General features: G+C 43.4%; 246 protein-coding genes, 2 pseudogenes, 2 riboswitches and 1 other annotated feature (2 of these 251 only partly in view). Of the genes and pseudogenes, 212 read left to right on the top strand and 36 right to left on the bottom strand.

The genetic code is table 11. The features are described from left to right. Positions 1 to 725, top strand: the 3' portion of a protein-coding gene (locus MKX34_RS18165) for a hypothetical protein (RefSeq protein WP_256717803.1). 268 nt of this gene lie to the left of the window's left edge; the window shows 725 of its 993 coding nt (coding positions 269-993); its start codon lies off the left edge, out of view; it ends in the stop codon at positions 723 to 725. 16 nt (positions 726 to 741) lie between these two features. Here the strand turns inward: MKX34_RS18165 and MKX34_RS18160 are convergent, their stop codons facing one another. Further along, positions 742 to 1,539, bottom strand: coding sequence for a GNAT family N-acetyltransferase (locus tag MKX34_RS18160; protein WP_076103959.1), 798 nt, complete (start codon positions 1,537 to 1,539; stop codon positions 742 to 744). A gap of 207 nt (positions 1,540 to 1,746) precedes the next feature. On the opposite strand from MKX34_RS18160, the gene mutS reads away from it, so the two are divergent. From mutS to MKX34_RS18075, 17 genes are all read left to right on the top strand, one after another. Continuing rightward, positions 1,747 to 4,476: a DNA mismatch repair protein MutS gene (gene mutS, locus MKX34_RS18155; RefSeq protein ID WP_036687747.1), complete on the top strand. Its 2,730-nt coding sequence runs from the start codon at positions 1,747 to 1,749 to the stop codon at positions 4,474 to 4,476. 42 nt (positions 4,477 to 4,518) lie between these two features. Then, positions 4,519 to 6,504: a DNA mismatch repair endonuclease MutL gene (mutL, locus tag MKX34_RS18150; protein WP_076103958.1), complete on the top strand. Its 1,986-nt coding sequence runs from the start codon at positions 4,519 to 4,521 to the stop codon at positions 6,502 to 6,504. A gap of 11 nt (positions 6,505 to 6,515) precedes the next feature. Further along, positions 6,516 to 7,328: a class I SAM-dependent methyltransferase gene (locus MKX34_RS18145; RefSeq protein WP_305953509.1), complete on the top strand. Its 813-nt coding sequence runs from the start codon at positions 6,516 to 6,518 to the stop codon at positions 7,326 to 7,328. Then, the gene (gene miaA, locus MKX34_RS18140; RefSeq protein WP_063829841.1) at positions 7,318 to 8,298 is read left to right on the top strand and encodes a tRNA (adenosine(37)-N6)-dimethylallyltransferase MiaA; all 981 of its coding nucleotides are present in this window, start codon (positions 7,318 to 7,320) and stop codon (positions 8,296 to 8,298) included. The genes MKX34_RS18145 and miaA overlap by 11 nt, the downstream gene beginning before the upstream one ends. Before the next feature lie 19 nt (positions 8,299 to 8,317). Next, complete coding sequence (hfq, locus tag MKX34_RS18135) at positions 8,318 to 8,557, top strand: RNA chaperone Hfq (RefSeq protein ID WP_036687741.1); 240 nt, start codon at positions 8,318 to 8,320, stop codon at positions 8,555 to 8,557. A gap of 139 nt (positions 8,558 to 8,696) precedes the next feature. Next, complete coding sequence (locus tag MKX34_RS18130) at positions 8,697 to 11,258, top strand: PBP1A family penicillin-binding protein (protein WP_036687740.1); 2,562 nt, start codon at positions 8,697 to 8,699, stop codon at positions 11,256 to 11,258. Between the two features lie 186 nt (positions 11,259 to 11,444). Continuing rightward, positions 11,445 to 11,999, top strand: coding sequence for a DUF402 domain-containing protein (locus tag MKX34_RS18125; protein ID WP_036687739.1), 555 nt, complete (start codon positions 11,445 to 11,447; stop codon positions 11,997 to 11,999). A gap of 2 nt (positions 12,000 to 12,001) precedes the next feature. Continuing rightward, positions 12,002 to 12,658, top strand: coding sequence for a YdcF family protein (locus MKX34_RS18120; protein WP_036687738.1), 657 nt, complete (start codon positions 12,002 to 12,004; stop codon positions 12,656 to 12,658). Positions 12,659 to 12,975: 317 nt separating this feature from the next. Continuing rightward, entirely contained in the window at positions 12,976 to 13,950 is a 975-nt protein-coding gene (locus tag MKX34_RS18115; protein ID WP_036687736.1) for an AAA family ATPase, read from the top strand. A gap of 254 nt (positions 13,951 to 14,204) precedes the next feature. Next, a complete protein-coding gene (gene hflX / locus MKX34_RS18110; protein WP_036687733.1) occupies positions 14,205 to 15,494 on the top strand; it encodes a GTPase HflX in 1,290 nt (429 codons plus the stop codon). Positions 15,495 to 15,626: 132 nt separating this feature from the next. Continuing rightward, complete coding sequence (locus tag MKX34_RS18105) at positions 15,627 to 16,901, top strand: methionine gamma-lyase family protein (RefSeq protein ID WP_076103957.1); 1,275 nt, start codon at positions 15,627 to 15,629, stop codon at positions 16,899 to 16,901. A gap of 62 nt (positions 16,902 to 16,963) precedes the next feature. Beyond that, positions 16,964 to 17,374, top strand: coding sequence for a MerR family transcriptional regulator (locus MKX34_RS18100; RefSeq protein ID WP_019910684.1), 411 nt, complete (start codon positions 16,964 to 16,966; stop codon positions 17,372 to 17,374). Between the two features lie 33 nt (positions 17,375 to 17,407). Next, positions 17,408 to 18,736, top strand: a complete 1,329-nt coding sequence (gene glnA / locus MKX34_RS18095; RefSeq protein WP_036687730.1) for a type I glutamate--ammonia ligase — start codon at positions 17,408 to 17,410, stop codon at positions 18,734 to 18,736. Between the two features lie 910 nt (positions 18,737 to 19,646). Next, positions 19,647 to 20,336 carry a hypothetical protein gene (locus MKX34_RS18090; protein ID WP_052097089.1) on the top strand — a complete coding sequence of 230 codons (690 nt, stop codon included), beginning with the start codon at positions 19,647 to 19,649 and terminating at the stop codon, positions 20,334 to 20,336. A 422-nt stretch (positions 20,337 to 20,758) separates the two neighbouring features. Further along, positions 20,759 to 20,962 (top strand): DUF5316 domain-containing protein, encoded by a 204-nt coding sequence (locus tag MKX34_RS18085; RefSeq protein WP_076296508.1) that lies wholly within the window; start codon positions 20,759 to 20,761, stop codon positions 20,960 to 20,962. Positions 20,963 to 20,997: 35 nt separating this feature from the next. After that, complete coding sequence (locus MKX34_RS18080) at positions 20,998 to 21,489, top strand: cupin domain-containing protein (RefSeq protein WP_076273287.1); 492 nt, start codon at positions 20,998 to 21,000, stop codon at positions 21,487 to 21,489. Further along, a complete protein-coding gene (locus MKX34_RS18075) occupies positions 21,490 to 22,272 on the top strand; it encodes an MBL fold metallo-hydrolase (RefSeq protein ID WP_076296509.1) in 783 nt (260 codons plus the stop codon). Between the two features lie 48 nt (positions 22,273 to 22,320). On the opposite strand, the gene MKX34_RS18070 is transcribed toward MKX34_RS18075, so the two are convergent. From MKX34_RS18070 to lexA, 4 genes are all read right to left on the bottom strand, one after another. Further along, positions 22,321 to 22,899: a hypothetical protein gene (locus MKX34_RS18070; protein WP_076223831.1), complete on the bottom strand. Its 579-nt coding sequence runs from the start codon at positions 22,897 to 22,899 to the stop codon at positions 22,321 to 22,323. Between the two features lie 219 nt (positions 22,900 to 23,118). Continuing rightward, positions 23,119 to 23,499, bottom strand: coding sequence for a hypothetical protein (locus MKX34_RS18065; RefSeq protein ID WP_038571576.1), 381 nt, complete (start codon positions 23,497 to 23,499; stop codon positions 23,119 to 23,121). 152 nt (positions 23,500 to 23,651) lie between these two features. Continuing rightward, the gene (locus MKX34_RS18060; protein WP_036687722.1) at positions 23,652 to 23,990 is read right to left on the bottom strand and encodes a L,D-transpeptidase; all 339 of its coding nucleotides are present in this window, start codon (positions 23,988 to 23,990) and stop codon (positions 23,652 to 23,654) included. A 177-nt stretch (positions 23,991 to 24,167) separates the two neighbouring features. Next, positions 24,168 to 24,794 (bottom strand): transcriptional repressor LexA, encoded by a 627-nt coding sequence (lexA, locus tag MKX34_RS18055; protein ID WP_036687720.1) that lies wholly within the window; start codon positions 24,792 to 24,794, stop codon positions 24,168 to 24,170. 251 nt (positions 24,795 to 25,045) lie between these two features. Between lexA and MKX34_RS18050 the strand changes: the two genes are divergently transcribed. From MKX34_RS18050 to MKX34_RS17965, 18 genes are all read left to right on the top strand, one after another. Beyond that, positions 25,046 to 25,459 (top strand): LysM peptidoglycan-binding domain-containing protein, encoded by a 414-nt coding sequence (locus tag MKX34_RS18050; RefSeq protein WP_036687719.1) that lies wholly within the window; start codon positions 25,046 to 25,048, stop codon positions 25,457 to 25,459. Between the two features lie 109 nt (positions 25,460 to 25,568). Then, the gene (locus MKX34_RS18045; RefSeq protein WP_036687717.1) at positions 25,569 to 25,778 is read left to right on the top strand and encodes a DUF896 domain-containing protein; all 210 of its coding nucleotides are present in this window, start codon (positions 25,569 to 25,571) and stop codon (positions 25,776 to 25,778) included. 49 nt (positions 25,779 to 25,827) lie between these two features. Beyond that, positions 25,828 to 26,349 carry a hypothetical protein gene (locus tag MKX34_RS18040; RefSeq protein WP_036687716.1) on the top strand — a complete coding sequence of 174 codons (522 nt, stop codon included), beginning with the start codon at positions 25,828 to 25,830 and terminating at the stop codon, positions 26,347 to 26,349. A gap of 34 nt (positions 26,350 to 26,383) precedes the next feature. Then, on the top strand, positions 26,384 to 27,169 hold the full coding sequence (locus tag MKX34_RS18035; protein WP_076296510.1) for an HAD family hydrolase: 786 nt from the start codon (positions 26,384 to 26,386) through the stop codon (positions 27,167 to 27,169). A gap of 262 nt (positions 27,170 to 27,431) precedes the next feature. After that, positions 27,432 to 27,857, top strand: a complete 426-nt coding sequence (locus MKX34_RS18030; RefSeq protein WP_076296511.1) for a FixH family protein — start codon at positions 27,432 to 27,434, stop codon at positions 27,855 to 27,857. Between the two features lie 119 nt (positions 27,858 to 27,976). Continuing rightward, positions 27,977 to 31,414, top strand: a complete 3,438-nt coding sequence (gene metH / locus MKX34_RS18025; protein WP_076098764.1) for a methionine synthase — start codon at positions 27,977 to 27,979, stop codon at positions 31,412 to 31,414. Between the two features lie 143 nt (positions 31,415 to 31,557). After that, the gene (rnz, locus tag MKX34_RS18020) at positions 31,558 to 32,496 is read left to right on the top strand and encodes a ribonuclease Z (protein WP_036687710.1); all 939 of its coding nucleotides are present in this window, start codon (positions 31,558 to 31,560) and stop codon (positions 32,494 to 32,496) included. 293 nt (positions 32,497 to 32,789) lie between these two features. Beyond that, entirely contained in the window at positions 32,790 to 33,578 is a 789-nt protein-coding gene (locus MKX34_RS18015) for a TIGR01457 family HAD-type hydrolase (protein WP_038571566.1), read from the top strand. A gap of 45 nt (positions 33,579 to 33,623) precedes the next feature. Then, positions 33,624 to 34,439, top strand: coding sequence for a DNA-formamidopyrimidine glycosylase family protein (locus MKX34_RS18010; protein WP_036687706.1), 816 nt, complete (start codon positions 33,624 to 33,626; stop codon positions 34,437 to 34,439). Next, on the top strand, positions 34,429 to 35,286 hold the full coding sequence (locus MKX34_RS18005) for a deoxyribonuclease IV (protein ID WP_076296512.1): 858 nt from the start codon (positions 34,429 to 34,431) through the stop codon (positions 35,284 to 35,286). Before MKX34_RS18010 ends, MKX34_RS18005 begins: the two co-directional genes overlap by 11 nt. A gap of 3 nt (positions 35,287 to 35,289) precedes the next feature. Further along, positions 35,290 to 35,634 (top strand): cyclic-phosphate processing receiver domain-containing protein, encoded by a 345-nt coding sequence (locus MKX34_RS18000; RefSeq protein WP_036687703.1) that lies wholly within the window; start codon positions 35,290 to 35,292, stop codon positions 35,632 to 35,634. After that, positions 35,631 to 35,954 (top strand): thioredoxin family protein, encoded by a 324-nt coding sequence (locus MKX34_RS17995; protein ID WP_038571558.1) that lies wholly within the window; start codon positions 35,631 to 35,633, stop codon positions 35,952 to 35,954. The genes MKX34_RS18000 and MKX34_RS17995 overlap by 4 nt, the downstream gene beginning before the upstream one ends. Further along, complete coding sequence (locus MKX34_RS17990; RefSeq protein WP_076296766.1) at positions 35,954 to 36,736, top strand: ATP-binding cassette domain-containing protein; 783 nt, start codon at positions 35,954 to 35,956, stop codon at positions 36,734 to 36,736. Before MKX34_RS17995 ends, MKX34_RS17990 begins: the two co-directional genes overlap by 1 nt. Next, entirely contained in the window at positions 36,733 to 37,800 is a 1,068-nt protein-coding gene (locus tag MKX34_RS17985; RefSeq protein ID WP_036687700.1) for an SAM-dependent methyltransferase, read from the top strand. The genes MKX34_RS17990 and MKX34_RS17985 overlap by 4 nt, the downstream gene beginning before the upstream one ends. A gap of 123 nt (positions 37,801 to 37,923) precedes the next feature. Next, a complete protein-coding gene (locus MKX34_RS17980; protein WP_081383887.1) occupies positions 37,924 to 39,417 on the top strand; it encodes a serine/threonine-protein kinase in 1,494 nt (497 codons plus the stop codon). Between the two features lie 114 nt (positions 39,418 to 39,531). Continuing rightward, positions 39,532 to 41,085 (top strand): ABC-F family ATP-binding cassette domain-containing protein, encoded by a 1,554-nt coding sequence (locus MKX34_RS17975; protein WP_076296513.1) that lies wholly within the window; start codon positions 39,532 to 39,534, stop codon positions 41,083 to 41,085. A gap of 73 nt (positions 41,086 to 41,158) precedes the next feature. Continuing rightward, the gene (locus MKX34_RS17970) at positions 41,159 to 42,199 is read left to right on the top strand and encodes a ThiF family adenylyltransferase (protein WP_076296514.1); all 1,041 of its coding nucleotides are present in this window, start codon (positions 41,159 to 41,161) and stop codon (positions 42,197 to 42,199) included. A gap of 116 nt (positions 42,200 to 42,315) precedes the next feature. After that, entirely contained in the window at positions 42,316 to 43,035 is a 720-nt protein-coding gene (locus MKX34_RS17965) for a response regulator transcription factor (RefSeq protein ID WP_076296515.1), read from the top strand. Positions 43,036 to 43,080: 45 nt separating this feature from the next. On the opposite strand, the gene MKX34_RS17960 is transcribed toward MKX34_RS17965, so the two are convergent. Both MKX34_RS17960 and MKX34_RS17955 read right to left on the bottom strand, forming a co-directional pair. Further along, positions 43,081 to 43,581: a C40 family peptidase gene (locus tag MKX34_RS17960; protein ID WP_036687694.1), complete on the bottom strand. Its 501-nt coding sequence runs from the start codon at positions 43,579 to 43,581 to the stop codon at positions 43,081 to 43,083. A 295-nt stretch (positions 43,582 to 43,876) separates the two neighbouring features. Further along, positions 43,877 to 44,518: a thiamine diphosphokinase gene (locus tag MKX34_RS17955; protein ID WP_076296516.1), complete on the bottom strand. Its 642-nt coding sequence runs from the start codon at positions 44,516 to 44,518 to the stop codon at positions 43,877 to 43,879. Positions 44,519 to 44,683: 165 nt separating this feature from the next. Here MKX34_RS17955 and MKX34_RS17950 point away from each other — a divergent pair, with 165 nt between their 5' ends. Further along, entirely contained in the window at positions 44,684 to 45,148 is a 465-nt protein-coding gene (locus tag MKX34_RS17950; protein ID WP_076296768.1) for a low molecular weight protein-tyrosine-phosphatase, read from the top strand. A 138-nt stretch (positions 45,149 to 45,286) separates the two neighbouring features. Here MKX34_RS17950 and MKX34_RS17945 read toward each other — a convergent pair whose 3' ends face one another. Then, entirely contained in the window at positions 45,287 to 46,018 is a 732-nt protein-coding gene (locus tag MKX34_RS17945) for an alpha/beta hydrolase-fold protein (protein WP_036687691.1), read from the bottom strand. A gap of 265 nt (positions 46,019 to 46,283) precedes the next feature. On the opposite strand from MKX34_RS17945, the gene pdhA reads away from it, so the two are divergent. The 9 genes from pdhA (at position 46,284) to MKX34_RS17900 (ending at position 58,164) form a co-directional block, all read left to right on the top strand. Further along, on the top strand, positions 46,284 to 47,351 hold the full coding sequence (gene pdhA / locus MKX34_RS17940) for a pyruvate dehydrogenase (acetyl-transferring) E1 component subunit alpha (protein WP_036687689.1): 1,068 nt from the start codon (positions 46,284 to 46,286) through the stop codon (positions 47,349 to 47,351). 15 nt (positions 47,352 to 47,366) lie between these two features. Then, positions 47,367 to 48,344, top strand: a complete 978-nt coding sequence (locus MKX34_RS17935) for an alpha-ketoacid dehydrogenase subunit beta (protein ID WP_038571553.1) — start codon at positions 47,367 to 47,369, stop codon at positions 48,342 to 48,344. A 106-nt stretch (positions 48,345 to 48,450) separates the two neighbouring features. Next, entirely contained in the window at positions 48,451 to 50,097 is a 1,647-nt protein-coding gene (locus tag MKX34_RS17930; protein ID WP_076296517.1) for a 2-oxo acid dehydrogenase subunit E2, read from the top strand. Between the two features lie 2 nt (positions 50,098 to 50,099). Continuing rightward, on the top strand, positions 50,100 to 51,512 hold the full coding sequence (lpdA, locus tag MKX34_RS17925) for a dihydrolipoyl dehydrogenase (protein WP_036687684.1): 1,413 nt from the start codon (positions 50,100 to 50,102) through the stop codon (positions 51,510 to 51,512). Between the two features lie 151 nt (positions 51,513 to 51,663). Beyond that, positions 51,664 to 52,638, top strand: a complete 975-nt coding sequence (locus tag MKX34_RS17920; protein WP_076141992.1) for a S66 peptidase family protein — start codon at positions 51,664 to 51,666, stop codon at positions 52,636 to 52,638. 141 nt (positions 52,639 to 52,779) lie between these two features. Beyond that, positions 52,780 to 53,760 (top strand): thymidylate synthase, encoded by a 981-nt coding sequence (locus MKX34_RS17915; protein ID WP_036687680.1) that lies wholly within the window; start codon positions 52,780 to 52,782, stop codon positions 53,758 to 53,760. An 84-nt stretch (positions 53,761 to 53,844) separates the two neighbouring features. Next, a complete protein-coding gene (locus MKX34_RS17910; RefSeq protein ID WP_036687679.1) occupies positions 53,845 to 54,336 on the top strand; it encodes a dihydrofolate reductase in 492 nt (163 codons plus the stop codon). A 235-nt stretch (positions 54,337 to 54,571) separates the two neighbouring features. Further along, positions 54,572 to 56,059: a glutamate synthase subunit beta gene (locus MKX34_RS17905; RefSeq protein WP_076296518.1), complete on the top strand. Its 1,488-nt coding sequence runs from the start codon at positions 54,572 to 54,574 to the stop codon at positions 56,057 to 56,059. A gap of 392 nt (positions 56,060 to 56,451) precedes the next feature. Continuing rightward, complete coding sequence (locus MKX34_RS17900; protein WP_076296519.1) at positions 56,452 to 58,164, top strand: proline--tRNA ligase; 1,713 nt, start codon at positions 56,452 to 56,454, stop codon at positions 58,162 to 58,164. A 14-nt stretch (positions 58,165 to 58,178) separates the two neighbouring features. Here MKX34_RS17900 and MKX34_RS17895 read toward each other — a convergent pair whose 3' ends face one another. Next, positions 58,179 to 59,042, bottom strand: a complete 864-nt coding sequence (locus MKX34_RS17895) for a pentapeptide repeat-containing protein (RefSeq protein WP_036687674.1) — start codon at positions 59,040 to 59,042, stop codon at positions 58,179 to 58,181. Positions 59,043 to 59,206: 164 nt separating this feature from the next. On the opposite strand from MKX34_RS17895, the gene MKX34_RS17890 reads away from it, so the two are divergent. The 14 genes from MKX34_RS17890 to MKX34_RS17825 all read left to right on the top strand — a co-directional run bounded on the left by MKX34_RS17890 (position 59,207) and on the right by MKX34_RS17825 (position 75,013). Continuing rightward, on the top strand, positions 59,207 to 61,462 hold the full coding sequence (locus tag MKX34_RS17890; protein ID WP_076098791.1) for a type IA DNA topoisomerase: 2,256 nt from the start codon (positions 59,207 to 59,209) through the stop codon (positions 61,460 to 61,462). A 508-nt stretch (positions 61,463 to 61,970) separates the two neighbouring features. After that, entirely contained in the window at positions 61,971 to 62,459 is a 489-nt protein-coding gene (locus MKX34_RS17885; protein WP_076103932.1) for a YfbM family protein, read from the top strand. A gap of 156 nt (positions 62,460 to 62,615) precedes the next feature. Beyond that, entirely contained in the window at positions 62,616 to 63,071 is a 456-nt protein-coding gene (locus tag MKX34_RS17880) for a DinB family protein (RefSeq protein WP_036687671.1), read from the top strand. A gap of 526 nt (positions 63,072 to 63,597) precedes the next feature. Then, entirely contained in the window at positions 63,598 to 64,590 is a 993-nt protein-coding gene (locus tag MKX34_RS17875; protein ID WP_076273276.1) for a helix-turn-helix transcriptional regulator, read from the top strand. 181 nt (positions 64,591 to 64,771) lie between these two features. Further along, positions 64,772 to 65,006, top strand: a binding site (T-box leader). 130 nt (positions 65,007 to 65,136) lie between these two features. Beyond that, complete coding sequence (locus tag MKX34_RS17870; protein WP_076103930.1) at positions 65,137 to 66,003, top strand: GNAT family N-acetyltransferase; 867 nt, start codon at positions 65,137 to 65,139, stop codon at positions 66,001 to 66,003. 50 nt (positions 66,004 to 66,053) lie between these two features. Next, positions 66,054 to 66,236 (top strand): HAD hydrolase-like protein, encoded by a 183-nt coding sequence (locus MKX34_RS17865; protein WP_256715430.1) that lies wholly within the window; start codon positions 66,054 to 66,056, stop codon positions 66,234 to 66,236. Positions 66,237 to 66,370: 134 nt separating this feature from the next. After that, entirely contained in the window at positions 66,371 to 66,937 is a 567-nt protein-coding gene (locus MKX34_RS17860) for a MarR family transcriptional regulator (protein WP_036687664.1), read from the top strand. Between the two features lie 109 nt (positions 66,938 to 67,046). Then, a complete protein-coding gene (locus tag MKX34_RS17855; RefSeq protein ID WP_178420224.1) occupies positions 67,047 to 67,550 on the top strand; it encodes a hypothetical protein in 504 nt (167 codons plus the stop codon). Positions 67,551 to 67,552: 2 nt separating this feature from the next. Then, positions 67,553 to 68,419: an SDR family oxidoreductase gene (locus tag MKX34_RS17850; protein WP_076098778.1), complete on the top strand. Its 867-nt coding sequence runs from the start codon at positions 67,553 to 67,555 to the stop codon at positions 68,417 to 68,419. Positions 68,420 to 68,960: 541 nt separating this feature from the next. Next, complete coding sequence (locus MKX34_RS17845; RefSeq protein ID WP_052097081.1) at positions 68,961 to 71,102, top strand: peptide ABC transporter substrate-binding protein; 2,142 nt, start codon at positions 68,961 to 68,963, stop codon at positions 71,100 to 71,102. 75 nt (positions 71,103 to 71,177) lie between these two features. Beyond that, positions 71,178 to 72,140, top strand: a complete 963-nt coding sequence (locus tag MKX34_RS17840; protein ID WP_036687660.1) for an ABC transporter permease — start codon at positions 71,178 to 71,180, stop codon at positions 72,138 to 72,140. Positions 72,141 to 72,176: 36 nt separating this feature from the next. Then, complete coding sequence (locus MKX34_RS17835) at positions 72,177 to 73,079, top strand: ABC transporter permease (RefSeq protein ID WP_080742512.1); 903 nt, start codon at positions 72,177 to 72,179, stop codon at positions 73,077 to 73,079. Between the two features lies 1 nt (position 73,080). After that, a complete protein-coding gene (locus tag MKX34_RS17830; RefSeq protein ID WP_036687658.1) occupies positions 73,081 to 74,067 on the top strand; it encodes an ABC transporter ATP-binding protein in 987 nt (328 codons plus the stop codon). Continuing rightward, positions 74,057 to 75,013 carry an ABC transporter ATP-binding protein gene (locus tag MKX34_RS17825; RefSeq protein ID WP_076098781.1) on the top strand — a complete coding sequence of 319 codons (957 nt, stop codon included), beginning with the start codon at positions 74,057 to 74,059 and terminating at the stop codon, positions 75,011 to 75,013. The genes MKX34_RS17830 and MKX34_RS17825 overlap by 11 nt, the downstream gene beginning before the upstream one ends. Before the next feature lie 142 nt (positions 75,014 to 75,155). Here MKX34_RS17825 and MKX34_RS17820 read toward each other — a convergent pair whose 3' ends face one another. The 3 genes from MKX34_RS17820 to MKX34_RS17810 all read right to left on the bottom strand — a co-directional run bounded on the left by MKX34_RS17820 (position 75,156) and on the right by MKX34_RS17810 (position 77,673). Continuing rightward, complete coding sequence (locus MKX34_RS17820; protein WP_036687653.1) at positions 75,156 to 75,863, bottom strand: DsbA family protein; 708 nt, start codon at positions 75,861 to 75,863, stop codon at positions 75,156 to 75,158. A gap of 109 nt (positions 75,864 to 75,972) precedes the next feature. Next, positions 75,973 to 76,719 carry an HAD hydrolase-like protein gene (locus MKX34_RS17815; RefSeq protein ID WP_076296520.1) on the bottom strand — a complete coding sequence of 249 codons (747 nt, stop codon included), beginning with the start codon at positions 76,717 to 76,719 and terminating at the stop codon, positions 75,973 to 75,975. A gap of 36 nt (positions 76,720 to 76,755) precedes the next feature. Next, a complete protein-coding gene (locus MKX34_RS17810) occupies positions 76,756 to 77,673 on the bottom strand; it encodes a helix-turn-helix domain-containing protein (protein WP_036687649.1) in 918 nt (305 codons plus the stop codon). Between the two features lie 160 nt (positions 77,674 to 77,833). Here MKX34_RS17810 and MKX34_RS17805 point away from each other — a divergent pair, with 160 nt between their 5' ends. The 6 genes from MKX34_RS17805 to MKX34_RS17780 all read left to right on the top strand — a co-directional run bounded on the left by MKX34_RS17805 (position 77,834) and on the right by MKX34_RS17780 (position 84,338). Beyond that, positions 77,834 to 78,988 (top strand): MFS transporter, encoded by a 1,155-nt coding sequence (locus MKX34_RS17805; protein WP_076296769.1) that lies wholly within the window; start codon positions 77,834 to 77,836, stop codon positions 78,986 to 78,988. A gap of 90 nt (positions 78,989 to 79,078) precedes the next feature. Then, positions 79,079 to 79,804, top strand: coding sequence for an ATP-binding cassette domain-containing protein (locus tag MKX34_RS17800; RefSeq protein ID WP_036687647.1), 726 nt, complete (start codon positions 79,079 to 79,081; stop codon positions 79,802 to 79,804). A gap of 34 nt (positions 79,805 to 79,838) precedes the next feature. Then, on the top strand, positions 79,839 to 81,119 hold the full coding sequence (locus tag MKX34_RS17795; protein ID WP_235219555.1) for a hypothetical protein: 1,281 nt from the start codon (positions 79,839 to 79,841) through the stop codon (positions 81,117 to 81,119). Continuing rightward, the gene (locus MKX34_RS17790) at positions 81,112 to 81,810 is read left to right on the top strand and encodes a response regulator transcription factor (RefSeq protein ID WP_036687642.1); all 699 of its coding nucleotides are present in this window, start codon (positions 81,112 to 81,114) and stop codon (positions 81,808 to 81,810) included. Before MKX34_RS17795 ends, MKX34_RS17790 begins: the two co-directional genes overlap by 8 nt. Continuing rightward, complete coding sequence (locus tag MKX34_RS17785; protein ID WP_051491526.1) at positions 81,807 to 83,273, top strand: HAMP domain-containing sensor histidine kinase; 1,467 nt, start codon at positions 81,807 to 81,809, stop codon at positions 83,271 to 83,273. Before MKX34_RS17790 ends, MKX34_RS17785 begins: the two co-directional genes overlap by 4 nt. A gap of 6 nt (positions 83,274 to 83,279) precedes the next feature. Continuing rightward, positions 83,280 to 84,338: a GNAT family N-acetyltransferase gene (locus tag MKX34_RS17780; RefSeq protein ID WP_051491525.1), complete on the top strand. Its 1,059-nt coding sequence runs from the start codon at positions 83,280 to 83,282 to the stop codon at positions 84,336 to 84,338. A gap of 100 nt (positions 84,339 to 84,438) precedes the next feature. Here MKX34_RS17780 and MKX34_RS17775 read toward each other — a convergent pair whose 3' ends face one another. Further along, positions 84,439 to 85,662, bottom strand: coding sequence for a glucose-1-phosphate adenylyltransferase (locus MKX34_RS17775; protein ID WP_036687640.1), 1,224 nt, complete (start codon positions 85,660 to 85,662; stop codon positions 84,439 to 84,441). 216 nt (positions 85,663 to 85,878) lie between these two features. Here MKX34_RS17775 and glgB point away from each other — a divergent pair, with 216 nt between their 5' ends. The 5 genes and pseudogenes from glgB to MKX34_RS17750 all read left to right on the top strand — a co-directional run bounded on the left by glgB (position 85,879) and on the right by MKX34_RS17750 (position 93,605). Continuing rightward, on the top strand, positions 85,879 to 87,816 hold the full coding sequence (glgB, locus tag MKX34_RS17770; RefSeq protein WP_076296521.1) for a 1,4-alpha-glucan branching protein GlgB: 1,938 nt from the start codon (positions 85,879 to 85,881) through the stop codon (positions 87,814 to 87,816). Between the two features lie 47 nt (positions 87,817 to 87,863). Then, positions 87,864 to 89,288, top strand: coding sequence for a glycogen synthase GlgA (gene glgA / locus MKX34_RS17765; protein ID WP_036687636.1), 1,425 nt, complete (start codon positions 87,864 to 87,866; stop codon positions 89,286 to 89,288). A gap of 453 nt (positions 89,289 to 89,741) precedes the next feature. Then, a pseudogene (locus MKX34_RS17760) lies at positions 89,742 to 91,205 on the top strand (ABC transporter permease subunit); the annotation flags it as partial. Then, the gene (locus tag MKX34_RS17755; protein ID WP_036687633.1) at positions 91,192 to 91,914 is read left to right on the top strand and encodes an amino acid ABC transporter ATP-binding protein; all 723 of its coding nucleotides are present in this window, start codon (positions 91,192 to 91,194) and stop codon (positions 91,912 to 91,914) included. The pseudogene MKX34_RS17760 and the gene MKX34_RS17755, both read left to right, overlap by 14 nt. A gap of 161 nt (positions 91,915 to 92,075) precedes the next feature. Beyond that, entirely contained in the window at positions 92,076 to 93,605 is a 1,530-nt protein-coding gene (locus MKX34_RS17750; protein WP_076144766.1) for a Ppx/GppA phosphatase family protein, read from the top strand. On the opposite strand, the gene ppk1 is transcribed toward MKX34_RS17750, so the two are convergent. After that, complete coding sequence (gene ppk1 / locus MKX34_RS17745) at positions 93,553 to 95,667, bottom strand: polyphosphate kinase 1 (protein WP_036687629.1); 2,115 nt, start codon at positions 95,665 to 95,667, stop codon at positions 93,553 to 93,555. The two genes, MKX34_RS17750 and ppk1, sit on opposite strands and share 53 nt — an antisense overlap. 400 nt (positions 95,668 to 96,067) lie before the next feature. On the opposite strand from ppk1, the gene MKX34_RS17740 reads away from it, so the two are divergent. After that, positions 96,068 to 96,724, top strand: a complete 657-nt coding sequence (locus MKX34_RS17740) for a 3D domain-containing protein (protein WP_036687628.1) — start codon at positions 96,068 to 96,070, stop codon at positions 96,722 to 96,724. Positions 96,725 to 96,828: 104 nt separating this feature from the next. On the opposite strand, the gene MKX34_RS17735 is transcribed toward MKX34_RS17740, so the two are convergent. After that, the gene (locus MKX34_RS17735) at positions 96,829 to 97,710 is read right to left on the bottom strand and encodes a polysaccharide deacetylase family protein (protein WP_036687626.1); all 882 of its coding nucleotides are present in this window, start codon (positions 97,708 to 97,710) and stop codon (positions 96,829 to 96,831) included. 187 nt (positions 97,711 to 97,897) lie between these two features. Between MKX34_RS17735 and MKX34_RS17730 the strand changes: the two genes are divergently transcribed. The 8 genes from MKX34_RS17730 to glp all read left to right on the top strand — a co-directional run bounded on the left by MKX34_RS17730 (position 97,898) and on the right by glp (position 104,233). Beyond that, positions 97,898 to 98,932, top strand: coding sequence for an NADH:flavin oxidoreductase/NADH oxidase (locus MKX34_RS17730; RefSeq protein WP_076296522.1), 1,035 nt, complete (start codon positions 97,898 to 97,900; stop codon positions 98,930 to 98,932). Positions 98,933 to 99,019: 87 nt separating this feature from the next. Further along, complete coding sequence (locus MKX34_RS17725; protein ID WP_076144768.1) at positions 99,020 to 99,724, top strand: dihydroorotate dehydrogenase electron transfer subunit; 705 nt, start codon at positions 99,020 to 99,022, stop codon at positions 99,722 to 99,724. Then, the gene (locus MKX34_RS17720; protein WP_076296523.1) at positions 99,717 to 100,649 is read left to right on the top strand and encodes a dihydroorotate dehydrogenase; all 933 of its coding nucleotides are present in this window, start codon (positions 99,717 to 99,719) and stop codon (positions 100,647 to 100,649) included. Before MKX34_RS17725 ends, MKX34_RS17720 begins: the two co-directional genes overlap by 8 nt. Before the next feature lie 24 nt (positions 100,650 to 100,673). Then, the gene (locus tag MKX34_RS17715; protein ID WP_256717052.1) at positions 100,674 to 101,012 is read left to right on the top strand and encodes a hypothetical protein; all 339 of its coding nucleotides are present in this window, start codon (positions 100,674 to 100,676) and stop codon (positions 101,010 to 101,012) included. A gap of 70 nt (positions 101,013 to 101,082) precedes the next feature. Then, on the top strand, positions 101,083 to 101,751 hold the full coding sequence (locus MKX34_RS17710) for a PspA/IM30 family protein (RefSeq protein ID WP_036687619.1): 669 nt from the start codon (positions 101,083 to 101,085) through the stop codon (positions 101,749 to 101,751). 123 nt (positions 101,752 to 101,874) lie between these two features. Next, positions 101,875 to 102,279 (top strand): DUF350 domain-containing protein, encoded by a 405-nt coding sequence (locus MKX34_RS17705; protein ID WP_036687618.1) that lies wholly within the window; start codon positions 101,875 to 101,877, stop codon positions 102,277 to 102,279. Positions 102,280 to 102,293: 14 nt separating this feature from the next. After that, positions 102,294 to 102,800 carry a DUF4178 domain-containing protein gene (locus MKX34_RS17700; RefSeq protein ID WP_036687616.1) on the top strand — a complete coding sequence of 169 codons (507 nt, stop codon included), beginning with the start codon at positions 102,294 to 102,296 and terminating at the stop codon, positions 102,798 to 102,800. A gap of 170 nt (positions 102,801 to 102,970) precedes the next feature. After that, a complete protein-coding gene (gene glp, locus MKX34_RS17695; protein ID WP_038571510.1) occupies positions 102,971 to 104,233 on the top strand; it encodes a gephyrin-like molybdotransferase Glp in 1,263 nt (420 codons plus the stop codon). Positions 104,234 to 104,934: 701 nt separating this feature from the next. Here the strand turns inward: glp and xerS are convergent. Beyond that, positions 104,935 to 106,017, bottom strand: a complete 1,083-nt coding sequence (gene xerS, locus MKX34_RS17690) for a tyrosine recombinase XerS (RefSeq protein ID WP_036687613.1) — start codon at positions 106,015 to 106,017, stop codon at positions 104,935 to 104,937. A 165-nt stretch (positions 106,018 to 106,182) separates the two neighbouring features. Between xerS and MKX34_RS17685 the strand changes: the two genes are divergently transcribed. The 8 genes from MKX34_RS17685 to MKX34_RS17650 all read left to right on the top strand — a co-directional run bounded on the left by MKX34_RS17685 (position 106,183) and on the right by MKX34_RS17650 (position 112,636). Further along, positions 106,183 to 106,692: a GNAT family N-acetyltransferase gene (locus MKX34_RS17685; protein ID WP_063829840.1), complete on the top strand. Its 510-nt coding sequence runs from the start codon at positions 106,183 to 106,185 to the stop codon at positions 106,690 to 106,692. Between the two features lie 367 nt (positions 106,693 to 107,059). Continuing rightward, positions 107,060 to 107,161 carry a sporulation protein YjcZ gene (locus MKX34_RS17680; protein WP_197069683.1) on the top strand — a complete coding sequence of 34 codons (102 nt, stop codon included), beginning with the start codon at positions 107,060 to 107,062 and terminating at the stop codon, positions 107,159 to 107,161. Positions 107,162 to 107,346: 185 nt separating this feature from the next. After that, a complete protein-coding gene (locus MKX34_RS17675) occupies positions 107,347 to 107,970 on the top strand; it encodes a TetR/AcrR family transcriptional regulator (protein WP_038571504.1) in 624 nt (207 codons plus the stop codon). A gap of 61 nt (positions 107,971 to 108,031) precedes the next feature. After that, entirely contained in the window at positions 108,032 to 108,883 is an 852-nt protein-coding gene (locus tag MKX34_RS17670) for a hypothetical protein (RefSeq protein ID WP_052097078.1), read from the top strand. Positions 108,884 to 108,916: 33 nt separating this feature from the next. Beyond that, positions 108,917 to 109,396 carry a flavodoxin domain-containing protein gene (locus MKX34_RS17665; protein ID WP_038571502.1) on the top strand — a complete coding sequence of 160 codons (480 nt, stop codon included), beginning with the start codon at positions 108,917 to 108,919 and terminating at the stop codon, positions 109,394 to 109,396. 247 nt (positions 109,397 to 109,643) lie between these two features. After that, on the top strand, positions 109,644 to 110,516 hold the full coding sequence (locus MKX34_RS17660) for an AraC family transcriptional regulator (protein WP_076296525.1): 873 nt from the start codon (positions 109,644 to 109,646) through the stop codon (positions 110,514 to 110,516). Between the two features lie 226 nt (positions 110,517 to 110,742). Then, positions 110,743 to 111,717, top strand: coding sequence for an aminoglycoside phosphotransferase family protein (locus MKX34_RS17655; RefSeq protein ID WP_038571496.1), 975 nt, complete (start codon positions 110,743 to 110,745; stop codon positions 111,715 to 111,717). 178 nt (positions 111,718 to 111,895) lie between these two features. Further along, positions 111,896 to 112,636: a class I SAM-dependent methyltransferase gene (locus tag MKX34_RS17650; protein ID WP_080742510.1), complete on the top strand. Its 741-nt coding sequence runs from the start codon at positions 111,896 to 111,898 to the stop codon at positions 112,634 to 112,636. 221 nt (positions 112,637 to 112,857) lie between these two features. On the opposite strand, the gene map is transcribed toward MKX34_RS17650, so the two are convergent. Both map and MKX34_RS17640 read right to left on the bottom strand, forming a co-directional pair. Next, entirely contained in the window at positions 112,858 to 113,604 is a 747-nt protein-coding gene (gene map / locus MKX34_RS17645; protein WP_036687603.1) for a type I methionyl aminopeptidase, read from the bottom strand. Positions 113,605 to 113,611: 7 nt separating this feature from the next. Beyond that, a complete protein-coding gene (locus tag MKX34_RS17640) occupies positions 113,612 to 114,196 on the bottom strand; it encodes a TetR/AcrR family transcriptional regulator (RefSeq protein WP_036687602.1) in 585 nt (194 codons plus the stop codon). A gap of 143 nt (positions 114,197 to 114,339) precedes the next feature. Here MKX34_RS17640 and MKX34_RS17635 point away from each other — a divergent pair. From MKX34_RS17635 to MKX34_RS17615, 5 genes and pseudogenes are all read left to right on the top strand, one after another. Then, positions 114,340 to 114,551, top strand: a pseudogene (locus tag MKX34_RS17635) (transposase); the annotation flags it as partial. 319 nt (positions 114,552 to 114,870) lie between these two features. Then, entirely contained in the window at positions 114,871 to 115,683 is an 813-nt protein-coding gene (locus MKX34_RS17630) for a hypothetical protein (RefSeq protein ID WP_076296526.1), read from the top strand. A gap of 537 nt (positions 115,684 to 116,220) precedes the next feature. After that, entirely contained in the window at positions 116,221 to 117,183 is a 963-nt protein-coding gene (locus MKX34_RS17625; protein WP_076296527.1) for a YafY family protein, read from the top strand. A gap of 109 nt (positions 117,184 to 117,292) precedes the next feature. Beyond that, the gene (locus MKX34_RS17620) at positions 117,293 to 117,919 is read left to right on the top strand and encodes a type 1 glutamine amidotransferase family protein (RefSeq protein ID WP_076296528.1); all 627 of its coding nucleotides are present in this window, start codon (positions 117,293 to 117,295) and stop codon (positions 117,917 to 117,919) included. A gap of 275 nt (positions 117,920 to 118,194) precedes the next feature. After that, positions 118,195 to 118,542, top strand: coding sequence for a DUF3889 domain-containing protein (locus tag MKX34_RS17615; protein ID WP_339205435.1), 348 nt, complete (start codon positions 118,195 to 118,197; stop codon positions 118,540 to 118,542). Between the two features lie 555 nt (positions 118,543 to 119,097). Here the strand turns inward: MKX34_RS17615 and MKX34_RS17610 are convergent. Further along, positions 119,098 to 120,033: a Gfo/Idh/MocA family oxidoreductase gene (locus tag MKX34_RS17610; RefSeq protein WP_076296530.1), complete on the bottom strand. Its 936-nt coding sequence runs from the start codon at positions 120,031 to 120,033 to the stop codon at positions 119,098 to 119,100. Positions 120,034 to 120,144: 111 nt separating this feature from the next. On the opposite strand from MKX34_RS17610, the gene MKX34_RS17605 reads away from it, so the two are divergent. Next, on the top strand, positions 120,145 to 121,101 hold the full coding sequence (locus MKX34_RS17605) for a WYL domain-containing protein (RefSeq protein ID WP_076099073.1): 957 nt from the start codon (positions 120,145 to 120,147) through the stop codon (positions 121,099 to 121,101). A 163-nt stretch (positions 121,102 to 121,264) separates the two neighbouring features. Here MKX34_RS17605 and MKX34_RS17600 read toward each other — a convergent pair whose 3' ends face one another. Next, positions 121,265 to 122,509 (bottom strand): MFS transporter, encoded by a 1,245-nt coding sequence (locus tag MKX34_RS17600; RefSeq protein ID WP_036687590.1) that lies wholly within the window; start codon positions 122,507 to 122,509, stop codon positions 121,265 to 121,267. A 143-nt stretch (positions 122,510 to 122,652) separates the two neighbouring features. Between MKX34_RS17600 and MKX34_RS17595 the strand changes: the two genes are divergently transcribed. From MKX34_RS17595 to MKX34_RS17585, 3 genes are all read left to right on the top strand, one after another. Continuing rightward, positions 122,653 to 124,425: an ABC transporter substrate-binding protein gene (locus MKX34_RS17595; protein WP_076106794.1), complete on the top strand. Its 1,773-nt coding sequence runs from the start codon at positions 122,653 to 122,655 to the stop codon at positions 124,423 to 124,425. 254 nt (positions 124,426 to 124,679) lie between these two features. Further along, entirely contained in the window at positions 124,680 to 125,603 is a 924-nt protein-coding gene (locus MKX34_RS17590; RefSeq protein ID WP_076106792.1) for a ketopantoate reductase family protein, read from the top strand. Between the two features lie 34 nt (positions 125,604 to 125,637). Then, positions 125,638 to 126,051, top strand: a complete 414-nt coding sequence (locus MKX34_RS17585; protein ID WP_038571468.1) for a VOC family protein — start codon at positions 125,638 to 125,640, stop codon at positions 126,049 to 126,051. Positions 126,052 to 126,177: 126 nt separating this feature from the next. Here the strand turns inward: MKX34_RS17585 and MKX34_RS17580 are convergent, their stop codons facing one another. Then, positions 126,178 to 126,738, bottom strand: a complete 561-nt coding sequence (locus MKX34_RS17580) for a TetR/AcrR family transcriptional regulator (protein WP_076106790.1) — start codon at positions 126,736 to 126,738, stop codon at positions 126,178 to 126,180. 153 nt (positions 126,739 to 126,891) lie between these two features. Between MKX34_RS17580 and MKX34_RS17575 the strand changes: the two genes are divergently transcribed. Further along, positions 126,892 to 127,572: an SDR family NAD(P)-dependent oxidoreductase gene (locus MKX34_RS17575; protein WP_076106788.1), complete on the top strand. Its 681-nt coding sequence runs from the start codon at positions 126,892 to 126,894 to the stop codon at positions 127,570 to 127,572. A gap of 110 nt (positions 127,573 to 127,682) precedes the next feature. Here the strand turns inward: MKX34_RS17575 and MKX34_RS17570 are convergent, their stop codons facing one another. Then, entirely contained in the window at positions 127,683 to 128,075 is a 393-nt protein-coding gene (locus tag MKX34_RS17570) for a hypothetical protein (protein ID WP_076106786.1), read from the bottom strand. A gap of 186 nt (positions 128,076 to 128,261) precedes the next feature. Between MKX34_RS17570 and MKX34_RS17565 the strand changes: the two genes are divergently transcribed. Further along, complete coding sequence (locus MKX34_RS17565) at positions 128,262 to 129,134, top strand: GNAT family N-acetyltransferase (RefSeq protein ID WP_076143704.1); 873 nt, start codon at positions 128,262 to 128,264, stop codon at positions 129,132 to 129,134. Positions 129,135 to 129,253: 119 nt separating this feature from the next. Here the strand turns inward: MKX34_RS17565 and MKX34_RS17560 are convergent, their stop codons facing one another. Both MKX34_RS17560 and MKX34_RS17555 read right to left on the bottom strand, forming a co-directional pair. Continuing rightward, on the bottom strand, positions 129,254 to 129,421 hold the full coding sequence (locus MKX34_RS17560; RefSeq protein ID WP_175618918.1) for a hypothetical protein: 168 nt from the start codon (positions 129,419 to 129,421) through the stop codon (positions 129,254 to 129,256). A 219-nt stretch (positions 129,422 to 129,640) separates the two neighbouring features. Beyond that, the gene (locus MKX34_RS17555) at positions 129,641 to 130,099 is read right to left on the bottom strand and encodes an Hsp20/alpha crystallin family protein (protein WP_036687578.1); all 459 of its coding nucleotides are present in this window, start codon (positions 130,097 to 130,099) and stop codon (positions 129,641 to 129,643) included. Positions 130,100 to 130,213: 114 nt separating this feature from the next. Here MKX34_RS17555 and MKX34_RS17550 point away from each other — a divergent pair, with 114 nt between their 5' ends. Genes MKX34_RS17550 through MKX34_RS17530 form a run of 5 tightly spaced genes read left to right on the top strand, consistent with a single transcriptional unit; the run spans position 130,214 to position 131,877 of the window. After that, positions 130,214 to 130,438, top strand: a complete 225-nt coding sequence (locus tag MKX34_RS17550) for a spore germination protein (protein WP_036687577.1) — start codon at positions 130,214 to 130,216, stop codon at positions 130,436 to 130,438. A 13-nt stretch (positions 130,439 to 130,451) separates the two neighbouring features. Then, positions 130,452 to 130,679, top strand: a complete 228-nt coding sequence (locus tag MKX34_RS17545; protein WP_076142201.1) for a spore germination protein GerPB — start codon at positions 130,452 to 130,454, stop codon at positions 130,677 to 130,679. 42 nt (positions 130,680 to 130,721) lie between these two features. Then, the gene (gerPC, locus tag MKX34_RS17540) at positions 130,722 to 131,336 is read left to right on the top strand and encodes a spore germination protein GerPC (RefSeq protein WP_076142200.1); all 615 of its coding nucleotides are present in this window, start codon (positions 130,722 to 130,724) and stop codon (positions 131,334 to 131,336) included. Continuing rightward, complete coding sequence (locus MKX34_RS17535; RefSeq protein ID WP_111504304.1) at positions 131,314 to 131,490, top strand: spore gernimation protein GerPD; 177 nt, start codon at positions 131,314 to 131,316, stop codon at positions 131,488 to 131,490. The genes gerPC and MKX34_RS17535 overlap by 23 nt, the downstream gene beginning before the upstream one ends. A gap of 3 nt (positions 131,491 to 131,493) precedes the next feature. Then, positions 131,494 to 131,877, top strand: coding sequence for a spore germination protein GerPE (locus tag MKX34_RS17530; RefSeq protein ID WP_076142199.1), 384 nt, complete (start codon positions 131,494 to 131,496; stop codon positions 131,875 to 131,877). Between the two features lie 6 nt (positions 131,878 to 131,883). On the opposite strand, the gene MKX34_RS17525 is transcribed toward MKX34_RS17530, so the two are convergent. The 3 genes from MKX34_RS17525 to MKX34_RS17515 all read right to left on the bottom strand — a co-directional run bounded on the left by MKX34_RS17525 (position 131,884) and on the right by MKX34_RS17515 (position 135,863). Next, positions 131,884 to 133,197, bottom strand: a complete 1,314-nt coding sequence (locus MKX34_RS17525) for a PQQ-binding-like beta-propeller repeat protein (RefSeq protein ID WP_076142198.1) — start codon at positions 133,195 to 133,197, stop codon at positions 131,884 to 131,886. Between the two features lie 188 nt (positions 133,198 to 133,385). Next, entirely contained in the window at positions 133,386 to 134,342 is a 957-nt protein-coding gene (locus tag MKX34_RS17520) for an alpha/beta hydrolase (RefSeq protein WP_076213518.1), read from the bottom strand. Between the two features lie 198 nt (positions 134,343 to 134,540). Next, on the bottom strand, positions 134,541 to 135,863 hold the full coding sequence (locus MKX34_RS17515) for an amino acid permease (protein WP_076273261.1): 1,323 nt from the start codon (positions 135,861 to 135,863) through the stop codon (positions 134,541 to 134,543). Positions 135,864 to 135,991: 128 nt separating this feature from the next. On the opposite strand from MKX34_RS17515, the gene MKX34_RS17510 reads away from it, so the two are divergent. The 3 genes from MKX34_RS17510 (at position 135,992) to MKX34_RS17500 (ending at position 138,910) form a co-directional block, all read left to right on the top strand. Next, a complete protein-coding gene (locus MKX34_RS17510; protein WP_076099085.1) occupies positions 135,992 to 136,894 on the top strand; it encodes a LysR family transcriptional regulator in 903 nt (300 codons plus the stop codon). 28 nt (positions 136,895 to 136,922) lie between these two features. Next, positions 136,923 to 137,828, top strand: a complete 906-nt coding sequence (locus MKX34_RS17505; protein ID WP_038571448.1) for a tyrosine-type recombinase/integrase — start codon at positions 136,923 to 136,925, stop codon at positions 137,826 to 137,828. Between the two features lie 110 nt (positions 137,829 to 137,938). After that, complete coding sequence (locus MKX34_RS17500) at positions 137,939 to 138,910, top strand: glycosyl hydrolase family 53 (protein ID WP_249267770.1); 972 nt, start codon at positions 137,939 to 137,941, stop codon at positions 138,908 to 138,910. A gap of 191 nt (positions 138,911 to 139,101) precedes the next feature. Here MKX34_RS17500 and MKX34_RS17495 read toward each other — a convergent pair whose 3' ends face one another. Continuing rightward, positions 139,102 to 140,025, bottom strand: a complete 924-nt coding sequence (locus MKX34_RS17495; protein WP_036687562.1) for an L-lactate dehydrogenase — start codon at positions 140,023 to 140,025, stop codon at positions 139,102 to 139,104. A 172-nt stretch (positions 140,026 to 140,197) separates the two neighbouring features. On the opposite strand from MKX34_RS17495, the gene MKX34_RS17490 reads away from it, so the two are divergent. From MKX34_RS17490 to gerQ, 8 genes are all read left to right on the top strand, one after another. Continuing rightward, positions 140,198 to 141,580 carry an amino acid permease gene (locus tag MKX34_RS17490; RefSeq protein ID WP_036687561.1) on the top strand — a complete coding sequence of 461 codons (1,383 nt, stop codon included), beginning with the start codon at positions 140,198 to 140,200 and terminating at the stop codon, positions 141,578 to 141,580. 30 nt (positions 141,581 to 141,610) lie between these two features. Next, positions 141,611 to 142,900, top strand: coding sequence for a hypothetical protein (locus MKX34_RS17485; protein WP_081383890.1), 1,290 nt, complete (start codon positions 141,611 to 141,613; stop codon positions 142,898 to 142,900). A gap of 223 nt (positions 142,901 to 143,123) precedes the next feature. After that, positions 143,124 to 143,300 (top strand): hypothetical protein, encoded by a 177-nt coding sequence (locus tag MKX34_RS17480; RefSeq protein ID WP_169744776.1) that lies wholly within the window; start codon positions 143,124 to 143,126, stop codon positions 143,298 to 143,300. 193 nt (positions 143,301 to 143,493) lie between these two features. Further along, complete coding sequence (locus MKX34_RS17475) at positions 143,494 to 143,886, top strand: DUF2500 domain-containing protein (RefSeq protein WP_036687780.1); 393 nt, start codon at positions 143,494 to 143,496, stop codon at positions 143,884 to 143,886. A gap of 388 nt (positions 143,887 to 144,274) precedes the next feature. Further along, the gene (locus tag MKX34_RS17470) at positions 144,275 to 144,418 is read left to right on the top strand and encodes a hypothetical protein (RefSeq protein ID WP_339202947.1); all 144 of its coding nucleotides are present in this window, start codon (positions 144,275 to 144,277) and stop codon (positions 144,416 to 144,418) included. A 49-nt stretch (positions 144,419 to 144,467) separates the two neighbouring features. Further along, on the top strand, positions 144,468 to 144,668 hold the full coding sequence (locus tag MKX34_RS17465; RefSeq protein WP_339202945.1) for a hypothetical protein: 201 nt from the start codon (positions 144,468 to 144,470) through the stop codon (positions 144,666 to 144,668). A 175-nt stretch (positions 144,669 to 144,843) separates the two neighbouring features. Then, positions 144,844 to 145,275: a cell wall hydrolase gene (locus MKX34_RS17460; protein ID WP_036687557.1), complete on the top strand. Its 432-nt coding sequence runs from the start codon at positions 144,844 to 144,846 to the stop codon at positions 145,273 to 145,275. Between the two features lie 122 nt (positions 145,276 to 145,397). Further along, positions 145,398 to 145,862 carry a spore coat protein GerQ gene (gene gerQ, locus MKX34_RS17455; RefSeq protein ID WP_076099087.1) on the top strand — a complete coding sequence of 155 codons (465 nt, stop codon included), beginning with the start codon at positions 145,398 to 145,400 and terminating at the stop codon, positions 145,860 to 145,862. 241 nt (positions 145,863 to 146,103) lie between these two features. On the opposite strand, the gene MKX34_RS17450 is transcribed toward gerQ, so the two are convergent. From MKX34_RS17450 to MKX34_RS17440, 3 genes are all read right to left on the bottom strand, one after another. After that, positions 146,104 to 147,342: a tyrosine-type recombinase/integrase gene (locus MKX34_RS17450; RefSeq protein ID WP_076296531.1), complete on the bottom strand. Its 1,239-nt coding sequence runs from the start codon at positions 147,340 to 147,342 to the stop codon at positions 146,104 to 146,106. A 17-nt stretch (positions 147,343 to 147,359) separates the two neighbouring features. Beyond that, a complete protein-coding gene (locus MKX34_RS17445) occupies positions 147,360 to 148,214 on the bottom strand; it encodes an ImmA/IrrE family metallo-endopeptidase (RefSeq protein WP_076296532.1) in 855 nt (284 codons plus the stop codon). A 79-nt stretch (positions 148,215 to 148,293) separates the two neighbouring features. Beyond that, positions 148,294 to 148,659 carry a helix-turn-helix transcriptional regulator gene (locus tag MKX34_RS17440; protein ID WP_076220787.1) on the bottom strand — a complete coding sequence of 122 codons (366 nt, stop codon included), beginning with the start codon at positions 148,657 to 148,659 and terminating at the stop codon, positions 148,294 to 148,296. A gap of 160 nt (positions 148,660 to 148,819) precedes the next feature. Between MKX34_RS17440 and MKX34_RS17435 the strand changes: the two genes are divergently transcribed. The 28 genes from MKX34_RS17435 (at position 148,820) to MKX34_RS17300 (ending at position 165,923) form a co-directional block, all read left to right on the top strand. Beyond that, positions 148,820 to 149,032, top strand: coding sequence for a helix-turn-helix transcriptional regulator (locus MKX34_RS17435; protein WP_076296533.1), 213 nt, complete (start codon positions 148,820 to 148,822; stop codon positions 149,030 to 149,032). Positions 149,033 to 149,050: 18 nt separating this feature from the next. Continuing rightward, on the top strand, positions 149,051 to 149,374 hold the full coding sequence (locus MKX34_RS17430; protein ID WP_081383892.1) for a hypothetical protein: 324 nt from the start codon (positions 149,051 to 149,053) through the stop codon (positions 149,372 to 149,374). Positions 149,375 to 149,503: 129 nt separating this feature from the next. Next, positions 149,504 to 150,019, top strand: a complete 516-nt coding sequence (locus tag MKX34_RS17425) for a transcriptional regulator (RefSeq protein WP_076220872.1) — start codon at positions 149,504 to 149,506, stop codon at positions 150,017 to 150,019. Between the two features lie 9 nt (positions 150,020 to 150,028). Beyond that, on the top strand, positions 150,029 to 150,298 hold the full coding sequence (locus MKX34_RS17420; protein ID WP_076296534.1) for a hypothetical protein: 270 nt from the start codon (positions 150,029 to 150,031) through the stop codon (positions 150,296 to 150,298). Between the two features lie 52 nt (positions 150,299 to 150,350). Next, complete coding sequence (locus tag MKX34_RS17415; protein ID WP_076296535.1) at positions 150,351 to 150,602, top strand: AbrB/MazE/SpoVT family DNA-binding domain-containing protein; 252 nt, start codon at positions 150,351 to 150,353, stop codon at positions 150,600 to 150,602. 201 nt (positions 150,603 to 150,803) lie between these two features. Then, the gene (locus MKX34_RS17410) at positions 150,804 to 151,040 is read left to right on the top strand and encodes a hypothetical protein (protein WP_076221306.1); all 237 of its coding nucleotides are present in this window, start codon (positions 150,804 to 150,806) and stop codon (positions 151,038 to 151,040) included. 99 nt (positions 151,041 to 151,139) lie between these two features. Next, complete coding sequence (locus MKX34_RS17405) at positions 151,140 to 151,400, top strand: hypothetical protein (RefSeq protein ID WP_076296536.1); 261 nt, start codon at positions 151,140 to 151,142, stop codon at positions 151,398 to 151,400. Continuing rightward, entirely contained in the window at positions 151,397 to 153,385 is a 1,989-nt protein-coding gene (locus tag MKX34_RS17400) for an AAA family ATPase (RefSeq protein WP_076296537.1), read from the top strand. Before MKX34_RS17405 ends, MKX34_RS17400 begins: the two co-directional genes overlap by 4 nt. 3 nt (positions 153,386 to 153,388) lie before the next feature. After that, on the top strand, positions 153,389 to 154,294 hold the full coding sequence (locus MKX34_RS17395) for a RecT family recombinase (RefSeq protein WP_076296538.1): 906 nt from the start codon (positions 153,389 to 153,391) through the stop codon (positions 154,292 to 154,294). Further along, on the top strand, positions 154,294 to 155,001 hold the full coding sequence (locus MKX34_RS17390; protein WP_076296539.1) for an MBL fold metallo-hydrolase: 708 nt from the start codon (positions 154,294 to 154,296) through the stop codon (positions 154,999 to 155,001). Before MKX34_RS17395 ends, MKX34_RS17390 begins: the two co-directional genes overlap by 1 nt. Then, positions 154,998 to 155,192: a hypothetical protein gene (locus tag MKX34_RS17385; RefSeq protein WP_076296540.1), complete on the top strand. Its 195-nt coding sequence runs from the start codon at positions 154,998 to 155,000 to the stop codon at positions 155,190 to 155,192. The genes MKX34_RS17390 and MKX34_RS17385 overlap by 4 nt, the downstream gene beginning before the upstream one ends. Then, positions 155,189 to 155,383, top strand: a complete 195-nt coding sequence (locus MKX34_RS17380; RefSeq protein WP_076296541.1) for a hypothetical protein — start codon at positions 155,189 to 155,191, stop codon at positions 155,381 to 155,383. Before MKX34_RS17385 ends, MKX34_RS17380 begins: the two co-directional genes overlap by 4 nt. Continuing rightward, a complete protein-coding gene (locus MKX34_RS17375; protein ID WP_076296542.1) occupies positions 155,380 to 155,658 on the top strand; it encodes a hypothetical protein in 279 nt (92 codons plus the stop codon). The genes MKX34_RS17380 and MKX34_RS17375 overlap by 4 nt, the downstream gene beginning before the upstream one ends. Before the next feature lie 44 nt (positions 155,659 to 155,702). Then, entirely contained in the window at positions 155,703 to 156,683 is a 981-nt protein-coding gene (locus MKX34_RS17370; protein WP_076296543.1) for an ArsR family transcriptional regulator, read from the top strand. Then, positions 156,670 to 157,014 (top strand): hypothetical protein, encoded by a 345-nt coding sequence (locus MKX34_RS17365; protein WP_076296544.1) that lies wholly within the window; start codon positions 156,670 to 156,672, stop codon positions 157,012 to 157,014. Before MKX34_RS17370 ends, MKX34_RS17365 begins: the two co-directional genes overlap by 14 nt. Continuing rightward, complete coding sequence (gene dnaB / locus MKX34_RS17360; RefSeq protein ID WP_179089289.1) at positions 157,007 to 158,416, top strand: replicative DNA helicase; 1,410 nt, start codon at positions 157,007 to 157,009, stop codon at positions 158,414 to 158,416. The genes MKX34_RS17365 and dnaB overlap by 8 nt, the downstream gene beginning before the upstream one ends. Before the next feature lie 13 nt (positions 158,417 to 158,429). Next, entirely contained in the window at positions 158,430 to 158,591 is a 162-nt protein-coding gene (locus tag MKX34_RS17355; RefSeq protein WP_179089290.1) for a hypothetical protein, read from the top strand. Positions 158,592 to 158,777: 186 nt separating this feature from the next. After that, positions 158,778 to 158,975, top strand: coding sequence for a hypothetical protein (locus MKX34_RS17350; protein WP_143763727.1), 198 nt, complete (start codon positions 158,778 to 158,780; stop codon positions 158,973 to 158,975). Beyond that, positions 158,926 to 159,339: a RusA family crossover junction endodeoxyribonuclease gene (locus tag MKX34_RS17345; protein WP_076139062.1), complete on the top strand. Its 414-nt coding sequence runs from the start codon at positions 158,926 to 158,928 to the stop codon at positions 159,337 to 159,339. The genes MKX34_RS17350 and MKX34_RS17345 overlap by 50 nt, the downstream gene beginning before the upstream one ends. Before the next feature lie 21 nt (positions 159,340 to 159,360). After that, positions 159,361 to 160,191, top strand: coding sequence for a hypothetical protein (locus tag MKX34_RS17340; RefSeq protein ID WP_076296545.1), 831 nt, complete (start codon positions 159,361 to 159,363; stop codon positions 160,189 to 160,191). A gap of 32 nt (positions 160,192 to 160,223) precedes the next feature. Further along, complete coding sequence (locus MKX34_RS17335) at positions 160,224 to 160,406, top strand: IDEAL domain-containing protein (protein ID WP_076296546.1); 183 nt, start codon at positions 160,224 to 160,226, stop codon at positions 160,404 to 160,406. Between the two features lie 2 nt (positions 160,407 to 160,408). Beyond that, a complete protein-coding gene (locus MKX34_RS17330; protein ID WP_042188703.1) occupies positions 160,409 to 160,639 on the top strand; it encodes a hypothetical protein in 231 nt (76 codons plus the stop codon). A 3-nt stretch (positions 160,640 to 160,642) separates the two neighbouring features. Then, a complete protein-coding gene (locus MKX34_RS17325) occupies positions 160,643 to 161,233 on the top strand; it encodes an HNH endonuclease signature motif containing protein (protein WP_076296547.1) in 591 nt (196 codons plus the stop codon). Between the two features lie 136 nt (positions 161,234 to 161,369). Continuing rightward, positions 161,370 to 161,849, top strand: coding sequence for an ArpU family phage packaging/lysis transcriptional regulator (locus MKX34_RS17320; protein ID WP_076296548.1), 480 nt, complete (start codon positions 161,370 to 161,372; stop codon positions 161,847 to 161,849). Between the two features lie 86 nt (positions 161,850 to 161,935). Then, positions 161,936 to 163,015, top strand: a complete 1,080-nt coding sequence (locus tag MKX34_RS17315; RefSeq protein ID WP_256717616.1) for an HNH endonuclease signature motif containing protein — start codon at positions 161,936 to 161,938, stop codon at positions 163,013 to 163,015. A gap of 24 nt (positions 163,016 to 163,039) precedes the next feature. Then, entirely contained in the window at positions 163,040 to 164,731 is a 1,692-nt protein-coding gene (locus tag MKX34_RS17310) for an AAA family ATPase (RefSeq protein WP_081383893.1), read from the top strand. 608 nt (positions 164,732 to 165,339) lie between these two features. Beyond that, on the top strand, positions 165,340 to 165,492 hold the full coding sequence (locus MKX34_RS17305) for a hypothetical protein (protein WP_339202921.1): 153 nt from the start codon (positions 165,340 to 165,342) through the stop codon (positions 165,490 to 165,492). Between the two features lie 206 nt (positions 165,493 to 165,698). Next, positions 165,699 to 165,923, top strand: a complete 225-nt coding sequence (locus MKX34_RS17300) for a hypothetical protein (RefSeq protein WP_076296550.1) — start codon at positions 165,699 to 165,701, stop codon at positions 165,921 to 165,923. Here MKX34_RS17300 and MKX34_RS17295 read toward each other — a convergent pair. Then, positions 165,887 to 166,669: a DUF4393 domain-containing protein gene (locus tag MKX34_RS17295; protein ID WP_076296551.1), complete on the bottom strand. Its 783-nt coding sequence runs from the start codon at positions 166,667 to 166,669 to the stop codon at positions 165,887 to 165,889. The two genes, MKX34_RS17300 and MKX34_RS17295, sit on opposite strands and share 37 nt — an antisense overlap. Before the next feature lie 103 nt (positions 166,670 to 166,772). Between MKX34_RS17295 and MKX34_RS17290 the strand changes: the two genes are divergently transcribed. The 5 genes from MKX34_RS17290 (at position 166,773) to MKX34_RS17270 (ending at position 170,245) form a co-directional block, all read left to right on the top strand. Next, on the top strand, positions 166,773 to 166,967 hold the full coding sequence (locus tag MKX34_RS17290; RefSeq protein ID WP_076296552.1) for a hypothetical protein: 195 nt from the start codon (positions 166,773 to 166,775) through the stop codon (positions 166,965 to 166,967). A 423-nt stretch (positions 166,968 to 167,390) separates the two neighbouring features. After that, the gene (locus tag MKX34_RS17285; RefSeq protein WP_076296553.1) at positions 167,391 to 167,927 is read left to right on the top strand and encodes a transcriptional regulator; all 537 of its coding nucleotides are present in this window, start codon (positions 167,391 to 167,393) and stop codon (positions 167,925 to 167,927) included. After that, positions 167,924 to 168,964, top strand: a complete 1,041-nt coding sequence (locus MKX34_RS17280) for a DNA cytosine methyltransferase (RefSeq protein ID WP_076296554.1) — start codon at positions 167,924 to 167,926, stop codon at positions 168,962 to 168,964. Before MKX34_RS17285 ends, MKX34_RS17280 begins: the two co-directional genes overlap by 4 nt. A 66-nt stretch (positions 168,965 to 169,030) precedes the next feature. After that, positions 169,031 to 169,855: a hypothetical protein gene (locus tag MKX34_RS17275; protein ID WP_076296555.1), complete on the top strand. Its 825-nt coding sequence runs from the start codon at positions 169,031 to 169,033 to the stop codon at positions 169,853 to 169,855. Between the two features lie 180 nt (positions 169,856 to 170,035). Further along, positions 170,036 to 170,245, top strand: a complete 210-nt coding sequence (locus MKX34_RS17270) for a hypothetical protein (RefSeq protein ID WP_076296556.1) — start codon at positions 170,036 to 170,038, stop codon at positions 170,243 to 170,245. Between the two features lie 7 nt (positions 170,246 to 170,252). On the opposite strand, the gene MKX34_RS17265 is transcribed toward MKX34_RS17270, so the two are convergent. Beyond that, positions 170,253 to 170,834 (bottom strand): hypothetical protein, encoded by a 582-nt coding sequence (locus MKX34_RS17265; RefSeq protein ID WP_076296557.1) that lies wholly within the window; start codon positions 170,832 to 170,834, stop codon positions 170,253 to 170,255. Between the two features lie 74 nt (positions 170,835 to 170,908). Between MKX34_RS17265 and MKX34_RS17260 the strand changes: the two genes are divergently transcribed. From MKX34_RS17260 to MKX34_RS17095, 34 genes are all read left to right on the top strand, one after another. Then, complete coding sequence (locus MKX34_RS17260; protein ID WP_076296558.1) at positions 170,909 to 171,817, top strand: phage terminase small subunit-related protein; 909 nt, start codon at positions 170,909 to 170,911, stop codon at positions 171,815 to 171,817. Continuing rightward, a complete protein-coding gene (locus tag MKX34_RS17255; RefSeq protein WP_076296559.1) occupies positions 171,810 to 173,240 on the top strand; it encodes a DEAD/DEAH box helicase family protein in 1,431 nt (476 codons plus the stop codon). Before MKX34_RS17260 ends, MKX34_RS17255 begins: the two co-directional genes overlap by 8 nt. A 142-nt stretch (positions 173,241 to 173,382) precedes the next feature. After that, complete coding sequence (locus MKX34_RS17250; RefSeq protein ID WP_076296560.1) at positions 173,383 to 174,882, top strand: hypothetical protein; 1,500 nt, start codon at positions 173,383 to 173,385, stop codon at positions 174,880 to 174,882. Position 174,883: 1 nt separating this feature from the next. Then, complete coding sequence (locus MKX34_RS17245; protein WP_076296561.1) at positions 174,884 to 175,942, top strand: phage minor capsid protein; 1,059 nt, start codon at positions 174,884 to 174,886, stop codon at positions 175,940 to 175,942. 85 nt (positions 175,943 to 176,027) lie between these two features. Beyond that, positions 176,028 to 176,288: a hypothetical protein gene (locus MKX34_RS17240; protein WP_076200988.1), complete on the top strand. Its 261-nt coding sequence runs from the start codon at positions 176,028 to 176,030 to the stop codon at positions 176,286 to 176,288. A 118-nt stretch (positions 176,289 to 176,406) separates the two neighbouring features. Continuing rightward, complete coding sequence (locus MKX34_RS17235) at positions 176,407 to 177,111, top strand: scaffolding protein (RefSeq protein WP_076296562.1); 705 nt, start codon at positions 176,407 to 176,409, stop codon at positions 177,109 to 177,111. 14 nt (positions 177,112 to 177,125) lie between these two features. Then, on the top strand, positions 177,126 to 177,503 hold the full coding sequence (locus tag MKX34_RS17230) for a head decoration protein (RefSeq protein WP_076200993.1): 378 nt from the start codon (positions 177,126 to 177,128) through the stop codon (positions 177,501 to 177,503). Between the two features lie 31 nt (positions 177,504 to 177,534). After that, on the top strand, positions 177,535 to 178,680 hold the full coding sequence (locus MKX34_RS17225; protein ID WP_076296563.1) for a major capsid protein: 1,146 nt from the start codon (positions 177,535 to 177,537) through the stop codon (positions 178,678 to 178,680). A gap of 44 nt (positions 178,681 to 178,724) precedes the next feature. Further along, positions 178,725 to 179,084, top strand: a complete 360-nt coding sequence (locus MKX34_RS17220; protein WP_339202909.1) for a hypothetical protein — start codon at positions 178,725 to 178,727, stop codon at positions 179,082 to 179,084. A gap of 10 nt (positions 179,085 to 179,094) precedes the next feature. Further along, positions 179,095 to 179,475, top strand: a complete 381-nt coding sequence (locus MKX34_RS17215; protein WP_076296565.1) for a hypothetical protein — start codon at positions 179,095 to 179,097, stop codon at positions 179,473 to 179,475. Then, entirely contained in the window at positions 179,472 to 179,789 is a 318-nt protein-coding gene (locus MKX34_RS17210; protein ID WP_076296566.1) for a hypothetical protein, read from the top strand. Before MKX34_RS17215 ends, MKX34_RS17210 begins: the two co-directional genes overlap by 4 nt. After that, positions 179,782 to 180,234, top strand: coding sequence for an HK97 gp10 family phage protein (locus tag MKX34_RS17205; RefSeq protein WP_076296567.1), 453 nt, complete (start codon positions 179,782 to 179,784; stop codon positions 180,232 to 180,234). Before MKX34_RS17210 ends, MKX34_RS17205 begins: the two co-directional genes overlap by 8 nt. A gap of 4 nt (positions 180,235 to 180,238) precedes the next feature. Beyond that, positions 180,239 to 180,649, top strand: a complete 411-nt coding sequence (locus MKX34_RS17200) for a minor capsid protein (RefSeq protein WP_076296568.1) — start codon at positions 180,239 to 180,241, stop codon at positions 180,647 to 180,649. Next, a complete protein-coding gene (locus MKX34_RS17195) occupies positions 180,646 to 181,197 on the top strand; it encodes a hypothetical protein (RefSeq protein ID WP_076143539.1) in 552 nt (183 codons plus the stop codon). The genes MKX34_RS17200 and MKX34_RS17195 overlap by 4 nt, the downstream gene beginning before the upstream one ends. A gap of 78 nt (positions 181,198 to 181,275) precedes the next feature. Beyond that, on the top strand, positions 181,276 to 181,683 hold the full coding sequence (locus MKX34_RS17190; protein ID WP_076296569.1) for a hypothetical protein: 408 nt from the start codon (positions 181,276 to 181,278) through the stop codon (positions 181,681 to 181,683). Between the two features lie 17 nt (positions 181,684 to 181,700). After that, entirely contained in the window at positions 181,701 to 181,982 is a 282-nt protein-coding gene (locus MKX34_RS17185) for a hypothetical protein (RefSeq protein ID WP_076143542.1), read from the top strand. Between the two features lie 2 nt (positions 181,983 to 181,984). After that, a complete protein-coding gene (locus MKX34_RS17180; RefSeq protein ID WP_076296570.1) occupies positions 181,985 to 186,628 on the top strand; it encodes a phage tail tape measure protein in 4,644 nt (1,547 codons plus the stop codon). Continuing rightward, positions 186,625 to 187,419 carry a phage tail domain-containing protein gene (locus MKX34_RS17175; RefSeq protein ID WP_076296571.1) on the top strand — a complete coding sequence of 265 codons (795 nt, stop codon included), beginning with the start codon at positions 186,625 to 186,627 and terminating at the stop codon, positions 187,417 to 187,419. Before MKX34_RS17180 ends, MKX34_RS17175 begins: the two co-directional genes overlap by 4 nt. A 16-nt stretch (positions 187,420 to 187,435) precedes the next feature. After that, on the top strand, positions 187,436 to 187,897 hold the full coding sequence (locus MKX34_RS17170) for a hypothetical protein (protein ID WP_076201022.1): 462 nt from the start codon (positions 187,436 to 187,438) through the stop codon (positions 187,895 to 187,897). Between the two features lie 14 nt (positions 187,898 to 187,911). Beyond that, positions 187,912 to 188,799 (top strand): hypothetical protein, encoded by an 888-nt coding sequence (locus MKX34_RS17165; protein ID WP_076296572.1) that lies wholly within the window; start codon positions 187,912 to 187,914, stop codon positions 188,797 to 188,799. Between the two features lie 10 nt (positions 188,800 to 188,809). Beyond that, the gene (locus tag MKX34_RS17160) at positions 188,810 to 190,144 is read left to right on the top strand and encodes a glycosyl hydrolase family 28-related protein (protein WP_076296573.1); all 1,335 of its coding nucleotides are present in this window, start codon (positions 188,810 to 188,812) and stop codon (positions 190,142 to 190,144) included. Positions 190,145 to 190,212: 68 nt separating this feature from the next. Next, positions 190,213 to 191,994, top strand: a complete 1,782-nt coding sequence (locus MKX34_RS17155) for a glycosyltransferase family 39 protein (RefSeq protein WP_076296574.1) — start codon at positions 190,213 to 190,215, stop codon at positions 191,992 to 191,994. Positions 191,995 to 192,160: 166 nt separating this feature from the next. Beyond that, positions 192,161 to 192,694, top strand: coding sequence for a hypothetical protein (locus MKX34_RS17150; protein ID WP_076296575.1), 534 nt, complete (start codon positions 192,161 to 192,163; stop codon positions 192,692 to 192,694). A gap of 36 nt (positions 192,695 to 192,730) precedes the next feature. After that, complete coding sequence (locus tag MKX34_RS17145) at positions 192,731 to 194,701, top strand: prophage endopeptidase tail family protein (protein WP_076296576.1); 1,971 nt, start codon at positions 192,731 to 192,733, stop codon at positions 194,699 to 194,701. Between the two features lie 166 nt (positions 194,702 to 194,867). Beyond that, positions 194,868 to 195,425, top strand: a complete 558-nt coding sequence (locus MKX34_RS17140) for a hypothetical protein (RefSeq protein ID WP_076296577.1) — start codon at positions 194,868 to 194,870, stop codon at positions 195,423 to 195,425. A gap of 2 nt (positions 195,426 to 195,427) precedes the next feature. Next, a complete protein-coding gene (locus MKX34_RS17135; RefSeq protein ID WP_076296578.1) occupies positions 195,428 to 196,264 on the top strand; it encodes a hypothetical protein in 837 nt (278 codons plus the stop codon). A gap of 16 nt (positions 196,265 to 196,280) precedes the next feature. Continuing rightward, on the top strand, positions 196,281 to 196,490 hold the full coding sequence (locus MKX34_RS17130; RefSeq protein ID WP_076138977.1) for a hypothetical protein: 210 nt from the start codon (positions 196,281 to 196,283) through the stop codon (positions 196,488 to 196,490). Between the two features lie 171 nt (positions 196,491 to 196,661). Beyond that, complete coding sequence (locus MKX34_RS17125; protein WP_076296579.1) at positions 196,662 to 197,417, top strand: hypothetical protein; 756 nt, start codon at positions 196,662 to 196,664, stop codon at positions 197,415 to 197,417. 66 nt (positions 197,418 to 197,483) lie between these two features. Next, positions 197,484 to 197,702 carry a hypothetical protein gene (locus MKX34_RS17120; protein ID WP_076296580.1) on the top strand — a complete coding sequence of 73 codons (219 nt, stop codon included), beginning with the start codon at positions 197,484 to 197,486 and terminating at the stop codon, positions 197,700 to 197,702. 94 nt (positions 197,703 to 197,796) lie between these two features. Next, positions 197,797 to 198,096 carry a hypothetical protein gene (locus tag MKX34_RS17115; protein WP_076138979.1) on the top strand — a complete coding sequence of 100 codons (300 nt, stop codon included), beginning with the start codon at positions 197,797 to 197,799 and terminating at the stop codon, positions 198,094 to 198,096. Position 198,097: 1 nt separating this feature from the next. Next, complete coding sequence (locus MKX34_RS17110) at positions 198,098 to 198,292, top strand: hypothetical protein (protein ID WP_076296581.1); 195 nt, start codon at positions 198,098 to 198,100, stop codon at positions 198,290 to 198,292. After that, positions 198,279 to 198,665, top strand: coding sequence for a hypothetical protein (locus MKX34_RS17105; protein ID WP_076296582.1), 387 nt, complete (start codon positions 198,279 to 198,281; stop codon positions 198,663 to 198,665). The genes MKX34_RS17110 and MKX34_RS17105 overlap by 14 nt, the downstream gene beginning before the upstream one ends. Then, complete coding sequence (locus MKX34_RS17100; protein WP_076296583.1) at positions 198,652 to 199,572, top strand: peptidoglycan recognition family protein; 921 nt, start codon at positions 198,652 to 198,654, stop codon at positions 199,570 to 199,572. The genes MKX34_RS17105 and MKX34_RS17100 overlap by 14 nt, the downstream gene beginning before the upstream one ends. Before the next feature lie 11 nt (positions 199,573 to 199,583). Next, positions 199,584 to 199,946: a phage holin, LLH family gene (locus MKX34_RS17095; RefSeq protein ID WP_076296584.1), complete on the top strand. Its 363-nt coding sequence runs from the start codon at positions 199,584 to 199,586 to the stop codon at positions 199,944 to 199,946. 39 nt (positions 199,947 to 199,985) lie between these two features. Here MKX34_RS17095 and MKX34_RS17090 read toward each other — a convergent pair whose 3' ends face one another. Next, on the bottom strand, positions 199,986 to 200,261 hold the full coding sequence (locus MKX34_RS17090) for a hypothetical protein (protein WP_076296585.1): 276 nt from the start codon (positions 200,259 to 200,261) through the stop codon (positions 199,986 to 199,988). Positions 200,262 to 200,513: 252 nt separating this feature from the next. On the opposite strand from MKX34_RS17090, the gene MKX34_RS17085 reads away from it, so the two are divergent. From MKX34_RS17085 to MKX34_RS17065, 5 genes are all read left to right on the top strand, one after another. Then, a complete protein-coding gene (locus MKX34_RS17085; protein WP_143763728.1) occupies positions 200,514 to 200,834 on the top strand; it encodes a hypothetical protein in 321 nt (106 codons plus the stop codon). 66 nt (positions 200,835 to 200,900) lie between these two features. Further along, entirely contained in the window at positions 200,901 to 202,106 is a 1,206-nt protein-coding gene (locus MKX34_RS17080; RefSeq protein ID WP_081383895.1) for an SIR2 family protein, read from the top strand. A gap of 243 nt (positions 202,107 to 202,349) precedes the next feature. Then, positions 202,350 to 202,547 carry a hypothetical protein gene (locus MKX34_RS17075; RefSeq protein WP_076296588.1) on the top strand — a complete coding sequence of 66 codons (198 nt, stop codon included), beginning with the start codon at positions 202,350 to 202,352 and terminating at the stop codon, positions 202,545 to 202,547. Between the two features lie 67 nt (positions 202,548 to 202,614). Continuing rightward, positions 202,615 to 202,827 (top strand): hypothetical protein, encoded by a 213-nt coding sequence (locus tag MKX34_RS17070; RefSeq protein ID WP_339202895.1) that lies wholly within the window; start codon positions 202,615 to 202,617, stop codon positions 202,825 to 202,827. A 13-nt stretch (positions 202,828 to 202,840) separates the two neighbouring features. Beyond that, positions 202,841 to 203,167, top strand: coding sequence for a YolD-like family protein (locus MKX34_RS17065; protein ID WP_076296590.1), 327 nt, complete (start codon positions 202,841 to 202,843; stop codon positions 203,165 to 203,167). A gap of 18 nt (positions 203,168 to 203,185) precedes the next feature. Here MKX34_RS17065 and MKX34_RS17060 read toward each other — a convergent pair whose 3' ends face one another. After that, the gene (locus tag MKX34_RS17060; protein WP_076296591.1) at positions 203,186 to 203,407 is read right to left on the bottom strand and encodes a helix-turn-helix transcriptional regulator; all 222 of its coding nucleotides are present in this window, start codon (positions 203,405 to 203,407) and stop codon (positions 203,186 to 203,188) included. A 134-nt stretch (positions 203,408 to 203,541) separates the two neighbouring features. Here MKX34_RS17060 and MKX34_RS17055 point away from each other — a divergent pair, with 134 nt between their 5' ends. The 10 genes from MKX34_RS17055 (at position 203,542) to murB (ending at position 214,559) form a co-directional block, all read left to right on the top strand. After that, the gene (locus MKX34_RS17055) at positions 203,542 to 203,784 is read left to right on the top strand and encodes a hypothetical protein (protein ID WP_076143587.1); all 243 of its coding nucleotides are present in this window, start codon (positions 203,542 to 203,544) and stop codon (positions 203,782 to 203,784) included. Positions 203,785 to 204,132: 348 nt separating this feature from the next. Continuing rightward, positions 204,133 to 205,449, top strand: coding sequence for a hemolysin family protein (locus MKX34_RS17050; RefSeq protein WP_036687555.1), 1,317 nt, complete (start codon positions 204,133 to 204,135; stop codon positions 205,447 to 205,449). Positions 205,450 to 205,646: 197 nt separating this feature from the next. Beyond that, the gene (locus MKX34_RS17045) at positions 205,647 to 206,363 is read left to right on the top strand and encodes a DsbA family protein (protein ID WP_076099347.1); all 717 of its coding nucleotides are present in this window, start codon (positions 205,647 to 205,649) and stop codon (positions 206,361 to 206,363) included. Then, the gene (locus tag MKX34_RS17040) at positions 206,360 to 206,824 is read left to right on the top strand and encodes a disulfide oxidoreductase (protein ID WP_036687553.1); all 465 of its coding nucleotides are present in this window, start codon (positions 206,360 to 206,362) and stop codon (positions 206,822 to 206,824) included. Before MKX34_RS17045 ends, MKX34_RS17040 begins: the two co-directional genes overlap by 4 nt. A gap of 194 nt (positions 206,825 to 207,018) precedes the next feature. After that, positions 207,019 to 207,178, top strand: a riboswitch (cyclic di-AMP (ydaO/yuaA leader). A 124-nt stretch (positions 207,179 to 207,302) separates the two neighbouring features. Next, positions 207,303 to 209,120: an APC family permease gene (locus MKX34_RS17035; protein WP_036687552.1), complete on the top strand. Its 1,818-nt coding sequence runs from the start codon at positions 207,303 to 207,305 to the stop codon at positions 209,118 to 209,120. Between the two features lie 203 nt (positions 209,121 to 209,323). Beyond that, complete coding sequence (locus MKX34_RS17030; protein ID WP_081383896.1) at positions 209,324 to 210,331, top strand: iron-hydroxamate ABC transporter substrate-binding protein; 1,008 nt, start codon at positions 209,324 to 209,326, stop codon at positions 210,329 to 210,331. A gap of 220 nt (positions 210,332 to 210,551) precedes the next feature. Next, positions 210,552 to 211,607: an iron ABC transporter permease gene (locus tag MKX34_RS17025; RefSeq protein ID WP_076217749.1), complete on the top strand. Its 1,056-nt coding sequence runs from the start codon at positions 210,552 to 210,554 to the stop codon at positions 211,605 to 211,607. Next, positions 211,607 to 212,641, top strand: coding sequence for an iron ABC transporter permease (locus MKX34_RS17020; protein ID WP_076296592.1), 1,035 nt, complete (start codon positions 211,607 to 211,609; stop codon positions 212,639 to 212,641). Before MKX34_RS17025 ends, MKX34_RS17020 begins: the two co-directional genes overlap by 1 nt. Before the next feature lie 55 nt (positions 212,642 to 212,696). Continuing rightward, positions 212,697 to 213,497, top strand: a complete 801-nt coding sequence (locus tag MKX34_RS17015) for an ABC transporter ATP-binding protein (RefSeq protein WP_036687549.1) — start codon at positions 212,697 to 212,699, stop codon at positions 213,495 to 213,497. A 150-nt stretch (positions 213,498 to 213,647) separates the two neighbouring features. After that, complete coding sequence (gene murB, locus MKX34_RS17010; RefSeq protein WP_036687548.1) at positions 213,648 to 214,559, top strand: UDP-N-acetylmuramate dehydrogenase; 912 nt, start codon at positions 213,648 to 213,650, stop codon at positions 214,557 to 214,559. 63 nt (positions 214,560 to 214,622) lie between these two features. Here murB and MKX34_RS17005 read toward each other — a convergent pair whose 3' ends face one another. Then, a complete protein-coding gene (locus MKX34_RS17005) occupies positions 214,623 to 214,958 on the bottom strand; it encodes a hypothetical protein (protein ID WP_036687547.1) in 336 nt (111 codons plus the stop codon). Positions 214,959 to 215,277: 319 nt separating this feature from the next. Beyond that, positions 215,278 to 215,321, top strand: a riboswitch (PreQ1 riboswitch). Between the two features lie 163 nt (positions 215,322 to 215,484). On the opposite strand from MKX34_RS17005, the gene queF reads away from it, so the two are divergent. The 15 genes from queF to MKX34_RS16930 all read left to right on the top strand — a co-directional run. Next, positions 215,485 to 215,958 (top strand): preQ(1) synthase, encoded by a 474-nt coding sequence (queF, locus tag MKX34_RS17000; protein ID WP_038574518.1) that lies wholly within the window; start codon positions 215,485 to 215,487, stop codon positions 215,956 to 215,958. 29 nt (positions 215,959 to 215,987) lie between these two features. Beyond that, positions 215,988 to 216,650: a 7-cyano-7-deazaguanine synthase QueC gene (gene queC, locus MKX34_RS16995; RefSeq protein WP_036687545.1), complete on the top strand. Its 663-nt coding sequence runs from the start codon at positions 215,988 to 215,990 to the stop codon at positions 216,648 to 216,650. Then, positions 216,650 to 217,132, top strand: coding sequence for a 6-carboxytetrahydropterin synthase (locus tag MKX34_RS16990; RefSeq protein WP_036687544.1), 483 nt, complete (start codon positions 216,650 to 216,652; stop codon positions 217,130 to 217,132). The genes queC and MKX34_RS16990 overlap by 1 nt, the downstream gene beginning before the upstream one ends. Further along, positions 217,125 to 217,847 carry a 7-carboxy-7-deazaguanine synthase QueE gene (queE, locus tag MKX34_RS16985; protein WP_076296593.1) on the top strand — a complete coding sequence of 241 codons (723 nt, stop codon included), beginning with the start codon at positions 217,125 to 217,127 and terminating at the stop codon, positions 217,845 to 217,847. The genes MKX34_RS16990 and queE overlap by 8 nt, the downstream gene beginning before the upstream one ends. Before the next feature lie 135 nt (positions 217,848 to 217,982). Continuing rightward, the gene (locus MKX34_RS16980) at positions 217,983 to 218,504 is read left to right on the top strand and encodes a cysteine hydrolase family protein (protein ID WP_036687540.1); all 522 of its coding nucleotides are present in this window, start codon (positions 217,983 to 217,985) and stop codon (positions 218,502 to 218,504) included. After that, positions 218,505 to 219,323, top strand: coding sequence for a VanW family protein (locus MKX34_RS16975; protein ID WP_076142194.1), 819 nt, complete (start codon positions 218,505 to 218,507; stop codon positions 219,321 to 219,323). Between the two features lie 81 nt (positions 219,324 to 219,404). After that, positions 219,405 to 220,541, top strand: coding sequence for a zinc-dependent alcohol dehydrogenase (locus tag MKX34_RS16970; protein ID WP_076296594.1), 1,137 nt, complete (start codon positions 219,405 to 219,407; stop codon positions 220,539 to 220,541). A gap of 142 nt (positions 220,542 to 220,683) precedes the next feature. Next, on the top strand, positions 220,684 to 221,598 hold the full coding sequence (locus MKX34_RS16965; RefSeq protein WP_179089292.1) for a DMT family transporter: 915 nt from the start codon (positions 220,684 to 220,686) through the stop codon (positions 221,596 to 221,598). A gap of 32 nt (positions 221,599 to 221,630) precedes the next feature. Beyond that, on the top strand, positions 221,631 to 222,476 hold the full coding sequence (locus tag MKX34_RS16960) for a class I SAM-dependent methyltransferase (protein ID WP_076296595.1): 846 nt from the start codon (positions 221,631 to 221,633) through the stop codon (positions 222,474 to 222,476). 225 nt (positions 222,477 to 222,701) lie between these two features. Continuing rightward, complete coding sequence (locus MKX34_RS16955; RefSeq protein ID WP_076296596.1) at positions 222,702 to 224,201, top strand: sugar ABC transporter ATP-binding protein; 1,500 nt, start codon at positions 222,702 to 222,704, stop codon at positions 224,199 to 224,201. A gap of 71 nt (positions 224,202 to 224,272) precedes the next feature. Further along, entirely contained in the window at positions 224,273 to 225,226 is a 954-nt protein-coding gene (locus tag MKX34_RS16950; protein WP_036687770.1) for an ABC transporter permease, read from the top strand. A gap of 60 nt (positions 225,227 to 225,286) precedes the next feature. After that, positions 225,287 to 226,267, top strand: coding sequence for an ABC transporter substrate-binding protein (locus MKX34_RS16945; protein ID WP_076106765.1), 981 nt, complete (start codon positions 225,287 to 225,289; stop codon positions 226,265 to 226,267). A gap of 80 nt (positions 226,268 to 226,347) precedes the next feature. Further along, positions 226,348 to 227,958, top strand: a complete 1,611-nt coding sequence (locus MKX34_RS16940) for a response regulator (RefSeq protein ID WP_076296597.1) — start codon at positions 226,348 to 226,350, stop codon at positions 227,956 to 227,958. Then, positions 227,955 to 229,736 (top strand): sensor histidine kinase, encoded by a 1,782-nt coding sequence (locus tag MKX34_RS16935; RefSeq protein WP_076296598.1) that lies wholly within the window; start codon positions 227,955 to 227,957, stop codon positions 229,734 to 229,736. Before MKX34_RS16940 ends, MKX34_RS16935 begins: the two co-directional genes overlap by 4 nt. After that, on the top strand, positions 229,736 to 230,686 hold the 5' portion of the coding sequence (locus MKX34_RS16930; protein ID WP_076296599.1) for a substrate-binding domain-containing protein. Its footprint extends 39 nt past the window's final position; 951 of the gene's 990 nt are visible here — the first part of the coding sequence; the start codon lies at positions 229,736 to 229,738; the stop codon falls past the right edge of the window. The genes MKX34_RS16935 and MKX34_RS16930 overlap by 1 nt, the downstream gene beginning before the upstream one ends.

Below are 230,686 nucleotides of genomic sequence, written 5' to 3'. Positions count from 1 at the left end.
GCGTCGTGCCTGCGTCGCGGTACCTGCCCACGGACGGCGTCGCTGGCTGCGACGCCGGACCTCCGGGAACGCGCGGCGCGTTCCCGGTCGCCGAGCTGCGCCCTCAGCCGCGCGGGGAACCGCGCGCACTGCTGGCGCAGCTGATGTCCGCCGCGGCGCTGGCGGACCGGCTCATCGCCGACCGCTCGCTGCGCTGGCGGGCGGGAGGCATGCCGCTGACGGGCTGGGCCCTCGGCGGCCATCTGCACTTCAGCGGCGTGACGCTGACGGCGCCGCTGTTGCGCGCGCTCGATAACTATCTCGCGCTGCCCATGCTTCTGCTCGAAGACGTCCGCGCAGGGGCGCGTCGTCCCCGATACGGCGTGCTCGGCGATTTCCGGACTCAGCCGCATGGCGGTTTCGAGTACCGGACCTTGCCGAGCTTCCTGGTATCCCCGGTCATCGCTAAAGGCGCGGTCTATTTGGCTCATCTGATCGTGAGCCATTATGAGGACCTGACGCAACGCCCGCTAGACCGGGAAGACCTGCATATCGCCTACTACAGCGGCGATAAACCTCCGCTGCGCGCCGCAATCCCCCCATTGCTGGCGCAGCTGCGTTCCCTAGGCGGCTACGAGATTGCCGCCCCCTATATCGAGCCTTTATTCGAATATATTGCCGCTGAGCGGACGTGGGATGAGTCGCGTGATATACGTGAGTTATGGTGCAGCAAAGTAAAAATGTGATATTTTACTATTTGGTCTACATGTTAACGATGGTCCATGAACCGATATCTTGAAAGCCAAGTCGTTTATAAATAACTCCGGCATGTGGGTTGTCATAAAAGAGGCATAATGACTTTCCTTCATGAAGCAGGTCTGCACATAGCTGTGCCATTACGCGCGAAGCAAGGCCTTGCTCTCTGAATGCTTGATGTGTGGCAACCCCGACAATCATCGCTGACATGGAATTTTCCGCTGAAGTTGAAGCTGTGACAATGACCTTATCTTCCCGTTCCATATAATACGTGCGGCCGGTGTTGCTTTCCAGCGTTTTACGCAGGCTGGTTCTTGAACCATTCCGGCTGCTTTCAAATTCTTCAATGGTATCGGTGAGTGCGCAAATCGCTTCTACATCCTGAACTGTAGCTTTTTTGATAGGCTCAGCTGAAGAGAAGGACTCACTTATTTTATTGTTCATATCTTTTAATTCAGCAAAATACAGCTGTTTTACTTGTTTGAAATTAATTTCCCCGTCAAAAGCCTTCACCACCTCTGAGGCTCCGGAGATCATATGCATGTCATTATCCTTTCGGATAATCTCAGCGAACCCCTCGACATCAAAAGGGCCATCTGCATAAGGAAGGTAGCTTCTATAGAAGCGTAGCAGAACGGCTTTTATCCGCCCGTCAGCTGGATCAATCTCTCCCCACAAATCCATGTAATCCTGTTCAAACCCAAAATTCTCCACATCGCCAATGATAAATAAATTAAGCGCCGGCTCTTTCCGCAGCAACGCCATCAGCAGCTCTTGATCATCCTTCGTTAGCTTTCGTATCATATTGTATTCTCCTTTGATTTTCATATGGGCTGACGCTCTGTGCTAATATTTTACAATATTTAAAAGCAGAAGAATATACCTCCTGTAAGTGTTTGTCTGATAAGTATTCTAGTCTTTCGTTGTACTAATGTGAGGTTTCAGGGTAACTTTGTCCACCAATTTTCTGTTATAATGGGGGACAGCATTAAATAGGCATGGAGGTTGACCATGGCACAATATACGCCGATGATAGAGCAATATTTAAAGGTAAAGGAAGGGGCTAAGGATGCCTTCCTATTTTTTAGACTGGGCGATTTCTATGAAATGTTCTTTGAAGATGCCATTTTGGCTTCCAAGGAGCTTGAGATTACGTTGACAGGCCGCGAAGGCGGGGGCGAGGAGAAAATCCCTATGTGTGGAGTGCCTTACCACGCCGCCGAGGGATATATTCAACGCCTGATAGAAAAAGGATATAAAGTCGCCATTTGTGAGCAGTTAGAGGATGCTTCAGTCACGAAAGGCATGGTGAAGCGGGATATTGTACGCGTCGTGACACCAGGAACCGTGATGGATGGAAAAATCATTGCTGACAAGAGCAACAACTACCTCGTTTGCGTTACCGAAAGTGACGGAATGATGGCATTAGCTGCCTGCGATTTAACAACTGGTGAGCTATATGTTACTTCGGTATTATCTGGAGCCGAATGGCTGCGTGATGAGATTGGCATCTATGAACCGGCTGAGATCATCGGAGACGCTGCACTGTTGGAGATCCTGCGAAGCGAAACGCCGCTGTTAGCCAAACCTGTAGTTTACACCCCTTGGGAGAAACGCGAGGAGGAGCTGGCACGTCGTCAGTTCGGTGAAGCGGCATGGGTACGTCTAGAGAAGGAACGTGGACAATGTCTGGCGCTTCTGATCTCTTATCTGAATGAGACCCAGCGGCGTTCGTTAGGGCAGCTTAGTCAGATTTCTCCTTATGAACCAGGCAATTATATGATTCTAGATCCATTTACACGCCGGAACCTTGAACTAACCGAGACGGTTCGCGAACGCTCCAAAAAAGGATCCTTGCTCTGGCTGCTGGATCGAACGGAAACGTCGATGGGCGCCCGTCTGTTGCGCCGTAGAATTGATAAGCCGCTATTGCAGCGAGCTCCGATCGAACGGCGCCTAGAGGCTGTCGATTATTTGTACAATCAGTTTATCGTTCGCGAGGACCTGCGTTTAGCGCTTAAAGAAATTTATGATTTGGAGCGGTTGGTGGGTCGTATTGCTTTTGGCAGCGCCAATGGCCGTGATATGAATGCCCTGAAATTATCGCTGGCGCAAATTCCTGCATTGAAGGAATTATGTATGACCTCCGGTTCAGCTACTTTACGAGAGATCGGTGCAAGCATGGATGAATGCGCCGAGCTGCGAGAGGACATTGACCGTGCAATCGTCGAGGATGCCCCGGTGTCTGTGCGCGACGGTGGAATTATCCGTTCCGGTTATCATGAACGTTTGGACGAGCTTAGGGAAGCTAGCAGTAACGGTAAACGTTGGATCGCTGAACTGGAGGCTAAGGAAAGACAGGCCACTGGCATTAAGTCACTGAAGATCGGCTATAACAAAATCTTCGGTTATTTCATAGAGATCACCAAATCCAATCTGGCTGCATTGCCGGAAGGACGTTATGAACGCAAACAGACGCTTGCTAACGCAGAGCGTTTTGTCACACCTGAGCTTAAAGAGAAGGAAGCACTTATTCTTGAAGCTCAGGATAAAATGACGGATTTGGAATACAGCCTCTTTACCGAGCTGCGTGATCGCATCAGCGGGCAAATCCCCCGCCTGCAAAATCTTGCAGAAAAGGTTGCCGAGATTGATGTGTATCAATGCTTGGCGGCAGTTAGTGCCGAACATCGTTTTGTGAAGCCAGTCCTTTCGGATGGTTATGATCTTCGGCTTGAAGGGGGCCGTCATCCTGTTGTGGAGGCGGTGCTTAAAGATTCCGCGTTTATTGCAAATGGAAGCACGCTGAGTAAGGAAGAAGGTAACATTCTTCTAATTACAGGTCCTAATATGGCGGGCAAAAGCACCTACATGCGTCAGGTGGCGCTGATCTGCATCATGGCTCAGATTGGATGTTTTGTTCCAGCAAACAGTGCTGAAGTTCCGCTTATAGACCGGATCTTTACTCGTATTGGAGCAGCTGATGATTTGATCGGTGGTCAAAGTACATTTATGGTGGAAATGGCTGACATCCAGGTTATGACAGAGAAAGCAACAGCTCGCAGCTTGATTATTATTGATGAGCTGGGAAGAGGTACCTCGACCAGTGAAGGTATGGCCATCGCTCAGGCGGTTATTGAATATGTACATGATGTTATTTCTTGCAAAGCTCTAGTTTCGACGCATTTTCATGAATTGGCTCATTTGGAAGGGAGTCTTAAAGGACTGCGGAATTACTCTATGGCTGTTCAAGAGAGCGGCGATAAAGTAAACTTCCTGCGCAAGCTAGTTCCTGGAGCGGCTGACAGCAGCTATGGGATCTATTGTGCACGTCTTGCGGGTCTTCCTGAAGGGATTATTGACCGAGCTTATGGTCTCTTACAGAGCATTGAGCAGGCAGCCCATCCTGGTGGTACTGAACTTCATTACGGGGGAAGCCTCGAAAGACAGGCGGCTGTAAGAGAAGTTGCTAGCACATCTTCCGTGGCGCAAGCCGTAAGTGTCATCACTGAGGCACCTGTAGAAAATGAGGTTGTTCAGTTGTCTATCTTTGGTGAGGAAGAACCACGCAAGAACCGCAAAGGTAGTGCACATCAAGTAGCGGTAACTGAAATCCATGAGAATCCCGCGCTAAAAGAGTTCATTTCTTCTGTGCGTGACGCTGATCTTATGAATATGACGCCGCTGCAGGCGATGAGTCTGTTGAACGAGCTGAAGATGAAGGTTAAGGATCTGCAATAAAGATTTTATAATAATTGATTGCCTAAATAAGAGGTGAATGAAATGGCCAAAATTCATATATTGGACGAGCATATTGCCAACCAGATTGCTGCGGGTGAAGTAGTAGAGCGGCCAGCTTCTGTTGTAAAGGAGCTTGTCGAGAATGCGATTGACGCTGGCAGTACAAGAATTGAGGTATCGGTAGAAGAGGGGGGCTTGCAGAGCATCCGCGTTAAAGATAATGGCTCTGGGATTGATCCTGAAGATTGTGAGACCGCCTTTTACCGGCATGCTACAAGTAAAATTCTGAATGGCCGTGATCTATTTCAAATCACAAGCTTAGGCTTCCGCGGAGAGGCACTTCCCAGTATTGCCGCGGTATCCAAGGTATCGCTTCTAACTGCAACTGCCGATGACGGCAAAGGGCGCCTAGTAGACATTGAGGGTGGCAATCTCATACGAAATGAGGACGCTCCTTCCGGCCGGGGAAGTGATCTTGCCGTTCGTGAATTATTTTTTAATACGCCGGCAAGGCTGAAATATATGAAGAGTATTCAGACGGAGCTGGGCCATATTTCAGATGCCATGTACCGCATGGCGCTCGCTCATCCGGGGATCTCTTTTACCTTGCATCATAATGGCAATCAGCTGCTGCATACGCTCGGAAATGGTGATCTGCTGCAGGTCATCGCAGCTGTTTACGGAACCAATGCCGCCAAAGCAATGCTGCCGATTACGGCAGAAGACTTGGATTACCGGATTTCCGGATATATAAGTCGTCCAGAATGGACTCGTTCCAATCGAAATGCAATCACTACTATTGTCGGTGGCCGTTATATTCGCAGTAATGGTCTGAACGCAGCAATCATGCGCGCTTATCATACCTTGCTTCCGATTAACCGTTATCCGCTATTAGTTCTTGAACTGGATATGCACCCCTCTTTGGTAGATGTCAATGTACATCCAGCAAAACTGGAGGTTCGATTTAGTAAAGAGAATGAGCTTTACACCTTTGTTGAGCAGGAGATCCGCAAAATACTGCTGGGGCAAAGTCTGATTCCACGTCCAAGCAAGGAAACAATCGGACCCAAGGGCAGCAGCTCCTTTATCCAGGAGCAATTTGCTTTTTCCAAAGGGGCCGTTCCACTGTCATCTTCGACTGGCGATGTGAAGGATACAGCTCCCACGGGATCTGCCAACTTCTTAAGTGGACTACAGTCATCGAGCCTTGACCGTAATTCCCGTGATTTTAGCAAGGAAGGTCAGGCGGATCATCAGGTGGCTCGCGAGGTGGCTCCAGCTTACGGGTCAGGCTATCCGTCTTCATCTTCGCAGGGGCGCCAAACTAGTGCGAATACTAGTTATTCCAATAGCTATCGCCCGCAAGAAACCTCAATGTCGCAGAAGCAGCTCCCTTCGGTTGAGAAGCTATGGGCTCCACCACAACAAGAAGAGCCTGGACTTCCGGCCTTTCCTGAGCTTAATTATATAGGTCAGCATCATGGGACGTATATTATTGCTCAGAATGATGGAGGGCTTTATTTAATCGATCAGCATGCGGCACATGAACGAATTAATTACGAATACTTCTATGAGAAATTTGGTCGGCCGGAGGATGCCTCACAGGAGCTGCTACTGCCGATTACGCTGGAGTTCACGCCTTCTGAAAGTCGCCAGCTTAGTGAACGTCTACATTGGTTTCAGCAGGCCGGGGTATACCTTGAGCACTTTGGCGGACAAACCTTTCTCGTTCGTTCCTTGCCCTATTGGTTTCCTGAAGGGGATGAGAAGGCTGTCGTTGAAGAAATGGCGGAGTGGGTCTTAAGTGAGCGTATGATTGATCTTGCGAAGCTACGAGAAAAGTCATCGATTCTGTGTTCATGTAAAGCCTCGATTAAGGCCAACCATAAACTAACAGAACAGGAAGTGGAAGCTCTGTTATCCCGACTTGCAGAGTGCAAGCAACCGTATACTTGCCCACATGGACGGCCGATTGTGATCTCTTTTTCATCCTATGATTTAGAGAAATTGTTCAAGCGGGTTATGTAATTATACATTTTTTGAAATTTGTTGAGAGCAAGACTGGAGGCACCATGATTATAACTACGGGGTATAGCCCGATAATGGAAATAGTAGAACGCGCGCAAAGCCTTGCGGAGAGAACGGGTTGTAGTTATGCTTCACGTGAGAAACTCTCAATTACAAGGATGGTTGAACATTACGGAGATGAGGATATTCTGATTCTATCTCAGGACGCTGTTCGACTACACCGCTTAGGAATGGAGCCTATGGAGTTTCATCCAAGCATGGGCTTCGTTCGCGCTAAACGAATCCTAAAGGGTGAGATCGAGCCGATGCTTGTTGCTGCTCGAATGCTTCCCGGAGATAGCGTATTGGATTGTACAGCCGGATTAGGAGCCGACTCCTTACTGTTTGCTGTGCATGGTGGTGAGTCCTCGGAGGTTACCGCTTTGGAGAGCTCATTACCGCTGTACGCACTGCTCAGTGAAGGGATGTCTCATTACACCTCTGGGCAAGTAAAGGTCAATGAGGCTTTACGCAGAGTTAATGTCGTGCATAGTGAACATTTGGATTATTTACGGTCTCAACCAGATCGAAGTGTGGATATTGTCTACTTCGATCCTATGTTTCGCGTGCCTCTGACGGGTTCTGCCTCGATTTCCCCGCTGCGGCAATTCGCTAACCGTGCAGCCTTATCGACAGAGAGTGTAGCAGAGGCGGTTAGGGTCGCCCGTAAGACTGTTCTTTTAAAAGAAAAGGCTTTGAGTGGCGAATTTGAACGCCTAGGGTTTACTGAGCTGCTCCGAAGCAACTCCAAAACATCGTACGGGGTGATACACATTGACAACTAAAGAAAGGCATAAGGTTCTAGTGCTGTTAGGACCAACTGCCGTAGGCAAAACCCGGTTAAGTCTGGAGCTGGCAGCAGCTTATAACGCTGAGATTATTTCCGGCGATTCGATGCAGGTTTATTGTGGTATGGATATTGGTACAGCTAAGATTACACCCGCTGAAATGAAGGGAATTCCCCATCACCTGATCGATATTCATGATCCGCAGGATGCGTATTCTGCCGCTGAATTTCAAGAGCAGGGCACTAGACTTATCGAGGAGATAAGCGCTAGAGGGAAGCTTCCCTTTATCGTAGGGGGGACTGGACTGTATATTGAGTCTTTATGTTACGGCTTTCAGTTCTCGGAAGCAGTGGCTGATGAAGCTTTCCGTAAAGAGCAGGATCAATTTGCGGAAGAATATGGAGCGCTTGCACTGCATGCCAGACTCGAGGCGGTTGATCCAGTCAGCGCAGCCAAACTTCATCCTAACGACCGTCGCAGAATTATCCGTGCACTGGAAATTCAACACCAGACAAACACTACACTTTCCGCTTCTCATGCTGCTCAAAAGAAGGAATCACCCTATGACTTATGTCTCATAGGTTTGACAATGGACCGGAAAATACTATATAAACGTATTGAGGACCGAATTGATAGCATGCTGGCGGATGGTCTCGTTGCTGAGGTGAAGGGACTGCTGGATAACGGTTACAGCAGAAGCCTTGTGTCCATGCAGGGATTGGGTTACAAGGAAATTGCCGCTTACCTGGCGGGAGAACTGACGCTGGAAGAAGCTGTGATACTGCTTAAACGCGATACTCGCCGATTCGCCAAAAGACAGTTGTCATGGTTTCGCCACATGAAGGAAATCGAGTGGATCGATGTCGAAGGTGAACAAAACTTTTCTGAGAATTTCTCAAAAATACGTGGTATAATAGCAGGAAAGTTTCTCTCAGGTCTTGAATATACTTCTGAACAATCTAATTGAACCATTGGGGGTACGTCATATGAACAAGTCCATTAACATCCAAGATACATTCTTGAACCAACTACGCAAAGAAAATATCCCTGCTACGGTATATCTGACCAACGGTTTTCAAATCCGGGGAATAATTAAAGCATTCGACAATTTTACAATCGTCATTGACAGTGATGGACGCCAGCAAATGGTGTATAAACACGCAATTTCCACGTTCACACCACAGCGTAGTGTATCACTGATGCAAGACAGCAGTAGTGAAGAATAATATTTATCAAAAATGAATTGAAACCTTTCTTGTTTATAAATCGTTTGAATAGAGTGTGAGAGAGCAACCTGTGAAGGTTGTTCTTTTCATTCATGGCAGACCATTTATGTTTATTTCCGAAAGGGAGTCAGGAGGCATTATGTCTAGAGACGATACATCCAGGACGAATCACAATAGAGATAGAGGATCGTCCAGTTCCAAATCAAAACCAAAATCAAAACCAAAAAAGAAAAAGAAATTTTTGACGAAGAAGCGTGTGCTGTGGAGCTTGTTCTTCGCTACGGCATTAGCCATTTTTTGTGCATTAGGTGGATATCTGTTCATTATGCTAAATGGTCAAAAGCTTCTGCTTGAGAACCAAGATAAGCTAACAGTGAATGAAACTACTAAGGTATATGACCGCAATGCTAATTTAATCGGCGAATTATCACTGGAGAAAAGTGATCCAGTAGAGTATGAAGAAATTCCACCGTTATTGGTTAATGCTTTTGTAGCCACAGAGGATAAACGTTTCTTCGAACATTCTGGTGTGGATTTATGGTCGATTGGCCGGGCAGCAGTAAAGGATATCGCCGCACGAAGTATGGTAGAGGGCGGTAGTACCATTACTCAACAGCTCGCCAAAAACATCTTCCTGACACGGGACAAGACGTTTTTCCGTAAAGCAACTGAAGTGTCTATTGCCGTAGCCCTTGAGAATCAGAAATCTAAAGAAGAGATCATTACGATGTATCTGAACCGGATTAACTTCGGGGGTACAATTTACGGAATTAAAGCAGCATCAGTAAGATATTTTGGTAAAAGTGATTTGAGTCAGCTTAAGGTCTGGGAAATCGCGACATTGGCGGCGATGCCAAAAGGCCCGTCTCGTTACAACCCGCTGCGTAACCCAGATCTTTCGAAGGAACGGCGCGCAGTAGTGCTTCAGCTTATGTATGAGCAAGGGTACATAACGGAGCAGGAAAGAGACGAAGCAAAAGCCGTAGATTATAACTATAAGCCGCCAGAAAAGAAACAGCGTTATCAAGCATTTATTGATTTTGCAGTAGATGAGGCGGAAGAAAAATTTGGATTGTCAGAAGATGATCTGAATATCGGCGGATACAAAATTTACACTACCATGGATAAGCATGCTCAAGAAACGGTTGAAGATGCTTTTGCAGATAGTGATAATTTTGAAAAGAGTGTAGATGAAGAGCTGGTACAAGGCTCAATGACGATTGTGAATCAGGAGAATGGCAGCATTGTCGCACTCCTTGGCGGACGGAATTATGAGAAAAAAGGCTACAGTCGTGTAACTGGCAGCCGTCGTTCTCCAGGTTCTGCTTTCAAACCAATTGTCTCTTATGCTCCAGCGCTGGAATCTGGGAAATTCACCATGAATTCAACGCTAAGCAATGAGAAGCAATGTTTCGCGAACTATTGTCCAACCAACCTGCATGGATATTCTAAGAGCATCAACATGAGTGATGCCATTCAGAAATCAGAGAATATTCCTGCTGTTTGGCTGCTCAATGAAATTGGTGTGAATACAGGATTTAAATTTGCCAAGAAACTAGGCATTGGATTGGAAGACGAGGATAAGAACCTCTCGCTGGCTCTTGGAGGCATGAGCAAAGGAACCAATACGCTGGAAATGGCGCAAGCCTACAGCGCTTTTGCAAATGGCGGCGAACTAAGAGAGGCTTATTCCATTAAATCCATCTCTGACAGCAGTGGTGAGACGGTCTACAAAGCGAATACAACGCCTGAGCGTGTGATGAGTAAGGAAACGGCTTATCAAATGACTGAGATGATGCAGAAGGTCGTGGAGAGCGGTACGGGTAGAAAAGCTAGGATTGACCGTCCTGTGGCCGGTAAGACCGGTACGACGCAAAGTGGATATTCTGGAATCAGCTCGAACCGTGATGTGTGGTTTGTAGGCTACACGCCGGAATGGACAGCAGCAGTCTGGATGGGTTATGACAAGCCAAGTAAAAAGCATCTGCTTAAGAACAGCAGTCCGCTTGCCGCTGCTTTCTGGGGTAAGGTCATGGAGGAAGCGCTGAAGGATGTTCCTAAGAAATCCTTCCCGCAGATCGATAACGAGATTGCCCCTGAGCCTACAGAAACACCAGAAACAGCTCAGACCGTTACTGGACTATCAGCAGCATATGATCCTTCTACGATGACTGTAAATCTCAATTGGGAGGCAGTTCCTATTTCCGGAGTTGAGTATCGTATTTATCGTAGAGAGACATCGGAAGCTGAGTTTGGCTCACTGTTAAATACAGTGACTACCAGCGCAGGGGATTTTAGTGCACTGCCTGGTTTGGTTTACGAGTATTATGTAACTTCTTATGACCCTGCGCTGAAAGTGGAGAGCGAACCATCCAATGTGGTTAGTGTATCCGTGCAGGATGAAATGCCAACCCCTGAACCAACCATAGATCCTAATCTTCCGACCCCGACCCCAGAGGAAGGTGGCAACAACGGAGAGAATGGAAATGGTGGCAATAACGGAGGCGGCAACGAGGGTGGCGGAAATGACGGAGGTACAGGGACGATCCCTGAAATCACCCCGCCACCGCCAACACCAGTGCCGACTCCAACTCCAGAACCCACTATCGGTGGAGAAGGTTCCGGCGATGAGAGCGGGAATGTGTCCACAAACCCTGATCCAGAGGCGGGGTTTGTGAACGGAGATTCTTCCGCTCAATAAACGAGTTTGAATTTCAAATAATAAGCTTTATCCATGGCAGCCCAGCTTCGCTTTATTTAAAAAGCGAAGCTAGGCTGCCGTTTTTGTTAGGTTTAGAAGAAAAATTTCTTGTATTTTGCGGGATGTTTTGAGTGTATCCTCTAAATGTGTTAAGCTGAATAGACCATACTGGAGAGGGTAATTTCTATGAAACGTAAATTCGGAGACCGGGCCAACTGGCGCCGGATTACGCGTCGCCATTTTGCCTGCCGCTATGTGGAGAGCCGGGAATTCAGCGGATATATTACGCTTTATACCATCTACGGGCTGAAAGAACCACTGTGGAAGAGCTATGGACGACATACATATCGTATTGCAGATAAAGGTTATTCCTGGCTGCAATATTTTCCGAAAGACAGTCACTATATTGTGACGGCTATGTTCGACGAAAAACAAAATATTGTTCAATGGTACATAGACACCTGTAAGGTGCAAGGCGTCACTGACCAAGGTGTGCCTTGGTTTGACGATTTGTATCTGGACGTGGTAGTACTTTGGAACGGCGAGGTGTTTTTGCTCGATGAGGATGAACTGGAGGAAGCACTGGAGAGGCAAGATATCTCAGAAAGCGATTATAAGCTAGCCTGGGAGACTGCCCATACTATTTTACGTGGCATCGATGCTCATGCTTTCCCTTATTTCTCTCTCTCTTTGAAACATCGTGCCGAATTATTTCATCATGGAGAATTCAGGAGGAAATAAAGATGGAATGGTACGTTTATGGAAGAGACTCTTCCCCGATTCGGATTGTTCCCAAAAAACGCCGGATTTGGTCTAAACGAACGTTGCTTATTGCTTTAATGCTTATTGTTGTAGTTGGATTGTTGTGGTGTGCGTACGCATTGAGGAATATCAATAAAGCCGCAACGACAGATCCTATGCTCAAAGCCGATACAGGGATCATTCTTGGCATGTCGATGTGGGGAGATGAACCTAGCCCGGGATTGAAGGAACGATTGGATTACGGGCTTAAGCTTTATCAAGAGGGGATGTTCTCGCATTTCATAGTTTCTGGAGGTTTGGATAAACCTGATCTTAAATATACCGAAGGTCAAGGCATGCGCAATTATTTAGTAGCTCATGGAGTTCCGGATAGCGCCATTTCTGTTGAAAATAAAGCTACCAGCACTTACGAGAATCTTCTGTATAGCAAAGCCATTATGACAAGTGAGGGATTGTCTTCAGCAATTATTATTACGCATACATATCATGGATGGCGTTCACACGAAATCGCGGACGAGCTCGGTTATGTGAATCCTGAACTGGGACTTACAGAATCCACTGTTCTGTCGATGACAAGGCATAAGTCGCGTGAAATTCTAGCCTATACGAAATGGAAAATCCAGCAGTTGTTCCTGTAATTGTTCCCGAATATCAGAATCTTCTAATAACGCCTCCTATTCCGGAAGAGACTTGATTAGAAAAGCCAGCCCCCAAATGGATTAAACTCTAACTGGGGGCTATTTGTTATTTGTATATCAAAAATAATGGGAGTGTAAAATGATAAAAAAATAAGCGTTTGCTTATGGCTTTTATGTATTTCGGTCATTCTATCCTCGTGTACCATCGTAGAAGATGCGAGAGATAGCAGGGAATCCAATGTCGAAACCCCATTCTTTAAAACAAGTGCATGATGTCATTCAGTTATTGCATATAATGCTCTAACGAGGTGATTACAATGGGTGAAGAAAATTTAAGAAAGATAACCATTAATGATTCCAGAATGAATATAACTTTCAAAAATCAAGACCCAACAAATATTACGAATGAAACATTGGAGAGCGCGCTGGCTCAAAATAATCATTTAGAATCTACAAAAGAAATCCTGCAAGAGCTTCATGAGCTTATCGGTCTTGAAAAGGTGAAGGATCTTATATATGAAATTCATGCGCTTATCCAAGTGGAAAAAATGAGACAAGAACTGGGGTTAAATGTAGTTAATCAGGTTTATCATATGTTGTTTAAAGGCAACCCCGGGACTGGAAAAACAACTGTAGCAAGAATCGTTGCCAAGCTGTTAAAGAATATGGGCATATTAAGTAAAGGTCAATTAATCGAAGTAGAGAGAGCGGATTTAGTGGGGGAATACATAGGGCATACAGCTCAAAAGACCAGAGACCTTGTTAAGAAAGCTATGGGTGGCGTATTATTCATTGACGAGGCTTATAGCTTGGCTAGAGGCGGAGATAAGGATTTTGGGAAAGAGGCAATCGACTGTCTTGTAAAGGTTATGGAGGACAGGAATGATGATCTCATCATTATCTTAGCGGGTTATCCAAATGAAATGGAGATGTTCATGGAGGCTAATACCGGGCTTCCCTCACGTTTTCCAATTCAACTTGATTTTCAGGACTATACAACAGATGAACTGATATTGATTGCACATAAAATGGCAGCTGAAAGAGACTATATAATTACTCCGGAAACAAACGGGAAACTAAAAGAGTTAATCCTTAATGAGAAAATTATTGAAGAAAATTTTAGTAATGCGCGGTATGTACGCAATATCCTCGAGCAGGCAATTCGCCATCAAGCGGTTAGATTAATAAGCAGACATGTCAAAATATCCAAGCAATCTTTGATGGAGATCTTACCGAGAGACCTTGTTCTTCCGGTCGATGATTATCCAAAAGGGGAGAGTATAATCTCTTAAATAAATTGACACCGGCTAAGTTTATACGTGCTTAGTCGGTTTATCTTTTATAAAAGATTGAAGATTATCATAATGAAAATGCTGACAGCATGGGGAGCCGTTCCATTATCAGCCTATATTACCAATGAAACTTATGATAAAATGTTTTGAAGTGCTGTGAATGAACAGTTTCATCTGTATAACATCAGCAAGAAGTGAAAAACTGATTAAATGGTACACAAAGATTCTATTACCGTCATAAGGAGCATGAATAAATGGCAATAACTACGCATGATACAGAAACGGATATTCAAGATCGGGCGATATTGGTCACTCTCGTCACAGATAAAATTAAACGTACCGGTATTGACCCAGAGCTTTCTCTGCAGGAATTAGTACAGTTAGCAGAAACAGCAGGTGTTGAAGTCCTGGATGTGTTGCGTCAGAATAAGGAAACACCGGATTCAAAATGGTTTATCGGGAAAGGTAAGGTAGAAGAGCTCCGCATGGCCGCTGATGGTCTTGGAGCTAATACGGCTATTTTTGATCAGGAATTATCTGGAGCGCAGGTACGGAACCTTGAAGAGTCTTTGGATCTGAAGATTATTGATCGGACGCAGCTCATTTTGGATATTTTTGCTGGGCGGGCCAAAACGAGAGAGGGTATTATTCAAGTAGAGCTGGCACAGCTGTCCTATCTTTTGCCGCGGTTATCCGGTCAAGGCAAAAACTTATCCAGATTAGGCGGGGGTATAGGAACCAGAGGGCCAGGTGAAAGTAAGCTTGAGACCGATCGCCGGCATATTCGCAATCGGATTACGGAGTTGAAACGCCAGTTGGATGAGGTAGTTAAGACCCGTGAGCTGCACCGTGAACGCCGTCGTAAGGCAGGGGCAGTGCAGGTTGCTCTAGTCGGCTACACAAATGCTGGTAAATCGACGCTGCTTAAGCAGCTTACGGATGCGGATGTTTATATTGAAAATCAATTGTTTGCTACGCTTGACCCTACTTCACGTGTGCTTCAGCTAACGGGTGGCAAAGAGGTAGTGCTTACGGATACTGTAGGCTTCATTCAGAATCTTCCGCATGATCTTGTGGCATCTTTCCGCGCAACGCTGGAGGAAGTCAATGAGGCCAATCTGGTGTTGCATGTAGTGGATGCCTCATCTCCAATGCGTGAGGAGCAGATGGAGATTGTGCAAACTATTTTGCAGGACTTAGGGGCAGCCAGCAAACCGCAAATAGTGCTTTTTAATAAAATCGATCTATGTGAGCCTGAGCAACTGGAAATGCTGCCAACCGGCACAGGGTTTTTGAAGATCAGTGCGTTTAACCCTGAGGATTTAACCCGGATTATCGAAATTATCTCTGATGAATTGGCCGGAGATACGCTGAATTTTCGAATTCCTGGAGACCGTGGCGATATTTCTTCCCTGCTTTACAGAGTAGGTGAGGTTCTGGAAACCACCTATGACGAGAACGATGTTATCTATAACGTCCGTCTTAATAAAGAGGATTATGATAAATGGGGTTACATGCTTGCTGATTTTGTGGACCAGCCGTAATCTTCTCTGTTCCCTAAAGTGGAAATGCTTGTTGTATAGGTATAAAATAATAGCTAATGACAAAAAGCGTCAGGCAACTGTCGCTTTCTGTCATTATGATGGCAAGTAAATGTAAGGAGCGAATAAGAACTAATGGCAGTTTTTGCAGAAGATATTTTAGGAGCGGCAGAGTCCGCAGAAGTTGAAATCGAAGGTGCAGTCAAAGCCCTCGATCGAATTGTCGATAAGAATCAATGGAAGGTTATTGAAGCGTTTCAACGTCATCAGGTCAGTGATTATCATTTTGCGGGTTCAACGGGGTATGCTTACAACGACCGTGGACGCGAAGTGCTGGATCTTGTCTATGCTGATGTTTTTGGTGCGGAATCAGCTTTGGTGCGCCCGCATTTTGCTTCAGGAACACATACCATTTCAACAGCCCTCTTTGGTGTGCTGCGACCAGGAGACGAGCTTTTATACATCACAGGTCGTCCGTACGATACCTTACACAAGGTGATTGGCCAAGCAGGAGATGGGACAGGCTCACTCGCAGACTTCGGAATTACATATCGGGAGGTTGCCCTTACCGCAGAGGGTAAGATTGATTGGGAAGAGGTAGCTCTCTCTATCAATGAGAAGACTAAAGTAATTGGAATTCAAAGATCGCGTGGTTATGATTGGCGTGCTTCCTTCACAGTAGCCGAAATAGGTGACATGACAGCGAGAGTGAAGTCATTGAAACCGGATGTTATTGTGTTCGTTGATAATTGCTATGGTGAGTTTACTGAAGAGCTTGAGCCTCCACAGGTTGGAGTGGATCTAGTAGCGGGTTCATTAATTAAAAATCCTGGTGGTGGAATTGCTGAGACGGGTGGATACATCTGTGGGCGCAGAGATCTAGTAGAGCTTACAGCGTACCGTCTTACAGCTCCTGGTATCGGCGGCGAAGTAGGTGCAATGTTAGGAACTACCCGCGGGTTATACCAAGGACTGTTCATGGCTCCGCATACAGTTGGACAAGCCCTTAAAGGCAGTATTTTTGCGGCAGCTGTATTTCAGCGCTGCGGGTTTGAGACGAAACCAGCGTGGAATGAACCTCGTACAGATTTGATTCAGGCGGTTTCCTTTGATGGACCGGATCACTTAATTGCCTTCGTGCAGGGAATTCAACGTGCTGCGGCGGTAGACAGCCATGTAGTTCCAGAACCATGGGATATGCCGGGATATGAACATCCTGTCATCATGGCGGCAGGTACGTTTATACAAGGTGGTAGCTTAGAGTTATCGGCAGATGCGCCTATCCGTGCGCCTTATATCGGCTATATGCAAGGGGGATTAACCTACTCCCATGTCAAATATGGCGTTTTGATGGCACTCCAAAGTATGCGTGATCGAAAATTACTGTCAGAAAATCTTACACACCATTGACACGCTGTATTAGGAAATGTACAATGAGATCAGAAAAAGATCATTGGAAGGTTGGATGAGTCATGGGTGATGAAATCCGCAGAAATATGGCATTATTTCCTATTGGAATTGTAATGAAGTTAACTGATTTATCTGCAAGACAAATTCGTTATTATGAACAGCACAGTCTAATCGTACCTGCACGTACATCTGGGAATCAACGTTTGTTCTCTTTTAATGATGTTGAGCGCCTATTAGAAATTAAGGCCTTGATTGAAAAGGGTGTTAACATTGCTGGCATCAAGCAAGTAATGAACCCAGTCTCTAAGGAATCCGAAGAAGCTACTGTGATTACCCCTGACACAGAGGTTAGACGTAGAGAGCTATCAGATTCGCAGCTTCACCGTTTGCTGAAGCAAGAACTAGTTTCCGGTAAAAGACCGGGACAGGTATCGCTTATTCAAGGTGAGTTATCCCGGTTTTTTAATAAATAATAATATACAGAGTTTTGAAAGGGAGAGGATCACGTGAGCTTTTCTAAAGAGGATATTTTACGCATTGCCAAGGAAGAGAATGTTCGTTTCATTCGTCTGCAATTTACAGATCTGTTAGGTACTATCAAGAATGTAGAGATTCCGGTTAGCCAATTGGAAAAAGCACTCGACAACAAAATGATGTTTGATGGTTCCTCCATTGAGGGTTATGTACGGATTGAAGAATCCGATATGTATCTCTTCCCAGATCTTGATACTTGGGTAATCTTCCCTTGGGTGACTGATAGCCGTGTTGCACGTCTGATTTGTGACGTGTATATGCCTGATGGTACTCCATTTGCTGGAGACCCACGTGGTATCCTGAAGCGTTGTCTGAAGGAAGCCGAAGAAATGGGCTTTACAGCGATGAATGTTGGACCTGAACCTGAATTCTTCTTGTTCAAAACAGACGAAAGAGGTAACCCAACTACAGAATTGAACGACCAAGGTGGTTATTTCGACTTAGCTCCTACGGACTTAGGAGAAAACTGCCGTCGTGAAATCGTATTGACCCTTGAAGAAATGGGCTTTGAAATCGAAGCATCCCACCATGAAGTGGCTTCCGGCCAGCATGAAATTGATTTCAAATATGCTGACGCGATCACTTCTGCTGACCAAATTCAAACCTTTAAGCTCGTTGTGAAGACGGTTGCCCGTCAACACGGCTTGCATGCAACTTTTATGCCTAAACCTTTGTTTGGTATTAACGGATCGGGTATGCACGCTCACCAATCCTTGTTTAATGGCAAAGAAAACATGTTCTACGATGAAAGTGACAAGCTAGGTCTGAGCAAAACTGCACGTTACTATATGGCTGGTATTTTGAAGCACGCTCGTGCTTTTGCAGCGATTACTAACCCAACAGTGAACTCTTACAAACGCCTTGTTCCTGGTTATGAAGCACCTTGTTACGTAGCTTGGTCTGCAAGTAACCGTAGCCCGATGATTCGTATCCCGGCTTCGAGAGGGCTTAGCACACGTGTTGAAGTTCGTAATCCGGACCCGGCAGCTAACCCATACCTCGCACTTGCTGTTATGTTGAAAGCAGGGCTAGACGGAATTAAGCGTAAGCTTGATCTTCCAGCCCCAATTGACCGTAACATCTATGTGATGTCTGAGGAAGAGCGTATTGAAGAAGGCATCCCGAGCTTGCCATCCGATTTGAAAGAAGCGCTAAGCGAAATGATCCGCAGCCATGTAATTACCGAAGCTCTCGGCGAACATGCGCTGGCTCACTTCTACGAGCTGAAAGAAATCGAATGGGATATCTATCGTACTCAGGTTCACGAGTGGGAAAGAAACCAATACATGACTTTGTACTAGAACCTTTAAACCCTTGACGCCTTTGGCGTTGAGGGTTTTTTTGTTTGGGCAAAATAGTGGTTTTGTAACCATCAATGATATGTCTACGAAAAATGCCCGCGAAATGCCCACAAATAGCTGAGGTTAAGGTTATTCGAGGATGTTTTACAGGTGAATATCAAAATTGGCATATTGTTGACTAACAATTTTAACGTGTAAGAAGCTGTTCATTTATCATAAATAATGGGATATGATTTGATATAGAAGAATTAAATGCAGAGACGGAGGAGTGAATTTGGATATAGTTTGGTCAAACTTAATATTAACTTTGATAATTTTCGGGATATTAGTGGTTTTGATTTTTAAAGGTATAAGTTTATTAGTAAGAAGTTATAAATCAAAAAAATAACTCTTCAGACGAGTGTACATAGTCATGACAGACATTGCTTATATTCTCGCATTGCTTTGACTTTTAAAGGATTTATCAAAGAGTGTTGACACAAATCTGAGTTACAGATCATTAAGGATGGCGATTTACAGAACCACCCCGCGGTTGGCTGTGAGTCGCTATTTTATTATTTTTGTATATTCTAAAAGTGTTAAAGTAAAAGTGATTGTAAATTTTTTTCACTTTAATTGATTTATCGTCAACCTTGCTCTTGCTCAGTCCAATTAACCTTATGAAACCGAGAAGAACTAAGATCTCATGGGTCACTTTATGGAATCTGGTGGCATTAATTAAGATAGTAGGTGCCCGAATCGTCCGGGAACAATTTGAATTTCGAGCACAACTCCATAGCTGTCAATAAGAGTGAGTCGATTGAATGAAATTTTTCAATCCGTAGCAATAAAAATGAAGAAAAGATTTGAAGAATAAGAGGACACGTTAGTCATGTGGGTAATAACTATTATAATAATAAGGAGGTGCGTAATGAAAAAAATATTATTAACTACAGCTACTAGTATTCTTCTGTCTGCCTCAATTCTCGGTGCATGTAGTAACAATAAAACAACAAACGAGGCAGAGCCTACAGCGTCAAGTGCAGCGCCTACGCCAGTTGTCGAAGCTACAACCACTCCCGAACCTTCTGCTACTCCTTCTATGGAGGCGCAGGAGTCCGCCAGTCCGGAGGCCACTGATCCTCTAGCATCCGATCGACCAAAGACCAAAGCATTTGGTGAACAGGAGGGAGGGGTCTCAGGGCAAGAAGGTACACTTGGGCAAGGTGATGGATATTCCCTGTATGTTTTTCAGGGTTTCACACTAGACTCACAGTCTGGTCGTTTATCATTAACTGAGGATCCAACCTATTATGCCGAAATTGAACACTTGCCTGCCGGTTACGATCTCACAGCTTTGAAGCAACAGGGACAAACCGAGCTTTCTGCAATTGGTAAAGCAAACGACCATAGCGGGGAACTAATTGAACATCCTCTAGGTTTTGCAGAATTATATCTGCAGGCTACCAGTGATAAGGGGATAGAAGATTATATGGTCTGGAAAAATCAGGCGGGGGAAGCTTTTCTTTTTCGGATACACAATCCTAAGGGTGATTCGTCGAATAACTTTGCACCTTGGGTGATGGTTTCACTGGCAACACTTGAACTTGAAAGGAATTAAGTGTAAACAGAACCGAAGGGGTTGTATGGAGTAGAAGAAGTGTGCCATAACCATAATCAAAAAATGGTTGTTGGCACACTTCTTCTTTTTGGTACCTTACTTCATTTGAACGCCAATTTCCATTTGCTGAGGTTGCAAATTTCGCGTATGAGCCCGCTATAGGACCCAGCAGACCTTATATGAAGCTTTATCCCACATTTTGGATACTAAAGGACCCCATAGTCGCTATTGGCATTAAAAACACTCAATATGAGCCTCATTCTTAGGAATAACGTCACTGGAGTCCGAAACCATGCTCCAAAGGCTGAAAATAAGCAAATAGCGTCATCTGGGTCCGAAAGTCATGGCGCGTAGCAGAGGAATTTAATGTTAAAATATCTTATATATAGATAACTAATTCTTACCTGCGAAGGAGTAAGTTCATGCAAATTTTTATTTACATAGGCTTGGGATTTTTTATAATTTCAGGTATATGTGTTGGAGCCTTCACGACAGGTACACAACAAAGAGGTAACTTTTATTCGGAATCCAAGCGAGACCGTAAAGCTAAAAACAAAGTAGCGAATGGGTCTGCTTTAGGTGGTCTTATTTCATTAGCTATAGCTGGGATTCTTTATTTGTTTTAATTGAACGCAAAATTTAAGGAGGAGGAATGTTGCAGATGGTGAAGATTTTTAATGAAAATACGGTCTCATTTACTCAAAAACAGTCCCCGATCCCAGAGTTTGCTTGGCATACGAGTGAAAGATTAGCTGAAATGGTGGGCTCCAAGCATTTAGTTTTTGATATCAGATCTTTAGATTCTGATAAATATTCTTTTCCTTATCATTTTCATAGAAATGCTGAAGAGATATTTGTGATTTTAGCGGGAAAAGCGATGTTAAGAACACCCGAGGGTTTTACGGAGGTTACGGAAGGGGATGTAATATTTTTTGAAATGGGACCGGAAGGGGCGCACCAGCTTTATAATCATACGGATGCACCATGCAGGTATCTGGATCTCCGAACGAATCAGGGAATAGATGTTTGCGAATATCCAGACTCAGGCAAAATCAACATTTTGCCTTATCAAGAAATCTATCAAGCGGATGAACAGGCGGATTATTATAAGGGTGAAGAGCATGTAAGGGAAAAATGGAATGGGGGAGCGTAATTGATTAAAGATCGTTGGTTTACAGTAACGGAAATTGATCCGACCACCTATGCAATCAGTGAATATGGACATTGGGAAAAGGTGCATTCTTTTTTACTCTTGGGGCAAAAACAAGCCGCGTTAATTGATACGGGATTAGGTATTGATAATATAAAAAGAATAACGGATCAGTTAACGGATTTACCTATCGCTGTCATAACTACACATGTGCATGCAGATCATATTGGCAGTCACGGACAATTCGAGACAATCTATGTTCATAAAGAGGATGAGGATTGGCTAATTAACGGAATAAAAGGCTTGTCCCTTGCCCAGATTCGAAAGGATATGAGTCGAGACATCACCCTTCCTGTTCCTGAAACCTTTGATCCTAACACCTACATACCTTTTCAAGGGAAACCAACGGCTCTTTTACAAGAGGGGGATGTGCTCGACATAGGTGGGCGCGAAATAGAAATTTACCACACACCAGGTCATTCGCCAGGTCATATCAGCCTATTTGATCATGCCAACGGATATCTGTTTACAGGTGATTTATTGTATGACGTTACGCCAATCTATGCTTTTTACCCTTCGACTAGTCCGGCTGATTTAGTGGCATCCTTAGAGAAGATTACAGAAATTCCAGGGGTTACCCAAGTATACGGCTCTCATAATACGCTGGGTTTAGATCCATCTATTTTGCAAGGGGTCAAAAAGGCAGTTCGTGAGTTGCGTGAGCAAAAGGTAGTGGCACATGGTACGGGTATTCACCAGTTTGATGGGTTCAGTGTGCAATTTTAGTTCTTTCAATGTCGAAAACAAATGAGAGGTATGGCGATAACAACTTAATTATTCAGATACGATTGACCTGAAGAGTGCATGCAATTGTTGTACTTGGGAGTAAGCTTCCTTGTACTGGTTGTCGGATTGTCGAATAGGCAATAAACCCGGCAAGAAGGAAATACAATACACAGGCGTTTCTTTGCTGTTCATATATATTTTAAGCGTGAGTTCTTCTATCACATTAGCTTCTTCATCAGGTTCCTTAAGGACGTTAATATCTGCACTAGTTGCAGTTGTTTTGCTGTTTTGTTGTCTTTTGGAGACTTTTGAAAGGGTAAGTGCGTTAACCACAATCTCGGATCCCATTACATTATCGAAAGAGTATAGCTTTGCTACTGCTTTTTTGTTGTTCTTCGGATTTCTGGTGCCTATTGCTAATTTTTTATTAGGTTCGTTAAGTGCGATCAAGTGAGATTGATTGGGGGGAATGAATGTTTTGGTGAAAATGATGTTAAAGGATGCAGCCGCATTAACTAGCATAGAAATATCAGATGAAGTGGATAGCGTTTTCAATTTTATAATGGCGGCACTTAGAATTAAAACAACTCCTAAAATAGCAAATAAGTACACTAAGATAATCAGCATATAATCACCTCCCAGTTATCTCATTAGACTCAAATTGTTGCTTATTGAAAGATATGCCTGAATGATCCCCACTAGTATCTTTTAAAAGGGAAATTCGTGGAATTATAGGATCGGCTTCGGAATTAGCCCAAAAAAAGCACCCGGAGAAACCTGCCGATTCTGCAAATGGCGCAAAATTGGGGGTTGCTGCAAGGGTGCTTTTTAAGGTAAGTATGTAACCTATAGAAAATTGAAGGCAGTGATATGATCGGTATAAACAATCAGCTGTTTGTATTCGATCGGAGTCCCATAACTAGCATAAGGTCTTACAGTAACGTCATTGAGGACAACAAAGTTATAGCTGAAATTTTTATCAGGGTGTTCTGCTCCCAAATAAGATATGTATTCGTCTACTATTACATCATCCATCAAAGATTTTAAATCAAATACATCCTCTTTGTTGGAGACGGCTGGAGAGACGATTCCCTGAATGCTGCCAAAAGAGGTGAGCAAATTCACTTTTTTTCCACTAGCTTGTTCATCATTTAAAAGTAAACCGGACAGCTTACCCAGTGCATCGACTTTAAAATCGACGAGGGTTCTAATTTTTGAGTTATTCAAAACTAAACACATCCTTTTCAATTTGCAATCCTGTTAACAATATTCGACATATAATCACCAAACTCCTAGTATGCTAATGAAAAAATACTTACTTATGTAATGACCCCCATTCTGTATATGGTGATTTGGGGGCTGTGACGTCCTCAGCGAATTCAATTCCTTATCGTTACTCGTGTTCCTATAGGGACGATAGCTGCGAGTGTTAACACATCCTCGTTGTACATCCGGATACAGCCGTGGGATACCTCTTTCCCAATGGAGGAAGGATCATTCGTTCCATGAATCCCGTAGTGTGGTTTAGACAGTCCCATCCAAAAGGCACCAAAGGGACCGCCTGGATTGGGTTGTTTGTTAATAATCGTGAATTCTCCCACTGGGGATTGGGTTAACATCTTACCAATACCGACAGGGAAACCTCTAATCACAATATCATTGTCCAGAAGATATAACATTCGTTGGGTCAGATCTACAATAATTCGGTAATTTGGCATTATGCACAACACTCCTTTCTAATTAGGATATGAGCAGAACGCCTAAACGGTTATTCATAGAAAATGCCCATTTTAGCGAACGAGAACAAATGTTCGTTAGTGGTTGAGAAAGCAAAATACACAGAAAAAAGGCTGTTCCGCATTTGCGGAACAGCCTTTTATGGTAGGAGTGCATACTTAGTGGATATCTCGAAACAATCCGATGACTCTTCCGAGAATAGTTACGCGATTAAGGCGAAGAGGCTCATAAGCTGGATTCTCCGGCTGAAGCCGTATATGATCACGTTCCTTGTAAAAGGTCTTAACGGTTGCTTCATCTTCTTCAGTCATGGCTACAACGATATCTCCGTTGTCCGCTGTTTGTTGTTGGCGAACAATTACATAATCACCATTCATAATGCCAGCATCCACCATACTATCACCCATAACTGACAGCATAAATACTTTGTTGTCACCTACATAGTGAGTAGGAAGTGGGAAGTAGTCCTCGATATTCTCTGTAGCAGTGATAGGTACCCCGGCGGTAACTTTACCTACGACAGGAATCCGTGAGATGGTCTGGGCGAATTGGTGAACATTCTCTGAATCCTCTTGGCCTAGTAATTCTATTGCACGTGGCTTCGTTGGATCTCGACGAATAAGTCCCTTCTTCTCAAGCCGGTCCAAATGACCGTGAACTGTGGAGCTGGAAGCAAGGCCAACAGCTTCTCCAATTTCCCGGACGGAAGGTGGATAACCCTTGCTGCGGACTTCGCTTCGTATAAATTCCAGGATCGCCAGCTGGCGACTTGAAATCTTTGACATTGGAATCAACCCCATATAGTAATGTTTGGGAAAATTATAACATAGAACTACCGTTCGCACAAACATAAGTTCTAACTATTATAAATATTAATCTGCTAGAGTTAAAAAATGGTAGACAAATGATAATAAAATGAACCACTTGAGTCTCTCGAAAAAAAGAGAACAATTGTTCTGAAATAGTATTGAACAAAACACATGTTCGTGTTATTATGAATTCGAAAGTAAGAACAAGTGTTTGGAGGATGATAATTATGCTAAAATACAGTACATACCGCAGCATCTACGATAAGGCCCCAGTGGTTGAATCTTTAGGACATAATGACGTTGCCCGTAATTCCGCTAAGGTGAAAGAGATAACGGAACGTTTGCTAGGAGGGATGATTTCGTTGTTCCGTCAGGACTTCTTTATTAAGTTAATATTGATTATCGTGCTAGTATTTTCTGGCCTAACAGTAGTGGGAAATGTATTTGCAGGATCGACGACTATAATGAAGGAAGAGAAGCGGATTGTGGTTGAACGTGGAGATACACTATGGAGTATTGCCCTTAAGAATAAACCGGCTGATATGAAGACAGTTGTTTATATAGAAGGAATTAAACGTTCAAGTGGGATTAAGAGTAGTCAAATTAACGCTGGAGACATACTTACTTTACCTATTTATTAATTTTCTGAGAACATAATAGAATGACCAGTAGAGCTTGCAGGGAGTAGACCTTGACAAGCTCTTTTTCTCATGGCAGAGTTAGAATTAATTTATAGGGGGAGGGAAAGTATTGAATATTGATGAGTTGGTCGCGCGAATTAACGAATTGGCACGCAAACAGAAGAGCGTAGGCCTTAATCAAGAGGAAGTGGCGGAACGCGCCAAGCTTCGTGAAATTTACCTGGGGAATATCCGCAATAACTTCCGAGCACAATTAAATACTATTGAAGTAGTAGATAACGATGAGCATGAACAAGGTAACAAGGGGCTTAAACATTAGCTCGCTGTTCCTTTTCATAGATATTTCAGGATGACTAGGGGGAACGCACATGGCCCGTTCTTGGGAAAGAATGGTTCAACGCAACACACAGCAAATCAACAAGCAAAGAAAGAAACAAGGCAAGGATACGATTTATGCCTCTAAATCTCCTACCCAGAATGCCGAAGTCTTTAAAGGTCGCAACATTGCATTTCCGGTAGTGTTAGTGATACTTGGCACTATGTTTTGGGTTGTTGGTTCTATTGATCAGGCCAAAGGAAATGGCATGCTGGCTAATTGGTTGGGAGTAGTACTGTACTATTTGCTGGCAGCGCTATTGTTCTTCCGTCGTCCGTACTTGAAGGTGGAAAAAGCAAGACTGTCTACTATTAAATTCAATCGCGAACGCGGGCTTCCAGCTGCAGATATTGAGAAAATCACCCTTTCGCGTGGAGCTGTAGTCATTAAGCACAAAGGGAAACGTACGAAATGGATTTTCACAAGACTTATGAATCGCTATGATACTAATGCGATGAGTACACGATTAGAAGCATTTGCTAAAGCTCACAACATTGAAGTAGTTCACGAATAGAACTAGACCAGTTAAAGGGAGAGGGAGACCTGTAATGCCAATTTCTGCTGTACTATTTGACCTTGATGATACATTGCTGTGGGATGATCGGAGCGTCGAAGAAGCATTTCGTTCTGCTTGTGAAGCCGCCGGGGATACGATTGATCCACAAGAACTAGAAGTTGCAGTTCGTAAGGAAGCAAGTAGCTTGTATGAATCTTATGAGACGTTCCCATTTACAAAGATGATCGGAATTAATCCATATGAAGCACTCTGGGCTAACTTTACGGCAGGTGAACAGCCAGAATTCCGTCAATTGGAGCAGCTTGCACCGGTTTATCGTAAAGAGTCTTGGCGTCGCGGACTTGCAGCCTTAGGGGTGGAAGACGAAGCACTAGCTGAGACCTTGGCAACTAAATTCGCAGCAGAGCGCAGAAAACGTCCATACATCTATGAAGAAACAATGCATGTACTGGAGCAGTTACGGGGTCAAGTGAAGCTTTTGCTACTTACGAACGGCTGTCCAGCACTGCAACAAGAAAAACTAGATGGTGTGCCAGAGTTAATTCCTTTCTTTGATCATATTGTGATTTCCGGAAGCTTTGGTAAAGGCAAACCGGATAAGGAAATTTTCCTGCATGCTTTAGAGCTTCTTGATGTAACTCCTGAGCATGCGGTTATGGTCGGCGATAAGCTTACAACGGATATCCGTGGGGGGCTGGCAGCAGGGTTGACCACGGTCTGGATTAATAGAAAAGGTAGAGCACCTAGTCTTGATATTCATCCGGATCATGAAATCAATCACCTTGAGGAGCTTCTTCCACTAGTTCAATCCTTGTAAGATATACAGAGCTATTAGCTCCAACATAAAGACTTTATAAAAGCAGCGAGTTTCTGAGATCCTAAGAAACTCGCTGCTTTTCAGTACATACATACTAACATAAGGATTTCATTAGATTTTTAAGTAAATGATTTAAGTCACAAGTCTAATGCGGAATTGATGCAAAATACTGAAAAACCAATAATAATGTGTATAATAGATGGAGATGTATAACATGAATTGGTAGATTTTTATTATTCGATAATGATTGGGAGGGCTCCAAATGATGAGATCGAAGAAATTAGTCTCTGTATTATTAGGTGCAACACTTCTAGTACTAGGTGGATGTTCTTCAAATGGAACCAAGCATTCAGAAATACATAACATGAATATGAACATGTCTATGGAACCTATCAAAGTCGAACTACAATGGAGTCCTGAAGAAGTTGTTGTAAATCAAAAGGTAACCTTTGAAGCTGTGGTGACCCAAGATAACGAGGCAGTAGATGATGCAAAAGAGGTTCTGTTCGAAATTGTGAATAAAAATGATGAGGGACAGAAAATAGAGCTTAAGGGAAAGCTAATAGGTAAAGGAGTCTATCAAGCAGAAGGGACCCTTGAAAAGGAAGGACAATATAATGTCACTTCACATGTGACAGCCCGGACACAGCACTCTATGCCTAGCAAAGAGCTGTCTGTGAAACCATGATTCAAAGGTTCACAACGGTTGCTGAGCAATAACAGATAAAGCAGAGTGGAAAGGAAGGCTTTTCGAAATTCCTTTATTCTGCTAAACTTACTCTAATGTTTTACTGGGGGGACTATTAGTTGGCTAAATATACACTTGAGGAAAGCTTACAACAAAGGATTTTGATCCTTGATGGCGCAATGGGCACAATGATCCAACAGGTGCCTCTTACTGGAGAAGATTTTGGTGGCGATGAGCTGGATGGCTGTAATGAAATGCTGGTATTAACACGTCCAGAAGTCATTCAGACGATTCATGAGCAGTATCTCGAAGCAGGGGCTGATCTCATTGAGACTAACACATTTGGTGCAACCTCTGTTGTACTGGCTGAATATGATATTCCTCAGCGCGCACGTGAGATCAATCTAGCGGCAGCAGAGTTGGCTCGCAGAGCAGTAGACAAATATGACACACCTGACCGTCCGCGATACGTCGTGGGGGCTATGGGTCCAACAACAAAAACGCTCTCAGTAACTGGAGGCGTTACTTTCCAAGAGCTAGTTGATAGCTATGAGGAACAAGCAGTGGCATTGATCGACGGTAAAGTAGATGTTTTGCTGCTGGAGACCTCTCAAGATACACTTAACGTTAAAGCTGGAAGTATTGGTATTCGTAATGCTTTTGAAAAGACTGGCATCACATTACCGGTTATGATTTCAGGAACAATTGAACCAATGGGTACTACACTGGCGGGTCAGAATATTGAAGCATTTTATATCTCATTAGAACATCTGAAGCCTATCTCTATGGGCCTCAACTGTGCGACTGGTCCAGAGTTCATGCGGGATCATATTCGTTCGCTTTCGGAGATCTCCTCGGCAGCCGTGAGCTGTTATCCAAACGCAGGATTGCCGGATGAGAATGGACATTATCATGAATCTCCAGATTCTTTAGCTCGCAAGATTGCAGCCTTTGCTGAAAAAGGCTGGCTGAATATTGCGGGGGGCTGCTGTGGAACGACACCAGAGCATATCCGTGCGATGAAGGAAGCACTTTCCGAATATCCTCCACGCCCGCTGGCAGGTAATCATCCACCTGCACTTTCAGGTATTGAGCCTATCTATATTGAGAACGACAACCGTCCTTACATGGTTGGTGAACGTACGAATGTACTTGGCTCTCGTAAATTCAAACGTCTTATCGTCGAAGGTAAATATGAGGAAGCCTCAGAAATTGCCCGAGCTCAGGTAAAGAGTGGGGCACAGGTTATTGACGTGTGTGTACAAGACCCTGACCGCGATGAGATTGAAGATATTAAGCTTTTCTTAGAACTGGTTGTAAAAAAGGTTAAAGTACCTCTGATGATCGATACTACCGATCCTAAGGTTATTGATTTAGCTTTGCAGTACTGCCAAGGTAAGGCGATAATTAACTCTATTAACCTTGAAGATGGTGAAGAGAAATTCGAGCTGGTGACGCCGATCATTCATAAATATGGCGCAGCTATTGTTGTGGGTACCATCGATGAGACGGGACAAGCAATTAAGGCGACAGATAAACTGGAAGTGGCTAAACGCTCCTATGACTTGCTAGTGAACAAGTATGGTTTAGCAGGAGAAGATCTTATTTTTGACACGCTGGTGTTCCCTGTAGGAACCGGAGATGAACAATATATCGGTTCAGCAAAAGAAACGATTGACGGCATTCGTTTGATCAAGGAAGCACTTCCAGGTGTTCATACGATCTTGGGCATCAGCAACGTCTCCTTTGGATTGCCGGAAGCGGGACGTGAAGTGTTGAACTCAGTATTCCTTTATGAATGTACAAAAGCTGGATTAGATTATGCGATCGTAAATACAGAGAAAGTGGAGCGGTATGCTTCCATTCCTGCCGAAGAACGTCATCTTGCTGAGGAACTGATTTATAATACGAATGATGAGACGCTTTCTGCTTTTGTAGCTGCTTTCCGTGGTAAAAAAGTAGAGAAAAAAGAGAAGATTTCCAACCTGTCACTTGAAGAACGTTTAGCCTCCTATGTGGTTGAAGGTACGAAGGAAGGACTCATTCCTGATCTAAATGAAGCATTGACTAAATCTGGTCCGCTGGAGATCATCAATGGACCGCTGATGGCAGGGATGTCGGAAGTCGGCCGGTTATTTAACAATAATGAATTGATTGTTGCTGAAGTGCTGCAAAGCGCTGAAGTGATGAAGGCTTCTGTGAATCACCTAGAGCAGTTTATGCAGAAGGATGAGACAGCGGTTAAAGGAAAAATTATGCTGGCGACCGTAAAAGGGGACGTGCATGATATTGGTAAGAATCTAGTGGAGATCATCCTCTCCAACAATGGTTATCAGATCATTAATTTGGGTATAAAAGTACCACCAGAGACCATTATCGAAGCCTTCCGTCGAGAAAAAGCTGATGCGATAGGATTGTCCGGGCTGCTTGTAAAATCTGCTCAGCAGATGGTGCTCACCGCTCAGGATTTACGTACAGCTGGGATCGATGTTCCGATTATGGTTGGCGGCGCAGCTTTGACCCGTAAATTTACGAAGACCCGTATTCGTCCAGAATATGACGGCCTAGTATTGTATGCTAAGGACGCTATGGACGGGCTGGATATTGCCAATCGGCTTATGAACCCTGAAGAACGGGAGAAGATTGCCGAGGAAATTCGTGTGGAGGCAGAAGCAGCGGTTGCGGTTGCGCCTAAGCAAGAACTGCCGAAACTAACCAGAGCAGTGCGTTCCAAAATATCTCCAGATGCACCTGTTTTTGTTCCACCGGATTTAGAACGTCACGTACTGCGTAACTATCCATTGGGGCATATTATCCCCTATGTGAATATGCAAATGCTGCTGGGTCATCATTTGGGGTTACGGGGTTCTGTAGAAGCCCAATTAGCTGCTGGAGATCAGCGGACTGTTGAACTGAAGGGTACCGTAGACGATATTCTCCATCAAGCGATGCTAGAGGGTACCATTACTCCACATGCTATGTATCAATTCTTCCCTGCACAATCGCAAGGGAATGATATTATAGTGTATAATCCACAGAATACGTCCGAGATCCTGCATACCTTTACTTTCCCAAGACAAGGGGTAGAGCCTCATCTGTGCTTGGCGGACTTCTTGAAACCTGTTGACAGTGGTATTATGGACTATGTTGGATTCCTAGTTGTAACAGCAGGTCACGGTGTACGTGAATTGTCTACTCAGCTGAAAGAAAGCGGAGATTATCTGCGTTCACACGCCTTGCAGTCGGTTGCACTTGAAGTGGCAGAAGGACTGGCAGAACGTGTCCATCATATGATGCGCGATACTTGGGGTTTCCCAGATCCGGCGGATATGACGATGAAGCAAAGACATGGGGCAAGATACCAAGGGATCCGTGTTTCATTTGGTTATCCTGCATGCCCGGATTTAGAAGATCAAGGTCCACTGTTTAAGTTGTTATCTCCGGAGGATATCGGTGTTCACCTTACAGAAGGCTTTATGATGGAGCCCGAAGCTTCCGTTTCGGCTATGGTATTTGCCCATCCAGAAGCGCAGTATTTTAATGTAGAGAAGCTGTAATTCTTTCATTTATATACCTGGTCTGTAGGGGATTGTATCCCTTTCAGCGGAACCTCCCGTAACTGGGGGGTTTTTTGCTGGAAGAAGGTCGTTTAGAATTGAAAAGAGATGGTTGAGCCAATAAGTAGAAGGGAGGAAAAAGAATGGATTTATATTTTTTAGGTACTAATGCAGGTGTACCAACGCTACAACGTAATGTAACGTCCGTTACATTAAGACTGCTGGAAGAACGTCGCAGTATTTGGATGTTCGATTGTGGGGAAGGTACACAACATCAGGTTCTTAGTTCACCGATTCGGCTAGGAAAGCTGGAAAAGCTATTCATTACCCACTTGCATGGTGATCACCTATTTGGTCTTCCAGGTCTATTATCAAGTCGTGGTTATCAGGGAGGGACAGCGCCGTTAACGGTGTACGGCCCCCCTGGATTAAAAGCATACCTAGAGATCTCCTTAGCTGTGAGCCAATCCCGAATTCCTTATAAGATTGAGATTGTGGAGCATACAGGAGGAACTATATTCGAGGATGATGGCTTTAAAGTTGAAGCTGCATTACTTGAGCACCGCATTGACAGCTATGGCTACCGGGTAACGGAAAAGGATAGTCCCGGAAGCCTCAATACGGAATTGCTTAAGAGTTATGGTTTAAAACCGGGACCGATTTATGGGAAATTAAAAAAAGGTGAAGATGTTGTTACGGATGAAGGTGTACGAATCTGTGCTGCTGATGTTGTCAGGGAACCTAAACGAGGACGTATTGTTACTATCCTTGGGGATACAAGACCTTGTTCGGGAGCCTTAGAACTCTCTCTTAATGCAGACCTTGTTGTTCATGAAGCAACCTTCGCCCATGATCTGGCTGACATGGCGTATCAATATCATCACAGTACAGCGCGTCAGGCTGCAGAGTTAGCAAAAGAAGCCAAAGCAGGACAGCTGTTGCTGACTCATTTCAGTTCTCGTTACAGCTCGCATGAAGAGTTAATTCCTTTGCTTGAGGAAGCTGAACTCATATTCCCTGAGACATTATTAGCTGAGGAATTTAATGCATATCCGGTACCTCGCAGACTAAATGGGCAATAGGGGGAATGATTATTTTCCGGGAAAGCGCAGGAAATGACAGTGCTATGCTAAAAAATGCTGGATGGGACGCTTGTTCGATTTCATTCGACGAAGTGTGTTAGATTTAAAGTAATCACGGAGTAAAAGACGAACGAATGGCTGGACATATTGCCGAAAATCAGTAGGTGATATCTTCCACCTAAAGGGCTTGAGTATGCCTGTAAATCCAAGCAGGGCAAAGGCTGCGAGTTTGTTAATACTATTATTTATTTATTATATTAATTAAATTTATTATGGAAACTGAGGGGTTAGTGATGGAACAAATTGAAGGATTATTGATTGATCTAGACGGTACATTGTACCATGGGCATAAAATGATTCCCGGTGCTGATCTGCTGATAAAGGCTCTTCGTGAAGCGGATATCCCTTTTTTATTTGTTACCAATAACTCATCGCGTACGGCAGCTAACGTTGCTGCCCACTTAAGTGGAATGGGAATTGAGGCGAAAGCTGAGGAGGTATGTACCTCTTCTATGGCAGCCGCACGTTACATAGCTGAGGAATCACCCGGGGCTACAGTGGCGATACTTGGAGAAGAGGGACTGCGTATGGCTTGCATTGAGGCAGGGCTCCAAATCGTCACAGAATCCCCTGATTATGTGGTGCAAGGTATCGATCGTTCTTTTAATTATGCTTCGTTAGCTCAAGCTTCGCGTTGGATTTTGAGCGGGGCAAAGTTTGTGCTCACCAATCCAGATTTAATGTTACCATCAGATGATGGGGTTATGCCGGGTGCGGGTACGATCGGTGCAGCAATTGAGGCTGCCAGTGGTGTGAAGCCAGTAGTGATCGGTAAGCCTGAATCGCATCTGATCAAATATGCGACAGATCTTCTGAAAATTCAACCTGAACATGCTGCTGTTGTTGGGGATAATATGCGTACGGATATCGCTGCCGGTGTTAATGCGGGCTGTCGTACAATCCTTGTTCTTACCGGTTTAACCACTACAGAGAATCTGGAGCACTATAAAAGTATCACAGGGATCACTCCCGATGAAATATGTGCCGATTTAGCTGAACTTAAAATGTTTCTCGGTGTATAATAGCTAGGGTCTTATTACTTCACCAACTTAGAGGGGACGATGAGTATGCCAGAATTGCCGGAAATGGAGAATTATAGACAGCTGCTTAGCCAGCGTATTATAAATGTTCCGATAACTAATGTAATTGTGAACAGAGAAAAAACAATTAACATGGAAACAGAAGCTTTCATTGATGCCTTGATCGGTGCGCGTGTTGTTTTTGTAGAGCGGCGCGCCAAGTACATTTTGTTTCATCTCCATGATGGACGAAGATTACTATTGCATTTAATGCTGGGTGGATTGCTTTTTTATGGTTCAGAAGAAGAGCGGCCGGATCGTAATACGCAAGTAGAAATCGCATTTGGTGATCAGATCCTTTATTTTATGGGCCTGCGGTTAGGGTTCTTACATTTAGTATCCGTGAAGGAAAGCGAAGCAACGATGGGTAAGCTTGGACCTGAACTGCTGGATCGACGGATGACGCCGGAACGTTTTGCAGGAATATTAAAAGGGCGGCGTGGTGCGTTAAAAAGTCTGTTAGTGAATCAGCATGTAATGGCGGGTATTGGAAATTGTTATGCGGATGAGATTGCTTTTGACGCTGGGCTTCTGCCTTCAGTTTTAGTACAAAATTTATCACCTGAAGCCATTTCCCGTCTGTATCAAAGCATTCAAAAAGTATTAACTGATGCGACAGAGATCGGCGGATACATGGAAATGCCGTTTATGACAGGTGACATGGTTACGGGTTCCTATAATGATCAATGTAAAGTCTATGACCGTGAGGGCGAGCCTTGCCTACGCGATGGGGGAACGATTATCAAAACAGAGCTGTCTGGACGCAAAGTATTTTATTGTCCAGACTGTCAGCATGAAGCCTAAACCCAAAATAGGGGCTCATGTCAGCATTCGTGGTGGATATGGGAGAGCTGCCCGATTTGCTTGGGAGAGCGGTGCAACAAGTTTTCAATATTTTCCGAAAAATCCGCGCAGTCTGAAGCTAAAGACGGTTGATATTCGAGATACAAGGGATTGTGCACTCTTTTGCCAAGAAAAAGGAATCACCTCTATCGCCCACACCCCTTATGCAATCAATATGGCTGCGAATAGGGATGACGCAACCCCTCGAAAGGTGTATGTAGACTCCCTTCTTAATGATCTGGAAATTGCTGAAGCCTGCGGTTCCTTAGGTATTGTTGTTCATTTTGGACATTTTGCTGGAATGGAGCCGTTACAAGGCTATCAAAATATTATACAATGTATGAATGAGACGCTGCAGTCCTGGGAAGGTAACGCCAAGCTGCTAATTGAGAATCAAGCGGGCAACCATGGTACCGAAGGGATTACACTTGAAGAATTGGTGAAGGTTCGTGAGCTTAGCCAGTTTCCCGAGAAGATTGGATTTTGTCTGGATACCTGTCATGCTTTTGCAGCAGGAATTTGGAATCCTGAGCATACGGAAGACTTGCTTGAACGAGGAAACCAGCTTGGATTTTGGCCGCATCTTGTAGCTGTTCATCTTAATGATTCTAAGTTTCCCTTTGGTTCAAGACGGGACCGGCATGCTGGAATAGGAAAAGGTTTTATCGGCGAAAAGGGTCTTGAAAGCTTAATAACTTCTGATCCATTACGTAAAACATCTGTTGTTTTGGAAACTGAAAAGGGTCCAGATGGCAGTCATCGGAATGAAATAGCTACTGTTCGCAGTTGGTTTGAAGCGGGGGGCTAGAAAGTGATTCATATCTATATGGACGATCTCCGTAAAGGTCCGCTTGGATTTGCTTTAGCCCGGACAACAGAAGAATGTCTTCTGATGCTGCGTGAGTGTGAGGTCGGTATTTTATCGTTAGATTATGATATGGGACCGGATGATTATTCAGGTGGGGAAGTGGCTAGACGGATTGTTCTGGAAGGACTGTACCCCTGTGAAATCTATCTACACACCTCCAGCGTTTTAGGGAGAAAAGAAATGTATGAAATCTTATACGCGGCTAAACCTGAGGGGATGCGCTTGTTTAATGGTCCCCTGAGTTCTGATAAGCTTCATGATATCGCTGGGGAGACGGGACTAAAATGAAGGAAATGAATGAAGCGGATTTACTGGAGATACTCACGAGACCGGGAGAACCGCTGGTAGTGTTTTTGCATACTCCGCTGTGTGGTACCTGTAAGGCTACAGAACGCATGTTGGAAGTGGCGGCACATCTGTTGCCTGCTGAACTCCAAATGGTTGCTGGAAATGTGAACATGTTGCCTAATCTGGTACAACAATACCGTATTACCAGTGTTCCTGCTCTACTAGTGGCTTCTGCTGACCGGATAGAGGATCCGCATATTTATTATTCAATGGTTTCAGTTGAGCGGATTCTGGAATACATAAGGAGTGTTATATCATGATCATTTCATTACAACATTTATCTCTGCGCAGAGAAGAAAGCCTAATCTTGGACGATGTGTCCTTAGAAGTTAAGGAAGGCGAAAACTGGGTCATTTTGGGACGGAATGGTTCTGGCAAAACAACAATTTTGGAGATTATGACAGGTTATTTATTCCCTAGCAAAGGAACTGTTGAGGTATTGGGGAATAAATATGGTCAATGTGATTTACGCGAGGTTCGTAAAGAAATTGGTTATATTGGTCCTTCCTTAATGGAGAAGATGTCTTTAAATGATCCGGTGTGGGAGGTTGTCGCTACAGGAGCTTACGCTTATTTGCGTTTCTACGAGAGCATTCCACACGAAGTGAAGGAGAAGGCAATCCGCCTGCTAGAGGATATGAATCTGGGCAATATGGCACTTCATCCTTTTGGAACCTTGTCACAGGGAGAGCGAAAAAAAGCAATGCTGGCAAGATGTCTTATGGCTGACCCCAAACTACTGATTATGGACGAGCCTTGTGCAGGTCTTGATCTGTACGAAAGAGAAAAAATGCTGGCTGAAGTAGATAAGCTGAGACAACGTAATGTCTCCGTTGTTTATGTAACTCATCATGTGGAAGAAATTGTCCCGCTTTTTACACATGTTGCTTTAATTCGCGACGGTAAGCTAGCTGGTTCCGGACTGAAAGAAGAAGTATTAACCAAAGAAATGATCTTGGCCACCTATGATATTCCTGTTGATGTAGAATGGGATAGCGGTCGTCCCTGGATTAAAATTAGACCTGGAGGCAAAACGATTTGAACGAATTAAGACATGATAACGAAGAGCAGACCACTGCTCCGGAAGAAATAGTGTACTCCCGATATATTTGTACAGCTAATCACGGCTTTGCGCCATATGCTCAGGAAGAGCTTCGGCGCTTGTTCGGCGCAGTGAAGAGTACGCTGCTGTTGCCGGGAGAAATCTTTCTCGCCACCCTGCAGTCTGAACCCGAGGAAGTATCACGATTGCTCACACAGAATCTGCCTATTTTCCTTCGTCATATACAGCCTGTGCAGTTTCAGGATGAAGGAACCATGGAAGCACTACAGCGTTTGGCTGTGTATTTAAGCCGCCGCAGTGAGCTAGAGGGGGAGAAAGTATCCCTAAATGTTCGTAAAGGGGATCCCTCCTTCTGGCAGGAAAGTCCGGGCGAACTTCGTGAATGGCTGCAGGAGCAATTGCAAAGCTTGGGTGCAGAATTTACAGTACAAGATCCGGCATGGGTCATTTCTGTCTACGCAGACGGGAATGCCTTATATGCAGGAGTGTCCAGACCAGAAGAGAATCTATCCGGCTGGAATGGCGGTGCAATCCGCTTCCGCAAGGAAGACGGACAAATCTCACGTGCTAAGTTCAAGCTGATGGAAGCGGAGAAGGAGTTCGCTATTCCTTTTTACAGCTTCCGTAATGCGCTTGATATTGGCGCCTCTCCAGGGGGCTGGACTTCTTTCTTGCTGGAGCGTGGAATGAAGGTAACAGCGGTTGACCCTGCTTTGATGCATGAATCGCTGCGTAATTACCCGGGTCTGAAGATCCTGCGCAAAAATGCCGGAGAAGTGAAATTCCGCGATAATGAATTTGATCTGCTTGTATGTGATATGAGCTGGAGTCCTAAGCTGATGGCAAAGCTTGTAACCGGGCTGCTGCACAGCCTGTCACCAGGCGGAACAGCGATTGTGACCGTAAAGCTGATGCATAAGAAACCTCTAGCGATGATCAAAGAGATCATTGCAATGTTTGAGGGCGAACGTATGCAGATTCAGCGGGCTAAGCAGCTGTTTCATAATCGTGACGAGATCACGCTTTATATGATTAAATACTAGGTAAGATCCTAATTTAAAAATCTTAAGGGAAAGCATCCCGTTATTAACGTTATCGTAATCTGCGGTAACAACGTTAATGGCGGAAGCTTTCTCTTTTTTTTATGTGAAAAAGGGGGAAGTTCAGTGAATTTTGCATCGAAGCTTGGGGTAGGGCAGATAATGGAAGCCAGATACAGAATTATTGACCAGATTGGAACTGGTGGAATGAGTATTGTTTATCTTGCGGAGGATCTGCGTTTAAAGGGGAAACGTTGGGCTGTAAAAGAAAGTGTTAGCTCAGCAACGCTGCATTCGGACATTGAAGCGGAAGCGGAGATGCTAATGGGGCTGGATCACCCGCGGCTTCCACGTATTGTTGATTACTATCTTTCGGATAAAGAAGGGTATTCTTATTTAGTCATGGATTATATTGAAGGGATAACTTTAAGTCAGCTGATGAGGGATAATCCCGGACCTTTGCCTTGTGAATTCATCCTACAAATTGCTAAACAGCTTTTAGAAGTCCTGCAATATTTGCATGGTCATCATCCGCCCATTGTTTATCGTGATTTAAAGCCCTCCAATCTTATGTTAACTAAGCAAAAAGAATTAATGTTAATCGACTTCGGAATCGCTCGAAATTTTAGAAAAGGCATCGCTGAAGATACGGTGAAGCTTGGTACGGTAGGATTCGCGGCTCCTGAGCAGTATGGGAATGGGCAGAGTCAACCGGTTTCTGACTTATATGGTCTTGGTGCGTTGCTTTTATATATGGCTACCGGAGGATTATGCAGCCACTGGGAGTCAGGAATGGAAAACAAGTTGCGTGACCAAGTTCCCGCAGCTTTTATTCCGATAATTAGACGTTTATTACGGCCACATCCGGAGGAAAGATATCAGGAGGCAACAGCTGTTATTCAAGCACTGGTTCATTTGGAGGCTGATATGGATGAAGGTAATCATTCAGCAGTGTCTGTACCCCTAGCAGTTGATAAACGGAAAGCTAAAGTGATCGCCTTACTTGGGGTAGGGCCGGGACTTGGAACAACACATACTTCATTTGCGATTAGTGATTATCTGGCACAGATCGGTTCAACAGCTTGGGTTGATCTATCACCGGATTCATCGGTTTATGATCGCATGCACAATATGCTTGATGTGCAGAGTGCTTCAGTTCCTGCTGAGAGCTCTGAGTCTGTATTTTCCTGGAGGAAGGTTCATTACTGGAAGCGACCTCACCATGGGGATGTAGCAGAGCTTATGAGAGGGGCTTATCAATTTGTGGTATTAGATCTGGGCACGGGTGGATTTGATGGAGCGCTGGAAGAAATCAAACATAGCGATATTCCCATTCTAATTGCTTCTGGCGCAGATTGGCGACTGGAGGAAACTTTATTATGGATTAGGAGGAAGGGGCTGCAGCCTGAACGGGATTGGAGAGTGGGTTTACCACTTGCTGAACAGCAATCTGTTGAACTGTTGCGAAATTCTTTAGGTATAGATAGGGTTTATAATTTACCGTGTCAGCAAGATCCATTTTTACAAAAAGGGAAGTTGGCAGATGTAATTGCTGAGCTATTAGGGGACATTAAGGGCGAACGAAACGATGGAAAACGCCGTGGTTTTTTCTTAAGATAGGCTATTGGGACTAACATTTAATTCAGTGTTCCGCTAAAGTGTGATAAAATATATATTTATACGTGATTTGATTTACGCATTATTTAAGTATAGACAGGAGCTTGCGGAGAATTTATGAGTTTACTTACTGTAGAAGACGTTTCCCACAATTTTGGGGATCGGACGTTGTTCAAGAACGTGTCTTTCCGGTTGTTACCAGGAGAACATGTTGGAATTGTTGGAGCAAATGGCGTTGGTAAATCGACGCTAATGAATATTTTGACAGGAAAGCTTTTGAAGGATAATGGTAAAGTAGAATGGACCCCTCGGGTGCGTTACGGTTATTTGGACCAACATACGATTCTTACACCAGGCAAAACGATTCGCGATGTTCTAAAGGACGCTTTTCTGCCACTGCTTGAGTTAGAGCAGGAAATGCTGAAGATCACAGAGCAGATGGGTGATGCTTCGCCTGAGGAACTAGAAGTACTACTGGAGCAGATGGGGGACATTCAGGAACAACTGGACATCGGAGATTTCTATCTGATTGATGTAAAAGTGGAGGAAATGGCAAATGGTTTAGGCCTGTCCGTGATTGGGCTTGATCGTGATGTAGCTTCTCTTAGCGGTGGTCAAAGAACCAAAGTACTGCTGGCAAAGCTTTTGCTTGAGAAACCCAATGTACTATTGCTTGATGAGCCTACCAACTATTTGGATGTTGAGCATATCGATTGGCTGACCAACTATTTGAAACAGTACCCATATGCATTTATATTGATTTCCCATGACACTGAGTTCATGAATAAAGTCGTTAATGTCGTTTATCACTTGGAGTTTGGTAAATTGACCCGTTACACGGCGAACTATGAGAAATTCCTTGATATGGCGGAGATGAACAAAAACCAGCATATCGGTGCCTATGAGAAACAACAAGATTTTATCAAAAAACAAGAGGACTTCATCCAACGGAATAAAGCGCGTGCTTCAACCTCAGGCCGGGCAAAAAGCCGTGAGAAGCAGCTTGATCGTATGGACCGAATTGATCGTCCTGAAGAAGCTGCTAAGCCGACCTTTAAGTTTAAAGAGAGCCGGGCAAGCGGCAAAACCGTCTTCGAAGGAATTGATTTTGAGATTGGTTATGATCGTCCGCTGCTGCCACAGCTAAATATGGTCATTGAACGTGGGGAGAAGATTGCTATTGTTGGCTGCAATGGTGTAGGTAAATCTACACTGCTGAAGACTATTCTGGGAGTGATCCCAACATACAGCGGCAAAACCTATCTTGGGGATTATCTGAACCCTGCATATTTCCAACAAGAAGTGAAAGCAGCTAGTCTTACGCCTATTGAGGATGTCTGGAATGAATTCTCCAGTTTAACTCAGAACGAAGTTCGTGGGCATCTGGCTCGCTGTGGTCTAAAAAATGAACATATTACACGTCCGCTTAGTATGCTGAGCGGTGGGGAGCAAGCGAAGGTGCGTCTTTGTAAGCTTTTGATGCGTGAAAGCAACTGGGTACTGTTCGATGAACCTACCAATCACCTTGACGTTATTGCTAAAGCAGAGCTGAAGCGCGCTTTGCAAGAATATAAAGGCACAGTCCTGCTTGTATCCCATGAACCTGATTTCTATGAAGATTGGGTTACGAAAATTTGGGATGTTGAGCAGTGGTCAGCTGTACAAGTATAGAATAATCATAAATCCGGAGAATAGCAGACATCCTGCTGTTCTCCGCTTTTTGGATATGGGGAGGAGATAATGTATGTTTCATTACGCCGGGCGAGAAGATCGATACTCACGACAGATACGTTTCGCGCCATTTGGTACTGAAGGACAGCAAGGGCTCGCAAAATCAAAAGTGCTTGTGGTTGGTGCGGGTGCGTTAGGTACAGGGATTGCAGAGACATTGGTCCGTTGTGGTGTTGGGCATGTCCTTATCGTTGATCGCGATTATGTAGAGTGGAGTAACCTGCAGCGGCAACAGCTGTATACCGAGATGGATGCACAGGAGCGAGCTCCGAAAGCCATAGCAGCCCAGAACAGACTGCAGCAGATTAATTCTGAGGTTGTCATAGAAGCGCATGTTATGGATGTGCGGAAGGAAGAACTGGAAGGACTCATCTCAGGGGTGGATCTGATTATGGATGGGACCGATAATTTCGATACACGTCTCATCATTAATGATATTGCCCAAAAGAATAATATCCCTTGGATTTATGGAGCTTGTGTAGGAAGCTATGGAATTACATATACGATTTTGCCTGGAGAAACGCCATGTCTTCATTGTCTTTTAGGTACAGTCCCACTAGGGGGAGATACCTGTGATACAGCGGGTATTCTTCCACAGGCCGTGCAATTGGTTACTGCAAATGCTACAGCTGAGGCGTTAAAGCTTCTCGGTAACCGAAAGGACCAATTAAGAAATAAACTGCTCACTTTCGATGTATGGCGTAATGAACATCAAGAAATTGGAGTGAAAAGTGCCAAAAAGGAGAATTGCCCTTCTTGTGGGACTCATCCGATCTACCCTTATCTAACAGCCTTGAATACGGAACGAAGTGATGTGCTTTGTGGTAGGGATACCGTACAAATCCGCCCTGCCCGGCCGCAGAGCCTTAACCTGCAGGAAACAGCCAGCCGCTTGTCTCGTTTAGGAGACGGTGAGGTAGAGAGCAATCCTTATCTAATTTCCTTTAAAGAAGGTCCTTACCGGATGGTGATCTTCGCAGATGGCCGGGCATTGATTCATGGGACGAAGGATATTGCCGCCGCCCGTAGCTTTTATCATCGATATTTCGGTTAAAAAGCAAGATAAACTGATCTTCAGACCATTTCCTAGGAATGGTCTCTTTGCTTTCCGGGGATTCTATATCTATTAATGGGATGCTGATGCATGTCTGATGGATACGGGGGATCTTTGTGAGTGAGCAACTGATATGGTATATGTCCGAGGGAAACGAAAGAGGAGAAGAAGAGCGAATCGCTATAGAAAAAGTGTTTAATGATATCGGTCTGCAAATAACAAAAAGCGAAGATCCCGAAGATCTTCGCTTATCCATTTCTGAAGTAGAACCGGTATTGCTGCTTGCTGATTTAGGCGAGGTGGGAACATGGGAAGGATGGAAAATCATTTCCGCAGTAAGAGATGAGGGAATGATTCTTCCGGTCATGGTGATTTCCGAAGAGTTATCGGGTAACGGAGCGGTTGCGGCCTTTTTAGCCGGGGGGAATGATTTTATGTCAAAACCACTACATACCGGTGAATTCAAATGTAGAATTCTAAATTTATTAACCCTCACGGGTCGGCGTCGAAATTTAAAACATCTGTTAAAGGTGGATGGTTTAATGCTCGATCCCAGCCGCAGGCTGGTCACCCGTGAAGGGATCGAGCTTAAGATGACGCATAAAGAATTCGATCTTCTATATTATCTCGCTGCGAATCGAGGGATTATATGTTCCCGCGAGGAAATACTCAAACAAGTATGGGGATATCAATTCCATGCAGATACCAATGTTGTAGATGTATACATTAGGCATATCCGCTTAAAGATTGATAAAGGGTACCGGAACAAGTTAATTCACACTGTTCGCGGAACAGGATATGTAATGAGGGTGCCCGAAGGCAGCACCACATCCTGAGACTTATTCTCTTTTATAGAAAAGACTCTACTATAGAGCTGTTGTTTACAGTACGCGGCGAGCCTTTAGATAAGTCTTTTTCCATGTACCAGAATTAAGATCAGAAACCGTAACACCTGGTTTACCGTAAGTGTGCAGAATTTTACCGTTTCCGGCGTAAACAGCTACGTGAGTTACATTTTTACCAGTTGCTCTGCTGCCGCTAGAGAAGAATACAAGATCGCCCACACGAAGGTTTGCTTTGGAAACAGAAGTTCCTACTTTTGATTGAGCTGCAGCTGTACGGGGTAATGATACATTATACTTTTTAAAGATATGTTTCATAAATGAAGAGCAATCAAAAACCTTAGTAGTAGAAGTAGATGCTCCGAATTTGTATGGAGTTCCCATATAGTTTTTCCCGAAATTGACAACGCTTTGTCCTTTGGACACCGTAGCGGCTTCGACTTTAGTTGCGCCTACGCCTGTTGCCATCATTGTTCCTAAGCCCATCGTAGTAACCATTCCTATGACAATCGCTTTTTTTATCCATTGTTGTTTATTCATGTTGTAAGTACCTCCAAAGTTAGTATATCAATCTGTCTTGCTGTGTCTTGTCTTGCTTGCCTGATTCGTAGTATAGCAGGTTATCTATGTCATAAAATTTGGTAGAGCAGCAATAAAGTGAGGCTGGGCCTAGGTTGTAAACGTTTTATTAAAAATTCATTAAAAGTTACAAAAAATTAATAACTTGATATTTTGGACAATAAAATAAGCCGTAAACCCCTTGATATATAAAGGATTTATCGGCTTTTTGATTTTAAAACAAAAGTTACAAGGATGTTTCTATATCACTATGTATTTAGTCTTTGCTCTGGATAATCAGCAATAATCCACTACGTATTCTAACTGTTCCAGTGGAGGAAATCAGTTTGTTGCTTACACCTAGAGATTGGCCTAGCTTTAAAGTGGCGTCATTCAAAGGATATTGAAATCCTTCTAATGTAATCCCTGTTACTTCAGGAGTTAATGGAAGCAAAGATACATAGGTGTAGCCCAAATCTTCAATGGCTGTTTGGGATCCGGTAAGTGTCACATAGTTATTAGAATCCATGACGTAGCAATTGATTTGACGTTGCAGAGCCCTTGTCATCATTTGAATGCTGGCTAAGGAGTGGTCAATTCGAGTGCCTGTAACTCCTAATAGTAAAATAGAATCAGGTTGCTGATTCATCGCAATATCGAGCGCCATCTCACTGTCGGTTAAATCCTTGTTTACGGCATCACAAGTGATGGTTTTTTTACTTTTGGATTGAATATCCTGAAAAGCTTCAGGCGATACAGAATCAAAATCACCTACTGCAATATCTGGTATATATCCATGTGAGATTAGGAATAATGCACCCCGGTCCGCACCGATAATAAAATCTTCTTCATCTAATAGAGCGAAATAATCCGGAGATAGTTCTCCACCGGCAAAAATAACGACACGTTTGGATGGCATAACATCCATTCCTCCTCTAAAACTCTAGTTGGTTATCCTGTCCCAGTATAATGCAGATTGAAAAGTTGCACAATTGACCAAGACAACGCTAAAATGATAGTGTGCGATTTTTTATGTGCATAAATTCATATTTACTTATGTTTTAACAATTGGGAGGTGAATGAAATCGTAAACGTGCTATTTGTATGTCTGGGTAATATTTGTCGCTCACCAATGGCGGAGGCAGTTCTGCGCCATAAGATTGATGAACGAGAGCTTTCACATAAGATTCTGGTTGACAGTGCGGGAACTGGAGATTGGCATATTGGTAAGGAACCGCATGAAGGGACTAGATGTATACTTGATCAAAACATGATTAGTTATGCAAATATGGCAGCGCGTTTGGTCAGTAGCGAGGATTTTCAGAAGTTTGATTATATCGTTTGTATGGACAAGTCTAATGGAGAGAATGTTCGAAAGGTTCCTGGTGGGGAAGAGGCTAAGCTTTTGTTCTTCATGGATTTATTGCCTGAGGAAGAATTGAGAGAAGTGCCAGACCCTTATTTTACAGGGAATTTTGAGCAGGTATATGATTTAATCAATGCAGGCTGTGACGTTTTGCTTGAAATGGTGATAAGAGAAAAGCTGTAACCCGGTTGGGTTCCAGCCCTCTCTGATTAGTATTAAAGTAAATTAAGGAAATTCGCTGGATTAAACTGTAAGCGCAAACACGGCTGAAATCTACATACGTTCTTTAGATGTTCATTTTTTGCTTCTATCAATAAGGCATTATGTGTTTAAAAAATAGAGTAGAGATTCAGGGAGTTCCTTTTGCCAAAAGCCCCAGAGATGACGACCGTCTTTCTCACGGTAGGATACGGTAGCTCCACGTGCTTCAAGCAACGCTTTTGTTTCTCTGTTCATCTGAACAAAATCGTAGGTCCCTGTATCAGTCTGGTAATCTGTTTCCTGCAGTCCAACGACCATATTAATGTTAAGCCAGGCGAGATCTTCTTCTTTTGCCAGCATGGCTTGTGATTCGGGATAGAATGCACCGGATAGGCTGATGATACGTGTGAAGATAGCTGGATAAGCAAGTGCGAGATGGAGGGAGACGCTGCCTCCAAGGGAATCGCCGGCTAAGATTCGTTCTTCGGGTGTACGGCGTACGGGATAATTTTTTTCAATGAAGGGAATAATCTCTTCGGAAAAGCAAGATAGGTACTGCTTGAATCGGCTGCCGAACGGAGCGTATTCTTGAGTCCGAACAGCGACGTTAACTTCTACACCAACGATAATGAAGGGCTCGACATCTTCTTCTATAATAAGTTGTCCAGCAAGTGTAGCAATGCGTCCAAAGTTGAAAAATTCTTCTCCGTCTTGGCAGTACACCACGGGGTAACTGAGAACTTCATTGTAGCCTGGGGGCAGATAGATACGTAATTTACGTTCCTCCTGCAGATGTTCACTCCAAAGCGTTTCTTTTACAATTGTGCGTTTCAGAAAAACAGAATCGCTCATCGTTGTCACGTCACCTTTCTTGTCGAATTTTGCAATACACACAGGGTTACGCTAAAATTATTAAATGTGTAACTGTGTTATTAATCATTTACTTGTTGGAAAAGTGTTAAACTGTTATATTAAATTATCTCACCTGTTATACATACAAAATTTAAAGGAATATAAATTTTATAAGTATTTCTTTGACGAAAGTAACTAAACAGGTGTATAATAATATTATAACAGAGGCAGCTGATATTCAAATTTTTTTATTGAGGTGAAGATAATGAGTAAAGTTCCTTATGAAGTGTATACAGAGGACGTCGAGGCTCTATCGGTACTTTCCCCGGATGGAGAAATTATCAATAAGGATAAGATGCCAGATTTAACTGACGATCAACTGAAAGAAATTATGTATCGTATGGTATTTACCCGTACTTGGGATGATCGTGCAGTAAACCTTGGCCGTCAAGGTCGTCTTGGTTTCTACGCACCGGTATCCGGTCAAGAAGCTACCATGATTGGTAGTGAGTTCGCTTTGGAGAAAGAAGACTTCTTATGCCCAGGCTACCGTGATATTCCGCAGCTAGTATGGCACGGACTTCCATTGTACCAAGCTTTCTTATATTCCCGTGGTCACCAACATGGTGGAGCTATTCCTGATGGTGTTAATGTATTGATGCCACAAATTATCATTGGTGCGCAAATCCTGCACGCTACTGGTATTGCTATGGGCTTCAAATTGAAAAAACAAAAGAGTGTTGCGATTACTTACACTGGTGATGGCGGTTCTTCAGAAGGTGACTTCTACGAAGGCTTGAACTTTGCTGGTCGTTTTAAACTGCCTGTAATCTTCTTTGTTCAAAACAATGGTTACGCGATTACGACTCCGTTCGCTAAACAAACGGCTTCCAAATCGATCGCTCACAAAGCGGTTGCAGCTGGTATTCCAGGGATTAAGGTTGACGGTATGGACATCTTTGCAGTAATCAGTGCTGTACGCGATGCTGCTGAACGTGCACGCAACGGCGAAGGTGCTACATTGATCGAAGCTGTAACTTACCGTTTCCGTCCACACTCCCTTTCTGACGATGCAAGTAAATATCGTTCGAAAGAAGAAGAAGGACAGTGGAGTGAAAAGGATCCAATCGCCCGTCTTGCCAAGTATTTGGAGAAGAAAGGTCTTTGGACTGAAGAAGATACACTGCGCGTGAAAGATGAAGCGAAAGCTACTGTTAACGAGCAGATCAAAAAAGCTGAACAAACCGAAAAAATGACAATACCTGGCTTGATCGACAGCATGTTCGAAGTAACACCTAAACATCTGGAAGAGCAAAAAGCCGATTTTGAATAAGGGGGATATCAGGCAATGGCACAAATGAATATGAAAGAAGCGATCCGCGACGCGATGCGCGTTGAACTGAATCGTGACCCTAACGTTCTTATCTTCGGAGAGGATGTTGGTAATGTAGGTGGCGTTTTCCGTGTAACAGAAGGTCTGCAAAAGGAATTTGGCGAAGATCGTATTTTTGATACACCACTAGCTGAGTCCGCTATCGGCGGTCTGGCATTTGGTCTTGGTGTACAAGGCTTCCGCCCAATTGCAGAAATTCAATTCGTAGGTTTTATCTTTGAAGCTCTGGATCAGATCGTTGTTCAAGCGGCACGTCTGCGCTGGCGTTCTGGCGGTAAATATAATGCTCCAGTAGTATTCCGTACTCCTTTTGGTGGCGGAGTTAAGGCTGCTGAGCTTCATACTGACTCACTCGAAGGTTTGATTGCACAAAGCCCAGGGATTAAAGTTGTAATTCCTTCAAACCCATATGATGCTAAGGGACTTTTAATCGCGTCTATCCGCGACAATGACCCTGTATTCTTCATGGAGCACTTGAACCTTTATCATGCATTCCGTGCTGAAGTGCCAGAAGGTGAATATACAGTTGAACTTGGTAAAGCGAACGTAGTACGTGAAGGTTCTGACGTTTCGATCATTACTTACGGGCTGATGGTACATACAGCTACCAAAGCAGCCGAGCAACTCGAAAAAGAAGGCGTTAATGTTGAAATTATCGACCTTCGTACTGTAAGTCCGATCGACATCGACACTATTGTAGCGTCTGTGAAGAAGACTAACCGTGCTATCGTGGTGCAAGAAGCACAAAAGAGTGCGGGTGTAGCTGCTGAAGTTATCGCACAAATCAATGAAAAAGCTCTACTGCACTTAGAAGCTCCTGTGCTTCGTATCGCAGGTCCTGACACTGTATATCCATTTGCACAAATTGAAGATACATGGCTTCCAAACCCAGCGCGTATTATTGCAGGCGTGAAGAAAGTTTTGGAATTCTAAATATTTTTACGAGAAACAGTTGTCATCCATATGGATGACAACGTTGTTTCATCTTATAAAGTTTAAATCATAAGGTTAGTCCCAATTTCACGAGGAGGTTTTCAAAGTGGCAAAGTTTGAATACCGATTTCCTGAACTAGGTGAAGGTCTGCATGAAGGTGAAATCATCAAAATGCATATCAAAGCCGGTGACAAGGTAACGGATGATGATATCGTAATGGAAGTTCAAAATGACAAGGCGGTAGTTGAGGTGCCTTGCCCAGTAAACGGTACTGTATTGGAAGTTCTGACTAAAGACGGTCAAGTATGCCGTGTCGGTGAAGTAGTGGCTATTATCGAAGCAGAAGGTGACGTGCCTGATCAAGAGGGTGCTGCTACTGAAGCTCCTGCTGCTCAAGCGCCAGCTGCACCAGCTGCTCCAGCATCTAACAAAGCATCGAATTTTGAATATCGCTTCCCTGAGCTGGGTGAAGGTCTGCATGAAGGTGAAATCATCAAAATGCATATCAAAGCCGGTGACAAGGTAACGGATGATGACATCATCATGGAAGTTCAAAATGACAAGGCGGTAGTTGAGGTTCCATGTCCAGTGAATGGTACTGTATTGGAAGTTCTGACTAAAGATGGCCAAGTTTGCCGCGTAGGCGAAGTTGTTGCTATTATCGCTGCTGAAGGCGACGTTCCTGAACAAGAAGGTCATGCATCTGCTGAAGCTGATGCAGCAAAAGGAAGTGCAAACACTACTTCTTCCCCTGCAGCAACAAGCCCTGCTGATGCTAAAGAAGGCGGATCTGCAAGTGTAACACCAGCTCCTGACCGCGATGTATTGGCTACACCAAGCGTTCGCAAATTTGCTCGTGAGCAAAAAGTGGATATTTCCAAAGTGAACGGAACTGGAAAAGGTGGCAAAATCACTCGTGAAGACGTAGAAGCCTTCTTGAAAGGTGGTTCTACACCTGCGGCTCCTGCAGCAGCAGCGGCGTCTGAAGCTCCTGAGGCTGCTAAGACCGAAGCTAAAGCAGCACCTGCAGCAGCTAGCGGTAACGTTAGTCTTGAAGAAGAACGTGTACCATTCAAGGGTATTCGTAAGGCGATCTCCAACGCAATGGTTAAATCGGCTTACACTGCTCCGCACGTAACCATCATGGATGAAGTAGATGTTACTGAACTGGTAGCATTCCGTACGCGTATGAAACCTATTGCTGAGAAAAAAGGCGTTAAGGTTACTTACCTTCCATTCATCGTTAAGGCTCTTGTTGCAGCTTCCCGTCAATTCCCAGCACTTAATGCTATGATTGATGAAGAAGCAGGCGAAATTGTCTACAAGAAATACTACAATATCGGTATCGCTACTGATACACCAAACGGTTTGATCGTTCCAGTTATCAAAGACGCTGACCGTAAGAGCATTTGGATGATCGCTAGCAGCATCACTGACTTGGCTGTTCGTGGCCGTGACGGTAAATTGTCTGCTAACGAAATGAAGGGCAGCACGATCTCCATCAGTAACATCGGTTCTGCTGGCGGTATGTTCTTTACTCCAATCATCAACTTCCCTGAAGTGGCTATCCTCGGAACTGGCCGTATCAGTGAAAAAGCAGTTGTGAAAAATGGTGAAATCGTAGTTGCTCCAGTAATGGCGTTGTCACTCAGCTTTGACCACCGTATTATCGATGGTGCGACTGCTCAAAACTTTATGAACTACATTAAATCGCTGCTCAATAATCCTGAGCTGCTGGTTATGGAGGTATAATTATGGTAGTAGGAGACGCTTCACTAGATATTGATACATTGGTCATTGGTGCAGGTCCTGGTGGGTATGTGGCGGCAATTCGTGCCGCCCAGCTCGGCCAAAAAGTCCTCATCGTGGATAAATCGGAACTCGGCGGTGTATGTTTGAACCGTGGATGTATTCCTTCTAAAGCCTTGATCGCTGCTGCACATCAATTTGAATCTGCACAGCATGGTGAAGTTTTCGGCGTTACAGCTGAGAATGTTAAAGTGGATTTTGCCAAAACTCAAGAGTTCAAGAACAGCGTAGTTAAAAAAATGACTAGCGGTGTGACTAGCTTGATGAAGGGCAACAAAATTGAAGTATTTAACGGCGAGTGCATGTTTATCAGCGACACAGAAGCACGTGTGTTCAATGATCATGAATCTCCACGTTACCGCTTCAAACACTGCATCATTGCTACAGGTTCCCGTCCAATTGAACTTAAACCTTTCCCATTCGGCGGACGTATTCTGTCTTCGACTGAAGCTCTGGAACTTCCAGAAATTCCGAAGAGCATGATCGTAATCGGTGGTGGATACATCGGTGCCGAGCTTGGTCAAATGTACTCTAAATTTGGCACTAAAGTAACAATCATCGAAGGTTTGGATACTGTACTTCCAGGCTTCGATAAAGATATGACTCGTCTTGTTGCGAAAAACATGGCTAAAACTGGCATCGAAATCGTAACTAACGCTAAAGCTGAAAGTGCTGTTCAGAACGACAAAGAAGTAACCGTGAAATACTCTGTTGGTGGCGAGTCCAAAGAAGTTACAGCAGATTACTTGCTTGTTACTGTAGGTCGTCGTCCTAACACTGACGGTGAACTTGGTCTGGACCTGATCGGTCTTGAGCTCGACGAGCGCGGATTGATCAAAGTTGATCACCAAGGACGCACAAGCATTCCTACCATCTTCGCTATCGGCGACGTTGTTCCAGGTCTTGCTTTGGCTCACAAGGCTTCTTACGAAGGTAAAATCGCTGCAGAAGCAATCGCAGGACTTACATCTGTTGTTGACTACAAAGTCATCCCAGCTGTTGTATTTACAGATCCTGAGTGCTCAAGCGTTGGTTTGACTGAGAAAGAAGCAAAAGACAAAGGCTACAAAGTGAAAAGCGGCAAATTCCCATTCGCAGGAAATGGTCGCGCAGTATCTTTGAACAGCCCAGAGGGCTTCATCAAAATTGTTGCTAACTCCGAGAACAATTTGGTACTGGGAGCTCAAATCGTTGGTATCGAAGCATCCAATTTGATCGCTGAACTTGGTTTGGCAATCGAAATGGGCGCAACGCTTGAAGATATCGCCTTGACTATTCACGCGCATCCAACCCTTGGCGAAATCGTCATGGAAGCTGCTGAATTGGTTGAAGGTCACCCAATTCATGTAATGAAATAATTTTTCTCCAAAATTGCTCTAGCAGGCAACAGAAAGGCGGACGCAAATGCGTTCCGCCTTTTTTTGTGTTTTCCACTTTTTTGAAAAGAGATATACTGGAAGGAAGAGTAATTACCTAATCTGTAATTCATGAATATAGGGAGGTTCAATGATGAGAGCTGATAAATTAAAGCCTGGAGATGAGCTGCGGATTATCTCTCCTTCCAGAAGTTTGTCATTAATCGATGCTCAGCAAAGAAAAATTGCCAAAGAGCAGCTTGAACGGTTAGGTTTTCGGATATCCATTTCAACAAATTCTTTTGAGACGGATGATTTTGTTTCCTCTTCTATTGATTCGAGAATTGAGGATTTGCACGAAGCCTTTTTAGACCCCAAAGTGAAAGGAATATTAACGACCATTGGAGGCTTCAATAGTAACCAGCTGCTGCGTTATATAGATTATTCAATCATTGCGGGGAATCCAAAGCGTTTATGTGGTTATTCGGATATTACTGCACTAAGTAATGCGATTTATGCTCAAACAGGATTAGTTACATACTCCGGGCCGCATTTTTCCACATTTGCGATGCTCCACGATAATGAATATACCATCGAATATTTCCGCAGGCTGATGATGGACAATAAAGAAATTCTCGTGCAGCCTTCCAAGCATTGGAGTGATGATGAGTGGTATCTGGATCAGGAAAACCGGATATTTATTAAAAATGAAGGTCCATTCATTATCAATGATGGGGAAGCGAAAGGAACGATTATTGGTGGCAATTTATGCACTTTAAATCTTTTGCAGGGAACAGAGTATATGCCTAGTTTAAAGAATTCTATTTTGTTCATCGAGGATGATTATGAGTCAGCACCTGCAACCTTTGATCGAGATCTGCAATCCCTAATTCATCAGCCTGAGTTTGAAGAGGTCAAAGGGTTGGTGATCGGCAGATTCCAAAAAGAATCGCGTATGTCAAAGAAGCTGCTAACTACAATTATCCGCTCGAAAGAAGAATTATCTGATATTCCTGTGATCGCAGACGTGGACTTTGGACATACATCGCCGATGATTACCTTTCCTGTGGGTGGACAAGCAAACGTTCGTGCTTATGGGGCCAGAGTGGAGCTTAGGGTAGCGGAGTAGAGATACACTTGCTGAACCAATCCTTTATAATTGAATATGTAACCCGATTATTAAATATATTTAAAAATTATCTTACCTTCTACAAAATTCGGATTTTTCAGATATAATATATGAGGTGTAATATTACGGAGGTGCAGTACATTGACGAATGAGTTAGAACAAACCTATTTGAATTTTTTACGATATATTTTAGATCATGGTGTAAAAAAAGAAGATCGTACAGGAACTGGTACAATTAGTGTTTTTGGTTATCAAATGCGATTTGATTTATCAAAAGGGTTCCCGCTGTTTACAACAAAACGTACACCGTTTCGCTTAATTGCAAGTGAGTTATTGTGGTTTATTAAAGGCGATACCAACATTCGTTATTTATTGAAAAATAATAATCATATTTGGGATGAATGGGCTTTTAAAAGATGGGTTGAATCAGACGAATATGTTGGCCCAGATATGACAGACTTCGGGAATCGTTGTTTAGTTGATGAAGATTTTAATCAAGTGTATCAAGCAGAGATGAAATCATTCTGTGATCGTGTCTTAGAAGATGATGAGTTTGCTGCGAAATATGGTGAGCTAGGGAATGTTTACGGTAAACAATGGCGGAATTGGACATCTTCTACTGGTGAATCAATTGACCAATTACAAGACGTTATTCATCAGATCAAAACAAATCCTGATTCTCGGCGTTTAATCGTGAGCGCATGGAACCCGGAAGATGTTATAAATGCCGGAACAAAAGGAAGTAAAGCTGCGTTACCGCCCTGCCACGTTATGTTCCAGTTCTATGTTGCAAATGGTAAACTAAGCTGCCACTTGCTGCAACGCAGTGCTGACTCCTTTCTCGGGGCAAACTTCAATATTCCATCTTACTCATTACTTACGCATTTAATTGCATATGAATGTGGTCTAGAAGTAGGTGAGTTTGTATACAGCATTAGTGATGCGCATATCTATTCAAACCATGTTGAGCAAGTGAAAGAGCAATTATCAAGAGAATTAAGAGCATTGCCTACCCTGGTTATTAATTCACAGAAGAAATCAATTTTTGATATTGAACTGGAAGATCTGGTCATTGAGGGGTACAATCCGCATCCTTCGATAAAAGCGCCGATCGCAGTATAACGTAATCGTTATAAATTAAGATTCGCAAATATAATTTCTGGCAGCGTAGTTTTTTAATTTAGTATGAAGGAAGGAGGGAACTTCATGAGTATTAGCTTAATATGGGCAATGGGTGCCAATCATGTCATAGGAAAAGATAACGATATGCCTTGGCATTTACCGCTGGATTTTGCTTATTTCAAAGCAGAAACATTGGGCAAAAGAATGCTAATGGGCCGCAAAACATGGGATTCGCTCGGAGGCAAGCCCTTGAAGGGCAGAACGAGCCTAATTCTAACTAGGGATACTGATTATTCAGCTGAAGGTGCAGTGGTTCTACACACGCTTGAAGAGGCTCTCAGCGAGGGTAGAAAAGAAGATGAGCTGATGGTGATCGGTGGTGCAGAAATTTATCGCTTGATGCTGCCGTATGCTGACAAGCTAATGTTGACGCAGATCGATCAGGATTTTGAAGGAGATACCCGGTTTCCTGAGATTGACTGGAGGATGTGGAAAGAGGTCTCCAATATCAAGGGAATTCGTGATGAGAAGAATCCGTATGATTACCGTTTCCTTGTTTATGAACGTACGGAATAGCAATAAAACGTTTTCTCTGACATAACATGTGAAATAGTACAAATAATCAGTAGATTTATCCATTACTGTGCAAAAGTGATGAATGTTACTATAATTAAAATTAGAAATGATTATGTATAGGTATAGAATAGAATGTGCAGGTACTTCATTGCGTTGCTGACAACCATACGAAGCCGCAATATGCTACAATGTACTATACTTCAACACGAAGAGAACGGATGGGGGAAACGTAAACATGTCTACACCTACAGGTTTTATGGAGTATAAACGGCAGCTCCCAGGTGATCGGGATCCTGAGCAGCGGGTAAAGGACTGGGAAGAATTCCACCATCATTTATCCGAGGACGAGCTTCGGACACAGGGCGCACGCTGTATGGATTGCGGAACCCCCTATTGCCATACAGGTATTGATATGGCTGGCGGGACCTCAGGTTGTCCAGTACACAATTTAATTCCGGAGTGGAATAACTTGGTGTATCGTGGACTCTGGAAAGAAGCACTGGAACGTCTGCATAAGACAAACAACTTTCCTGAATTCACAGGCAGTATTTGTCCCGCCCCATGTGAAGGCTCTTGCACAGTGGGTCTGATCGGACAGCCGGTAACCATCAAAACAATTGAACTTGCGATCGTTGATAAGGGTTTTGAAGAGGGCTGGGTTGTACCTAATCCTCCTGAGAAACGGACTGGCAAAAAAATTGCAATTGTAGGCTCTGGACCTGCTGGACTTGCCGCGGCAGCACAGCTTAACAAGGCTGGACACACTGTAACTGTATTTGAGCGCAGTGACCGCATTGGCGGACTGCTGACATATGGAATACCTACTATGAAGCTTGATAAAAAAGTTGTACAACGTCGTGTAGATTTGCTGGCTGCTGAAGGAATTAACTTCGTGGTGAACACTGAGATCGGTAAAGACATTCCGGCTCAGCAGCTTGTTGATGAATATGATGCGGTTGTTCTGTGTGGTGGAGCTACTAAAGCACGCCGTTTCAACATTGAAGGCAGTGAGCTTAAGGGCGTTATGTATGCCATGGATTATTTAAATGGAACGATCAAGAGTTACTTGAATTCGAATCTGGAGGATGGTAACTATGTATCCGCTGAAGGTAAAGATGTAATCGTCTTGGGTGGAGGGGATACAGGTTCTGACTGTGTTGCCACAGCACTTCGTCATGGCTGCGGCAGTATCACTCAATTTGGTACACATGAAAAAGCGCCTCTGCAACGGGATCCGATTGCTAATCCTTGGCCGCAATTTCCGAATGTGTACAGCTTGGATTATGCGCAAGAAGAGGCGAAAGCTATTTTTGGTGATGATCCGCGTGAATTCTCAATCATGACCACTAAATTTGTTGGGGATGAAGAGGGGAACTTGAAGGAGCTTCATACCGTGCAGATCCGCCGGATCGTGGATGAGACAGGTCGTAAAATCTATCAGCCCGTTCCTGGAACAGAAGCTGTATATCCTGCTCAACTCGCTCTTATCGCTATTGGTTTCGATGGACCAGAGCAAGATATTGTTGAGGAGCTTAAACTGGAGACCGATCGTCGTACCAATGTGAAAGCACCTTACGGCAAGTTCAACACGAATGTGGATAAGGTGTTTGCTGCTGGCGATATGCGTCGTGGTCAAAGTTTGGTGGTCTGGGCCATCAACGAAGGTCGCGAAGCTGCACGTGAAGTGGATAAATATCTGATGGGTTCAAGCGTTCTTGTCTAGGCGTTAATTTAAGAAGCCGTTTCAAAAGCAGTTTACCTGCTGGAGAAGCGGCTTTTTTTTGGAGCCGACGCTTGACGGAAATATTATTTTCATATAGATTTAATACAATATTTAAATGACAAAAGCATTGACCAAGGACTTACGATCCTAGAAGCGTTAGAACAGAGAGGGAACTCACCGGCTGAAAGGTTCCTCAAATACGTGTGGATGGTATCCTGCCTGGGTAGCTGCAGCGTACAACCGCTGCCGGAATCGGCCGTTATTCGATCGAGGATCGCCATGTAGACTATAATGGGCTGGCGGTTAAATAAGGGTGGTATCACGACACATTCGTCCCTGACGAATGTGTCTTTTTGCGTTTAGAGCGTTCATTTTTTAGGGAGGGTACAAATATGCGTCAAAGTAATCTTTTATTAACAACTCTGCGTGAGGCACCTTCAGAGGCGGAGACAAGCAGTCATCAGCTACTGCTGCGTGCGGGATATATTCGCCAATTAGCAGCGGGTGTGTACACTTATTTACCGCTTGGAAGACGTGTTTTACGGAAAATAGAAGCGATTGTGCGGAATGAGATGGATTTCTCTGGGGCTCAGGAGGTATTGATGCCATCTATGCAGCCTGCGGAGCTCTGGAAAGAATCAGGCCGATATGAGGTATACGGTAAGGAGTTGATGACGCTGCGGGATCGTCATGAGCGGGAATTCATACTAGGTCCTACACATGAGGAAGTAGTAACCACACTCGTACGGAATGAGATCAGCTCTTATCGTAAGCTTCCTATTACCGTATATCAGATTCAGACCAAGTTCCGTGATGAACGCCGACCACGTTTTGGACTGCTGAGAGGCAGAGAGTTTTTGATGAAGGATGCTTACTCTTTTGATACAAACATGGAAGGTCTCGATAAATCTTATATCCAAATGTTCGAGGCTTATCACCGGATATTTGAGCGATGTGGATTGAAATTCCGTGCTGTCCATGCGGATTCCGGTGCGATTGGAGGCGAGGGTGGCAGTCATGAATTTATGGCGCTGGCTGAGATTGGGGAGGATACGATTGCTGCATGCTCCGTTTGTGATTATGCGGCCAATCTGGAACAGGCAGAGTCCGTGCGGCCTGCAAAAAATGAAGTTGTCATGCAAGTACCGGAGATAGAGAAGTTCTTCACTCCTGATTTGCGCACAATTGAGCAACTAGAGCAGGAGCTAGATATCCGGCCAGAGCAGATAATTAAAACATTAATCTATGAAGGTGACGGACAGATTTTTGCTGTTCTGGTCCGGGGAGATCATGAAGTCAATGAAATTAAGGTAAGTAAATATTTAGGAATGAATGAGATTAAGCTTGCTGACTACGAGGCAGTGAAATCCTTAGCCGGTGTAGAGAGTGGATTTGTAGGACCTGTGGGTTTAACGCTGACTGTCCTAGTGGATGCAGCAGTAGCAGATATGACCCAAGGGATTACAGGGGCGGGAGAAAAAGATTATCACTTCCGTAACGTAGTACCAGGTAGAGATTTTGCGCTTGAGCATGTGGGGGATCTACGGAATGTAGCAGAAGGTGAAGTTTGTCCGCATTGTTTGGAGGGTGTTTTGCATTTTCATCAAGGGATTGAAGTGGGTCATGTTTTCAAATTAGGTACTAAATACAGTGAAAAGCTAGGCGCTTCTTACTTAGATTCTTCAGGCAAAAGTCAACCTATGATTATGGGCTGTTACGGAATTGGTATCTCACGGCTTTTATCCGCTATTGCTGAACAGCATCATGATGAGGATGGATTAATGTGGCCAGCAGCATTGGCACCTTATCAGGTTCATATCTTGATAATGGCCGTCAAGGATAGTGAGCAGCGGACGGTTGCAGAAGGTCTCTATGATCAACTAACCAAGTTTGGCATTGAGACGCTGATCGATGATAGGGATGAACGCGCTGGCGTGAAATTTAAAGATTCAAGCTTGATCGGGATACCTTTATCAATAGTTGTTGGCAAGGAAGCATCTCAGGGAAGAGTAGAGTATCTGGAACGAAACACAGCGGAGAAAGAAGTCTTAGAAATTATGGAAGCTGTGTCTCGGATCAAAAAATTCTATTCACCGCTGATATAAATGATCTTTTTAATCTAATGAGAGTGCCAATGATCAGGGCACAAGAGTGCTGCTGGTAATTTCGTGAGAGTATTGCCTTTTGCCGCATTGATCTGTGCCTGGGTGAGAAAGAGAGCTTCTGCTAAATTAGCACCTCTGAGGTCAGTATCGCGAAAGTCTGCCCCAATAAGGTCTGCACCTCTGAGATCAGCATCCCTAAGGTCTGCGGCTATTAAATAGGCTCCTCTCAAGTTGGCGCCTCTAAGATCGGCTCCTTTGAGCTTTGCTCCCATAAGGTCGGCACCTCGACTGAAATTCTTCGTGGATTTTTTTAGTTTACGACGAGCGTCAGTTCTTACAATTTCACTGACCTGCAACAGTAACATATTGATTTTTGCTCGATGAGCGGAAACATCCACCTTTATAAGAGCTTCAGGATTGAGCAAGGTGAGCTGTTCTGTTTCATCGAGAGCTGTTTGCAGCTCAGTATGGATTGTACGGGTTATTTCTAGGTTCAAAGATTCATGTAAATACCAAAGCAGCTCGTGCAAATGCCACATAATCGGAAATACCTCGAACATCTGCTTCGCAGTTTTCGGCTTTTTCCTCCAGTCTTCTCCAGCATAAGTGACTTGAGAAATCTTTTGCCCAGCTCCAAAACAGTCATAGACCGTACAACCACGGTAGCCTAATTCTCTTAGCTCTGTATGTACACCACAGCGAAAGTCCGACTGTAGATTGTGACACGGCTGTCCAGCGTCTTTGTCTCTAGCGAAATCTACGGAAGCAGCAAAAGGTAATGCGGCACAACATAAGCCGAAGCACTGCTCACAATCCGCCTTCAGGGCAGAGAGGCTTCGATCAGAAAAAGGTTCTGTAAATCTGTGATTCTCATACAAGGTTTGTTTCCCTCCGATACATGAATACGCTTATACCAACTTATTTTAAATCAAACGAAAGACTATGAAAAGTCCGGTCGATTAAAAAAAACCGAGGTTAATGTTATAATAGAGTACTGGACCTATTTTGGACTTAAGAACGAGAAGGTAAGGAGCGAATGTTTTTGAAGACACTTATTATTGCGGAGAAACCGGACATGGGGCGGAATATCGCCGCCGCAATAGAACCAAAGGCTAAAAATTACCGTTCCTATCTTGAAGGGGAGCAGTACATTATTACATGGGCAATAGGGCATCTAATAGGATTGGCTGAGCCGGATGCATATGATGTAAAATACAAAAAATGGAATATTAATGATCTTCCCATTATTCCGGACCAATTCAAGCTGGTTCCTAATGCGCGGACCATTGATCAGCTGAAGGTAATCGGAGAGCTGGCTAAACGAAGCGATCTGCTAGTAAATTCTTGTGACGCCGGGCGGGAAGGCCAGCATATATTTTCGCTCATTCAGCGGCATTTGAAGCTTGAACATCCTGTGAAACGGCTGTGGATTTCCGATTTGACACCAGAGACAATCCGCAAAGGATTTCAAGAGCTAAAGGATGGGGCGGAGTACGAGAATCTAACAAAAGCGGCAAAAGCGCGCAGTGAAGCCGATTGGCTAATCGGTATGAACGGATCACGTGCATTTACTACGAAACATAATGTGCTGCTGTCGGTGGGGAGAGTTCAGACCCCAGTACTTGCACTTATTTATGATCGCCAGAAGACGATTGAGGCGTTCTCATCTCTTAAGTTTTTTGAGGTAGAGGGCCATTTTACACAAAATGAAATGACTTATAAAGGTATGTGGCAGGGTGACCGGCTGACCGATGGTGAGAAGGCGGAGGCGCTGGCTGCCAAGGTCAAAGGAAAACCGGGACGAATTGACTCTTATGAGGTTAAGGAAACGAAAGAGTATCCGAATAAACTGTATGATTTGACGCTGTTGCAGCGGGAGGCGAATGGGAAGTACGCTTTTTCCGCTAAAAAAACACTCGATATCGCACAAGCGTTATATGAAAAGCATAAGGTGATATCCTATCCGCGGACAAATTCTAACTATGTTACAGAACAGAATATTCCGGAGATGCATAAGACTTTATCTGCGCTCCAAGGGACGGCTTATGATGAATGGGTGAAAGGCGCGAATCGTAATCTCGTTCATAAAGGAAATAAATTTATCTGCAATCCCTCGAAGGTCGAGGATCACCATGCGATTTTGCCTACATATAGAAAAGCAACAGGGCTTAGTGCGGATGAGGGAAAGCTGTATGATTTGATTGTGCGGCGCTTTTTATCACAGTTCTATCCGGCTGCGGAATATAAAGTGCATACGGTTATGACTGATGTAGAGGACGAAAAGTTCAAAACTACTGTTAAGGAATTATTAAGTCTCGGCTGGAAGGTCATTTACGCGGACCAGAAGAAAGATAAAGCGAAGTCGTCCAAGGGAAAAAACAAGGATGATGAGGAAGACGAAGAGATTGAAGTGAATGAACCGTTCGCAATCGCTCCGGCAGACGAGGTGATCTGTAGTGACGCTATCGTTAAAGAGAAAGATACACAGCCGCCAAAACACTATACGGAAGGCACGCTGCTTAGAGCAATGGAAAGTGCCGGAAAGCAGATTGAGGACGAAGAGCTTCGGGATGCTATGAAGGATTCAGGTCTAGGTACTCCAGCCACCCGTGCTGCAACTATTGAACGGCTTAAGAATGTCGGATACATTGAAATGCAAGGTAAAAAAATCGCCATCACGCAAAAAGGACGAACGGCTATTGAACTGATACGTGGAGCGGGCATCGAGCTGTTGACTTCACCTGAAATGACCGGCCAGTGGGAACGTCGCTTGAACGAGATATCCAGAGGAACGGCGTCGGACGGACAATTTATGGAGAATGTAAAAAGATTTGCCTGCATGATCGTGGACAAGGTTCGTGTGCAGTCTCGGGCGTCCAAAACTTCTTTTGAAGGGGAAACTCCTTCTGTGAATACAGGGGCTAAAGGTCGGAGTGGTGGAGGTACATCTCGTAAAACTAGCGATAAACCTGCCGCGCCAAGAAAACGTAAACCAGCTAACGAAGAGGAATCAGCAAATTCAGGTCCGAAAATTATCGGAAACTGCCCGCGTCCTGGCTGTGGCGGGATGATTTTTATGGGTAAAAAAGGCTACGGCTGCTCTCATTACAAAGAAGGCTGCAAATTCGTGATCTGGAAAGAGAACCACGGGCGTACCCTTACAGATACACAAGTAAAGGCATTGATTGAAAAGGGCCGTACGGGTAAGCTGAAGCTTGCGAGCGAAGACGGCACCCCGCTGGAAGGGAAACTTGTGCTTAATAATATGGATACGGGTCAATTAACAGTGGAGTCATAGTTTAACTGGAAGCTTGAATGGATCATGGATGATTACAGCGAATTTGCACGTCGAAGCCACTATCGGACACAGATGACCCTAAACGCGGGAATACGTCCTTTTTGGACTGCTATCGGACCGCATAGTCGTTATTGGCATGAAAAGGGGTATATATGCACCGCTTGCGGGAGAATAGCAGCACTGGAGTCCGCAAACTTGCCCCAACGGCTATAAATTCGCCAATAGCTTCAGCTGGGTCCGTAGTCATGACTATTAGTCGGACTCGCCGTATAGAGGATATGGTTTCAGTGTCGGCTGTGGGTGACCATATCTTTTACACATAAAATTCATTAGTAAAGAGTGTAGGACATACCTATCTTAAACGGGATGTAGTAACTTGTGCGCACAAGATATTATGATTACGTAGGGGGCTGATCTTCACTCTTTTTTTATCCTACGGGATAAATTCAAAGGTTACATTTTGATAGGGCAGTATAGTCACTACTAGAATGGAAGGAAGGATGACATCATGGGAATGCGTGGATATTACTTCGCAATGGATGACAACCTAGTGCAGCAAATTATTGCAGGCGACATTGCATTGAAGAGCTTGAAAATAGATGATTATCCCGGACTGGACATTGATAGATCCTGGGAGGCGATTCACTACTTGCTTTGTGGAGCTATTTCCGATGGAGATGCCCCTCTTGGCTATGTTGTTCCGCTGACGTCAGACAAAGGCATCGATTTTGGCTCATTCGGGGCGTTTTCCTTACGCGCTGAGCAAGTTGCAGAAGCGCTTCAGGCTATTTCTGAGCTGGATGAAGCGCAGCTCCGCTTGCGGTATGATTTCCCGGCCATGGTCAAGGAAGAAGTATATCCTCTTGAACCTGATATTGTTTCAGACGAGGATAAGGATGCGTTCTTTGCCTACCTGCTACAGCATTTTAACGATATCCGGCGCTTCTACAGCCAAACTGTAGCCGAGGGCAAAGGTCTCATCTTTTATATTTTCTGATTCTAACCAAAAGGCGATACACGTCTCCTGATTCCAATGAGCGCGATAAAAAAAGAACCTTGGACTGCTGAAGATTATGACGATTAGAGAAATAAATGACCAATGCGGGAAACAGTAGGTTCAAGTAATCGATGAGACGAAGAGGGGGAAACGGAAATGAAGACGATCAAGCGCATGATGGACCACCTGTACTGGGCGGACGCACGAATCTTGGAAGCGCTCGAGGAGAGTGAGATGAAGAACAATGACCTTCTGAAGCTGGTTCGGCATGTCGCGGTTGCGGAACGAGTCTGGCTGTCCCGATTGCAGGGCAAGGGCAGTGCGCAATATTCGTTATGGGAGGAAGCGGAAGACCTGACGGCGATCCGAACGATGTTCGAAGAAAACGCCGAGCAATATCGTGTGTATATCGAAGGGCTGGAGGAATTTGATTTGGACGTGATGATCGACTACGCGAACCAGAACGGAGTCCCGTTCCGAACGTCCGTCCGTGACATCCTGTCGCAGGTCATTTTACATGGGCAATATCACCGGGGACAGATCAACCGGGCACTGCGGATCGAATTGGCAGAGCCTGTCCAAGTCGATTACATCACGTTCGCGAGACTCTAACAGGGCCTAATCATCACCATTACCCGGAATGAGATGGGCATTGAACTTCTCCGATATGATCTAGTTTACTCACGCAGGCTCATGAATTCGTAGGATTTTACCTTTAGCTAAATGTGAGATAAGAAGGAAATTGAGGAGGCGGTGGCTTGGAACAACTGTAAGGGCATGTGATTTTCACTCCCATGTCTCAACGGGTCCGAGCCCTTTTATTTAATGCCTCCCGGTACTCCGTGCTTCTTGTCCATCCTGCGAATGCATGACACGCTTAAGCTGCTTGCGGAAATACTTTGACAGAACGATAGGGTTATACACCGACCACTAAGTGCAAAGAGGAAATCTGATGAGATTCCGAAATAGTAGGACCAAAACGTTTGATTTGTCATTGAATGATAACGTTGATATTTTCCAAGGCGATTTAAGGTACAAATATATCCTCTCCTCTCTTTTCCGCAAGTAGAATCAAGTAATGCAAATTCCATTACTCTACAATGACTATAGAGTGGTTGAAACGAGGTGAACAGACCAATTGTACGAGTGGCACAAGCAAATCCAAATAATCGTTAATGAAATTGACGAGTGTATTAAGAATCGTAACAGTGAAGCAATAACGCTACGATTTCTTTCTCACAAGTTAGGTTATTCCGAATTTCATACTACGAGAAAATTTAAGGAAATATCGGGAATGCAATTTAGGGATTATCTACGGCATAGAAAATTAGCCTTCGCACTAAAAGAGGTTCGGGATAGTGAAAAGAGCATTTTGGATATTGCTTTTGATTATGGTTTTTCATCACATGAAGCTTTTACCAGGGCTTTCAAGGGAACATATGGTGTAACTCCAAGTGAATACCGGAAAAAGCCTATGCCTGTCGCCCTTCGTACAAAAATAAACTCTTTCGACCGCTACTTTTTCGGATTTGGAGAGATTGGTATGATGAAATCTACAGATGATCTTAACATTTATTTTGTAACCATCCCCACTCACAAATTTTTGCACATTAAAAACTATGAGAGTAATGGGTATTGGGATTTTTGGCAAAAGCAAAGCCTTATTACAGGACAGGACTGCGAAACTATTTGCGGCTTACTCGATAGTATCAAGGGCAAATTGGATGACGATGGTGGGAGTGAATCTAACGGTGGCAGCGGTCAGATTATGGCTTACATTAATGACCCGGATGGCAGACTCTGCGATTGGGGTATTCCACGTACAGAGTGTTTTGGTGTACGTCTTCCTCTTGATTATAAAGGTGAAGTACCTCCACAAATGCTTATGATTGATGTTCTCGAAGCCGAGTATATTGTTTTTGAACATGGGCCATTCAATTATGAACAGGAAAATCGTAGTGTAGAGGAAAAGATGGAAAGGGCAATGGCAGCTTTTAATTTTGCAGACACTGGTTACTGCTTTGATACTTCCCTTGGGAGAATCCATTACGTTTATCACGATCCGGAGCGGTTTTTGAAGTATATCAGGCCAGTAGTGAAGTTGACCTCCAAGCTAATCGAAACAGATTAAGCAGGTGCTATGTGTTGATGAAGAAAATAAGCAGACTGTAGTGTAGTCTCCGCAATCATATAGTCGCATGATTAGTTGGATTATCTGCTTTAGAAGCAATATAAGTTTAGAGATCCCTATTGTTGTTTGAGTTATTGACAGAATATTCCTATTATCTTATATTAAACTTAATTAATAATTACCAAATGCGATGAAGAGGACAATTAGATCTGGAAACGCCGTTCAGAGAACTGCCGGTTGGTGCGAGGCAGCGGATATCCGAATCAAAAAATCACCTCAGAGCTGTCCCCCGAATTATAGTAGATGGGACCGGGATTCTACCGTTACAAAGAAGCATCGTTGTTGGACGATGGCTAAGAGGGCGTTTATTATAAACGTCAATCAGGGTGGTAACGCGGAGCAACTCCGTCCCTAATGGGATGGGGTTTTTTGCGTCTTCATTAATTAATTATTAAATTGGCAGGCGAAAAATCAACAAACTGTAAGAAGAACGATTAGTTCGAAAAATCTGGAAAAACGTTGAGCAGATGAAAGGGTGATATTGCAATGCAATTCAAGTTGTATACGGATGTGCATGAGTTTTACAATGATACCTATGGTATGCTGATGCGTCATGAAGCACAAAATTTGATTCCTCTTGGCAATATCATAATTGGGCATGAAGGAAAAGACAAAACAGACTGGCGTGACCCTGTAAATTGGCTTATGGTAACTATTTCAGATTCTAGGGGCATACAACTTACCGCCATAATGACACCGCCACACAATATTACGCTTTATGCAACAGACAACATAATAAACCCAGAAGCTATAAACTGTCTGATAGATGGGCTGAAAGACCGTGAAATTCCAGGTGTGATGACCGAAAAAACCTTGGCAGAGTATTTTGCCAAAGAATATACCTTGCGCAAGGGAATATCCTTTAAAACAATGATGAGCCAACGTATATATGAACTTACTGCAGTAAATCCAGACATTCAAAAGGTTGGTATCGTTCGATTGGTAGATGAAAAGGATATTCACTTTTTCCCATACTGGGCTGAAGCATTTTATGCAGCGGGGAATTATGGTAAAACAGAAATGTCCATCCCGCAAGATGCAGACCCTTACCTCTACCGAATAGCATCGAAGAAACTCTATATTTTAGAGGACAACGGGATACCCGTATCTATGGCAGGATATACAAGGGAAATGCAGACGGCAATTGGCGTGGCATTTGTTTATACCCCTCCATATGAGCGCGGAAAGGGTTACGCTACTTCAATTGTGGCGCAAATAAGCCAACTTGCATTGGATAAAGGGTTTATTAAGTGCGTCTTATATACGGACTTAGCAAATCCCACATCTAATAGCATCTATCAAAAGATAGGCTATATGCCAATTTGTGATTCGCTTCAGTTAAAATTTGAATAGTAGAATGATGCGGACAGAACTTCTACTACTTTAGAAAATAAGAGCACAATATTCACTATACGACGGCGCGTTTTGGTGATGTAGGTTCAACAGATATGCTTGCAGCTGCAGCTGTAGGTGCCAAAAGAATTCTCGTAGAGACAGGATGGAGTAAGCAGTCTCTGGAAAATTATCGTCACACATGGTATGAGCTAGCATCAACAGATTTTGTTGCAAAGGACCTCTTGAATTGAAGAGCTTGAAGGTCGATTGATCGAGCTTTGGGAGAAATATAGAGTTACAACCAGATCCAACTGTATAACTCCAGGGTTGACGAGTTATAAAAAAATGAGTTGACACAAAAGTAGTTAGGGACCATACTACATATATGAACAACAATAATAAAAAAATAAACGACATTGAGGCTATTCCCTCGCTTGTACAATCCAAGCGTCAGATTGATCGTTATAACCTAGACATAGACGCACAGGCTATACTCGTCGCGTCTAGGCTAATGGCAGCGGGAGCCATGCTTGGACACGCCTCTGAGATTCATTTCTCTAGATTCGGTTTATCAACAGGGCGTTATCGTTTATTGGCAGATCTTGAAGATAACGAAGGAGAAGAGTTGCCTTCGCAATTAGCGGAGCATCTAGGCGTTACACGTGCTACAGTGACTGGTCTTATCGACATTCTTGAACGAGATGGGCTAGTATCTCGGCGATTAAGCTCAGACGATGGCCGTCAGAAATCAGTCGTTTTAACGGAAGAAGGAGCGAAGAAGCTCCGTGAAATGGCTCCTGAGCATTTCGCTCGGTTGGAAGCGATGGTGGGGTTGCTCAACATCGAAGAACGCAGCGTATTTCTCGACTTGCTGGGTCGAGTTACACAGGGCATTTCAGCACTTACGGGCGAATTAGGCTCGAAACCAAAGGGAAACATCAGTAATGAGTAGAATTGGGCTAGTGAAGCTAGCCTTTTTTTACTCTTATATAGTTAGGTGCCTAATTATAATTTACTGAAATCAATCGTTGAACTATTTCAAAGAAGAAGGGAGCAACTAAATGAACCAGATGAAATACCCGAATCAGACAGAAGATGTTTACAGCATCAAGGCTGTTGGTTCCAAGAAAAAGACTTTTGTACTATGGCGTGAAGTTGTAATGGCCTATGCTGCTCCTGCCATTATGGCAGGTATCGGGGGATTGGTTACTGTAGATAGGGGGCTTCAAATAGCGGCGTTGACTACTATTGGCGGTGCATCGGCCTTGATGGCCTTGATGATTGGACTTTTGTTGCACAGCCGAGTGGGCCGTTTGCGATGGGTCATCGGTGCACCTCACTTGATTGTGGTAGGATTATTCGCAATGGCCGGGTCCTCATTTGGGCTATACGCTGCATGGATGACATCTGTTGTAGTAGAAATTATGTATCCGAGTAATCACTTGGCCTGGGTAAATCGTGTCTGGATCGATTTCCCGTTGTCTGGATTCATAGCGAGCACGATAGTGACATGGCGGTGGCGACTTGCTGTCACAACTAATTTTTCATCCAAAAGGAGAAGATAAAAATGATAGTTATTATGGGAGCAACAGGTACGATTGGAAGTGCGCTTTTGGAACGTTTGGTTGATCTTGGTGTACCTGTCAGGGCGCTGAGCAGAGAGCCAGAGAAGTTGCGTGATCAAATCGGAGAGAAAGGCCGATCGACTACTGAGGTCGCAAGGGTAGATGCTTCCGATCCTGAATCGCTGCGACGCGTGTTTACAGGTGCTAGCCAGCTCTTCCTTGCCATGTCCAACAGTCCAAGACAAATCGAATTGGAAACCTCAATCATTCAGATTGCCACCGAATCTGGAATCAAACACATCGTAAAAATATCCAGTCCAGCCTTTGAGCAGAGCTCTCCAGTGGCAGTGGCGGGCTGGCATCAAGTAATTGAGAACACGTTGAGGGAATCGGGTATCACCCATACCGTATTGCGCCCTTATGCGTTCATGCAAAATTTAATGCGCTTTGCACCAACGATCACAACCCAAAATGTTTTCTTCGGCTCTATGGGCGTTTCACCGTGTAACTTTATTGACTGTCGCGATATTGCAGACGTTGCCGCAGAAGCTCTGACCAACGACAAGGTATCAGGCCATATATATACGCTTACTGGTTCGGAGATTTTCAGTTATCCCCAGATCGCGAGTCGACTATCTGCCCTGCTTAATCGGCCGATAAGTTACATCAACATGGAACCTCAAGTACTACTCCGTAATCTTATTGAGCATGGGAATCTGCCTCCTTGGCTCGCGAACCACGTTGTGGAAATTCAAACCATGTCTAGGATGGTGCCAGAAAGTCCAAATGACACTGTGAAGCGTTTGCTCGGCAGAGATCCACGCACACTAGACGCCTTTCTACATGAGTGTGTAGATAATTTCCGGTAGAGGCGGAGTCCACCTATTCTGATTTTGTATCGATAGCAGTATTTTATTCCGATTCCCATATCTCAATGGTTCAGAGTGTATCCCAAAGGTCATAAAATGACTGCTGGGATACACTCTTTTTATTATGTTCTATGGAACTCATAGAACTTGTTCTTCTATAGCGTTTATAACAGCATTACAAGAAATAAGCTAAAATTCGTCAATAAGTTAGTGTTATTTACGAAATAACACTAAAAAAGCTAATAAAATATTAACGAAAAATTCATATTCAACAAATAAGTTATATTAATTATAACGAGTTATGCTAACTAACGTAACATTTTTTCTTGACAATCTTTGTGGAAAATTTTAGAATGTAAGCGATTACTCTTAGTTTTCTAAGTGAAATTCAAAAGAAGACATTCGAAAGTTCACAAACAAACATCTGAGTTTAAATTTAGGGGGGCAAAACATGAGAAGGTGAAGGATAACATCATAGATAACAAAAAATAAAATGTTATTTTTTAGATTCATGACTATGTACGAGGGGGTTCACTTGAGGATGAAAAAAAAGAACGCGTTCTTAGCTCTACTTCTGTCATTTTCTTTGTTATCTGTGACTGCTTGCAGTAATTCCTCTAATAGTGCCAATGAGAACGGTAAAAATGCTGCAGGCAATAGCAATACTTCGGTAAAAGCAACCAGTGATGTGGGTCAAACGGCAGTTAAGAATGAAGGTGCTGCTGATCTTGAAATTAAGGCGGGAAGTTCGGTAACCGTTTTCAATCCAAAGATCCCGACGCTTGATCCTACACAATGGCAAGGACAAATTCTGGTAGGGCAAGGAACTTTGCTCGAAGGGCTTTATGGCTACAATCAGGATAATGAAATCGTTCCGAAAATTGCGACAGGTTATACCGTCTCCGACGACAAAAAAACTTGGACATTTACCCTCCGTAAAGATGCCAAATGGTCTAACGGCGATCCTGTGACCGCCCATGATTTTTATTTTTCTTATATGTATCAATTGGATCCAGCTAACACAACCGCACAACTTTGGCTAAGCGTGCTTAATTTTGTGAAGAACGGATATGCATACCATGCCGGATCTGTAAGTAAAGAAGAAGTTGGTCTAAAAGTAGTTGATGATTACACTCTGGAAATTACGACCACGCTGCCTCACGCGATTCTGGGTGATATGGTTCTTTCCGGGTCGATGCCTATGAATCCTAAAGCGGTCGAAGCGAACCCTGGTAAGTGGTTTGAACCGGGGAATTTTGTGAGCAATGGCCCTTACATGGTTAAATCTTTTACACCAAACGGTGAACTCGTCATGGTGAGCAATCCGAATTATGTAGGTGCAGCTGGCCAGCTTAATCACGGCAATGTAGAGACCATCCATGTTCTTCCGGCAACAACCGTGCCGGTGGAGGATTATATGTCCGGCCATGCGGATGTTGTTCTAATCCAAAGCGCGTCTGATTTACAATACGTGAAGAAAACGGATGAGCTAAAGTCCCAGTTGTATACTGCAGCGACTTATGCGATCAAATATTTGCTCTGGAGCAACCCGACAACGGAATCTCCATATGACAAAAAAGAGGTGCGCCAGGCTATCGCCAAAGCGATCCAACGTAAACCGATCGTAGAATCGGTGCTGAACGGCATGGGCGGGGCGACCAATATCTTTGCTTCACCAGGTTGGCCAACGGAAAAACTGGAGCAAGGACTTCCGGAAGATCTCGAGGCAGCCAAACAATTATTGAAGGATGCCGGTTATGAAGGCGGTAAAGGTCTGCCAACCTTATCGCTGTATGTTGGGGTCAAGCAAGTAGATGCTCAGGGTGAGCAAATCGCTTTGGCGTTAGGTCAATTACTGCAACAAAATCTTGGTATCAAAACAGAGCTAGTTCAGCTCAATGAGGCGCAGTTTAACGCTTATCAGTACAGCGGACCTCAGGGCGATGCAAAACCAGGCTTTATTCTGGCGTCGGGCGCAACAAACTGGAGTGAACCAGGAAGTTTGGACATGGGTGCAACGCAGCAACTATATTCCATAGGAACGCTGGATGCTCCATTAGAAGCTACGAAACAATTCGTGGATTGGACCAAGGAAACTTATTATAAACCGGCCATTAAAAAATATGGAGATCCGGACAATAAGAACGCCGGTGTGGAATGGAGCGACTGGGCAGCATTAGAAAAAGCTGCCAAAGAGGATATCGCCTTTTTGGATAAATGGACAGCAGAGCAACCGGCGGATTGGCAGCCTTATCTGAAACAACCGGGGCTTCCAACGGCCGCTGAACAATGGCAACAGATTGTAGATCTTTGGAAAAATGCTAAAAATAACGATGAAAAACATGCCGCCTTTGTAACCGCTTGGACCTTCGTAGCACCAAACGCGCCAGGTGGCAAGTTGAATCAAAATGCACTTGATGTACAGGTATACTACAACGGTTATCAATCCGATACCTTAAGAGATTTGAGAATGTGGCAAGCGCAATTCGTAAATGCGCTGACCGTCGAAGACGCTGCTCCTATCGCGGCTAAGGTAGTTAATAACCTGCTAGAAGAAGCTTATGCTATTCCGTTGTATTATCAACAGCAATACTTCTTGGTAAAACCCGGCATTACAGGAGTGCAATCAAATCCTTGGGCATGGGGCAACTTCTATGGGCTGCATCTTTTATCTGTAGAATAATCCTAAATGGGTTGAATAATTACCAATCGCGGGCGCCAATTATGGTGCCCGTGAATCGGTAAAGGAGGGTCGAATTTGACCATATTGAAATTTATTTCAAAGCGCATTTTACAAATCATTATCACTTTAATTTTGGTCATTTCAGTCAGCTATACCATGATGTATTATTCACCTGGCGGTTTCATGAATACGAATACCATGGCTACGGCACTGGCTCCGCTGCAAGGGCAAAACCCTGTTCTCTATCAGCAAGTCATGGACCAATTTCAAAGCCGGTATGGTTTAAATTTACCGCTGTGGCAGCAAATCATGAAGTATATATGGCATCAATTAACCTTTGATTTCGGTAATTCGATGCAGAATCCGTCTTTGCAAATTGCGACTCAACTGAAGCAGGCTTTGCCGATCAGTACACTTTTGGCATTTGGTTCTGTTGTTCTTTCGGTAATTATCGGGGTTCCGCTTGGCATTATTGCAGCACTCAAACGTAACACTTGGATCGATTATGTTGTAAGCACCATCTCATTGACGGGTCAGGCCATTCCGGCATTTGTTCTCGCGGTGATTATGGTTTTGTTATTTGGTGTTGTGTTTCAAGGGATTCTGCCTGTAACGGGATGGGGTCACTGGAGGCAAGCAATTTTGCCGATTATTTGTTTATCTGCGGCAAATGTCGGTGTTGTGGCCAGATATATGCGGGGCAGTCTGATCGAAACCATGAGGTCGGATTTTATGCGGACCGCAAAAGCTAAGGGCGTCAAATATTGGCCGATGATTTTTAAGCATGGTGTCAAAAATTCGCTGACAGCGATGATAACCGTCATCGGACCTCAATTTGCTTTTACAGTGATGGGCACGATCTGGGTGGAGCAAATTTTCGCCATTCCAGCGCTTGGTCAGGTGATGCAGACGGCATTTACCAGTTTCGACTATCCGCTCGCCATCACATCTGTATTTCTGCTGGGATCCATGATTATGATTATGAATTTACTTGTTGACATTATTTATGCCTTTATTGATCCGCGTGTCAGATTATAAGCGGCACAGACTATACGAACCTAGGAGGGGGAGCAATTGGCTGGCACAGTTGCAGCAACTCAATCGGATGTAGCTTTGAAGAGAAAAAAGAATCTTCAGAGATCCCAGTTTTATCAAGGTTGGAAGCGATTTAAAAGACATCGTCTTGCCGTTATTGGTTTGGTCTGGGTTGTCCTTTTTTTGATCGCGGGGATTATCGGACCTTGGGTGGCTCCGTATGATTATCGCACGGGAGATTTTTTGGCCATCAATCAAGGGCCGACATGGCAGCATATTTTTGGCACGGATAATGTGGGGCATGACATGTTCAGCCAGATCTTGTTCAGTGTTCGAAGCGCTTTGATTATTGCCTTTGGCGCGACTTTGGTCAGCTTCATCATCGGGATCATATTGGGCTTATGGGCCGGATTGCGCGGCGGAATTGCCGATATGATTATTATGCGTGCTGTGGATTTCATGATGACCTTGCCGGGATTTTTGTTCGCCTTGATATTAGTCATTATGCTGGGACGTGGGTATTTATCTTTGATTCTAGCGATTGGGATTCCGGGCTGGGCGGGGTATGCGCGCTTGATCCGAAGTCTGGTCCTGAGTATGCGGGACGGGGAGATGGTGGAAGCGGCAAGAGCGTTAGGCGCATCTCAGGCGCATATTGCTAGAAGGTATATGTTGCCGAATGTTATCGGCAGTATGGGTGTCTCTCTTGCCTTCGGGATTCCCGGTGATCTCATCCAGATTGCAGGCTTAAGTATTTTTGGCATGGGGCTTCGGCCGCCAATCCCTTCATTTGGGAGTATGATTGCTCAAGCCAGTGAGAATATTCTCGGCTTTCCGTGGCTGCTGTATTTTCCGGCAGGTATCTTTGCAATAACCTTGCTTTCGTTTCTGTTTGTAGCAGACGGTCTCCAGGAAGCATTCAGTCCGAAAGGAGGCAATTAATATGGGTGAACCGCTACTTTCTATTGATGACCTTCATGTGAAGTTCTCCCGCAGTGAAGATGAAGTTTATGCCGTAAACGGCGTTAGTTTTTCAATCAATGAAAATGAATCCTTGGGGATTGTTGGTGAAAGTGGCTCCGGCAAGTCCGTTACATTGATGTCATCAATTGGGCTCATTCGCGAAAATGGAAAAATAACATCGGGGACAGCTCAGTTTAATGGTAAGGACTTACTTAAAATGCGTCCCAAACAATTAGAAGATATTCGTGGACGTGACATCGGCGTTGTTTTTCAAGATCCGATGACCAGTTTGAACCCGATCATGCGTATCGGGGATCAAATAATGGAAGCCATGCTGACGCATCAATATGCAAACCGGAAGGAAGCTTTTGACCGAACTATTCAGCTCTTGCATGAAATGGGGATTCCGGATCCCAAATCACGGTTTAAAAGTTATCCTCACGAATTTTCCGGGGGAATGCGCCAACGAATCATGATTGCTATTGCTTTGGCATGTGAACCGCAATTATTGATTGCCGATGAGCCAACAACCGCACTTGATGTCACAGTGCAGATGCAGATTCTTGCACTATTGCAGGAATTGCGCAGAAAACATGGGATGAGCGTAGTGATGGTAACGCATGATTTTGGCCTTGCGACCAACTTTTGTGACAAAATCATCGTGATGTACGGGGGCCAAATCATGGAGAAAGCCACTACGGACAAGTTCATAAGTGAGGCGGCGCATCCCTATTCACTTGGATTGAAACGCTCCATTATCGAAGTGGGCCACAAGGGAAAAGAAATAATGCCTATTCCAAAGACGGCAAAGACACTTACACAGACATTGACCGGCTGCCCATTTGCCGATCGTTGCTTCTATACAACTGAGCGGTGTCAGAATGAGGTTCCCAAGCTTCGAGATTTTAGCACCGATCATCAGATCGCCTGCCATCATGCTGAGGAGGTCGCTTCCTATGCCCAATAATCCGCTCTTGCGCGTAGAGAATGTCTCAAAAACTTTTCGGGTACAAGGAAAAAAGCTGCATGCCATCGAGAATGTTTCTTTTACTCTGGAAGCAGGGAAAACATTGGGGCTTGTTGGGGAAAGTGGCTCAGGAAAATCAACCTTGGGGAGAATGGTTTTGCGTCTACTCGAATCTGACAAAGGAAAAATATTTTTTGAGGACGTTGAACTATCAAAGGCAAATAAAGAGAAGCTACGGGCGATGCGCCGTGATATGCAAATTATTTTCCAGGATCCCAAGGCGAGCCTTAGCCCGAGAATGACGGTAGGAGACGCTATTGAAGATGCAATGGCTATCCACAAAATTGGAACTAAAGTAAGCCGGCATGAGCGTGTGCTCGAACTTCTTGAGCGGGTCGGTTTGCCTTCTGAAGTCCAATACGCTTATCCGCATGAACTGTCAGGTGGACAGTTGCAGCGGGTTGGAATTGCCAGAGCGTTGTCACTGAATCCCAAATTGCTTATTTGTGATGAACCGGTGTCCGCATTGGATGTATCTATTCAGGTTCAAGTCATTCAACTACTAAAGGATTTGCAGAAGGAATTTAACCTGACTTATATCTTTATTTCGCATAATTTGGCAGTAGTGGAGTATTTGAGTGATGATATCGCGGTTCTTTATTTAGGAGAGGTGGTTGAGCAGGCTCCGGCGGATGAATTGTTCAAGAAACCTACGCATCCTTACACGCAGGTTTTGCTAAATTCGATTTTGAAGATTCCGGATAGTGTGGAGCAGAAGCAGCAGATGGTATCGATTCAAGGCGAGGTGCCATCACCGCTCAATCCACCAAGTGGCTGCACTTTTCATCCGCGGTGTTCTTTTGCCTCGGATGTATGTATGGCTGTCAAGCCTGAACGGAAAATCGTGTCAGAAGGCCATAGTGCCGTGTGTCATTTGGTAGAATAAGCAGTGGCTTAATTAAGTAATCAGCAGATGACTTCTGTATATCACAGAAGTCATCTTTTTTAATTCATAGACACAAAAAAGCCCTGTAAGAAGGTCGCTTTTTTCAAAGTGAACAGCTTATAGGGCACAAGTTAAAGGCTGCTTACTGCTTGTCAATCGCTGCTGCTAACCCTTCATAGGAAGAATCCTGAAGCAGCACTCCGTTCACCATAAATTTAGGAGTACCGTTCACTCCGTAGGAACCAGCGATCTTAAAGTCTTCTTTTACATCGAACATGTAGGTATGATTCTTGAGATCTGTTTCAAATTGAGCGTAATCAATGCCCTCGATGTTATTCTTAACGAATTTTAGAATGAATTTCTGAGTGGCCCAAATTTCGCTCTCATCGCCTTGATTAGCGTACAGCTTATGAAGGTATTCCCAGAACTTCTCGTTACTTTGTTTGTAGATGGCTTCGCCGGCGCTAGCAGCAAGATAAGAGTCCCGGTCCAAAAATGCAAAGTTCATGAAGAAAAGTTCCACTTTTCCGGTATCCACGTAGTCTTTAATAAAAGTATCCAGATACTTTTCAGTCCACATTTTGCAGGCGGGACATTTGAAATCTGCGAATTCGATAACTTTAACTTTGGCATCAGGACTTCCAAGATGAGGTTGCTTCTCATATTTCAGCCCATCAACAACAATGCTTCCCTTTACGTCGGTGTAGTTGGGTAGATCTGCTGTATCATCAGTCTTATTGCTTAAGATGAAAACAATTACAGCGAGAAGGATTACAACAACGACACCTAATATCATGGGAAGCAAAGGTCTTTTGGTCTGAGATTGTTTAGCTGACACTTTCTTATTCATATCTCACCTCCTAGATAATATAGGAATACTATAAAAATAGTATAATCATCCAGTAGGTAGTGTAGATATGTCATTTGTAACAATGCTACGCAACGTTGTAGCTAGATTATTAGTTTTTGTATATAGCGGCTGAGCGAATGACAGGAGGCACCTCGTGGATGGACGAAATAGTCATTACGGCTTGCTGCATCTCCTGCTCCAGCTCGATAAGGTTATAGCTCCATTCATTTTGTTGCTTCAGGTAGATACTGTTAATGCCTGCGGTAACTGCGGGAAGTACATCTGTACGTAACGAGTTGCCAATCATCCAGGTACGTTTGCGGTCAAAGCTTTGGGTAGCCAAAATATTTTCAAGTGCCTCAACATTTTTATGCTTCCGAATATAGATACGATCGTCAAAATAAGCATCCAGCTTCATTTGTTCAATTTTACGTTGCTGAATGGTGTCGTCCCCGCCAGTATACAAGAATAAATGGTGACCCTCTTGCTTCAGCGTATCGAGTGTTTCAACCATGCCAGGGTAAGCTTCAATTTCTTGGTCATAGACACTTAGGCCGAGCTTGTGTAATTGCTGCTCTTGAAAGCGATCTGTCGGACGGTTATATTTGCCGCAGAAATAACGGTAGGTGGCGATTAAGGATTTGGGAAAGTTGTCGCTGGCCAGGCCACTCGTGTTGACGGTATCAACATCAATTTCTATTTGCTTGCTGCGTAATTCACTGGTGCTTGGGCCAAATTCATTAAACCAATCAGTCATGAGCTCGAAATATTGCCCTAAAATTAAATCGAAATATTTGTTGCAGTGAACCAGCGTATCATCTAGATCGAAAATTACCTGTTGAGTTGTGTATTTCATATCTCTCACTCCTTGGATCTGTATCTGTATAGTGTTCTATAGGTGAATATAAGATTCTAGAAACATTTGAAGCTCAGAAGCGCCGTCTGGACGGATACTGAAGCGCTCGTCTTGTTCCCCGCGAAGATGGATACGGAGTAAACCGGCTACGCGTAGGATCATTAGGTGATGCATAAGCATTTCTCTGGATTGATTTAGATCGGACTGCATCTCCCATAAAGATTTGGGTTCATGGGCGACATACCGAAGCAATCGGAGTCTGGTTGGATCTGACAGCGCCTTGGTCATGCGCAATAGCACCATCGGTGGCTCATTTTCATCTTCCAATGGCACATCTACAGGATACTGTACAATCACCATAGTTTTGTAGAAGCAGTAGGTGTTGATTGGTCGATTATGAACGGTAGGCAATAATACTATAGTCTTAAGATCCCGTATATCCTCGAAAACTACACCACCGGATGCGTATTCAATTAAAGAAATAGGATCCATTTTGCTTTCCAGCATTTTTTTCTCAGAGGCATCTTCAATTAATAACGGTAAAATCTTGTGTTCAACATGACGGAAATATTGCTCATACCAGAGTCTAAGAAGCGGACTATAGCTGCTCTTGATCCGGGAAGCTTCATCTATGGTGAAATCATGAATTAACGGTGCGATCTGCTGATAACACTCTTCTATAGAAGCTGAATCCAGATCATCCAGGAAATGCAGTACTGACGTTGCGGGCCCTCGGCTGTAAACCCAAGCATATAACACATCATAATCCGTAAATGGCCACTCCGCAGCTTGCATGAGAGCTGTTACTTTATGAGGAGTAATGCGATCTTCCACATCACTTACCCAGTGGGGACCGAGGTCCAAATTGGAGATCCATTTTCTGGTTACATATATCATAAAACTGTCCAGCAGTTCATAAACCGGCGATACGTCGATTTTTAATTCGTAATCCATGTAACATGCACCCCCAGAAATCCGTAACTTCTACATATTATCTCTTGTTTTGAAGAGGGTTGTCCACTATAATGTTCGGTGTTTGCCAATTGGCGTTACATTACATCATTGTTTTTATTATAGGGGGATATCATCCGTGTCAGACCGGCTTAAAGTATCTATACGAAGTAATAGCAAAATGACTTTCATGATTCTTATTACAGCTACTATAGCCGCGGGGCTTAGCCAAGGGCTGTTGCTGCCCATTCTATCCATTCTTTTGGAGCAAAAAGGAGTCTCCTCGTCACTGAACGGACTGAATGCTGCTGCCCTATACATAGGATCATTTGGGATGACCTTGATTGCTGAACGTGTTCTTGGAGCGGTTGGATTTAAAAAATTGATAGCAGGTGGGATTAGTTTAGTCTTAGTAAGCTTGCTCATGTTTCCCTTTTTTACAGGGATCAAGGTATGGTTTGTATTGCGTCTGCTTGTGGGTGTGGGCGATGCTGCGATTAATTACGGGGCCCAGCTTTGGGTTCTGCTCATGACACCTGCCGAGCATCGCGGACGTAATCTTTCACTATATGGCATGTCCTATGGTCTGGGTTTCAGCTTGGGTCCACTTGGGATAAGTCTGCTGCGTTATGGACAGGCAGTGCCTTTTATTGTTCTCGCATTTCTATTTTTGTTAGTCTTAATTCTTGTGACTACAATTCTGCCGGATTCCCGGCCAGATAAAGCGGAGAGTGGTGAAAGTCAGGTTCGCCGTTTCGGTCGTTGTTACAGCTTAGCCTGGTTCGCTTTAATTCCAGCCCTTTTATATGGCTTTATGGAAGCCAGCTTAAATAGCAGCTTTCCGGTATATGGTCTGCGTATCGGTTACAGCACAGATCAAATTGCAGCGTTATTGCCTTTTGCGGGGATCGGAGGACTGCTTCTGCAGTTTCCATTAGGTCTGTGGAGCGACCAGTTTGGCCGCAAGCGGGTACTGATTATTGCCGGGATCGGAGGCGGGATCGCCTTCACTATGTTGCCGCTGGCAGGTGACCATTTTACGCTGACAATGGTGCTTCTGATGATCGCAGGAGGACTAGTGGGCTCCTTTTTCTCATTAGGGCTAAGTCTGGCCGCGGATATTTTGCCACGACATCTACTGCCTGCTGCCAATGTGGTTGCTTCTTTCCATTTTAGTATTGGCAGTATTATTGGTCCCGGCATTGGTGGTTTGTTGCTGCAAGTGGGCTTAAGCGGCGGTATTTTTGCCCTAATGGGTGGTTTATATATCGTGTTCGGCTTGCTTGGGTTATTATTCTCGCCACAACCTAGAAATTGAGGTAAGATAAGAACGAGTGCTCGCATGGAAATTGAACTCACATTCAGAGTACACTATAGATTATAGATGAAGACAGGGAGAGGCTGAACTATGATCACAGTTGAACACTTAGCCAAGGCAGTTGGGGAAGACAAAAATCCGGTCCTGCAGGATATAGGATTTCAATTAGAGCCGGGTGAGCTCGTAGCCATACTTGGAGCGAGTGGGAGCGGTAAGACCACTTTATTACGCTGTTTAGCGCTGCGAGAGAAGTGGGACAGAGGGAATTTTAGAGTGGACGGTACGGATATTATGGCGAGTGCCTTTTCCGGAAAAAGAAAAATTCGCCGGGAGTGGGCTTACCTGGAGCAGAATGCTGAGCTCAATCCTAACCGCACAGCGCTGAAAAACGTGCTGATCGGCCAGTCCGCACAGACGCCAATGTGGCGTATGGTTACAGGGATGGTTCGTTCAGATGATTATATGGGTGCGATGGATGAATTAGATGCCCTTGGACTTCTAGATAAAGCGAAGATGAAGACTAGCCAGCTAAGCGGTGGTGAACGTCAGCGTGTAGCGATTGCTAGAGCATTAACTCATGGTGCCAAAGTAATTCTAGCGGATGAACCGGTTACGGGTCTTGATCCCAAATCGGCAGAGAGTGTATTGGAAACTTTGCGCAGACTATGTAAAGAGACGGGGCTTACCGTAGTGACGGTGCTGCCTATTGAACTGGCTGAACGTTTCGCTTCACGTATATGGGTACTAGAAGATGGGCGAATTAAGCATGATATAAAGGGACGTAGATTAACGTCTCAGGAACGCGCGAATTTGTAAAGTTCGGACACGGATAAGGAAAAGAGTGATGAGGTTGAGTATAAAAAGTCTTAGGTGCCTGGCAGCTGCAACACTGTCGTTATCCGTACTTTCGGGTTGTACTTTCATCAGTGATCCCGTTTCGAAGATGAAAGCTCCGCAGCTGTCTGCTGACAAAGCAACACTTATGGCTGCTATTAATTCACATATTCCAGCGGGTACGGAGTTGATCCGTCCGGTTAATGATGAGAGCTCAATTTTCACAGAGGATCTCAATAACGATGGAATTATGGAGTCGTTGGTGTTCTATAGAACGCCAAGCGAAGCTGTAGAGATTCACGGGATGATCTTAGAGAAGCAAGGAGATGCCTGGGTCAAAAAGCTTGTTTTTGATGGGGATGGAACTATGCTGGAGTCCGTCGATCTGAAAGATATGACAGGTGACGGGAAGCTGAATATCATTACAGGTTATTCACGCGGGGAAGAAAAAGGCCTCGTCGTGTATAGCTATTCCAGTGGATCATTAGAAGAAGTGCTTTCACTTCCTTACACCAAATATATGATTGATGATCTTAACAAGGATGGAATTGAAGACATCACCGTTGTTTATTTTAAAAGAAATGAATTTGCAACCATTTCGATCTATCAGTACAATGATGGCTTTAAGGTGCTCGATAAGATCGAGGATATCGATCCGTATTTTTTTAATTATTACAATATTGTCGCAGGAAAGATTGCCAAAGATAAAGAAGGAATCGTATTGGACGCTTCGGTGGATTTCCAATCCGCCTACAGTTTAATTGTTCTTATGGAGCATAACAAGCTGCGCGTGGTTTTGCCAGGTGATACGAGGACTTACAAAGATCGTCTGATTGCAAGCGAAGATATTGATCATGATGGCATTATTGAAGTTGGATTGCTTGAAGCGCCAAAAGGATGGGAGTATTTCGACCCCGCAGATATTCCTTATTTCACCTCCTATTATAAATGGGATGGAAAAGATGGCCTAACCTTTGCAGTCCAGCTATATCGTGATCCATCGGATCGCTTTACTATTAATTTTGATCCAGAGCTGCATGGAAAGGTAAGTATTGACACGAAATCTGTTCTGGATAAAAACCTTAAGTTCATCATGACCGACACCGGAGAGACGTTTGCTGAGGTTTCCTTCTTTTCTCCTTCGGAATGGGATAAGGCTAAGAATGAAGGCTGGGAGCTGCTTGGGCGGGATTCAGATAAAGTCATCGGCTACCGTGGTGAGCTAGAACAAAGTACAACAAAAGAAGGAAGCAATAAGATTGCCTCCCCTATTGAAAGGAAGGGAATAGATGAGTAAAGTTCTGATATTGGAAGATGAAGAGTCCATTCGCAGTTTCATAGTCATTAATTTGAAGCGTAATGGGTTCGAAGTACTGGAGGCTGCTGACGGAAATGAAGCATTGCATAAATTAACCACTATACCTGATATTGATATTGCGTTATTGGATGTTATGGTTCCCGGCATTGATGGATTTGAAGTTTGTAGACGGATTAGGGAGACTAATGAACGCTTGGGAATTATTTTTCTTACCGCCAAGGTTCAGGAGCAGGATAAAGTTTACGCTTTGTCCGTAGGTGCAGATGATCATGTTAGTAAGCCATTTAGCCCAACGGAGCTAATTGCACGTATTCAATCTTTGCTGCGCCGAGTAAATGTGCATCGTGAACAGTCGGCCAAGGTTTCTTTTCATTCGGGGCCTTTCAGCTTGGATCTTATTACCAAACAATTCAAACGTGATAATGTAGCCATTGAACTGACGCCTACGGAGTTCTCTCTGATTCAATTCTTTCTTGAAAAAGAAAACACTCCACTTAGCCGCGATCTTCTGTTGGATCATGTGTGGGGCAAGGAGTATATGGGTGATCCCAAAATTGTAGATGTAAATATCCGGCGCTTACGCCAGAAGATTGAGAACAATCCTTCGGAACCGGAATTTTTGCAGACTGTATGGGGGCACGGATATAGATGGAAAGGCCAAGGACAATGATTAAGAAGGGGATGCGCAGACAGATTGTTCTGCACTACATTCTTGTAGTTTTTTTGGCGCTTCTCCTCGTAGAAGTTATCTTCCTGCTGGCCATCAGAACATATTATTATGACAGTGTATACAGCAAGATTAAAAATCACATTTCTGTTTCAGAGTCGTTTTTTCAAAAGAACATGATACCAAGCGATAATAGCATCTATCTGCTACAAGAAGTACTGGAGAGGTTCTCATTGAGCAAGACGGAGCTGGAAATCTTATCGCTAAATGGGGATATCATCACTAGTTCCACTGGCTTTCAGCCGGATCGGACCATTACGACCAGTGATGTACCAGAAGCCGTTGGCGGCAGCGTTGGACGCTGGGTAGGGCGTCAGGCAGGCACGAATGAGAGCGTAATGGCGGTTTCCAAAATGCTGCAGATTCATGGACAGGATAAGTATGTCCTAAGGTATATTACTTCACTAGAAGAAATCAATAATGATTTGCTTAATCTTACCTTATTGTCTACTGCTATTGCTGCAGCTGTTATGGCTGTAGTTGTTGGGTTTAGCTTCGGACTGGCCAATTCGATTGTGAAGCCGCTGAATAATATTACGGCAGTTTCAGCGCAGATGGCCAAGGGGAGATTCAACGTACGGATTAAGGGAGACTATAAATTTGAGATTGGTGATTTGGCTTCAACGCTGAATTATATGGCTCAGGAAATTGTGCGCAGCAATCAGATTAAGGATGATTTTATCTCGTCCATTTCTCACGAGCTGCGGACACCTCTTACAAGTATCAAGGGCTGGAGCGAAACCTTGGTTTCCGGCGGGTATGATCCGGAGGAGACAAAACTTGGAGTCAGCATCATCTCCAAAGAAAGTGAACGTCTGATTGGGCTGGTGGAGGAAATTCTCGACTTTTCTAAGCTGCAGCAGAACCAAATGAAGCTGTCGATTGGGGTTGTAGATGTAAAGGTACTGCTACAAGAGACGATACTGAATGTTTGGGCTAAAGCGGAAAAGAAACGAATTCATCTGCTGCTGGAATGTGAAGACGCGATCTTTGTTAAAGGGGATGCCAATCGATTAAAACAGGTATTCTTGAACTTGGTAGACAATGCAGTGAAATTCTCACATGAAGATTCCAGTATTGAATTGTCAGCAAAGAGGCTGTCTGCTACAGAAACAGCGATTATGGTACGAGATAGCGGGATAGGGATTAGTGAAGCGCATATATCCAGAGTTAAGGACCGTTTCTTTCAAGTGGATGCACTTAATGGAGGAACAGGCTTGGGGTTAGCGATCTCACAGCAGATTGTAGAACTTCATAATGGGACACTTGATATGGCAAGTGAGCTTGGAAAGGGAACGGAAGTAACCGTCATCTTGCCTCTTACTGAACCACAGCCGGAAGTTAACTCAGATGAGGTAACTCAAATTACAGCTACCTTTCCTGAATTAGATGATTGGGAGACGTGACCTGAGATGGGGATAACGAAGAATTCGATCCGTATAGTTCGTGGAGAGCCTGATCGGGTTAACGACATCTTGAGGCTGTTGCAAGAAGCGGCAGGATGGATGGAGCGTAACGGGATTAACCAATGGACACCCGGACAATTTAATGAGACCGATATTGCAGGATATTTCGCTGACAGACATGTTTATTTAGCCCTTGACGATGGGGCTGTAGTTGGCATGTTCACGTTGCAATTCAGTGATCCACAGTACTGGGGCAGTAAAAATGATGAGTCCTACGCTTATTTGCACCGATTGGCTGTGAAAGACTCCCACCGCGGCCGAGGACTTGGACAGCAAATGCTTAAATATGCAGTAGTGCTAGCCAAAGATCTAGGCTGTAAGAGTCTTAGGTTTGACACTGTGGCACATAACATTAAGCTCAATCGTTATTATCAGAGCATGGGTTTTCACTACATGGGCACTAACGATATGGGAAATGGTCGTTTAGTGAACTTATATGAACATTTTGAGGAGAGTGCTGAGTCAGACCGTCTGATCCTCAGGTTTATATCAGAATCTGATTTTGAACACTTAAAGCGCTGGAGTGTTTCTCCAGAGTATCTGAAGCAGTGGGCAGGACCTTCGCTTACTTATCCTTTAGACGATGAGCAGCTTGTTAAATACTTAACGGATGCTAATCATCCAGGCTTATCCGATCGCCTTATCTTCTGTGCAATTCAGGAAGCTACGCAGCAGGTAGTGGGCCATATTAGCTTTTCTGCCATTGACCGGGTTAATCGTTCTGCACGTATCGGGAGGGTAGTAGTGGACCCTGAGTTTCAAGGTAGAGGCATTGGTAAACGGGTGATGCAAGAAATGCTTCGAATTGGATTTGAAGGTCTGGACCTGCATCGTCTGTCTCTAGGCGCTTTCGATTTCAATACAGCTGCCCTGAAAGCTTATGAAGCTGTTGGCTTTAAGCGGGAGGGTGTTCAACGTGAGTCCGCTTTATTCGGAGAGCATTATGTAGATTGTGTGGAAATGAGCATATTAGACAGAGAATGGACGGCTAGCCGTAATTCATAAGATCATTAATTCTTTACAACCGAAGGGGCTGTTGCTCTGGTCATGATCGACCAGGACAACAGCCCCTTTTTATATAAAGTATTTTTCTATATAATGGTTGTTATGAAGGAAGAACTTCACGCAAACGTCCTGTCTTCTCATACACATCCTGAAACAGACGGGAAGGTTGGTTTCGGACCGCCGGCTTGGCAGCCACAGTCTCATGTGGTCCAACGACAACGATATTATTTATGCTTCCCTTGATGACTGCGCCATCCTTAATGATTGCCCCTTCACCAATAATGGCATTCTCAATCAATACTCCACGACCAATGCGAGCTCCAGGCATAATAACACTTTGTTTGATCTGGCTCATCTTACCGATTTCTACCCCATTAAAGACTACAGAACGTTGTAGACTACCTTCTTGGGAGCAGGATTCATTCACGAGAGAGTCCGTTGACGGGATCTGTACACGTGGTTTATGAACTGCAAGCTTAGTCCGGCGAACCCGACTATACATAGGCCAATGAGTCTTGTCTAACTTCATGCCATTGTCTTTTTGCAGAAGGTCCATATGTGCTTCCCAGAGACTGCCGACTGTACCTACATCTCTCCAGTAACCCTTGAAACGGTAAGCGAATAAATCATCATTCTGATCCAGCATGGTAGGAATAACGTCTTTACCAAAGTCATGGCTGGAATTAGGATTAGCTGCATCCCGCAACAAGTGCTCCTTCAGATAAGCCCACTCGAACAGGTAGATACCCATTGAAGCAAGATTACTTTTTGGTACTTTAGGTTTTTCCGCAAATTCGGAAATTTTCAGATCATCGTTTACGTTCATTACTCCAAAACGACTAGCCTCATCCCAAGGAACCTCCATTACGGAGATAGTTGCTTTTGCTCCTTTTTCAATATGATAATTCAGCATCTTACGGTAATTCATATGGTAAATATGATCACCGGATAGAATGAGCACATGTTCTGGGTTGCGGCTATCAATAAAGTCAATGTTTTTATAAATCGCATCAGCAGTTCCTGTATAACTGTCTCTGCCTTCAACACCTGAAGGAAGCAATGTGACACCTTTATCCTTTTGACTAACTAAGCCCCAAGGCTCACCTTCACCGATATGATTATGCAAAGAGTCAGCTTCGTATTGTGTCAGAACACCTACTGTATCAATGTTCGAATTTACACAGTTACTTAGCGGGAAATCAATAATTTTATACTGTCCACCGAAAGGGACTGCAGGCTTAGCCATACTGGAAGTCAAGGGAGCCAATCTGCGGCCTTCCCCTCCTGCCAATAACATGGCGATACAATCTTTTTTGTTGTTCATTTGTTATCCCTCCCATTATTTTGTCAATGCTTGTAATATAAACTTACGACAAGCGCTTGAAACGACATAGGTGAAATATATTGCTTTGTAAACAGAAAAATTACAATTAATATTTCTTTATCAGAAAATCTTTTCTTTTAACATCAAAACATTTTCAAAATGGTAATATTCGGGTAAGGTAATAGGTACAAGCACATTGAAAAAGGTGGTGTAGAATTGGCTGAAAAAGCAAAAATCGAGACCCTTCCGTCAGCTGCTGATATCTATCTGTTCCATGAGGGCACCAATTATCGCAGCTATTCTATGCTGGGTGCACACACTGCCGCTGAAGAAGGCGTTACCGGTGTGCGCTTTACCGTGTGGGCTCCTCATGCGACATATGTAGGACTAGCTGGTGATCATAATGATTGGGACGGAACACAGGGCGTGGACTCGTTATATAAGATACCCGATTCAGGATTTTGGAGTCGTTTTTTTCCGGGAATACAGCCGGGAACTTTTTACAAATACAGGATTCTTGCCTCAGATGGATCAAGTTTCCTAAAAGCGGATCCTTTTGCTTTCAAAGCCGAGGTTCGACCGGCAACGGCTTCGGTAGTAGCAGAACTGGATGGCTACCGATGGGGAGATGCAGCATGGCGTCGGAAAAGCAAAGCGCCTTATCAACAACCAATGAACATTTATGAAATGCACTTCGGTACCTGGCGTCAAAAAGAAGATGGAGAGTTCTACACCTATCGGGAAATGAGCGAGCTCTTAATTCCTTATTTGGTGGAGCTGAACTATACACACGTGGAATTTATGCCGCTGGCAGAACATCCATACGATCTATCCTGGGGTTATCAAGGGACGGGGTATTTTGCGGCAACCAGCCGTTATGGCGAACCCCATGAGTTGATGTATTTGATCGATCAGCTGCATCAGGCAGGTATCGGTGTGATTTTAGATTGGGTTCCAGCTCACTTTGCCAAAGACGCACACGGATTACGTATGTTTGATGGAGCGCCACTTTATGAATATGCCGATCCAATGTTAGCTGAAAAACCAGGCTGGGGGACACTTTCGTTTGATTTCAGTAAGCCGGAGATTTCTTCTTTTCTTATTTCTAATGCGCTGTTTTGGTTTGAGTATTATCATATCGACGGAATGCGTGTAGATGCGGTTACCAGTATGCTTCGATTAGATTTCGAAAAGCGGGATCATCAATATCGGCGGAATGTTAACGGTGGATTGGAGAATCTGGAAGCCATCAAATTTATCCAGAATCTGAACAAGGCTATCTTTCATTATTTCCCAAAAGCATTGATGATGGCGGAGGAATCCAGTGCTTGGCCGGGGGTTACTGCACCAGTGCATGAAGGAGGCCTTGGCTTCAATTACAAATGGAATATGGGTTGGATGAATGATACGCTAGGCTACATAGAACATGATTTTGGTGGGCGCCCTTATCATCATAATTTACTTACGTTCCCAATATGTTATGCTTATGCCGAAAATTACGCATTGCCGCTATCGCATGACGAGGTTGTCCACGGCAAGAAGTCTTTGTTAGACAAAATGCCGGGTGCTTATGAACAGAAGTTTGCAGGGCTCAGACAGCTGCTGGGATATCAGATCTCACATCCCGGTAAAAAGCTTCTGTTTATGGGTGGAGAGTTCGGTCAGTTTATCGAATGGAAGGATCAGGAGCAGCTGGACTGGCTGCTGTTGGATTATGAGAGCCATCGTCGTATGCTTGCATACACGGCTGCACTTAATAAACTGTACCGCTCCGAAAAAGCGCTGTGGGAGCTGGATCATGCTCAAGAAGGTTATCAGTGGATTGATGCAGATGACAATGATCAAAGTGTGATTTCGTATATACGCCGAGGGAAGAAACCAGGAGATACGCTGCTTATTGTCATCAATTTCCAACCGGTAGAACGGCACAATTATCGTATAGGCGTGCCACGGGCTGGGACATATGAAGAGCTCTTTAGCTCCGAAAATGTAGAGTACGGCGGTTCCGGATTGCACAATGTCCCTCAAAAGAGCGTTAAGCTGGAATGGCACAATCAGGTGAACAGCATAGAGCTGACTCTTCCGCCCCTTAGCTTCCTGGTGTTTAAAAAAACGTCACGAATGGGTAAGAATAAAGAGGCAAAAGAGTTATAGATCTAAGTACGAATAGAGAATCCGTACAGTTTAAGGGGGAAATAATCATGAAGGTTTTATTTGCCGCAGCTGAAGCCCATCCTTTTGTCAAAACGGGTGGTTTGGCCGATGTCATTGGAGCACTACCTAAAGCGCTGAAGGCTGCCGGGGTAGATGTACGAGTGATTTTGCCTAAATATCGTGGGATTCCTGACAAGTTCACCGCTCAAATGGAGCATTTAACGGAAGTGTATGTTCCAATTGGCTGGCGAAAACAATACTGTGGAATTGAACGCATTATCTATGAGGGTATCCCCGTTTATTTTATCGACAATGAATATTATTTTGGGCGTGATGGAATTTATGGTTATATGGACGATGGTGAACGGTTTGCGTTCTATAATCGTGCAGTACTGGAGTGTCTGCCGGCCATTGATTTCCAGCCTGATGTTCTGCATTGCCATGATTGGCACGCGGCCGTAATTCCAATGCTCCTACAGGGGCATTATCGTCACAATCCATTTTACAGTGAAATGCGGAGTGTATTTACAATACATAACCTGTTGTATCAGGGAGTGTTTCCTTATGAGGTACTTGGAGAGCTGTTAGGTCTGGATAGCAGTTATTTTGGTAGTGTGGAGTACTATGGTAATGTGAATTTCTTAAAAGGCGGGATTGTATTCAGTGATCGGGTCACGACCGTTAGTCCGACCTATTCAGAAGAAATTCGCACACCTTATTATGGTTACGGCTTGGATGGTTTATTGAACGCACGGTCAGATGTTTTAAGTGGGATTGTGAATGGCATTGATACTAAAAGTTATAATCCAGCGACAGATTCCAGCCTTGTCACCCGTTATCGTTCAAATTTAACCAAGAAGACGGAGAACAAAGTAGCCTTGCAGGAAGAGCTGGGATTACCAGTAGATGCTAATATCCCAATGGTAGCTATGGTCACGCGTCTTGTGGACTCCAAAGGCTTAGATCTGCTTACCCGAGTGCTGGATGAGCTGCTATATCACGATGATATTCAATTTGTGCTGCTTGGAACTGGTGATGAATCCTACGAGCGTTGGTTCAAGGAAGCAGCATGGCGTTATCCGACAAAGCTGTCTTCACAGATCCTATTTAATGATGCACTCTCACGTAAAATATATGCTGCCAGCGATATCTTCCTTATGCCGTCCAAGTTTGAGCCATGTGGCATCAGTCAGCTGCTCGCTTTGCGCTATGGTAGTATACCCGTTGTACGTGAGACAGGTGGCCTCAATGATACTGTGCACGCTTATAATGAAGAAACCGGTGAAGGCAATGGCTTTACGTTCAGCAATTATAATGCTCACGATATGATGTTTACGCTGCGCCGGGCACTTTCTTTTTACAAGCAGCCTGAACATTGGAAAAAGATCACAAAAAATGCATTCGCGGGAGATTATAGCTGGAATGTATCCGCTCAGCAGTACATGGATATCTATGATGATATAACAAGATAAAGTTTAACAAATTCTGTAATGGGTTAATAAGGGATTGCACCCGGGAGTATGGTAAATACTCTGGGAGCAGTCCTTTTTTTATGACATAAGGGGATGAACAATCGAATGATTTAGCTAGTATAGGGGATAGTAAAAATGTATAAATCTTGCTTCATCGTGAATAAAAGCGGTTTTTTAGTTGTGTATTATAGAATTACCCTCATAGAAATCCATTAAAAGGAAGTTATTGTCACAATTATGCCTTTGCATATTCATGCGTTCTGATTTATAATAAGTCAGTCATTGGGTCAACTTAGATTTTTTCATATGAATAGGGGAGATATAGAAATGAACAAATGGGGTAAACTTAGTTTAGGAATGGTATTAGCGGTAGGTCTGCTCTCAGGCTGCGGTCAAAATAAAAATGATAATGATACCGCTGCTAGTGGTAATGCAAATTCCGGTGCAGTTACTAAAAAGCTGATTATGGGAACAAGTGCAGATTTTCCTCCGTACGAATTCCATAAAGTAGTGGACGGAAAAGATACCATCGTAGGTTTCGATATCGACATCGCTAAAGAAATTGCTGCTGACATGGGCGCTGAGCTTGAAGTTAAGGATCTGCCTTTTGATTCACTGCTTAACGAATTGTCCAGTGGACGTGTAGATATGGTGATTTCCGGTCTTAGCCCGACTGAAGAACGCAAAAAAGCGGTTGAACTCTCAGATATTTATTACAAAGCAGAGCAAGCTATTGTAGTGCGCGAAGCAGATAAAGATAAATACGCTACTATGGACGCGGTGAAGGGCACCAAAATTGGTGTACAGACAGGCTCTATTCAAGAAGAAATCGCCAAAGAGATTGAAGGCGCAAAGATCACTTCTCTTGGTAAAATCTCCGAGATCGTTCTGCAATTGCAATCTAACCGTATCGATACAGCAATTATTGAAGGACCTGTAGCCAAATCTTTTGTTAAGAATTTAGCGGGTCTTGTAATTACCGATGCTAAGCCTGAAGTAGAAGATGATGGATACGCAATTGGTATTAAAAAAGGCAATACAGAGCTTCTAGATAAAGTAAATGCAACACTTAAACGTCTAGAATCAGAAGGTAAGATTGATGAATATGTAGCGGCAGCCAGTGAGCTTGCTGAAAGCACGAAGTAAGGAATGGAGATTGTTTTAGGTCTGCTGAAGTAAATTGTATGTGTATTACAGAAAATAGCGGAACTTTGCTATTTTCTATTTTTTTGGAGATAGGGGGATAAGATATTGGATATTACTTTATTTAGAATGGCTTATGATTATCGTGATCTTTTCTTGACTGGATTACAATATACCTTGCTTCTTGCTGTTCTTGGTGTCTTTTTTGGCTTCATTCTTGGGATTATCGTCTCTCTACTACGGATGTCAAAATGGAGAGTGTTACGTTTCTTAGCCACTGCTTGGGTTGAATTTTTGCGGGGCACTCCAATGCTTGTGCAACTGTTTCTCATCCATTACGGGCTGGCGACGTTTGGGATTGAGTTTACTCCGATTCAGTCCGGGGCGATTACACTCTCCATTAACAGTTCTGCTTATCTGGCAGAAATATTTCGCGCCGGGATTCAGGGTGTCGATCGTGGACAAACGGAGGCCGCACGTTCACTTGGAATGAAACAAGGGATGACAATGCGTCATATTGTACTTCCTCAGGCACTTAAAAGTGTACTTCCGGCAATCGGTAATGAATTCATTACCATTATCAAGGAATCATCAATTATTTCATTTATCGGAGTAACGGATTTGATGTTTCAAGCTCGTACGGTTACAACGATTTCGTATGATGGTATGACACCACTCGTGATTGCTGCCTTTATGTATTTTGTTCTAACATTTACGCTTTCCAAGATCCTAGGTAGACTCGAAAGGAGGCTGAATACCGATGATCGCCGTTAAGAACCTGCAGAAGCATTATGGAAAGCTGGAGATTCTCAAGGGAATCGATTTGGAGATTAAAAAGGGTGAGGTTGTCGTTGTAATCGGGCCCAGTGGTTCGGGAAAAAGTACCTTTCTGCGTTGCTTGAATCTATTGGAGCAGCCTACAGGTGGAGAGATCACTTTTGAAGGGGAATCGATCACCTCAAAGAAGCATGATATCAATGCAACGCGTGAGAAGATGGGGATGGTTTTTCAACAGTTCAACCTTTTTCCGCACAAAACCGTTCTGCAAAACATTACACTCGCACCGATTAAAGTAAGAAAACAGCAACAGGCTGTGGCCGATAAATTCGCAATGGAGCTCCTCAAGACTGTAGGGCTTGAAGATAAAAAGGATGTTTATCCAGCTCAATTGTCCGGTGGACAGAAGCAGCGGATTGCGATTGCTCGTGCATTAGCCATGCAGCCGCATGTGATGCTTTTTGATGAGCCTACCTCAGCGCTTGATCCGGAAATGGTAGGAGAGGTACTTGAGGTTATGAAAAAGCTTGCCGAAGACGGAATGACAATGGTTATTGTTACACATGAGATGGGCTTTGCCCGTGAAGTGGGTGACCGCATTCTGTTTATGGATGGCGGGGTAATCGTTGAACAGGGTACTCCTGAACAAGTATTTGGTAATCCTACACATGCTCGGACTAAGGATTTTTTAAGTAAAGTATTATAAAGAATTCGTCAAAACGGCCCTGGACAAGTATCCGGTGGCCGTTTTGTTATAGGGTCCTGAGGGTAATGTGGGGATATATCGCTGGGACTGAGTTCATTTATTTATGTAAACCATGTATAATAGATGGTCAGTCAATCAACAGGAAAAGGAGTACATACATAATGAGAGATGATCTACGCCGGATAGGCATTATTGATATTGGTTCGAACTCCATTCGTCTTGTGATTTATGATACAACGCGCGAAGGAGGCTATAAGATCATCAAGGAGTGTAAGTACTCCGCTCGCCTTAGTGAGAAGATTACGAAGGAGAATAGACTGGAACAAAAGGACATGGAAACGATTGTTCCGGTCTTGCGGCAGTTTAAGGAAATCTGCAATGCTTTTGCAGTGGAAACCATTCGGGCGGGTGCAACGGCAGCTATTCGTAATGCAGCTAACTCAAGCGAAATAATAAGCTTTTTGTCACAATCCTCTTCCATTCCGATTGAGGTGATCAGTGGCCACCAGGAGGCATATTATGGCTTCTTGGGTGTTATTAATGCCTTTAATGTAGAGGATGGTTATGTCATTGATATTGGTGGCGGGAGTACTGAAATCACTCTTTTTTGTCAGCGGCGTTATCAACATAGCATTTCTTTCCCGTTCGGGGCAGTAAATACCAATCTAATGTTTGGTCAAGGTGGGAATTGGAGCGATGAGCAGATTCACAAGCTGCAGACCTTTGTTCTGGGCAGGCTGGTTGAGCATGATTGGCTAAATGCCAAAGCTGGTCTTCCTTTATTCGGTTTAGGAGGGACGGTTCGTTCTTTGGGGAAGCTGGATCAGAAGACACGAGCATACTCATTGCCTAACTCCCACGGTTATACGATGACCAGTGAGACAATCGAGCACTTTATGAACACCCTACCTTCAATGCCTTACGAAAAACGTAAGGATTTAGATGGATTATCTAAGAGTCGGGCGGATATCATTGTATCCGGGTTGATTATTTTCCATACGGTGTATCAGTATATTGGGGCGAGTGAGGCGATAATCAGCGGGGAGGGACTCAGAGAAGGTTTGCTGCATGATCTGTTGGAGCCGGAGCAGCCAGTGCGTGATAGTGCTTTAGAATATAGCTTAAACACGATTATTCGCTTTGATATTCATACCTCTAAACGGTATTTAGATCATATCAACAAGCTAGCGCTCAGCCTGTTTGACGCATTTAAAGATGAATCGAATAGAGCAGAGCACGAGATGTTAATCTATGTGTCCATCATGCTGCATCGTACGGGAACGAATATTAACTATTACCAATCCAAACGACATACTTTGTATTGGTTGATGAATTCACCGATTCGTGGACTTACCCACCGTCAGCTTATTCTTTGCGCTATGATTGCCTCATACAGCACAAAAAGCCGGAAGCAGAAATTGTCCCAACAACATAAGGACATTTTGCTGCCATCCGACGAAGAGTGGATTCATAAGCTCGGATCGCTTGTCCAGCTTAGCATTGCGCTGGACAGCACGGAGATTGGAATTGTAAGCGGCCTGAAGGCCAATCTGCACGGCAATACGCTTCATCTGGACTTAGAGGGCGCATCGTCACTGCTAATTGGCCTAGAGGACATTGAGAACGCGATAAAAGCATTTAAGAATGCTTGGGCGGTGAAGGTAAAACTCGGCTTCCCTTCCAACGTGTAACATCCATTGCAGCAAACTGGCTCCGGAAAGGGGCCTTTTTGTCGTCTGGTTGTTCGTAATATCCATTAGCCTGCAAGAAGCTGGCTTTAACATTATCTTGTAGAGACAACTCTAGAATCTTGACGATCTGTTTACGGATGCCGCTGTCTCTGACAGGACACATCAGCTCAATCCGGCGGGTTAGGTTTCTAGTCATCCAGTCGGCACTGGATAAATACACCTCAGGTTTGCCGCCATTTTCGAAATAATAGATCCGGGAGTGCTCCAGAAAACGGTCTACGATACTGCGTACTGTAATGTTTTCACTTAAGCCCTCTATTCCCGGACGTAGGCAGCAAACCCCTCGCACGATTAAGTCAATGGAGACACCGGCTTGGGCTGCGCCATATAAATCGTCGATCACTTGCTGATTAGAGAGTGAGTTCATCTTGGCGATTATGCGTGCGGGTCTGCCTGCCCGCGCATGTTCAGCTTCACGCATCATTAGCTTTTGCAGGGATAAGCTCATATTCGTTGGCGCTACAATGAAGGAATGCCAGTCAAAATTAGCCGAATATCCAGTCATTTGATTAAACAGCTCGGAAGCATCCAGTCCGATATCGCTTTGGGCGGTGAATAGACTGAGATCCGTGTAAGCCTTGGCTGTACTGTCATTATAGTTTCCTGTGCCTACATGCACGTAACGACGCAGTTCAGGGCCTTCCTGGCGGACAATCAAGGTCACTTTGGCATGCGTTTTGAGTCCGATCAGACCATAAACGACATGACAGCCTGATTTTTCAAGCTGGCGTGCCCAAGCGATGTTCCGTTCCTCATCAAATCGGGCTTTTAACTCTACAACCACTGTAACTTGCTTGCCAGACTCCGCAGCATTGGCTAGTGCAGTGATAAGTGGAGAATTTCCGCTGACGCGGTATAAGGTCATTTTAATAGCCATCACTTGCTCATCTTCTGAAGCTTGAATGATAAAGTCTGTCATCGCATCAAAAGACTCGTAAGGGTGGTAGACTAATACATCCCGTTCACGCAGCACCTCGAAGAAATCCTCGTTTTCTTGAAATTCAGCAGGGTAGACCGGCTCAATAGGTGGATAGTTCAAGTAACTAAAACCTTTTAAGCTTCCGGCAAAATTACGAAGAAAGCCCAGATCGAGCGGACCTTCTATTTCAAATACGAAGTCCTCCAGCTCAAATTCAGCTTGTAGCTGCTCAAGAGCATAGGGATGGATACCTTTTTGTACCTCCAGACGAGCAGGCACCCCGCGACGACGCTTGCGCAGCTCTTTTTCGATCTCTTCCAGCAGATCCTCGGCACCTTCCTCATCGATAGTAAGATCTGAGTTACGAGTCAAACGAAACTCACTAACCGCAACAGGTTCGTAACCGCTGAATAAGGTTTGAATGTGATGGCGGATCACATCTTCAATAAATACAAATTGTCTTTTCTTACTATTAGAGCGGTGTGGAAGAGGGATACATCTTGGCAGATTCGAAGGAATTTGCAGGATAGCAAAATAAGGCTCCTCTTCAAGGCCATTCTTACGAGTAAGAACAACAGCTAGGTAGATAAACTGGCTGTGCACGAGTGGAAACGGCCGGCTCTGATCAACAGCCATTGGCGTAAGTACAGGATAGATGATATCCCGGTAATACTGTTCTATGGACTGCTCTTGGGCATGGGTAAGATCCTTATAATCCACAAATACGATGCCTTCTTTATGCAAACTCCGCGAAATATCACGGAATGTCCGGTATTGATCGGCAATGATTTTGGTTACGCGTTTGATGAGGCGTTTATACAGCCCGGAAGGGGTGTAGCCTGTGAAATCTTTTTTAGTATAACCCGCCCGGATCTGATCTTGAATTCCCGCTACGCGAACGCTTATGAATTCATCCAGATTGCTCGAGACGATTGCCAGAAATCTGGCACGTTCCATTAAAGGGTTATCAGGGTCCTGCGCCTCCTTGAGTACACGGCGGTTAAATTCGATCCAGCTCAAATCCCTATTGAGGTAAGCAGTGGCTGGACTGCTTTGGTTGTTTTTAATCTCTTCTGTATTCATGGGACCTCCAAATATGCTTCGATGTCTGTATCTCAAATCTATTTATCATATTCTATCATTTTACTATTGGATGAGGCACGAAATGTTAAATCTATGTAAAATCTCAAAGAATATTATTTAATTATCTTATATAATAGGATAAGATTGTCGCTAATTAGTTAACATAATAAAAATTATGTTAACTTCTTAATGAATCAAAGACAATAATTAAACATGTTATTTCAGAATGGTAACAATTACATACGCATAGGTTACAAAATTGTGATATATTAAGTCCTGTCAGTTTTACAAAAGACAACAATACATCAGGACATCACACAAGATGTACATAAGTACAGGAAATGTACACGAGCGTATACGGAAGTCATACCGCTTACGCCCATCTAAAGAGGAGGCATTTATGAAGAACAAGTTCAGAACCATTAAAACCCTTGCTGCAGTTATGGGAATTAGTGCATTGCTGCACACCGCTCCTGCTTTTGCAGACAGCGTTCATATTGCAAAGGAAGGCAATACTTTCTATACTCTTTCTCAACAATATAATGTCGGTGTTAATGATCTAATGAAAGCTAATCCAAACGTTGCAGCTCTTAATATTTACGATGGACTTAAAATAACGATCCCTAGTAAAATGCAAGCAGAAGCTGTAGCTACGACAGAAACTCCAGTGCTTACCCCAAGCCTGAATGTTACTCCAGAATCAAAAACAGTTGAAGCATGGGGCAAGTCATTTAACTATGAGAAAACGATACAAGTTAAGGCTTCTGCTTATTCCTCAGCGGCTAGTGAGAATGGAGGCTGGGGTGCGGTTGATTATTTTGGAAACCCACTGAAGCTAGGAACCATTGCGGTTGATCCAAGTGTAATTCCTCTTGGAACAAAAGTGTTGGTTACCGGCCATTCACACTCAGGATTGCCTAAAGAAGCTTTTCTGGCTACTGCAACCGATATGGGAAGTGCCATTAAAGGTAACCGCATCGATATCTTTATTCCAGGCAGCCAAAGCTTTGTAGCGGATTTTGGTTATCAATATGTACAATTATACATTGTTAAATAGCTAGCTAAAAATATAGAGATTTATACAGAGATATGGAATGGTTTTAAATAGGTTAAATAAGAAACGGAGGGAGTCCTTAGCGGCTGCCTCCGTTTCTTATTTATTTATTTATTTTTAGAGACCTGCAGCAATTGAGGCACGGTAACGAAAGAATAGCCGCGTTTACGCATAATCGTGATTACCTCAGGTAAAGCCTGAATCGTTCCACTAAGATCACTACCCGGCCCACCTCCACCATGCTGAAGGATAATTGCTCCTTTTCCTGCATTAGCTAAGATGTTATTTCTAACTTGAGTTTTGGAAAGTCCCTTCCAGTCCAACGAATCCACATTCCAATTTACGAGCTTATAACCATGATTTTTTGCCCATCTCAATTGTTGCTCAGAGATATCTCCATAGGGTGGACGAATCAGGCGTGGTTTATATCCGGCCAAGGTTTGAATAATGTTCTCGGTCTCAATGATCTGTGATCTGAAATCATGCATCTTCAGCTTCACAAACTGAGGATGGTCATAAGAGTGATTTCCAATAGCATGTCCTTCTCTAATCATCCGCTTCACTAGAGCAGGATGTTTCTCAGCTCGGCTTCCTACCACGAAGAAGGTTGCTTTGACATGATATTTTTTAAGAACATCTAGCAATTGGGGTGTAAACCTTGGGTCAGGCACATCGTCAAAAGTTAAGGCGATGACTTTATTCCGAGGACCGCTGGTCTTAAAGGTCTCGGGATATTTGTGTAATAGCTGACTCAGAGACAAGCCCTTAGTGTTCTTATTGTTGCTGCTCGTTGAATTATTTGTAGTAGAAGTTCCCGCAGATATCGCCTTGTCTTCGTCAGTGGTCTGCGTACTTTTAATTTGATCCTGTGAGGACTTCTGATTCTGAGCTGGAGCTGAAGCAACCTCTGCTGAAGAGGTTGGAAATAGCAGGACAATGATTGATCCTAATACTACCAGCAGTTTCTGGACTCTCCGTTGATCATACATCCCCAAATGCCTCCTTTACTACCTGATCATCACCATATTCTTCATTGTTATCTCCATTGAAGGATGAATTTATGCCGTTTCTTCAAGGTCTCTGGTAAAGATTTCTTGCACACACTAATGCGTGTATACTAAATAGAACGGGATATTCCCGGGCCAATTATAGACAGGTGGAAGGATGGGGACAAGGATGTCAGAATTGTTTGCACCTTATGAATTGAAGGGTTTAACGCTGAAAAATCGTATTGTTATGCCACCTATGTGCCAGTATTCGGTGGATAAAGAGGATGGCATCCCCAATGATTGGCATTTTGTTCATTATGTAAGCCGTGCTATTGGAGGTACTGGTCTAATCATTGTCGAGATGACTGGAGTACATCCGGACGGTAGAATAACGAACCGGGATACAGGGATTTGGAGTGATACGCATATAGAGGCGTATCGTAAGCTCACAGATAGTGTACATGCCTATGGAGCAAAAATAGCCATTCAACTAGGGCATGCCGGACGTAAAGCGGTCGATGCTGAGCCGCCGGTTGCACCTTCTGCAATTCCTTTTGATGCTCGTTCTAAGCAGCCACAGGTGCTTTCTAAGGAAGGCATCCTTGAGATGATAGAAGCCTTTCGTGATGCCGCTCGTAGAGCTGTGGAGGCAGGATTTGATACTGTGGAGATTCATGGTGCGCATGGTTACTTAATTCACCAGTTTCATTCACCTCTGTCCAACCTCAGAGAGGATGAATATGGACAAGATCCTGCACTTTTTGGAGAACAAGTAGTTGCAGCAATCCGAGAAGTAGTGCCAGTAGATATGCCCTTGATCATGAGGGTATCCGCGAAAGAATATGTTGATGGTGGATATGATGCTGCCTATGCCCTGGAGTTTTGCCGCCGATATAAGGATGCTGGAGTGGATATGTTCCATGTGTCTTCAGGTGGTGAAGGGCCCATTGGCTCTAATGGTGGACCTAATGCGGGCCCAGCCTACCAAGCAGATCTGGCAGAATATATTCGCAGTGGATTACAAGTGCCAGTAATTGCGGTAGGACGGCTTGAAGCCTATTCTGAGGCACAGTCCATCATTGCAGAAAAAAGGGCGGAGCTTGTAGCTATTGGCCGTGGGATGTTAAGTGATCCTTATTGGGCTTTACATGCTGAAGAAGCGCTTGGTGGCGTACATGATGTACCTACACCTTATGAACGTGGGATTTGGAAAAGAGGCTAGACCGTTTTCGATGTGAAGTTTGTCACAGATTTTATGCTCCTTCTAAGGCAATCTTAATAAAGATAAAATTTGAAGGAGCTTGATAACGTGGGGACGGTTCTAAGTAACGAACGGCTGACAGATGGTGTGTATCACCTTAAGGTAGAGACGAATAGTGGCGGAGCAATGGGTCAATTCTACATGTTACGGGCATGGGGAGCTTACCCCATCCTATCCAGACCCTTAAGTATACATGAAGTACACGAGGATAGTGTTGAATTTCTGTATCACGTAGTTGGGGAAGGTACGGAGATATTCTCACGACTGGGTTCAGGTGATTCGGTAGAGCTTGAGGGCCCTTTTGGAAATGGATTTCCACAGGTCGAAGGGAAGGTTGCGCTCATCGGCGGTGGGATCGGAATTGCACCGCTTTATTATTGTGCGAAGCAGCTTCCGGGGAGTGATATCTTTTTGGGCTTTAGCCGTGAAGCTTACCGGACAGAAGCGTTTCGCCCACTTGCAAGTGAGCTTGTAGTCGATGTTGGCGGTTTAATTTTGGATAGTGTGGATTTCAGCCAATATGATCATGTCTTTGTCTGCGGCCCACACCCTATGCTTAAAGCTGCTCAACGTAAAGGCATTGCTGCTGAAGAAGCAGGCATTAGAACGAAAGTATACCTTTCTCTAGAGAACCGAATGGCTTGTGGGATTGGAGCCTGTCTGGTCTGCAGTGTATCCTGCCGTGATGGTCAAAAGAAGGCCTGTGCAGACGGACCTGTGTTTCTTTCTGAGGAGGTGATTTTCCATGACTAAGTTGAACACAACAATTGCTGGCGTTCATTTTAAAAATCCAATTATAATGGCCTCTGGAACGTTTGGTTTTGGCCGTGAATATGGCAAGCTGTATGATGTGTCTCTGCTGGGTGGAATCTCTGGCAAGGGGTTAACCCTCAATCCGAAAGCGGGGAATCCCGGCACTCGTGTATATGAGACAGCTTCTGGTATGCTGAATAGTGTGGGACTCGAGAATCCGGGTGTAGCTGCATTTATAGATAAAGAATGCCCTTATTGGGAAGCACTCGATACTGCTCGTTTGGTCAACCTGGGTGGAGGCACACTTGAAGATTATGTTCTTGGTGCTGAGATGATTCAGCGGGATGCAGATGCTCGTGCGAGTGCAGGTAAGACAGCAGTGGACATGATTGAATTGAATATTTCTTGTCCAAATGTTAAAGAGGGCGGCATTGTGTTTGGGATCCAAACTTCAGAAGCTCAAAAAGTAGTACAGGCTGTTAGACGCGCAACTAAACTGCCTCTCGCTGTAAAGCTGTCGCCGGGAGCCGAAAATATCGTTGAAATGGCACAAATGTGTCAGGAAGAGGGGGCAGACGCTGTCTCGCTCATCAACACGATCTCAGGAATGAAGATTGATGTCCGCCGCAGAAGCAGTGTATTCAATAACTTATATGCTGGATTGTCTGGACCTGCGATTAAGCCTGTCGCTCTGCGTATGGTGCATCAAGTTGCACAAAACGTAACGATTCCCGTGATCGGAATGGGTGGCATCACTTCAGCGACGGATATCATCGAGTTTATTATGGCAGGTGCTGCAGTTATCCAAGTGGGAACTTATAATTTCATGAATTTGCGTGCAGGTAGTCAGCTAGTTGCAGAGCTTGAGCAATTTATGGTTGAAGAAAATATTCAATCACTAGAGGAAATACGGGGCATTATATAAAGTGAAGCAGTGAGGGGAATACTATTGACTACTAACCAGATTGATCCTGAGGATATTGAGCTGAAGGCGACGGCTGTCGGACGTGATCTCTTGCTCTTAATTAGTGGAGGTGTTCGGCATATTGGTGCCACGAGTACTGCTTATCTGGAGGGGGAGCAGGTTAAAGTACTGACTTCAGCGGTTCCTCATCATAAAGAGCACACGATAAGCGAGCCCATTGCGATCAAAGTAGCTGAAGCGCTGAACAAGACGGTCACAGTAGTGATGGGGATTCATTACGACAATCTCACGAAAGAAGGTATTATGGAAGTCGTGGAAATTGTGAATTTAAAAGTAAATCAATATTTAGCGCAACAAATATGAAACGGTAGTGGCAATTCTACGTAAAAGATAGCATGTGAGGAATTAAATTATCTTTTGGAGGAATGAAACCATGTCTATATTTAAAAGATTGCGCGATTTAACCATGTCTAATGTGAATGCGATTATTGACAAAGCAGAAGACCCGATTAAAATGACAGATCAATACATTCGTGATATGACCGAAGATTTAGAAGATGCAGAAAAAGCTGTAGCGGCGCAAATCGCCATTGAGAAGAAATTCAAACAGCTGTATGAAGAACAAGAAGCGCTTGTTAACAAACGTACCCAACAGGCTCATGCAGCAGCTCAAGCGGGTAATGTTGACCTTGCTCGCCGCGCTCTGGAAGAGAAAAATGCTGCTGAAGCTAAACTGGTAGAATACAAAGCCAGCTTTGATCAGAACAAAGCCTCTGCGGATAACCTTCGTGGCAAGCTTGAAGAGATGCGCAAACAGCTTACCCAAATGAAGAACAAACGTGAGACATTGGTTGCACGTTATAACGCTGCCAAAGCTCAAACCGAGATCAACAAAGCAATGAGCGGATTTAGCTCCGATTCAGCGTCTGCAGGTCTCAAACGTATGGAAGATAAAATGCTGCAAGCAGAAGCTCAGGCTGAAGCCAGCAATGAGATGAGTTCAGGCAATAAATCTCTGGATGATGAATTCGAGAAGCTGAACAAAGATCAAGCGGTTGAAGATGAACTGGCGGCTCTGATGAAACAATACGAGAAGCAATAACATTTGATCTTTAGTCGGTTCACGGCTGGTGTTCACAGGCGAAGGAGAGACAGAAATTCGTTTCTTCTTCGCTTTATCTATGCTTATGAAAGGCATGCAAAATGATTAAGCGGGGGCTATAGAATGGATCTCCATATTCTGGTGTCCATGGTCGTGTGGACGGTGAGCGGCGCTGTGTTGCTGTTTGTACTGATGTATATAGATTCACTTTTTACTCGTTATAACGATATAGAAGAGTTAAAGGCTGGAAATATGGCGGTGACTACACGGTTTGTAATGAAGCTTCTAGCTCAGGCCTTCATTTTATCTTCATCGATAGCGGCTTCCAATAGTTTGCTAGATGCGTTGCTGATTTCGTTAGTATCATTTTTACTTTTGTTAATTTTAGAAAGAACGGTTCGGCTTCTACTAGCAAATTGGGGGAAGCTGGATCTGGATCATGGTACACAGCTTGGTAAAATCGGATATGGCCTGCTATCAGGTTCACTGCAAATTACGGGTGCTTTAATTATTACTGCCTTTATGTAGGAGGAACGATCAAGTTGAGTATGTGGAAACGTATAGGTAACCTTTTCTCTAAGCCAGCGCCTCAGGAAGTTCAAAAAAGTATGCTTAATTTGTCTCCCGGAGACATTTGTGAAGTATCGCTTGTCACCTATGAAGTCACTGGCCGGACACATAATCGGGGCCGTAATGCTGTAGTTCTGACCCTTAGAGATGGAAGCCAGATATCTTATCTTCATATAGAAGAGCGGGAACAGCTGCAATATGGATTGTACAGACCTATCGATGGGCGGTTAGATAATCCTGCTGAGGTTCCAGCAACTCTTGAGCTCGATGGCTATACATTTTTCCTGGAGGAAGAATATGAAGGTTTTGTCGCTGTTGCAGGTCAGACGCCATTTATGAATGGTGGAGAGCAGCATGTGTGGCAATATCAATCAGATGATTCACGTCTACTGCGCGTAGAGTGGCAACATGGACGGTTTATGCTTTATGAAGGGGAGAAAATAATCCCTGGGGATGTAAAGGTAATTAGAGCATCCTAGCCTAGTAGAGAAGTAATGGATCACTATACCGGGAAAACATTTTTGTAGAAAAGGCTGCTGCCCATAAACATGGATGGTGGCCTTTTGTGTTTATAATTTTACTTCAAGAGGTCTCATGTTAAAATAATACCTATTACTGCAAACATCGACGTTTCAGAGCGGAGGTCTTTATGAAGGATAATAAATTTCAGCGTGAAGCACTGAAAGTAAAAGAAGCTCAGGCCAAAATAATCAAATATGCCAATCTGCTAGAATCAGAAGACGTACCACTGGATGAGTGTTGTGGACGTTATTTGGCTGAAAAAGTGATTGCTCCACACCCATTTCCTGCGTTTAATCGATCTAGTATGGATGGATATGCGATTATCGCGGGGGATACCCGTAACTGTGTTAATGGACAAGTTGTATGGTTAGAAATTGTGGATAATATTCCGTGTGGCGCAGTGCCTGCGGTAGATATAACTCCGGGAACAGCCGCAAGAATTATGACTGGTGCACAAGTACCGGTTGGGGCTGATGCTGTGGTGATGCTGGAGGTCACGGAGAGACGTGAAGAGGAAGGAAAGACTTACGTTGGTATTCGAAAAAAACTAGAAGCAAACAGCAATATCACACCTCAAGGTTTCGAATTAAGCCAAGGTGATCTTGTATTGCCAACAGGAAGGTTAATCTCTGCGGGGGATATAGCTGTTCTTGCAGCGTTTGGATTACATACCGTGAAAGTCTATCGTCGTCCCAAGGTAGCCATCTTTGCCACAGGAACAGAGCTGCTGGAAGTGCATGAGCCGCTGGAGCCTGGCAAAATCCGCAATAGTAACTCCCCTATGCTCGAAGCTCTAGTCAAAGAGACAGGGGGTGTTCCAGTAATGTTAGGCGCTATTGTGGATGATCTGGAGCTGGCTAGAAGTAAAGTACAGATGGCGCTGGAAACTTATGATTTTGTGATCACAACGGGTGGCGTTTCTGTGGGGGATTATGATATCATGGGCGACTTGGTTCGTGAACAAAGTGGTAATATGTTGTTCAACAAAGTGACGATGCGTCCAGGAAGCGTAACTACTGCTGCGGTTAGAGGGGGTAAGCTGCTGTTAGCTTTATCCGGGAATCCGGGGGCTTGTTTCGTTGGGTTTCAACTGTTTGCACGGCCTGTGATTTCACTGATGCAAAGTGCTTCTCAGCCTTTTTTACCGGAATGGAACGTTACACTCGGTACAGATTATAAAAGAGTGAATAATTTTACTAGATTTGTGCGAGCTCGCTTAGAAATAAAAGACGGCAGCTTGTTTGCTTATCCGGCACTCATTGATGAATCTTCCGTAACGGTCACGATCAAGGATAGCGACTGTTTGATAGTTGTACCCCCAGAAGAAAAGGGGCTATCTGCCGGAGATAAGGTAACGGTGATCAAGCTGCCAGGAGAGATTCGGGGCTAGATGTGGATGGTACTCTGCCCATCGATGATGAACAAAATTTCACCGCAGATATTGGAGTAATTAAAGGTATTTGATATCCACGCACGCACAGAAATCGTCATAGAATTGCTAGGTCAACGGTATTATTTCCAACATTTCAACATATGAAAAATTCACAATAGATAAGCAAAAAAACAGCGTTCCTGCTAACCCAATAGTCGCTAACAACCGGTTTTAAAGGGAGGGTTACCCCAGAAATTAGAATAAGAAAACCCACTTGCGTACCGTAAGTGGGTTTTTAGTGCAACAATAATCGGGTTAGGGGTGCCCGCCGAATGTAATTCAAATTTGAAGAAAAGCGAGAATGAAATGTCCGGGTAGACGACACAATCATAGCAATTCTCCTTTCGGAAGAGTCGCTGCTCTGCTGGTTGGAGTTATTAGCCTGCGCCAGTGCCGAGATTAATCACCCACAGATGCTTAAGGACTCAGATGATCTTATTTGCATATTTATCACCTTTTAAGCGGGGTTTCGGACCTCAGCGTCGCTATTTCATAGCATGGAGCTCATATTTGCGTATTTCAGGCCAATAGCGACCTTGAGGTCCGTTAGCCACCCAAATATGAGATAATCTTGCGTTTAAGGTCAGCTAAGTCCGATAACAACTCTGCAATAGCGAAGAGCGGCTACTCATCCGAAGTATGAGCTCCCTTTGTGATGATTAATTATCGACACGCCGCTCGATCGCCTCAGACATCGTTTTATCCGTTAGATGAGCGTAGATCTCAGTTGTCTCGGTGGATGCGTGCCCGAGCTGTTCCTTCGTTTTATAAATATCATTTTGCAGATAATAATCTGTTGCAAAAGAATGACGCAGCTTATGAACCGTAAGATACGGTTTACCAAAGCGTTTAGCGTACTTAATAATCATTTCTTGAATCGCACGTTTGGTCATACGTTTGCCTTCTTGACGCCCGTTAGGGAGAGAGATAAATAAGGCCTTTTCTCTCTTGGGTGTTTTGTAGCGAGATTGGCGCAGACTAAGATAAAGAGCTAGATCATCTTTAGCTTGCTCTCTAAAATAGACGGGTGTCTTAAACGTTTCGTCATTATTCCCTTTGCGGGTGACATAGAGCAGCTTGTTGTTAATATCCAAATCGTCTACGTTTAGATTGACTACCTCAGATACACGCAGGCCAGAGTTCAGAATCAAGCTGGCAATACAGGCATCACGCTCGTGATTCAATTGAAACGAATAATAAGCCTGTTTGTTGCCTTCCACATCCCGTCCATACCCTTCATAAATGTACCCCACAAACTCCAGTAATTCCTCATCTTCCAAAATCTTACCCTTTAATTTAGCGGCAGTATCCTTTGGCTTATGTGTTCGTTTGACCTCAACCTTAGCCATAATGTTTCGCTTAAGCAATGGATAAAAGTTCTCGTCCTCAGCGATTTGACTTAAATAATGAAATAAGGAGCGTAATGCAGATAGTTTACGGGATACAGTAACACGAGTGTTCGTACCTTCGGCTCGGGTAGTTAGATGCAACCGATATCCGACAATACTGTCCATATGTAGGGTTTCCAATTCTAGAAGCGTGATCTCGGTATTTGAGCCGGCTTGGGATAAGCCCTCTGCCCGCAACCAGCCGAAAAAAGATTCATAATCCCGGATATACTCCAGCAGTGTGGAGGGGGAGAGATCAGGCCGTTTATAGTCAATAAACTGCTGAACGAACCAGGGCATGAGGGGTAGCTTTTGATCAAGTTTTTTACGGTCATCGTTCTTTTGAACGCTCATGTGATTCACCTTTTTCCATAGATTGCATAAAATCTCTTCCTTCTATCTTAACATGTTTTGTCCCAGATTGGACTTCGAATGAAGGGAAAACTAGGGCCGAGCCTTGCTCCTGATGCCGGTAAGCTTTATGATGTGAAGTAAACATAAATGTCAGAGGTGCACATAATGAAACTTGAAATTGAGCTGGTTCCCAAAGAACGTAAGCATACTATAAGCAGATTAATGCAGTTCTACCTATATGATTTCACCCGTTATTTGGAATTTGAAGTCAATCAAGACGGGGTATTTCCGGCCTATCCGGGACTAGAAGCTTATTGGAGTAGCGGGAATAATAAATTCGCATATTTGTTTAAGGTGGACGGGCATATTGCTGGTTTTGCTTTGGTGGACAGGTTATTGCGTAATCCTGAAGGCCAGTTTTATATGACTGAGTTTTTTGTGATGCAAAAATACCGCCGAAGTGGTGTAGGTACATGGGCTGCGCATAAGCTATTTGATATGTACTCTGGTGAATGGAAGGTTTCACAAGTCCGTGCGAATACGCCCGCTCGTGATTTCTGGCATAAAGTGATCGGGGACTATACCCATGGAGAGTTTCAAGAGCGCTTTAATCCACAACAAGGCAACCCCAGCCAATACTTCAACACATTAACTATTAATCGAATTAAGAAATGAAAATCCGTGTGTTTTCGGGTTTTTCTTAAAGAAGGAGTTTACCATTAACAGCAAATGGAATGGAAAAGTGGTGCTAAGCGAGTGAGAGCTAGACAGTGGAGGATGACCAAGAGAGCGTCAAGAAGGACGGCTAGGAAACTGTATTTTTTTATATAACTGGCTAGCTATTAAGAATATATACGAATTGTAAAGTAATGAGCATCTAATGCTCTCTACTTTAGTTAACATAACATTATTTATGTAAACCAATTAAAACCATTCACCATAAAAAGGGTCGTTGGTTTATTTTTTGTGTTCAAAATACCCAGTCAGTGAGGGCAATATTGCATATCTTATGATGTACTCAATTACAAAGGAGGAGTCAACAATGGGCGAATTTGCAGGAGGATACGGTGGTTTCACTTCCACAGGAGCTATTCTGGTTCTGTTTATCCTGTTGGTTATCATTACTAAAACCCTCTGTCTGTAATCCTTTAACTTCACAAATTAAAGGTTCCGTCAGTCTAAATGACTGGCGGATTTTTTATGTCCAGATATGTACATTGGAGGAGGGGAATACATGTGACTAAGGATATTGACATAATACTAATCCAAAACATATATTAAACAGTGTTCAAAGATTAAACAGTGTTCAACACATGAGGAGACAAATTTATGACTAAAGAACAACGAAAAGTACGTGAGCGTGAAGAAATGAGGAATCTAATCCTGCAAAATGCAGCTTTATTGATTGCTGAAGAGGGAATAGAGAAGCTCTCTATCCGAAAAATCGCTGAGAAAATCGAATATTCACCGGGAATTATTTATCATTATTTTAAAGGCAAAGAAGAGATTATCGAGAACTATTTGCAACAAAAATATACGGATATGCTTACTGAGCTTCAGTCTGTGCAACAAGAGGTACAGCAGGAATTACCTCCAGATACACTTTTAAAACGATCATTGGAGAAGTTCATCAGGATGTCTCTTTCCACGGGTGTAGAATACCGGAATGTCATGCTAAACGATACGCCGGCTGTTCTTAGTTACACAGCTGTTCTATTTAGAGGAGCAGCACAGGAGCGTAAAGCGATTGGGATGCTCTGCCAGGGCCTGTTCAGATTTGAAGCACAGAAAAACCGTGAGGAAGCTTTCGTAGAACTCACTGCTCAGGTGATATGGAGTGCAGCGTTCGGTTTAATTATGCGTTTGCTTGTCGAAAAAGATCTGCCTGATGATCAGGTCGAAGCTCTGATTTCATGTCATTTGGATTCAATGGTTGCTATTGCCTCCAGGTAAAATCTAAATATTTTCATGAAGGGAGGGGGAGGTTGTTATAAAACATATAAGGAAAGTCGTAGTGCTGTCGGTGTTGATTTCGGTTATTGCAGTGTTTGCAACAGCGGTTGGGTTGTTTTCAGATGGGATAAGTGATGGAACAAAATATACTTTTACGTCAATATGGGGCGAGGATGTAAAGCTTCAGGGGTCAGGAGTGTACAGCCATGATTCTGTCTCTGCGGCGGCACAAGCTAAAGCACAGGATGGAGTTACATTATTTCTTGCCATACCTTTACTGCTCAGTTCGCTCATCATGACAATTAAAGGCTCGATAAAGGGGAGGATGCTCCTTACGGGCACTCTGGGGTACTTTTTATATACTTACGCATCCTACAGCTTTCTGACGATGTACAATTCATTGTTTTTAGTTTATGTGCTGTTGTTTTCTTTAAGTTTTTTCGCATTCATCCTAGCCTTATTTTCTTTCGATAAAGAATCCATACATACTTACTTTAAAAACAGTTTACCTTCTAAAGGAATCGGCTTTTCACTAATGGTTATTGCTTTTATGATTTTATTTCTCTGGCTAGGGAAAATACTGAATTCACTACTGGGGGGAATACCGCCACAAGGGCTAGAGCACTATAGTACGTTGGTAATTCAAGTTTTGGATCTTGCGATCTTGGTCCCATTAGCAATTGTAACGGGGATTATGGTCATTCGTAGACAACCTTTTGGGTACCTACTGGCAACTGTCGTTGTTTTCAAAGGAGTTACCTTACTGCTAGCAATTACGGCAATGCTGGCGGCAATGATCTATAGCGGTGTGGTTGTGTCTATAGCCGAGTGTGTAATTTTTCCGACGATGGCTTTAGCTATTGCTGCTTGTATGGTTATTTTGTTAAAGCATGTACGTGAACCCTTAAGATAATAAGTGACCAGCGAGTGGAAGGGAGCGATTAGAATGAAGACAATAATTATGTTTACCTCGAAATATGGGTGTGCGGAGAAAGCGGCTTATTTATTAAAATCTCAACTGGGCGAAGAAACCGAAGTAGTTAATTTGATGCATGCTAAAGAGCCGACACTGGAACGATATGATACGGTCATCTTGGGAGGTTCTATTTATTATGGGAAAATCCAAAAACAAATGACTGATTTTACAGCAAAATATCAACATGAACTAGGGAAAAAACGAGTAGGATTGTTTATTTGTGCAGGAGCAAAAGGTGAGGAGGCCTCACAAGAATTGAAATCTGCATTTCCAGAAGTGTTATATAACCAATCGGTGACGAAAGAAGTTTTTGGAGATGAGATCTATGAAGAGAAGCTAACTTTGCTAGATCGGTTTGTATTGCGGATGGTAAAAGGAAAAAATAAGAACGTAAATGGGTTGTCAAAAGAGACGATAGAGCGTTTTGCGCTTGCTATGAAAAGGCAGTGAAAGTGAGTGGACAAACGAACTGCTGAACGTACTTCAGGTCATTTCAGGTCATAGTTAACATAATTATGATTATGTTAACTATGACCTTGACATTCAAAAAAAGTAGTCCTTCTTGTGAGAAGAATTTTACTTCCTCATATCGAGTCTCTGTTCATCGAAACATGAAAACCCTACAGAATCGTGCAGAAAAAGTCGGGAAGCTAAAAACCTTCTCTGATAACCTATAATTAACGAGGGAGGCAACGTCATGGATACGCTGGTACAACTGAACAAAGCAATAAACTATATTGAGGAGAACCTAACAAATCAAATTTATTATCAGGAGGTTGTGAAAATAGCCTGTTGTTCGGAATATCATTTTACTCGCATGTTCTCATTCCTAGCAGGCATTACTCTGTCGGAATACATCCGGCGTCGACGTCTAACCTTGGCAGCACTCGAGCTATCACAAAGTAATATCAAAATTATCGATGCCGCTCTGAAATATGGTTATAATTCGCCTGATTCCTTTTCTAGGGCTTTCCATAGCATGCATGGGGTAAGTCCTTCGGAAGCTCGGGTCCATGGACAATCCCTTAAGGCGTTCCCTCGGATGTCGTTTCAGCTGACTATCAAAGGAGGAAATGAAATGAATTACCGTATTGAAAACAAAGAATCTTTTCACATCGTGGGCATAAAAAAACGGGTACCAATCATTTTCCAAGGGGTCAATCCGGAGATTGCGTCGATGTATGAAGGGTTGACGCCGGAAATGATTGATGAGATGAAGAGATTTTCCGATGTTGAGCCCTCAGGGTTTATAAGCGCCTCTACAAATTTCTCTGAGGGGCGTATGGAGGAAAAAGGAGAGTTCGATCATTATATTGGCGTTGCCACTACGAAAGACGCATGGAATGGCTTGGATCAGCTGGAAGTGGCGGCCTCCATGTGGGCTGTATTCACAGTCGTCGGCTCTTTTCCTAGTGCGCTACAAGAGATCTGGGAGCGAATATATTCGGAATGGGCTCCGTCATCGGGATATGAGCTAATTAAAGGGCCTGAAATTCTTTGGAATGAGCACAAAGATATCACATCGCCAAATTTTAAAAGCGAAATATGGGTGCCTATCAGTAAGAAATAAAAGAGTTTGGTTGGACTAATGAGACTGAGAGCTGAATATCCTTTCACTACGAAGCTGCCGCGAAAAATCATTCCAGCAGCTTCGTCAAGCTATAGGCAGGGTATTTCGAAAATGTTGTAGAAGTACAATAGGTGAATTGAATGATTTTTGGAATGTAGTAGATTTCAATTTTTATGATTCAGACGAAGATTGAATCAATGAATCCTTCTATTTTAAAGGAGTCCTTATGACGAACGAGAAGCTTTTGGACTTACTAGGCGGGTACGATATCCAACAGCCTGAGATTATTTTCTTAAGGCATAACGAGAACAGAACCTATCGTGTTAATGACAGAACGGGGAAATCATATTTACTCCGCATTCATGACCCTTTTATAGATGACATGAAAGGTCTGCAACATACATACGGCGGCATTCTTGGAGAATTGCAAATGCTTGAGAAGCTGGGAAGCTGGAGCAGCAACGAAATACAGACTCCCGTAAGAAACAATGAGGGTGAACTTATTACGATCATTGAATACGAAGGTGAACTGCTAAACTGCTCCGTCCTCACCTGGCTGGATGGAAGAGACATGAATATGAATGATGTTAACAATCTTGAACTGGTAAAAGAACTGGGATCGCAAATAACAGAACTGCATACTTTTTTTCGGCAGTACGAACATACAGGTATGGAGATTCGACCGAGTCAAGGTAAAGCTTATAATGAACGGATGATCCGTGTGATTCATTCGGGTGTGAAAAAGAATTTATTTACGCCTTCTGATGCTAATGTCATTGAACAAACGCTGCAATTGATCAACTCCCGGTTAGATGACCGTGGCGGGGAGGCTGGCCCTGACCTTATTCATGGGGATTTGTGTATGGGTAATATCATCATCACAACCGAAGGTGAGGTGCGCATCATCGATTTTGGCTTTTTCGGTAACGGTTATGCCTTACTTGATGTAGCCATGGGAGCTATGATGCTGCCATCCGATCGAAGAGATACTTTCCTAAAGGGTTACTACAGAGAGTGCGAAAATACAGCGAATGATCTACTGCAGTTGGAAGGTTTAATGTTGGTCGCTATTATTGGATATTACGTCTTCCAGATGGAGAATGTACATGTTCATGTCTGGATGCGTGAAAGAATGCCCAAATTATGCGCTGAGTATTGTCGCCCCTTCCTCAATGGTGAAAGTATATTTTATAAAATATGAAATGGAATGTTCTTGGTTGAACTAACGAGGAGTGGTAGGTTTGATAAAAATTGATTATATCCGTTTGTCACCAAACGTGTTATCAAAAAAATAGTAAAATAATACTGTTAAGCGCGATGGCTGTCGATGAGCATTTATTTCGATTATATTATAACAAGGAATGAAAGGGGGAATGGTGTTGATTGAACATAGCAATCTTGAAGAATTTCAAGATCCGGTAAATTACGATCTTGAATTTGACGGTGAAATGGACAAATATCAGTTCTATCTTGAGCTTGCTAGATCGAGTCCTGGGGAAGTGTTAGAACTTGCTTGTGGTACAGGCTTAACAACGATCCCCCTCTCGAAAGCCGGTATAACAATGACCGGTGTAGATATCTCTTCAGCAATGATTGCATATGCGCGGTTGAAGGCGAAAGGGCTGACTGTTACTTTTATGGAAGGTGATGCCCGTACCTTCGAATCGGACAAGCGATTTTCGATGATTTATTTGACTGGTAATGCATTTCAGGCATTTTTAAGTGATCAAGATCAAAGCGATTTGCTCACGACCGTTCACAAACATTTACAACCTCATGGAATCTTTGCATTTGAGACCCGTAATCCGGAGGGAACGGATTTATCCGATCAAGAGGAGACAGAATGGGGATCATTTATTGATAAGGATGGAAATAACGTCAAGGTATCAGGCACACAATGTTACGATGCTGGCCAGCATATCATGCATTGGGTCACGATGCGTGATTGGGGGTATAAACGAACGACTTCCCGAATTGCTTGTCGGTTCACGGATCCGAATACGCTGCATTCTTTATTAACCCGTCACGGCTTTCGCGTCGAACATCTATATGCTGACTGGAATAAAACGCCGTTTTCTCCGTCATCTTCATCTATCATTAGCGTTTGTAGGAAATGTTAGGAGAAACGTAATGCATTGCAATAGAACTCCCCCTCAGATTGAGGGGGATTTTGTTGTTCCTAAGTTTAGCATACTTTTCGCATTAAGAATTCAATCGGTCCGCGGGACATTCGTTTTCTCCACCTATGTGAGAAGATCACACATGTATCGGATGAAGAAAGAAGTTCTGCTCAATAAATAAAAAAGAAGTCGACCCTCTCGTTGGTCGGCTTCTAATTGTTCTATTGCGCGGTCAGGATTTGTGGACCTTCAGCGGTGATGGCGATCGTATGCTCGTATTGGGCGGCGAGTTTGCGGTCCAGCGTCCGGGCGGTCCAGCCGTCCTGATCAATTGTCATGTTGTAGGTGCCTTCAGTGATCATGGGCTCGATCGTGAATACCATGCCTTCCTTGATGCGGGGGCCTTTGCCGGGCTTGCCGACATGCATATAGGTAGGCTCCTCATGCAGGTCACGACCGATGCCATGAGCGAGAAGGTCGCGCACGACGCCAAAGTTGTTCGATTCGGCATGCTGCTGGATTGCGCTCGTCACGTCTCCGAGCCGATTGCCGGGCTGTGCCTGCGCGATGCCGAGGTCAAGGCACTCCTTCGTGACGCGCATCAGCTTCTCAGCCGCCGGTGAGATCTTCCCGACCGCATAGCTCCAGGCTGAATCGCCGAGCCAGCCGTCGAGCTCCGCTACCGTGTCGATCGTCACGATATCGCCTTCCTCAAGTGGCTTATTTGTAGGGAAGCCATGTGCAATTACGTCATTGACGGAGGCACAGGTCGCATATTGATAACCATTGTAGCCCTTCGTATATGGTTTGGCGCCGTGCTTCAAAATAATATCCTCGAATATGCGCTCAATCTCGTTCGTTGTGATGCCCGGTTTGATGAGCGGGGCAATTGTGCGATGGCATTCGGCCACAACCTGGCATGCCTTGCGGATGGCTTCGATTTCATACTTGCTTTTTAAGATGACCATGTTTGTTTCAGGACTCCTTTGTAATGGCTTGTATCGCGAGCTGGGCGATTCGATCGATGTCCAGCTCGGAATTGCTCGCATAGTAGTGCAGCCCGCAGCAGCCGACCAACACGGCAAGCATAAGGTTGATGCTGTCGTCTTCACGCTGCATAGTCGATTGGAGTGGAACATACAGCCTTTCCATGAATCGTCTCTTGGCAGGGTGCCGATCTTTCTCTGGCAAGCCTGTAAAATGTTCCGCTGCCATTTTGTAGACGAGATATGCGCGGGCATCTGACTGCCACAACTGGAGTAGCGTCTTGCAATACGTTAACAACTGCCTGTCGTCAGGGTTGTCCCGGCTGATGTTCGCCCATTGAGTCAGGGTTTGCTCACATCGCTCGAAGCCGCTGCTCAGCACATCTTCTATTAGTAAATGCCGGTTGGGGTAATAATGGTATACCGTGCCATAACCGAGACCAGCCTCGCGGGCGACGTCGCGAATATCAAAGCTTCCGCCCGTACGGAAGTAGGTATGCGCGGCGAAGTCCAGGATCTGTTCTCTGCGCTGCATGCGTATGAGCTCATTTTGTTCTTTGGTACGGGGGCACATGGGCGCGTTAACCTCCTTTTTTAATATAGACCTGCAAATTTGTCAATATAAAGAGTGTAACGCATGAGGGGGAGAAATGCAATTATCTGTTGGCGTTCGATGAAAACAAGTATTAGACTGAATAATAAAGTGCTTACCGGGTAGACAATCCTGAGATACGTGTTCGCGTTGAATCGCTTCGTCAGCAGCAAGTTCAAGTGCCGACACCGAAACAAATTAAGCGGGAGATGGATGAAAACAATAAGGACGCCATCATTGCGTTGTTAAAACGAAAGATGAAGAACTCGAAGAAGAAAATAAAAAGTTGCGAGAACAACTTAAGTTTTCCTATGCGGAGGTCTATCAAAGGATTTGAGGGAATGACTGTTAGCTTATTTAGCTTACGGGCAGCTTAGTTTAAGATCATACTCGGTGAACTGTATCATAAATAGGGGCAAGTTTAACCCTTGAAACCAGTGAGCTAGGATCAATTTCGTTTCGAGTTAATGTGAATAATAGCCATTATTTTTAAATATGCGACAAAAATTGCATTTGAAGAAATATTATTGTATGATTTGGTGTGTTAAAAATTGGAAAATTTAATCGTCATTGTGTGGACAGTACGGATACTACTTCAGCAGTTAATTATGGCGTAACCAAAGTTTCTTATACTTATTAACTAAGGAGAAGCAGCCTTGCGTAAGAAGAAATATGTTAGCATAGCCTCAATTACATTGATTGTGATTATGGTCGTTCTATTCTTCAGTATGAAAAATGTTCTTTTCGACGGCTCTTCTAACAAATCAGAGGAACAGGCCGCCACAACAACCAGTGAGATGATTAACGAGACAGAGAAACCAGCTGCCACAATAACGAATAAGGGAACCAATGAAAAGAAGAGTGTAACCGCGATGGAGGCACTGCGCCTTGGGTACTCAGAGGCGAATAAGCTGACGGAAGAAGAGCCATTACTTATTAACATAACAAGCACGGATGACACTTCTGTTTCCCAGGAACGAACCGATGGTTCGGATGGAACAAGAGATGCTTGGAATCTCGAATTTGGCAGCAAGAAAGGGAATGTTTTTATTTATATCAAGATCGATAATGGAATGGCCATTAAGACTGATGTGAAAAAGCACGATAAGAATTTACTTGTAAAAGGACAGTACTCGATATCTGATATTCAAATCGATTCTTCCGATGCAGTTAAACAAGCTGTTGAGAGACTGGGGATGAAACCAGGAAATCCTGCTATAGCAGATGACTGGATCAAGGGGTATCATTTTACTATCAGCGGGTATAATACTGATCCTAACTCCTCCAAAACACGTCTGCTGCTAAGAGTTATGGGTATCTCGCCGAATTCTCCTAATCGTGAGAATGACAGTTTGAGAATGAGCGCTTTCTTTGAAGTCAAAACAGGTGAATTGATGAGCGCTACCGAGATGACAGGCTTCGACAAGGATGGGAATACCATGTGGAAGAATATTGAGCTTAAATACTGATGACGGCATAAATAAATGAAGAAGGAAGATATTTTCGTAAAAATACAACATATTACCAAATAAAGAGTTATTATTGATGGAACTTACCGTGCGTTACTGCTCATGAGCAGACGCATGGTAAGTTTGTTTTTATGTAAAGGCGTTATTAACTGTCTACTTGGTAAAGTCTATACGCATCACTCAAGTTTATTGAACTGGAAATATCCATTCTTCCAGGTGATGTATATGCTGAGTATATTCTTTAGTCCCCTGAACGGCGGTTAGGGCAATTGGAACCTAGCGGATCAAAGAAAGAGCATCCTGCAAAGGATGACCCAAAAACTCACCGTTAAAAACAGCGCGGTGAACTGTATCACAAGTTGTGGTAAAGTAGATTGTTGGGTTGAGCTAAGAGCAGCAATGTTAAAAATTGCAGATTGTTGTTTATAGATTGCTAAGTGAGGATTGAAAGGCTGGAAGATCGATGAATAAAGGGATGCAGGCGATTCGCAAAGCTAATAATTTTGAGCGATCCTAATAAAAGATGAGGTATATGTGATGCCAAAAAACGATAATATGCTGGCAATCCTATGGATGCTGAATTCGGGTGTTAAAATGACCGCAAAACAAATATCCGAAAAGTTAGAAATAAATATAAGGACAGTCTATCGGTATATTGATGCGCTAAGTGCCAGTGGAGTGCCTATAATATCCGACACTGGTCATAATGGCGGGTATAGCCTACTGAATAATTTTATCAGAGCACCACTGCTATTTGATATTGAAGAAAAAAAAGCACTTCTTCATGCTGCTGTTTTTGCAAAAGAAGCCGGATACCCTTTGAGTGAGGCATTAGGTAATGCGACATCCAAATTGAAAATGTATTCGAATGAGGAACAGGAAAGTGTTCTCAGCCGTCATTTAGCCGGATTTGAAGTTATAAACCGTAGGGGAGATCCTTCTATTCAGCCAGTATTAGCGGAATTGGAGCAAGCTGTAGCAAACGAGTTCTCTGTAGAAATTGATTATCACACACGCCGTGATGATCAACCCAAGACTAGGGTGATAGATCCCTATGGTATGGTGTACTGGAACAATAAATGGTATATTGTTGCATTTTGTCACCTGAGAAATGAGATTCGCAGCTTTCGGGTAGAACGGATTTTACAAATCAAGCGGACTCAAAACATATTTAAACGTTCCGAAGCTTTTTTGGCTCGGGAATTTTTTTTGCGAAATCTATTACCTGATTTAGTCGGCAAGGACGGGTTAATTGCTTTAGTTATCGAAGGTAGGTCAGAGGCGTTGGATGACTTATGCCTGCATTGGTTTTTGGGGCATCATCTGAAAGAGCGTACATCAAATCAAGCAATCTTTTTACTTGAGGAAAAATCAATTCATACCTATGTTCCTAGTTTTCTCTTATCCTACGGGAAATCCATTCAAGTAATCGAACCACAGAGTTTGAAGGAAAAACTTGTTGGTGTGGTGTCGGAGTTATTGGAATATTATCAACTTTAATAACTTCACTGACAGCGGATGTCAGTGAAGTCATTTTATAATGACGATAATCATTGATTACCGATGGTTGGTATCACTAGATGAATTGTAAAATAAGGAGAACTTGCAAATGAATAATACGGTATATCTTTATGTGTTTGACACAATGGCAGACTGGGAAATAGGCTACGTAACTGCCGAACTGAAATCGGGAAGATATTATAAAAAGGGGCTGGTCCCGTCAAAAATAGTTACCGTGGGAATTGATAAGACTCCAGTAACTACAATGGGCGGATTGAAAATACTGCCTGACATCAAATTGGATGAGTGCAGCATTGAAAGATCAGATCTATTGATTTTACCCGGTGGAGATACATGGACAGAAACCATTCACCACCCCCTCTTAAAAATCGCTGAAAGGTGTTTAAGGGAAGGTATATGGGTTGCAGCGATTTGTGGTGCTACAATGGGACTTGCCCAGACAGGATTGCTGAATTCACGTGGGCATACAAGCAATGATCTGGAATACCTTAAAATGATCTGTCCCACTTATACAGGAGAAAAGTATTTCAAAATGGAGTCTGCTGTAACGGATGGAAAACTGATCACAGCATCTGGAATAGCTCCATTGGAATTTTCTGCACACATCTTGAAAGCTTTGGATGTGTTTTCTCCAAAAACATTAGACGCCTGGTATAACCTTAATAAGACTAATGATTCTAAATATTACTATGAGTTGATGAATTCAATACAATGAAGGTATCAGCATTTAAGGAAAAGTGAAAGTGTGTTGTATATATAGATATGGACAAGATGCCACATGAGTAACAATGCGACTTAAAATATTCCTTCCATAGGAATCCTAATGGAGTACGATAGTTAAGCATAAAGGGTTCCACATATTAGTCATGTATAATATGTGGAACCCTTTATTATATCTGACTTTCCTAAATCTAGATCTTGATTAATTGAAAAAATAAAGTTGTAGACTGCACGCTGGCATTAAGTTGTTTAAGAATACATTTGGATAAAGTGGGAGATATTACTGAAAACTTCTCCAGATGGGCGGTTATTATGAAAAAAATACTGATATCATTTTTGGCGATACTTATTTTTTCCACTGTTACAGTAGAGGCTGCGCCTGAATACGCAAAATGGGGCAAAATTGCAGTAGAGGAAACACAAAAACGATACAATGCAGTCATAATTGATTATAAGCACATTGGTCGTACTGAACTAACACCTAAAAAGTCTGAAGAGAAATTCAAACTATGGATTAGAAGCAAAGCAGGTAACGAGTTTGGGGTTTTTGTATCAATCCAATTTGACCCATCAACTGACACAATCCAATCGATTCAGTTTTCTGAAACTAATCGTTAGATTTAATAAATCTCGCTATTTACGCTAATGGGGCACGATAGCACAATGACAACAGGCTGCCGAGATCATAGGCAGCCTGTTCAGCTAACGGGCAGAATAACGTGATGTAGGTGTGTACTTTAAATGAGAAGAGTAATAGAGGTGGATTAAAGATAGGACTTTATTTTCCAGTCCAAGACTGCCGCTGGTTTTATAAGGAGTCATTTTAAAACCCTATTTGCCTCGGACATTACCTCCTCAATATCAGCAGGGTACACGATTTTTGGGAATTTCCATCGTATGACTAGTTTAGCCTCTAATTGAACTATCTTAATCCCAGGATGAAATCCCTGCAAAATGCTGTGAAATAACAGCTTTTTATGAACAAAAACTAAGCATAGCTTACAAAAAAGGACTAAATTCACTCTTTCTTTCTACAATTTCAACATATGAAAAATTCACAATAGAAATATCAAAACCTATTCCTCTCCCTAGCTACAATTCACTAATTCAAAAAGTTCTACGCCCCAACAAACAAAACCCGTGAAAAAGGATACCCAACACCAACCTCTATGTTTACACAAGCTTTTTTTCTATTTTTATTGCTAGTTCCATAGCTTGTAGGGCATGGTCTAACTCGATTATGGATGAAGTACCCTCCTCTAAGCATTGGATAGCATGCGTAATACTCTTTTCAAAAGGATTAGCTTGTTCTATCAATAGTTGCTGTTTACCTGCAGAGGTATATTCAATTAATGATCCTTCAACCTTTCCGTTCATGTCGTCACTTTCTTGATAGACAAGCTTTCCTTGTTCAAAATAAGCTTCATACCCTACGGAAAAAGGATAACCAGCTGGCATTTGTGAGGATACAACGATTTCTGCGGAGACATTCGTTTTCTGAAAATGAGTACGTACTAAAGCTTGTTCACTTCGTCCACCATCGGTTCCCCACACAGAGTATTCTTCTAAAGATCCAAGCAGCCAGGTAACAAAATCAAGTTCGTGAATCATCAGATTTGTGGAGATAGAATGAAGTCCGAGATCACCCCACAGAGGTGCCGTTTCTCTTTTTAAGGTGAAGGCTAAGAGCTTTCCATATTTCTCTTGATGAGTGGTTTCGTATAAATATTTGTACGCAGGATCAAATTTAATAAATTGGTTCACGAGAATTCGTCTGCCATACAATTGTTCTGCTTCCTTCATCGCAAGGGCATCTTCATTGTTAAAGCATACAGGTGTTTCACAGAATACATGTTTCCCATGCTTAAGCGCCTCAACGGCAAACTGTCTATGTAAAGTTACGGGCAGACAGATATCGATCACATCAATTGTGGTATCAAGCATGATATCCTCTATATTTGTGGTAATCTCAACGCCTAACGCTTGTTTTAAATTTTGCAGCTTAGCTTCATTTCTACCATAAACAATAACTTTGTCTACACGCTCATTTTTCGTCAATAATTCTGCATGATAAGCTCCGAACCCTGTTCCTAAAACGGCAATTTTCATATGTTTCAGCTCCCTTTATGTAATGAACTAATCATAACCTGTTATTGTTGACAACATCATGGCAAGAATTTTGAAGTATACTTGATAAAAAAGAAAAGCTCGGAGGTTCCCATGCGCTTGCACCGTTTGATTGCTATTTTATTATTAGTGGAGTCGAGAGGGAAAATGAAGGCCAATGAACTAGCTCAAGCCTTGGAGACTTCTGTACGTTCAATCTATAGAGATATTGATGTACTAGCTGAAGCTGGAATTCCTTTGTTGTCTATGTCGGGGCCGAATGGTGGTATCTCTTTAATGGAGGGATATACAGTTAACCTGAAGCAGTTACATGGTGAAGATGTAATCAATCTATATTTAACAGGTATGGGCATCTATTCTGGGGGACATTCTGAATCTGGTCTTAAGCTGAAGACGACGCTGTTGAAATTAGAAAAAACATTGCCCGCATCCTATCAACCTGACATTCAGAAAGCGCAAAAGCGCTTTTATTTCGATGACACACCTTGGTGGGCAGAACGAATAGAAATCCCCTGTCTGGAATCTATCCGGACAGCCGTTTGGCGATCTCAGAAACTACAGGTTAAGTACCAAAAGGTTAACGGAGAAGTATCGTGCAGGAAATTACAGCCCTATGGTCTTGTGGTGAAAAAAGAGGAATGGTATCTTATAGCCTACTGTGAAGAAGCTAATCAAATCCGAACGTTTAAATGTGAGCGAATTGTCTCTACGCAGCTTGTGGAAGAAGAGTACTCTATACCTATGGATTTTTCATTAGAAGAGCACTGGAAGCAGCAGGGACAGGTTTTTAAGCAAGCGTGTAAAGAAGAAGAGGTCTATCCTGTTGTGATCAGAGCTGATAAGAGAACAATGTCTTCTTTATCTCAGCTAGAGATCATGGAAATGAGAGAAGAAGGGGATGCATTCATTTTAAAGGTGAATATGTTTGGTTATGAAAGTGCATGTGCTAATGTCTGGTGCATAATAGGTCATTCCGAAATCATGGAGCCCTTAGAGCTAAGGCAATATGTAAAAGGCCAGCTGAGTTTTCTTCAGGGAATATATGATTAACCGTTTTTTCTATGTAAAAGAGACCGTAGCTATTGCATATTCTGCAAAGATACGGTCCCTCTTTTCTGATTAAAAGAATTAATTCACATAATTGGTTTACATAATAATGATTATGTTAACCGAGATAAGGATGATCCAATAAACAACGTATTGAATTGGAAAATCATCCTTTTATTGCTCTATTTTTAATACCAAGTGTTAATTTCTCTCTGGCAACAAGTCTTTTGTGCGCTACGAGAAGAAAAGGAAGACCAAAAGCTGTTGTTAAAGCCAACGGCACAAAGATCGCAAGGCCATTCTGAGCGCCATAATGGTCTAACAACACCCCACCGAAGATAGGTGCCATAACACTCCCTAAATTATTAAAGCCAATCGTACCAAAGTACGTCCCTTTCATTTCAGGTTTGGCAATCCGATCGATTAACATATCCATCATCGTAAAGAGTAAGACTTCCCCTATAGTGAACAGAACTACACTGATCATTAGTAGAGCCACACCACCAGCAAGCCCCACTAAGAGAAGACTAAGTGCAACGCAGATATTCCCAAGTATTAAAGGGACAATCGGTGGAAATTTACTTGCCGTACGTACAATGGGATACTGCACTACTAACACGGTTATAGCATTCAGTGAAAGCATATAGGAGAACAATTGCCCCCCATTGGTGAAATGCGTGTTCATCGCTAAATATTGAGCCATTGTTGAGCCGAAGTGACCGTATCCTAACACACAAAAGATTGTACCCAGCAATACTGGCAGGAACACACGGTCTTTTCCTGTGATTGTCAAAGCTTCGAGTAAACGTGGTGCTTGAGCTTGTGTACGGGCGGGCATGCTTGAACGATGTGCCTTAAATTGCATGAATAATACAATTCCGTATGCAACATATACGATTCCGGCGATTAGAAAAGGAAAAGTTGATTCCGCAGAGCCGAGCTGTAGCCCAATGATCGGACCAAATACTACACCAAGATTAATTGCTGCATATCTAAGATTAAAGACAAGCAGCTTGCTCTCGGGTGGTGTAATATCGGACAAAAGTGCCCGTGAAGTAGGCTCGAATACTGATCGACATAAGCCATTTAGGGTGTTTACCAAGAAAAATACCCATAGATGCTGAGCCACTGAGAATCCGAAGAAGACGGCTGCCCAGCCAAATACCGAGATTAACATCACAATTTTGCGGCCAACAATATCAGAAATATAACCGCCATAGAAACTAGCCAATACGCCTGCCAGCGAGCTAACCGCGACCGTAATCCCTGTTTGTGTCGGGGAAGCTCCGAGAACTTGGGTCAGATAGATGGATAAGAATGGGATGCTCATCGAGGTCACCAGACGTCCGAACATAGTGCCGATGATAATTGTCCAGGCTAGAGGGTGAATGTGCCTTAGATGCTGTTTCATAATGATTACGATCTCCTAGTCTTATTGCTCTAATATTGTTGCTGCATATTCATTGTTGATTTATGTATAATTATAATGATAAAAGGGGGAAGGAAAAGTGTAAGAAATACATTGACCGTTTCACCTTTAAAGGAGTGAACCATTTGGACCAGATAAGTAATCATTTTTTATGTTTAGCAGCAAGCGTTACTAGTTCGTTCAAAGTGAATGAACCTGTTCCTGTGACGATAGATTTATTGGCTTCGATCCTAATTTGCACTCCACGCAATGTTAAATTCGTTCTGCGGAAACTGGAAGAGCAGGAATATATTCTATGGCAGCCGGGGAGAGGCAGGGGGCATATCTCTCAACTTACTTTTTTAAAAAGTATTGATGAGGTGTTCGAGGATAGCTTTCAGGAGTTAGTCAGTAAAGGCAAGATAAAAGAAGCTATCGAATTGATGAGCAGCGATCAGGTGACCGGACCCTTAAAGGAACGATTGTTAACGATGTTAAATAAACAGATGGGTTTTCGTAGTGAAGCAGAGTCAACCTCAGGGCTGGACGTCCTGCGGATTACCCGTAACCGGCATAAGGAAGTACTGGACCCTGCTTATGTATACACCGCTTTTGAATCCTATTTGCTGGGTCAGATCTATAGCACACTAGTTACTTATGACGCAACGACCGATGCCTTTCTTCCTGGTTTGGCCCATATGTGGGAAGCTAATGAGGAGCATACAAGTTATATTTTTTACCTCCGCAAGGGGGTACGCTTTCATCACGGAAGAATTATGACCTCGAGAGATGTAAAAGAGACGCTACAACGGCTTATTGACTTGAATAGCCCTGCGGTGAACCTTTATAAGGATATCGAACGAGTAGAGGTTGAAGGAGATCATCGAATCCGGTTTGATCTGTCTCGTCCAAATCTCTTTTTTCTGCATCTGTTTAGTTGCATTCACATGTCCATACTCCCATACGATATAGACATCACTAGTGAAGTGATCGGTACAGGTCCTTACCGTTTAATGGATCTGAATGAGGATGTATTGGTGCTCGCAGCTTTTGATTTTTATTTCGGAATTCGGCCGCTCCTGGATCGTGTTGAGATTTGGTATTTGCCAAAAGAGGCTTCTAATGAACGCCAATACCAGCTGCCAGATCCTGAACATGGAGAACTTTTACCTGATATCATCAGCAATCACAGTATAGATTACCCGGCCTTAGGCTGTAGATATATTCTGTTTAATTTTCATAGAGAGGGAATTCATCAGCAGCTATGGTTTCGTCAAGTGATCCGTATCCTTTACAGTCGAACGGCTTTAATAAAAGAGTTGGGTGGCAATCGTATCACTCCAGCAGATAGCTTTTTGCCATGGGAGAGCAGTAAGAGAGAGCTTGTAGATCCAACTTTGGAACATGCCCGAGCGCTTTTAGCGGAAAATGGGTATCAGGGAGAAGTCATTACTTTAGCAACTAAGGATAAAAAAGAAGAACGAGAAGAAGCGTTATGGCTCCAAACACGCGCTGCCTCCGTTGGTTTGCAAATTAAATTATACTTTTTCAATGAGTTTAAGGCAGATCATATACAGACAACAGCCGAGATCCAACTTGCTGAAGAGGTGCTGGAAGATGATTGGCAATGGGGAATGATTAACTACTTTAATAATAAATCTAATTATTTATTTTCTTTGCTTAGAGAGGATCAGATTTCATTGTTTTCGAAGGTATTAGGTCCTTTCACAGAATCTCCAAAGGATGAACGGGTGAAGCTGCTGAATCAAGCGGAGGGGATTTTACGAGACAATTATTGGGTGCTGCATGGCTGTCATATGAATAAAAAAGCTCAGCTAAATCAAAGCCTGTTTGGTCTGCACACCGGTTCCTTCGGGTTTTTGGACATCTCCAAGTTATGGATTAAAACTAGGCTTTAAGGTTTTCTTTTGTTATACTTTCCAGGGAGGCTGTATCGATAGAATCGAATGGTGCTCTAGTTGGATCAGATTTATGAATAGTAATTTAATTGTAGCCATGGAGGTGAACTCGTTGGATTTTGCTCAGATCCGTATGGACCGAGACAAAAGAACGGTCGATACTTGACTCTTTTTTTGCCATTCGGACCTGTTTAGCGGATAAGCTAAGCGGTCTTTTTATTTGTTTAAAATAAGGTGAAAAAGGGGAGACTTACATGCGTTTTCTATTCGTGGGTGCAGGAGCTATTGGTGGTTATTTTGGAGGGCGTCTAGTTCAAAAAGGGGAAGATGTAACTTTTCTAGTCCGTTCTACTAAACAAAAGCAGTTAGAAGATGAGGGTCTGGCAATAAAAAGTGTGCATGGTGACTTTCAGACTCCCGTTCGGACGATTACATACGGGGAGAAGGCAGAGCCTTTTGACTGTATTATTATTGCAGTGAAGGCCTATCATTTGCCTCAGGTGATGATGGATCTAACCCCTTTTGTCGGTGAACATACTATGATTCTCCCGCTCCTTAATGGGTATAAACATTTTGGTATTTTGCAGCAGCATTTTGGAGCAGAAAAGGTATTGGGTGGTCTTTGTTATATCGAAACAACGTTAGATTCGAATGGAGCTATCATACAAAGTAGTTCTTTCCATAGTATTGTGTTTGGTGAATGGGCGGGTGGGGAGTCAGAAAGGATGCAGAAACTTCTCAGCCATTTGGATAAAGCAGGATTCACTGTGATATTAAGTTCTGATATTCAACGCGAAGTGTGGCAGAAATATATATTCGTAGCTAGTTTAAGCGGGATTACAACTTTAATGGATAGCTCGGTTGGACCTATTTTAGCCTCACCTACAGCTCGTGCTATTTATGAGCAGCTTCTGAATGAGATCGTGAGCATAGCGCAAAGTGCAGGTATGCCTGTTGGACCAGATATGGTGTCGGTCACGATGCAAAAGATGGATTCGGTCCTGCCCGAATTCACCTCCTCTATGCATAGGGATATGCTTAAACATCTGCCAGTGGAAGCTGAGCATCTGCATGGTGCACTTTTGGCGATGGCTGTACCTGGTCAAGTTGCGTATCCCATTCTCGAAACCGCATATGCCCGTTTGAAAGTTTACGAAAGCGTTAATGATATGAGATGATCTGTATAAAATGACTGTAAGGAGCTGGACGATTATGAAGGAACTGAATCAAAAGATAATGACTTTTCTAATGTTCGAAGGGAAGGCTGAAGAAGCTATGAATTTCTATACTTCTTTATTTGATCACTCCGAAATCATCAGTATTAAACGTTATGGAGCAAATGAAGCAGGCCCTGAAGGGAGTGTCATGCAGGCTACTTTTTCATTACATGGACAAGTTTTTATGTGTATAGATAGCTACGTGAAGCATGGATTCACCTTTACTCCAGCGGTATCCTTATATGTGAATTGTGAAAGTGAAGCTGAAATTGACCGCGTTTATGAAGCATTATCCCAGGGTGGACAGGTGCTCATGCCACTAGGTGAATATCCATTCAGTTCGAAATTTGGCTGGGTGGCGGATCAATTTGGCGTGTCTTGGCAATTAAATCTTCTGGGGAATGTGTAAACGATTGATGTGTTGCACAGACAGATAATACGCTGTATCACAAGGGGCCGAGGTCGTCTATAAATGACGAACTCGGCCCCTTAGTGTCAGGCAGCGGAAAGGTCTGAGGACTCTTCTGATTTTAACTCACGATTGCAGCCCGCTTATGACTAATGATGAAATTCTCTCGGCGACTTCTTGTTGATTTATAGTATTATTCCCTGTTACCCATTGATAGACACCTTCATGGATCATTTGTGCGATGATCGGTACATAAAAGCTTTTCTCGTTATCTGGGTAGATATCTCCTAAAGCGTTAGATAAGTGAACCTTCAGTTCATTTATAATCTTCTCTTTCAATTGAGGGACAACCATCCCTATATAACTGCTGCGGCATTGTATGTTCGGTTGCTGATAGAAATCGAATACCGATAATACGAGTTGAATGATGCCTTCTTGATCGAATTTAATTTCTCCTTCAGTATGTTTTACAATAGCAGCGGATGCCGAATCACCCATAATATAATCCAATAATTCATATTTATCATTAAAGTGTGCATAGAACGTGGCTCGATTAACTTTAGCTCCCTTTGTTATATCGACGATTGTTATTTTCTCAAAATCCTTCAGGGAAACTAACCGTAAAAAGGAGTCAATTAAAGACTGTTTAGTCTGTGTCAGCCGAATATTGTTTACTTTAGTAGCCATTACTTCACTCCTACCCAACAATTTAGCAATCTTGTTGCTATAGCAACATTTGCAGGTTGATTGTTGATTGATACATTAAATTAGTAGCTGTATATTAGCAATTAAAGCAACAGCTGTTACTTTAATATATCATAGAAAAGGAGTTCATCAAAAATGAGAAATATTGTTATCGTTGGTGCAGGGCCCGGATTAGGATTGTCTCTAGCTAAAAAATTCGGAGTTAATGGATTTAGGGTGGCTGTCATTTCACGCAATCCCGAGAAATTATCAATGATCATTAGTGAACTTAAGAAACTTAATATTGAAGCACAATCTTTTGTAGCAGATGTGACAGATTTAGCAGCTCTAAAACAAGTCTTTCAAGCGATAATAAAAGAGTTTGGTTCAATCGATGTACTAGAGTTCAGCCCGTATGCAGGGTGGGATAAATTCACTCATGTGCTGGAAACTACACCTCAAAGTGTGTTGGAACAAATAAACAGTTACTTGCTGCCCGCCGTTCTTTCGGTTAATGAAGTATTACCCGATATGATCCATAGAGGATCAGGAGCCATTCTTTTTACCACTGGTATTTCTGCTATGTTCCCGTTGCCTTTTGTAGGAAATGGCGGCATTGTTATGTCCGGTATACGAAATTATGCTAATGCTTTACACAATGAGTTAATAGATAAAGGAGTATTTGTCGGCCATCTTTCCATAGGGACAATGATACAAGCTGGAACAGCTGGTGATCCTGATGTTATTGCAGAGACTTGGTATAGCTTATATAAAAAGCAAGATAACTTTGAGGAAGTATTCCCTCCTAGATTCGACCCGACCCATCTTCCAAATTAAAAAACTAAATCTTATTGGATAAGCAAGTCGCCTTAATGGCGGCTTTTTATCTATTAGAAGACTTATCTCTCATCAGAGTGAAGCAGGATTGAAGGGTCAGATGAAAGGATTTAATTACATTGCTGAACAACGGTTGTGCGTTCATTAGTAATCGTGACTTTGGAATGACCTGATAAATATTCGGTATAACCGCACACGGTTTGTTCTCTAGACTGTCCGTTAGAGTTGGTGTATCGAAGATATATAGCACCTTCACCATTTAAACTCAATTTTGGTTTGAATTTTTTCTTTTGTCCTGCTTTTATTGGACTTGTATACAATTTCTTTGAATCCGCACGAATTAATCCTACTTCGATAGAGCTAATATCAACATCAGATTGATTATCTACGATGACTGAGAAGCTTTTAAACGGACTCAGAAGATTTGATATCGTCCCTACGCTAAGAACAACTCCACAAGCAATCAGAAATATCGTAATCCCTATAAAAAATCGTTTTCTCATCTTTTAGTCCCCCTATATAAGTAAGACAGGGTTTACTTAAAAAATGTTACATCAAGGAGAAGTTATTTATAACAATTCATTACCAAATGTAGCGTGGACATGCATGTTATTATAAATATATTCCATATTAATGATTTGAAAAGGGGTTTTGCATTGACTACTATTCGTCATTTTGAACAAGGTGACATGCCATTACTTGGGGAACTTTATAACTCGGTATCTACAAAGGGGAATGTTGTTTTTTGGTGGGTTGGTAATGAGGAAAATTGGGAAAATGTATATTGCGCTTTCGAGGACGGTAAAATGGTGGCCAAAGGCCAAGTGAGCATCATCAATATTGTGCCGCCCGGCCGTTCCAAGGATAGCAGACATTCGATCTACCTGAACTTAAAAACAATACCAGAACGTGAAAGTGATTTTGATTTATTAGAAAAAGTGTATCAGTCACTCTTATTAAGAGCCCTTGAATTAAAAGAAACTTTATCAAAGGATTACAAAACCACTCTTTGTGTAGGGAACGATTCGGCAGAGGTCTTGAATACTCAATTTTTCGAAAAAGTGAAGGGCTTCTCTCATTATAATAGCTTATTTAAGATGAAACATAATTTAAGAGATGGTTTGTCCGAACCCACTCTGGCTGAGGCGTTTGAATTCGCAACCTGGGATATGGAGACGCCTGAAGAAGACGAGCATTATTTGGAATTAGAAGCTGAGATTTGGCCGGAAACTCCGCTAGGGAAAGAACGGTTAGCTGAATTCAAACAAAATCCGCTCTGGACATCACTTGTTGTTCGAGAAGGGGAGAAGGTTGCGGGTAGCTTAATGGTCTGGCAGGAAGAGAAGGGCGGCTATATCGAAAATGTATTTGTACTTGAACCATGGAGAAGATCCGGAATTGCTAAGTACATGCTTTTTCAAGCATTGAGCTATTTTAGAACCCACGGACTGGAAGAGGCATGCCTGATGGTGCTTACGGAAAATGATTCAGCATTACGGCTATATGAATCAGTGGGATTTATTCTAACAAATGAGGAAAGAAGATATCGGATTGAGCTATAAAAGTTATTGGAGTGAAGGATTACCAAGCAAGTGCGATAGCTTTTTTGTCGAGCCTAGGTTCGAGGTTAAGGTCGCACTTTATTTGGTAACCCTTTCTGTGAATCAACTGCTAAATGCTTTCATACCTTTTGCTTTCCATCACATTTCTTACATACGTTAAGTTTTTCACCTGAAATGCCTTTCCCGAAGTACAACAGCTTAATACGTGTGCTGCCACAGATCGGACATGTTCCTCTAGCCCGGGATGGAATGCGCCAAAGTGCTTTGCCGCGTTTGTTTTTAGACATGATTTGACCCCACCTTTACTCTTAATACTCCATCTTATGACCAAGAGGAACTTAAAGTTCGAAGAGCGAAAAGAATAGAAAATCGGAAGAAAAAGGGCCAAAAAACACCTTTAAAAAACAGCGTATAACTTAAATTATACGCTGTTTTGATTTTAAGGCGTTTTTTAGGGGGAATGGGGCACTTGGACGAGTAAAACAGGTGGATTTTAAAGGGATATTTTATAAATAACGGATGTCGATATCTTTGAATCTTCCCGCTGACATTTTAGCCATTCTGAATTGCAGGGAACCTTGCTTATAAGTGCCTCTGCTCTGATCTGGAATGACGGGAACTGGCAGCTGAATAATCTCGCTATGATCTTTTCCTAAACCTGTTAATTTAATTTGTGTGCGATTGATTTGTGCCCATATACTTTCGGGGTGGATTCCGCTCGGAATACGAATTTTGGTAATCAGGTGATTATGAGTGTCGATATGCTCAAAGCTTAAACTTGAGGTTTCGTTCATAAATGAAGAGGAGGTCGCTGCAGTTGCTTCTCGGATGACTTTTTCGACATACCCGTCAATTTGGTTAGGATCCAACTTCCACTGCTCTTCAAGAGCTTTCAAGGATAACTTTTTCTTAAAAAAAGGATCTTCATTCATCCAATCTAAAGGGTTCGTCTTATTGGGACTCATAGCTCTGCGCCTCCTACGGTTTTTATCCATTGTATGGGCGTTTGACTTATTCAGTGACATCTGGGCGAATATCTACATAGAATAGCTTATCATTCCGAAAGGAGGAGTGGTTTGGTGGTTTCAATCATCGGCAATATTAAAATCAATAGCGTAGGCCCCAGCTCCACAGTCTTAGTAGGAAATACGGCATCCGTTATCCTGAGCAGCAACTCTAAAATTTATGCCGGTGCCAACTCCTTCTCCATAGGTGACTCCATAGGTACGAATATAACGAATAATGCGGCCAGCAGTACAAATACGATGGATTCAGATGTGGTGGATCAAGTATCACCTCCTTAAGGGTGGGGTTTAAATGAACATTACGGTATATCAATGCATATCGATCTATAATCTAAAAATCGGTACTATCTCTAATTCCTCGGTTCTTCAGATTGGTACATCGGGACGAATCAATACTTTGTCTCATAATTATGAGACCTCTGGAGCTCCATCATCGCCTTCAACACCTCCAGCGGAAAAAATGGATTCACCCCTTGTGTCCTTGCCGCCAGCGGCAGAACTATATGCACAACTGAATTAGGCTCTTTGTCCCCGCATACAATAAACCATAGGAGGGGGTTGTATGCATCCGTATTATGCTCAGCAGGTTTTTAATACACTAAGATTGCAAGCGGAGAAGATCCAACAGCTAGAGAAGCAACTTCGAGATTTGCAAGGCGATGTAGACAGCATAAAGAACAATAAATCTGCAAGTATAGGACCTATCAATTATCATTTTGAACAATTAAAAATCGAAAAGCTGGAAGGCACTTTAAATATAGGCATTACACCGAATGAGGGGAACAATCTGGATGAAGCGATGATCAACGGTAAATCTATTGGAGAGCAGGAGGTAGGTACAACTGCCTTATCGGATCAGATTCGCCCACAGATTCTGAAGTATGTGCAAGAAGAGGTTCCCTCGCAATTTTCACGTTTAGAAAAAGAGAAGAATTTAAGCATTGATGAGCAATATATCCAAATGGTGACTCAGGATCTGCTGAATCAGATGGATGGACGGATTAACGAGTATGTAAGCCAACTCCCTGCCACAGAAGAAGGGCGTGGATACACTGATGAGGAATGCGCTTCTATTGTAGAGCAAATCAAACGAGATATCGTTATGGCAGTAGAGCGGCATTTGGAAATAAATATAACCGGAAGGCGGGAGACGAATGAAGATAACGGTGATCAATAGAGATATTAGTGTCAATGCAGTGAAAGTCGTTTCGATCTCGGGTTCATCAGTATTTTTAGTAGGGGATACTCAATCCATTCATTGCTCCTCGGCGTTTGACAGCGTAATAGAATATACTCAGAGCGCTCCAGATCAAGTCAAAAAAGGCAGTTAACCTATGCACACCTCACGCATACAAGATGTCTATATCAACAATCTGTCTGACAGTTCTATTTTTATATGTGGATCTGTAGGCCGGGTTCAATCTAAATTCCTGGGAAGCAAGGAGAATTACCTTTTTAACATAAAGGAGATTAATAATCGCACGAAAGATACTACACTTATAGACATTCCTATCCCTGTATGGACAAACCAAGGGAATGAAGTGGATGAATTTGTGATATTAAAGGATTCCGCGGAATCAACAATTAATATACAATATATCAAAATTCTGTCGATTGGGTCTGGCACGACCTTCCAGATTGGAAACAGCGGGTCAGTTCATCTGGAGAGTCGAACCATTGAGTTTAAACGAGAAATGGCTGCAAAAGATAAGGAGTAACAACAACTATTTTAATTCTTTTGGCAGAGAAATCGCGAATATATTGTGCTCCGTCTGGATGTAGAGAATACCATTCGCACTGAATAGTTTACCGTATTGTTGTGCTCCAGTTTTTACTTTGCCAAGTGTTTTTCCTGTTTCTGCATTTATGATATAGAAGTAGCCATTCTCATAGCCAGCGTATAGCCCCTTACCCATAGATTGAACGCTTAACGCAGGACTGTCCGGCCCGTTGAAGTTAATAATGCGATTATCGTTCATTTGAACGGCAGTGATCTGTGCATCCTTTTGGAAAAAAGCCATGTTATTTACTGGACCAGCCACCCAATTTCCGTACTCCTCATAACTTTTGGGTTCACTCGCTGTTTCTTGACCTAAGGTAAAGCGGTATAGTGGATGACCCCCCCATTGGTCTAAACCTCCATCGACTGTATATAGATACGAGCCTTGAAGTGATGTGAAATAATTACCGAGTCTACTGACATCTTCGAGCAGTTTATAGTTCTTTTTGGTCTTCGCTTTTCCAGTTTTAACATCAACATGTACCAAGGTCAACTGATAGCCTTTAAGAGGCTCGTTAGAGGCATCATTTGCAGCATTTGCTTGTTCGCGGAGTAATAATTCACCATCCCGGTAAGCAACAAAGCTATAAAATCCCTGAATTCTCCATAACCTCTTGCCTGTAGCCGGATCGAGCCCGAAAAACTGTGTACGCCTATTATCAACAGTACTGGATACTACCAATACCCCGTTATATAGGCCGTCGATACTTCCTACATACATAGGGATGTCTTTATTCTCCCAGATTTTTTTACCAGTAACCGGGTGATAAGCTGCAATTCCACCATGCTCGTTCCGGAAGTACAACACTCCGTTAACTAACTCCGCGAAAGCACCGATTTCAATCGGATCTTTGGCAGCCTTAACCTTCCAAAGCAATTTCCCCGTTTGGGCATTAACTTTTACAAGATAACCCTCATAAGTGATAAAGAAAACCGAGTTATTCGTTATAATCTCAGGATTTGTTCCGTTTTTGTAGGACCATTTAACTTTGCCTGTACTGAGATCGGCGGCCTTTAGTGTCCCGCCTGATGAATAATAGAATAATCCATTTGCAATAGGGGCCTGTTGGCTATAAATTCCTTGACCATCTGCCTTGTCGTGCCATAAGGGTTTAATTGTGGTGATAGAGTCGACGGTTGTTGAAGAGGAGGCAGGGGTTGTTACTGCTGCTTGAGCACCAGGCAAATATACACCAGCTCCAGATACGAGCAAGGAGGATGCTATAACGGTCTTTAGGATAAACGGTACATATTTCACGATTTTAGCTCCTTATAGATCATTTATAATATATTGACGCAGGGAATAGATATTTGTTTCTCAATTGTAAAAATACACTTGTTAACATAATAAATATTATGTTAACAAGAAAAGACGAATCAGTTTCGCACAAAATTCTTGTGAGAACCAATTCGCCTAGTAAAAGAATATGTCAACAGTTGATTTGTTTAGAAACCTTCACGAAGCCATGTAGTCGCTAACTTGATAGCTCCCTTTTTAGCATGAGTCTCGGCTAAAGGATTCAGCATGACAAAATCATGAATGATGCCTTGGAAGCGGACAGCCGTAACATTCACGCCAGCTTCCCGCAATTTGGCGGCATAAGCTTCACCTTCATCCCTTAGCACATCTGCTTCACCAGTAATAACCAGTGCATCTGGTAAATCCCGTAGCTGCTCTAGGTTAGCCCGAAGAGGAGAGGCAGTGATTTGATTTCGTTCCTCAGGGTCAGTGGTATACTGATCCCAGAACCATTTCATGCCGTCCCGCTGCAAGAAATAACCTTCGGCGAACTCATGATAGGATTCAGTATCAAACGAGGCATCCGTTACCGGATAGAATAGTAGTTGTTTCGCTATCTTCGGTCCACTCCGTTCTTTCGCCATGAGAGTAATAGCAGCTGCCATATTCCCACCGACGCTGTCTCCGGCTATAGAAAGCTTGCTAGTATCAAATCCGTGCTCGCTTCCTTTTTCAGCTGTCCACTGGAGAACTGCGTAGATTTCTTCAATAGCTGTAGGATATTTAGCTTCTGGGGAGAGGCTGTAATTTGGGAAAACAATAGCGGCCTCCGCTCCGACAGCTAGTTCACGGATCAAGCGATCATGGGTATGGGCATTCCCAAACACCCAGCCTGCGCCATGAATGTACAGGATAACAGGCAACGATGCTGATGAGGAGCTTGGGGGACGAACGATTCTTATGGAAACATCACCGTTAGGTCCACCTGGCACCATTAGATCTTCAATATCAACTTCCGGTTTATATATATCACTGGATTGTACGCTATCTACCGTTTCACGACCTTTTTCTGGCCCAAGGTCAGGTAGAAAGGGAGGTTTCGCATTATCATCGGCAAATTTTTGAGCTGCTGGCTCAAGAATGATCTTAGTTTTGTTTGGCATGATTTATCGTCTCCTTTGACTGGTCATAGTCTAGTATACCCTCTTCATTCCATAACCATCTAAGCAGCTGCTGAAACGAATGCCAGTTTACGACTAGTTAGAGATTTGACACTATTTGCACATTTATCGCCTATTGAGCACGGTTTCGGAAACCAGTGTAACTATTCCTTTGGGAGAGGTTCAAACGCAGTTAGAGCCTTACAACACCTTTTGTTGTTTCTCATGCATTCCACGACTAATTTCCTCAGTGACACTTATCCTCTGTTTACTTTTATTACGGATAATCCAAACGAACACCAAAGTGATGAGCAGCGGATAGCCTATCGCCCAACCCGTAAAAGGAAACACAGCAGCTGTTGCTAAAAAAGAAATCCAGCTTATCGTCACGCCTAAGCGACTTCCTTTGAGCAGGCGTATCCCTGCGGCACAACCTCCGATATAGGTTAGGATAAAAGTAGCGTTCGGAAACTGGATCAGAGTGGTGATGGAGATGGACCCGCTGCCATACAGTGTCATCACTGTTACAAAACAGAGCAGAAGAAAAGCTATGCCACCGATAGGGGTATGGTATAGTTTGGATATTTTACCCATCCATTTCGGTGCGGAGCCTTGGCGCGATAAAGCATAAGCCACACGTGAGGCAGCTCCTGCATAGGCAATAATTGTGGCTGTACAGATGAACAGACCGGTAAGTCCGGCGATAAATCCTCCCCAGCGCCCAAGAGGCTGACTAATAATCCAGACGAGTGATGTGCTTGCTCCACCTTTGAGGTAGCTTTGTGTACCAACAGTTGCTAGTGCGGAGAGAAAATATAGAATCCCTACTATAATAGCGGCGATGGTGACCCCTTTAACGGCGGCACGCTGTGGGTCCTTGAACTCCTCAGATAGGTGTGAGACAGCTTCCCAGCCAATAAAACACCAGAATAAGATTGCTGCAACCTGGCCAATGCTCATCCATCCATGTGGGACAAAGGGAGTGAAGTGTTCGACTTCCATGCGAGGCAGTGCAGTAGCAAAGGAGAAGACCAGCACAGCAACAATCGCTATTACTACCGCTATCTGTACCTTTCCAGCGACCTGCATGCCAATCCAGTTCGTAATCAGACCAATGACCAGCATAATAGCGGCGATAGTAATTCTCGCAGATTCGTCCCAGCCCATAGCGGCTGTCATATAACCCGCTCCAGTCAGTGCAGCAACAGGTGCACCAATCGGAACGGACATCAGAAAAAACCACCCCACCAGTGAGCCAGCTTTTGGACCAAAAGCAAGCGTTACAAAATGGGACACACCTCCGGCGTTAGGGAATTTAGCAGAGAGCAGACCCATTGATAAGGCCATCGGCAAAATCAGCAACGACATAAATCCCCACGCCAGTAATGAAGCGGGACCCGCCATTTCTGCAGCTAAACCAGGAACAATTAAGACCCCAGAACCCAACACAGCCCCGATGTAAAGGGCAATAGCCTGAGGCATGCCAATGTTTTTTTGTAAAGTGTTTGAACCGGATTCCTTCATGTTTTTTTATCCTGCTTTCCTTGTCTTTTGTTCTAGAGTAGCAGATAATAGATCCATTGGAAAAACAGAATTTTTGAATAGTATCCATTCAATATTCCGATGGTTCATTTTCATTTAGGGGGAAATTCATGGAGTCACGTCATCTTTTTACCTTTTTAGTGGTAGTGGAGACGGGCAGTTTTACTAGAGCAGCACAGAAGCTTGATTATGCACAGTCCAGTATTACTGCACAAATCCAAGCACTAGAGTCTGAAATTGGCCAGCCATTATTTGATCGGATCAGTAAAAAGATTATTCTAACCGACGCAGGCCGTCGTTTGCTTCCGTTCGCACAGGAAATATCCAGAATGCACAATTTAGCACAGGACGCGTTACGCTCGGATAGTGAACTAACGGGTTCTTTGCGGATTGGGGCTCCTGAATCTCTGGCTGCTTTTCGCTTACCAGGCATTATTAAGGAGTTTCGCGCTAAATATCCGCAGGTGCAAATTATTCTGAAGCCTGGAGCTTGCTGGGAACTATCAGATTTTGTCCGTTCGGGTGAACTGGATTTAGCGTTCTTATTGCAACCTGAGACGGAAGATAAAGATTTAAATATAGAAACATTAGTACATGAGCCGATGACGCTGATCGCAGCGCCAGATCATCCCTTATTAAACCTTGCTGAGGTAGAACCCCTTCATTTAAAAGGAGTGACCATACTTCATACCGAAACTGGCTGTTCCTACCGGACTTTATTTGAACGGCATTTGAACAGTTACGGTGTATTTCCTGACCCCACGTTAGAGTTTTGGAGTATCGAGGCGATAAAGCAATGTGTAATGGCTGATCTTGGCATTGCCTTTCTTCCATTAATTACTGTAAAAAATGAACTGGCTGAAGGCAAACTTGCCAGATTAAATTGGAATGATGAATCACAGCGTGTGGCGACGCAGATCGCCTATCATCATAAAAAATGGAAATCGCCCGTGCTTACGGAGTTCTTACTTGCAATAAAAAAACATGCTGAGCAATGGAGAAGTCTAATATAGATCAACATTAACAAGGAGGCTCTAAGGCATGAATGAGTGGTGTGAAGACTACGAAGAAGGGCTGGAGGCCTTTCTCATCTGGATGAAGGATGCCGGGTACACTCCCTATACGCAAAAATCCTATTTAGTAGATGTGAAACAGTTTTTAGACAGTCTGAATGGTAAAAAGCTTGAGACAGTGAAGAAGCTGCATGTCATTTCCTTTTTGACCTCTGTCCGCGAACGTGGAGTGAGTGATGCCACTCGTAACCGGAAGCATGCTGCGATTAACTGTTTTTTCAAGTCATTGATCGAGCTGGAACTACTACAGAACAACCCGGCAGCCGGAATTAAGAAATCCAAAACTGAGATCAATCGTGAGCCGGTTTACTTAGATGAAAGTGATCTGGGGCGGTTTTTATCTTCTATAGATGGTAAATACAAAAAGCGTAATTTAGCAGTTTTTTTGTTGATGTCCTATATGGGGCTTCGGGTGGGGGAAGTCCACACGCTGAATTTGAGTGATTATAATGTAGAAAGACATTCCCTCCGTGTGTTTGGGAAGGGGCGTAAATGGCGTAATGTGCCGGTTCCCGAGGATGTAGTGCCTTTTCTCGACTCCGCGTTAGCAGAAAGGTTAGACCCTTGGCGCAGTAAAGAGGAAGCGATGTTCATTTCACAAAAAGGACGCAGGTTGTCTATCCGAGGCATTCAGCAAATCGCAGCAGATACCTTCGATCGTTTCCAAAGGGATGTGCCAGCAGCACAGCGACGCCCGTATTCAAGCCATAAGCTCCGACATTCTTTTGCAACCATGCTGCTGAGAAAAGGGGCAGATCTGCGTACCGTACAGGAACTGCTAGGTCACTCCTCGATCCAGACTACAACCGTATACACACATATCACGAGTCGTGAGAAGGAAGAGGCCATGTCTAAATTACAAATCCAGCTGTGATTGAAAAGAAAGCAACCTCCTTAGAAAATCGATAACAAAAAATAACTTGTTATTATAACGGTATTGATTTATTCTAACAGTTATTAAGAGTTTTATAGGAGGTCCTAATCGTGAAGAATGTTTTTCTAAAAGGGATGACTTATGGCTGGGGATCAAAACGAGGTGAATACCGTACAGAATATGCAGAAGATTCGATGAGAAAGCTGGCAGAGACAGGTAGTGAATGGATTGCCTTATCTTTTTGGACATGGCAAGACACTGTGCATTCAACAGAAATTCATTATGATTACGGTTACACGGTGACTGATCGTGATCTCACACATGCGGTACAACTGGCAAAACAGCTTGGTCTTAAAGTTTGTCTTAAACCTGTAGTGAATTCGAGGGATGGCATTTGGAGAGCTAGGATTGGATTTCCGGAAGAGGGAGATGTTTATTGGGCAGCATGGTTCCGTTCTTATACTAATTTCATTAAACACTACGCAGAGTTGGCGGAAGAACTTGAATGTGAGATGTTCTGTATCGGCTGCGAAATGGTCGGCACAGAGTCTAGAACTGCGGAATGGAGACAATTGATTCAAGAGGTCACCAATCTTTATACAGGGCCGATCATTTATAATGCCAATCATGGCAAAGAAGAAGGAATCGAGTGGCTGGATGAGGTGGATTTTATCGGAACCAGCGCTTATTATCCGGTAGCTTCAGTGCCGGGAGATTCTTATGAGAATATGCTGGCTGGTTGGGAGCGGCAGAAACCGCGGCTTAAGTCACTCTCTGAGCGATTTGGCAAGCCTCTCGTATTCATCGAGATTGGCTGCCGAAGTGCTCATGGGTGTGCCACCATGCCATGGGACTTTACATACACAGACTTACCATATTCAGAAGATGAACAGGCCAACTTCTATCGCTCAGCGCTGGAAGCATTCTGGAATGAACCTTGGTTTGCCGGTTACTTCTGGTGGGATTGGAGCACGAAATTGTATGACTTAGAAGAGGCTTCCATTGACCGTGGTTTTGATATTTATGGCAAAAAAGCCGAACAAGTTCTCAAAGAATACTATAAGCAAACTATCACTAAATAAATTGATAAAAAAGATCCGGAATTTCAGGTAAGCCTGGCCTGCTAAAGGATCTTTTTGTCATTGGCAGGCTAAGTTAATTCGTGTTATATTAAAAACCGTCCTTTTCATAGTGGAGGCAACGCTCCACATATAAAAAGGACGGTTTCTTGTGTCTTTTGTAGTCAAAAAGGGCTGTTTCCAGCCAGATTCGCTTACAATTCTAGCTTAGCTATTTCTGCTTTTAGCTTCTCAGCGGATTTCTGGAATAAAGCCTGTTCGGTTTCATTGAGTGGGAGGTCCAGTACCTGTCGAACACCCGAGCGATCTACTACGCAAGGTGCACCGAGATAGACATCCGAAACCCCGTTATAGTTGTTTAATAAAGTAGAAACATTCAACACGGCACCTTCATTATGAAGAATGGAGACTACAATTCGGTCCAGTGCAAGCGCTATTGCATAAGAGGTTGAGCCTTTGGCATCAATAATTTCATAGGCTGCATTCTTGGTATCTTGGAAGATTTCTTCGCGTTCTGCTTCGTCAAAACCAAGATCAATCCCAGCTACATTCGCAAGACTCCAAACCGGAAGCTCTGAATCTCCATGTTCACCGATGATCTGTCCGTGAATACTGCGAGGATCGATTTCTTTGTGAAGACCGATCAAATAGCGAAAACGAGCACTATCAAGTACCGTACCAGAACCAATTACACGTCTGCGGTCAAACCCGCTTATTTTCAAAGTCGCGTAAGACAGAATATCTACAGGGTTAGTCGCAATAAGTAGAATGGCATGTTGGTTATACTTTGTAATTTTTTCAATGATATCTTTAAAAATCGAAATATTTTTACGAAGCAGATCTATCCGGGTTTCTCCCGGTTTTTGTGATGCACCGGCAGTTACTATAATGATATCTGCTTCACGGCAGTCTTCATAAGTACCAGCCCATAACTTCACACCACCGACAAAAGGCATGCCGTGATTCATATCCAGTGCTTCGCCAAGTGCTTTCTGATGATTAACGTCAATAAGTACGAGTTCGGGCATACGTCTACGTAACAATAATGTATAGGCTGTAGTTGTACCAACTGCTCCAGTACCGATAACTACGACCCGATTGGGTTTTGGGGGGGCCATGTCTCCATCTCCTTAATATTTCAAATTTTTGGTTTCAATCTTGTCCATCATAATCGTTAACGGTAGTGTTTTCAAGCTGATCTTATTTAATGCATTACCCTAATTAAGGCCATACTAAAATGTGATTTTTATTTCATTATCTTAGCAAGACTAGACAGGAGAGAATGTAAGGATGGATTTATTTCGTAAAAAGGCTCTAAACATACCCACAAGTTCTGAGGGGACGCAGTTAAACAAGACATTGGGTGCCCTGGATCTAACAATGCTTGGGGTAGGAGCCATTATCGGCACAGGTATTTTTGTAATGACAGGAGTTGCCGCAGCAGAACATGCAGGTCCTGGTCTTATAATTTCTTTTTTACTGGCGGCGTTTGCCTGTGTGCTCTCGGCATTATGTTATTCGGAATTTGCTTCGACCATTCCTGTTTCCGGGAGTGCTTATGCTTATAGTTATGTAGCCTTTGGAGAACTATTAGCTTGGATCTTAGGCTGGGATCTCGTCTTGGAATACGGAGTTGCCGCAGCGGCTGTAAGCAGTGGCTGGTCAGGGTATTTTCAGGGGTTATTAGAGGGCTTTGGGATACATCTCCCAACCGCACTATCGGGGGCTTATAATCCGGAAGCGGGTACAATAATAAATCTGCCTGCAGTAATCATCATTTTGTTAATTTCCTATTTACTGACTCGGGGAACGAAAGAAACGGCACGTTTTAACGCCATCATGGTCTTTATCAAAATAGCAGTGGTGCTTCTATTTATCGTAACTGGATTTTTCTATGTGAAGCCAGAGAATTGGACTCCATTTCTCCCCTTTGGATACCATGGCGTGATCAATGGCGCGGCCACAGTGTTTTTTGCCTACATAGGTTTTGATGCGCTAGCAACCGCTGCAGAAGAGGTGAAAAGACCCCAACGCGATTTGCCTATTGGAATTATTTCATCCCTTGCTATCTGCACTGTCTTGTACGTTCTTGTCTCACTCGTATTAACAGGTATTGTTCCATATACTGATCTCAATGTTAGTGATCCTGTATCTTATGCGCTTCGCTTTGTAAATCAGGATATGATTGCCGGTCTGATCTCTGTCGGAGCCATTGCGGGTATGACTACGGTATTGCTCGTGATGTTATTCGGTCAAACCCGGCTGTTATTTGCCATCTCACGTGATGGCCTACTGCCAATAAGTTTATCTAAGATTAATGCTAAAACACAGGTACCTGTACGAAGCACATGGATGGTAGGCATCTTAATAGCCGTGTTAACGGGTTTCATCCCACTGGACCGGTTGGCAAATCTGACAAGCATAGGAACATTGTTTGCCTTTTTTGTAGTGTCTTTAGGGGTAATCGCGCTTAGATATATTCATCCGGATTTAAAAAGAGGGTTCAGAGTTCCATGGGTACCTTTCATTCCGCTGTTAAGTGCGGCAACTTGTGGTATTTTGATGTATAATCTAGGAAGTGAGACATGGATTGGTTTTCTAATTTGGACAGTTGTTGGACTTCTAATCTATGCACTATACGGCTATCGTAATAGTAATTTGAATCATAAATAAGATTCAATCCATCCGAGAGGAGAGAGGTTATTGGCATCTAAGATTGCTGGATTGAAGGGAATAAGATTAATATTGATGCTGATTTTGTTAGCGTGGGTGGTCACGGCTTGTTCATCTCCTCCCCCGGAACCTACTCAGCAGCCCCAGCCGACAGAGGCACCTGAAGAAGGACAGACGATAACCCTGATTACTCCAGACGCCAATCATATTGATAATGATAGCGCTCCGAAATATCAAATTCAGACTCGTCTTACAGATTTTCAGCTGCTTAGTGAAAGTGAAGGTCTGGCCTGGGGGGTTACCAAAAACGAACTCCGGTTGTACTTAACCCGGGATAACGGAGCAACTTGGGCTAATATTTCACCAGCACCAAATGTGCAGTTCCTCTCCAACCCTGTGTATGGGAAGGGGATTTTCTTCACGGATCCATCTCATGGTTGGATTATAAGAAGTGCTTTTGGAGCGACAGAAACGATTGTGCTGCGAACCACAGATGGTGGCCAAAGCTGGAAAATCTCATCTTTAGGAGATGTGAATACAGTATCCTCTGTATATTTCAACTCACCCAAACGGGGTTGGCTGATGACCTCATGGAACGCTTCTTCCAATAAAGAGAACAAGGCACTTTTTTCAACGACAGACGGTGGGGCCACTTGGGAAGAAGTGATGCAGAATGAGCAATACAATCCGAATTTCCCTAATGATTCGATACCGTTTGCCGGAGTCACCACTGGAATGATTTTTCGCAATAGTACACATGGATTTGTGACAATGCAGACAGGTGCTCTTCCCAAAATCTTTATGACAAAAGATGGCGGTAAGAGCTGGAGCCTCGGGCCGGCTTTTCTGGTTAACGAACGTTTAGAGGATTGTGACCGAGTAATTACGGGCAAACCGGAGTTCTTCGATGCCAGTAAGTCTACTGGTTGGATGTCTGTTGGCTGCCAAAAGGATAAAGAAAAAACAATCGCCTACCATGGATATTTTACGGCTAACGGTGGAGCAAACTGGAAATTTGCATCCTTTGGATTGAACGCACAAGCTGGTGTCAATCGTCAAATTGCTCCGACGTTTTTGAACTCACAGATCGGTTGGACCATACTTGGCGACACCCTTTACCATACGGTGGAACAAGGAGTTACGTGGTTACCTCTTAAAGAGAGCAGTGTACTGCGATCTAAGCTTCTGGAATATCCGGAGATTGTAAAGCTGCAGTTTTTTTCCACTGAGGTGGGGTGGCTTTTGATTGAGAAAAAAGAGGACAAGCGCTCGATACTGTTACAGACTACGAATGGTGGTATCAGCTGGCGCGTAATGTAATAAGGAAAAAGAACCTGCCTGTTGGTAGGTTCTTTTGTTGTTAGCAGAGTGGGGGTTTATTGTTGTTTGTGAATGATTGAATATAAGGAAAAAACTTATTTAAAATTTTCTTTATAAATGTGAAAAAAATCACATGACATTTAAAGAATCCTGTGATATATTTAACACATAGAAAACAAGTTCAAATTTTCACAAACTCAGACATCGAATAGGAGAGATTACAATGAAAACATTCGAAACAGATTATATGACAAGAAACCTTTTGCAACTTTGCTACAACTGTGATGACGCTCATCTTTGTGAAACTGAAGAACAATGCAGAGCTTGCTGGGCTGAAAATGGAATGTTAGATGATCAGACAGACGAAACTAAGAAATTGCTAGACCTAGTTCATGCTTAATTTAATTACTGAAAACTCTGTATAGAGACCACTCGAATTCTTGATTTTTAAGAAAACGAAGTGGTCTTTTTGCATCTAGTCTCACTTATTTAATGCTTTCTGGACTAGATGAGGCATATACATGTACAGAAGTACCCAGAACGCAGCAATTAGGCTGAATTACAAGGGGAAGAAGGGGGAAACTGTCATGGGAATGGGCCCGGATCTTTCGTGGATGTTTGATTTTGCCGGAACGGTGATGCCGATCTTTATCGTTGTTATGATTGGTATTCTTGCTATATCAGCAGGCAGGGGCTTGCTTCAATGGGGCAGGAACAATGGCTCACCCATACTAACAATCCCTGCACATATCGTTAGCAAACGGACTGAAGTACGTCAGCAGCAGCTTCAGGAAGAGAATGGCTCAACTCGTACGAGTACAACTTACTATTTAACGTACGAGCTGGAGGGCGGTAGTCGCATGGAATTTAAAGTAGATGGCCATGAATATGGCTTGAGTGCAGAAGGCGATAGAGGAATGCTTACTTATCAAGGAACTAGATATCATGGATTCCAACGACAGCCACAATACTCAACTGCGGAGTAGTCATTTGTATTAAATCAAAACAGCGATCCTCATGCTCATGGGGATCGCTGTTTTCGTTTTGGTTATGTACCATTCAAGCTCATTGATCCTGTAGCTCTCAAAGCCCACTGATACTATAGCTCTCAAAGCTCACTGTAGGTGCGATTATCTATTAAGTGTCAGCTCTTCATTACCCTCTTACCTTGCGGACCCAGATGATGTTATTTGCAAATTCACAGTCTTTTGAGCCTAGTTTCGGACTCCAATGCAGCTATTCATTAGAAAGAGGCTTATAATCGGTGCTTTGAGGGCCAATAGGGGCTTTAGGGTCCGATAGAATCTCAAAAGTGGATTAATATCGCGAATAAGGTCAGCTGTGTCCGATAGCGCCTTTTGCGCGGACGTTGACGTGGATGCTGTTGCTGACGTTGAAGCTATTGCTGTTGCTAACAACAAGGACATCGACGCTGACGTGGACATTGTGGCTAACACCGACAACGATTCCAGCACCGATTCGACGCTAAAACCGACGCCGACTCTGATGCTGTACTGACGCGCTAAAACCGACGCCGACCCTGATGATAACACCGACGCCGACCCTGATGCTGCCACCAACATCGACTCAGACGCTAACGCTGTCGTTAACAAGGACATCGATGCTAACGCTGACATTGTCGCTAACACCGACACCGCCCCCCGACTCAGACGCTAACGCTGTCGTTAACGAGGACATCGATGCTGACGCTGACTTTGTCGCTAACACCGCAGCTGCCCCCGACTCTTACGCTGTAGCGCAAATGTAATTGGACAAACGCAGCTTAGAGTGTCGTTAAAGGGGATTTGCTGAGTGGTTAAAAGGAAAGATCCCTACTCTAAAAAATAGGCGGGAACTGTCACCTCTTAGGCGAATGCACATACTATACAGCATGCAGTTAAGAACGAGGTTGCTACAAGAAGTGACCCCAAGGAGGAGACAGCGTGGCCGTCATCAAAACGAACTCGGAAGATGTGAAGGTGCTGGCGCGGTTGATGAGAGCGGAAGCTGAGGAAGATGGAGAACTCGGTATGCTCATGGTCGGCAATGTTGGCGTCAACCGGATTCTTGGCAATTGCTTGGACTTTAATAACATTCGGAATGTGAATGACATGGTCTATCAAAGTCCAGGAGGTTTCGAAGCGCCGCAGAAGGGATACTTCTATCAGCGAGCCAGAGAAGCAGATATCCGTCTAGCCAAACGTGTAATTGCTGGTGAAAGAACCTGGCCAGCTACCAATGCTTTGTGGTTCTTCAGACCCGCAGGTGATTGTCCTGCAACCTGGTATAACCAACAAAACACTGGCCGCTTCAAAGCCCATTGCTTCTTTACTCCGACCGGAGAAGATTGCCCGACTGTATTTATCGGCAATTAGCTTAGTAACTGTGCAAAGAGAATTACTCAATAAAATGAGTAATTCTCACAGAAAGTTAGTGTGAGTTTCATTTGTGTCCAAAGGAGTTTATGCTCCGATAAACATTTAGGAGGTTTCATTAAATGATCGTTCAACCTTACCGCCCCGTAACTTATACCATCGGTAGTGTCTCTTCTTCAGGTATGCCAATGTCTTCCGGAATGCCGATGTCATCAGGAATGCAAGGCATGGGCAGCATGCCACCTCAAGTAAGCAGTGGTAGTCCAATGACGCAAGGGGGAGTAGTAGTTCAGAATCCACCACAAACGTTCGAACAATCCTACATCGAGAATATTTTCCGCCTGAATTTAGGAAAAGTAGGTACGTTTTATTTTACTTATGAGAACAACAAAGACTGGAATGCGAAAGTTTACAAGGGTGTGCTGGAAGCGGCAGGCCGTGACCACATTATTATCAGTGACCCTGCGACTGGCCAACGCACCGTCTTACTTATGATTTATTTTGATTATGCTACCTTCGATGAGCCCCTTACTTATCAATACCCAGGTGTAATTGGCAATCCTCCAACGATGAGAAATTGTCGCTAAATGTAATCCATCTTCGATGAGAAGAACTCCAACGCCAAAAGGTTAGGAGTTCTTTTTATTTGTGATTAATTTATGGAATAATCTTGATAATCACTGCCCATTTTTTTTCGAAAGGACACGCATGCTTGCGGTTTGCCCCAATATATTAATATAATAAATTGTATAAGACTCAAAAAACCTTGATATATCAGTGTTTACAAGGGATTTTGAGTCTTTTTTTTATCTTGAAATCACAGAAAAATCACATTCTCGGCAGATCCTTGGAATTTAATATGTTTTGGAAGTGGATTTTTAGTTTGTCACTACTGCTTTGCATCATTCGTTCCGTCACATGGGTATAAATCTTGAGTGTGGTTTTTGCATCATCGTGACCTACACGCTTCATAATCGTTTTGAGATCAATCTGAGAGCCAGACGCGATACTTGCTTCGATTAGCATCGTGATGTGCGTGTGTCGAAATATATGAGGGGTTGCGTGCTTCTTGATGTTTGTTAATTTCATTAGCCGAGCCATGCGGTTAACTAACTTCCAATTTGTAAAAGGTGTTCCGTTGTTATTGGTCAAAATAAACTGAGTCTCTACAAAGTCATCGTGGAGCTCCTTGTATCTTTTATGTCGAGCGTACTGTTTTACCTTTAACCGCTTAAACATCTCAACGATGAAATCATCCACATCAAAGGTGCGGACGGATCCGGTAGTCTTTGGAGGTGTTAATTGGTACGCGCCACTTCCACCCTGTGGAAAGTGAAGTGTTTTATAAATATGAACGTCATGAGTTTCGAAGTTGAAATCAGGCCACTCTAAAGCACAAAATTCTCCTGGTCGCACTCCGCTAAACAGCAAAAAATAAAACGTCTCTAGATCATCACCTAAACCGTGATTTTGTAGTACTTCCAGAAATTCTTCAATTTCACTTCTTTCCAGAAATTTTTCTTCCAGTGCATTGTTTTTAGCTTCTAAAACTGTCCGTTGTTTTTTAGGCATTTTTATGTTTTGACAAGGGTTATCAATGCGTAAATTTTCTTTGATGATCCATTTGAATATTAAATTTGCTGTTGAGTGATAACGATAGATGGAGTTTATCTCATATCCTTCTGAAAACAAATTGTTGAGCATTTTTTGATGTTGGTTATGTGTTATTTTATCGATATTAGCGCCACCATAATATTTGTTCAGTAAATTAATGTCGGACACATGAGCTTCCACAGTTTTTCCTTTAACTCCGCTAGTAATAATATAATCTTGTAGCCATTCTTGAGCAGCCTCATTGAATTTCATTTTTTTGGCTCGCTTTGTATCGGTTCCACCCTTCATACGATCCACAACTGCCTGAGCTGCGGCGATGGCTTCCTTCTGTGTATCACGTACCCTCGGTACCTGTTGGCGCTTGCCTGTGACCGGATCAGGAGGACCCTCCATGACACACTTCCACTTGTAGCCTTGTTTGTTCTTTGCAGGTACTTTAAATACGCTGGCCATGAGTAGGTCCTCCTAAATTAAAAATTAATAGCATCTTCTAAAGCTTCTATGGTTAGAAACAATTTGTTTGCGTTTTGTCCATGTCGAGAAGCAATTCGCTCCATGTCGATCATTACGTATCCAGAACGGCTCGGAGGGATTAAAAGATCACTTGAACGAACAACAGCGCTATTCCGATTAGAGTTTGGATGGACATCCACGCTTTTAAAGGTTCCATTAACCTCGATGTAGAGTGGCTGATCCCACTTAAAACCTCCACGTTGTTCAATGATAAGCGTGTGTGGTCTAGATAAATCGTCAAGCCCGTAAACACCTCGTATGATTGGCTCAGGAGTTGTCGTGTATGGTAAAGTGTTTTCCTTGGCCACAGCAGTATATGTAAAAGCCGTCATGAATTCAGCGCTAGCAATACGCTCGCGAATCTGTTTCAGACGCAACAGTGCGAATTCTGGAGGAACCTGAAATACGGTTGCAACTATACCTGCCGCTTCTTCTTCGAAAGCAGAGAGCTGCAATTTTTCAAGCATGAAAAAGGGGATGGCTGCGTAAAGACTGAATCGTTCGGCATCAGCTTCTTGCATTTGCTGGAAAAGCTCCGAAATCTGACGCTGATCCCCAACATGGCGGAGCACGTGTCCTAGCTCGTGGAAGAATGTTTTATGCTGTACATCACGTTCATCCTGTTGGTTGATAACAATTACACATAATTCATTATCAGAAAACGATTTAACGCTTTTGAAATGCACCTCCACATTAAAGGCTTCAGAAATTCGTTCTATAGTCAAATCGTTTGGCACCAATATAGCCCTGGAGAGGTAGTGATTTTCAATAGTTTGTTCCAACGGAGTTTTGAAGTATTTGGATAAGTTCATGTTAAATCCTCCAATAGCGTACATATGTTCTATTTTGTATGTAAAAGAAAAGCCATTGCTGGCTATGTGTAAAACCTCTTTATTTCTGCTCTTTATTTGCTTTATCTAAAGCTCTTTGTCGTGCCTCTCTGATTTCCTTTATAAAATCATCAGCCGCTTTAAATTCCTCTTCTGTCCAGTCATTTGGCCCACCGTAGAAAGTAAGGTTGCTCTCAGGCTTCTTGCGTATATTTGATCTTCCACTTAAGAAATCAGTGTCACAATCAAATGTGTCAGCTATTTTATTCAATGTATCTACTGGTGGTAATTTTGTTCCATTTTCATAAGCAGTGTAGGTTACCCTAGCAACACCAATAAGATCTGCAACAAATTCTTGAGTCCATTTTTGATCCTGTTTCTTTAAGGCCTCTCGTTCACCTTTTATTCGTTTCCCTACTATTTCCATGTACACAACCCCAACTATACAAGATAAGACTATTATAATGTTCCTAAAAGAAACTTGATATAAATGTTCTTAAAAGAAACTTTTATGTTTGACATGTTTCTTAAAGTAACATATAATCAAGCTATAAAGTTACTTAAAGGAACAATGGAGGTGATGCTGGATGAGGAGTTGGTTGAAAGAACTTCGTGAGACATTAGGTAAAACTCATGAGCAGGTAGCTGATGAAGCAGGTATATCGCGGAGTTACTATACAAATATTGAAGTCGGTACTAAAACTCCTGCTGTTCCCGCTGCAAAAGCTATTGCTAGTGTTCTTAAATTTCCATGGGGAAATTTTTTTGAAGACGAAAGTTCCTTAAAGGAACATATTTGAATCAAGGAGGTGATCTAAATGTCCATAGTTGTGATGGACAGCGATGACTTAGAACGGTTGCTTGAAAAAGTTGTATCTCGAGCAATTGAAGTTTACGCAGTACAAGTCCCGACTTCACTACCGCCAGTGCTTAGCATTAAGCAGTTCATGGAACTTCTGGACATTAGCAGACCAACAGCCACTGAGGTTATGAAACGTCCAGACTTTCCAGTGAATCGTGAGTTTGGTAATCCACGGATACCGTCAGCTTTATTACTTCGGTGGATCGATGAACACACCGAGTGGATCGATAATAACGCTGGTGAAGATTTCAAAGCTAAACGCAGACATGCAATCGGATAAAGAAAACCCGCCGAGCTTTATCGGCAGCGGCGGGCAGGGATTGCGGTAAGGGGAATCGCTTAACAACATCATACATCAGGCCTCTGTCCGATAGCATCCCATAAAACGGACAAAGGAGTTGAAATCTAGTTGGCAATCGGACAATTTGGAACCGCACTACAAGACGTCTTGAAACGTACCGGTGATAACCGGCATATTGCTGGAAAAGTAGCTAATGTCGATGCTTCTCAAATCGGGAAAATCGTTAAAGGAACGCGTAAAGCTTCTAGGCCAGTCATGAAGGCAGCGGTTGAGCACTACGATGATGGGCAGCTTTTCTTGGCAGCAGTAGCAGATGTTTCTGGGGGAGCCTTCTCACCTTGGCTGGATAATGTGGATCTGCATAGAGCAAGCGTCCTAATAAAAACCGTCGAGGAGATGAAGGAAGTACTTGTGGCATCGGGACAAGCACCAATCAGCAAAACTAATGAACAAATAACGGATGCAGAGCGACATCAAATAAAACGACTACTTATGGAAACGGTGGAAGCTATCACGGCCCTGACTCATCTGGCTGCAGTGCTATGTAAAGAGTATTCCTTTAGTTGGTTGGGAACTTGGAAGGAGCATCGAGCTGAGCTAAAAGTTAAAAAATATTTGAAATGAGGGAGCGCTTTGGAAAGGAAACAATTGGTTGCTGAGGCAAGAGAAGCGGGTAAGCATGCAGTGCATAACCTTCAGATGATCCGGAAGAATCCGGATGTGATGCTACCAGGAAGGATTGAGGATGCTGAAGACTATCTGAATAATATGATCCGCATCGCTGAAGTAGAAATGAAAAATGATCGCCTGGCAGGGCAGTCACTTGGTTTGAAATCTCGGTTAGAGAATCTATTGATGTCCATTTTAACCCCGAAGCGTGAAAAGCACAAGGCTACCCTTTGAGATTCAAGTGCATTAATAAACTCTAAAAATAAATCTTACGGAGGCTAATAATATGAAATCAACTGGAATTGTACGCAAAATCGACGAGCTTGGACGGATCGTTATCCCTATTGAATTACGCCGCACTATGAATTTGGACATCAAGGACCCTGTAGAAATCTTTGTTGACGACGAGAAAGTAATCCTTCGGAAATATGCACCTGGCTGTGCGATCAGTGGTAGCCAGGACGATCTGATCCCGTTCGAAGGAAAGCTGTACAGCCGAGCAACTATTCAGAAAATGGCTAAAGCAGCAGGTATTTAAGAAGGACTGGCACGGGCTTCGGCCCCTGTCTTGGAATGTCGGACCTTAGAAATAACCTTTCCTCCGTCCGGGATTCCAAGATGCGGCTGACGCATCCAAGGTGGTGGCGGATCACATAGATCAAGGGAGCTGAAAAGGCCGTCTTTATTGGTGCATTTACTCCCTCGCCCACCTTGCAAATACATAGAAAGGAGGCAGCTTATGCAAATCATTCAAAAGTTAACAGTGGTTAGTAATCCTACACGAGTATTTGAAGTTGGAACCGAGATTGATAGCCATGAAGTAATTGAGATTAAGCAGGTTGGTTCTGAGTATGAGGACCATGTTCATTCTGAGTATGTCGTTCTGGACGAAGATGGCCACATGATAGCCAGTGTCGAGAACGCTCCTGTAATCGTGGATTATAAGCAAATTGCTGAACACGACAACGAAAAATAGCCCACTGGCATGGGCTATCACTGTTCATTGAAAACTTAATTATTCACTTGCCTCCATCTTAGCAGGTGGGGGCGCACTACACAAGAGGGAGTGAATGTAATGTCAACTGCCTTTTCTGCTGATATTAGCGGTCAGCGCATTGAGGTTGAAATTCAGCCTCCAACACACTATACGCCGCCGGTTCTTTCAATCCGGCAGCAATCCGGGACCTTTCAGCTGCACGCTGATCCGGATCAATTAGCTGAAGTTGAATATGCCATTCGGACTTATCTGGAAAGCATTCGTTACCCGGAAACACCTGATCAACAAATGATCTTACATGCGGAATGTAATGCAGCAATGGAGGAGGAGATCGCTTGAAGCGTATCGTTCTGGAGCGCCTGACGCTCCGTAATTTTAAAGGGATTAAGGAATTCAATGTTCCAGCTGATGGCCGGGACATTGACATTTTTGGAGATAATGCCACAGGCAAGACCACGATATTTGACGGATTCCTTTGGCTCCTGTTCGGCAAAGACAGTGAGAATCGTACAGAACAGAAATTCGAAATCAAAGAGTTGAATTTTGTCGGCTTGGTTCAACAACACAAGCTGGAGCATGAAATTGAAGGCTCCCTTCTGGTGGACAACCATCGCCGGACATTCCGCCGGGTTTATGCCGAGAAGTGGACAAAGAAACGTGGCGCGCCGGTTGAGAGCTTTGAGGGTCACACTACTACTTATTTTGTGGACGGTGTTCCACTCAGCATGCGGGAATTCCAGGCCGAGGTTGACGCAATCATCAAGGAAGAATTGTTCAGGTTGCTGACCAGTCCTTCTTACTTTAACGAGGTTCTTAAAAAAGAGGAACGTCGCAAGGTGCTATTGGAAGTGTCTGGTGATCTGACAGATGCCGAAGTCATTCATAGTAACGAGGATTTGGCTGAGCTTCCTACAATCCTAGCTGGCCGTGAAATGGACGCTCATAAGAAAGTTATCACTGCTCGAAGTGCAGCTATTAACAAGGAAATTAAGGAACTACCGGTGCGGATCAGCGAGGTTCAGAGACAGATGCCTGACGTTGCTGAATTGGACGAAGATCTCCTAAAGGAAGATGTTGCGCTCTTGCGTAGCCGAATTGAGTCCAGGGAGGCAGAGGTATCTCGCATTCTCTCCGGCGGCGAGGTTTCTGTGAAGGAGAAGCGCCTACGCGAAGTCGAGGCAGAGCAGATCGATATTAAATCTCGGCTGCAATCATCGGTGCTGAATAAGGTAGCAGAGATGCGAAATGCTGTGAACTTGAAGCATTCAAAGCTCGACCAATACCGCAGGAGCATCGAAGATAAGCAGCAGCGAATCAAGCAGAACGAGCGCTTGGCTGCTGGTCGCCGTCAGGAAGCAGAGCGGCTGCGAGCAGATTTTACCGCTTTGAAAGAAGAAGTATTCGAACATCATCATGATGTGAGTTGCCCGACTTGCGGACAGAATCTTCCGGAGGAGCAGATCAAGGCGGCACATGAAAAGGCGGAGGCTGATTTTAATCTGCGCTTGGCAGACCGGAAGGCGCGCATTAATGCGGATGGGAAGGCTGCTATCGCCGAAGCAGAGAAATTTGAGCAGGAAGTCAAACGGCTCCAGATCGACATTGACGAGCTTAACAACAGCCTGGCTGCTCTGCAGACAGAGATCAGCGCAGCAGAAACCGAGCTTACTGAGCTGCGGGCGGGCGTTAAGGACCCAACATCAGAACCTGAGTATGCTGGCAAGGCTGCCGAGGCGATCCGGCTTCAGCAGGAAATTGTAGAGCTTCGACAATCCAGCCAATCGGCTGCTGCGGGCGTGCGGGAAGAGATCGGCAGGCTGCGACTTGAAGTCGAGGATATGGAACGGGACCTGGCTAAATTCGACGGCGTTAAGCGCGGGCAGCAACGTGTCGCCGAGTTGGAGCAGCAGGAGAGAAGTCTGGCCGGTGAATATGAGCGGCTGCAGCACGAACTGTTCCTTTGTGAAGAGTTCACCCGTACGAAAGTCAACCTGCTTGACGCCAAGATCAACAGCAAGTTCAAGCTGGCGCGGTTCAGACTCTTTGAAGAGCAGGTCAACGGCGGGCTGAAGGAAGTCTGCGACACACTTTACAAGGGTGTTCCATATGAAGGCGGGCTCAATAAAGCTGCTCAGAACAATGTCGGCCTGGATATTATCAACACACTATCCGAGCACTACGGAATATCGGCGCCTATTTTTATTGACAATGCAGAGTCTATCACGAAGCTAATCCCCACAGATGCTCAAGTGATTCGGCTATTGGTCAGCGAGAAAGATAAGAATCTGCGTATTGAGACGGCAGATATACAGGAGGCGATTTAAGGAATGAGTACAGGTAATCAGGTGGCGATTATTCAAAAGGACATCACCGATGATGTTAATCGGAGCCTTACACGGTTGCAGGATGACGGGTTAATTTTGCCTCCGAATTACAATGCGAGCAATGCGTTAAAAAGCGCCTTCTTCAAACTCCAGGAGGTACAGGATAAGAACGGTAAGCCTGTGCTGGAGGTGTGCTCGCGGGAATCTGTCGCAAATGCACTGCTGGATATGGTTGTGCAAGGTTTAAGCCCAGCCAAGACACAATGCTATTTCATTGTGTACGGAAGCAAGCTTCAGCTTAATCGCTCCTATTTTGGGACACAAGCCGTTCTTAAACGTTTGTCCAACGTCAAAGATATTTGGGCAAACGTGATTTACAAAGGTGATGTATTTGAGTACGAAGTAGCTGGCGGACGCGAAAAATTGGTCAAGCACGAAACCAATTTTGCAAATCGGGACAATGAGATGCTGGGAGCCTACGCCGTGGTCAAAACGCTCGAAGATGAAGAAATCCTTACGGTTATGACTCGAAAGGAAATTGATGCCTCCTGGAGTCAGTCCAAAACAGGACAAGCCGTACACAAAAAGTTTCCGCAGGAAATGGCGAAGCGGACAGTGATCAATCGCGCGGCTAAGGCTTACATCAATACGAGTGATGACAGTGACCTGTTGGTTGATGCCATTAATCGGTCGACAGAAAATGAGTATGACGAGCGTCTTGATGTGACGACTGAAGAAGTCAAAGTAGAGATTGCAGAGCATGCGAATAGAGAAGTGATTGATATCAAACAGGATGCTGCTCCGCCGTCAACGAAACAACAGTCGGCACCACGTACAAAGCAACCTGTCGATGACCCTCATGGTTTTGCTGCAGATGTTCCTCCTAAGGAACAAGAGTTGGATTTCTAATGATTGATATCCAATGCCTCGGCTCCAGCAGTGCCGGCAACGCCTACCGTATTACGGATGGCCATACCGTGCTTCTGCTGGAAGCCGGTTTTCCTTATAAGTCGATACAGCGGGCGCTTAACTTCCGCATGTCAGATATCTCTGGTTGTCTTATCACTCATGAGCATGGTGATCATAGCCGGGCTGCAGTCGATATCATGCGAGCTGGCATCCCGGTATACACCAGTCAAGGTACGGCAGAAGCTCTCAATCTTTCGGGGCATCGTTTACGGTCTGTGACGCCACTGGAAACATTCGAGATTGGGAGATGGACAGTTATGGGGTTCGGCGTTGAGCACGATGCAGCAGAGCCGCTGGGCTGGCTCCTAGCCAACCAGGACGGCGATAAGCTGCTTTTTCTAACAGATTCCTATTACTGCCGGTACAAGTTCCAAGGACTCACCCACATTATGATTGAGTGCAATTATTCCATTGATATCGTAAACCGCCGGGTGTTAGCCGGAGAGCTTCATCCGGCTCAGAAAAAGCGGCTGCTCCGCTCACATTTCAGCCTGGAGCATGTTAAGGACTTTCTGAAAGCCAATGATACCCGAAATGTTGAGGAGATTTGGCTTTTGCACTTATCAGATGGTAATAGTGACGCTGAACTGTTTAAACGGGAAATTCAGAAGTTAACCGGCTCTGCTGTACAGGTGGCAGATCGATGAACGGTTCTATGGGTGAGCGGATCTGGAAAAGCATGATTAGTGAGCGATTGTGGGCTCTGCGATCAGAGGGCGATGAAGCCTTTAAACAAGCGGTTAGAGCATACTATGCCATTGCACATCCAGGGTACCGCGTTATCCGAGCTGCTTATCCCTATATCTACATTCAAGACGAACGGGGGGCTAATCAATGAGTGGTGTTCAGCAGCTTGATTTGTTCTCAATGGCCATTTCAGAGCCGGTGCTTAATGGCATGTACTACGAGAGATCGAGCGGTTTGTTTGTCTCCTACGTCCAGGGGCACCGTTATTTTGAAGTGACGTGGGGGCAATGCCTGGGAGATAGGGAGTGGAAAGAAAAAACGAAGAGGGAGCGTGCCATATGAACGAACTTGATAATAGAAAGGCCTTGTTCGATCTGTTGGAATCATCACTTGAAGGAGCATACAAACAGGGTCCTGATGGTGTCATTGAATATTTAAAAGCCTTGTCGTATTCACTCGGAGCACAGGTGGCAATCGTGAGTAAGCCAGAACATATTCCGGATATGATCAACGAGGTAATGACGACTTTTGGCCATGGGCTGCAATCTGGAATGCGAGAGCTTCACGGCCTGAACGGAAAATTCAATGTACATGTTAATGGTGTAGTTACGACCTAATCCATACTCGCGATATAGGACCATATTAGGCAGGGGATGATTGAATGCCCGAAGGCAGTTACCCGTTTCCAACATACTCGGGGCTTTTACAGCCACAACATTACAAACAAATAGGCAGCGCGATATGGCTTTTCCTGTGGTGTATCAGCTCCACGACTTCTGAGAAGGAAAGAGAGGGAACTGTCTGGGGTATTGTCCTCGGGAACAAGCCGATCCGCAGCAGTGAATTGGAGGAAACTTTCGGAGTGACCGGAAGAACAATCCGCGATTGGATAAAAAAATTAGAGGATCATGGTTACATACGTGTGACCCGCGCTCCATATGGACTCATTTTCAGTGTTCGGAACTCCAAAAAGTATCAGAACAGACCGGAAGTAAACTTCCACTCTAACGATGGAGATAGGAAGAAAACTTCCGATCTGGACGATGGAGATAGGAAGAAAACTTCCGATCATCCGGAAGAAAACTTCCGATCTAATAAAGATATTATAAAGATTTTGATTGATAGATGGATTAATGGCTTGGAAGAAGATGATCAAAAAGAGTTGAGTTCAAGATCCGGGGTTCTGACCGCCGCTGTGGGTGCCGTCTCCACAGGCCAAATAGATCTTGATAAACCGACAGTCGAACAGCGTGTCCTTAAAATCGAACAGTATTACATGCAACGTAATAGGCTACTCAGCCCCGTTACTGCTGATTGGGAACATGTTCGTGAGATTGCGAACGAGGCCATGCCGTTGGATCTCGTATACTTTTTCATCGATCTGGCAATTGCCCGGAAGAAAGCTAAACGGAGGAGACCTTCAGACAAGATCCGAACGTTCTCGTATTGCAAAACCGTGATTTATAGCTGCTGGGATGAATTGTCCTCATTTCTTGAGCGGTACCTAACTCCCCCTGCTGCAAAAACGCAGGGAACAGTCGCCCTGGGAGCCTCAAGAGAGCGTCGGAAAAGCCAACGGCAACAGGAAATCGACGAACTTGAACAGTTCATTGAGGAGGAGAAGAAGCGTGGAAGTGGTTGAAGTTGCTCAGCTTTACCGAGAGATTAAGAAGCACTTCCCGTTTTTTGATGCTTCTGTCGAAAAGGTGAAAGCAGATTATAAATATCTCAAAGATTTTCCGGCGGAAACAGCACGAGAGAATATTGATCGCTATATTCTCACTGAAACGGTAGAGCCAAAGATTGCGAATATTCGTGGTCGGTTAGGCGATTTGCAAGAAAGCCAGCGCAGTAAGGAAGCTGCTGCAGAACATTTCGCCAATCTTGATGAATGGGCGTCTAGCCATAAACCGCCACCTGAAGGTTATTGGGAAACAGTAAAGCGGAAACTTCGAGGTGAAATGAATGCTTGATCGTGAGGTTTTTTTAGCGGCAGCGGGAATTGAAATGCCGGTTGATCTCCAAGCCGAGCAAGCGGTACTAGGTGCGGCCTTGATAGACCAGTCGGCTTATGAAGCTTCGGCAGATATATTGCAAGGCGGGGAATTTAGCGACGAAGGACATGCACGGATATACAGAGCGATGCGTCGTCTCAGCAATGCGGAACAGCCTATTGATTTGATCAGCCTGACTTCACAATTGCAGGATAGCGAGGAAATCGACAAGGTTGGTGGGGTTAGTTACCTGTCGAAGTTGGCTCATGCAGTGCCGACAACAGCGAACGCAGCCTACTATGTTGAGCGAGTACAGGAGATGTTCCTTCGTCGTCAAGCGATTGATACGGCCCTAGATCTGCTTCGCAATGCTGGGGAGGAGCAGGATGTTAAAGGGTTCGTTGCAATGGCTGAGACTGCTGTATCTAAACTCTCAGACCAGACGGTTCCAGTACGTGAGTTTATTGGGATCAAAGATGCATTGATGCAGGTCTGGGAAGAGGCGGAGCAGCGGTACAACGTCCGTGATATAAACCGCGGAATCACAGGGATTGAGTCTGGGTTTACTGATCTCGATAAGATGACTGCCGGATTCCAGAAAAACGACTTAATTATCGTAGCGGCACGGCCATCGGTTGGTAAAACGGCTTTTGCACTGAACATTGCTCAAAATGTCGGAGTACGAGCGAAGGAGACCGTCGCTATCTTCAGTTTGGAGATGAGTGCCGCGCAGCTTGTACAAAGAATGATTTGTGCTGAAGCCCAGATCGATGCTAGTCGTATGCGAACAGGGAAGTTTGAAGGTGATGATTGGGAACGCATGGCGATGGCCGTTGGATTATTGTCGGAGGCGGATATTCACATTGACGATACCCCTGGTATAACGGTGAATGAGATTCGTGCCAAGTGCCGGCGGTTGAAGAAAGAAGGCAAGCTGGGAATGATCGTGATCGATTATCTGCAGCTCATCCAGGGTAGAGGGCGCAGCGGTGCGAACCGGCAGGAAGAGGTATCACAGATTAGCCGAACCTTGAAGCAAATAGCCCGGGAACTTGAAGTGCCAGTTATCGCCTTATCCCAACTCAGCCGAGGCGTTGAGCAGCGACAGGACAAGCGTCCAATGATGAGCGATCTTCGTGAATCGGGAGCAATTGAACAGGATGCAGACATTGTAGCGTTCCTTTACCGTGACGACTATTACGACAAAGAAACTGAGAAAAAGAACATCATCGAAATCATTATTGCTAAACAACGGAATGGTCCCGTAGGTACTGTGGAATTAGTGTTCATGAAGAATTTCAATAAATTTGTCAACCACGACAGAGTGCACTCAGAATCCGCATCACCGAAAGATATTGAAAAGCGCAAATGGGCGCAGTAAAGGGAGAATTGGGATGAAGCAGGGGAAGCGACCAACGAAGAAACAGAAAATCATGATTGCAGCATCGAAGGGCTTGGTGCTGGAGAATTGGTTGGTGGAACGGGAGACACCAACACAGCTTGTGTTGATTCATCGGAAATCCGGTAAGCCGAAGACGATCAGTAAGGGGGCCTAACGATGGGTGGGAGGAATTACTGGCACGTGTATAACCTGATGCGTCGTCATTAACTAGATACCGGAGTTGCTCAGGGACGCACGGATCTGCTAGCTGAGTTTTCAGACATGGATCCAGCGGAAGTGGACGAGGGTATTGCAGAGTTTGAACTCGCGATTGGTATACGAATGAGGGGAGTTGATCTTAATGGTTGTAAAGAAGCGTAAGCCGATAGATCCATTCTTCCAGCAGCAAAACTACTTCGCTGTTGTAGATGAGACTGGAGCAATGGCAGGCATGGTGTATGTACTTGATACAGCGATGATGCCGGCTAAGCATCGAGGAGGAGAACGTAATGATTCAGTTTACGGTTTACGGAGAACCGGTCGCCCAGGGCCGGCCTAAATTTAGCACTGCTGGTGGATTTCCAAGAGCCTATGATCCCGCCAAATCAAGAGACTATAAGGATTATGTTCGATTGGCTGCCAGTGAACATGCGCCAGCAGCACTGCTGGATGGTCCTTTGGGAATTGCGGTTACAGCCTATCGTTCCACACCCAAGAGCTTCAGTCAAAAGAAGGCGGCGGCAGCTGAGCGCGGTGATATTCTCCCAGTGACTAAGCCTGATGCGGACAACTATCTGAAGGGTGTTAAGGATGCGCTGAAGGGCATCATCTGGAAGGATGATAGCCAAGTTGTGGACGCATTCGTAAGGAAACGGTACAGCGCACGACCACGCATTGAAGTGAAGATTAAGCAACTCCAATAAAAAACTGAGGGGAAGATCGATATGATAAAGGATTATGCAAAATTCAGTGCAACTATTGCCAAAGGAATTAAAGTCGGAGATGCCGACGTTGAAGTCAAATTGCTTGTGCCACTGAAAGTCATGCAGGAGAACTTCTTATTCCTCAGCAGCAATCAAGGGGAAAAGATCAATGTCTTCATGGGAGATCCGCAGGCTGCTTTTGATTTCGATGAAGAGGACGGAGATATATACCGGGAAGTCACTGGCCGTCGTGTCATAACTGATGCTTCCGGTATCGTGATGAGCACAGAGAAGCTTGGTGAAGATGATCCAGATCAGGCTAACCTTTTTGAACAGCAAGAGGGGGTTATGGAAGGTGAACAGAAGACTGATGATATTGAGATTATTGAGTCGGAAGTAGGCGAAGATACTGTTGGTACGCAAACAGATGCTGGCCAGCATGAAGACGGTTCTGATCTGCAGGCCGAAGGTGCTGACCTTGAACCAGATTGGTTGAGTGGAGAAGTTGAATCTGATAGTCAGCATAATGAAAGTGATGGCATTGATTCAGATGATCAAGAACAAGACGAGGAAGCCGCTGGTGATGTTAAGACCGACTTCGCACCAGAGGATACAAGTAAGGAAGAACTGGACGCCTTTATCCTTGCTGAACGCCCAATCTTTCCTGAAGTCGAATATGATGGACAGCCAATCCCGTTTCCTGTTCTTCTGGAGAAACGCATCAATGAAGATAAAACTTGGCGCGAAATCGCTAATGAGAATGGTATGACGAGTGGGCAACTATCAACCAGATGGACGGCATACCGCAAGCTGGCTGCAAAGAAAATGAAGGATGGAGGAGGAGCAGCGTAAGCTGCTTTTCTCTTACCTAGGGAGGTGTCGCTTTGATCTTTGCGGTTTATGCACTCGCAATTGATAAATATATCGAAGTGGTTTGGGAAACGGCATTACGGAAACATCGGATTGCAGAGCTTCGGACACTGATAGACCAAGCACTGGATGAGCGAGATGAAGAGAGCTTTTATCGGTATTCGACGGAGTTAAAAAGATTAAGGAAGGGGGAGTGAATATGCGGAATACTTTGGGGGATCTGAATAATCATTTGTTTGCTCAATTAGAGCGGTTGAGCGATGAGGAACTGACCGGAGAGAAACTGGCTGACGAGATTAGCAGAGCAAAGGCTGTAACGAGTGTCGCTTCTCAAGTTATTGCAAATGGTTCCCTTGTGCTAGATGCAATAAAGCTTTCTGATGACAAGATGAATGCCAATACGGCTATCCCTAAGATGCTGGAGGGATAATCAATGTTCCGATACAGTTTGGAGCACAAGGAATTTATCAGCACCAACATTCATGGACGATATGTTCTGGAATTGACTTCAATGTTTAATGAGAAGTTCGACGTGGAGATCCAGCCTTCGCAAATGCGAGCCTTCATCAAAAACAACGGGTTGAAGAGCGGAATCGATGCCAGGATCAAACCGGGTAGCGTTCCACCCAATAAGGGAAAGAAGAAGTTATGGATTGGAGGCGAGGATACTCAATTCAAGAAGGGCCATAAGCCGCACAATTATGTTTCTGTAGGCTCTGAGAGGGTTAACGGGGATGATTATGTAGATATAAAGATTGCTGATCCTAATATGTGGCGTGGGAAGCATCTGATCGTATGGGAGCTGCACTGCGGCCGCTCGGTTCCGAAGGGACATGTTGTCATATTCGGAGATGGGGACAGGCGGAATTTCGATCCGGATAATTTGATTCTGGTTACCCGCGGACAGCTGGCCATCATGAACAAAAGAGGGCTTATTCAAAAGGATGCTGAGCTCACGCGGAGCGGTGTGATTTTGGCTGATATTATTCAGAAAATGGGGGAAAGAAAGCGGAGCAAACGTTAATAGACTGAATTGAACTGCGACAAAAACTTGCTACTGATGAAAATCAAGAATCTGCAAAGCCCCCCATATCCTTGGTCGGGGCGGGGGCTCAATCTAATACCTTCATTCGAATTATACCACGAGTGAGGGGATTATCATGGGGAAAAGCGACAAATTAGCAATCCAACTTGCTTTTGACATCCTCCCGATCGACGAAAAGGAAACCCGTCGTCGGGTCGAAGAATATTTGGAGACAGTCCGCGTATATCGACAGATCGGCTTCGTGCGGCGCCAGGCGGCGCTCACGGCCAGCCCCGAACCACGGTATCATGGATCTACTAATGCGATAAGCCGTACAACGGAGAATATAGCGGTATGGAATACGGACAGGGAATTGGAACTGGAACGGCAGTCAAAGCTGCTGGATCTGGCAATAGGGCGGCTTAAGAAGGCTGAACGGGAGATCGTTCAGCGGCGCTATCTAGAGCATGAAGATGAATATGATTCTATTCTCTGTGGGGAATTGGGAATGAGCGAACGTAAGTATCGGCGGGTGAAATCGAGGGCTATTTATATATTGGCTTGTGCGTTGGGGTTGGAGGTGCTAATAGAAAGTTATTTAGAAGCGACTACTTGAGAGTAGTCGCTTCTGTTTAGTTTAAAAAGGAAAAAGTTGAACAATATCGAATAATAAAAAGGATGATGACAGAAAGGGGTTCCTTCATGGCGAAATATGGTAAGGGTTTAAATATTGAGATAGTAAAAGCAGTTAATAGAGGAGAGATTCCAGAAAGATTTAATAGGATGGATATTAGAGGATTAGTGACAAGGAAAGGCTGGTCACCTCCACCTCCAGATACTTACATAAATGCAACATTGTCTAATGCTGCGACAGATGCGCACAGCCCAACAGTAAAGAACTATTTTGTCTCTGTAAACAACGGCTATTATGAGCTGCGTGATCAATATAAAAGACCAAAGTCTATCAGTGAACTTACAATTGGCAAGACCGTAGACAATGAAACATTGTGTAATATATTTAAGTGTTCTCATCAAGGCGAGATGAGACGAGCACTTAATACGAATTCACTTGTGTTAATTTCTGATCACACCACTGGAATATATGATGATCTTTGGGATGGACAAGTACTTAACTATACCGGCATGGGACTTATTGGAGATCAAGATATTAATTTTATGCAAAATAAAACATTAAAAGAATCCGGTAATAATAATGTTGAGTTACATCTTTTAGAAATATATATCGATAAAAAATACATATATCGAGGAAAAGTTAAATTAAATGGAGAGCCATATCAAGATCAACAGTATGATCAGAATGAGAATTATAGAAAGGTATGGATATTCCCTCTTTCATTAATAGAAACAAGTGATTTTAAACTTGATGATAGTATTATTGAAAAAAATCTGTTATTAAAGGAAAAGAAGGTAATGAAATTAACCGATAAGCAATTATGGTTAAGGGCAAAAAAAAATATGTCTAAAAATAGAACTGTTACTAGTTCATCAACTGTTTATTATAGAGATCCTGTGATTTCAGAGTTAGCTAAACGTCTTGCCGATGGAGTTTGTCAGTTATGTGAGGAAAATGGACCCTTTAAAGATAAAGCAGATAGATATTTTTTAGAAACCCATCATATTAATTGGTTGGCTAACGGAGGCAAGGATACAATCGACAATACTATAGCTCTTTGTCCGAATTGCCATAGAAAAATGCATATCATTAATGATATAAGAGATGTTAAAAAATTGAAAGCATTGACCAGAATTTTTTCGAAATAAATTACTGCTTACCAGAAAGAGAGGATGAAAAAATTGCTAAAACTAAAAAAAATCAAAGTTATGAATTATAAAAGCATTGTTGACTCAGGAGAAATAAATTTTGAAAAGAAACTCACTGTATTAGCAGGGAAAAATAATGCAGGGAAAACGGCTCTAATAGAGGCACTGTGTAGTGTATTTGAGAAAAAGCTTGGTGCACGTGAAATTGGTAGATTTGAACCAAATTTCATATTGACAATGACAATAATTTTCAATAATGCTAGTTCTGTTTTGCATCAAATTTTCGGAATGAAATGTTCTGATGAATTAGAACTAGAATTTACAATGAAAAATGGATATTTAGTTTACAGTATAGAAGATTTACAATCTGGTGCTAAATGCACACCAATCCTAAATAACGATAGTATATGGGTAAATCTTGATAATTGTCCTAATTCTTCTGCATTTGCAGTAGAATCAGAATTCTATTTTTCTTATTTTCTCGAATTGGCTCAATATCTTATTTTTATTAGTGCATCAAGAAATGTTCCCTCTTTTGAATCAATATCCGAAATATCGAAACTTGATAAAAATGCTGTACAATTGAACACATTTATACTTTCATTACATAATAATAAAGAAGCAATATTTAACAAAATAGAATCAGATTTTATTAAAGTCTTTCCTGAAGTTATCGATATTAAAACTAACATCTTTGGTATAAACCAGACAAAACTTGAGCTTGTATTTGAAGGTTCTTCTAATCCGATAGCTTTAAGTGATTGTGGAAGTGGATATACTCAAGTACTTATATTATTATCTGTACTGCATTCAGTAGAAGATAGAATCATTTTATATGATGAACCTCAATCATATTTACATCCTTCAGCAGAAAAAGCAATTTACGACTTGTGTAGCGAACATCCAGAACATCAACTTGTATTTACGACACACTCTCCAATTTTAATTAATTACCCAATTGATAAAAGTTTGTATTTAGTGAAGAAGGTTAAAGGAGCATCCACTTATAAATCACTAGACAAATTTGGTGAAGTTTTAGAACATATTGGAGTGGTCAACAGCGATTTTTCTTTCGCAGATAAAATCATTTTTGTGGAAGGTGAAACAGAAGAACTAATCTTACCGTTAATATTAAGAACGTTTGGTATTAAACAAATTGGCTTCAATTATAAGATTTTGAATATGAAAGGTACCGATAAAGAGTTTTCAAAGAAAGGGGCTATGAATAATAATGCTGCTAAACTTAAATTGATATTAGGCGGTCTCTCTAATGATGCCCCTATCCCCTATTTAATAGTTATTGATAGAGATGAAAAAAATGATGAACAGATCGCCGCTTTGTATAGTGCATATAACGATCATATTTGTATCCTTACAAGACGCGAAATTGAGAACTATTTTTTAGATTGTTATGAAGAACTTGCTGAATTGATGAATCAAACAGAACCAGAACATCACATCACTAAAGAAAAAGTGGAACATGATATTAAAAGAATAATGAGTAATACTGAGGATAGAGCTTTATACCCTAAATCAAGAGAAAATTTAATAAGAGATGTAAAAGGTAGTATGGTAATGGAGTATTTTTTCAAAGAATATAACTTGTTATATTCAAAAGTTAACCACGGGAAAATCATAACTTCACTTATCATCAAAAAATCTCCTGAGAAATTAAAAGAAGTAGCTGATCTTGTTTCTCCGTTTCTTTTAAAGTGAATTAATGGCCGCTTTTTGACCGATTATTGACCGTACTACGGCCGTTCATTAGTTTTTTAGTATGATATATTTGTACTGTGGAAATCAGGCGAGAGTGACACGCACGGCCGTATCTACGGCACTTAACCGGGGCGTACATCCTCTCGCTTTTCCTATCTAGAATAGTGATCTACTATTAACCCGCCGATCCATCCTATTGAAACAACAATAACTATACGGATCAAGGCTTTCTTCATCACTTCTCGCAATGTTTTTGATTCCTCCCTCAGATTCTTTTTAACAGTATAATCCACTGATTGGCATGTGGATATGAAAGAGTTAGAGATTTTGAGGATTCGAGAGTCCGCGCACCAGAAGTCTTCGGAAATCGGCTCTGGTCACTTTGACTCTCATTTCATGGGGTCAGTAAAATGGTCTTGTCCTCCTATGTTACAAAGTACGTAATGATTTAAGCAAAGAGCGTAGCGCATTTGCTGCGGACGCTTAGCGGACGCCATTCTTTAAAAAGCGTTTGAATTTTGCTTTAATCGTTATTTTTTCACTGGAAAACGTACTTTTATAAGCAGAAGTCGCTCATTATTGGGCGGCTTTTTTATTTTGCAGAAAGGGTGAACCCATTGGACACAGCAGCAGAGCTTAATGATCTGGAAATGACCTGTGAAGAAGTGGCCAAGACGTTGGCCGGACCGTATAGGCTTAACAAAAAGGAAAAACGTCTTCTTGCATATCTGCTGGGTTTACTTATATTCACGAAAGGATGACGATCATGAGAAAAAAACAGATTAACATTCGTCCTCCACTGAAGGAGTCCCCTAAGCAGCCGAGGAAGTGTGAAGGGTGTATATGGGGCCGTTGGGAAGGGACAGCACAGTTTTGTGGCACAGGAATATGCAGAAAGAGAAAGCCTATGGATAAATCTCCATAGGCTTGAATAAAATATAGAAATAAGATTAAAGGAGCGAAAAAAGTGGATAATATTTCAAATGAAATGTTAGAGAAACGTATTTCTGAGTTAGAAGATGAAGTAACAAAGTTGAAGCTTGATATAAAAGAAACACTACAGCTTATTTCTAGTCACTTCTCTTCAGAATTAGATCGGGTTATGAACGATTATAGAGATGAACTAAATAATATTGCAATCAAAGCGATAAGAGATTACAAGCAGCATGCTGAGAAATTCTCGCCGAACTGAGTGACGCTCCAAAATTTTTCTTGAAGGCCTAGAGTCCGTTGTTCATTTGGGGATTTTTCTCTAATTTCCTCACAAGTTTTGTATAAAGGATGAAGCTGGAGAGATTCATATAGAGTTGTATCTAAAAAAGTTGTGATATTATCTATTTCTATTAATCCAAGTCTTTCCATATTGTCAATAGTTGCAGAATAAAATTTGTAATTATTATAATTTATGTCGGGGAACGGTAAGAAATTTTTTATCCAAGTATTTGCTCCATTTCCTAATGGAAGATTTAGCATTATATCAGCAATCCCTATTCTACCTTTATTTTGGACAAGAAAACTGAAGTTTTCTGCATCTAATGGGGATAATTGTTTAATTATTTCTACAAAAGCAGTATGAGCCATATCATTCTTTTCGGCGTTTGCTGATGCCGCAATAAGTTTAGCAAACATTGATCTAAGGTTATCATCCTCAATATAGTATTTCGAAGCTTCCAAAGCCGGACCTACTATACTAAGTTGGGGCTCTATAAATTGTTCTAACGGAATTTTAATAAGCTCTTCTTCAATTTCTTCTTTGAATTTTAGAATCTCAGTTTCTTTTTTTATTTTTGCTTTTGCTATTGGGGAAAAAGCAATGTAGAAAAGATCACCTAGCCCTTGTCCAATTTGTTTTGCTGCCGGTTCCAAGGCTGCTTTTGTAATATCAGCGGGCACTTTTAAGGAGTTTGTTAAATCACTTAAAAACTTATCGACTGCCATTGTATTCTCTCCTTATAAATATGTATTTTCTCATTTATTCTACATAATAAAGGAAAAACCTTCCTAATTGTCGAAATATGATGCAAGAAGGGAGGTGTACGATTTGGCAAAAACTTATTATGAGATAGCAGCTGATATTACCCAAGAACTCATCAGAGCAAGGGGAGTAGCGCTATCAGGAATTGATTCTGCGGCTTCTGTGGTGACTACTTATGCTCAAAATCATTTAAGCGATGAAGCCGCTGTAAAGGCGTACAAAGAAATCCTTCAAGCAGTAAAAGATGGTTTCAATGATTAAACTAAGACAAGCACCTTAGGGTGCTTTTTTCATGTCTATAAATGATCTTCTCTAAGCCGTTCTCGGGCTTTAAATGCAGAAACGTGTGTTTGTGTGGCGAAGGACGGAAAAGAGCGGGGCAGGTGGGCTTTCTTTGTCTCCCGCTGAGTTATTGTATACCCAAAGATGAAAAACCAACTCAACTCAAAAAGAGGGCGAACCACCAAGGTCTGCCCTCTTTGAATTACTTCAGAAGTCTGAGTTTTGCTTCAATTGCTTTATACGTGTAATACGCTGCTATCGCTTGACAGATAGCCGGAATAGTAGTGCTGAGAATTACCGTAAGCATCTTTTTCCCCCCTCTGCAGTGTAGTCACAGTAACTATCGCTGCATGGGTGGCTCTGGTTGGGATGCTTTGAAATTATTTTTAAGGAGAGGTTTAAATGGACATCAGAATCATACCGATTGAAAAGCTCAATGCAGCAGTCTATAACCCCCGCGTCGACCTTCAGCCGGGAGATCCGGAGTACGAGAAGCTTCGCCGTAGCCTGGACGAATTCGGTTATGTTGATCCCATCGTCTGGAATGAACAGACGGGGAATATGGTCGGTGGGCACCAACGATACAAGGTGCTGGTCAATGAGCAGAGCTGCACGGAGCTGGCTGTATCGGTAGTCAACTTGGATCCGGAGCGGGAGCGGTTACTTAACCTGGCACTTAACAAAGTCTCAGGTCGCTGGGATGATGCCGCGCTAGCACAGCTGCTAAATGAGCTGCAGGAAGGTGGGGCTGATCTGACGCTATCCGGTTTTGATGCTGGAGAAGCCGAGAGGTTAATTGCTGATTTCACTGAGCCAACTGCTGATCAGCTTGGAGACTTTCAGAACCGTGAGCTGGATGTGAGTGAATTTGATGAATCCCGATTTGACTGCAAATGTCCTCGTTGCGGATTCGTCTTTGATAAAGAGGATGTATCATGAGTCGTCCAGCTTGGGATTGGAGGTTATCAGATATTTCCAGCGTGTTGAAGCATGGAAGGACGGTATTATCCTGTTTCAGCTGTGGAGGTGGCTCCACGATGGGATATAAGCTTGCAGGATACACGGTGCTGGGTAATGTGGAGATCGACTCACAAATGATGCGTATCTATCGGCAGAATCATAAGCCGAAGTATCCCTTTCTCATGCCTATTCAGGAATTCAAGGCGGTATCTATTTCAGAGCTTCCACCTGAGTTGTTTGACCTAGATATCTTGGATGGTTCGCCGCCTTGTAGCGTGTTTTCCATGTCAGGAGATCGAGAGGACAAGTGGGGTGGGGAGCATGCATTCCGCGAGGGACAGGCAGTGCAGAGACTGGATGATCTTTTCTTCGATTTTTTGGACGTTGCAAAGAAACTTCGACCTCGAGTAATTGTCGCCGAGAACGTTCGGGGAATGATGGTTGGTAAGGCTCGTGGGTTCGTTAGCCTGGTCTTGTCTCGCTTTCGAGAGCTTGGATATAGACCACAACTCTTTCTTTTAAATTCTGCTACTATGGGCGTTCCTCAAAAACGGGAACGCCTTTTCTTTATCGCTTCTCGGGAGGATCAAGAATTTCCATTGCTCCAATTGGATTTCAACGAGCCGCCAATACTATATGGAGATATTCGTAGTGGAGATGGATCTCTGATAAATCCAGACAGCAAGACATATACCCGCTGGCACAAACGACGTCCACTAGATTTGAATATGGGCGATGTGACTGAACGAGAAGAAGGGAAAATGAGCAACTTCAACACGATCCTGCTTAAAGATCAGAAGGTAGCGAACACTCTAGCCAGTTCATCTGTGTTTCTCCGGACGGATAAGCCGCGACACATCAGCGATATGGATGCTATTCGTATGCAGACGTTTCCTTCGGACTATGATTTTATGGATGCTAATGTGCAATATGTATGCGGCATGAGCGTCCCGCCGTTGATGATGAAGAGGATCGCTGAACAAATTCATTTGCAATGGTTAAATGAGAGCTTGTAGGCAGACGTATTATTGAAAAACATGGTAGAATCTCTTTTGCAAACAAATTTGCGGAGGAGAGATTATGTGAACATTATCAGTGTTGAAGTTTTTTACAGATTTATAGATTTTGGTCACAATTTTGAGGTTCATGATAATTTAGATTTCAAAGGGCTTTATGAATCAGAAGAATATACTCATGAAATGGAGAGTGACTTATATAGAACAATAATGATGAAAAAAGGTGATGGAGTGTCAATGGATATAGATTCAACTGGTAATCTCCATACTATTAAAATATTCCTTATTTTTTCAACTGATGGTGAGGCAGATTGGAGTCTGGTCGGATTAATTAGAGGATGGATTGACAGTCATTTCCGAAACAAACAAAATGAAGATTATTCTTTCGCTGGTGTAGAAATTACTGAGGAAGGGTTAATAGTTGAACTTCAGGATGTAGTTTTTAGAGAATTGACTCCGAATTTAATAAATGAATTAAATGAAAACGGCATGAAATGTGATATTGTCGGACATAAAAAACGTTCTTATGATAATGGTTCTGGAGATTACCGAGAAGCTATTTTATTTTTTGTTGCATCTTCTATTGCGGGGGGTGTTACCTGGGATATAATAAAACCATTATTTCTTAAGGTTTATAGGAAATTCACCGATGAGATTGGACCTATGGAGAGGCATAAGTCTTTTAACAGCGCGAGATTGATCGATAGTATTTCTGAGTTGACAGGTGAGAATCAACTCAATTCAATAATTACTGACGTGAACACCAATGTTGAAACAGGTCTTACGAGGGTGATTTTGCAAACTCGCAACAGTAGAATTTACGTAACATGTGATGATAATGAAAATATAACAAACTATAGAGTTGAGGAAATAACACAAACCAGAATATAGATAAATCTAACCGCTCTGTCTGGGCGGTTTTTCTTTTGCTCAAATTAAAAGGAGGACGCGCTAACGTCCTCCCCATCACCCAGGGTATCCCCCGGCTGAGACAGCGGCGCGCCACGCGTGGCATTCACAGTCATCCGCTGTCTCGCATTCCATCATAACGGAAAGTCGAGGGGTACGTAAATGGGAACACAAGATGAAATTTTATTGCAGCATGAGCTTGAAGTTATGGCCGGTATCTTGGAAAGCAAGGCGCAGTACCGTAAGATCGTCAAGGCTGGTATTGCTAAGTGGGTCAAGGACTTCCAGGACGGCCGAATTGAGATTAAGACAGTGGATGACCTGAAGAAGCTGATTGAGATAGATATTGAGCTACAGAAGGATGAATTTTAGTCTGATTTTAATTTGTCAGTTTTTTATTATCGTTAGCCTCATTAGTAGAATCGACGGTTGGTACTTCTTTATGAATTTCCTCCGCAATTAACAAGTGCTTATTTATAAATATATTTGATCTTGCTGTAGCAAAATTATTTATGAAAGAATACAAATTGACGAAAATTATCAACATTAAGAGTAATGAGACTAAATTAAAAGCTAGGTCTCCAAAACTAAATAAAGTTTCTAAATTTTCTTTGAATAAGGCAATGCTTATTGTCACTATTACTGCTGTTAAGGGAATAATTGATGAGATCATTTTAAAAAGATCCTCAAATCCTTGATCCTTACCTTTTGATTCTTTCAAAAACTTTAACTCTAGAATAATTCGCTTCATATTAATATCTGGGTCGCTGTTTATGTGAGTATATGCTTTAATAAGTTTTGTTACCTCATCATAACAGTTTAGACTTTGAGTGCAGATTGCCCTTTCTATTAGATTCTCAACTTGTTTTCTTAGCTTGACATATTTACTTCTTTCCACCCAAATCAATAAAATAGTTAAAAATAATAAAAATGCAGTAGCGATCAGGTTTAATATAGACATCAGTATCATCCTCCTTTTTCTTATATCGGAAAATATTGAGAGAGGGTTTAACTTAGGAGGTGGTGAAATGTAGCATGGCCAGAGAACGCAGTCCCGAGCGGGACAAGGCAAAGCAGATATGGCTGGAGAGCAGCGGGACGATGAAGATTAAGGACATCGCCGCTGCTCTTTTTGTTGGAGAAAATAAGGTGCGTAAATGGAAGTCAATTGACCATTGGGAAGAGGAACTCAAAGGGAACGTTCCATCTGAATCTAAAGAGAGTGTACCAATTGAAATGAAAGGGAACGTTCCACATCGCGGCGCTCCCAGAGGGAACAAGAACGCTGTCGGGAATCGCGGTGGTGCTCCCCCTGGTAATAAAAATGCTAAGGGAAATAGCGGCGGATCTGGGGGACCTGTCGGAAACAAGAAGGCAGTCACCACAGGCGAGCATGAAACCATTTGGTTGGATGCGTTAACCGAAACCGAGCAGCATCTCATCGATCAGGTGGACACTGACCCGATCATCCAGGCGAATGAATCCCTTTACCTTCTAACGATCCGTGAGCGCCGCATGATGCACCGAATCAAATCCCTGATGGATGGATTATCCGAGACCGAGCGCAGTGTGCTCTACGAGATGAAGGGTATCAGGGAAGTCGCGGAGATCCATGATGAGAAGACCGGCATTACGAAGAAGATCCCACACAGTCGAAATGAAATGATGGAATCGAAGATTGAAGAGAAAGGCTTTCGAAAGTTAGATGATATCGTGAAGCTGGAAGAAGCCTTGACCCGCATACAAGATAAGAAGATCCGCGCTATTGAGCTGAAGAACAAACTTATTGCGGTTGATGAAGAGAAACAGGTCCGCACGGAAATCCTTCGGATTGAGCTTCAGAAGATGCAAGGAGCAGAAGGCGCAACCGCGAGCTGGACTGATGCAATTCGTGAGATTGCAGAGCGGCGCAGAGCTCTGAAAGCGGGTGAACAACATGAGTAGTAAACCATACAATGCTGTCGCTGCTCTGACTGATCTCATTGATTTGTACTGGGACGATCCGGTCGCTTTCTCCGAGGATATGCTCGGCTTTGATCCAGACGATTGGCAGCGGAAGGCAATGGCTGATGTATCCATGCATCCGCGTACCAGTATTCGCTCCGGTCAGGGTGTGGGAAAGACGGCATTTGAGGCAGCTCTTGTTATCTGGTTCCTCTGCTGCCGACCTAACCCTAAAGTAGTTTGTACAGCTCCGACCAAGCAGCAGTTGCATGATGTGCTTTGGGCTGAGGTTTCCAAGTGGTTAGAACGCTCGCTGGTAAAGAATCTCTTAAAATGGACCAAGACCAAGATTTATATGGTAGGCCATGAGGAACGCTGGTTTGCGACAGCCAGGACAGCGACGAAGCCAGAAAACATGGCAGGGTTTCATGAAGACTACATGCTATTTGTAGTCGATGAAGCCTCTGGTATTGATGACCGGATCATGGAAACCATACTCGGTACACTATCTGGTGATGGAAATAAGCTTTTGCTATGTAGTAACCCGACTCGGACGAGTGGGGTTTTTTATGATTCTCACAATCGTGACCGATCAAGGTTCAAGACCCATAAGGTTGATAGCAGGGATAGCAAGCGTACCAGCCGCGAGAACATCGAGATGCTGATTGATAAATACGGAGCGGACAGCGATGTTATCCGGGTCCGTGTCTTCGGTGAGTTTCCGAAGGCTGAAGCAGATGCTTTTATTCCCCTGGAGCTGGTAGAACTTGCGGCAGGTGCTCGTGTCGAAGCGAGAGGTGACACTCTTCACATTGGAGTGGACGTGGCACGCTTCGGAGATGATGAAACGGTTATTGCCCCACGAGTCGGTATGAAGGTATTTCCACTGCAATGCTACAACAAGCAAGACACCATGGTCACCGCCGGCAGAGTTATTGCTGCTGGCAGGGAGAAGCTGAGAGTTATGCCAGCTCTTCGCCGTGTTGAGATCAAGGTCGATGACAGTGGAGTTGGCGGCGGAGTCACAGACCGCCTGAACGAGGTGATTCTTGAAGAGGGTCTTACAGACTGGAGAGTTGTTCCAGTGAACAACGGAAGCAAGGCCACCGATGATGAGCTGGAGCATTACGAGAACAGAGGTACAGAATCATGGGCTGTTCTCAGAGATCTTCTACAAGAAGCCTTTTCTAAACACCTACAGGGTTCTCCGATGGATATTGAACTTCCGAATGATGAACGATTAATTACTCAGTTGTCTCAGCGGAAATACCGCATGACCAGCAAGGGACGGATTGCCCTGGAGCGGAAAGAAGATATGAAGAAGCGTGGTCTTGATTCTCCTGACCGAGCTGATGCAGTGATTCTGTCGTTTGTAACCGAGAAGGATATGCAGTATACCAATCAACGGCCTTCGGGTTGGTAAGAGGAAGGTGAGCATATTGAAGAAAAGAATTAAAGCAGGCTCGTTTAGTATCGACAGCAAAGGCAATGTAACGGCATATTCCTGCACTGTGACCGATAAATAATTGGTCTTTTTTTTAATGCATAGAAAGGAGGAATAACCTGTGACCATCATTTACAGTAAGAAGCGTTTCCCACCTCCACCGTATGACGTTGAAGTTGAGGATATGAAATATTACCGGCTGCTCTACGGTGGAGATCATGATCAGATCTTTCCACGTGCCCGAAGCATCCAAACCACAGAGCGCGTGATTCGGCGGTCACGACCTAGATTGATCCGCCGAGGTGCTGCGCCGGACATCAAAATAACTTCCGAGCACCAGTATGTTGTGGTCAACTTCGCCAGTCTGGTCGCTGAGGTACCAGCTGATCTGATTAACCGTGCGCTTGGCAATGTGTCGGCTGATGTAGAAGCGGGACCTGAACTGGAGTTTGTATCTAGTGTGGTTGCCGCATCCAAGCCTAATGACAAGATATGGGCAGCAGTAACACAGCATCAGGTCGATGGATTGATCGCCTACCGGATCCGCCGGAGCGCAAAGGGTAAGGTCTGGTTTGAATGGCTACTCGGTGACCGTTACTTTCCACACGAGGATGGTAACGGGGCTGACCTTGCTTGGATTGAGGAATGGGATGATGGCAAAGGTGGAAAGCTGAAGTTCCTCCGAGTGGAGCGCCAAGAGTTGAGTGAAGAAGGTCTTAAAATTCAGCAGATGGTGTTTAAGATGGACGGCGAAACAGTTGCCGATGAAATTGATATCAAACAATATGCGGAAGAATATGAAATCGAGATCCCAGAAGATGAGACATTAAAGGATGTAGCAGAGCTGTTATGTGGTTTCGTTATAAATGATGAAACTCTGCTACATCCACGTGGACGTTCTGCCCTTCGGAATATCGATACTATCCAAGAGGAGATTAACTGGACGATTACGCGGGATTCCATTGTCTTCGATAAGCACGGTAAGCCGAAGCTGGCTATACCTCGAGCACTATGGGATACAGTCGCAAACCAGAACCAGAAGGATTACGGTGCTCGGTTTGTTCGCGGTGCTGATCTTGAGGTTGTGTCATTTGACGAGAAAACAGGAGCGATTCCACAGTACATTACCTGGGATGCGAAGACAACACAATCCTTCGAACACGTTAATCGTCTGATTCGGTATATGTTGGCTGTATCCAAGACATCTATTCAGGCTGCTGGCATGGAAGATGGCAAAGGAGATACCGGAATTGCACTACTGTACCTCTGGATACAGTCAGTCATCAAAGCAGATGCGATCAAAGGCAAATTCGATGCAGCCATTAAGGATGCTATCCGGAAGTGTATGCTGTTGGAAAATGCGCTGGGTAGTGCTGATCTAAAACCTGTTAACCCTGTCATTGAATGGGGAGACATGTTGCCTAAGGCAGATAGTGAGAAGAATACAGAAGAAACAGATAAGTACGACAAAGGCGTTCAGTCCCTTGAAACCACAGTACGACGTCTGCACCCTGACTGGTCGGAGGAAGCAATCACGGCTGAGATCCAGAAAATTCAAGATGAGAATGCGGTTGATACTTTGAACCCTACCTTCGCACAGCCGCCCCGGGTAACGGTGTAGTATGGCTACGACAGAAGAACTGATTGCGCTATATATCCAGACGGATGAACGCTTGCGTGCTTTAATTCAAACACTGCTTGGCGGAAACATATCAAATCGTCGTAAACAGCAGCTACTTCATCAGGTGGATGCAATTATTGATGAGCTGACCAATAATGCTGGACAAGGGCTAGCTGATCTTATAGGAAGCGAATACCGAAATGGAGCTAATGCGGCTGTTGCACAACTTGTTGCTGCCGGCATTGCTCGGGAAGTATTGGACGTTAGCGTTAATGCAATTGTGCATCAAGGAGCGGCACAGGCGATCTCAGACGATGGATTCTATTCGATTCTTGAAGCGTCAGAGCACATGAGCCGTGATGCCAAGCAGCGCATCGAGGATGCAGTTAGGATCGCGAATGAACAGTCACTTGTCGAAGGTGTCAACCGGAGACAGGCTACGCAGAACGCTGTTGCTCAGGTCAACAAGCAGGGCATCACCGGGATGATAGCCAAAAACGGCGCCCGCATTCCTGCCGACAAGTACATGGCCGGGGTTGTGCAGTACTATCAGCGGAAGGCGCATGTCACCGGTACCGAGAACATGGCCGTGCAGAACGGGATGGACCTAGTGTATGTAAACTTTGTTGGTATTACTTGTTCGTTGTGTGCCAAGTATCATGGTCGCGTTTATTCTATTAGTGGTAATGACAAGCGATTCCCTAAGCTGGACCTGCGACCGCCTTATCATAGTCATTGCGTTCACTCGCTGTCAGTATGGGTTGAGGAGTTTACTTCTGCATCTGAGGTTGAGCAGACAATTAAGGACAGCAATCGGCCATTTGAGGATAACCGCACCGAAGCCAACATGAAGCGATACAACGAGTTGCAGCGTGAGAAGTCCCGGAAGAATGAGACTCGTAAGCAGTGGATTCGTTACAAAGCAGCGCTTCCGAACGATACGCCGAACCTACAGCAGTTTGCCAACAATAAGGTGCGCGGTACTAAGAAATATGGGGAGCTGCAGGAGCTTTACCGGAAAGTAAGCATTGAAATAAAAAAGACTTCATTTAGTAATTGAAATTTTTCATTATAGAATATGTAATAAAACCTGTAATAACAAGGAATTAGTATATATTATTATCATTTTAAATGGAGGTTTTAGAATGAGAAATGCGAGCTGGACAGAGAATGAGCAAATGAAAGTCGTTTGGAACATTGTGGATAGTAATTTGTTGAAAACGACCCTTCCTCGAACAAAAGAACGCAAACTAATTGTTGAAAGTATCGTGAAGAAATTAATAGTGGATCCTGACTTTGCTAATCGTTTAAATACTCAGGATCCTGATGGTACAATTTCACAGCATATAGTTGCTTGGATCGGTTATTTAGAAGGACGAAAGGAACGTCCACCATTAATCAGATAGTTTGTTATTAAAGTCTTCACACTTATGTGGAGGCTTTTTCTTTTGTCCAAAACACCGTGAAGACGCCATAAAAGCTGCGGTAGGCAGTCCACCCGGACTTAAACAGGAGGTCTATACCATGAAAGAATATATCATCAGAAAAGCAACACGTATTCCTTTAGATTTGCAGTTCTTTGCTGAAGATCCTAACCCAAACCCGGACCCTAATCCCAATCCTAACTCTGATCCAAATGATCCGAATAAGGGTAAGACCTTCACACAAGCTGAGCTTGATGCTGCTGTACAATCTCGACTTTCTCGTGCAGAGAAGGCAGCTCAGAAGACGCTGGCAAAAGACTTGGGTTATGACTCGGTTGAAGCCATGCAAGCCGCGTTGAAGCCTCCGAAAGACAAGGACAAAGATAACGACAAGGGGACACTTGACCCTGCCGAGGTCAGCCGTCTGGTTGACGAGCAAATCAAGGAGCGCGAAACGGAGCAGAACAAGAAGATCTTCCAGCGCTTGCTTACTGCCGAGGTTAAGGTTCTGGCAAATGAACTCGGGTTTGCCGATTGGGAGGATGCTTTCGCCCTTGCTGATCTGACTGCTGCCAAGGAAGACGAAAAAGGCAATCTGACGGGTGTCATGGAAGCACTGGAGGCGCTAGCAAAGAAGAAACCACACTTGCTTAAGACAAAACAAGGTGGCGGGAAGTTCGGCGCCGACATCACTGGAGGCACTGCTGATGATAAAAAGAAGCGTCGCGAGGAAATCGTTAGGCTAGCTCAGAACCGTGGTGCTGTCGGTGGTACAACAGCTCATGATCCATGGGCCAAAAAATAAGGAGGGAATAATTCATGAGATTGCAACCAAGACCACGTTTCACTGTCCAGGATGAATATGAAATTCTGGCATCATTTGAAGTTATCCGCGAGGTGACCAACGGGATCACCATTGATTCTGCTGCCGTTACGGCGGACGCCAATGGAGACAAGATCATTAAGAAGGGAATGCCGATGGCTAAGCTGACCGCATCCGGTAAGTACGTACCTTACAAAGCTGCTGGCACGGACGGCAGCGAAAACCCAACAGTTATCCTTAAACGGAGCATAAACGTCAAGGACGGCGACCATGTTGTTGGCGGATACGAGGTTGCAAAGATCATCGCTGCTCGCGTACCAGTCACTGTTGACGATACCTTGCGCACCAAAATGCCACACATTGTTTTTGAATAATCTCCAATTAGAGAAAGGATGAAGAACAATAATGAACCCACAAATTATCACAGGTGGTCACCTGAAGTTAAATCTGCAGTTGTTCGCTGCCGGTGATCCGATTGATCTGACGCTGGAAGAAGCATTGTCAGGAGATGACTTGCTCGTCTATTCCCGTAATCTTGAAACATCCAACGAATACATCAGCCCTATTCTCTTTCCACCGCGTGAAGTAGCCGAGCTGACAGTGGACGTGATTCAAGAAGAATCTGCACGTCTTCCAGTCATGGCGAAGATTGCCGAACTCGGGACGGAAGTTGAATATGCTTCCCGCGAAGGCATGAAGGGAAGTCGCATTGAGATTCCAAAAATTCAACTCGGTCGGTATATGGACGAACGGCTTGTGCGTATGGCTCTCCAAGCATCGCAAAGCTATGGTCTGCGGTCCGAGGAGGTTAATCAACTTCGTAGCAGACAGTTCAACGATGCACAGTTTACTGTAGATGCTATTCGAGCGCGACGTGAATGGACTGCTTTAACAGCCGTATGGAGCGGGAAGGTTGTGTATAACGAAGGAAATGTCAAGGTCGATGTTGACTATGGCTATACCTCTGAACAGAAACCTGTTCTCACGGGATCTGACCTATGGAGTGATTTCGTTAACTCCACACCGCTAGATGACATTCAATTGTGGGTGGATCTGTGGAGAGCAAAGGGTATCAGGTTGCGTCGTGCGATGACGTCGCAGAAGATCATCACCTACCTGCGGCGTAATTTAAGCATCCGGCAGCATTACCACGGAAACCCTAGCGGAAATGCCCAACCTCCACAGTTGACGAAAGCGCAGTTGGATTCCGTTTTTGACGAAATGGAATTCCCGACCTTGGTGGCTTACGATACACAAGCCCGTACTGAGGACCGTGCATTGACTGGTGGCAAGCTGGCATTTACTACAGTTCGTATGGTGCCAGAGAATAGATTTATCCTGCTGCCTGACGGTCCACTTGGTAACTATCTATGGGCTAAGACAACCGAGGAAATGATTGCTGAGATCGAAGCCGAACAGACCGGAGACATGGGCATTTACGTTTTCCGCGATGTGACTAAGAATCCGATCCGCATTCGTACTGCAGGTGTGGCTTTGAACTTCCCAGCGTTTGCTTGGGCAGACAGTGTTGTTTCCGCAACTGTAATTTAGGAGCTCCTTTTAGGGGCTCCTTTCTTTTTATCAACCTAGAAAGGGTGAATCAAGTGGATATTAAGCTAAAAGGCGTAGTTAAGAACGGCGGCAAATGGATGAAGCCGGGAGACATTATCCGTAAGGTAGCTGACGAGATTGCTGAAGATCTGATTGCTCAGGGCTATGCCGAGGAAGTCGAGCCGTTGCCGGAGGATGATTCCGAGCTCCAGGCATTGCGGGATCGAGGAAAGGCGCTCGGTGTTGCCAATGCTGGACGTTTGGGTGAATCTAAGCTAAAGGAAGCTATCGCCGAGAAGGAATCTGACCTCCAGATGAAAGCTGCTGAGCTCGGTATCGAGGGCACGGAAGATAAGACAGCTGAGGAATTGATTGATGCCATCGCTGAAGCAGAGAAGAAGTAGGTGATGGAATATGGCCACTACCGAAGAAGTCAATCTTTGGATAGAAGAGAATGTTCTTGACACCCAAGCGTGGGACAAGAAACTTCCAAAGCAGCCATTGGCTGTAAAACAAGCGAAGCGTAACATTGCCCGTTGGTATCCGACAGCAGTCCAGACTGTGGAGATTGTTGCGTTGCAAGCTATTTGGGAGATGGAAGGACTGGATCCGGCGCTCAAATATCAAAAACACGGAGTGAAATCGGTTGATGACCACGGTGAAGGGGTCACTTATAGCGGTATCCGTGATGTAGTCGCGCCGGACGTGCGGGAGCTGCTTGGAACGCCTGCGTTTGAAATTGTGCCTGATGACGATGACAGCACCGATCTGCAATACGGCGGGTGCCTGATATGAGCCTTTTCGGATATCCTGCGACCGTAATCCATTATCACCCCGGTGTCGATGACTGGGGGCGGCCTATCCCAGCTGATCCAGTTATCAAGGATGCCAAGGTGGTCGAGGAGCAGAAGCTGGTTAAGAACGCAAAAGGCGAGGAGATTACGATCGCTTACACTGTCTACCTGGAGGGAATCAATTCGGTCGGCTTCGATGACTGGCTACTTTACACTGACGCGCTCGGCACAGAGATCCGTATCGACGTGAAGCATTATGAGATCAGGAAGTATCTCGGTACCGATGATGTGAAAGAAGTGATCCTTTATGGATAATGGCAATACTTTTTCGATCAATATCGAGGGACTGGATAAGATCATCAGAAGGTTAGATGATTTAGAGGGTGAGATCGATCGCAGATTGGAAGAGAAGCTGACCAAGATTGCACTGAAGATCATACACGATGCCAAACGACTTGCTCCTATTGATGAAGGGGATTTGGTAGGAGCTTTGGATATAGACGTGGTCAAGCATTTAATCGGGCTGGCGTATATCGATCTTGGGGCTACCGTTGATGTGAAATCCTATGCAGTAGTTCAGCACGAAGGATTCAGAAGGACAAAAAGCGGTGCAGTTGTTCAATTCCAACCTGGCGAAAAAACTCGCAGCAAAGGTGATTACAACGGATACTCTCCTGGTAAGAAGTTTTTGGAGAATGCTATTAAGATGAATGAGCAATGGATTATGGAGGAGCTCTCTGGGCTTCTAGAAGGATGGTGATGCCGTGCTTGCATCTGAATTGATTGCTTACCTGACCGCAGCAGGCTATTCCGTGTATCCAGATCCTAATTTTATTCCTGCGGATCCCGTCGAGACGAAACTTCCGACCTTGTACGTGATGGATTCCGGTGGATATCCTCCGGACAAATACGTTCCGACTCAGCGACCGACGTACCAGATCATCGTCAAAGGGAAGTCATATAAGACATCGCCTGCAAACATGGCAGCAACTGAGGCACTGGCGAAGAGATTAGGAAAGCTATTACATCGCAAGCCAAATTATATGATCGGTAGCACTTATGTCTTTGCAAGCACCGAGACTATGCAACCAATTTACTTGGGGCTGGACGAAAAGGACCATCCTATGTATTCGACTAATTTTGAATTTTATTCAAAGGAGGCAACAACGATATGAGTGATGTTAACCAAATATTTGCGGGTCCAGGAGAATTCATTTGGGGCGTAGATGAAGAAGGTGCTCCTGAAGTGGACGCTGTTACGATTGATTTGACGCAAGGTGGTATTAACTTTACAACCACTACTACCTATTTTGAGCCGACTACGGATCAAACGGGTACAGCACCGGTAAAGTCAATTGCTACAGGCACTACAGGAGCGATTAACTTCGAGACTCCGGATATGGATTTCGCCAAAGTAACTAAATACAATCCGCATGCACTAAAGGTAACTGATGCTACAACTCCGACCAAGATAAAATACCAGGTTACTGGTTTGGCGGGTAAGGAGCTGCCACGTAAACGGGCAGTCATTAAGCCTGTGGGAGTTACCGATCCTTCACGCTTTATTTATATTGAAAGCGTGGGTATTAAGTTTGACATGAATGCTGGTTTCAAGCTGGACGACAACCTGAAGATGACAATCTCGGCAATGGCTTATCCATCATTGGAAGCAACGCCTAGGGGTCTTATCTATACATGGGGAGATATAACTGCCACGGCATAAATAATTAAACAGCACACGTAAGGAGAGGGCTACATGCCTTCTCCTTTTTTCGTTATTCCGAGAAATGAGGGATGAATCATGTTTCCACTTACCAAAAAAGAGAAGCTAAAGCTCGGTAATAGAACCGTATCAATTCCGAAGCTTACTCGAAATCGTTTGAAGAAGCTGACAGATCACATTGGAACCATAGGCGATCTGTTTGTAAAAGTATTTCTGGCACCGCAGGAAGATCGCTCACTTTTTATTGTTGCCGGTTCAGAAATTATGATCGATGAAATTTATGAACTCACATCGCTGCTCAGCGATATCAAGATAGATGAATTAAGTGAGCAAGCCAGTCTTGCAGAATGCACTGAATATCTGAATTTAACATGGAAGAAAAATGATATGAATGATGCCCTAAAAAACTTGAGCGGCCTGGTCCCTCCGATGATGCAGCAATTCGTTCAGTCAATCGCGCAGCGGATGAATCAGGCCGGAGCTTAACTCATGACGAATTTGTGATGCGGTGCTGCACGGTACTCGACAAGACACAATGGCAGATCGAGAACGAATACTTCTTTGTTGATTTGCCGCAATTGCTGCTATTGAAAGACCAGGCACATGCATCTAACGTAATCGAACAGCTTGAAATTGAATCATACCCACATATCACTGACAAGAAAGTTCGGGAGCAGATCATCAATCGCTATATTCAGGCACTGCCGAAGGCGCCTGAAAAACCGAAAATGTCGGCAGAAGATCAATATCAAGCGCAGCTTGTGCGGATGAAGGGAGGAGGGTAATAGTGGCAGGGAATCTTGGAGAATTGAGAGCTACGTTAGTGGCTGATGCAAATAGCATCAAACAGGAGTTAAGAGCCGTTAAACAAGAGTTTTCTGGTCTTGGCGACCAAGGCACTAAAACAGCTTCTGATGTTAAAAAGATGGAATCATCCTTTAACAGCATTGGTGCATCCAGTAAGCAAATCAAGCAACTCACGACAGTGTTGGATAATGTTAATGCGAAAATCGAAATTCAACAAAAGAAACTAGCCAGTCTCAAGCAATCTTATGACACAACTTTCGATAGTAGCCAAAGGAGCAAACTCCAAGAACAGATAGTAAATACAGAATCTTCAATCTTAAAACTCACTGAAACATCAGATAAAACTGCTCAAAAAATATGGAACTTAGAGGATAGTGCAAAAAAAGCTGGAGAAGGTTTTCAGCAACTCAGTAGTAAATCTTCGGAGGCTGCTGTCGGTTTCGGAAAGTTGAGCAGTAAGCTATCGGAGTTGGGAGCTAGTTCAAAACATATTGAAGCTATTAAAAATGCGATAAATGAAGCTAATCCTGAAATTTTACAGGGGCAGCTTGAAGATGTTCGTCATGAGTTAGAAGAGCTTGGTTTGAATACGGATGTAATTGACGAGATCATCGAAAAAATGAGTGAACTAGGTAGTGCCGCAACTTCTGCAGAAATTGAGATCGAAGCAATGGGTGCAGCCTATCTTGCATTGTCCATTGCAGCAGGAGCGGCGATAGCAAAAGCGATTAAAACAGCTGGAGACTTCGAACAAGCCATGCAAAATGTGCGCGCAATCAGCCAGGCTGTAGGATCTGAATTTGATGCATTAAGAGATCAGGCTCTTAAATTAGGTGCTCAAACCAAATTCACAGCATCTGAAGCTGCTGATGCGCAGGGTTTACTTGCTCAAGCTGGCTTTAAAACCAATGACATCTTGTCTTCTATGCCCGGTGTTCTTGCACTTGCTGCCGCTGGTAATACTGATTTAGCCCTTACGGCTGATATCGCTTCATCAGCACTTAATGGATTTGGAATGGCTGCATCGGAGACTGCCCGGGTAGCGGATGTGTTAGCCAAGTCATCTATAGATACCAATGCGGATGTAACTGACCTTGGTATGGCTCTTAAGTATATCGCTTCAGTAGCAGCCGCAATGAATATTAGTCTTGAAGAGGCAGTTGCTGCTATCGGCGAATTATCGAATGCCGGTATCAAAGGAGAAATGGCAGGCACTCAACTTAGGGCTATGCTTTTGGCTTTGGCTTCTCCATCCAAGGAAGCAGCTGGGTATATGGAAAAGCTTGGCGTAAGCATTAAAGACAGTGCAGGAAATATCCTTCCATTATCAAATATCATAGGTCAACTTACGAGTGTTTGGGGACGTCTAACTGAGGCACAACAAGCAGATGTAGCTGCTACACTGGTCGGCAGAGAAGCAGCATCTGGATTTTTAACACTGATTGCACAGGGCGAAGGAACACTTATCGGTTATACAGAAGCCCTCCAAAACGCTGGTGGAACAGCTGAACAAGTAGCTGGAACCCAAATGGATTCATTAAACGGTTCAGCAGAACAGATGAAAGCAGCATTTGAAAGTGCGGGAATCATCGTTGGTGATATGTTTGTTCCAGCGATTCGGAAAGCGGTTGAAGAAGTAACGTCTCTGATGACTGGCTTCACGGAGTTAAGCCCAGGTGTTCAAAACTCAATTGTCGCGTTTTCTACGGTTACTCCTTTAGTACTAGGAGCAGTTACTGCCTTTTATGCTCTCAAAAAAGCGATAGATGCAGTAAAAGTTGCTGCTCTCGCTGCTAATGCTAGTATCCCTGTTATCGGCGCTGTCGCTCTTGCTATCGGCGCTGTATCAGCTGCCGCTGCTTTTCTTTACGGGAAATATAACGAGGCCAAGGAAGCTACAGAGAATTTCAAAGAAGCACAAGCCGCGCTTAATGACACATTGAGAGATAGTCCTATTAATCGTAGTGTTGACGAACTTGAAGAATTGCGTTCTAAGACAGAGGAACTCAACACTGTGCTTAACAAACGATCTTTATTGCAAAAGCGAATAAATGAGATCCAGTCTGCATGGGATACGGGAACAGGTACTCCTGAAATGATGTCAGAAGCCATGGAAATTAATCAGCAGTTAGGTGAGATTGACGAGAAGTTGAGAAGCATGGGTTTCGACGGTGTTGAGATTGCAACTCAAAAACTTAATGAAATGAATAAAGCGATCAAAGAATCTATCGGAGCTTTATTTGACGAACAGAAAGCTGAAGTTGCTGATCTAGCGGCTAAAAACCAGAAGGTCAAATCAATGGAGACGGCACTTGCAACTCTTAAAAGTCTATCATCTGCACAAAAGCTGGATCAGGCACAAAAACAACAATTGGTTGATGTTACAAATGCACTTAAACGCGAATACCCAGGACTAAATGCTGTTCAGGAAGAAGATGGACGGTTACGTGTTTTGAACATAGGTTTTATCGAAGATCAGATAACAGCAGACAGGGCTCTAACCACAGATGCTGCTAGAAACGCCCAAACAAGGATTGATAATCTTGCTGCTGAAGCCAAAGCACAGCGTGAATCTGTAGAAGCTCAAATCAAGAATTATGGTAAATTACTTGATGCTATGGCTTCTGTTTCTGGTGCTAAGGCATCCACGTTTGCGGAATCGGTTAAACAGGGTGAGGAACGAATGAATGGGAAGACACCGTCTGTAATTGATATTGTAACGAATACAGCTAGAGCACAAAACGAAGCAGAGCTTACAAAACTAACAAATGAACAGCGTGCGATCGCTGAGAAACAAAGAGAAATCGAGAAGGCAGCGGCTTCCCTTTCATCGGGTGATTTTAGTCTTGGTGCTAACAACAAAGGAGCATCTATTGATCTTAGTACACCTGAAAAGGCGAAAAAAGAGAAGAAAGAGAAGACAATCAAAGGTAAAACTGCGGCTGAACTTGCTGCTGAAGCACGAAAGAATGCCTATGAGACTGACCTGAAAACAATTCAGTTTCAAGCTGACTATTACGATCTCACAGCTGATAAACAGATTGAAAAGTACGAAGTGCTTCGGAAAAAGCATGCTGCTTTTCTCAAGGAATCCTTAGACGATGCCCGGACATTGCAATTACAGCTAAAGAGGCTGGGTGAGGATTCAGCTAAATCCCGTTATGATTTCTCGGCAACCTGGATAGATGCGGAGTCCAAGCGGATGGAGGACAGTGGTAAAACGGAACTCCAGATCGCTCAAATGAAGTTAGATTCTTGGACCCGTGTTCGTGATCGATACAAAAAGGATTCAGATGAATACAAGACAGCCGACGATAAAGTAAGGTCGTCTCGTAAGGAAGTTGCCACAGAGACGATAGCAGCAGAAAGAGATTTGTATGATAAACGAGCTAAAATGATCGAACAAGAGATTAGAAGACTTGAGTTAAACGGATCTTCAGAAGAAGAACTGACCAAGTATAAAATACAAGCTTGGACTGATCTTCGGGCAAAGTACTCGACCGATTCTGAATTTTACGAGAAGGCGGATGAAGCACTTTATCAGGCAAGAAAAACACTTACAGATAAAACGCTAGATATAACTAAAGAACTCGTTAAGTCTGAAAAGTCGCGAATCGAAGAAGCTAGGAAAAAAGATCTTGCTGCTATTGAAGAACGCAAAAAGGCTTATGTATCCGCGCAGGAAGATAAGATCAAAGCCATCGATGACCTGTTGGCGAAGGAAGCTGAAGCGAATGAAGATGTGGATTTTGAGGAAGAACTCGCTAAGAAGAATGCTCGTATTGAGTTACTGGCTTCTGCTGTAGGTAATGACGGTCGCCAAGAACGGAAAAAACTTATTGAGGAACGCGATAAATTCGTTCTTGATCATGAGCGGGACCTCCGGAAGCGAGAGCTGGCTTCTCAGAAAGATGCCTTGCAAGATGAAAAGGAAGCTCAATTACAGGCTTATGAGGATGAGAAGGATGCGGCAGAACGGCAGTATGATGCTCTAGTTGATGCCTTCGAAAACCATTCCGAGGACATCAAGGAAATCGAGGCTGGAATCGCAGCATTTCGTGTTTATTCTGCTGGTACAGCTAATGCTCAAATCCTCACGGATCTGGATGCTTTTATCACTCAGTACAATTCAAAGATGGCAGCTATTGCATCAACCAAAGCTGCTGCGCAAAAAGATATTGATCTTGCTGAATACAATGCTAATAAAGATCTCTATAATGTTGCTAAATCTACAGGGAATAAAACTGAAATGGCTAGACTGGGGGCACGGAACCAATCGCTTAGAGACCTCTATGGAATAACATCGGATACAGGAAAGCTTCAAAGTTTCGACGTGGGTGGAGTGGTTCCTGGTCCGATCGGTGCATCCGTGCCGGCTATCGTACACGGTGGTGAAGGGATATTCAATCAGAGTCAGTTACGGGGACTGTTCCGGATACTAGATACACCTAGTCTTATCGGTGCTGCCTCAGGGATATCCAAGTCGGAAACACATATCGTGAATCATTTTGACATGAGCGTAAACGATGTGAAACTAGAGGATCGTCTCGATACTGAGACGGTATATACCGAGCGTGAGAAATCAGCCCGTCGACTTCAGACGATGGGAGTGAAGTCCGGATGAATGATGTATCCGTGAATGGTGTTTGGCTCTCATCTCTGGACATCATGCTGGTCAGCCGAGATATACCTCCCTTGCCAGAGACTGAGGAGAACACTATCAAGCTGGCTGGAAGAGATGGCGTTAAGAACTTTGGTAGTACCTATGCGGCCCGGCCAATTGGCTTGGGTCTATTTATTATGGGTGATGATTATTATGGCGCCGTAGCAATGCTAGCTAGTGTATTTGATGTTAAGAACGGACCTTCGATAGTCATATTTGATGATATACCTGAAAAGAGGTTTGTTGCCGAGTATCGCGGTTCCATGGCTTTTGATACTTCGACCGGGAACCGGAAGATTGATATTCCCATGAAGATGGATGATCCGTGGATCGAGTCGATACAGGATACTGAGCTACGGGAATATGGAGAGGGCCTTTCCTACGGGGAAGGTTTCTTTTATATCTCGGATTCTTCATTCCCAATTACAGCGAGTGGTCAGACGTTCACTGTTAATAATTTGGGATCGACAGAGGCTTACCCGCTGATCCGTATATCTGGTACATTTACCAACCTTTCAATGAGTGACGGCAGCCAGACCTTGACCATCACCGGCAGCGCTGGAATTAATGATGTGTTTGAGTTAGACAGTGACCTGGATAAATGCTCTGTCCGGCTAAATGGCACGAATACGTATTCCCGCAGCAATGGTGTCTTCTTTGTTCTTAAACCAGGAGTGACAACATTCACCGTGACGGCAACAAGCCCGAATATCACTGTTGAAGTTCTCTATCGCTATAATTATCTCTTTTAGAAAGGAGCGTGCGGATATGATTTTTAATCGACGAACCATTACCAAGCTCCTCGACCTTGTGAACCTACAGCGACACAATGACAATTACGCTGATATCCAGGCGGATTTAAACAATCATGAAGGAAGGATCACTGGAGCACAGAGCGATATCACAGAACACAAAGAATCTACGCAAGCTCACTCAGCAGAGCATGTGACCTATGAAGGTGCAGTTACTGGAGCCAGCAATATCAAACAGGCTATAGATTCTCAGAACTCTCGTATAAATAATCTTATTATTAATGCAGGTGATAGCGGACCGGAAGCGAGGGATGCTAGAGTGAGCGCTTCAAGCGGGGTAACTTACCCAACATTGAAGGCTAGACTCGATGGTGAAATGTCTAATTTAATAAACTACTTGAATTACATGCCTATCAATGGAGGATCGTTTGACGGAGATGATCCAACAGGACCAGTTATTGATGGTGGAACATACTAAAGGAGGGCATGTTGATGCCAGTAATTAAAATAAAACGTGGACTCGCTGCAAATGTACCAGCGTTAACACTGGAAGCGGGGGAATTGGCACTCGCAACGGATACAGGTAAGGTTTACGTAGGTACAGGCAGCGGAGATAAGGTCATGGTGAATCCTGACCAAGCGGCCGCAGAAACAGCTGTTAAGCTAAAAACGGCTCGTACCATTGCGCTGGCAGGAGATGCTACCGGATCCACACCATTTGACGGATCAGCCAACGCTACTATTACTGTGGTTCTCCCCAATCTTGCTACGGCAGGCACTTACACCAAATTAACGATTAACGCAAAGGGACAGGTTATTAGCGCCACACAAATAACAGCTGCTGATATCCCGATGCTGACATTATCTAAGATCAGTGATGCAGGCACAGCAGCTAGTAAAAATACGGGTACAGCAGCTGGAAACGTTCCACTGATCGGAGCCAATGGTAAGTTGGACGATAGTATCTTGCCCGCACTAGCGATATCGGATACTTTTGTCGTCGCTTCACAAGCTGCTATGCTAGCTTTGACGGCTGAGGTTGGAGATATTGCAGTTCGGACAGATCTAAATAAAACGTTTATTCTCCGGTTATCTGGTGCTTCTACGCTTGCTAATTGGCAGGAAATCCTTGCACCTACGGCGGCAGTGTCCAGTGTGGCTGGTAAGACCGGAGTTGTTACACTGTCTGCGTCGGATGTAGGCTTGGGTAATGTGACTAATGAGAGTAAAGCAACAATGTTTACTAACCCTTCGTTCACTAATCCAGTAGTGACCACTCAAGCCACTTCGGATAACAGTACTAAGGCGGCTTCAACTGCATTTGTTAAAGCTCAGGGATATCTATCCGTATCCGACACCATTGACGGCGGCACATTTTAGGAGGTGCATTATGGCAAATAAAATACAGTTCAGACGCGGGTTAAAATCCGCTTTACCGACACTTTCCGTGGGGGAGCCGGCGATTACCACAGATACGGGTGAGGTATACGTGGGGCACGCGGGGGGCAACGTTGGACTTGCAACTGCTTCGCAGCTGGCGGATACTGTGAAAAAAAGAGATCTATTCTTTAACGTTAAAGATTATGGGGCCAAAGGTGATAACTCAGATGACACAAACTCGTTCAAACAAGCAATTGCAGCCGCATCGGTACTGGGAGGGATAGTTTATATACCTGCTGTAAAGTACTGGTACCGAATACAAGACACACTAGAAATCCCAACCTCAGTAAAACTGGTAGGTGAAAATGCGACTTTCGGTGGTGGATCTATCCTTGGTTTCTTTATGGATGGAAAGCCATTAACCAAACCAGCGATTAATATTACTTCGGCGGATAATGTTCACTTTGAAAGTATCTATGTCCTTAACAAAGAAACAGAAAAGAGAATAGGTATACACATTAATGGTGGTACAACAAACCCTGAACTTAATTCGTTTGTGTCAATGGATAAAGTGACATCTATCGGGTGGAGTAAGTGTTTCGCTGTTAATAATACATGGATTGTCTCATTCCGAGATTGTTACGCAGGAAGATCAGGAGACAAATATGGTTATTTCATTGATGGTGGAACGATCACAACGTGTTTATTAGATCATTGTTATGCCACAAGTTGTGATGTTGATTATCACATAGGTACAGCTTATTACAGCACCTTGATTGCATGTGCTGCTGACTATGCACGAATCGGTTATGAATATATATCGTCTAAAGGTATAACAATGATCGGTTGTGCAAGTGAAGGATCTATTGCAACAGCGATGGATGTGTACGCTTCAACCCTTATCATAAATGGATATACGTCAGTGGGTGATGGTACAAATGCTGATATAAATACAGCGACGATGTTGACAGCACAAAATGCAAGCCACATATCTGTTAGAGGTCTGCATGAAGTGTCTTTAGCAAGCCCAAATTCTAAAATAGCATCTGTTTCATTGGGGTCGAACGTTACCGGCGAATATTTATCAGGGAAAGAATTATTGCCTATTTACTACCCTAAAAACGGGAAATTCCTTTACAATGGACAGACTTATTCGACAGGAACACCAACAGGTACAAGTTGGGTGCCGTCGGATATCGGAAAAATCGTGTATGAATCAACACCGGTTCAATCAGGAACAACTCCGAACAAATATGTTGTTTTTGGGTACCAGCGAATGACTGCTGGTGCCGGGAACGTATTAGGAACAGATTGGTTACCACTTAGAGCATTGACAGGAAATTAAGTTAAGTTTACGCTTGGTTTGAAATAACTGAGCATAAATTTTACCAAATACGAGGTGTTTACTCTGAAATGACCAGAAAAAAACTGATTTACTATTCAATTCTGTTGTTGGTGTTTGTATTCGCAATTATTATGAGATTTAATATAGCGGACACTTCGAGAGAAATAATTTGGGGGGATGAAACAACATACCATTATGCCGCCGAGAACCTTTTGAAATATGGTACTCTAACCTTTGATATTAACGGAGATATGTTTAACGGAATTACCGAGGTTGTCCCAACACCAAAATTACAGCCGGGGTACCCGGTTTTTATTGCAATAATATATTTCTTATTTGGACAATCAACTAAAGCGGTGTTAATTTCACAAGTGCTTTTGAGTATTGTTTCATTGTTCTTGATTTATAAAATTCTTGAACTAACAAAAATCAAAAAGGTATATATGTTTATAGCACTTGCTTTAGCAACAATCTATCCGGGGTTATTATACAATATTGATCGCATGCTCACAGAGCAAATGTTTATGACTTTGCTTTTGGCATTTACTTATTTTTTCTTAAAGAGCCTTCAGAATAATAATATCTATTTACTTGGGTTATCCGCAGCCATTTTGACTTGCGCTACTCACATCAGGGCTTTGGCCTTACCGTTTGCAGCCCTTGCAATATTATTTTTATTGGTATATGGCAGGAGGGACAAGAAAAGTATTATTCGAAATATAGTTGTATTTATTGGGATCATTATATTATTTATGCTCCCGTGGTGGATTCGTAACTGGGTAACGTTTGACAAATTTATATTGTTTTCGGACGCAGGGTACAGTCCTAAGGTTTGGGGAGCAGTGCCATACTTTATTGATATGGCAGCTACTAATAATCAGTCTTTAGAGAATGTTTTGAAAAGTAACCTAACGCCAAACCCTGCAGTTTACTACAAATGGAGAATTTTTGGATTCTTTCAATACATGTGGGGTGATCTTTGGGACGAGCGCCTAGTGCATCCGTTCAAGTATTTTAGGCCGCTTATTGCATTGCAACAGTTAATAATTGTTCCTTGTGTTATCGCCATTCCTTTTCTGTTGAAAAAATGTCGAAAAGAAGTTCTATTTTTATCATGCTTTCCTATAGCATTTACATTGATGAACATGCCGTTTCATGGGTTACCCAGATATGTCTATCCATCAATACCATTTGTGATAATACTTGTAGGGGTTTTATTAGAAAGGGTTGTCGATCTTTTCAAGAAAAGAGAAGTCTTAACCTCAAATGAATTTTTATTTAAGTGGCAAGGTTTACTTGAACGTTGTTTCCGTTATGGATTTATGGTAATTGCTACTGCGTTTGCGATCATATTATTCTACAGCGTTTATTTCTTTGCTTATAATATCAATACGGAAATGTCAGAGTATCGCTTAGGCAGATATCTTGGAACATCGGTCGAATCAGTGAAGTCTTCTGAACCGGTATCAAGCAAATTTTATGGTGCGGAAGAAGTGCTAGTCGAAAATAGCGTTTCTTTGACGAAGAATACTTTTAAAAACATCCCTCAAGCGCCGTCCATCATCAAAGTTCATGACGAATTATTGAACGATGACAGAATTGTGACAGAGGTTAATTTAAACATCCAAGGCGGTTATATCCACGATTATATGACTATTTACTGGACTGGTAAAAACACGAAGGAAATATCAGAGAACACCGTCTATAAGTTTCCAATTAACCGTTTTGAGAAATCTCAGAAGATCTACATTGATGATGACGTTAATTTTCTGATGATTGTTCCAGCAGTATTTAGAGGTGGTAGTTTTACAATAGATTCGGTACAAATACAAAAGTATAAAGTACAGTAGGACTATACTGTTCACTACTGGACAACCGAAAATGGACATGAAAAAAGAGCTGCCGGATCATTCCGAAGGCTCTTTTTTGTTCCATTAAAATTTCTGATTTTTCTATAGGAATTATATCCCATATATCGTATTATTGTTCCATATGATTATTGGGGGAGATTAATGGATGTGGTATGCTCAAAGAAAAGTAGTGGCAAGTATATTAAGTTTTATTCTTCTTGGATTAGTAGTTTATGGGGCAATGACAAATTACTTTATTAAAGAAGGAGGGACGCTGAAAATACAGGTTTTAGACACTGATTTTGCCCAAAGATTCCCTGAAAGTTTTACTAAGTTAGACAGCGATCTCTCCATGATTCATGGTATACAGAATGGAATATCACTAAGTGGGAGGGTCATTTGGGGAGGAGTCAAATGGACCTGGTTGGATTATGTTAATGGATTTCCTGATGGCATAATTAAGAAGGTATTGTGGCTAGTGTTTGGTTTAATTATTGAGTTCTTTATAAATTTCTTTATTCATCTTGTGGTGTTTTTCATGTTTATATATAAGTTATTCTTCTTGGGTGGGACTGCATATAAAGTCGCACTTATAATATCTTCTTGCATTCCTCCTCTGCTGGCAGTCTTGGTTTCAATAATTCAACCTGACGATGACTTGCCTAGTCTAGGAGACTCACAACCAACCGTGCCAAATTGAGCGCGGTTTTTTTGTTTCATGAAAGGAGCCTACAACATGCAAAAGCACCTTAAATCCTTTGACCGTAACCGATCCCCAACTGGCTTACTAGTCCAGTGCACCGACGTTCAACGCCGACGTCGACTTAATAGCGATTATGAAATCTCCTTCACCGTTCCGATGACGAGCGATGACTACAAAGAAAAGATCATACCTAAAGGCCACGTTCAAGACGAGCGTGGCCAATTTTATGTCGTTCAATCACGCGCCCGGGATCGTAACAACAAGATAATCAGCGCTCAAGTTCTCTGCACACATATCATGTTTAAGATGATCGACTTCAAGATTCCGTATGATCAATATATCGATGAGGCGTATGGTGTTCATATTAGTGTGTTGTTAGATAAGATTAGCGCCGCAACTGGTTATGTGTACACCTTTGTTCTGCACAATACTTTCGATCTCCGAGACGTAAAAGACTGGGGAGCGACCACGGCGCTGGCTGCATTGCAGGACGCTGTCAATCTTTATGGTTGTGAGATTGAACCGGATAATACTGTGATTCATCTATATAAGCGTATTGGCAGCGATGATGGCTTTGAGTACCGGATCCGTAAGAATATCATCAGTGATAGTTTCAAGGATGATAATTCGAATCTGACAACTCGGATGTTCTCGCAGATGAAGGACAGTCGGACATTCATTGGCTTATCTGCTGACTTCCTGACCACCGTAGAGCGCAGTCTTCTGCAGTCCGTTCCTGGTGCAATCGTAGACAACAAACTGGCTGTCAATTACCTGATCTCACCTTATGCTCAATACTGGACCAATAACGTCAATATCTTTTATGACGGAGAATTGATCGATCAAAACATTGAAGATCCAGAAGAGTTGCTAATAGCCACTCGGGAGGTTTTACGAAAGAAGGAGATGCCAGAGTTTGAGATCGGTGTTAGTGCGGCAGATATCTATAAGATTGATCCAGATGAGCAACAACCGAGATTAGGAGATACGGTTTATGCTTATGACCCTGATATAGAGTTACAGAGAGTGAGCTGCCGGGTGATGGAACTTACAGAATATCCTTTCTCCATGGATAAACATAGCCAGGCTACTCTCTCCAATTATCAGATGCGGGATGATACGCAGGTGTTGGCAGATCTCGAGCGGAGCAAACAGATTCTAAATGATCTGTTATCCGGAGGTCGGGTTCGCGCTTCAGCTTTCGAGGAGTTTGCGAAGCAGGCTGTTATCGACATCAACGCATCTAAGACAGAGATTAAGTATGACGGTAGAGGGATAGTACTTCAGTCTACTGTTAATGCTCTCGATCAAGTCATTATGACGTCAAACGGAATCATTGTTACTCGAGACGGCAGCGCTACGGCTATGACGGCAATAACCGCAAATGGAGTTTCAGCTCCGGCTGTTGTTGGGATTCTTGGTAACTTTGTAGAGATGAAGATCGGCGAGGGAGAGAACGTTACTCAGATCAATCTTAACGGGATAGCTGCGGGTCGTTCGGATTTTCATTCAGCACCCTTCCGTGTATACATGAACGGCGATGTGGTGGCAAGGTCGATTACATTGACAGGCTTGATCGAGGCTTCTTCGGTATATGAGACAGACTTTTACGCTGGCACCATAACGGGGGCGAAGATCCGGACAGCTGCACCTGGTATTTATCCGCGAGTGGAGATCGATCCTTCATCTATAGCATTTGGAGTTTACTCTGATCCGAACAGTGGAATATTGATTCCGGCTTATGATGGCGGTGTAAGTAAGATCAGGTTCTTAGCAAATGGAAATGAGTCAGCAATTTTCAATTCGCCTACATCCGGATTTATCTTTCAAGGATTTGGTGATGCAACTATCTCTGGATCAAATGTTCGATTGAATCCGTCAAGCGGATACATTAGGATTCCATCATGGGGAGCGCTTTATTCTAATTCAGATAGTTTGACTTTACAAAATGTACTCGATTCTATTAATAGTTCTATCGTTGCATTGTGGAATGCGTTGAACTGAAAAACCAGCATATCGCATTCTCTCACCGTTAATCTTGGATCTCATAATCACGGAATTGCTGGTGCAGTTAACTGGGGAGGTTCATTCTCAGTTTCTTAAAAATATCCTACCATGTCGTTGACCTCTTGGATATACTTGGTATATTACAAAAATGGGAGGTCAGATATTGAAAAAGAAGATTATAATCATCACGACCGCTGCACTTATGCTTGGTGGCTCAGTCGGTTTTGCAGCTGCAAGCTCACCGTTAATTGGTGCTAAGGTGCAAGGATTATTTACAGTTCAGAAGGTGGATGGAACGAAGATTGGTGATGCGGTCATTATCAACGGTTCTGCATATGCGCCAGTTCGTGCTATTTCAGAGGCGACTGGAACAGGACTGAAGGTGGAAGGGAAAAAAATAATCATGGAAAGTACAACGGAAACAACACCATCGATTGGTGAGTCAACAAAGGCGGAAGCAGTGGACTTAGATACGAAAAAGGCGAGTATTGAGGCGGAAATAGCAAAAAAGAAGGCAAACATCGCAGATCTAGAAACAAATGTGATTCCTCCATTGGAAGCTCTTGCGAAGGAACTGAAGAACAACGGGACACTAGGGAAACAAAATCAACAAATGGCCGATGACTATAAAATACTGGTCGAAAAACGTAAGACTGAACTCGCTGATCTTCAAAAGCAACTTGCCGAGATTGATGCTCAGATTGCTGAGTTGCAGAAATAGAAATGAACAGAAAAATAAATTGTCTGCTGCTAGTCGTTATTCTATTCTCAGGGTGCTCATCTAATAATGAACTAGCTGAGCCAAGCCCGTCTCCTTCGCCTGTTGTAACAGCAGCTCCAAGCCTGGACAACTTATATAATGAGGCCAAGGAATATTATGAGTCTGGAGATTATAAAAGTCTTCTAACTGCTGGGGATACTTTGAACAGTCATTATCCAGATGATCCAAAGACAAAGGAAGTCTTAACCTGGACAAATGAACTGTATAAGGAGACTAATAATGAAGTGGGTGATGCGTCGACTTCGCCGTCTCCAGATGAAGTTGAGCCAACCAAGTCTCCAGAAGAGATTAAACAAGCGTTGTCCGGTCTGCGAGAGGGCAAGGATGAAGTACGTGAGATCTCATTCTTCTACGCTCAGTCAGCTTCCGAGTACGTCGATGAAAACGATGCGTATGTATATTTCTCAAAATCCAAGGATGGCGTTATTTCTAATCCGCGCTTTAAAATCCAATATGCTGGGGATGATTGGGTTTTTATTGATAAATACACCATTAATGCTGATGGCGAGATTTTCGAGATCACTCCAGAATACTCAGAAGTCGTAAGAGACAACAACAGCAATGGGGTCTGGGAGTATTACGAGACGTACATTGATAAAGATACCATCGATATGGTTCGGAAAATCGCAAATGCTGAGAAGGTCATTATTAGATCTTCTGGAGAAAGCCGTCATTATGATATGACACTTTCTAAACAGCAGAAACAAGCAATGCAGAAAGTGCTGAAGGCCTATGAAGATGCAGGTGGATTGACCATAATTTTCGACATTGATCTTTAATTAATGGAGGGCTTTTGTGAAGAAACCTATTGTTTGGGTAGCTGCAGTTCTGTTGTTACTTTTCGCCTTCAGTGTCTTAATTTATCCAACTCCCTACCGATACTTAGAGTTTGAATATGAAAACAACGGCGGAAGGGTTCCGGTCAGATTGAATGTGATTACTGGGAAAACTGAAACATTCACTCCTATGTTTGGCTGGACAACAATAAGAAATCAAGAACAATGAGTCCTCAGATGAGGGCTCTTTATTATTCCCTAGAATGGAGATGAAGTCAGAAAAAAAAAGGAACTAGTTGATCTTAGGTCACAACTAGCACTAGCAACTTCAAAATTAAATCATTTACTAGATGATAGGCCAATGGTAGGATAGGATAAAAATACCATAGGGGGGACATAAATGAAGAAGTTCATTTCAGGTTTTGTTGCAGGAGCATTAGTCTTCGGGGGTGCGTCAGCGTTTGCTGCATCGGGACTGCTCGGTCAGAAAGTACAAGGAGTGTTCACCATTGAGAAGGATGGTGCTAAAATTGCTGAGGCAGCTATCATCAATGGTTCGGCATATGCTCCTTTAAGAGCCGTGGCAGATGCAACAGGGACAGAGATAGGTATCCAAGGGAAGAAAATAATTATTGGATCACCATCAGGATCTGTTTCATCCTCCGGTTCTAACAACACCTCAACAACAAGTCAATCAGCTGCAGCGACTTCAAGAACTAAACCAGCTGCGCTTGGTCAAACTGTTAATTTTATTAATAAAGACTATGGTTTCTCGGGAACTGCTAGTGTAACCGAAGTCTTGAGAGGTCAATTTGCTTGGCAGAAAATCAAAGATGCAAATATGTTTAATGATGAAGCTGGGGCTGGATATGAGTATATCTTGGCGAAAGTGAATCTGAAAATATCTAATTATAAAGAATCCGATGCTGCAGTTCACATGACAGAAGCATACTTCAGATTGATTTCAACATCAGGAACTGCTTATGACTATGTAAGTGTGGTTACCCCTGACCCTTCTATCGATACTGATATTTATGTTGGATCGTCTCACGAAGGATGGGTAGCTTTCAAGGTAAAACAAGAAGATGCCTCGCCATTAATCGCCTTTTCTAGAAGTTATGATGGTACAGGTGGTGCTTGGTTTAAAATAAATTAAACATGTCTCCAAGGGAGTCTCGCCAAAACGGGGCTTCTTTACTTTTCGTGAAAGGAGATGATCCATATGAAAATAACAAATATCGGGGTATCCATCGATCTCACTCAGCCGGTGCAAGAAGTTGTAGATATTATTTCCGTCATTCTAAATCACCATCCTAGCCGACACCAAGAGATCCTTGAGGCAATTGATATCAAGGTCTGTGAAGCGCTGGCAGATCTCCAAAGGCTTAAAGAACCACCGCCACAAGAGACTGAGGCAAAAACAGAAGAAGTTGTAATGTAGAAGGCACGCCCGACATGGAGCGTGTTTTTTTGTGCCTTCGAAACCGATTCGAAGTTGATTGGTATCCTAAACAGAGAGAGAAGGGAGCGGGGGAATGAATAGTAACGATGTATCGAACTTAGAAAAACTGTTACCGCTAGCAGACAAATACGGCCTTGCTTATCTGGTTGCGCTTGTACTGCTGTTTTTTGTGATCTTACAGTGGAGGGCAGTAATGAAAGGCGATCTAGTCCCGCGAGAACTGTTAGATCGCGCTGAAGAGGACCGCGACCGACTACAGGCAATTCTGGATAAAGAACGAGCCGACTTTATGGCTCCGACACTGGAAGTGTTACAAAGACTGAAAATAGATCATGCTGCTGCCAGCGGCAATGACCAGGATAGGGGAGGATAACGTGTTGAGTAAACTAATCAAACGATTCTCCTGGCATAAAAAGAAAGAGAAGGAGATGGAAACTGCATCTCGCCGGGTGACACTGACGATTCTTCGTTATAAAGAGTCGTCAAAAGAAATACAGGAAGAGATCGAACGAAATCGATTTGCTCGATACCTGGTTTACGATAAGGGGGATCGCCATGGGATTCATTGATGTTTTATTGCTGCTGCTTTATGTCATTGCTATTGGGTCGGCGATTTACATTTTGTTCAAGCACAGATCATATTTTCACGATAGGTTTCAAAAAGGCGTCGTCAGTGTCTTCATGCTGGCGATGCTTTTTTTCTTGGGGGCTTACACCTTTAAAATGCTGATCGCCCTGTTAATTCGGGCATCTGTCGTGTTTGGATTCTCCAGTCCCGAATTATCTGAGTGGCTACTGGAAGGCTGGACCATTGCACAGATTGGGACAACTGGTGGACTGATTTCTTTGGCATGGTTGACACATTCTGGACGCTACGATCAGTTCGTGCAGTTGCGGAAGATTGATAAAAAGGGAGATGATGAAGAATATGATCAAAAATAAATATACAATTGAGCGACGTTACATCAACAAGCGACAGAACGTTCGGCCCGGCACCCAGCTTGTATCGGGTACGCCGGGCTTTTTAGTTGCCCATGATACCGGGAATCCCGGAGCCACAGCGGATAATCACTTCAATTATTTCCAGACCCTTATTAACCGTTCAGCCTCCGCACAGGTATTCATCGACGACAAGAAGATTTTGGAGATTATCCCAACGGGGACTGGACCCGATCCAGCTGAGCGTGCATGGCATGTCCTATATAACGTAACCACTGATAATAAGCTTTACGGGGATGATGCTAATGACATCGCTCTAGGAGTGGAGTTGTGCTATGGGGGCAAGATCAATACCCTTGATGCGTACAAGCGTTTCGTCTGGTATCTGGCCTACTGTTGTGACAAGTGGGGACTTAATCCGCTGACACATATCCCAAGTCATAAGCAACTCGATCCGGCACGTAAGAGAGATATTGATCAAGCATTAGCGACCATTAGCAAGACCCTTAAGGACCTGATGTACGATATTGTTTCGGAGATGAAGGAGGAGCCTGTTACCATTGTGCCGCCTGCTGCCGTTCAGCTACCTACTAACGTCGCCCAGACCCTAATTGATGATTATGTTTCTCCGGCATGGTTCGCTGCTCACAAAATGGAAGATACAATCGGAAAAACTCACTTTCATAACTTGGCCAATAATCTGCGGATCGCTGCTCGGATCCCGTTACATTCAGGTCAGCAGGCCCTTCCGTTTCAGCAGCTTTACAAATCAAATGCTCAGGAACTTATCTTCCGGTGGCTGTCGCCTGGTTGGCATGCTGCCAAGCTTAAGGGAGACAAGACGGCAATGGCTTATTACAATAACACGGCAAATCACCTCCGTAAAGCTGCAGGGATGCCGACAGAATAGGAGAGGTTTATATGCAAACTGTTATTGATCAAGCTCAACCTTATATCACTGCCATTGTGATGGCCGTTATCGGTGTGTTGGCTACGGTGATACTGCGGGCGGCGGCGCTGCTACAACAAAAGGCAAATTCATGGTTTGATGCAAAGCTATCTGTGTCACAACGTGAACTCCTGCATAAGATTGCTTCAGAAGGTTTTGCCTTTGCTCAGACTGTTTACAAGGATCTGGGCGGAGAAGAGAAGATGCAGCAGGCGCTTCTTTATTCTTCAGATCAATTGGCAGCCAAAGGAATCAAGGTATCCACTGAGGAAATCCGTGCAGCAGTCGAGGATGCTTATCTCAAGTACAAGGCGACAGTGCTGACAAAGAACTAAAGAAATGCCCTCCGTTATCATGGAGGGCATTTTTGTTGTTTATTTCTGGTTGAGCTGATTATTCTTCCATATCTCTTCGATGAATTGATGGCGGGTTATAGGTAGTATGTAACCAGTTTTCTGTTTGATAATATCTTTAAACTCGCCTATTTTGGGTAGCCAATTATTTTCTTCAACTGCATAATAGTAAACATTCCAATCATAATCAGTCCGTGTGCATTTAAAACGAACTGACCTTCCTTCGTGGAATAGGGTGAACTCCACTTCATCTTTGTCTCGAACAGTTTTGCCTAAATGAACATTTATTATTTCCATTTAGAATTACTCCTTTTTGGGGAAATCTTACTGGCCTCATGAATAAGGTATTATACTTACTCAAGAAATATAATATGCAGTTGGCTTCGGCTGGTGGGCTTTTTCTCATTTACAGAATGTGACAAACGTGGTATCCTCCATTTACACGAGTCGGAAGCACCGAAACGTGCAGTCCGAAAGAATCGGCGAAATAGCCCTGCAGGCTTCGGCTTGCAGGGCTATTTTATATCTGATGATAAGCAGGTGAATGGATTGGCTGACATTAATCAAATAGAGGACTTGCTAAAAGAATCTCAATCTTTACCTTTTTTATTCATTGGTTCAGGTATCTCTAGAAGGTATATATCGACAGAAAGTTGGCCTGGGATAATTGATCGATTCGCTCGGATCCTTGATCCAAGCGAATTTGCTTATCAGAAATATGAAAACAAAGCGAAACAAGTGCTTTTAGAGAAAAATATTCCACTAACAATGAATAATCTAATGACTAAAATGGCCGACTTCGTTGAGAATGATTTCAATGAGTTTTGGTTTGATGCGGAATCATACAAAGAGAGAAGAGAGAAGTTTTGAGAAGAAGTTCGAGGCGGAATAACTCCCTTTAAACTGGAATTAGCTGATTATTTCAAAACAATAGATATGGAGACGATTTCTGCAAATTATCAAGAGGAAATTTCTTTATTAAAAGAAGTTGGAATAAATTCTATAGCAGGAGTATTAACCACCAATTACGATTTGTTAATGGAACACATTTTTCCAGAGTATGAAGTATATATTGGACAAGAGCAATTAATATTCTCACCCACATATGGGGTAAATGAGATTTATAAAGTTCATGGTTGTTCTACGCAACCCAATTCAGTAGTTATTAACTCAAGAGATTATGAAAACTTCGAGAAGCGAAATGCCTACCTCGCTGCTAAACTAATGACTATTTTCGTAGAACATCCAATCATATTTTTGGGTTATTCTCTGGATGATGAAAATGTACAGGCTATTATTAAATCCATTGTTGATTGTCTGAGCGATGAAAATTTAAATAAACTGCGCGATAGACTTATTTTTGTAGAATGGAGAGCTGGACACGAGATAACAGATGTTTTCCCATACAGTCGATCCTTTACTAATGGGAAAACTATAAGCATGACCAAGATTGTAACGGATTCTTATGTTGATCTTTTAAAGGTGATTGCTAGTAACAAAGCTAAATATTCAACAAGTTTTTATAGAAAAGTAAGAAAAAATATCTATGAGTTGGCTTTATCAGAAGAAGGACATGAAAAAATACGTGTTTTAGCGTCAACCGATGATAGGTTATTGGAGGGGGACGTTGAAATTCTAATTGGTTTCGGACTTTTCGAACTCGGAAAGCGCGGCTATAAAAGTATCTCTGCAGAAGAAATATTTAGAGATGTTTTATTTGATGAAGGGAAATTCAATAAAGAACTTCTAATAAAAGAATCCTTACCAGAATTATTAAAGCGTACCAATGGTAGTTTACCTGTTTTTAAGTATATTAAAAAATATAGTGAAGATCTGCCCAAAGACTTTGAGCAGTTTAAAAATTACTCATTTCGAAAACTAGAAAACGAGACAATTCGAAGAAGCCGCCAAGCGATGCGACATACATCAATTGAAGCTATAGTTCAGAATAATCTAAAAAATATAAGCGCGCAATTAAGATATATACAAATGTTAACACCAGCACAAATTGATGTGGAACTTTTAGGTGACTATTGTAGGGAACGGCTTACCGAAGATCCGAATATTTTAAAAGATAACAAACTCAAATCAATCATGAAAAAGTTGATAAGAATGTATGACCTCTTAAAATTTAAAGAATAAAAAAGCGAACCCGGATATTCAGTAAGCAGATAGACTGCTGACCTCCGATCAGTTCGCTTGGTTTATATATACAATTTACCATCGAAAATCAACAAAATCAATGGTCTATTGTACTAATTTAAGCAAAAATCACCACCCTCATTTTGAAGGTGGTGATTTTTTTGCTGTAAGAATTCCCATTGATTAAGAAACCATATCCCGGTTATAATACAAACAAACGTTCTTATTTTTGGAGGCGATCACATGAAAATATCCATCGGCCAGACAGTAGAAATCGTATATGAGGATAAATCTGGCAAGATCACTCAGCGTAAAATCGAGGTTCTTGGAGTCCGTGATGGTCAGATTCGAGCCACCTGTCTTTCAACACGCGCCCCCAGAGTCTTTTTAGTCTCCAATATACTTGCTTGGCAACCTGTGAAGGAACAGCGTTATGCTTAGTGACACTGCGCGCAAACTGCTAATGATCATGCGGCATTCGTCAGTGCACCACGGCTATATGCCAACAATGGAACAACTAGAAAATAAGTGCGGTCGGACTTCGGACAAAATAAGGGCAGGGCTTCAAGAGTTAGCCGGTGAGTCATACATTCAGTGGGAAAGTGGAAAGCAACCAGAAACTGCCTTAGTATTGGAAGGATGGGAGCGCATAAAGGATCAGCCAGCAGCGATATCATGGGGGATAGATGGAAGTAATATAGATTATTGGATAGATTATTAGGAGGGTAGACATCATGGTGAAAAAACTAGAAAGCATTTGGGACTGTAGCAGAATGATGCTACCTGAGCACAAAATACGCATCATCAGTGATGAAAGAGCACAGAGCCTGCGCAGTAAGCCAGTACTCGATTCGCAAGAGTGGGAACTGATTGATCATTTGTTTACTTATTCCAAGAAATACAATGAGCAGATAACAATAACTCTGTTTGAGCCAGGGCAGGATATTAATGTAAGTGGTGTTGTGTTAGCTGTTGATCGACAACTGCGACAGATCAAGTTCAAAATGGAGAATGATTATAATTGGATTAAGATCGACAATGTAATTCGGGTCACTACATAATTAAACCCCCATCAGCAATTATGCTGACGGGGGTTCTTCGTCTTCTATGTATTCAATCAAATCTCCGGTACCCACATTTAAATACCTACAGAGTTTATCTAACGTTTCCATATCCACACGCTTAGATGTATTATGATATAACCCAGACACCGTATTAATAGCAAGCCCCGTTTCTCTCGCAACTCCTCGTATAGACTCTCCTTGCAAATCCATGATACTCCGAATATGATTCTTAATCATGGACACGCCTCCCTTTCCAAAAGTATACAGTAGCAAAATAAATGTATCAACTAGCTCATGCGTGTATCAACATCCTGATACATCATGCATATATAATATATTGTATCAGGAAGCTAATACAGGGAGCGATTCATATGTTATCAGTACATTTACGATTGGCAGAGATCTTTCATATTAATCTGAATGGACCTCTCACACTGGAAGAAGCCAAGGAGCTGCAGTACTGCTTACGGGAGAACGCTAGGTATTGTTGGGACTGTCTGATGATCGATAATCAATCCAGACTAGCGAGTGCTACGAATGATCATGAGTGGCAATTGGATCTTCAACGTAAGCTGGAGGTGCTCCGGTTGACGGGACGGGTTCCAAAGAATTAACATATATATAGAAGAAACACGTTTATAACAAAAAATCACTCGATAAAATCACGGGAAAATCACATAATCTCTTTACGTTAGTTTGTACCTGTTTCTACTATTGAGAGGTATGTGTCCATGAGCAGTAAAAATAGATCATATTTTTACACTGGTTTTGACCTGTTTTTATGGGCTATGTAATAATATAATAAAGTATATATTCAAAAACGTGATTCTAGACTGGAGATGAAACCATTGGGAAATTGATACTGAAAGGAACAAACGGCGAGCATTTTGCCAATACTCTGAAAAAACGAAGGAGGTGGGCCTATCCATCCATGTACGGAAAATGGTGGATAGGAGTATAAATTGAGCGACCCTTTACCCGGTATATTACATGTTGGTCTTATTATTTTGTTGGTATTGTTAAATGGATTTTTTGTTTCAGTCGAATATGCAATGGTGAAAGTGCGAAGTGGTAGAATTGATACCCTGATTGAAGAAGGTAGTAAAAAAGCTTTTAATGCAAAAAGCATTGTCAGCAACCTGGATGGCTATCTCTCAGCCTGTCAGCTCGGCATTACATTGGCTTCTCTTGCATTAGGGTGGCTGGGTCAACCAGCTATAGCTAATCTTATAGGGCCTTTATTAGGAAGCATAGGTTTAGGAGAAACTGCTGTTAATGTTGTATCTTTGGTTATTGCTCTTATGTTCATTACTATCTTGCATATCGTATTAGGTGAGCTTGCACCTAAGACCATTGCTGTTAACAAGGCTGAATCTGTCCTTTTACTAACAGCAGGACCGATGAATGTATTTTACAAAATCATGTATCCAGTGATATGGATCGTTAATGGGCTGGCGCGTGGTTTACTGCAAATTTTCCGATTAGCCCCGGCTTCAGAGCTGGGAACGGCGCATACGGAAGAAGAAATTCGTATTATCATGCAGGAAAGTAACAAAAGCGGCTTTATCGATAATACTGAAATGGCTTTGGTTGACAATATTTTTGAATTTGTGGATACCATGGCTCGGGAGATCATGATTCCGCGGACAGAGATGATCTGTCTGAATAATCATGTTTCTGCTGAGGAGAACCTTGAGATTGCCTATGATGGCATGAGGACACGTTATCCCGTCTGTGATGGTGATAAGGATCATATTTTAGGCTTCATCCATATAAAGGACTTAATTAAGGATCGCCCGCAAAGTTATCAGAAATTAATTCGTCCAATATTAACCGTGCCGGAATCCATTCAGATTAGCGCTTTGCTGAAAGTTATGCAGCGTGCGAAGACACAAATCGCCATATTGATCGATGAATATGGTGGAACTTCAGGAATGGTGACATTGGAAGATATCATGGAGGAAATTGTTGGAGAAATTCAGGATGAATTTGATGAGGAACGTCCCGGTGTTGAGAAGCTTGGCGAGGATGAACACTCCATTGACGGTTTGATGCTTATTGAAGAGATTAATGATCTTTTGGGTCTTCATATGGAGACTGAGGATTACGATACGATAGGCGGCTGGCTGTATTCTAAATTGGAGGTTAATCCACCTCAAAAAGGGCAATCCGTAGAATTTGATGATCATCTATTTATTGTAGAAGAGACTGAGAATAAGCGAATTTCTCGAATTAAGCTATTGCGGTTACAGTTATTGAATGAAGAAGCTGGAGCTTGATGGAATTATATATTTTTAAAATAAGAGCAGCGTTTCTCCTTTTGGAGTCACGCTGTTTTTTTTGACTATACTGTTTGCCAAAAAGAGATTAATAATTATATAATTTTAAATGTATATGATAAAAACTACATTAGTCCCTAGAGGACAGAAAGGAATTCTCCTTGAGTAAACCTAAAAAAAGTCCAAATGTTCCCCAGTTGAGCAAACAAGAGAAACGACGGGTAGAACAGGAGCAACAGAAGCAGAAAACGAGAATTTTAGTTATTAGTTCAATAGCTGTAGTAGTTATCATTTTTGTTGGATTGTTTATGTTAGCTTCGAAAGATGCAGCAAAGAATGTCTCTACAGGAGAACCGGTAGAATTCAATTACAGTGAGCTACCTAGGATTGGTAATGAGGATGCACCTGTTAAGCTTGTTGAATTTGGCGATTTCAAATGTCCAGCTTGTTCCCAGTTTGCTGGCTCCATGAAACCGAAAATTGTTCAAGATTTTGTCAACGAGGGAAAAGCAGCTCTTTACTTTGTAAATATGGCTTTCGTTGGTCCTGACTCTGAGACAGCTTCACTAGCTGCATTGTCTGTATACCATCAGAATAAGGATGAATTCTGGAAGTTCTATGATGCTGTATATGCGCAGCAAGGGGATGAGAGCGACGAATGGGCCACTGAGGATTTCTTGATAAGCCTTGCTGAAAAAGAGAAATTAGCGATCGATTACGATCTGTTGCGTAAAGACATCCAAGAGAAAACTTATGCAGATGAGCTGAAGAAAGACATTCAGTTGGCAACTGACGCAGGCGTGACAACTACGCCTTCGCTCTACATTAATGGGGTGAAAACGGCTGAACCTTTCGATATTGAAGCGATTACATCTGAAATTAACGCCGCCGCAAAAGCAGTGGAGGCAAAGTGACAAAATTCCTATCTTTTTGCAAGCGTAACTGCCTCTATCTGGCCTGGTTTGTCTCTTTGGTTGCTGTAGCTGGTAGCTTGTATTTAAGTGAAGTCTTGAAATATGAACCTTGTAAGCTTTGCTGGTTTCAGCGGATTTTTATGTATCCGCAGTTATTTTTGTTGGGAATTGCCACTTTCCGTGGAGATAAGCGCATCATTCCTTATGTGCTTCCATTAAGTTTGATTGGTGGCAGTATCTCAATCTATCATTATGCGGAACAGAAGATTCCAGCGTTAAGTAAAGTTCTACCTTGTACAATTGGTGTTCCTTGTAATAAAGATTACTTGAACTACTTCGGATTTATTACGATTCCTTTGTTAGCTTTAATCGCTTTTGCTCTAATTAGTCTCCTTCTTTGGTATGGACGTAAGGAAGAAGAAATGATTGAAGTAGATGCAGAGGAGAGCTTAGGATTTTAGTTTTCGCTTTGGAAGTTACAAAAAAGCTGAAAAGGTATTAAAATCACGGGCTAGAGGGATAATTGAAGATAATGAAAGAGAGCATCCAATAAGACGCTATATTTGAGCTTATTGGATGTTTTTTCATTCTTTTTTCATTTTTTTCAACGCTTTACTGTAGGCACTTTGTAGACTAATATTAGACCTTGTGAGAAGTTGAATATGCGCTGAATTTTCTTAGGAAAAACGGGGGAACCAAACTTGGCATTCATGCCAATGGGGTGAATCGGAACCGGGTCGAACAGACCTGTACCGTAGGGCTATAACCACAGCCCGAATCCGCCAGCTAACCTCGTAAGCAAGGTGGGAAAATGACCATGCATAAGCATGCGGATCATTTCCGTATGCTTATTTTTGTGTCTGCATTTATGAAATCCACCAATGAAAACAGCGCACGGAAATTCCGTTTCAGCTCCCAAAGAAAGGAACTGTATCCACCATGGTAAGCAAGGTAAAACGACTATTGATCGGACGTCCGATGAAGTCGAATGAACTCGATCATGAAAAGTTATCCAAGGTTAAAGCACTGGCTGTCCTGTCTTCTGATGCGCTCTCGTCTGTAGCCTACGGAACGGAACAAATTCTGATTGTACTGGTGGCTGCCGGGTTTACTGCCATCTGGTATTCCCTGCCAATTGCATTAGCCGTATTGGGCCTGCTGGCCATCTTGATTTTATCCTATCGGCAGACGATTTTTGCTTATCCGCAAGGAGGCGGAGCTTATATCGTAGCCAAGAGCAATCTTGGTATTCCGACAGGGCTGCTCGCTGGGGGTTCATTATTGGTGGATTACATTCTTACCGTAGCGGTTAGTGCCTCGGCAGGGACGGATGCGATCACATCGGCTTTTCCAAGTCTTCATAATCATACTGTTCTCATCGCTGTATCTGTTATCGTTCTATTAACAATCATTAATCTTCGCGGAGTGACTGAATCGGCTTCGTTCATCGCAATTCCAGTGTATTTGTTTGTGGTTTCGATTGTTGTTCTGATTATCTCCGGTATCGTTAAATATGCAATGGGTGGCGCGCATGCGAATGTTCCTGAAATAGGCAGCGCCGTATCTAATGTAAGTTTGTTTCTACTATTAAAAGCGTTTAGCTCTGGTTGTTCAGCCCTAACGGGGGTTGAGGCCGTATCTAATGCGATCCCAAACTTTAAAGCACCGGCTGAGAAAAATGCAGCCAAGACGCTAATGATCATGGGACTTATCCTTGGCTTTATGTTTACCGGAATCACTGTGCTGGCGTATTGGTATGGTATTGTGCCAGATGAAAAGGCTACGGTTGTCTCTCAGATCGCTGAATCGACCTTTGGCCGTGGCGGATTGTACTTTTTCATTCAAGGGATTACAGCAGTGATTTTGTTCTTGGCAGCTAATACAGCATATTCAGCGTTTCCGCTGCTTGCCTTTATGTTTGCAAAAGATAAATATCTGCCACACGCATTTATGGTCCGTGGTGACCGCCTGGGCTTCTCAAACGGGATTATTTTTCTAGGAGTTATGTCTATCATACTTGTGGCTGCATTCCATGGGAATACGGAAGGTTTGATTCCACTTTATGCGGTAGGCGTGTTCATTCCTTTTACCTTATCCCAACTGGGGATGATGGTGCATTGGATCAAAACAAGACCTGCTGGATGGGTGAAAAGATTTGTTGTAAATACCATCGGTATGCTGACTACATTGACGATTACGCTTATATTTATCATTACTAAATTCTCGAGCGTATGGATGGCATTCATTTTCTTACCTGCTGTAATGTTCGTGTTCCACCGTATTCATAAGCACTATTTGAACACTGCGGATCAACTGCGTATATGTCCGGCTACTGATAAACCTATAATTAAAGGAAGTACTGTAGTTGTTCCTGTTGCAGGGGTTACACGTGCCGTATTACATTCCATCAGCTATGCGAAGTCTCTAACAGATAATGTTGTTGCTGTGTATGTAGGCTTTGATGAAGAAGACATTCATAAGATGGAGCAACGGTGGGAGGAATGGAATCCAGGCGTACGCCTGATTGTACTTCGTTCCAGATATCGTAGTATCATTCGTCCGTTAGTGAAGTTTATCGATACGGTTGAGTGGAAGACAGCTGCGACGGATCACATCACGATTCTGATTCCACAGTTTATTACCAAACATTGGTGGCAAGCCGTGCTTCATAATCAGACCAGCTTTTTAATCCGCTCGTATCTAATGAATCAAAAGGACGTTGTAGTAGCGACTGTCCCTTATCATTTAAATAAATAAGTAGAAGATTAAAGATGAGGTTATATCCGGAATGTTCGGAATATAACCTCTTTTGTATTTTATATGAAGGAAATTGTTGCAAATCCACAGAATTTGAAATTTATATGTTGACACAGAGAATGAGAATCAATATCATTTAAAGGTGAAGCAGAGGTAAAGATCACCTTTGAATATCAAAGCAGTTACATATAGGAGGGTTTTTAATGTTTTGGCTTAACAGAAAAAGATCAGGAAGCATGAAAGTGACAATGAGCGGACTAATAGTGATGACGCTATTACTTTCCGCTTGTGGTAATAATAATGCTGAAAGTTCATCAAATGCAGGAACAGCGCCTACAACAGCTCCTACAGCAGAATCTACAGAGGCACCTGCTGCTCCTAAGACATTAACAGATTCAATGGGCCATGAAGTAACGATTCCGGCTAATCCACAGCGCGTCCTGGGTTCATATTTGGAAGACTCATTGGTAACTCTGGGTGTGACTCCAGTAGCTCAATGGTCAGTTACAAATGGCGTTCAGGATTATCTGGCCACTGAATTGAAGGATGTTCCTACAATTAGTTACGATCTTCCGTTAGAGGCTGTAACCAGCTTTGCTCCGGATCTTATTATCATCCCATCGGAGTCTTCTGTTCAGAACGGGATTTACGATCAGTTGAATAAGATTGCACCCACTTATGTAATTGGGGATGAACTAAATCAAGATTGGCGCAAATCTTTGCTCAAGATTGGTGAGATTTTGAACAAAACCCCTGAAGCAGAAAAAGCCATTAAAGATTATGATGTTAAAGCAGCGGCTGCGAAAGAACAGCTTGCAGGAGCTATTGGACAAGAGTCCGCGGCTATTCTATGGTTGGTGCAAAAAAACTTCTATATTGTAGACGAAACCCGCAGCAGTGGTGCTGTATTATATACAGACCTTGGCGTAAAGCTTCCTAACTTAGTAACAGAGATCCCAGTAGGAACAAGAGCAACTTGGAATCCGATCTCGCTAGAGAAGCTTTCTGAGCTGACTGCAGATCATATTTTCCTTGTAAATAGTGATAAGACTGAGGGTTCGGAGATCTTAGATAGTGCAATTTGGAAGGGCATCCCAGCTGTGAAAGCTGGAAATGTGCATGAAATGAGCTCAACAAGCAGCTGGCTTTACAGTGGTGCGAACGCTGGCAGCAAAATCATTGACGATGTGCTAAAAAGTCTTGTGAAATAAAAGTCGTAATTCACCATGAATGAGACTGATCATTTCGGTGGGGAAGGGCGTGCAGATCAAGTATCTCGGGATACAAAGATCTGCACCATTTTTTTATAAACCAATCCCATAGTACGGAAAAATCGTTCCTGCAATTGTACAACATAAATATTTTTGCGATAATGAGAATGATTGTTGTTATCATATAAACCATTGTAACTATTGAATAAGGAGACAACCCATGGTTTCACCCTCAGATTTCGCAAATCGTATTAAAAATGAACCCAAAAAAGCTTTACATACCCGACCGGCAGCTGCCATTGGTATTCTTATTTTTGGACTTGCTGCTATTGCCTTCGGATTGGCACTTTCGGTTTCAGTGGGTGCGGCAGATATCAAGTTAGCTACAGTATGGGAAGCTATATTTCATTTCAATCCAGATTTACAAAAACATCAGGTGATCAGAGAACTGCGATTTCCACGTGCTATTGCTGGCGCCTTAGTCGGTGCTTGCTTCGCAGTAGCAGGGGCTATCATGCAGGGGATGACAAGAAACCCGCTTGCGGATTCAGGGCTGTTAGGCTTGAATGCAGGAGCAGGAGTAGCGCTGGCAATAGTATTTGCTTTTGCACCCTCACTCTCATTCACTTCACTAATGTTGTATTGCTTTATCGGTGCCGCTGTGGCCTCTTTTATCGTATTCGGAATCGGTTCGCTTTCTTTTAATGGCCTGACCCCCTTGCGATTGACACTAGCAGGTTCGGCAGTTAGTGCTTTATTGGTTGCTATTAGTCAGGGAGTAGCTATTCTTTTCAACTTATCTCAGGATATAGCCTTCTGGTTAGCCGGTGGGATGGGGGGAGCTAGCTGGACTCAGATCAAGATTATATTCCCTTGGGTGGCCGTGGCCTTAATTGCAGCGATGATGTTATCACGATCCGTTACATTGCTCAGCTTAGGAAGAGAAGTTGCGGTTGGTCTGGGGCAGCGGACAAGGTTAGTTCAGTTGGCATGTATGATTGTTGTGGTTATCTTAGCTGGAAGTGCGGTTTCAACGGTTGGCCCGATTGCTTTTATAGGACTAATTATTCCACATGTTACACGTTATTTCGTTGGAGTGGACTACCGCTGGATTATACCTTGCTCGGCTGTTCTGGGGAGCTTATTGATTATCTTTGCAGATATTGCCGCAAGAATGATAAATGCACCGTATGAGACACCGCTAGGAGCCTTAATTGCCATCATCGGCGTACCTTTCTTTATTTATTTAGCGAGTAAGCGGAAGGGGGAGCTGTAATGCCCAAAATAACCCTTACTCCAGATGAAAAAGAACGCCGTACACGCGCCCTAACGGTGTTATCGCTCCTTGCTATACTGATCGTCGTGGTGTTTATAGTCAGTATGAATACAGGGTTTATGCGTCTATCCCCACTGGAGGTATTACATACACTGCTGGGTGATGGAACACATCAGCAAAAGCTTATTTTATTTGATTTCAGATTACCCCGCATCGTAATTTCATTGTTAGTTGGAGCGGGCTTTGCAGTATCAGGCTGTATTCTACAAAGTCTCGCACGTAATGCACTCGCCGAACCGGCTACGCTGGGCATAAGTGCTGGTGCAGGTTTTGCTGTAATCATTTTTATCTCGTTCTTTCCGGCTACAACAGCAGCTCCGGTATTTGTCTTGCCTCTCCTAGCGCTTGGTGGGGCTGGCCTGACCGCAGCTTTAATCTATATTCTTGCCTACCGGAAGGCAGATGGTCTGTCTCCTACAAGGCTGATCCTTATCGGGATTGCGGTCGCTGCAGGAATCAATGCTTGCCAGCTTGTATTGGCACTTACGCTTGATCCTAATAATTATCAATTTGTAGCTACTTGGATCGCCGGGAAAATATGGGGTGGGGATTGGAGATTCGTCCTTGCTTTGCTGCCTTGGATCGCGATTCTGTTACCGTTCGCCTTCTATAAAGCCCGGGTTCTAAATGTATTGAATCTAGGGGACCATACTTCATTAGGTCTAGGAATGCGTGTGGAGAAGGAACGTATTCTCCTTCTGGTAACAGCCGTAGCGCTTGCCGGCTCCTGCGTCGCAGTAAGCGGAGGTATTGGCTTCGTCGGCCTGATAGCACCACACCTGGCTCGCAGGCTCGTGGGACCCCGTCATCAGGTGTTATTGCCTGCTAGTGCTTTGACAGGGGCGCTTCTTATGATTACCGCTGATACCATCGGCAGATGGGTGTTGCAACCTGCGGAAGTTCCGACTGGCATTGTGGTTGCGATTATTGGCGCACCTTACTTTTTATATTTACTCGCCAAGTCTAAAGCGTAAATTAGTTCATACTTAGGAGCATAGCTCCATAAAACTTTTAAGGGAGTTGTAGATCATGTCAGAACGTTTGAATACAGAAGAATTAAGTATTGGGTATGCAGAGGCTACTATAGTTAAAGGATTGAACTTGTCTATCCCTACGGGAAAAATCACCGCACTAGTGGGCGCTAACGGCTCCGGTAAATCTACAATCCTCAAAACGATGGCCCGGATTATGAAGCCGAAGAGTGGCACCGTAATGCTGGACGGCAAATCGATCCATAACTTTTCAACTAAAGAGGTTGCTAGGCAGCTAGCGATTCTACCGCAGAACCCAACGGCTCCTGACGGTCTGACGGTATCTGAGCTGGTCAGCTACGGTCGTTTCCCTCATCAGAAGGGATTTGGCACGATGACCGCTGAGGATCGCAACATCATCTCCAACGCCATCTCTGTTACGGGCATGGAATCTTTTCATGATCGCCCTATTGACCGTCTCTCAGGTGGACAACGTCAACGCGCATGGATCGCTATGGCGTTAGCTCAAGAAACAGATATTTTATTCCTTGACGAGCCTACAACCTTCCTAGATATGGCGCATCAGCTCGAAGTTCTTCAGCTATTGCAAAAGCTGAATGAGGAAGAAGGTCGTACCATCATCATGGTCGTGCATGATTTGAATCATGCTACTCGTTATGCGCAGCATATGGTAGCGATTAAGTCCGGTACTGTGGTTAGCGAAGGCTCACCTACTGAGGTTATGACACCAGATGTATTGCGGGAAGTGTTTGGAATTGAAGCGGATATCGTTCCGGATCCACGTACGGGTGTGCCACTGTGTCTTCCTTACGAGCTTGCTGCCTATAAAGCTGTGTAATTATCATCTAAAATCATACAACGAACAGGCTCCCGTCATTGACAAGGGAGCCTGTTCGTTGTTACAGTTGTGGTTGCCTACAATTTCATAATAACTCTTTAAAATAGATCAAGGACCATCATTTATACATGGTTAAAGGAGCATGAAAACATGAATATTGACAAAATTCAAGATGACCTAGAGCAGCTAATGACTGCAGGAAAAGTGAAAAGTCATGAGAATTTAAAAGATCACGTGTACACTAAAATGGGCGGCAAAGCTGATATTTTGGCTGCACCAGCTACTTATGATGAAATTCAAAAGATCGTTACATATGCAGAACAAAATGGGATAACCCTTACGGTACTTGGGAATGGCTCCAATGTGATTATCCGTGATGGAGGTGTACGTGGGATCGTTCTGCAAACGGCAGGACTGACCGAAATGGGGATTCGCGACAATCTCTTATATGCGCAATGTGGTGCCAAAATAATTGATGTTTCCAGATATGCACTTGATAAGGAGCTTACGGGTCTTGAGTTCGCCTGTGGCATTCCAGGAACAGTTGGTGGAGCGCTCTATATGAACGCAGGTGCTTATGGCGGTGAGATCAAAGATGTCCTGCATAGTGCACTAGCTATAAATAAGAACGGGCAATTGGTAACTCTGCAAGGTGATGAGCTGCAATGGGGTTACAGAAAAAGCGTGTTCGCAAGCGGTGAGTACATTGTACTTGAGGCCAAATTTGCTATGACTTCCGGTGATGTTTTAACGATCAAGGCAAAAATGGATGAACTAACTTATTTACGTGAATCGAAGCAACCGCTTGAGTATCCATCCTGTGGGAGTGTATTTAAGCGGCCTCCAGGCCGTTTTGCAGGTCAGTTAATTCAAGAGAGCGGCTTACAGGGTACAAGAATCGGCGGTGCTGAGGTATCCAAGAAGCATGCGGGATTTATTGTGAATGCAGATAATGCAACAGCCAGTGATTACATCGGGCTAATCCACCATGTAAGAGCGACTGTGAAGGATAAATTCGGTGTAGAGCTGGAAACTGAAGTGGAGATCATTGGAGAAGAATAAATGATAAGCAAAAAGAGCCCGCAATCGCTGTGGGCTCTTTTTGCTTATCATAATCATGTTCGTTTAATCTACTGAAAGGGTGTAATTAGCTCTGTCCGTAGTTATTTCTGCCTTGCGGTCGGCTAAGTCTACGATTTGAAGACCTTCAACAGCTAAATCATAAGTGGATTGTGGCAGGGATACCAGTTCACCATCGGCGTTAAGTGTGCTGCCGAAACCTCTTAATATCAGTGCACTTCCAAGATATTCATCAATAACATCGTCTGCACTCCGGAAATCTACGGACTCTAAATTGAAATGAACTTTATCCAAATCACGAAGTTCTTTCTTTTCAATAGCGATTGTTTCATTCAAATGATTGTTAAGCCAATCCATAAGCTGCTGTATACTTTGTTCCATAAAATGCTCCCACCCTTAGCTCGAAGATTATTATGAATAAGTTACCCTTTTCTTAGGATTTGAATCCTTTTTTTTGCCGCATCTTAATTAACCATATGAATAATTCATGTCATTAAAAAGAAATCCACAATCAAATTGGCATTGGTTTTGAGCTTCCTAATCTCTACATACGCAGGTCTATCCACGTTAATCTGGAGTGATTTGCTGATCTGTATAAGGTAACAGTAAAGAGTAGAACTTGTCAGGAGCGGGCTACCCATGGTATAGTTCAAGACGCAATATGCTTTATGCTTTAAGAAGAAGTCTGCACTAAAGTTGTGCAGGAGAGGTTCGCGAACTCCCTCTATAAAAAACTAAGAATATATTAAACAGTACAAGCGGTTGCTGTCCTTTATCCGGACGTTGCTTCCGTTTCTTCTTAGTGGAGCCAAGTTTTCGAAATCTCGTTCTTCTTTCCATTACCGGCCAAGGCCGAAGGAAAAGAGAGGGGTTTTTTGTCGTGTCAGAAGGAAGATTGAAAGAGGAAATGCAAGAAGTTACTTTGCTTGGTAATCAGGGAACACAGTACAAGTTTGGTTATGATCCAGACATTCTGGAGGTGTTTGATAACAAACATCCCGGACGTGATTATTTTGTTAAATTCAACTGCCCTGAGTTCACTAGCTTGTGTCCTGTAACGGGTCAGCCGGATTTTGCCACGCTGTATATTTCGTATATTCCTGAACAAAAAATGGTGGAATCCAAATCATTAAAGCTGTATCTGTTTAGCTTCCGCAACCATGGTGACTTTCATGAGGACTGTGTCAACATTATTATGAATGAACTGATCTCACTGATGGATCCGCGTTACATTGAGGTATGGGGCAAGTTCACTCCGCGCGGAGGCATTTCAATTGATCCTTATTGCAACTATGGAAGACCGGGTACGAAGTATGAGGCGATGGCGGAACACCGCTTAATCAATCACGACCTCTATCCAGAAAAAGTGGACAACCGCTAAATTCCAACTTGTGATAAGGAGAGATTCATATGAACAAAAAAGCACTCGTCGTATTCAGCGGCGGACAAGATAGCACCACTTGCCTGGTTTGGGCATTGCAGCAGTATGAGGAAGTGCAGGTAGTTACCTTCAACTATAATCAACGTCATGCGGCTGAAATCGAAGTTGCAACAGAGATAGCAGCTAAGTTTAATGTAAAACAGCATATTCTTGATCTGGGGCTGCTTAATCAGCTGGCACCCAATGCACTTACCCGTCAGGATATAGATATCGTGGCTGGGGAAGGGGATGAGCTTCCAAGTACTTTCGTCGATGGACGGAATTTGTTGTTTTTATCTTTTGCCGCTATATTAGCTAAACAACTGGGGTACTCCCATATCGTCACTGGGGTTTGCCAAACGGACTTTAGCGGTTATCCGGACTGCCGTGATGTTTTTGTGAAATCATTGAATGTTACGCTGAACTTATCTATGGACTATGAGTTTGCGATCCACACTCCCCTAATGTGGCTGGATAAAAAAGAAACGTGGAAAATGGCCGATCAACTGGGGTATTTTGATTATGTTCGCGAACACACACTGACCTGTTACAACGGTATTATTGGCAGTGGCTGCGGTACTTGTCCAGCCTGTCTATTGCGTCAGCGTGGTCTTGAGCAATATGAGGCAGAGAGAATGGAGGCCGGCTCTTAATGCTTAACGAGGTTTCAGTCTGCAAAATATTTACGTTCGATGCGGCACACCAGTTAGTGGGACACAAAGGGAAATGCAGCAATCTGCACGGACATACTTATAAGCTCGAAGTAGTGCTTAAGGGCAAACCTATGGCCGCGGAAGGCCACTCGGATGAAGGCTTCGTCATTGATTTTAGCGATATCAAAATGACAGTACAACAAAGCCTAGTAGATCGTTTAGATCACGCTTTTCTTGCTATGGGAAATGAACCTGTGTTAGAGACGTTAACGAATACGGGCTCCAAAGTAGCCTTATTGTCTTTCCGTACCACAGTGGAGAATATGTCTTCATATATTGCCTACAAGCTTAAGCAAGCAGGGTTGCCTTTATACTCGGTAAAGCTATGGGAGACTCCAACCTCTTGGGCAGAGGTGCTGGCTGAAGATGTTCCGGATGAAGGGCCATCCTACCGTTTGTATGGAGGCTGTGACTGTGAGTAAGATTCCTGTAATTGAAATATTCGGTCCTACTATTCAAGGCGAAGGTGCGGTAATTGGAGTGAAGACGATGTTTGTCCGCACCTATGGCTGCGATTATCGCTGCGGCTGGTGTGACTCCGCTTTTACTTGGGATGGTACGGCTAAGAATAAGGTTCGCATGATGGAAGCAGAAGAAATCATAAATGAATTATTGGCGTTAGCTGGCGATAATTTCGACTGTGTTACGATTTCAGGCGGTAATCCTGCCTTGATTGGTGAAGGAATGGGTACCTTCATCAGTCTGCTTCATGAGCGTGGAATAAAAGCAGCGATAGAAACTCAGGGGAGTAAATGGCAGGATTGGTTCAATGACGTGGATGTGCTGACAATCAGCCCTAAACCCCCAAGCTCAGGAATGACAACGAATTGGGAAATGTTAGATAACATCATGAGTAAGATGGAGAAACTGGGTCGTTCTACGCATAGCTTGAAGGTCGTAGTGTTTGATGATAATGATTTTGATTATGCGAAAAACGTTCACCAGCGATATCCGAATGTGCAGCTCTTTCTGCAGCCTGGTAATGATGATGTCACGGAAGAGGGCAACATTTCTGCTCGACTTCTGGGAAGGCTGGAGTGGTTGTTTAATAAAGTAATCGTGGATTCGGATATGAACAAGGTTCGTGTACTTCCACAGCTGCATGCATTGATCTGGCATAATAAGCGTGGCAAATAAAAGATTGATGAAATCGTCCGGGTATCTGCTTACAGATGCTCGGTTTTTATTTTTAACATTTGTAACTTCTAGTAGGTAGATAGTCTGTCCCAGTTTCTGGTATGATTTTGAAAAAAGCTCTTGGAGGTTATTCATTTGGAACAATCAACAGCATTATTAATTATCGATGTTCAAGAAGCCATGTTCTCCTATGAACTAAAGCTGTACGATGAAGAGGGTGTGATGGACAGGATTGTCTCCCTTCAGCAAAAAGCTCGATTAGCAGGTACTCCTATTGTGTATATTCAACATACCGAAGATGAGGAGTACACAAAAGGTACACCCACTTGGCAGATCAGTCACCGCATCACACCGCAGGAAGGCGAAGTTATCGTTGAGAAGCCTACTTGGGATGCTTTTCACCGAACGGAATTGCAAGATGAACTCCAAAAGCTCGGGATCACGAATCTGGTGATCTGTGGGATGCAAAGTGAATTCTGTCTGGATACGACAATAAGACGCGCATACAGCATGGGATATAAAAGTGTACTGGTTTCAGATGCTCATAGCACCTTTGATAATGGGGTTCTGAGTAGTAGGGAGATCGTTAAGCATCATAATGCGATAATTGGAGGTAGATTCGCCCAGTTACGAGCTGAAAGCGAGGTTCAGTTCTAGATGAATACACCCCAGGCTGCCATGAAGCCTATTCAGCGTTCTCGCCTTAGATTGTTTGCTGGCAAACGATATTTTATTTGGAAAAGATATTTGAAATGGTACACTGGACGAAGCAAAATAGCGAAGCAGCGTACGGATGAAACATTATCTTATGCAGCTATGACTCATGCTACCCCGTTATTAAGAAGTCTTCGGAATGTAGATATGCTGCTTCAATACAATAAAATTACTAACTTACGGCTGGCAATTGCGAAGCTGGATGGACTTGTTGTGCAGCCGGGGGAGACTTTTTCCTACTGGAGAAGTATTGGTAAGCCCACTAAACGAAAAGGGTATCTGGAGGGTATGGTGCTGCATTATGGTGGTTTTCATTCCGGGGTTGGAGGAGGCTTATGCCAGTTGTCTAATCTGATCTATTGGATGGCACTGCACACACCACTTACCGTTATGGAACGGCATCGTCACAGCTATGATGTATTTCCAGATGAACAACGTACACAACCTTTTGGAAGCGGGGCGACCTGTTCTTATAACTATTTGGATCTTCAATTGAAAAATAACACCGCTCAAACGTATCAACTAAAGCTCTGGCTGGACGATAGCCATTTACACGGGGAATGGAGATGCAATGAGCAGGCGCTTTATGATTATGAAGTATACGAAAGTGATCATAGGATTAGTCTAGAGCCTTGGGGCGGATATATACGCAGTAATAAGATCAGTCGAAAAGTATATACCCGATCTGGAGATCTAATTGGAGATGAAGCTGTAACTGATAATTACGCACTGATGATGTATTCTCCGCTTCTTCATGGATAAGAGGTTAGGGCTTAGGGATATAACATAGAAAGGCATGAAAATTATATCTCTAGACCATCTTCAAAGGAGCGGATTAACAGCATGAAAGCACTAACCTACCAAGGGAAGAAAAAAGTGGAAGTTAAAGAAGTAGCTGATCCGAAGCTTGAGAAAAAAGATGACATTCTTGTTCGGATTACCACTACGGCGATTTGTGGCTCGGATCTGCACATTTATAACGGAGAAATTCCAGGTATGCATGATGATTATGTTATTGGTCATGAGCCGATGGGGATTGTTGAGGAAGTGGGATCTGACGTAACTAGAGTCAAAAAAGGTGACCGAGTCATCATCCCCTTTAATGTCGCCTGTGGGCAGTGTTTTTTCTGCCAGCATGAGATGGAGAGCCAATGCGACAATGCTAATGACGCCAAGGACACAGGCGGTTATCTTGGTTATTCCGATACTTATGGCAGTTTTGCTGGCGGACAAGCTGAATTGCTGCGGGTACCTTATGGTAATTTTGGGCCTTTTGTAGTTCCGGAGGATGCAGAAATGGAAGATGAGAAAATTCTTTTCTTATCTGATATTGTGCCTACTGCTTGGTGGGGAGTAGAAAGCGGGGGAGTGAAGCCGGGAGATACGGTCATTGTTCTCGGCTGCGGGCCCGTGGGACTGCTAACTCAAAAGTTTGCCTGGATCAAAGGAGCCTCTAGAGTCATTGCTGTTGACCATATCGGCTACCGATTGCAACATGCGAAGCTGACCAATAATGTTGAAGTTTATAACTTCGAAGAGATCAAGGACATTGGTGCTCATTTGAAGGAGATCACTCATGGGGGCGCAGATGTGGTTATTGACTGTGTGGGTCTAGATGCCAAAATATCTGCCTTGGAGAAAGTGGAAACGGTTCTGAAGCTGCAAGGGGGCTCGCTCAGTGCATTCAGAATGGCCGCGGATATCGTACGTAAATTCGGAACCATCCAGCTTGTAGGGATCTATGGACTTAATTACAATATGTTCCCGCTGGGTCAGCTATTTGAACGAAACATCACATTAAAGATGGGACAAGCGCCGGTGATTCACTATATGCCGTTGCTGTATAAGATGATTAAAGAAAATAAATTTGATACTACAGATATCATTACGCATCGCCTGCCAATTAGTAAAGCGGAGCATGGCTATGACGTTTTTAGTGAGAAAAAAGAAGATTGCATCAAGGTTGTTCTGAAGCCGTAGCCTTTTAAGAAGCATGAGCTTTCGTCAGAAATGACATTGCTTGTGCTTTTTTTAGTGAAATCTTATGAAAAAAGATGCATTTTTTCACGGTCTGCGTTAAATTAACATAAGTGACTTAAGATATTGAAAGGACGCGTAACATGTGAAACTTAAAAAACCGCCACTTCCGATTCCACTATTAATGTTGATAGGGATTGTGGCCATCTCTTTTTCCGCCATTTTTATTAAATGGTCTGATGCACCTGCATCTATACAAGGCATGTACAGATTATTATTTACCTCACTGCTGATGCTGCCTTTTGCAAGACCCTATAGTGGAGCTGCTTTTGCTCTTCGTAAAAAAGACTGGCTAATGCTCATCCTTTCAGGCGCAATGCTTGCGCTGCATTTTTTGCTATGGATGGGATCATTAAAGTATACTTCGGTAGCTAGTTCAACAATGATCATGGCGCTGGAGCCTGTATTTATTATGCTGGGTGTTTATTTTTTGTATAAGGAAAAGACAGCTCTGTCTGCTATTCTAGGGCTTGGCATTGCAATTGGCGGTGTCGTGTTTATCGGCTGGGGTGATATTGGAATCTCTGCAGATAATCTTAAAGGTGATCTATTATCGGTCGGAGGCACTGTCGCGGTAGCTGTACATATGCTGATCGGTCAAAAGCTAGTGGTGCGCATGCCCTCTTATTTATATAGCTTGATTGTCTTCTTGTCAGCCGCTGGCGTGTTCGCCGTATACAATCTGTTCATGGAGATTTCCTTTTTTAATTATCCGGCCAAGGAATGGGGAATCTTTGTATTGTTAGCAGTGGTGCCAACGGTGTTTGGCCATATTTTGTTTAATTGGTTACTACAATATGTATCTGCGACTACGGTTTCAATGAACATTTTAGGAGAACCAGTGGGTGCCAGTATCTTAGCGTATTTACTCTTGGGTGAACAGCTAACAACCTTACAATGGGCAGGTGGGCTGCTCGTTATGATTGGACTCGCAGTATATTTGTACGCAGGAAGAAGGAAAACTATCCGGATGGCTGATGCCATTCAGAATGCTTCATAACAGATATTTTACACATAAAGGGGTAGCAATGGATGGAAGAGCAGAATCAATATTCAAATAATCAGGCAGAAAAAAACGCTGTGCCAACAAGCGAAGAGCTATGGAACGAAGATACTTATACCGCTTGGGTAACTCGGTTTGGTATACCGTCAGAAGCAGCTGCAAAATTAATAAAGGAACCAAGTGCAAAGCTTTACCCGCTCCTTTCTTTTTTTGGAGAGGTGAAGGGGAAGAAAATGATGAATTTAATGGGCTCAAACGGAATGAAGGCCGTGGCACTCTCATTACTAGGTGCGGAAGTAACGGTTGCTGACTTCTCGGAAGCCAATGCGCGATATGCGGCTGATCTTGCCCAAGAAGCAGGGGTACCACTAACCTATATCGTCTCAGATATTCTTAAGCTGCCAGAAGACGTCCTTGATGGTTCATATGACATCGTCTTCGCGGAGTTAGGAATTGTTCATTACTTTACCAACCTTACACTATTCATGGAAACAGCTCGCCGATTGCTTTCTCCTGGAGGCGTATTTGTACTCCGCGATTTTCATCCGGTAACGACCAAGCTTATTTCCTCGAAGGGATCTACTGCGAAGGTACGCAAACACAAAGTAAACGGAGATTATTTTGACTCATCATTGGAAGAGAAAAAGGTATCCTATTCCAAGTATTTGCCTTCCACAGGTAAACCAGCAGGTGAACAAGAGCATAGTGTTGTGTATTGGCGCCGCTGGACACTCGGAGAAATTGTAACCGCAGCAGCTAATAGCGGACTAGTGATCCGCCAATTAGTAGAAGAACCTAATCTATCTTCCGACGTGTATGATAAGGGAATTCCTAAGACCTTCACATTGGTGGCTGGAAATGGCGCAAGCCTGTAGGAGGGTTCGCAGACATGTGATTTTTAGGGTATAACATTTGTGCTGAACTGAGGTGCTCTCGGTTCAGCTTTTTTTGTGCGTAAAACATAAAATTTTAAACTTTTTTACGGAGATTATTCCATTACAATGGCAACTTATAGGGAATACAATGATTTTACATTCCGGATTGAAAGCGATTACTTTAAGGGTTAATGCATTCTCAAAGAATTTGAGGTGGATATCAAAATGAACGAAGTGTTGCTTCGTATGGAGGGAATCAACAAGTTTTTCCCAGGTGTTCATGCTTTGAATGAATGTCAATTTGAGCTGAAGCGTGGGGAAGTTCATGCGTTAGTAGGAGAAAATGGCGCTGGCAAGTCTACCCTTATGAAGATTGCGACAGGTGTCTATTCCAAGGATGCTGGTCAAATGTGGTACAAGGGAAATGAAGTGCAGATTGTTAATACCCGTGATGCACAGGAGCTTGGAATTAGTATCATCCATCAGGAATTGAATTTAATGCCTCATCTTACGGTCGCCCAGAACATTTACATTGGACGAGAGCCGCGAAAAGCTCTGAAATGGTTCGTTGATGATTTAGAGATAAACCGAAAAGTTCAGGTACTGTTTGATCAAATGAATCTGAAGCTGGATCCCCGAGTTTTGGTATCAGACCTGACCGTTGCTAATCAGCAAATGGTTGAAATCGCTAAAGCCTTGTCTTTCCAAGCCGAGGTATTGATCATGGATGAACCAACCGCCGCGTTAACAGATACAGAAATTAACGAGTTATTTCGAATGATTGAGCAGCTACGAGATAAAGGTGTGGGAATTATTTATATCTCTCACCGCATGGATGAATTGAAGCGAATTACAGACCGCATTACAGTTATGCGCGATGGTTGTTATGTAGATACCGTTCGTACCGATTCAATAACGATTGATCAGATCATCAGCATGATGGTTGGACGTGAATTATATCAAACGTCGAAACCAACGATTGCGAAACAGACTCAGCAAGTTGTCTTAGAAGTCCGGAATCTTTCTAGAGGGCATGCGTTCAAGGATATTAGCTTTCATCTGTATAAAGGTGAGATTTTGGGCTTCGCTGGTTTAATGGGAGCTGGACGTACCGAGGTTGTTCGTGCCGTATTTGGTGCCGATCTCATCGATGAGGGTGAAATTATGCTCCATGGAAAATCGGTTCGTATACGTCAGCCACATCAAGCGGTACAGCATGGTATTGGGTATTTGTCCGAAGACCGTAAACGTTTCGGACTGCTTGTGGATATGGATATCAGCATGAATAATGCGATTGCCTCCTTTTATAAATTCCGTAATTCATTTGGCTGGATGAAGGAGCGGGAGATGCGAAGCTCAGCGGAGCAGCATGTTGAAGCGCTAGCCACCAAAACTCCAAGTGTAGGTCAAAAGGTTAAGTTTCTGTCCGGGGGTAATCAGCAGAAAGTGGTCATCGGCAAGTGGTTGACTAGAGACTGTGATGTACTCATCTTCGATGAGCCCACAAGAGGTATTGATGTAGGCGCGAAAAGTGAAATTTATAAGCTGCTGGATCAGCTTGCGAGTCAAGGGAAGGCGATCATTATCATTTCTTCAGATCTTCCTGAGATTCTAAGAATGAGCCATCGGATTATCATTATGTGTGAAGGGCGTATAACAGGAGAACTCCCCGCAGAAGAAGCATCGCAGGAGGCGATTATGAAATATGCGACGAAACGTTCATAACTGTTCAAGAGTTAACCGGAGGTGTCAGGACTATGAAGATCGCGGATAAAGAGATTAGTCAGCCAGCGGGTATGAAGCAAACGGGAGGGCAATCCGGATTCAAACAAAAATTATTGGCATTTGCAAGTCTGATCATATTGGTCATCGTATTCTCTTTATCCTCCAGTAACTTTTTTCAATTCTCAAATCTTGTCGGAATTCTAGTTTCTACAGCTGTAATCGGAGTATTAGCGCTTGGAGCTACCTTTGTTATTATAACGGGTGGCATCGACCTCGCTCTGGGTACTGTAATGACATTCTCATCTGTTATGGTTGGAGTCATTATTACCTTCTGGGGTCTGCCCGTCCCGTTAGGCATTGTAGGTGGGATTCTGGCTGGAGCACTGTGCGGCTTCATCAGCGGTTTGATGGTGGCGAAGATGAACATCCCACCCTTCATCGCCACTCTGGCGATTATGATGGTCACCAAAGGCTTGTCGCTTGTCATCACAGGAGCCAAACCCATTTATTTCAACGATGATCCGATCTTTGCCAAGATCGCCATGGGTAAAATGATCCCCGGTATACCCAACACCATCGTTATCTTCTTATTACTCGGTATGATCGCAAGCATAATCTTGTCTAAGACGATTATTGGGCGTTACAACTTCGCACTTGGCAGTAATGAAGAAGCTACTCGCTTATCAGGTGTGAACACAGTCAAATGGAAGATTATTATCTATTCCATTACAGGGATCTTTAGCGGAATCGCAGGTATCCTGATGGCATCACGTTTGAATTCAGCACAGCCATCACTGGGCACCGGTTATGAACTAGAGGCTATTGCGGCAGTGGTCATTGGCGGGACTTCCTTAAGTGGAGGTGTAGGTTCTATTCTAGGCACGATTATTGGCGCACTGATTATGAGTGTGTTGACGAATGGCTTGCAGATTATGTCTGTTGCTCAGGAATGGCGGACGGTCATTGTCGGTGTTGTAATCATCATTGCGGTTTACGCTGATATTCTACGCCGCCGTAAGCAATAAACTTGGTATGATCTCCATCCGGAGTGATATACAAAGCAAATGACGAGGGGGAAGATTCAAATGAAACTGCGTCGTAGAGGGTTTATCATGCTTGCCTGTCTGTTATTAGTTACTACATTGCTGAGTGCATGTAACAACAATGATAGTAACAAGAGTGCATCCGGTTCAGACAAACCATACATTCCAGTCATATCAAAAGGGTTCCAGCATCAATTCTGGCAAGCGGTAAAGCAAGGAGCGGAGAAAGCTGCTAAGGAGTTTGATGTTGAGATTACCTTCGAAGGTCCAGAAAATGAGAGTCAGGTGGATAAACAAATTGAGATGCTGCAAACAGCTCTCGACAAGAAGCCAGCAGCAATTGCGCTAGCCGCACTAGACAGCAAGTCTGCGATTCCTTATCTAGAAAAGGCAAAGGAAAATAAGATTCCGGTCATCGGCTTCGACTCTGGTGTAGACAGTGATATCCCTGTAGCAACAGCAGCGACTAACAATAAAGCAGCAGCTGCTTTGGCCGCAGATAAAATGGCTGAACTGATTGGCAAGAAAGGTAAAGTGGGCCTTGTCATACATGACCAAACGAGCAGCACAGGGCAACAGCGTCGCGATGGCTTCTTGGAACAAATGAAAGCAAAATATCCGGATATTCAAGTGTTAGAGCCGCAATATGGGGGTGGAGATCAGTTAAAGTCCACAGACCTTGCGAAAGCGATGATGCAGGCAAATCCGGATCTGAAAGGAATCTATGGCTCTAACGAAGGTTCTGCTGTAGGTGTGGCTAATGCAGTAAATGAATTGCAAATGAATGGTAAGATCGTAGTCGTCGGCTTTGACTCTGGCAAGCAGTTGATGGATGCTATCCGCAGTGGTGTTGTGGCTGGCGCTGTTACACAAGACCCCATTGGTATTGGCTATCAAGCTGTGAAGGCAGCTGTGCAAGCGATTAAAGGGGAAGCGGTTGAAAAGAACATCGACACGGGGTTCCACTGGTATGATAAAAACAATATGGATTCCGATGAGATCAAACCTCTACTATACGAATAGAGTTTAATAATAGAGGTTGCCTCACGCAGGCGGCCTCTATTATGCTTATGCTGATAAGTTTAAAGTTGTGGAGGTGTTGGATGTATAAGATAATTCTGGTTGATGATGAAGATGAGGTTCGCGAAGGGATCAAACAGAAGATCACATGGAGTAAATATGGGTTTGAGCTGGTTGGTGATTTCGATAATGGCCGAGATGCGCTGGAAGCGATCGAGCAGCATCGGCCTGACGTAATTATTACTGATATTTGTATGCCTTTTATGGATGGACTGGGATTGGCCAGAGCTGTGATGGATAGGTACCGGGATATGAAGGTCATTATCGTCACTGGATATGAGGACTTCGAATATGCGAAGCAGGCCATAACACTGAAGGTGACTGAGTACTTATTAAAACCGATTAATGCACGTGAGTTTGCTGAATTTCTAAGTAAGATGAAGCAGGATTTAGATGAAGAGCATCTACAAAAAGCGAATTTAGTTAAGCTTCGTATGCAACTTAATCAGAGTCTTCCATTGCTGCGGGAACGATTTTTGGAGCAGCTGGTAACTACTCGAATGAAAAGCGAAGAAATCGAGAATAAATTGAGTTATTTTCATATTCAGTTGCAGGGTCAAGTGTACCTTGCGCTCGTTATAGATATAGAACTTGAGAAACGAAGCCAGGACCTAGCTTTTGATGCAGAGCTACTGCGTTTCGGAGCCTTTAACATTGTTCAGGAGCAGCTGGAGAAAGAGCAAGACGGAGTGGTATTCCAGACGAGAGATGGAAAAATCGCTGCGATAAGATCCGGCAGTTCAGAGACGTTAGAAGTAGCAACGCAGCTTCTTGCAGAGCAAGTCCAGAGTAGCTTAAATAAATATTTGAAGCTGTCATCAACCATAGGCATCGGTAGAAAATATAATACTGTACAACAAATTCCACTATCCTTCCAAGAAGCGGTCTCCTCCATAGAATATCGTTACCTTTTAGGCATAGATAAAGTTATCTCCATACAGGATCTTGAGTTTGGCAAGGGATTGGATCAGGCGCATTTCACCTCATGGGAAAAGCAATTCATATCCGCTTTAAAGACAGGTAAAGCCTCTGCTGTATCGGAAATTCTATTGAAGTGGTTTCAGGAGCTTAAAAGTAATACCTCCTCTATAGAAGGCTGCCGTAGCAGCATCTATCAGCTGCTGGTTTCTTTGATGAATTATGTGGTCGACATCGGCTTCCCAAATACAGTAGTTGTTTCGCATAATATGTTTGCAGAGGTTGCTGCGCTTAAGACTTTAGATGAAGCTAGAAATTATCTGGAGAGGACTTGCCATGAGCTGATACTTAAACTATCGGAACAGAGAACAACGGTTCGGACTTCTCAGATGCAAGCCGCAGAAGCTTATATTCGCGAGAATTATTGTAATGACAGCTTTTCACTCAATGAGCTGTGTAGCCATATTTTTATGAGCATCAGTTATTTCAGTGCAACTTTTAAACAGCATACCGGAGAAACATTTATAGAATATCTGACTCGACTCCGTTTGGAAAAAGCAAAAGAACTCCTTACGGTCACACAGTTGAAGACATATGATATCGCTGCCAGAGTTGGTTATGCTGATCCACAGTATTTTAGTGTTATTTTCAAACGTAATGTAGGAAGCACACCGAAGGAATATCGACACCGGCAGAAGGAGAATCTCTCTCTATGAGATCACAGCGCTTTTTCCGCAGCCGAAGTATTCATACTAATATTGCTGTCTCCTTTTCACTTCTTATCCTCTGCACAACTATTGTCCTGAGTTATACTTCCTATCGCCTGTCCTCAGCCGCGGTCAAGGGCAATTCTGTAGCCTACACTTCACAATTAATAGAACAAGTAAAACTGAATATCGAGAATTACATTGGCAATATGGAGAGCATAGCTGCTCTGGTGTTAACTAGCAGTGATCTAGAGAAATATATAAAAGGCTCGAAATTAGATGAAGAAGAAGCGCTTAAGAATAAACTGCTTGCCAGTCATTATCTCCGGTCAGTCGTTCAGTCCCGCTCGGATATTTCCTCTATATTATATGCAGACTCAGATGGCATGACTGTTTCGGATCGACAGCATGCTGTTTTGAAACCGCTTCCTGAACTAATAGCTCAAGATTGGTATCAAAAAGCTATGAATCAACTTGACGTTGCAGTTTCTTCCTCACATGTGCAGCACATCTTTCAAGATGAATACCGGTGGGTAGTCTCGATCAGCCGAAAACTCACGAATGCGAATGCTATGACGGAAGCGGATCAACAAGGTGTACTGCTCGTAGATCTCAATTACAGTGTAATTAATAATCTATGTAAACAAATCGAACTGGGAAAGCGCGGTTATGTTTTTATTGTCGATCCCGCAGGCAGCCTTGTCTATCATCCACAACAGCAGTTGATCTACTCCCAGCTCAAGTTCGAACAATTGGAGACGGTCCTTGGGATCAAGAGTGGATCTGTTACGGTTAACACGGGGAATGACCAGAAACTGTACACTGTGGACACTACCAGCTTTGGCTGGAAAATAGTTGGAGTCACTTATCCGGATGATTTGGTCGCGAACAAGCAACGTATGCAAGGAACCGCCGCCTTATGGGGAGCAATTAGTTTGATTTTTGCTATGGCTATATCGATATTTCTCTCGTACGCACTGACCAAACCGCTGAAGAATTTGGAGCTGAATATGAAAAAAGCGGAACGTGGAGAGTTTGACATACGCGTAGAGATTGAGAGCACGAATGAAATCGGCAAGCTTGCTCGTACGTTTAATCTTATGATCATGAAGATTAAAGAGTTAATGGGTCAGATCGTCTTGGAGCAAGAGATGAAGCGTGTGAGTGAACTGAAGGCGCTGCAAGCGCAGATTAAACCTCACTTTTTGTACAATACACTTGATTCGATTATTTGGATGGCAGAGACAGGAAAGATGGAGGAAGTGGTGGAGATGACTTCATCTCTATCCAAGCTGCTCCGTTCAACAATTGGTGAGGGTGAGGAATTGATTCCGCTGGCCAAAGAATTAGAGCATATTCGGCACTATTTAACGATTCAGAACATGCGTTATCGTAATAAATTCACTTATTCCATAGAGGTACAAGAAGATATCCTAACCTGCAGCATTTTAAAAATGGTACTTCAGCCTTTGGTTGAAAATGCGATCTATCACGGCATAAAACATAATCCTGAGCAAGGGCACATTCTGATCCGGGCAAGACAAGAACAGAACGATATTATCGTACAGATCATTGATGACGGTATTGGGATGGATGAAGAGCAGATGGGTAAGGTACTGCTGCAAAAATCAGATTTCAAGACTGGCAGCGGTGTAGGTGTCGCGAATGTGAACCATCGTGTCCAGCTGTATTTCGGTGTGAAATACGGTTTGTCTTTTGCAAGCGAGATGGAGGAAGGAACGACGGCGACTTTACGAATACCTGTGATTTATGAGGAGGAGAGTTAATGAGCGCTTTACGGTCAAAAATTGGCCTGTATACTCTGCTGCTGCTCTTCATTGTTACTTTGGGTTCATTAGCCTATCGTATGTTTACAAATGAGCTTGACGCAAAGGTTAGGACCATTATTTATGTGCCCAAGACTATCGACAGCAGTATTGAATTCTGGGAAGTGGTGAAACAAGGTGTGGCAACAGCGGCTAAGGAGTTCGGCGCAGAGGTTCGCACGGTTGGAACGGATACAGAGCTTGATGTAGATCAACAGATAGAACTGCTGGAGCAAGCCATTAAGAGGAAGCCTGACGCCATTATTTTATCAGCTACGGATTATTATCGCCTCATTCCAATCGCAGAAAAGATCAAATCTGCTGGCATTACACTTATTACTGTAGATTCGGGCTTGAGCGGTGGTGTATCAGAGAGTTTTATTGCTACAGATAATTATGAAGCAGGACGTAAGGCAGGGCAGGAGTTAAGAAAATATATCGATCCAGAGGATAAAGTCGCTATCGTTAACTTTGTACAAGGCTCTGCCACCGCAATCGAGAGGGAAAGAGGAGCTCGTGATGCCCTTTTAGAGAATGGAGTTCATGATGTGCAGCCTACATTATACAGTGATGGTTCCGTGCGAAAAGCGTACCAGTTAACTGTTGATTTACTAAAGGACGAGCCAAATCTAAAGGGGATAATAGGTCTTAATGAACCTTCTACACTAGGTGCTGGGCAGGCGATTATGGATATGGGATTTCAGGACAAAGTGAAATTATTTGGGTTCGACAATTCTAGCAATGAGGTGAAGCTTCTCGAAAAAGGGATTTTACTTGGTACGGTTATGCAGAAGCCTTTTAATATGGGGTACTTAGCTGTGAAGACGGCGATTGAAGCTGTTGAGGGTGAAAAAGTGGAACGGATAATAGACACAGGCTCCGTGATCATCACGAAGGAGAATATGTATTTA

This window comes from Paenibacillus sp. FSL R5-0636, assembly GCF_037974255.1.
In the GTDB taxonomy this organism is placed as follows: Bacteria; Bacillota; Bacilli; order Paenibacillales; family Paenibacillaceae; genus Paenibacillus_AQ; species Paenibacillus_AQ odorifer.
This window is presented reverse-complemented; position numbering and strand designations above follow the sequence as displayed.

What these genes read in the sequence shown, in the direction of transcription:
- MKX34_RS18050 (WP_036687719.1), top strand. Translation starts at nt 25,046, where the DNA reads ATGCTAAAATACAGTACATACCGCAGCATCTACGATAAGGCCCCAGTG.
- MKX34_RS17075 (WP_076296588.1), top strand. Translation starts at nt 202,350, where the DNA reads ATGAAAATATCCATCGGCCAGACAGTAGAAATCGTATATGAGGATAAA.
- MKX34_RS17535 (WP_111504304.1), top strand. Translation starts at nt 131,314, where the DNA reads ATGAAGATAACGGTGATCAATAGAGATATTAGTGTCAATGCAGTGAAA.
- MKX34_RS17495 (WP_036687562.1), bottom strand. Translation starts at nt 140,025, where the DNA reads ATGGCCCCCCCAAAACCCAATCGGGTCGTAGTTATCGGTACTGGAGCA.
- MKX34_RS17270 (WP_076296556.1), top strand. Translation starts at nt 170,036, where the DNA reads ATGGGAACACAAGATGAAATTTTATTGCAGCATGAGCTTGAAGTTATG.
- MKX34_RS17320 (WP_076296548.1), top strand. Translation starts at nt 161,370, where the DNA reads ATGGGGAAAAGCGACAAATTAGCAATCCAACTTGCTTTTGACATCCTC.
- MKX34_RS17330 (WP_042188703.1), top strand. Translation starts at nt 160,409, where the DNA reads ATGCGGAATACTTTGGGGGATCTGAATAATCATTTGTTTGCTCAATTA.
- MKX34_RS17435 (WP_076296533.1), top strand. Translation starts at nt 148,820, where the DNA reads ATGAGGAGTTGGTTGAAAGAACTTCGTGAGACATTAGGTAAAACTCAT.
- queC (WP_036687545.1), top strand. Translation starts at nt 215,988, where the DNA reads ATGAACAAAAAAGCACTCGTCGTATTCAGCGGCGGACAAGATAGCACC.
- MKX34_RS17055 (WP_076143587.1), top strand. Translation starts at nt 203,542, where the DNA reads ATGTTATCAGTACATTTACGATTGGCAGAGATCTTTCATATTAATCTG.
- MKX34_RS17580 (WP_076106790.1), bottom strand. Translation starts at nt 126,738, where the DNA reads ATGGCTACTAAAGTAAACAATATTCGGCTGACACAGACTAAACAGTCT.
- MKX34_RS17705 (WP_036687618.1), top strand. Translation starts at nt 101,875, where the DNA reads ATGGATCTCCATATTCTGGTGTCCATGGTCGTGTGGACGGTGAGCGGC.
- MKX34_RS17515 (WP_076273261.1), bottom strand. Translation starts at nt 135,863, where the DNA reads ATGAAGGAATCCGGTTCAAACACTTTACAAAAAAACATTGGCATGCCT.
- MKX34_RS18105 (WP_076103957.1), top strand. Translation starts at nt 15,627, where the DNA reads ATGGCAGTTTTTGCAGAAGATATTTTAGGAGCGGCAGAGTCCGCAGAA.
- MKX34_RS17325 (WP_076296547.1), top strand. Translation starts at nt 160,643, where the DNA reads ATGTTCCGATACAGTTTGGAGCACAAGGAATTTATCAGCACCAACATT.
- MKX34_RS17350 (WP_143763727.1), top strand. Translation starts at nt 158,778, where the DNA reads ATGGTTGTAAAGAAGCGTAAGCCGATAGATCCATTCTTCCAGCAGCAA.
- MKX34_RS17565 (WP_076143704.1), top strand. Translation starts at nt 128,262, where the DNA reads ATGCCATTACTTGGGGAACTTTATAACTCGGTATCTACAAAGGGGAAT.
- MKX34_RS17410 (WP_076221306.1), top strand. Translation starts at nt 150,804, where the DNA reads ATGCAAATCATTCAAAAGTTAACAGTGGTTAGTAATCCTACACGAGTA.
- MKX34_RS17825 (WP_076098781.1), top strand. Translation starts at nt 74,057, where the DNA reads ATGCCCAATAATCCGCTCTTGCGCGTAGAGAATGTCTCAAAAACTTTT.
- MKX34_RS17145 (WP_076296576.1), top strand. Translation starts at nt 192,731, where the DNA reads ATGCAAAAGCACCTTAAATCCTTTGACCGTAACCGATCCCCAACTGGC.
- MKX34_RS18115 (WP_036687736.1), top strand. Translation starts at nt 12,976, where the DNA reads ATGGGTGAAGAAAATTTAAGAAAGATAACCATTAATGATTCCAGAATG.
- ppk1 (WP_036687629.1), bottom strand. Translation starts at nt 95,667, where the DNA reads ATGAATACAGAAGAGATTAAAAACAACCAAAGCAGTCCAGCCACTGCT.
- MKX34_RS18010 (WP_036687706.1), top strand. Translation starts at nt 33,624, where the DNA reads ATGCCAGAATTGCCGGAAATGGAGAATTATAGACAGCTGCTTAGCCAG.
- MKX34_RS17355 (WP_179089290.1), top strand. Translation starts at nt 158,430, where the DNA reads ATGAAGCAGGGGAAGCGACCAACGAAGAAACAGAAAATCATGATTGCA.
- gerQ (WP_076099087.1), top strand. Translation starts at nt 145,398, where the DNA reads ATGATCGTTCAACCTTACCGCCCCGTAACTTATACCATCGGTAGTGTC.
- dnaB (WP_179089289.1), top strand. Translation starts at nt 157,007, where the DNA reads ATGCTTGATCGTGAGGTTTTTTTAGCGGCAGCGGGAATTGAAATGCCG.
- MKX34_RS17570 (WP_076106786.1), bottom strand. Translation starts at nt 128,075, where the DNA reads ATGAGAAAACGATTTTTTATAGGGATTACGATATTTCTGATTGCTTGT.
- MKX34_RS18125 (WP_036687739.1), top strand. Translation starts at nt 11,445, where the DNA reads ATGAAACGTAAATTCGGAGACCGGGCCAACTGGCGCCGGATTACGCGT.
- MKX34_RS17205 (WP_076296567.1), top strand. Translation starts at nt 179,782, where the DNA reads ATGGATAATGGCAATACTTTTTCGATCAATATCGAGGGACTGGATAAG.
- MKX34_RS17750 (WP_076144766.1), top strand. Translation starts at nt 92,076, where the DNA reads ATGAGAGATGATCTACGCCGGATAGGCATTATTGATATTGGTTCGAAC.
- MKX34_RS16975 (WP_076142194.1), top strand. Translation starts at nt 218,505, where the DNA reads ATGAATACACCCCAGGCTGCCATGAAGCCTATTCAGCGTTCTCGCCTT.
- MKX34_RS17710 (WP_036687619.1), top strand. Translation starts at nt 101,083, where the DNA reads ATGTCTATATTTAAAAGATTGCGCGATTTAACCATGTCTAATGTGAAT.
- MKX34_RS16970 (WP_076296594.1), top strand. Translation starts at nt 219,405, where the DNA reads ATGAAAGCACTAACCTACCAAGGGAAGAAAAAAGTGGAAGTTAAAGAA.
- MKX34_RS18100 (WP_019910684.1), top strand. Translation starts at nt 16,964, where the DNA reads ATGGGTGATGAAATCCGCAGAAATATGGCATTATTTCCTATTGGAATT.
- lpdA (WP_036687684.1), top strand. Translation starts at nt 50,100, where the DNA reads ATGGTAGTAGGAGACGCTTCACTAGATATTGATACATTGGTCATTGGT.
- MKX34_RS17025 (WP_076217749.1), top strand. Translation starts at nt 210,552, where the DNA reads ATGGTTTCACCCTCAGATTTCGCAAATCGTATTAAAAATGAACCCAAA.
- MKX34_RS17170 (WP_076201022.1), top strand. Translation starts at nt 187,436, where the DNA reads ATGATTTTTAATCGACGAACCATTACCAAGCTCCTCGACCTTGTGAAC.
- MKX34_RS17775 (WP_036687640.1), bottom strand. Translation starts at nt 85,662, where the DNA reads ATGAACAACAAAAAAGATTGTATCGCCATGTTATTGGCAGGAGGGGAA.
- MKX34_RS17720 (WP_076296523.1), top strand. Translation starts at nt 99,717, where the DNA reads ATGACTAAGTTGAACACAACAATTGCTGGCGTTCATTTTAAAAATCCA.
- MKX34_RS18120 (WP_036687738.1), top strand. Translation starts at nt 12,002, where the DNA reads ATGGAATGGTACGTTTATGGAAGAGACTCTTCCCCGATTCGGATTGTT.
- MKX34_RS17870 (WP_076103930.1), top strand. Translation starts at nt 65,137, where the DNA reads ATGCAATTCAAGTTGTATACGGATGTGCATGAGTTTTACAATGATACC.
- MKX34_RS18085 (WP_076296508.1), top strand. Translation starts at nt 20,759, where the DNA reads ATGCAAATTTTTATTTACATAGGCTTGGGATTTTTTATAATTTCAGGT.
- MKX34_RS17215 (WP_076296565.1), top strand. Translation starts at nt 179,095, where the DNA reads ATGGCCACTACCGAAGAAGTCAATCTTTGGATAGAAGAGAATGTTCTT.
- MKX34_RS17340 (WP_076296545.1), top strand. Translation starts at nt 159,361, where the DNA reads ATGATAAAGGATTATGCAAAATTCAGTGCAACTATTGCCAAAGGAATT.
- MKX34_RS17150 (WP_076296575.1), top strand. Translation starts at nt 192,161, where the DNA reads ATGTGGTATGCTCAAAGAAAAGTAGTGGCAAGTATATTAAGTTTTATT.
- rnz (WP_036687710.1), top strand. Translation starts at nt 31,558, where the DNA reads ATGGATTTATATTTTTTAGGTACTAATGCAGGTGTACCAACGCTACAA.
- MKX34_RS17255 (WP_076296559.1), top strand. Translation starts at nt 171,810, where the DNA reads ATGAGTAGTAAACCATACAATGCTGTCGCTGCTCTGACTGATCTCATT.
- MKX34_RS17785 (WP_051491526.1), top strand. Translation starts at nt 81,807, where the DNA reads ATGATTAAGAAGGGGATGCGCAGACAGATTGTTCTGCACTACATTCTT.
- MKX34_RS17080 (WP_081383895.1), top strand. Translation starts at nt 200,901, where the DNA reads ATGGAGACGATTTCTGCAAATTATCAAGAGGAAATTTCTTTATTAAAA.
- MKX34_RS16990 (WP_036687544.1), top strand. Translation starts at nt 216,650, where the DNA reads ATGCTTAACGAGGTTTCAGTCTGCAAAATATTTACGTTCGATGCGGCA.
- MKX34_RS18040 (WP_036687716.1), top strand. Translation starts at nt 25,828, where the DNA reads ATGGCCCGTTCTTGGGAAAGAATGGTTCAACGCAACACACAGCAAATC.
- MKX34_RS17780 (WP_051491525.1), top strand. Translation starts at nt 83,280, where the DNA reads ATGGGGATAACGAAGAATTCGATCCGTATAGTTCGTGGAGAGCCTGAT.
- MKX34_RS17125 (WP_076296579.1), top strand. Translation starts at nt 196,662, where the DNA reads ATGAAGAAGTTCATTTCAGGTTTTGTTGCAGGAGCATTAGTCTTCGGG.
- MKX34_RS17655 (WP_038571496.1), top strand. Translation starts at nt 110,743, where the DNA reads ATGACGAACGAGAAGCTTTTGGACTTACTAGGCGGGTACGATATCCAA.
- MKX34_RS17195 (WP_076143539.1), top strand. Translation starts at nt 180,646, where the DNA reads ATGAGTGATGTTAACCAAATATTTGCGGGTCCAGGAGAATTCATTTGG.
- MKX34_RS17585 (WP_038571468.1), top strand. Translation starts at nt 125,638, where the DNA reads ATGAAGGAACTGAATCAAAAGATAATGACTTTTCTAATGTTCGAAGGG.
- MKX34_RS17020 (WP_076296592.1), top strand. Translation starts at nt 211,607, where the DNA reads ATGCCCAAAATAACCCTTACTCCAGATGAAAAAGAACGCCGTACACGC.
- glgA (WP_036687636.1), top strand. Translation starts at nt 87,864, where the DNA reads ATGAAGGTTTTATTTGCCGCAGCTGAAGCCCATCCTTTTGTCAAAACG.
- MKX34_RS17935 (WP_038571553.1), top strand. Translation starts at nt 47,367, where the DNA reads ATGGCACAAATGAATATGAAAGAAGCGATCCGCGACGCGATGCGCGTT.
- MKX34_RS17370 (WP_076296543.1), top strand. Translation starts at nt 155,703, where the DNA reads ATGCCCGAAGGCAGTTACCCGTTTCCAACATACTCGGGGCTTTTACAG.
- MKX34_RS16950 (WP_036687770.1), top strand. Translation starts at nt 224,273, where the DNA reads ATGAAGCAAACGGGAGGGCAATCCGGATTCAAACAAAAATTATTGGCA.
- xerS (WP_036687613.1), bottom strand. Translation starts at nt 106,017, where the DNA reads ATGAGCGTTCAAAAGAACGATGACCGTAAAAAACTTGATCAAAAGCTA.
- MKX34_RS17315 (WP_256717616.1), top strand. Translation starts at nt 161,936, where the DNA reads ATGGCGAAATATGGTAAGGGTTTAAATATTGAGATAGTAAAAGCAGTT.
- MKX34_RS17885 (WP_076103932.1), top strand. Translation starts at nt 61,971, where the DNA reads ATGGGAATGCGTGGATATTACTTCGCAATGGATGACAACCTAGTGCAG.
- MKX34_RS17285 (WP_076296553.1), top strand. Translation starts at nt 167,391, where the DNA reads ATGGACATCAGAATCATACCGATTGAAAAGCTCAATGCAGCAGTCTAT.
- MKX34_RS17505 (WP_038571448.1), top strand. Translation starts at nt 136,923, where the DNA reads ATGAATGAGTGGTGTGAAGACTACGAAGAAGGGCTGGAGGCCTTTCTC.
- MKX34_RS17530 (WP_076142199.1), top strand. Translation starts at nt 131,494, where the DNA reads ATGCACACCTCACGCATACAAGATGTCTATATCAACAATCTGTCTGAC.
- glp (WP_038571510.1), top strand. Translation starts at nt 102,971, where the DNA reads ATGAAGGATAATAAATTTCAGCGTGAAGCACTGAAAGTAAAAGAAGCT.
- MKX34_RS17665 (WP_038571502.1), top strand. Translation starts at nt 108,917, where the DNA reads ATGAAGACAATAATTATGTTTACCTCGAAATATGGGTGTGCGGAGAAA.
- MKX34_RS17385 (WP_076296540.1), top strand. Translation starts at nt 154,998, where the DNA reads ATGAACGGTTCTATGGGTGAGCGGATCTGGAAAAGCATGATTAGTGAG.
- MKX34_RS17685 (WP_063829840.1), top strand. Translation starts at nt 106,183, where the DNA reads ATGAAACTTGAAATTGAGCTGGTTCCCAAAGAACGTAAGCATACTATA.
- MKX34_RS17005 (WP_036687547.1), bottom strand. Translation starts at nt 214,958, where the DNA reads ATGGAACAAAGTATACAGCAGCTTATGGATTGGCTTAACAATCATTTG.
- MKX34_RS18160 (WP_076103959.1), bottom strand. Translation starts at nt 1,539, where the DNA reads ATGATACGAAAGCTAACGAAGGATGATCAAGAGCTGCTGATGGCGTTG.
- MKX34_RS17975 (WP_076296513.1), top strand. Translation starts at nt 39,532, where the DNA reads ATGAGTTTACTTACTGTAGAAGACGTTTCCCACAATTTTGGGGATCGG.
- MKX34_RS17945 (WP_036687691.1), bottom strand. Translation starts at nt 46,018, where the DNA reads ATGAGCGATTCTGTTTTTCTGAAACGCACAATTGTAAAAGAAACGCTT.
- MKX34_RS17810 (WP_036687649.1), bottom strand. Translation starts at nt 77,673, where the DNA reads ATGGATTACGAATTAAAAATCGACGTATCGCCGGTTTATGAACTGCTG.
- MKX34_RS17465 (WP_339202945.1), top strand. Translation starts at nt 144,468, where the DNA reads ATGCTGCCACCAACATCGACTCAGACGCTAACGCTGTCGTTAACAAGG.
- MKX34_RS18130 (WP_036687740.1), top strand. Translation starts at nt 8,697, where the DNA reads ATGTCTAGAGACGATACATCCAGGACGAATCACAATAGAGATAGAGGA.
- MKX34_RS17065 (WP_076296590.1), top strand. Translation starts at nt 202,841, where the DNA reads ATGGTGAAAAAACTAGAAAGCATTTGGGACTGTAGCAGAATGATGCTA.
- MKX34_RS17280 (WP_076296554.1), top strand. Translation starts at nt 167,924, where the DNA reads ATGAGTCGTCCAGCTTGGGATTGGAGGTTATCAGATATTTCCAGCGTG.
- MKX34_RS17960 (WP_036687694.1), bottom strand. Translation starts at nt 43,581, where the DNA reads ATGAATAAACAACAATGGATAAAAAAAGCGATTGTCATAGGAATGGTT.
- MKX34_RS17815 (WP_076296520.1), bottom strand. Translation starts at nt 76,719, where the DNA reads ATGAAATACACAACTCAACAGGTAATTTTCGATCTAGATGATACGCTG.
- MKX34_RS17015 (WP_036687549.1), top strand. Translation starts at nt 212,697, where the DNA reads ATGTCAGAACGTTTGAATACAGAAGAATTAAGTATTGGGTATGCAGAG.
- MKX34_RS17100 (WP_076296583.1), top strand. Translation starts at nt 198,652, where the DNA reads ATGATCAAAAATAAATATACAATTGAGCGACGTTACATCAACAAGCGA.
- hfq (WP_036687741.1), top strand. Translation starts at nt 8,318, where the DNA reads ATGAACAAGTCCATTAACATCCAAGATACATTCTTGAACCAACTACGC.
- MKX34_RS17115 (WP_076138979.1), top strand. Translation starts at nt 197,797, where the DNA reads ATGAATAGTAACGATGTATCGAACTTAGAAAAACTGTTACCGCTAGCA.
- MKX34_RS17165 (WP_076296572.1), top strand. Translation starts at nt 187,912, where the DNA reads ATGCCAGTAATTAAAATAAAACGTGGACTCGCTGCAAATGTACCAGCG.
- MKX34_RS18005 (WP_076296512.1), top strand. Translation starts at nt 34,429, where the DNA reads ATGAAGCCTAAACCCAAAATAGGGGCTCATGTCAGCATTCGTGGTGGA.
- MKX34_RS17095 (WP_076296584.1), top strand. Translation starts at nt 199,584, where the DNA reads ATGCAAACTGTTATTGATCAAGCTCAACCTTATATCACTGCCATTGTG.
- MKX34_RS17560 (WP_175618918.1), bottom strand. Translation starts at nt 129,421, where the DNA reads ATGTCTAAAAACAAACGCGGCAAAGCACTTTGGCGCATTCCATCCCGG.
- MKX34_RS16960 (WP_076296595.1), top strand. Translation starts at nt 221,631, where the DNA reads ATGGAAGAGCAGAATCAATATTCAAATAATCAGGCAGAAAAAAACGCT.
- MKX34_RS17480 (WP_169744776.1), top strand. Translation starts at nt 143,124, where the DNA reads ATGAAAACATTCGAAACAGATTATATGACAAGAAACCTTTTGCAACTT.
- MKX34_RS17345 (WP_076139062.1), top strand. Translation starts at nt 158,926, where the DNA reads ATGATTCAGTTTACGGTTTACGGAGAACCGGTCGCCCAGGGCCGGCCT.
- MKX34_RS17850 (WP_076098778.1), top strand. Translation starts at nt 67,553, where the DNA reads ATGATAGTTATTATGGGAGCAACAGGTACGATTGGAAGTGCGCTTTTG.
- MKX34_RS17375 (WP_076296542.1), top strand. Translation starts at nt 155,380, where the DNA reads ATGAACGAACTTGATAATAGAAAGGCCTTGTTCGATCTGTTGGAATCA.
- MKX34_RS17295 (WP_076296551.1), bottom strand. Translation starts at nt 166,669, where the DNA reads ATGGCAGTCGATAAGTTTTTAAGTGATTTAACAAACTCCTTAAAAGTG.
- MKX34_RS17820 (WP_036687653.1), bottom strand. Translation starts at nt 75,863, where the DNA reads ATGAATAAGAAAGTGTCAGCTAAACAATCTCAGACCAAAAGACCTTTG.
- MKX34_RS17995 (WP_038571558.1), top strand. Translation starts at nt 35,631, where the DNA reads ATGAAGGAAATGAATGAAGCGGATTTACTGGAGATACTCACGAGACCG.
- lexA (WP_036687720.1), bottom strand. Translation starts at nt 24,794, where the DNA reads ATGTCAAAGATTTCAAGTCGCCAGCTGGCGATCCTGGAATTTATACGA.
- MKX34_RS18015 (WP_038571566.1), top strand. Translation starts at nt 32,790, where the DNA reads ATGGAACAAATTGAAGGATTATTGATTGATCTAGACGGTACATTGTAC.
- MKX34_RS17575 (WP_076106788.1), top strand. Translation starts at nt 126,892, where the DNA reads ATGAGAAATATTGTTATCGTTGGTGCAGGGCCCGGATTAGGATTGTCT.
- MKX34_RS17445 (WP_076296532.1), bottom strand. Translation starts at nt 148,214, where the DNA reads ATGAACTTATCCAAATACTTCAAAACTCCGTTGGAACAAACTATTGAA.
- MKX34_RS17395 (WP_076296538.1), top strand. Translation starts at nt 153,389, where the DNA reads ATGAGTACAGGTAATCAGGTGGCGATTATTCAAAAGGACATCACCGAT.
- map (WP_036687603.1), bottom strand. Translation starts at nt 113,604, where the DNA reads ATGGTCATCTTAAAAAGCAAGTATGAAATCGAAGCCATCCGCAAGGCA.
- MKX34_RS17190 (WP_076296569.1), top strand. Translation starts at nt 181,276, where the DNA reads ATGTTTCCACTTACCAAAAAAGAGAAGCTAAAGCTCGGTAATAGAACC.
- mutS (WP_036687747.1), top strand. Translation starts at nt 1,747, where the DNA reads ATGGCACAATATACGCCGATGATAGAGCAATATTTAAAGGTAAAGGAA.
- MKX34_RS17440 (WP_076220787.1), bottom strand. Translation starts at nt 148,659, where the DNA reads ATGGAAATAGTAGGGAAACGAATAAAAGGTGAACGAGAGGCCTTAAAG.
- MKX34_RS17855 (WP_178420224.1), top strand. Translation starts at nt 67,047, where the DNA reads ATGAACCAGATGAAATACCCGAATCAGACAGAAGATGTTTACAGCATC.
- MKX34_RS17155 (WP_076296574.1), top strand. Translation starts at nt 190,213, where the DNA reads ATGACCAGAAAAAAACTGATTTACTATTCAATTCTGTTGTTGGTGTTT.
- MKX34_RS17555 (WP_036687578.1), bottom strand. Translation starts at nt 130,099, where the DNA reads ATGAGTCCCAATAAGACGAACCCTTTAGATTGGATGAATGAAGATCCT.
- MKX34_RS17675 (WP_038571504.1), top strand. Translation starts at nt 107,347, where the DNA reads ATGACTAAAGAACAACGAAAAGTACGTGAGCGTGAAGAAATGAGGAAT.
- MKX34_RS17620 (WP_076296528.1), top strand. Translation starts at nt 117,293, where the DNA reads ATGAATAATACGGTATATCTTTATGTGTTTGACACAATGGCAGACTGG.
- MKX34_RS17230 (WP_076200993.1), top strand. Translation starts at nt 177,126, where the DNA reads ATGAGATTGCAACCAAGACCACGTTTCACTGTCCAGGATGAATATGAA.
- MKX34_RS17240 (WP_076200988.1), top strand. Translation starts at nt 176,028, where the DNA reads ATGAGAAATGCGAGCTGGACAGAGAATGAGCAAATGAAAGTCGTTTGG.
- MKX34_RS17970 (WP_076296514.1), top strand. Translation starts at nt 41,159, where the DNA reads ATGTTTCATTACGCCGGGCGAGAAGATCGATACTCACGACAGATACGT.
- MKX34_RS17450 (WP_076296531.1), bottom strand. Translation starts at nt 147,342, where the DNA reads ATGGCCAGCGTATTTAAAGTACCTGCAAAGAACAAACAAGGCTACAAG.
- MKX34_RS17105 (WP_076296582.1), top strand. Translation starts at nt 198,279, where the DNA reads ATGGGATTCATTGATGTTTTATTGCTGCTGCTTTATGTCATTGCTATT.
- MKX34_RS16940 (WP_076296597.1), top strand. Translation starts at nt 226,348, where the DNA reads ATGTATAAGATAATTCTGGTTGATGATGAAGATGAGGTTCGCGAAGGG.
- MKX34_RS17845 (WP_052097081.1), top strand. Translation starts at nt 68,961, where the DNA reads ATGAAAAAAAAGAACGCGTTCTTAGCTCTACTTCTGTCATTTTCTTTG.
- gerPC (WP_076142200.1), top strand. Translation starts at nt 130,722, where the DNA reads ATGCATCCGTATTATGCTCAGCAGGTTTTTAATACACTAAGATTGCAA.
- MKX34_RS17800 (WP_036687647.1), top strand. Translation starts at nt 79,079, where the DNA reads ATGATCACAGTTGAACACTTAGCCAAGGCAGTTGGGGAAGACAAAAAT.
- MKX34_RS17225 (WP_076296563.1), top strand. Translation starts at nt 177,535, where the DNA reads ATGAACCCACAAATTATCACAGGTGGTCACCTGAAGTTAAATCTGCAG.
- MKX34_RS17755 (WP_036687633.1), top strand. Translation starts at nt 91,192, where the DNA reads ATGATCGCCGTTAAGAACCTGCAGAAGCATTATGGAAAGCTGGAGATT.
- MKX34_RS17955 (WP_076296516.1), bottom strand. Translation starts at nt 44,518, where the DNA reads ATGCCATCCAAACGTGTCGTTATTTTTGCCGGTGGAGAACTATCTCCG.
- MKX34_RS17510 (WP_076099085.1), top strand. Translation starts at nt 135,992, where the DNA reads ATGGAGTCACGTCATCTTTTTACCTTTTTAGTGGTAGTGGAGACGGGC.
- mutL (WP_076103958.1), top strand. Translation starts at nt 4,519, where the DNA reads ATGGCCAAAATTCATATATTGGACGAGCATATTGCCAACCAGATTGCT.
- MKX34_RS18030 (WP_076296511.1), top strand. Translation starts at nt 27,432, where the DNA reads ATGATGAGATCGAAGAAATTAGTCTCTGTATTATTAGGTGCAACACTT.
- MKX34_RS17625 (WP_076296527.1), top strand. Translation starts at nt 116,221, where the DNA reads ATGCCAAAAAACGATAATATGCTGGCAATCCTATGGATGCTGAATTCG.
- MKX34_RS17590 (WP_076106792.1), top strand. Translation starts at nt 124,680, where the DNA reads ATGCGTTTTCTATTCGTGGGTGCAGGAGCTATTGGTGGTTATTTTGGA.
- MKX34_RS16945 (WP_076106765.1), top strand. Translation starts at nt 225,287, where the DNA reads ATGAAACTGCGTCGTAGAGGGTTTATCATGCTTGCCTGTCTGTTATTA.
- MKX34_RS17260 (WP_076296558.1), top strand. Translation starts at nt 170,909, where the DNA reads ATGGCCAGAGAACGCAGTCCCGAGCGGGACAAGGCAAAGCAGATATGG.
- MKX34_RS17880 (WP_036687671.1), top strand. Translation starts at nt 62,616, where the DNA reads ATGAAGACGATCAAGCGCATGATGGACCACCTGTACTGGGCGGACGCA.
- MKX34_RS17475 (WP_036687780.1), top strand. Translation starts at nt 143,494, where the DNA reads ATGGGCCCGGATCTTTCGTGGATGTTTGATTTTGCCGGAACGGTGATG.
- MKX34_RS17610 (WP_076296530.1), bottom strand. Translation starts at nt 120,033, where the DNA reads ATGAAAATTGCCGTTTTAGGAACAGGGTTCGGAGCTTATCATGCAGAA.
- MKX34_RS17135 (WP_076296578.1), top strand. Translation starts at nt 195,428, where the DNA reads ATGAACAGAAAAATAAATTGTCTGCTGCTAGTCGTTATTCTATTCTCA.
- MKX34_RS17070 (WP_339202895.1), top strand. Translation starts at nt 202,615, where the DNA reads ATGGAACAACTAGAAAATAAGTGCGGTCGGACTTCGGACAAAATAAGG.
- MKX34_RS18035 (WP_076296510.1), top strand. Translation starts at nt 26,384, where the DNA reads ATGCCAATTTCTGCTGTACTATTTGACCTTGATGATACATTGCTGTGG.
- MKX34_RS16955 (WP_076296596.1), top strand. Translation starts at nt 222,702, where the DNA reads ATGAACGAAGTGTTGCTTCGTATGGAGGGAATCAACAAGTTTTTCCCA.
- MKX34_RS17035 (WP_036687552.1), top strand. Translation starts at nt 207,303, where the DNA reads ATGGTAAGCAAGGTAAAACGACTATTGATCGGACGTCCGATGAAGTCG.
- MKX34_RS17185 (WP_076143542.1), top strand. Translation starts at nt 181,701, where the DNA reads ATGCGGTGCTGCACGGTACTCGACAAGACACAATGGCAGATCGAGAAC.
- MKX34_RS17520 (WP_076213518.1), bottom strand. Translation starts at nt 134,342, where the DNA reads ATGCCAAACAAAACTAAGATCATTCTTGAGCCAGCAGCTCAAAAATTT.
- MKX34_RS18090 (WP_052097089.1), top strand. Translation starts at nt 19,647, where the DNA reads ATGAAAAAAATATTATTAACTACAGCTACTAGTATTCTTCTGTCTGCC.
- MKX34_RS17860 (WP_036687664.1), top strand. Translation starts at nt 66,371, where the DNA reads ATGAACAACAATAATAAAAAAATAAACGACATTGAGGCTATTCCCTCG.
- pdhA (WP_036687689.1), top strand. Translation starts at nt 46,284, where the DNA reads ATGAGTAAAGTTCCTTATGAAGTGTATACAGAGGACGTCGAGGCTCTA.
- MKX34_RS17160 (WP_076296573.1), top strand. Translation starts at nt 188,810, where the DNA reads ATGGCAAATAAAATACAGTTCAGACGCGGGTTAAAATCCGCTTTACCG.
- MKX34_RS17175 (WP_076296571.1), top strand. Translation starts at nt 186,625, where the DNA reads ATGAATGATGTATCCGTGAATGGTGTTTGGCTCTCATCTCTGGACATC.
- MKX34_RS17790 (WP_036687642.1), top strand. Translation starts at nt 81,112, where the DNA reads ATGAGTAAAGTTCTGATATTGGAAGATGAAGAGTCCATTCGCAGTTTC.
- MKX34_RS17640 (WP_036687602.1), bottom strand. Translation starts at nt 114,196, where the DNA reads ATGTGCCCCCGTACCAAAGAACAAAATGAGCTCATACGCATGCAGCGC.
- MKX34_RS17830 (WP_036687658.1), top strand. Translation starts at nt 73,081, where the DNA reads ATGGGTGAACCGCTACTTTCTATTGATGACCTTCATGTGAAGTTCTCC.
- MKX34_RS18080 (WP_076273287.1), top strand. Translation starts at nt 20,998, where the DNA reads ATGGTGAAGATTTTTAATGAAAATACGGTCTCATTTACTCAAAAACAG.
- MKX34_RS17730 (WP_076296522.1), top strand. Translation starts at nt 97,898, where the DNA reads ATGTCAGAATTGTTTGCACCTTATGAATTGAAGGGTTTAACGCTGAAA.
- MKX34_RS17680 (WP_197069683.1), top strand. Translation starts at nt 107,060, where the DNA reads ATGGGCGAATTTGCAGGAGGATACGGTGGTTTCACTTCCACAGGAGCT.
- MKX34_RS17900 (WP_076296519.1), top strand. Translation starts at nt 56,452, where the DNA reads ATGCGTCAAAGTAATCTTTTATTAACAACTCTGCGTGAGGCACCTTCA.
- MKX34_RS17430 (WP_081383892.1), top strand. Translation starts at nt 149,051, where the DNA reads ATGTCCATAGTTGTGATGGACAGCGATGACTTAGAACGGTTGCTTGAA.
- MKX34_RS17120 (WP_076296580.1), top strand. Translation starts at nt 197,484, where the DNA reads ATGAAAATAACAAATATCGGGGTATCCATCGATCTCACTCAGCCGGTG.
- MKX34_RS17310 (WP_081383893.1), top strand. Translation starts at nt 163,040, where the DNA reads ATGAAAAAATTGCTAAAACTAAAAAAAATCAAAGTTATGAATTATAAA.
- MKX34_RS17545 (WP_076142201.1), top strand. Translation starts at nt 130,452, where the DNA reads ATGAACATTACGGTATATCAATGCATATCGATCTATAATCTAAAAATC.
- queF (WP_038574518.1), top strand. Translation starts at nt 215,485, where the DNA reads ATGCAAGAAGTTACTTTGCTTGGTAATCAGGGAACACAGTACAAGTTT.
- MKX34_RS17030 (WP_081383896.1), top strand. Translation starts at nt 209,324, where the DNA reads ATGTTTTGGCTTAACAGAAAAAGATCAGGAAGCATGAAAGTGACAATG.
- murB (WP_036687548.1), top strand. Translation starts at nt 213,648, where the DNA reads ATGAATATTGACAAAATTCAAGATGACCTAGAGCAGCTAATGACTGCA.
- MKX34_RS17405 (WP_076296536.1), top strand. Translation starts at nt 151,140, where the DNA reads ATGTCAACTGCCTTTTCTGCTGATATTAGCGGTCAGCGCATTGAGGTT.
- MKX34_RS17490 (WP_036687561.1), top strand. Translation starts at nt 140,198, where the DNA reads ATGGATTTATTTCGTAAAAAGGCTCTAAACATACCCACAAGTTCTGAG.
- MKX34_RS18070 (WP_076223831.1), bottom strand. Translation starts at nt 22,899, where the DNA reads ATGCTGATTATCTTAGTGTACTTATTTGCTATTTTAGGAGTTGTTTTA.
- MKX34_RS17740 (WP_036687628.1), top strand. Translation starts at nt 96,068, where the DNA reads ATGAAGAACAAGTTCAGAACCATTAAAACCCTTGCTGCAGTTATGGGA.
- MKX34_RS17415 (WP_076296535.1), top strand. Translation starts at nt 150,351, where the DNA reads ATGAAATCAACTGGAATTGTACGCAAAATCGACGAGCTTGGACGGATC.
- hflX (WP_036687733.1), top strand. Translation starts at nt 14,205, where the DNA reads ATGGCAATAACTACGCATGATACAGAAACGGATATTCAAGATCGGGCG.
- MKX34_RS18060 (WP_036687722.1), bottom strand. Translation starts at nt 23,990, where the DNA reads ATGCCAAATTACCGAATTATTGTAGATCTGACCCAACGAATGTTATAT.
- MKX34_RS17060 (WP_076296591.1), bottom strand. Translation starts at nt 203,407, where the DNA reads ATGATTAAGAATCATATTCGGAGTATCATGGATTTGCAAGGAGAGTCT.
- MKX34_RS17210 (WP_076296566.1), top strand. Translation starts at nt 179,472, where the DNA reads ATGAGCCTTTTCGGATATCCTGCGACCGTAATCCATTATCACCCCGGT.
- MKX34_RS17600 (WP_036687590.1), bottom strand. Translation starts at nt 122,509, where the DNA reads ATGAAACAGCATCTAAGGCACATTCACCCTCTAGCCTGGACAATTATC.
- MKX34_RS17605 (WP_076099073.1), top strand. Translation starts at nt 120,145, where the DNA reads ATGCGCTTGCACCGTTTGATTGCTATTTTATTATTAGTGGAGTCGAGA.
- MKX34_RS17380 (WP_076296541.1), top strand. Translation starts at nt 155,189, where the DNA reads ATGAGTGGTGTTCAGCAGCTTGATTTGTTCTCAATGGCCATTTCAGAG.
- MKX34_RS16935 (WP_076296598.1), top strand. Translation starts at nt 227,955, where the DNA reads ATGAGATCACAGCGCTTTTTCCGCAGCCGAAGTATTCATACTAATATT.
- MKX34_RS17235 (WP_076296562.1), top strand. Translation starts at nt 176,407, where the DNA reads ATGAAAGAATATATCATCAGAAAAGCAACACGTATTCCTTTAGATTTG.
- MKX34_RS17090 (WP_076296585.1), bottom strand. Translation starts at nt 200,261, where the DNA reads ATGGAAATAATAAATGTTCATTTAGGCAAAACTGTTCGAGACAAAGAT.
- MKX34_RS17265 (WP_076296557.1), bottom strand. Translation starts at nt 170,834, where the DNA reads ATGTCTATATTAAACCTGATCGCTACTGCATTTTTATTATTTTTAACT.
- MKX34_RS17910 (WP_036687679.1), top strand. Translation starts at nt 53,845, where the DNA reads ATGAGTATTAGCTTAATATGGGCAATGGGTGCCAATCATGTCATAGGA.
- MKX34_RS17660 (WP_076296525.1), top strand. Translation starts at nt 109,644, where the DNA reads ATGGATACGCTGGTACAACTGAACAAAGCAATAAACTATATTGAGGAG.
- MKX34_RS17735 (WP_036687626.1), bottom strand. Translation starts at nt 97,710, where the DNA reads ATGTATGATCAACGGAGAGTCCAGAAACTGCTGGTAGTATTAGGATCA.
- MKX34_RS17920 (WP_076141992.1), top strand. Translation starts at nt 51,664, where the DNA reads ATGAGAGCTGATAAATTAAAGCCTGGAGATGAGCTGCGGATTATCTCT.
- MKX34_RS17390 (WP_076296539.1), top strand. Translation starts at nt 154,294, where the DNA reads ATGATTGATATCCAATGCCTCGGCTCCAGCAGTGCCGGCAACGCCTAC.
- MKX34_RS17245 (WP_076296561.1), top strand. Translation starts at nt 174,884, where the DNA reads ATGGCTACGACAGAAGAACTGATTGCGCTATATATCCAGACGGATGAA.
- MKX34_RS17905 (WP_076296518.1), top strand. Translation starts at nt 54,572, where the DNA reads ATGTCTACACCTACAGGTTTTATGGAGTATAAACGGCAGCTCCCAGGT.